The sequence below is a fragment of the Mesorhizobium sp. GbtcB19 genome, assembly GCF_019091085.1.
In the GTDB taxonomy this organism is placed as follows: domain Bacteria; phylum Pseudomonadota; class Alphaproteobacteria; order Rhizobiales; family Rhizobiaceae; genus Mesorhizobium.
This window is the reverse complement of sequence record NZ_JAGXJY010000008.1, coordinates 1-226,041: the sequence shown is the minus strand read 5'-3', so window position 1 is coordinate 226,041 and position 226,041 is coordinate 1. Positions and strand designations below refer to the sequence as shown.

Genomic DNA, 226,041 nt, shown 5'->3' with positions numbered 1-226,041 from the left:
GACGTCCTTGGCGTTGTAGACATCGCCCTTGTGGGTCTCGACCACGGAATCCAGCGACTTCGAGTCGACCTCGGGGATGGTGCTTTCCACGCTGACGTCGCCGAACGTGTAGCGGTCGCCTTCCTGCACGGTGATGGTGACCGTGTATTTGTTGGTGGTGTCGTCAAGCTCGCCGACGGCCGAGACGACCTGGAAGTCGGCATAGCCGTGATTGTAGTAGAAGCGGCGAAGCAGCTCCTGGTCGGCGCGCAGCTTGTCTTCATCATAGACGTCGTCGCGCAGCACGAAGGACAGCCACGTCGAGCGCTTGGTGTTGATGACATCCGACAGGCGGCGGCTGGAATAGGCGTGGTTGCCGACGAAGTTGATCGCCGCGATCTGGGTGCGGCCGCCTTCGTTGATGTTGAAGACCACGTTCACGCGGTTGTCGCCGAGGTCCATGATCTGCGTGGTCACGGCGGCGTCGTCGCGGCCGATACGCTTGTAGGCCGTCTTGATCGCCTCGACGTCGGCGTCCAGCGCCTGCTGCGAGAAGGTCGCGCGCGGCTTCAGCTGGATACCCATCTGAAGCGCGTTGTCCTTGATCTTCTTGTTGCCCTGGAACAGGACCTGGTTGACGACCTTGTACTCGGAAACCTTGACCACCAGGTTCGAACCGACCTGGTTGATCTGAACATCCGAGAACAGGCCGGTGCCGAACAGCGCCTTGACGGCATCGTCGATATCGGCGCTGGAGAAAGGCTTGCCCGGCTTGATCGCAATATAATTGCGGATGGTCTCGGCATCGACGCGCTGGTTGCCGCTGACCTCGACACGCGAAATCACCGCGGCCTCGGCCACCGAAATTGCAGCGAACTGCACTGCGAGCGCGCCTGGCATGACCAGAGCGGCGGACAAAGCCGCCGCGGACGCGGCGCTCAGAAACTTGGATGCTGCCTTCATCGGGCTTTTGTACCTTTTTCTCGTAGTCCCCACGGCGAGAAAACCGGACGTGCGGTATTTTCCCTTACCGTATTAACCGGATTTTCCCTACACGCAAGGCTCCCGGTTAATTTGTATTTACTTAACCGTACCGCGTGGCTTTCGCGTCACGCATATCCCCACGCATGGTAAACGGCATCTCAATGCGCCCGGGGCTGAAGCCAAATTTCTTCATGATTTCAGCACCCAAACAGATCATTCCAGAAAACGAAGCCCATGAAACCGAGCACCAGGAACAGCCCGGTCCGATAGGCCATCTCCATCATTCGCTCCGAAACGGGCCGCCTTATGACGGCCTCCACGCCGTAGAACAAGAGGTGGCCGCCGTCGAGAGGGGGAATCGGCAGGAGATTGAGAAATCCTATTCCGACTGACAGAAATGCAACAAGCTGCACCAACCACTCGAAGCCGAGCTTTGCCGCCTGACCCGACATCTTGGCGATTTTGATCGGGCCGCCCAGCTGGCATTTGTCCTCGCGCCCAAGCGCAAAGCGCTGCAGAAACTGGCCGGTGCGCTCGATCACGTGTCCGGTTTCCTCGACTGCCGCCACCACGGCGCCGGCGGGCGTATAGGAAACCAGGCGTGGCTGCCCGAGTTCGGCATTGTTGACGACGCCGATAACCGCGACCTTGATCTTGTTGCCCAGCGCATCCTGCTGCTCCATGGGCTGCGGCGTCGCCGTCACGTCGATTTCCTTGCCGTCGCGCAACATGGTGAAGGTGATGGCGTCGCCTGCCCGGCCCGAAACCAGCCGCTGCACGTCGGCGAAAGTCTCCACCTTGCTGCCGTCGACTTTGACGAATCGGTCGCCCGGCTGAATTCCGGCCTTCTCCGCCGGGCTGCCGGCGGTGACCTGGGCCACGGTCGGCTCCAGGACCGGACGGCCATAGATGGAAAACAGCACCGCGAACACGGCAATCGTCAGCAGGAAATTGAACAGCGGCCCCGCAACGACGGTGGCGGCGCGCTTCCAGATCGGCTGCGTGTGGAACGCGACCTGGCGCTCGGCCTCGGTCAGTGATTCGATCTCTTCGGTGCTCGGCTGGGTCGACGTCGCATTCATGTCGCCGACGAATTTGACGTAGCCGCCAAGCGGAATGGCGCAAAGCTTCCAGCGTGTGCCGTGGCGGTCGTTGAATCCGAACAGTTCGGGGCCGAAGCCGATGGAGAAAGCCTTCACGCCGATGCCACACCAGCGGCCGATCAGATAGTGGCCCATCTCGTGTACGAATACGACCACGGTCAGCACGAACAGAAACGGCACGAGCGTGCCAAGGACGAAGCCCTGTGTGCTGAAAACCGCGTGAAAGATGTCGTTCAAGTCATGCCCTCAAATTCGCCCGCAGCGACACTCCGCCGCGACTGTGGCATCAATCCGGGCGAATCCGCGGCGCGTGCCGTTTTTCGCCTTGCCGCAACGTTGTTCAGTTCGGAAACAGCCCCAATGCCGGATGCTCGGCGCCCGCCGCGACCCAGCCTATCACGTACAGGGCGAATGCCGCCGCGACAAGCCCGTCCACCCTGTCCATGACGCCGCCATGGCCGGGAATGAGGTTGCTCGAATCCTTGGCACCGTGCCGGCGCTTGACCCATGATTCGAACAGGTCGCCGATCTGCGAAACGATCGAGAGCGCCAGCGCGACGAAACCGAGCTGGACGAGATTGCCGGCGCCGGCCGCGATTGCCAGCAAAACCCCGGCGACAACGCCGCCGGCCGCGCCACCCAGCGCGCCGCTCTGCGTCTTGCCAGGCGAGATCGACGGCGCCAGTTTCGGGCCGCCGACCGCGCGGCCAACGAAATAGGCGGCTATGTCGGTCGCCCACACCACCGCGAACAGGAAGAGAATCGCAATCAGGCCGGAATGGCTGCCATCGCGCAGATAGGCGAGCGAAAAGCCTGCAAGAGCCGCATAGGCTAGTCCGGAGGCTTCCCAAGGCGCAGCCCCCCGGATGCGAGTGGCGATGGCCGCGACTGCCACAAGGATCGCGACAAGCAGCAGCAGCCACAAGGCCGGCAGGCCTGCGATCAGCGCGCCGATGAAGACCAGAATCAGCGCTTCCGGCAGAAAGCCGAGCGCCGCGCCGTTGCCGGGGCGCGACATGCGTGTCCATTCATAGAAGATCAGCGCTGCGATTCCCGCGCAGAACAACCGGAAAGGCAGCCCGCCGAGCCAGGTGACCACAAGCGTCAGAGCCGCCATCACGATTGCCGAGATGACGCGCTGCTGGAGGTTGCTCATTCGTGGCGGCGCCTAAAGCGCGACATCGCGGGCGGCAAGCCCGCCAAAGCGTCGTTCGCGGCCGGCAAAGTCGCGCAAGGCATCGGCCAGGTGCTCGCGGCTGAAATCCGGCCAGTAGCAAGGCAGGAAGACCAGTTCGCTATAGGCGGCCTGCCACAGAAGGAAGTTCGACAGCCTGAGCTCACCGCTGGTGCGGATCACCAGCTCGGGGTCGGGAATGCCCTGGGTGTCGAGCGAGGCGGCAAAGCTCTCCGCCGTGATCGCCTCGCTTGCCATGTCGCCGCGCGCGACGGCCTCCGCCAGCTTGCGGGCGGTACGTACGATCTCGTCGCGGCCGCCATAGTTGAAGGCGATGATGAGCGTCAGCGACTCATTGCCGGCGGTCAGCGATTCGGCCTCCTGCAGCAGGCCCCTGATGTCGGGCTGCAACCCCTGCCTGTCGCCAATCACCCTCACCCGCACGCCGTTCTGATGCAGTTCGGCAAGATCGCGGCGGATGAACAGCTTCAACAGACCCATGAGGTCGCTGACCTCGGATTTCGGCCGCGACCAGTTCTCCGAGGAAAACGCATAGACGGTCAGGTAGGAGATGCCGAGCCCGGGCGCGGCGCGGACAGTCTTGCGCAAGGCCTCGACGCCGGCGCGGTGGCCGGCAAGGCGCGGCAGGCCGCGCGCCTTGGCCCAGCGTCCATTCCCATCCATGATGATCGCGACATGCGCGGGCGTTGCCATAGTCTCGCTTTCGAGCCGGAAAACCCGACCCTAAACCTGCATGATTTCAGCTTCCTTATCGGAAAGCAGGTGATCGATGCTGCTGATCATCTCGTCGGTCAGCTTCTGAACCTGGTCGGACCGCTTGCGCTGGTCATCCTCGCTGATGGTGCCGTCCTTCTCAGCCTTCTTGAGGAAATCCATCCCGTCGCGGCGGACATGGCGGACCGCGACGCGCGCGTTCTCGGCATAACCGTGCGAGATCTTGACCAGTTCCTTGCGGCGCTGCTCATTGAGCTCCGGCAGCGGAATCCTCAGCGTGGTGCCGTCGACGATCGGGTTGAAGCCCAGATTGGCTTCGCGGATGGCACGATCGACCGCGCTGACCATGGACTTGTCCCAGACCGATACCGAAATCATGCGCGGCTCCGGTACCGACACATTGGCCACCTGGTTGATCGGCATCGCCGTGCCGTAAGCCTGCACCTGCACGGCGTCGAGCAGGTTGCTGGAGGCGCGCCCGGTGCGCAGCGAAGCCAGATCGTGCTTGAAGGCGGCGATCGCCCCATCCATGCGTCGCTTCAGGTCTTCGTACTCGCCACTCATGATCATCTCCTCGACCCGTTCGCCGGGTTCACTGCTTGTCGCCTTTGCCCCGTCCGCGATCCGTAGTCGCTCAACGGATCCAGGCCCCGATTATTTGTCCGCGACGACCGTGCAATGGCCGCCGCCCCTCAAAATGTCGCCGAAACCACCTTTTTCGTGGATCGAATAGACGATTATCGGAATGTTGTTTTCGCGCGCAAGTGCAATCGCGGCCGTATCCATGATCGCAAGCCCGCGTTTGATGACTTCCGCGTGGCTGATGCGGTCGAAGCGGACCGCATTCGGGTCCTTCTTGGGGTCGGCCGAATAGACGCCGTCGACCTGCGTGCCCTTGAACAGCGCGTCGGCGCCGATCTCCGCGGCGCGCAGAGCCGCGGCCGAATCGGTGGTGAAAAACGGATTGCCTGTGCCGCCGGCGAAGATGACCACCTTGCCCTGGTTCATATAGGCGGTCGCCTGGCGCTGGGAAAAACTCTCGCACAGTTCCGGCATGGCGATCGCCGAAAGCACGACCGCGTCGACGCCGATCTTGTTCAGCGAGGTGCGCAGCGCCAGCGAATTGATGACTGTGGCGAGCATACCCATGTGGTCGCCTGTGACGCGGTCGCCGCCCTTCGAGGCCACGGCCACGCCGCGGAAGATGTTGCCGCCGCCGATGACGACGCCCACTTCGACGCCCAGCGCGCGCGCCTCGGCGATGTCGGCGGCAATGCGGTCGACGACCGAGACGTCGATGCCGAAATGCTGCTCGCCCATCAACGCCTCGCCGGAAGCTTTCAGCACGACACGTCGATAGAGGGGCTTATCCGTCATCTTGATCCTCGAAAATCTCGGCGCGGCAATTTTGGAGGCAAAACCCGCCCCCGCTTCACCCGGCGATGCTGTCATGACGGGTTGACCCGATACACGAAGGGCGCGGCGATGTCACGCCGCGCCCTCGTGCAAAATTCCAGGCCTTTTCGGTCAGCTGTCGCCTTTTCTTGATCAGTTGCCCTTTTTCAATCAGGCGCTTGAGATGCTGACCGCCTGGCCTTCGATCACCACCGGAGGCGAATAGCCGGCCGGCTTGTCGCCGGTCACGGCGCCGCCGGTCACCCGAACCTGGATATCGGGCCCGAAATAGGAATGCGGGAACGGCGCCGGCGCGGCGCTGACCTTTTCCAGCCGCCCGCGGAGCTCGGTGGGGATGGAGAAATCGAGCGCGCCGAGATTGTCCTGCAACTGCGTCAGCTTCGTGGCCCCGAGAATGACCGAGGCGATGCCGGGCTGCGTCGCCACCCAGTTAAGCGCGACCTGAGCCATGCTGCGGCCGAGCTCGGCGGCCACCTTCTCGAGCTCCGCCACGATCGCCCAGTTGCGGTCGCTGAATTTCTGGAAGCCGGGATGCGTGGTGTTGCGGAAACCGTCGAGCCGGCCGGCATTGCCGTCCTGCGTCGGTCTGTACTTGCCGCTGAGCAGGCCGCTGGCCAGCGGGCTCCACACCATGATGCCCGCGCCATGCTGCGTGGCGAACGGCACATATTCGTGCTCGATCGTGCGTTCGGCCAGCGAATATTCCAGCTGCAGCGCCGAGACCGGCTCGTAGCCGCGTAGTTCGGCGACCGCCTGGGCGCGGCTGGCATACCAGGCCGGCACGTCGGAGAGGCCGGCATGGCGCACCTTGCCGGCGCGAACCAGGTCATCCAGCGTGCGCAGTACCTCCTCGGCCGGGGTGATCCTGTCCCAGACATGCAGCAGGTAAAGGTCGATATAGTCGGTGCCGAGCCGCTTCAGCGAGGCCTCGACCGCCCGCATGATGTTCTTGCGGCCATTGCCGCCGGCATTGGGGTTACCCGGTTCCGCGTTGAAGGTGAATTTGGTGGCGATCACCGCCTTGTCGCGCAGACCGCGTTCGGCGACGAACTCGCCGAGCCAGGTCTCGCTGGTGCCGCCGGTATAGAGATCGGCCGTATCGAAGAAGTTGCCGCCCGCTTCGACATAGGCGTCGAAGATGGCGCGGGCAGTGTCCCTGTCCGCTCCCCAGCCCCATTCGGTGCCGAAGGTCATGGTGCCGAGCGCCAGCCGGCTGACGCGCAGGCCGCTGTTGCCAAGTGTGTAATAGCTCATCGTCATTGGTGGTCTTCCGATTCTGATCTGGTGATTGCTGCCGGTCATTGGCCGGGGGTCGCCTTGACCCAGGGGTTGCCGCGCTCATGCGTCATGCGGAAAGTGAAGCCGTCGACCTTCCAGCCGTCGACCGAGCGCGTCAGGTGGTGCTCATAGGTGCCCCAGACTTCCCACAGCGGGTCGCCATTGCCTTCCATCTTGTTCCAGGCATAGCCGTTGGAGCGGACCGTGGCGGCATTGGCCTCGAGCGCGACCTGATGATTGGTGCGCAGGTGCAGACTGGTCTTGCTGCCCTTGAGGTTGGCCGCCCAGGCGCCGATCAGATCGTCGGAGGCGATGTTGGCCGCGGGCTGGCCGGACAGGCTGCTGAAATCGGCGGTGACGCGATCGGCGAAATAGCCGCGGGCGAGCTTCCAGTCCTGCGCATCCACCGCCCGGTCGATGGCGTCGGCGATGCGGATCACGGCGCGCTCGTCGGCAAGGGCCAGCCAGCCGGCCGGCTCGGCGCCGCCGGCATCGACCGGCGCCAGCGCCATGCCTGCGGCAAAGGTTACATGTCTCAACGCGTTCATTTCGCTTCTCCTTTGAGTGGATGGACTTGAGTGGGCAGGCCTGCAAACGGGTGATCGGTGGCTACGGAGAGGCTGCCTTCAGCCCTTCACCAGCGCGTCGACCAGAACCTGGAACCGGCGCGGGTCGAAATAGTCGTGATAGGCGCTGATCAGGCCGTTATCGAAACGAAACACCGCAATAACGAAACACCGCAATGTTGCTGTTGGTGTATTCGGTGCCGCCCACAATCACGGCGCGGTTCCGGTATTCGACGACCACCGATTCGGAATCGGCCGCCGGGTAGATGGCCGTCAGCTCCGATTCGAAGGATTCGAAATTGCCGAACAACCCTTTGAAGGCGGCCACGATCGCCGCCTTGCCGTCGATGCTGTCGCCAAACCCCGCTGGCGGATAGAACACGATGATCCGGCCGTTTTCGGCCCAGAGCTCGCCCCAGCTGTCGATGTCCTTGCGATGCATCAGCTCGAAGAAACGGCGAGCCGTCTCGATGTTGCGGGTCTGTTTGGCATGAAGGTCGGTCATCGCGAATCTCCGGGGCTTCGGCTCGTATGCGCCGTTTGATGCCGCCTTAGATGCGCCTCTTTTGCTTGCCCGATAAAGTTGCATGATCCGCATGGACTATGCGATATAGTTCATGAATGGACCGCGATCTGCTCACGCATCTGCCAGTCATCGTCGCCGTGGCGCGTCGCGGCGGCTTTGCGCTTGCCGCGGCTGAGCTCGGCATGAGCCCGTCGGCGGTCAGCCATGCGGTGCGGCTGGTGGAAGAGCGTATCGGCCAGCCGCTCTTCGCCCGCACAACGCGCAGCGTTTCGCTGACGGAAGCCGGCAAGGCGCTGGTGGAGACGGCGGCCCCTGCCCTTCAGGACATTGCCGAGCGGATGGACCGGATCCGCGGCATCAAGGGCAGGCCCTCCGGCCTGCTCAGGATAAATGTCCCCAACATTGCGGTTCCGCTGGCGGTCACTTCCGTGGTCGCGGCGATGGCGGAGCGCTATCCGGATGTGACGATTGAATTGCTCACCGACCAGGGGCTGGTCGACATCGTCGGCGAGGGTTTCGATGCCGGCATCAGGCTGGGCGAGATGATCGCGCAGGACATGGTCACCGTCCGGATGACGCCGCCGTTCAAAGCTGTGATCGTCGCCTCGCCGGCCTATATCGGAAAGCACGGACGCCCGCGCGACGTGGCCGATCTCGCCAACCACAACTGCATCGGCTACCGGCTGGTCCGCTCCGGCGCCTTGTACCGCTGGGACCTGACCGACGACGGCAAGGACATCGTCGTCGAGACGCGTGGCACGGTGGTCGTCACGGATTCGCTCGCCGCCATCGATCTGGCGCTGGCGGGCGTCGGCCTTTGCTATGTGTTCGAACCGCTGGTGCGGGCCGATCTCGCCGCCGGCCGTCTCACCCAGGTCCTGCCGCAGACGGCGATCGAGGAGCCGGGCCTTTTCCTCTACTTCCCGCGCCGCGCCTCGATGGCGCCGAAGCTGAGGGCTTTTATCGATACCGCACAAGAAATCGGCCGGGCATCCATGCGGACACCCGGCCGAGTTGCCTGAGCTCGTAAGCTCTTCACCTCAAGGGAGGACGCTCCCCTTGGATCAGAGCTATTTCTTGACCGCCGCCGCGACTTCCGCCGCGAAATCGGTCGTTTCCTTCTCGATGCCTTCGCCGAGCGCGAAGCGCAGGTAGGCGGTGATCTTGGCCGGGGCGCCGATTTCCTTCTCGGCATCCTTCAGCGCCTTCTCGACTGTGATGTCGGGATTGAGCACGAAGGCCTGCTTCAGAAGGACCACCTCTTCGTAGAACTTGCGCAGACGGCCCTCGACCATCTTCTCGATGATCGCTTCCGGCTTGCCGGTCTGGCGCGCCTGGTCGGCGAAGATCGCCTTCTCGCGCTCGACAGCGGCCGGGTCGACTTCTTCTGCCGTCAACGCCATCGGGCTGGTGGCGGCGACATGCATGGCAACCTGACGCGCGAATGCATTGGCCGCATGCTCGTTGCCCGTGGTCTCGATCGCGACCAGCACGCCGAGCTTGCCGAGGCCGTCGGCAACCGCATTGTGGACATAGGTCGCCACAGCGCCATGCGGCACGGTGAGCTTCGCCGAACGGCGGAAATTGATGTTCTCGCCGATGGTGCCGACCGCATCCTTGACCGTCTCGGTGACCGTCTTGTCGGAGCCCGGATACTTGGCGGCGGCGACAGCCTCGGTCGTGCCATAGGCGAGCGCGACCTTCGCGATATTGCGCACCAACTCCTGGAACTGCTCGTTGCGGGCGACAAAGTCGGTCTCGGAATTGACCTCGACAATGGCGGCTTCACGCACGCCGGCGTCGACGCCGATCAGGCCCTCTGCCGCGGTGCGCCCGGCCTTCTTGTCGGCCTTCGAGATGCCCTTCTTGCGCAGCCAGTCGACGGCCTCTTCCATGTTGCCGTTGGTCTCGTTCAACGCCGCCTTGCAGTCCATCATGCCCGCGCCGGTCAAGTCGCGGAGTTCTTTGACCTGTGCAGCCGAAATCGTCATTGTCGCCTCTTTGGTTCAAAATGCGCCGACGCACCAACCGGGACTCGGGTGATGCGCTCGGCACAAGCGCTTTAGCGCGCCAATTTATTGGAAAGATGAAGGCCGGAACCCGGCCTTCGTTATCAAGCTTCCGGAGCTTCGGCGGCCGGAGCGTCGAGTGCCGGCTCTACCGGAGCCTCGGCCGAAGCGCCGATGTCGACGCCGAGCGCGCCCTGCTGGCGGGCGATGCCGTCGATGGCGGCCTTGGCGATCAGGTCGCAATAGAGCTGGATGGCGCGGGCCGCGTCATCGTTGCCGGGGATCGGGAAGTCGATCTTGTCCGGGTCGCAGTTCGAATCGATGATGGCCACGACCGGAATGCCGAGGCGCTTGGCCTCGAGGATCGCGATCGCTTCCTTGTTGGTGTCAATGACGAACATCAGGTCCGGCGTCGAGCCCATGTCCTTGATGCCGCCAAGCGCCTTGTTGAGCTTCTCGCGCTCGCGGTCGAGGTTCAGGCGCTCCTTCTTGGTGAGGCCCTGGGCCTCGCCGGCCAGCGTCTCGTCGAGCTTGCGCAGGCGCTGGATCGAGTTCGAGATCGTCTTCCAGTTGGTGAGCATGCCGCCCAGCCAACGCGAGTTGACATAGTACTGGGCCGAACGCTGCGCGGCGTCGGCGACGATGTCGGACGCCTGGCGCTTGGTGCCGACGAACAGCACGCGGCCGCCCTTGGCGACGGTGTCGGACACCTGCTTCAGCGCCTGATGCAGCAGCGGAACCGTCTGCGACAGGTCGATGATGTGGATGTTGTTGCGGGCGCCATAGATGTAGGGCGCCATCTTCGGGTTCCAGCGGTGGGTCTGGTGGCCGAAGTGAACGCCAGCTTCCAAAAGCTGACGCATGCTGTAATCTGGCAGAGCCATTCTTTAGTTCCTTTCCGGTTGGCCTCCACGGACACAGGCATTTCGGACGGGATGTCCTGATGCCACCGGAGGTTTCAGCCGGATTTCTCCCGGGCAGACACCAAAGTCCGTGTGTGGAATGAGCGGGCATATAGAGGGGAAGTCCCGCAAACGCAAGCCGGGTGCCGGAAAACGCGCTTGCCTGCGGCGATCCGCGCAAATCTCAGCGTTTTACCTTGCCGTTCGGCACCCTGACGCGGCGAAAGATCGCGACGATCTCCTCGCGGCTGCATTCGACGGCGCCGAGCCGCACCGCGCGGTCGCGCTCGAAGCCGGTGATGTCGTAATGCGGCGCCGACGTCTTGGGCGGCCCTTGATAGGAGGACAGCTTGAGGCCGAGCTCGGTGGCGAAGCGATGCAGCTCATCGACGTCGTCCGCGAGCAGGTGGCACCAGCGGTGGCCGGCCCATTTCCAGATCGCAGCATCGACATAGACCGCCATCAGGCTCGCCACACTTGGTGATCCCGATAGATGGCGGTTAGAAGCCAAGGCTGCAAGCCGATCCTGCTGTCGTCGAAATTGCTATTTCGACGCCGGGCAAGGCTTGGTCTGGTCGAACAGCGACAGGTTCACCAGCTTGCCGGTCATCGAGAAGTCGCCATAGTCCATGACGAGGTCGCGGGTGATGCCGTTCTCGTGCAGCTTGAAGCTGATCCGGTACTCCGGCACCTCCTCGCCGCTTTTGTCGGTATCGTCGAAATAGGCGATGTCGACCGGCCAGTATTTGTCCGACGCGAGCTTGGCCAGCGCCGGTGCTTCCGGGTCCGTCTTGTCGGCATCCGTCTTCTTGCCGACGATGACGGTGGTGGCCATCACCTTGTTGGCGTCCTCGGAGCCGTCGAACAGATTGGTCTGGTAGAAATTCTCACCTTTTTCGGCCTTGCCGATCAGCTCGACCAGGTGCTGGGTCGGAAACTGCGTGGCCGCGAGCTCGAGGCTGTTCTTTTCCGGCTTGTCGATATCGACCTTGAGGCCCTTCGCCTCCCTGGTCGCCGTTCCCTTCACTTCCTTGTCGAGGTTCTGGTCGACGAAGGATTTGGTCACGAAGGAAAAGGTCTTGCCTTCGGCGTCCTCGAACGTCGTCGTCTGCTGGTCGGTCAGCCTGGTGTTGTCGTTGGTGACGATCTGGGTGACGAAGCGGAACTTGACCGTATAGCCTTCGCAGGCCGAGCCGTTGAACTCATAGACCATGCGGCCGGTGATGCCGGTGATGCCTGAACGGTCGGAGGCCTTGTTGAGCGTCAGATCGTAGACGGCGCGATGCGCCTGCAGCACGGGAACCGCAAAGGCCGGCGCCATCGGATACGCCGCCGAGATACAGGCGGCGGCGAGGAAAAGGCGCGTTGCGCGCATACGTTGCTCCGATCGTCGCGGCCGGGGGCAGGCCGCAGGGAAAGATGGTCCAGCTTAAAAAAAGTCGTGGCGGAAGCGAGGCAAAAATAGCAATTTCGGCCCGGCCAACGCGGCGCCTTCCAGCAATAGGGAAAACCAATGAGCGAAACAATCGAAAAGCGGCTAAGCGATCTTGGCGTCACCATTCCGGCCGCCGCCGCGCCCGCCGCCAACTACGTGCCCTATTGCCGCACCGGCAACATGCTGTTCACCGCCGGCCAGTTGCCGCTGAAGGACGGCAAGCTGCAGGCAAGCGGGCTGCTCGGCCGCGACATCGACACGGCCGCCGGCAAGGAAGGCGCGAAATTCTGCGCCATCAACCTTTTGGCGCAGGCCAAGGCCGCGCTCGGCGATCTCGAAAAAATAAGCCGCCTGGTCAAGATCACCGTCTTCGTCGCCTCGGCGCCTGACTTCGTCGAGCAGCATCTGGTCGCCAACGGCGCCTCCGATTTCCTGGTCGCGGTACTTGGCGAGCGCGGCAAGCATGCCCGCTCCGCCGTCGGCACCGCCTCGCTGCCGCTCAACGCCGCGGTTGAGATCGAAGCGATCTTCGAAGTCGAGGCTTGAGATGACCGACCTCTCCTGGCTGATCGCGCGGCCCGTCGCGCATCGCGGCTTTCATGACATGAACAAGACGCGCTGGGAAAACACGCTGTCGGCCTTCGCCGCGGCGGTCGAGCGCGGCTATGCCATCGAATGCGACGTGCATATCTCGTCCGACGGCGTTCCGGTCATCATCCATGACGGCGACCTGAAGCGCCTGACCGGCCATGACGGGTTCGTCTGGCAACGCACCGCGGCCGAGCTGGCGACGCTCAGGATCGGCGGCACCAAGGACCACGTGCCGACGCTGCAGGAAGCGCTCGACCTGATCGACGGCCGGGTACCGCTGGTGGTCGAGCTGAAAGGCATTCCCGGCCATGACGCCGGCCTGGTGGCGAGCGTCGGCCGCCTGCTCAAGCGCTACAAGGGCAAGGTCGCGATCATGTCGTTCGATCACTGGCTGATCCGCGATTTCGCCAAGGACGCACCCGGCATCCCGGGCGGGCTGACCGCGTACGGCAGGGACAACCAGTTGATCGAAGCGCATTTCGCCATGCTAGCGCATGACCTCGCCTTCACCTCCTACGCCGCCGGCGATCTGCCGAACCCCTTCGTCAGCTTCGTCCGCGAGAAGCTCAACATGCCGGTCATCACCTGGACGGTGCATGACCAGCCGGCGGTCGACCTCACCTTCAAATATGCCGACCAGATGACCTTCGAGGGCTTTGAGCCGGATTTGGTGAAAGTCGCGTGAGACAGTGCCCCAAACGTGACTTGTAGCGGCCCGGGCGAAGCTTAAATAAACCCCATGGATCAAGGTGACGACGACGATGGACAGGCAGCGAACGCGGATTATGCGATCCGCGTGGCGGCGGGGGTCGGTGCTTTCACCTGCGAGGAATGGAATGGCTTTGCCGGAACCACGCGTGGCGACAAAGAAAATGGCTACAACCCACTGGTTTCATTTGCCTTTCTAAGCGCCTTAGAGGACTCCGGCTGCTCCGTCCGGCGCACCGGCTGGCAAGGTCATCATCTGAGACTCGAAACCGCGCAAGGCAGGCTGCTTGGCGCCGTTCCTTGTTACCTCAAGTCGCACAGTCAGGGCGAATATGTCTTCGATCACGGCTGGTCGGACGCCTTCGAGCGCGCCGGCGGCCGCTACTATCCCAAGCTGCAATGCTCGGTGCCGTTCACGCCGGTCACCGGCCCTCGCCTGCTGGTCGGCAAAGGCGAGAATGAAGGCGCGGTGCGGGCCGGTCTGGCAGAGGGCCTGAAGCTCGTCACCGACAAGCTCGGCGTCTCGTCCGCGCATGTCACCTTCGCCAACGAGCCCGACGTCGCGACGCTGGAAGCGGCCGGCTTCCTGCATCGCACCGACCAGCAGTTCCATTTCTTCAACGAAGGCTTTTCAACCTATGACGACTTCCTTGCCACGCTTGCCTCGCGCAAGCGCAAGGCGATGAAGAAGGAGCGCCGCGAGGCGCTTGCCGACGGCATCTCGATCGACTGGCTGACCGGCAAGGACATCACCGAACGCGCCTGGGACGATTTCTACGCCTTCTACATGGATACCGGCGGCCGCAAATGGGGCCGGCCCTATCTCAACCGCCAATTCTTCTCGCTGATCGGCGAGCGCATGGCCGACGACATCCTTTTGGTGATGGCAAAGCGCAATGGCCGCTACATTGCCGGCGCCATCAACTTCATCGGTTCGGATGCACTCTACGGCCGCAATTGGGGCTGTATCGAGGACCATCCCTTCCTGCATTTCGAGGTCTGCTACCACCAGGCGATCGACTTCGCCATCGAGCGCAAGCTCAAGGTGGTGGAGGCCGGCGCGCAGGGCGAGCACAAGCTGGCGCGCGGCTACAGGCCGGTGACCATGCACTCGGCGCACTACATTTCGCATCCCGGCCTGCGCAATGCCGTTGCCGACTATCTCAGGCGCGAGCGGCGCGAGGTCGAGCGCATGGGCGAATATCTCGAAGAGCACACGCCGTTCCGCAAGGATCTCAACGAATAATCATTCGGCAGCGGAAGGCGGCCCGCGCCAACGCGCATAGCCCGGCAGATCGCCTAATCGCCTTGCCGCTCAACGGTTGCTTCGCTACACCGGACGGCGAATGCAATTGGGAGCGCCCCGCCATGGCCGAAGCCTATGATCCCGGCAACATCTTCGCAAAGATCCTGCGTGGCGAAATCCCGTCGCACCGCGTCTACGAGGACGACGCGGTCGTCGCCTTCATGGATGTGATGCCGCAAGGCACAGGCCACACGCTGGTGGTGCCGAAGGCGCCGTCGCGCAACATCCTCGACGCCGATCCGACAATTTTCGGTCCGCTGTTCGCGGTCGTCCAGAAGGTGGCCGTGGCGGCGAAAAAGGCCTTCAATGCCGACGGCGTCACCCTGATGCAGTTCAACGAGCCGGCTTCCGGGCAGACCGTCTACCATCTCCATGTGCATGTCGTGCCGCGCTTTGAGGGCGTGCCGCTGAAGCCGCATTCCGGCCAGATGGAAAAGCCCGAAGTGCTGGCCGAGAATGCCGCCAAGATCCGGGCGGCTCTGGCGGGCTGAGGTGGGGCGAAATCAAAAGTTCAGATAAAGTCCCGCCAGCAGCAGAAACTCGGCTGTGGCGATGCCGACGACCATGCGCTTTCCCGACACCAGATAGGCGACGAAACCCAGGGCCGCCGCCGCTATCCTCAAGCCAAACGAAGTGTGCGCAAGCGCGCCGCCTGGAAAGACAATCAGGTTGCCGATGACGGCGGCAACAAGCGCCGTCGCCATGGTGCGAACCAGTATTAACAGATCTGAATCTTCGGAAAGCTTGCCGCCAAGATAGACACCGAGGAAGCGCCAGATATCCGTCGCGGCGAAACCGGCGACGAGAATGAACATGTATGGCCACCACCAGGCGCCGCTAGAAAAGTAACTCACGCCGCGCGCACCTTGCGCCGCCACAAATGCAAGCCGTAGGCGACCGTGCCGCCGATCAGTCCGGCAACCAGCAAATCGATCTGCGGCAACATTATGTGGAAGACCGGTCCGAGGACGAGGCCCAGGACCATTGCCACATGCCCTGCCCGTTCGCGTGCGGACCCCCACAACGAGGTCAGGAAATACATGGGCGTCAACATCAGCAACGCCGCGGAAACGGCGAACGGCAGCGCATCCGCCACTGCATAGACGACGGTCACGACGATGATATTCGTCGTCACCAGCGTGCTGCCCAGGCCAGCATAGTAAGTCGTACGCATGTGAGGCGGGACGCGCTTGAGGCGCTCCATGGCCAGCACCCAGGAGGTCACGGCCACGAAATGCGCCAGGAGATAGAGCACGCCTTGCCGGGTTTTCCCGGCGCGCATCTCGGGCGCTAGCGCCATAACCATCGGCATCAGACGTATGGCGGACAACGTGACGGCGAACATCGCCGCCGGCAGCGCCGCTCCCGATGCAATCGCACCCACCAGCACGACCATGGAAGGCAGCGCCCACACCGTTCCAGTCATGAAAGCGGCCTGTGCCGCCGTGACCCCGGCGTCTTTCGCCAAGGCGGCAAAGCCAATGAACGAGCTGATGAGGATCAGGCCAGGCAGGGAAAAGGCCGCGCGGACACCACGCAGGAACCAGGTGGAACGAGGCGCTGTGGCGTCCGAGGTCCAAGTCGACATGTGCCGGCCATAGCATGCGCGGCCATAGGATGCGACCGCACCGAAAGCGGGGCATCGTCTTTCCATTGATCCAGGAAAATCTGTTGGCGGTGGAGGACGTCGGCCACGAGAGCAGCCGCAATCCCTGCCCGAAAACGCCGGCAATATCCGTGCGGCGCTGGGGAGTTGACCTTTACTTTCAGCCAACCGGTAGTTGCGTTGAGGATGACAATCCGGCCGATTTCCACGTATTTCCTTGCAACAAAAAAGCCCCGTCACCGGGGCTTTTCTGCAATTCGGGATAAGACCGGTCAGCCCTTGCGCGGCAGTTGCGGCACCAGGCTGCGCTTGTTGCCGTCCTTGCCTTTCGGCTCCGGCTTCTGCGCCACCGCCTTCTTGGGCGCAGGCTTCTTGGCCATCGCCTTTTTCGCCTTCGGCGCGTCTTCCGGCTCTTCCTTCTTCGGCTGCACGGGCGACTCGTCGGCGAGCGATTCGAGCTTCAGGCCGGACTCGCCGGTTTCCTTCTTCTCGACGGTGACGCGCACCGTGCCGCCCTTCTTGAGCTTGCCGAACAGCACCTCATCCGCCAGCGGCTTCTTGATGTGCTCCTGGATGACGCGGCCGAGCGGCCGCGCGCCCATGCGCTCGTCATAACCCTTGTCGGCCAGCCAGGCGATCGCGTCCTGCGACAGGTCGAAGGTGACGCCACGCTCGGAGAGCTGGGCCTCGAGCTGCATGACGAACTTCTGCACCACCTGATGGATGACCGGCACCGGCAACGAGCCGAACGGGATGATCGCATCGAGACGGTTGCGGAACTCCGGCGTGAACAGCCGGTTGATCGCCTCGACGTCGTCGCCTTCGCGCTTGGTCGAGCCGAAGCCGATCGCCGCGCGCTGCGCATCCGATGCGCCCGCATTGGTGGTCATGATCAGGATCACGTTGCGGAAGTCGATCTGCTTGCCGTTATGGTCGGTCAGCTTGCCGTGGTCCATCACCTGCAACAGGATGTTGAACAGGTCCGGATGCGCCTTCTCGACTTCGTCCAGCAAAAGCACGCAATGCGGATGCTGGTCGACGCCGTCGGTCAGCAGACCGCCCTGGTCGAAGCCGACATAGCCGGGAGGCGCGCCGATCAGCCGCGAGACGGTGTGGCGTTCCATATATTCCGACATGTCGAAGCGGATCAGCTCGACGCCGAGCGAGGCGGCGAGCTGCTTGGCCACTTCCGTCTTGCCGACGCCGGTCGGACCCGAGAACAGGTAGGAGCCGATCGGCTTTTCCGGTTCGCGCAGGCCGGCGCGCGCCAGCTTGATCGCCGAGGTCAGCGCGGTGATAGCGGTATCCTGGCCGTAGACGACGCGCTTCAGCTCGATATCGAGCCCCTGCAGCACCTTCTCGTCATCAGCCGAGACCGTCTTCGGCGGGATGCGCGCCATAGTGGCGATCGTCGCCTCGATCTCCTTGATGCCGATCGTCTTCTTGCGCTTGGCTTCCGGCACCAGCATCTGCGAGGCGCCGGTCTCGTCGATCACGTCGATCGCCTTGTCCGGCAGCTTGCGGTCGTTGATGTAGCGCGCCGACAGCTCGACCGAGGCCTTGATGGCTTCGCTCGTGTAGCGGACCTTGTGGAACTCCTCGAAATAGGGCTTCAGGCCCTTCATGATCTCGATGGCGTCCTCGATGGTCGGCTCGTTGACGTCGATCTTCTGGAAGCGCCGCACCAAAGCGCGGTCCTTCTCGAAGAACTGGCGGAACTCCTTGTAAGTGGTCGAGCCGATGCAGCGGATGGCGCCGGACGACAGCGCCGGCTTCAACAGGTTCGACGCGTCCATGGCGCCGCCAGAGGTGGCGCCCGCGCCGATCACGGTGTGGATCTCGTCGATGAAGAGCACCGCGCCTGGATAGTCCTCGAGCTCCTTCACCACCTGCTTCAGCCGCTCCTCGAAGTCGCCGCGATAGCGGGTGCCGGCCAAGAGCGTGCCCATGTCGAGCGCGAAGATGGTGGCGTCCTGCAGCACTTCCGGCACATCGCCTTCGACAATGCGCTTGGCAAGGCCTTCGGCGATCGCGGTCTTGCCGACGCCAGGATCGCCGACATAGAGCGGATTGTTCTTGGAGCGGCGGCACAGCACCTGGATGGTGCGGTTGATCTCGCTGTCGCGTCCGATCAGCGGGTCGATCTTTCCGGCCCGTGCCTTGTTGTTGAGGTTGACGCAGTAGGCCGTCAGCGCGTCCTGCTGCTTCTTCTTGCCGTTTTCCTCCTGCGGCTCGGCGCCGTTCTGGCCGCCCTGCTCATCCTCGGCGCCGCGCGGCGTGCGCGATTCCGAAGCGCCCGGGCGCTTGGCGATGCCATGCGAGATGTAGTTGACCGCGTCGTAGCGGGTCATCTGCTGTTCCTGCAGGAAATAGGCGGCGTGGCTCTCGCGCTCGGCAAAGATGGCGACGAGCACGTTGGCGCCGGACACTTCCTCGCGGCCGGACGACTGCACATGGATCACGGCGCGCTGGATGACGCGCTGGAAGCCGGCGGTCGGCTTGGAATCCTCGTCGTAACCGGTGACCAGATTGTCGAGCTCGGTGTCGATATAGGTGAGAACGGTGTGCTTGAGCTCGTCGAGATCGACGTTGCAGGCACGCATGACGGCGGCCGCCTCGGTGTCGTCGATCAACGCAAGCAGCAGGTGTTCGAGCGTCGCATACTCATGATGCCGCTCGTTGGCGAATGTCAGCGCCTGATGTAGCGCCTTTTCCAGGCCTTGGGAGAAAGCCGGCATGTTACCTCACTTCTTCTCCATCACGCATTGCAGCGGATGCTGATTCTGTCGGGCGAAATCCATGACCTGGGACACTTTGGTCTCGGCCACCTCGAATGTGTAGATACCGCACTCGCCCACTCCATGATTGTGAACATGAAGCATGATGCGTGTGGCGGCCTCGCGGTCCTTTTGGAAAAAACGCTCCAGGACGTGAACGACGAACTCCATGGGCGTGTAGTCGTCGTTCAGAATGAGGACCCGGTAGAGACTGGGCTTCTTGGTCTTGGTTTTGGTGCGCGTGATGACAGCCGTGCCGCGACCGGGATCGTTGCGGTCGCCGTCACTTTGCATTCGCACCACGCCTGCCGTGGCAGTCAAACCGATCGTCACGTAGTCCAGCCTTTTCGAATCCTCATGCGAGTTCAACATGTAGGTTCTCGATGAACGATTTTAAGCCCTTCTGTTTAGCTGACAATATGGCTAGGTGGGCAAACCTCAGCGAATTTCTCAATCGTGAATGCGGTAACATGCATAGGGTTGCGATCTTGCATGAAAAAACCCGGCCGCGTTTCCGCGACCGGGTCCTTTCCGCAGGCCGGCTGGCCGTATCGGATGTGATCTGGCGAAATTACTTCGCCTTGGCGACGACCGATTCGAAAGGCTTGTAAGCTTCCTTGGCGAGTTCGGCATAGAGGTTGCCGATCTTGCTGGCCTCGGCGACGAAGCTCTCATAGCTCTGCTTGGCGTAGTCGGTCTGGATCTCGATGGCCTTCTCGATCGACTTGGCCGCGAACAGCTTCTCGACGGCCGCGCTGCCGGCCTCGAAGCTCTTCTTGGTGTATTCGCCGGCCTCGGTGGCGATCGCCTGCGCGCCCTTGGTGAGCGAGGCAAAGCTCTTCAGCCCGGTGTCGGCAAACTCCTTGCCGTATTTCGAGAAGTCCTCATAGGTCTGGGTCATTTCATTCTTCCCTTTGGTTGAAACGCCCTTTTGGCCCCGGGCGCCCTTGTGCAATGCACCTCAATATATTGTGCGATGCACAAAAGTCAAGAATCCCTTGGCCTGCAGGGGCTCCAGCGCCGCCGGCCGGTAAAATTCGATTAAAGAGAAGCTCGATTTGCCGAAAAATGGTGAACGCGGCGGTTACCATAAACGGATTGGTAACGCTGCCCGCGATAGCTTGGCCGGAAGCGAGGCAGGCACTCCCGTAGCCGCCTCCGGGGCAACGAAAATTTCAGGGTAGTAGCGGTGCGTCAGGCGTTGTCGGGGCTGGTCTCCAAATCTTTCTCCCTCAAGACAATCATGATCGCCGCGCTCGCGGTGACGGTTGTGGTTGCCGATGTGGCGTCGGCGATGGCCGCGAGGTCCTCGGCAATCGTCGTCGACGCCAAGACCGGCAAGGTGCTCTATTCGGCCGACGCCAACGGCCGGCGCTATCCCGCCTCGCTTACCAAGATGATGACGCTCTACCTCACCTTCGAAGCGCTGGCGAAGGGCAGGATCAGCAAGAACACGCCGGTTCCGTTCTCCGCGCACGCCTCGTCCGAGGCGCCGACCAAGCTCGGCGTGCGCGCCGGCGGTTCGGTTCCGGTCGAGACGGCGATCCTGTCGATCGTGACGAAATCGGCCAACGACTCGGCGACCGCGCTCGGCGAAATGCTTGGCGGCAGCGAAGACAATTTCGCCCGCATGATGACGGCCAAGGCGCGCCAGCTCGGCATGAACGGCACCGTCTTCCGCAACGCCAACGGCCTGCCCGATCCCGGCCAGTTCACCACGGCTCACGACATGGCGATGCTGGGTATCGCGCTGCGCGAGCACTACCCGCAGTATTACGGCTATTTCTCGCAGCGCTCGTTCCTGTATGGCCGCCAGCGCATCAACGGCCACAACCGTCTGCTTGGCCGCATCAAGGGCGTCGACGGCATCAAGACCGGTTATACCCGCGCCTCGGGCTACAATCTCGTCTCCTCCGTTGCCGACGGCGACCGTCGCCTGGTCGCGGTGGTGATGGGCGGCGCCTCCGGCCGCAGCCGCGACAACCAGATGGCCGCGCTGATCAACACCTACATGCCGCGCACCTCGACGCGCGGCAGCGGCGATCTGATCGCCAAGGGCAACGACAGTCCGATCAAGACGTTGGCCAAGGTCTTCCTGCCCAAGCATGACGCGCCGACGCCGGATGCCAAGCCGGCAACGGATGACGCCGTCGTTGCCTCGGCCGATGACGTTGAGGACGACACCCAAGAGGTCGCCGAAGAGACCAAGCCGGTGATCAAGGCCCGGAAGGTGAAGACGGTTGCCGTGGCCGCCATGGTGCCCGCTCCCAAATCCGAGGAGACCTCGTCCCAGGTCGTCGCAGCCTATGCCGAACCGGCGCCCGCCGCGCCGGCGATCGATCCGGTCAAGACGTCGTCGGTGCCGTCCGGTTGGGTGGTGCAGGTCGCCTCCTCGCCGACGAAATCAGGAGCCCAGAGCCTGCTCGACCAGACTGCCAAGCAGGCGCCGAAGGTTCTGGCGGACGCCTCTGGCTTCACCGTCGCTTTCGACAAGGACGGCACCACCTACTACCGCGCCCGGTTCGGCGGCTTCGACTCGAAGAGTGCCGCCTGGAAGGCCTGCGATGCGCTGAAGCGTAAGAAAATCTCGTGCTACGCCGTCGAACAATAGGCGGCGTCTGAAACTCCCGGAAAGTGCAGCGTCGAAGGAGACTAGTCGTGATTGGAGAGCAGGACGTCCTTGGCTTCATTGATCCGCGCCGCCAGGACAGACGTGCCGCCGACATCGGCGTTCAGGCGCTGCATCAGGCGGCGGTGCGCCTTGCGGATATCCGCCGCGGCAGCCCCCGCTTCAAGACCAAGGACCTTGTAGGCCTCCTCCTTAGTCATGGCGCCCGGACCTGGCGCAATACCCAGCCCTTCGCCACCGTGCGGCTGCGCGTCCTTGCGCCAGACGGGAAAACGGCCGTCAAGATACGTCTCTAGGAGCTGGCGGCTCTCCGGATCCGGATTGAGCTCGCCGTGAAGTTGGCGCAGGTCCGTCAGCCCCATCGCGCTCAGCATCTTGCCTTCATAACGCCCGGCCAGGACAAGACCTTCGAGCTTGCCGCTGTCATGATCGAGGTCCATTTCGAGCGCGGCGGTGCGCACCGTCGAGTGTTTGGACGCGGCCGCGCGTGCCGGAGGCCGCCTGGTGCGTATCCAGCCGACCCAGGCCAGCGCCGCGAGCAAAAGCAGCCCGCCGATGAGGCTGCGGCCGAAGATCAGCATCGGCGCGCCGACCAGGCCCAGCAAGGCCGGCCCGAGCGACCTGAGGCTATCCGCCATCCTTGCCGGATCGGCGCGCACAAAAAGCACCGCGGCGCCGAAAAGCACCACAAGGATTGCCGCCAAAGCCAGGATCACGCTCATCGGTTAGTGCCATACGGATGACTGAGCATATGAAATAGGATGGGACCTAGGTCCGGCGCTTGCAAGCCCCACGCTGGGCGAGCCGAAGGGCCAGCGTCGCGGCTGAGACGCTAAGCCGCGCTATAACAGACCGAGTTCGGCGAGTTCCAGCCTGAGCTTCGGCGGCATTTCGGCGAGCGCCGCCCTGCCCTTGCCGAGGTCGGCGGGCGCATCGGCGGGCTTCAGATAGCGCCAGCCCTGGAACGCGCGGCGCGGCTGCCATTCGGTGCGCACGACCTCGGGGGCAAGCACCAGATGGCAGCGGCCGATGCCTTCATCGTCGGTGAACGGTCTAATCTCGGTGATCAGCTGCCGGCATTGGACGCTGCCCTTGATCACCCAATAGAGCGAGCCGCCATCTGTGATCTCGGCGCCTCGCGTCGGCACCATGCGGGTGGTGTGCCAGTGCTCGGCCGGCTCGCCTGCACGGCGCCGCTCGTCGAGTCGGAAGGCGATCCACTCTTCGAGGTCCTCGACGCTGTCGCAGCCGACGCAGAGTTTTAGGAGATTGAGTGACATGCTCCAAGATTTAGCCGCAAGGGTAGGCGCGTCAACGCCTTGAGCGACTTCTCCACAGGGCCAGTCGGGAGTGTCGCTGATGCCTCAGCACTCGACGACGTTGACCGCGAGCCCGCCGAGGCTGGTTTCCTTGTATTTCTCGTTCATGTCGAGGCCGGTCTGGCGCATGGTCTCGATCGCGGCGTCGAGCGGCACGAAATGCGTGCCATCGCCCTTGATGGCCAAGGAGGCGGCCGTCACCGCCTTCACAGCGCCCAGCGCGTTGCGCTCGATGCAGGGCACCTGCACCAGGCCGCCGACCGGATCGCAGGTCATGCCGAGATGATGCTCGAGCGCGATCTCGGCGGCGTTCTCGACCTGCTCCGGCGTGCCGCCCATGACGGCGCACAGCCCGGCGGCGGCCATGGCCGAAGCCGAACCCACCTCGCCCTGGCAGCCGACTTCGGCTCCCGAGATCGACGCGTTCGACTTGATGATCCCGCCGACGCCGGCGGCGGTGAGCAGGAAGTCGCGGATGCTTGGCTGGTCGGCTTCGGGATGGAAATGCAGCCAGTAGCGCAGCACCGCCGGCAAGGTGCCGGCAGCGCCATTGGTCGGCGCGGTCACGACGCGCCCGCCGGCGGCGTTCTCCTCGTTGACCGCCATGGCGTGGATCGATAGCCAGTCATTGGCGAGCAAGGGATTGGGCCGGTTCTGCTGCCACTGTTCCTGCAGCTTGTCGTGCAGCTGCCGCGCGCGGCGGCGCACCTTCAGCCCGCCCGGCATGATGCCGTCCTGCGACAGGCCGCGGTCGATGCAGCCTTTCATCGCGCCCCAGATCGCGTCCAGGCCAGCGTCGAGCTCCTCGCGCGACATGTGCTTCTCTTCGTTGGCGCGCTTCATCTCGGCGATGGAGAGTCCGCTTTTCGCCGCCATCGCCAGCATCTCGACGGCATTCTTGAACGGGTACGGCACCTTCTTGCCCTCGGTCGTCACCGAGCCCTTGGCCTTCATGCGCTGCAGCTCTTCCTCGGAAACGACGAAACCGCCGCCGATCGAATAATAAATGCGCTTGAGCAGCAGCCGGTCGGAAGCGTCATAGGCATAGAAAGCCATGCCGTTGGCATGGCCGGTCAGCGGCGTCTTTCGGTCGAGCACGAGATCCTTGGCGGGGTCAAACCGATAGGTCGGATGCCCGGGCGGCGAAATGCGCTTCTCCGCCCCGATTCGGGCGACGATGCCGTCGGCCTCGTCCGGATCGACCGTCTGCGGCGTCTGACCGGCCAGGCCGAGGATCACGGCGCGGTCGGAACCATGGCCGATGCCGGTATAGGCGAGCGATCCATGCAGGCTGGCGCCGATACGGTCGACCTTGACGCCGGCGGGCCGCGGCCAGTCGCCGGCCAGGATCTCGTCGAGGAAACGGCGCGCGGCGGTCATCGGCCCCATCGTGTGCGAGCTCGATGGGCCGATGCCGATCTTGAACAGGTCGAAAACCGAAAGGAACACGGGGCCATTGTCTCCTGGGGGCCGGTCGAAACCTACATATAGGAATTCCCGCGATGTTTCCGCTGTTTTGCATGTCGCGGCGCGGCGGCTGCCGACCTTGTTTGCTCCGCCAGCGACATCGCCCTGCCGAGAGCTTTCGCACCTGTCGAAGCGCCGGCTTGGCCTGTGTTACAAAAGCGCATGGGCGACTCACTCCACCTTTCCACAGCGGATCTGGCGGCTTTGACCTTCTTCCTGGTCGTCTGGGTGCTGCATACGCTCGCTTCCGATGGCAAGCTGGTCAGCCGGGTCTCGCTGACGACCGCGATGAACGCCCAGCGCGAGGCCTGGATGCGCAATATGGCCGAGCGCGAAATCCGCATCGTCGACACCGCCATCATGGGCGGCCTGCAGCAAGGCACCGCTTTCTTCGCTTCCTCTTCCCTGATCGCGCTCGGCGGCTGCTTTGCCCTGCTCGGCGCCTCCGACCGCGTGCTTCAAGTGCTCTCCGATCTGCCCTTCGGCGCGGCCTCCTCGCGCGAAGCCTTCCAGACCAAGGTGTTCGGCCTGGTGCTGATTCTCGCCTTCGCCTTCTTCAAATTCGGCTGGGCCTACCGGCTGTTCAACTATTGCTCGATCCTGATCGGCGCGGTGCCGACCCCGCATGGCCCAGCCTCGCGCAATCCGGTCAGCGAAACGGCGGTGTGGCGGGCGACTCGCATGAACGTGCTTGCCGGCAAGCACTTCAACTCCGGCCTGCGCGCCGTCTTCTTCTCGATCGGCTATCTCGGCTGGTTCGTCGATCCGGTGGTCTTCGTGATCTCGACGCTGGTGCTTTTGGCGGTGCTGGTGCGCCGCCAGTTCTTCTCAGCAGCGCGGCAGGCGGTGCTCGGTCAGCCGCCCGGCCCGGGAAAGAGCTGATCGATCTTGCCGGACAGCCTGTAGGCGAAAAGCCCGATCCACTCGCGGACCGCGATTGTGGTCGCCTGCAGCGAGTCGACCGGATTGTCGCGATAGAAGCCGACGCCTTCCTTGCCCGAAGTGCGATAGTCGACCGGCCATGGAACGGTCGGGAAACCCGCCTTGTCGAACAGCGCCTTGGCGCGCGGCATGTGGAAGGCCGAGGTGACCAGCAGCCAGGTCTCCCCCGGTTTCGGCTCGACGAGGTTCCGGGAGAAGACCGCATTTTCGTAGGTGTTGCGCGATTTGTCCTCGAGGATCAGGCGATCCGCGGAGACGCCGAGCGCGCCCAGCAGGCGTGGCGCGGTATCTGCATCGCCCTCGCCGTCGAGGAAAAGCGAACCATTGCCGCCGGACACGACGATCTTCGCCTGCGGGAAGCGGCGAGCGAGAATCGCCGTCTCCACCATGCGGTCGCCGCTGCTGTTCAGCTCATAGCCGCCGCGCGCGAGGTTGATGGTGCCCTCGAAGCCGCCACCGAGGACGACGATGCCGTCGACCTTTTCGGGCAATGCCGGCTTGGGGAAGCGTTCTTCCAGCGGGTTGAGCATCATCGCGCCGGCCGACGTCCAGGCCGAGAGAACCAGGATCGCGATGCCGAGCACGCTGCCCGTCGCCGCCAGCCGGCGGCGCCCGAACAGCGCCGCCAGCAGGCCGGCAAGCAACAGGAAGATCGCCAGGTTGATCGGCTGGCCAAAGAACCAGAAGATTTTGGAAAGATGGTAGAACATCCCTCACCCTCTTGTCAGATGAGGTATGAGCCTACCACCACTTTTCCGGCTGAAATTTGCCCGCCGCCTGCTCGATGACGTTGGCCGTCTGGAACAGCGTCTCCTCATCGAACGGGCGGCCGATGAGCTGCAGGCCGAGCGGCAGGCCCTTGCCGTCGAGGCCGGCCGGCACGGAAATACCGGGAAGGCCCGCCATGTTCACCGTCACGGTGAAGATGTCGTTGAGATACATCTTCACCGGGTCGGAGGCCATGTCCTCATCGGCGATGCCGAAGGCGGCCGACGGGGTTGCGGGCGTCAGGATAACGTCGACGCCGGCGGCAAAGACGTTCTCGAAGTCGCGCTTGATCAGCGTGCGCACCTTCTGCGCCTGCAGATAGTAGGCGTCGTAATAGCCGGCCGACAGCACATAGGTGCCGATCATGATGCGGCGCTTGACCTCGCGGCCGAAACCGGCGGCGCGCGTCTTCTCATACATGTCGATGATGTCCTTGCCAGGGACGCGCAGGCCGTAGCGCACGCCGTCATAGCGGGCGAGGTTCGACGACGCCTCGGCGGGCGCCACGATATAATAAGCCGGCAAGGCGTATTTGGTGTGCGGCAGTGAGATGTCGACGATCTCGGCGCCGGCATCCTTCAGCCAGGCAATGCCTTTCTGCCAGAGCGCCTCGATGTCTTCCGGCATGCCGTCGACGCGGTATTCCTTCGGAATGCCGACCTTCATGCCCTTGATCGGTTTGCCGATCGCCGCCTCATAATCCGGCACCGGGCGGTCGACCGAGGTCGTGTCCTTCGGGTCGACCGAGGCCATGGACTTCAACAGAATCGCGGCGTCGCGCACGTCGCGCGCGATCGGTCCGGCCTGGTCGAGCGAGGAAGCGAAGGCGACGATGCCCCGGCGCGAGCAGCGGCCGTAGGTCGGCTTGATGCCGACCGTGCCGGTGAAGGCGGCGGGCTGGCGGATCGAGCCGCCGGTGTCGGTGGCGGTGGCGCCGGCGCACAGGAAAGCGGCCACGGACGATGCCGAACCGCCGGACGAGCCGCCCGGTACCAGCTGGGCGTTGTCCAGGGTCCGCGCCGTCTTCGTGCCGCCAGCGGAGACGAAGCCGCCATCGCCCTGATGCGTCGTCGGCATGACGACCGTATCGACACGCGAGCGGCGCCACGGATTGATCACCGGACCGTAATAAGAGGTTTCATTGGACGAGCCCATGGCGAACTCGTCCATGTTGAGCTTGCCGAGCATGACGGCGCCGTCGGCCCACAGATTGGAGGTCACGGTGGACTCGTAACGCGGCTCAAAACCGTCCAGCACGTGGCTGCAGGCCTGGGTGTGGATGCCTTCGGTCGCGAACAGGTCCTTGATGCCGAGCGGAATGCCTTCCAGCGCGCCGCCCTCGCCCTTGGCGAGCTTGGCGTCGGAGGCTTTCGCCATGTCGCGCGCCTTGTCGGCGGTGACAGTCACATAGGCATTGAGCACCGGATTGGCGCGCTCGATCGCCGCGAGATAGGCCTCGGTGATTTCGGCCGCGGAGATTTCCTTGCCGCGCAGCTTGGCGCGGGCCTCGGAAATGGTGAGATGTGTGAGATCGCTCATCAGGCAAGGCTCTTTTCGTAAAACACCGACCATTCGGAGTCGGGATAATCCAGCACCGGTCCGCAACGCGTGAATCCGGCGCGCTCATAGACGGTCCAGGCGGCGGGGTGCCGATCGCCGGTTTCGAGCACCAGCCGCGTCAGCCCTTCCTGGCGGGCCAGCGCTTCGACCTGTCCGACGATCTCGGCGCCGATTTTTTTGCCCCGATGCGACGGCCGCGTATACATGCGCTTGACCTCGCCGGTGGCATCGTCATGGCGCTTGAGCGCGCCGCAGCCGACCGCCAGGCCGTTGTCGCGGGCGATGAAGACGGTCGTATCCGAGCCCGCCATCTGCTCGACGGTGAGGTGATAGCAATGCTCGGGCGGCGTCAGTTCGAGCAACGCGGCGTTGAGTTCGGCGACCAGCGCGCGCACGTCGTCCTGCAAAGGCGTCTCGACGGCGATCTCGACAGCCACGGACTACTCCACCACCTTCGGAACGAGGAAGAAGTTCTCGTCCGTCGCCGGCGCGTTGGCGACGATGTCGGCGGCCTTGTTGCCGTCGGTGACGGCATCCTGGCGCTTCTTCATCTCCATCGGCGTGACCGAGGTCATCGGCTCGACGCCCGTGACGTCGACCTCGTTCAGTTGCTCGACGAAGCCGAGAATGGCGTTCAATTCGCCGGTCATGCGCTCGGCATCCTCCTCGCTCACCGCGATACGGGCAAGGTGCGCGACGCGCTTCACGGTCTGAAGATCAACGGACATGTTCTATCGCCTCGGGAAAACCAGTGCGGGCTATAGCGGCGCGGCGCTTGCCGCGCAACATGGATGATGGTCGACGATCGTGTGCGGTGCCCGATCGCCACACGGGCATCGCCACGCCGTCGCAGCGATAACAATTGCCGCTGTAGCCGGATTGCGCGCTCGCCGGCGCGGGCGTTGCCGCGACCAGCACCGAAATGCAAAGGACCCGCCTCAACGTTATGGTTTTGTTCCAGATTCCCGACGCAACAACCTAGATCGTGATCGCCTTGCCGATCTCCGGCAACGCCACCTTGACGCCTGAGCCTTCCATGCCGGCGACGAACTTGTCGGCGGTCTGGTCGATCATCGGGAAGGTGCCGAAATGGCAGGGAACGACGGTATCGAAGCCGAAAAAGCGGCGGCAGGCAAGGGCCGCCACCGCGCCGCCCATGGTGAAGCGGTCACCGATCGGCACGATGCCGATCTTCGGCTCGTGCAGTTCGTTGATCAGCCCCATGTCGGAGAAAATGTCGGTGTCGCCCATGTGGTAGAGCGTCTTGTCTTCGGGAAAATGCAGCACGAGGCCTCCCGGATTGCCGAGATAGGTGTTGGTGCCGCCGTCGCCGCCGAAAGAGGATGAGTGCAGCGCCTGGACGAAGGTCGTGGTGAACGGCCCGCAATCGACAGTGCCGCCGATATTGCCTGGATTGATCTTGTCGCCGCCGACGCCCTGGCCGACGAGGTACATGCAGATCTCGAAATTGGCGACCAGCATGGCGCCGCTTTTCTTCAGCACTTCGACCGCGCCGCTGACATGGTCGTTATGGCCGTGGGTCAAGAGCACATGAGTCACGCCTTCCGCCGGCCCTTCCCAGCCGCCAGTCCAGGACGGATTGCCGACCAGATAGGGGTCGATCAGAATGGTGGCGTCCTTGGTCTCGACGCGAAATGCCGAATGTCCGTACCAGGTCAGTTTCATCAATGCTTTCCTCGATTTTTCCGTCGCCGGAGGATAGAACGCTGGCGACAAATTGAAAGTAGCGCGGCGCTCCCCACCGTCAAAAGGTTGTGTGACGCCCCGATGTCAGAGGAAGCCGGTGGCCGTTATTTCGATCGAGGAGTTGCCGGAACGGCTTGCCGGCGGCCGCGCGCTCGCCGGGCTCGATCTCGGCGACAAGACGATCGGCGTGGCGGTTTCCGATCGCGGGCTGTCTTTCGCTCATCCGCGTCCGGTCATCCTGCGCAAAAAGTTTTCGCTCGATGCCGCCCAGTTGCTCGCCCAACTCGAGAAGGACAATGTCGGCGCCATCGTGCTCGGCCTTCCGGTCAACATGGATGGCTCTGAAGGACCGCGGGCCCAGAAATCGCGCGCCTTCGCCCGCAATATGGCGACGCTTTCCGACCTGCCCTTTGTGCTGTGGGACGAGCGGCTGTCGACGGTGGCGGCGGAACGCACGCTGATCGAGATGGATTTCTCGCGCAAGAAGCGTGCAGGCAAGATCGATTCGGCGGCGGCCGCCTTTATTCTGCAGGGAGCCCTGGACCGGCTTCAGTCGCTCGGCTGAGGCGATCTTCGCTGATCGCGCCTTGCCGACGCTGCCTGACCCATTCGGCGATTTCGCGCCGCCGGCGGAACGCCCATAGGCCCATGAGCAGGAAAAAGTCGAAAACGCAGGTCCGCGCCACCATGCCCGGGATGATAGCCGGATCAACGCCGAGCATGTGGCCGTAAAGCTGGAAAGCGAAATCGTGCACCTGTCGGCTCAGCATCGCGTAGCCGAAATTCATGTCGTTGGCCGACAGGAAGAACCATCCCCAGAAGATGGCCATCGGAGCAGCCCAGAGTGTGAATATCGTGCGCATCAGCGCCTGCCTCCAGGCTTGTTTTCCGGGCGGCCGGATATGCGGGAAAGAAGCGAACTGTGCGCGGCGCCCATCGCCATGCGCGAGGCAGTGCGAACATCGCCCTCGGGCAAAGCCGTTGCGGCAAAGGTGGAGCGGCGTTCGGCCATCACCGCGACATAGGAGGCAAGCAGCGCCGTCATCTGGACGGCGACGATCATGAACAGGCCGTCGATGCCTTGCGTCACGCCGCCGACGAGAATCAGCGAAAGCAGGAAAGAGGCGCAGATGAAGGCAATCCGCGCCACGCCCTCGCCCGCGTCCGGTCTTGCCGCCGCGTTGAGCAGCGTTTCGACGAAGGCCCAGCAGAACAACACCGCGACGGTCAGCAGCGCGATCGCAAGCGGCGCGACCACTGCGGCATTGTCAAGTCCAGAAAACCGGTTGCCCTGGATCGAGAGACCAAGCACGCCAAGCGCCGCCGCTATGCCGCGGCTGCCATCCATGCAGATAAAGGCAAGCAGGGCGAAAACCGCCGCCCAATGCAAGGCCAGAACTGAGCTCAACACGTGCCGCATGCGCTTCCCGTTTGGCGGAGCCGGGAGATCATGGTTAACCTTTCCCTACTCCAGCAGGCGGAGATTGGGCTTTGCGAAGGTCCGCTGCAACGGAAACCATTTGTTAAGGTTAACGGCCATCCACAGGCCGTCAGTCCGGCCTTTCGAGCATGATGCCGAAAAGTGTGAAGCGGTTTTCGGACGACATCATGCTCTATCTCTCTGATCTAGCCCCGGGATCAGGTCACCGGCGGATAGAGCGTATCGATGATCATGCGCGCATCGTGGCGAGAATCGAGCATGCCGTAGGTGGTGCGCCACTGGCCGCCGAGCCGTGTCTCGACGAAGGCGTCGGCGATCCGCCCTGCCCCCAGCCTGCGAAGCTCCGCCGCGGCGGCCGACAGCGCGAGCTGTTCGGTGAGCAGGCGCGCCGAACCCTGGTCGGTCGCCGCCACCTGCATGGCCGCCTTCAGCACGCCGATGGTGCCGCGGCCGCCGGTTCCGAGATCGCGGTCGATGCCGGCCAGCACCTCCTCGAACAGGCCGGGCGCGCGGCCGAGCACCCGCAGCACATCGAGCGCCATCACATTGCCGGAACCTTCCCAGATCGCGTTGACCGGCGCCTCGCGATAGTAGCGCGCAAGCGGCGCTTCCTCGACATAACCGTTGCCGCCGAGGCATTCCATCGCCTCGTAAAGCAGCGCCGGCGCAATCTTGCAGACCCAGTATTTGACGACGGGCGTCATGGCGCGGGCAAAGGCCGCCTCGCCGCGATCGCTCGCCGCCTCGTCGAAAGAGCGCGCCAGCCGGAACGACAGCGCCGTGGCCGCGGCGACGTCAAGCGCCATGTCGGCCAGGACCCGCTGCATCAACGGCTGGTCGATCAGGTTTGAACCGAACACCTGGCGATGGCGCGTGTGATGGACGGCCTCGGCCAGCCCCGCCCGCATCAGCGCCGACGAAGCGACCGCGCAATCGAGCCGGGTCAGCGTCACCATGTCCATGATCGTCTTGACGCCGGCGCCCGGGTCGCCGACCATCTCGCCGATCGCGTTGACGAACTCCACCTCCGACGATGCGTTCGAGCGGTTGCCGAGCTTGTCCTTCAGCCGCTGGAAGCGGAAGCCGTTGCCGGAACCGTCGCCCAGGATGCGCGGAACGAGGAAGCAGGACAGTCCCTCCGGCGCCTGTCCAAGGATCAGGAAGGCATCCGACATCGGCGCCGACATGAACCATTTATGCCCGGTCAACCGGTAAAAGCCGCTTCCCGTGCGCTCAGCCCTTGTCGTGTTGGCGCGCACATCGGTGCCGCCCTGCTTCTCGGTCATGCCCATGCCGAGCGTCAGCCCGGTCTTCTGCACCGGCGGCTTCTGCGTCTGGTCGTATTTGCGCGTCGTCACGCGCGGCGCCCATTCGCGGAAAAGCTTCGGGCTCGCCATCAGCGCCGCCAGCGAGGCATTGGTCATGGTGATGGGGCACAAATGCCCGGTCTCGAGCTCGGCGGTCAGATAGAAACGCGCCGCCCGCACCTGATGGCGGCGGCCGATCTCGGCATCGCCGTTTTCCCAGACGGAAGAATGCAGGCCGCCGGCAACCGAGCGGCGCATCAACGCGTGATAGGCCGGATGATATTCAACCAGGTCGAGCCGCCGGCCCTGGCGGTCATGCGTGCGCAATTTCGGCGTATCGGTGTTGGCGAGGCGGGCAAGCTCCTGCGCCTCCTGCGTCATGACGAACTTGCCGAGCCCGTCGAGGTCCTTGCGCACGGGATCCGAAAAACGCTCGGCGAGCTGGATGAGCAACGGATCGCCCCGCCAGGCATTGCCGCCAGTCAACGGCGGCGGCTGGTTGATCACCTCGTCGGTCACGCCCAATCCTTCAGTTGCCCAATCCTTAGTTGGCCGACAGGTTCTTACCATTCCCAAGGCCGCGGTCGCGAATCCGAAGCCATTGGGCCTTATAGCCCAAGCCTGACAAGGCGCGCGACGAAAATACCGGGGAGAACGCCCGCAATCCAAAGCTGGCGCTTGCGGCTGGCCGGACCGCACCCTATAGCAGCGCCTTGAGATGACCGACGCTTCGTCCCTGCCGCTCTTTCCCCACCGCCATCTTCTGGGCATCCGCGATCTTTCCCCCGCCGATATCGAGCTGTTGCTCGATCGCGCCGACCGGGCCGTGGCGATCTCGCGCCAGCCGGAAAAGAAGACCTCGACGCTGCGCGGCCGCACCCAGATCAACCTGTTTTACGAGGCCTCGACCCGCACGCAGTCCTCCTTCGAGCTGGCCGGAAAAAGGCTTGGCGCCGACGTCATGAACATGTCGGTGGCAAGCTCCTCGGTGAAGAAGGGCGAGACGCTGATCGACACGGCGATGACCCTCAACGCCATGCGCCCGGACATCCTCATCATCCGTCACCAGTCGGCGGGCGCTGCGGCTCTTCTGGCCCAGAAGGTCGGCTGCTCGGTGGTCAATGCCGGCGACGGCGCGCATGAACATCCAACCCAGGCCCTGCTCGACGCGTTGACCATCCGCCGTGCCAAGGGGCCGCTGTCCAAGCTGATCGTGGCGATCTGCGGCGACATCCTGCATTCGCGCGTCGCCCGCTCCAACATCATGCTCTTGAACGCGCTTGGCGCGCAGGTGCGCGTCGTGGCGCCCTCGACGCTTCTGCCGTCCGGCATCGACAGGATGGGCGTGATCGTCGCGCGCTCGATGGCCGAGGGCCTGAAGGATGCCGACGTGGTGATGATGCTGCGCCTGCAGCGCGAGCGCATGGAAGGCGCCTTCGTGCCGTCGATCCGCGAGTATTTCCGCTATTTCGGCCTCGATGCCGATAAGCTGAAGGCCGCCAAGGACGATGCCCTGGTTATGCACCCCGGCCCGATGAACCGCGGCGTCGAGATCGCCTCCGAGATCGCCGACGGACCGCAAAGCGTCATCCAGGAACAGGTGGAGATGGGGGTGGCCGTGCGCATGGCGGTCATGGAAGCGCTGCTCGACCCGCGCCGCAACCATGAGGGACGCGGCGCATGAGCGTGACCGTCTTCAGCAAGGCGCACATTGTCGACCCGTCGCGCGGCGTCGACGAGATCGGCAGCGTCATCGTCGAGGGCCGCAAGATCGCCGCGGCTGGAAAAGCTGCGCTGAACCAGGGCGTGCCGGAAGGCGCCACCATCGTCGACTGTGCCGGCAAGACGATTGTTCCGGGCCTTGTCGACGCGCGTGTCTTCATCGGCGAACCCGGCGGTGAGCATCGCGAGACCATCGCCTCGGCAAGTGTCGCGGCGGCGGCAGGCGGCGTCACGTCCATCGTCATGATGCCGGACACCGATCCGGTGATCGACAATGTGGCATTGGTCGAATTCGTGCTGCGCACGGCAAAAGACACGGCAAGCGTCAACATCTTTCCGGCAGCCGCCATCACCAAGGGCCTCGAAGGCCGCGAGATGACCGAATTCGGCCTGCTGCGCGAAGCCGGCGCCGTCGCCTATACTGATGGCCGGCACACCATCGCCAATGCGCTTGTGATGCGCCGCGCGCTGACCTACGCCCGCGATTTCGGCGGTGTCATCGCGCACGAAACGCAGGATGCGAACCTCGCCTCGTCCGGCGTGATGAACGAAGGCCTCTATGCAAGCTGGCTCGGCCTGTCGGGCATTCCGCGCGAGGCGGAGCTCATCCCGCTCGAGCGCGACCTGGCGTTGGCCCGGCTGACCGGCGGCGCCTATCACGCGGCAAAAATCTCGTCGGCGATGGCGGCCGGCGCGGTGAACCGGGCAAAGACGGACGGCGCCAACGTCACGGCGGGTGTAGCCATCCACAATCTGTCGCTCAACGAGAACGATGTCGGCGAATACCGCACCTTCTTCCGGCTGACCCCACCCTTGCGCGCCGAGGACGACCGGCTGGCGATGATCGAAGCGATCAAGGACGGCACGATCGACATTATCGTCTCCTCGCACGATCCGCAGGACGTCGATACCAAGCGCCTTCCCTTCGCCGATGCCGCCGCCGGCGCGATCGGGCTGGAGACGCTGCTCGGTGCCGCGCTCCGGCTCTACCACAATGGCGATGTGCCGCTGCTCAGGCTGATCGAGACGCTGTCCACCGCGCCGGCAAGGCTGTTCGGCCTGCCGGGCGGCACGCTGAAGCCGGGCGCGCCGGCCGACCTCGCCGTCGTCGATCTCGACGAGCCATGGATCGTCAGCGAAAGCGGCCTGCGCTCGCGCTCGAAGAACACCTGTTTCGAAGGCGCGCGCCTGCAGGGCAAGGTCTTGCAAACGATGGTGGCGGGCCGGACAGTGTTTTCGGCCTGAGCATAGGCCGGCCAATGAGCCCTCGCGCCACTCGAGTTCGCAACGGTTCAGGCCGCGCGACCGGGTCCCCGGAGTTCTCGCCATGAACCCGCATCGTCCTTCCTGGCTGTGGACGATGTGGTACCGCCTGCGTCCCTCGCCGGACTTCATCGTCCCGCCGAAATTCAACCGCAACTCCCACAAGATCAGCTCGCTGATGCCGGCGGAGGACAGCGGCGCCTGGCTGCTGGAGAGGATGCGGCGACAGGTCGGCCTGAGGACGCTCGCATCGAGCCGCCTGCTGGACTTCGGCTGCGGCGTCCGGTTTACGCAAGCCATCCTTAACCGCAAGATCCCGATCGGCTCCTACACTGGCGTCGACTGCTTCCCGCCGATGATCGACTTCCTGCGCTCCGGCGTGCGGGATCGCCGGTTCTCTTTCGTCTTTCTGGACGCCCGTCACGCGCTCTACAACCCGAACGGGCGCCCTCTCACCCGCGAGACGCAACTTCCGTTGCCCTTGCATGCCTTCGACATCGTGTCGCTGTTTTCCGTGATCACACACCAATATCCGGATGACGCCGCGTCGATCTTCACCATGCTGCGCCGTCATACGGCGGCCAATGGCCGCCTCCTCTTCACCTGCTTCCTGGATGACGGCATCGCCGAATTCGAGGACAGGAGTCCGGAACGCAACGGCGGCATGTGCTTCTACAATCCCGACTTTCTTGCCCGGCTGGTTGAAGGCTGCGGCTGGCGGATCGTCGACAGGCCGCCCGCGGACCCGCCCCTGATCGCGCATTCGTTCATCTGCGCTCCGGCCTGACCGGGGGCGAGATCGAAGCTCCGCAAGCACGGTTCCCGCACCGGGGATCCGGTTGCTTGGCGAAGCGCCGCGACTCTACCAATATGATGTCGACGCTCCGAAAGTCGATTGGCGATTTTGCCGGCACCGAGCCGGGGCAAGGTCTTGCAAACGATTATTGCAGACCACACAGTATTTTGGGCCGGGCAATTCTGGACATCTGCGGTCGCGCTGGCGTCCAGCAAACAAGAAACGGGGGAAGACAATGGGTTACGGGCTGGCACTGATCTTCGGCTATCTGCTCGGCTCCATTCCGTTTGGACTCCTGATCACTCGCGCCGCCGGCCTCGGCGACGTCCGCAAGATCGGCTCCGGCAATATAGGCGCGACCAATGTGCTGCGGACGGGCAACAAGGGCCTCGCCGCCGCGACGCTGCTGCTCGATGCGCTGAAAGGCACCGCTGCCGCGCTGATCGCCGGGCATTTTTCGCCGGACTTCGGACTCCTGGCCGGCTTCGCCGCTTTCCTCGGCCATCTCTTCCCGGTCTGGCTCGGCTTCAAGGGCGGCAAGGGCGTCGCAACCTATCTCGGCGTGCTGCTCGGGCTTGCCTGGCAAGGCGCGCTGGTCTTTGCCGTCGTCTGGCTCGCGATGGCCTTCCTGTTCCGCTACTCCTCGCTGGCCGCGCTGACGGCAGCGGTGGTCGTGCCGATCGCGCTTTATGTCATCGCCACGCCTGAGATCGCCGGACTGTTCGCGGTGATGAGCCTGATCGTCATCGCCAAGCACCGTGCCAACATCTCGCGGCTGCTCGCCGGCAGCGAAGGCAAGATCGGAGCGAAGGGATGAGCGCTCCGGCCGCCGGCCCGCGGCTCAGCGACCGGCAGCGGCTTGCCTGGCTTCGCCTGATCCGCACGCCGAATGTCGGCCCGGCCTCCTTTCGCGAGCTGATCAACCGCTTCGGCTCGGCCGAAGCCGCGCTCGAAATGCTGCCCGAGCTGATGATTTCCGGCGGCGCCAATCGCATCGTCCGCATCCCCTCGATAGCCGAAGCCGAAGCCGAGCTGGACGCGGCCCGGCGTGCTGGCGCCCGCTTCGTCGGCATCGGCGAAGCCGATTATCCGCCTTTGCTGAAGACGCTGGACAACCCGCCGCCGCTGCTTGGCGTGAAGGGCGAAGGCGCGGTGTTCCGCTTGCCTGCGGTGGCGATCGTCGGCGCCCGCAACGCTTCGCTTGCCGGCATCAAGATGGCGCGCATGCTGGCGGCCGATCTCGGCCGTGAGGGCTACGCCATAGTCTCCGGCCTGGCGCGCGGCATCGACACATCCGCGCACAAGGGCAGCGTGTCGACAGGCACGGTCGGCGTGCTCGCCGGCGGGCTCGACGTCCCTTACCCGCCTGAAAATGCCGGCCTGTGCGACGAGATCGCCGACCGTGGCGGCGCCATCGTTTCGGAGATGCCGTTCGGCTGGCAGCCGCGCGCCCAGGATTTCCCGCGCCGCAACCGGCTTGTCGCCGGCATGGCGCTCGGCCTGGTGGTGGTCGAGGCCGCGCAGCGCTCCGGCTCGCTGATCAGCGCGCGCCTCGCCAACGAGATGGGTCGGCTGGTCTTCGCCGTGCCCGGCTCGCCGCTCGATCCGCGCGCCGCCGGCTGCAACGCGTTGCTCAAGGACGGCGTAACGCTCGTCACCGAAGCAGCCGATATCCTCAGCGCGCTGGCACCGCTTGCCGGCACCCGTCGCCCAAGAACCGCGCCGCTTGCCGAAGCGCCCGACATGTCGGCCATGCTGCCGCCCGGCGAAAACGAGCGCGCCGATGTGTTGGAAGCGCTTGGGCCAACGCCGGTCGCCGTGGACGACATCATCCGCCACACAGGCTTAAGCGCAGCGCAGATCGCGATGGTGCTTCTGGAGCTCGACCTTGCCGGACGGCTCGAGCGTCACGCCGGCGGGAATGTGTCGCTGATCGCGTGATTTACGGCGTCCGCTCGGAGCACAGATTTCCCTACCGGAACAGATATTTAGACACTTCCGGATTGCCGCGGCGCCACATCACATTGTCGAGGAAATAGTGGTGCACGTTGATGAAGATCAGCACGATGAAGAAGAACAGCGACGAGCCGAGGACCTGTTTGTCATACGGGATCAGGGCGGTCAGCACGAATGGGATCAGCGAGAAACCTAGATAGCCGAGCGCGCCACCGCCGATGATGAATCCGAAAACCCGCACCCGATAGCGAGGCCCCAGCACCGAAAGTACTTTCGGTTCCGGATCGCTCGCGGCATCCGAAACGTCGCGCTCGACATTGGTCTGGTAGCGCCAGACCACGGCGAGATATTGCAGCGAATGCAGCGCCGGCACCACCAGCAGCCAGAGCGGGTTTATCTTGGCAATCAGGATCCAGAGATAGAGCGAGGCGACATAGGCCATGATGCCATTGTAAGGCAGGCCGCCGCCGTTTTTTCGCCAGCGGTTGACCAGCACCAAAAGCGTCGCCGCGGTCGAGCCGACGGCCGCCAGAGCGGCAATCTCGGCAATCCAGGATGGCGCCGCGAAGCTGTAATATTGAAGCCCGAAAAATTGCCCCCGAGTCACCGCCGTATTCGTCTGCAGCCAGGCCAGGATCCACACCGCGTAGCTGTTGACCAAAAGCACCTTCTTGTCGCGGTTGTCGAAGAATTTGCGCTTCAGCACGGCATCGACCATCAGCATGCCGTAGCCCTGCTTGACGTAGTGCCAGCCGACGAAGAAGAACATCGCATTGGCCGCCAATCCGAGCAGCCGCGTGTTCGACGTCGCCGCGCCATAGGCGAAGAACAGCGCCATGATCAGCGGAACGATGACGCCGGCGAAAATGTAGCGAAGCTGCAGGCTCCTGTCATAACCGTCACCACGCGCCTTGCGGCTGAAATTGCGGTAGAAGATCTGGTAGGAATGGGCGAAGTGCGGGTAGTTCACCAGAAAGGCCACGGCGACCATCGTCGCGGCTAAAGCCCTTTCATAGTCGCGCGGCACGAAGAACAGCACCGGCAGGATCAGAAACGCGTTGCCGCCGAGCATCAGGAAATCGGCGATCGGGCCGAAGAGATATTTGCCGGGCGGCGTCGCCGCCTTGCGGACCTGAGTGTCTGGCGAAAGGTCAAGTGCCATTCTGGAGCCTCCCTCGGAGGCCCGAGTTTAACCATGACCCTATCGGGGGACAAGTTTGCCGGTGACCCAAATGCGCCATTCCCAGGCGACCGGGGAAAGCCCCTAGCTGTTGTCATGACCAGCATAGGCGAATATAGCTACTCACGGCATAGAATACCGGGAGGCTTACTTGTTAGAAGCAATTGCTAATAAATTACGCGCAAATATTCCCCCACCTTTCCCAGTACATACACGGACAATCGACTACAAAGGCCGCTCAATATCGATCTGCGGCCGTGAGAGCGATCCCCACTTCCAAGGCGTCGGGCTCGACACCAACGATCCGCTTGCGTTTGTCCTGGCGAGGGCGCTTCCCGAAACGGCGACAGTCCTCGATGTCGGCGCCAACATAGGGTTCACCGCAAGCCTGGCGGCGGCGCACGGCGCGAAGGTCTACGCGTTGGAGCCAAGCCCGAGCGCTCATCCATGCCTGCTGGAAACGATCCGCGCCAACGGCTTCCAGAAAGCCATCACGCCGGTCCAGAAAGCGTTTGGAGCGCAAGTCGGCACCATTTCCTTTCTCGACCACCCTGGCTCTCCATCGGTCAGTCACATCGCGGCGGATGCCACCCTTGACGGTCATGGCGCCATCCAGGTGCCGGTCACGACGCTCGATCAATTCGTCAAGGAGAACCGCCTCAAAGTCGATCTGGTGAAAGTCGATGTCGAGGGTTTTGAAATCGACGTGCTTGCCGGCGCGGTCAAGACGATAGCGGACCAAAAGCCGTCGATGTTGCTGGAGTTCAATTCATTCACGATGATCGCCTTTCGAGACTTGAATCCCAGGACATTGCTGGACCGCTTGCTGGAGATCTTCCCTTTCGTCTACCGCTTCGCCGACGGGAAACCGACGCTGGTCCGGAACAAGGAGGAGCAAAAGGCCTTCCTTCACCAGAACCTGGTTCTGCATGGCTGCGTGGACGATCTATATTGCCGCTTCTCAGCCATCGATATCTAGGACGTCAGGCGGCTTGCCTGGGTCTAGAGACCGTCAGCGCTCGGAGCCGGCTATCTCCGTAGCAGCGGCCGAATCGACTCCTTTACCTGCTCGGTGAGTTGATCCTCCAGCCGCCATCGCCTGCGAACGCGCGCCCTCTTGTTGGGTTTGTACTCGGCAATCTCACGCCGCACCTTGGCCATCGGCATCGCGAACATCAACGGTCCTTCGCGAAGTCCTCCAGACTCCGTCCAGAAACCATCGTAGTCGGCCAGGATGCGGCGACGCAAACTGTAGTCGGTCGCAAAGACGTGCCCCGCATTCGACACGGCGAGGAGATCGTAAAGGTTCAAAGACCGCCCAAGTGCCTGAGCCACGAGAAGGAGCACGGTTTTCGGTCGCAACCCCTCCATGACGTTGGTCAGGATGCGAGCGTCTTCGAGGCTTTGCGCTCCGGCCGAGCCCTTGAGGACGCCAATCCAAAGGACCTCGCCCGCTCCCTCGATGCAGAGCAGCGACCTGTCCACGATGGCCAATCCCATTTCAGCTATCGGCCGCCGGTCCAGGCAAAGCACCAGGCGCCATTCCGCCTCCCTGTGGAGGCCGTTCTGGCCGCCCAGTTCCACGGTGACTTGCCCTGCCTGGGTCGCCAGGGCGAACAATTCCAGGCCGCCGGTGTGGCTCACAATCAATGCGGCGTCGGTCAGCAGACGGGCCGCCGCCTCGTAGTGGCCGATCACAGCCGCGGCGCGACCGCCGCGCTTCAACCCGACCGTCAGATAGGGACGGACGACCTTGAGCGGGATCTCCGGATAGCGATCGAGGATCGGGGTGAAAGGATGGGCGCAAAGCCTCAGCCCGACCTCGGCGATATCGCGACGATACAGCCACCGCAGGGCGGCCCATTTGACGGCGTGAACCCCCTGGTTCAGCCTGCGGCGCAGAGCGGAAGGCGTGCGCGTGCCTCGAGGTGATGACACCGCGCCCTCGTGCTTTACCGGCGAGTAAGGATAGGCCCGGTCCATTCACCCGAACCATTTCAGTTGCCCAGCGCTCGAACCGAGCCATGAGCCCGCCCTATCGCGAAGCGAATGCCCGGGCAATTTACAAAAATGTAAAGTAACCGGCGGGACGCTCAGGCGTCGCAGGCTCGTCGTCACCGTTCCCGACTGGCATGGCCGGCTGCCTCAGCCCGACGCAGTGGCGCGCCATTGGGCGATGAGGCTTCTTGAGCTTGCCGGCGTTCACCAACGTTTTCGGCCCGGAGAGTTGTGCTCCGGGCCGATTTCTTCATTCAGTGATTGTGAGATTGCTGGAAGCCGGCCACGTCGTACTGAGACACGCTCTTCGGATTGTTTGAGTTCTGCGGCTGTGTGCCCGCATATTTTCCGTCAGCAACTCCACCTGGATTGAAGGCTGAGCCCGGGGCAGTGCTCGCGTTGCCCGGCGTCGCGCTCCCTGTCTGATCAGTGCCGATCGTTTGACTTGGCTGTCCCGGCGAACCTGTGACGGTGTGGACATTGCCGGCCAAGGCCACGGCAGTGGAGGCTACGAATAACCCGGCCATCATAGGTGCGAGGAGATGTTTCATGATGTTCTCCTAAACCATGCGTTTCAGGAGGGCGCTCAGGTTGCGAGCACCCGGCATTAACCACAAACGCTTTTGGGACGACCTTTATTCCTGCTGCCTCTGGTGCCTTCATTTTTCGGACATAGTGCGGATATGAATAGAGCGGATACGGAAACCGCCCTCACCTCTCGCAAAGCCTTGATTTTCTCGAGTTTTTGGTGAGCGCGATGGGATTCGAACCCATGACCTACTGATTAAAAGTCTGTTTCAGACTCATCGATATCGATCGATATAGATGCCAATTCTTGAGCACAAGCCACTGACTTCAAACAAAGCGGCGTCTCGTTTCGAAAGGAATCGATCCACATACTTGCGCATATCTGCGTCGTTGTTACCTATTGTTACCTGACCAAGGATTGGCGACGAGAGGCCGAAATCCTTGACGACATTATCTTCCGAGACGACTGGGGAGCGATGCGAAGCATTGTGTTTGAGCTGACCGAATTCGCCAGCCGAAAAACCGCCCTGATTAAAAGCTGCCTCGGGTGGTTATTCCACAACGGGGTCAACGTCCAGACAGCCGCCGCAGCACGGAAACCCACAGTATCGCGAGCACGACAGCCACAAGCCAGATTGGCGCCAAGTAGTCGATCCAGTCATAAGCCGCAAAGCGCCAAATCAGGGCGCCGGCCAACCCAACGAGTACGAGGGCGATCCAGCCAAGGAAACGCGTCATCATGGCTTCTAAAGGTCTGTCGTCATTTCCGGGTAGACCGTTCGCGTTCTATCGCAGCCATTACAGGGCGTCCGGGCAGCCGCAGACTTCCCGCTGATTGCGCTGCTCGCAATGGTAGGAACCGCCATGCGGGCAACCGAAGATCAGCGAATAGGCAGCTACCGCAACAGCGATCAGGAACATCAACACTACAAGGCCAACGATCACCTTTCCCACCGGTAAACCTCCGCTGCTCATCAGCGGGCAGTCTAGCACACCGACGCAGTCCCGATAGCGGCCGGATCATGGCGGCTGCAGCTGGCACGGACTCGCCGACGATCGCCAAGTTCGTTCGGCTCTGTCATCGCTGGCCGGCACGGGCGCTATCGAGAAAGTTTCAGTCAGCAATCTTTCAGAGGAAAGCAAAGGCAAGCTCAACATCAAGCGCATGGGCAGGGGAAAGGCGTATCGTCTGAAGCTGTTCTGGGCCTACGAGATACTTGAGCTCGGCCGCAGTCAGTTGGCCAAGATTCCCGAGCCGGAAAGACCGCAAAAGGCAAGGCAAACCGGACTACCGCCGTCCGCCAAAACCGACTACGGCAGACGGGTACAAACCGGACTACGGCGGACCGGCTAATACTTCAGAGGACACTGAGGAAACTAACTCCAGCAGTGAGGGAACAGGACAGAGCTTCTATACGCGCGAGAGCTACGCGTCAGCATCAAGGGGCTGATGACCTCGACCCTTTAGACGGCTTTAAATGCACGGATTTGCATTTCCTCCCAACGCGTCATCACCTTTTCGTTGAAACGGTCCGTTTTGTAAGTCACGCGAGAAAATGCATCGACTTCAAAAATATCGTCCTTGGCAGCGACTGCATCCAAAAACTGAGGAGATCCAAAGCTGGGATGATCGCCATCCACATGCTGATCGAGAGTGAACATCGCGTAGCAGTAGTTATCGAAGGTCTCAAAGGCCGAAAAATCGGTCGCCTGACACACCCTTAACGTCATGACCGGCGTGTAGAATGGGGTTACAATCCGGCGCCGTGCATCATCCTGATTTGCTGCCAAGTGAGGTGGCTTTACGGGGACTATCGCTCCGACTTCCTCGAGGATGTTGGTGCTCCATTCCCACTTACTCGTGAATCCGTGATCAAAAACCCCGAGTGGTGTCGTCTTCTCGTCCTCAAGCCAGTTTAGATATGACCGATCCACCTCTATCATTTCGTAGACGTCGTAGAGAAATTCGTAGATCAAGGCAGCGACCGGAGCGTTTCTGAAATTGGCCATGAGTTGAATATACTGGCTACGCCGTCCAGCGCAATTAAGCCGGAGCCACCCCACACCCCCGCCCCTAATCAAGGTCGATTGTGAGCATGACACTTCGCTTGGCCACCGCACTGATAATTGGATTAACCGGCCTGCTCGTCGGTTTTATGTTAGCAGCCGGTGGCGATGGTTGGGTTAGTCCGTTTTGGGTCTCATTACTTCTGCCGATCGCCTACCCTGTGGCAGTGTGGCGCTGGCAGACGCCACTTGTTGCTGTTTGGGTCGATGCGATACTTGGCCTTACCCTAGTGGCCGCCGACATCTGGCTCGTCCATGCGAGTTTTAACGAGCTTAGCTATTTCCTGCGTATCTGGCACAATGCGTCAATTATCGCGGCGCCGTGGACGGCCATTTGGATTGGCTGGCAGATCATAGTGGTGGCGGCGCTACTGCGTCGGCTCAACTTGTTCGCGGGCTGAGTTCGGCACGAGGTTGTCACCCATGTCTTAGGGACAAGCTGTTACCTATGTCTCCGGGTCGGACAATTGGCAATTTGGTGAGCGCGATGGGATTCGAACCCATGACCTACTGATTAAAAGTCAGCAAAGTCAGAGCTTAACATACTGATATCACACAATTTATAGGATCACATATTTAGGTGTGCGTACAACTGTGTGTGTGAGACGGCTGGAAATTGCGGCTCTTTAGGTACCATTCAGGAGTTGATGCGGCCCGGTTCGCTCTGGGTTAGGATCGCACAATTCCACTCGCGGACGCGCCAGCGATCTGTGTCACAAAGCCGCGACGACCTGCGACAAACAATTAGAAGAACCCATACGCACATGAATTTTCGAGACGCTAAAACCGAACTCGCCTCGCGGCTTCGCGGCCTAGACGCCACTGGCTCATCCGGCTTCGAAGGATTGATGAAAGACATCCTATCTGAAATCACCGGGCAGCTCTTCAGACTCGCAAAATCCGGTCCTCAAGGGGGCTCCGACGTCAGAGCAGTCGGAAGCAATACGATCAAAATCGGCCTGGAAGGGAAGCGCTACGGACAACGCACGCGCCTTGGTTTGGATGAACTCAAAGCCAAGGTATTCGATGCAGCGATGCAGGAAGACCCGGTGGACCTATGGGTGTTGGCGGCCACAAGAGAGATTCCGGTTTCCGACCATGAGCAGCTATCCAAAGCCGGAGTATCTCAAGGGATTTCGATCCTTATCCTAGATTGGCCGACGGGAGCAGGCGTTCTCCCAGACCTTGCCGTTCTGTGCACGGAAGCTCAGCATGCAATTGAAGCGCACATCGGAACCGATCCTGTTATCGCAGCCTCGATCGCAGCAATCCGAGCTCACGCCAACTATGACAAATTCCGTGAGCGCTTACTGAAGCGACTGGCGGCGGCCGATATCGGCTACGCCGCGGCGACGGAGGCAATGGGTGAATGGATGCGGGCCGGACTTCAAAACCAACCAAACGCTGGAGCGCGATTGGGCGGCCGGGGCCACGACCTACTCGCCTCGCCGCAAACGCGGATTGCTCGCAAAACGCTTAGCGACCAGCTCGATCAATGGTTGGCAAATCGGCGGCCCGCCGTTCTAATCGGTAACGAGGGCGTCGGCAAATCATGGTCATTCTTATCCTGGTGGATTGATCGTTCGCAACAGCCAGATTCCTTGCCACTCACAGTCTTCGTGTCGGCCAAAGAAGTCCGGGACGAAAACGTGGAGGAGCTAATCAGCCGACTGTTGGCCGCCCGCCTCCAACACGGTGATCGCGACTTTTGGCAGCATCGGCTTGACCAGTGGCGCCGTGCCGAAGTGGCCGGACCGCAGCTCATTCTTGTAGTCGATGGTCTCAACCAAAATTGGACCAAGCGCGATTGGGCGGATTTTGTTCAACCTTTGTATGACGAGCGATGGCGCGGCCGTATTGCTCTCCTCATGACGTGCTGGCCCGATCATTGGGCAGAACTTCATAAGCTTGCTCCGCTAACCCCCGAACCCCTCGAGATTCCTGTCACCGTTTTCAGCGATGAGGAACTTGACCTGTTACTCGCGAGGCACGGCCTCCGCCGAGAGAGCTACGCGGAACCAATGCTAGCCCTGATGAAAGTTCCGCGTCTTTCGTTGTTGGTAATCACCAGGCAAAAGGAGCTCGCTGAAAGCGGCGACATTACCCCAGAACGCCTGGCTTACGAGGATTGGAAAAACCGGATCGTCCGCCGCGGTTCGGCGCTCGCCATAGGCGATGGCGAGTTTCAGGATTTTGTCCGTGACCTCGGCACAACCCTTAGAAACTCGGTTGAAAATTCTGCCTTCACGCGAAGCGAGTTGCTTGACCGCTTGGGGAAAGACAGCGGCAAAGAGCGGAAGGATCTGCTCGAAACGCTTGGCGAGATAATTGCAGGACGTTGGCTGGAGCCGGGCAAGCGTGCGCATGAGTTCCGCGTCAATCCCGAACTTACGCCGTTTGTGCTCGGCCTGACGCTGGCGCACGAACTGCAACAGGCTCCTGATGATGGTTCGGCCGCCAACGTTATCGCCGGTTTTGTCGACCCGTTCAAAGGTCAGACATTGGGTGTTTCAATCCTACGTGCCGCGACAACCGTCGCGTTGCTTGACCCCGAAGTCGAACGTGGTGCCCGGCGCGCCATTTTGAAACGCTGGCTTTCAGAACAGAACTTTATGCAAGCCGACTTTGACGCGTACTGGCGCCTGATCGGACTCGACGTTGATCTCGTGTGCCAGAATGTTGAAGACACGTGGCTTTCAAAGGAGGGAAGCGGAGGCTTCTCCGATGAAATCCTTATCAAAGGAATGGTGCAGGCCTATCGGTTTCCGCAAGTCGCCTCCCACCTTGTCCACCGGGCAGAACAATGGCTCGGGTGGCTATGGGAAGACCCCGACGAGGGTCGATTCCTAGGTCGGATTGATCCCACCTCGGCACGGTCACTTGAGAACCGGGCTCAAACCAGAGCATCACTCGTAGAGTGGCAGAAAATCGAGCGTTCGGAATGGCCGAAGATCGAGCTCCGCACATCCGGCGACGTCAGTTGGTTTAGCCATAGGGTATTCGGCATTCTCTCGTTCCTGCCGCGGGCACCCTTTATTCGTGCCTATTCGGCATGGGGGCTTAGCCGAGCGGTGATGGGCGTGCCACGCCATATCGACGAACTTGCCTGGGTCTTGCGACTTAACAACGAGGATCCAGCGCCGTTCGAGCTAGTCTTTTATGAATGGATCGAACGGCTGCGTGCCATCGGAGGCGGGATTGCCAACGAAGCGGCGAACTACCTTCTCGAAGCCATCGCTGATCCGCGCGCCCAAGAGTTGCTTGTTAGAAGTGGAACCCCGGCAACGGAAGGAGACTGGAAAGCGGCGGAATCCGCTTGGGTAGATCCTCGAAACCCATTGCTGCAGCCAGATCGCGATAGTCACAAAGAGCGCGTGCCCGGTCGCTTATTGTGGCTTCATCACCGCCAAAACGGTGACGAAGATATTCGTTTCGAACGCGCCAAAACGAGCTTGGCACGGCGTGATCCGACAATTTTGGAGGAGATCGCAATTGAGGCGGCCAGAAGCGCCTCGGTTCGCACCCCTGCACAACTATGGGGGCTGGTGCACCGAGCACACAGCATCCTTATGCTCTTGCCCGACGAGGAACGAAGCGTCCTTGTCAAGGCGATAGACAGCGTCCTCGATGGCGGCAAAGTCGCCGATGAGAAGGAAGTGGTCTGGTGGCGTGCGCGCCGGCTGGAAATACGGCTTTGGGGTGCGGCTTCGAGCGAGCAATTTACAATTATCAGGCAGGAATGCCGAGACGCGAACGAACTCGCCCTGCTCAACGGTGCGTTACCCGAACCGGATCAGACGCTTCTTCGCAATGAATTAGCGAGGTTTCCTCTGCCGGGGACAAAGGCTGAAAAGCTTGTTTGGTTGTATTATCTGGGCCAAAGGGCGACCGAAGAGACACGACGTGGATGGAGCGGTTTAGCTGCCCTCGTATCTGACGAGGACGAGGATGTTAGGCGTCTCGCTATTGAGTTGGCGGGGGCAACCCGCGAAGCTCCCGTCATGGAGGCTGTCGCGGCAAGCGGCAGGGACGCAAAATCGGCAGGAAATCGACTTGATCGGGCCCATATTTCTCGTGCGCTGCTAGCTGCAAGTGAAGTTCTGGGCCGACCGGACCTACTCAAGAGGGCGGACCCTGAGGTCGTCGCGCTACAGGCAATTTGGCATCCTACCGATACCTCCATCTTGCACTCTTACGACGTGTTTTTGCGCGCTGCCTTACAAGACTCGCTTGTGTTGCGATCGGGGCCGGTAGGCGATCACTGGGTTCGGCATGAAGCGGCCATGCGCGCCTTGATTGCACAGAATCCGAACGAGTTTCTGCCTTGGCTAACTAACTGGCTCGGTGAGATCGGCGATATTTCCAATTTTGTGCTCATGGATGAATTCCCGCTCATCTCGCTTTGCCGAGTCCTTTTCGAAACGGGGGCACCGCAAGCGGAAGTCTTTTGGAATAAGCTCACTGACGCGATGGCAAGCGGGATCATGAAAAACCAAAGCCTGCCGCTGCTACCGATGGAATCCCCCGTGGGTGAAAATGGTGACCGGATGCGCACCCTGGTACTGTCGGCGGCAACGACGGATCAGGATTTGGCAACCCTGGTTCAAGCCGCGCTTAAACACGATCATACCGGCTGGCTTGAGCACGTCATCCGTGACGGTGAGGCAAGTGGTCGAGCCGGCGACATTGCCAAGGCCTACACTTTGCTTGGATATTCCGATGCCGTTAGCCCGTTCATCGGCCTTTGGGAAGAATTCTCGGGTCGGAAGCCCAATCGTGGATGGCTGGCATCGGTCTATCAAGCCAGCCATACAACCTTTGAGCTGAACCGATGGGCGCGCCACTGGTACTGCGAATATCTCAACGCTCCGGACCCGGCAGCGGCCTTCGCAGCCTTTGGGCTGCTACTGTCTTGCCTCGATGGTAGGGCATCCCTTTGGATCAAAATAAAATCTGAATTGGCGCCCGCTGAAGGATATTTAAAGGCTCACTGGAACTCCAACGTGAATGAGCTGAACGACGCCATAAAAAACTCGCGAGACAAACTGAAGAAGACTCTATTTCACACCGCCATCATGGAGCAAACTCAGCATCCGTGGCTGTAGCCATACACCTGCTCGGTCAGACCAGGCTCAGGCAATTCCGGTAAGATAGAAGTTGTTTTCCCATCCAGCAGCTCGCAGGCAGGCGCCCTATCGATAACCCAGGACTACCCGACTCATTGTGGAGCTCCCTAGACGGAGGCCTTTGGCATGCGACGGACCGGGCGGGACTGGAGGGGATCGCTCGCTCCGGTGAGATTCGCGTCAGTACTTCATCGCGGTACCAGAACTCATTCTGCAGGCTTTCGGGCGGTGTGAGCCTATTCGATTTTGGTCCATCTGCGTCTGATCAATGGAACCAATTCCCCAATTGGTTCGGTTGGTTCGGCCGCCAACAAAATGCGAGGGTTCCCATATGGCTCGGCATTGATCGGGCCGCCATAAATGGCTCATTGACCGATGCCGCAACCACCCACAAAGATTGGAAAGTGGAAGGAACCAAGAGGCTTATCGCCGGCGTTGAAGCCTGCCACCGAGGCCCGATAGGCGCCAATGCAATTTGCTCGGCCGTTCTTGTCGATCGCCACAACCTCGCGGACTGCGCGAGGCGGCCGGTGGTTCCCGGTCAACTCGCAAATCTCGTAAATGTCGTTGATCGCTTCGAACGCGGGTTGCCCCCACCCCCACCCCCCGGCCTCGCGGAAATGCTTGAGGAGGCGCGGAGAAAACATCAAAACAAGTAGCCGCGCAGGTATTCAGCCTCGTGTCGTGTGGCACGCCAACATTGATTTATATGATGAGTCTTCCGCACTTGCAGAGCCAATACACGAGCTCTTGAGTGTTCTCAGAATTTCACGATTTTTCTGGCAAAATCTGCGGCAGGACGAATGCAGAAAGCCTCGAAATTGGTTAGACTTTACCAACGAACGAGGGGCACGTCCATGACACCGATCGACCTGAAGGCAGCCAATACGCTTCCTCCCCGCGGGGACGAACTGCTACATGTGTTCACCAGATTCGAATACGCCCTGAAGGATGCCGGTTTCGGCAGAGCTGGAAGTAAGAATGCTGTCGAGGCCGACTGGGATCGGTTTGCGTCTAAGGAACTGAAAAAGCCGTTCTTTGCTGCAGTGGCGGCGAAAGGCTTAGCGCCGACTCTGATGGCAAATCCCCCAAGCCGCCAAATCCTCCAAGGCAGTACACTAGCCTGGGAAACAGTGACGCCTCCGGCAAATGTGACTGATCTCTTGGTGGCCGTCCGGCGCGTTCGCAACAATCTTGTGCACGGCGGTAAGTCTGGAGATCCGGACTCCGATCGAAATGAGAAGTTGGTTGCGGAGGCAATCGAGGTTCTCCTTGAAGCGCTCCGGAGTCACGCAGACCTCAGGGCCATATTCGAGAGGCGCTGGTAGGCTCAAACCAACGTTGAGGGGACGCCATGCTCATTGACTTGCCCAAGGCCGAGAAGGGACTGTTCGATAAACTCACAGTGTCCTGCATGGACATCGGCTTTGCGAAACAGTGCGCTGAACACCTGCTAAAAAAAGGCTGGCATAGCCATCAATGGCAACGACGCGGTTCCGTCTACTTCCAGCAATCGGTTTACACGACGTCCCTCATCGTGTCGTACACCAGACCGTTCACCAAAACCCGTGGACTGCCAGACATTCCGGCAGACTGGCTCGATTTCTCGCCTGACGAGGAGCGCTTGCATACTGCGCTCAGGAACCGCCGTAACACGGTATATGCCCACTCGGACGGCAGCTCCTATTCGTTTCGACCCTGGAAAACCGAGGATTTTGCAACCATCATCGAGCAGGTGCCATCGCATCTCATCACGAAGGCTGAGGCCGAATTGTTTGTGTCGATGTCCGCTAGGCTATTGAAGTCCTTGATCGCCCAACGCGAGGCGATCTTGAGCATCTGGCCGTGAGCAGCATATTGCAGGAACGCATCAAAGCCATTCTGGCGGCTGTAAAGCCTCTGGCTGCCGACTACTATCAGTTGACCGGGAAACCGCTTGGTGTGACCGGCGAAGTAGCCGAGTACGTTGCCGCAGAAGTTCTAGGGCTCGAGCTGGCTCCTCCCCGCACCACCGGTTATGACGCCATTCGGCAAACGCCAACGGGACCTGAGAGGGTTCAGATCAAAGCCCGTGCATACGACCCTGCCCGGAAACGCAGCCAGCGGATCGGCAAGATCAAATCAGCCGGTCCCTGTGACACGGTACTGTTAGTGTTACTGCACAACGCAACGCTTGATCCTGTTGAAACCTGGGAAGCCTCATTCCCGCTTGTGGTGGGGCGCCTCATGGAGCCTGGTTCTAAATCGCGCAACGAGCGCGGAGCACTGGCTGTCTCCGACTTCAAGCGGCTTGGCCGCCGAGTATGGCTCGCAGGCGAGGCTCAAGAATGAACAACTATGTGTACTTCCAAATGTGGTCGTTCCATAGGCAGTCCCTGATAAGGGGCCATCAGTTCTACGTCGAACAGGCCCGCAAACGTGTGCTGTCACAGTTCGACAACATAGAAGCAGAAGCCGAAAAGGCGGCTGACGACTGGCTTGAGCAGAACAGCAACCGCTTCGATCCTGATCGCCATGACCCTTCGGATTTTTACGAGGCTGCCCAAGATGCCAGCATCGAGTTCTACGAGTTGCTCAGTGACATGTGGGATCAAACCTGGCTTAGCGTGGTCGCGGGGATGTTCCACCAATGGGACAAGCAGCTACGGGAGTGGCTGATCGCAGAAATTCGGCATTGGCATCGCGGGGATGCGGTCATTGCCAAGGTATGGTCCGTGGACTTCGGCAAGATTGCAGACTTACTAGAGAGTTTCGGCTGGAAGGTTCGGGATGCCGATTACTTCAAGGCCTTGGACGCTTGCCGGTTGGTGGTCAACGTCTACAAACACGGCGACGGCAATTCTCTGAAGGACCTAAAGGCCGCTTATCCTGAATATCTGGAGGATCCACTTTTGGAAGCGGACTTACCAGGATCACGGGAGCTGCTGGATCACTCTAATCTCAGGGTCAGTGATGAGCAGTTTCAGGCGTTCTCGAATGCTATTGTCGCGTTTTGGCGGGGCGTTCCGGAAAATGTCGCTGGGAGCCAGATAGCGCAGGTACCAGACTGGTTTGAGAAAGCCATTGTGAGCGACCGCGCAGGCAAACGTTAATGTATCCTGTGTCGCGCGCCGCGCGGATATGAATAAGTGGGATTACCCACTGAAAGGGATTATTAATAAGACCGATGGCTCCGACACTAGACGACCTACTTAATGACAAACGACTAACGCGCCTATTTTCAGTGGACGCTGGTAGCTGTGCGCTACAGTTGTGGATATTGCAGATCAAGTTCGAGAAATCGGTTGAAAATCGTATTGTCTACGGCCGTCTCCTTCCCTATAGCTATTCTAGCGATAACTGGTCCGCTAGCGATGACGATGCTTTTCGTGCCTTTGGGCAAGTGGAAGCTCAGGTTGTTCAGTTAAACTTGTACGCTACAAGCGTCCGCTGCGCGGAGGTTCTTCGGCAATTAAGCGCCGGCCGAACCATTTCGGCAATCAGCGAAGATCTGAAGCTCGGACTTTCGGAAAAGCTGAAAACGCGGTTCGGTGCGATCGCACTGGCTGCTGATAAGCTGGTCTATCGCCCCGTCGCCTACCTGCTCAACCGCGACGCGCATGAGCGAGGGGCGCCCTCCAGCCCACATGGCGGAGCTGGGGCCCTCAGCGCTTCAATCTCTCAAACCGACAAGGCAGCGCTATTCCGCTTAGGTCAGGACTACGACGTCGCTCTCACCGAATGGGTCGTCAAGCACCTCAACGCACATACAGGTCTAGAGTTTGGCGGGGCTGACATCTCCCGGTTTGGCGACCTGGAGTTGATGGTTTTTCCTGCGTTGGACGACCTGGAACGACCCTTGATGAAAGTCACGTGGACGGATGCCCCGCTCGCTTTGATCGTCCGATTTAACCCAATACAGATAGTACACTTTAGCGGCTTCCAATTTCGCCTCAGCGTCGAGAACGGCGACCAAATCACCTACTCAGCCATCGCCCCCGCAGAACGCGACGCAGAAGGGCTTCTCCTGTGCAAATTCGAGCTGAACGAGCAGTTACGCACGAAAATCGACAGCACTGAACTTGAGATATTCGGGCTTGATGGCGACCATTCCGGCCATAGCACGCTGTGTTGCCGGTGGCGGATCGGATATATTCGGGAAATTCATTTTCGGGGTCATCCCGTGGGCGACAGGACCAGCCCAGTCAAGTTTGACTGGCTGGAAAAGGCCACCCGTCCGTCCGATTCAGCGCGAGTTAAGGCTGCACTGACGATCACCCACGGCGATCTCGGTTTCGCCAGTCGCATCGGCGGGCGTGATGCGGATCTTTGGGTCCCGGCCAACCGCGAACTAGTAGCTCTTTTCGCGCGCCTCCATCCGGCGAGGTCGGAGGGGAGATTCTTTCTGCGCTGGAGCCAGGGCGACGGCGATGGCAGGCTGCAATTTGTAGAATGGTTTAAGACACTGCTAGCCAAGTACAGACAGCACCAGATTGTTATTTTCGATCCCTATTTTGAGGATGTCGGCTTAGGTTTGTTATTGCTCTGTGCGGCACCAAAAGCCGACGTCATAGTCTTCACGTCTCTACCCAAGCCACCATCCAAGCAAGGCGAACCCGCGCCGAGCGAATCCGATAAGCCCCTGCCAAGCCGGATTAACAACTTGATGGCGAGCTGCGAGCACAACCGCAATTTAATCAAACGCATTAAGTTGCGCATCTATGGCTTGAAGGACGGCCGCCTGCATGATCGCTATATCCTGATCATGGCGCCGGACGGGCTACCCGAAGCTGGTTTTAACCTCTCCAACTCATTTCAGAAAGCCGCCGAAAACTATCCTTTGCTTATCACTCCGATTCCTTCAGATACGCTGCTTAAAATTGAGGATTACACATCGGGTCTTGTGCGGGAGGCGGAGGCTGCGCAATCCGGAAGCGAGGACGAGAACACATCCATGCGGCTTCTTTTCGACGCTACGGCGTTGCCCAGAGAGACCCGACGATATGAGCCGCTGCGTATCCTCGAGAAGGCCCAAGCTGGCGACGTGCTGAGCATGTGGACCGGAGAACTGTCGCTACGAGGGTTGAGCGGAAGTCCGCTGAGGAAGCGGATGTCGGAGTTGGGCCTGCTTAGAGATGACAGGCTCGCCTTGGCTGAGGCGGGGAGCTTGCGCAACTGCCTCGACCAGCAGTCAGGCGAATTCATGAACTTTGAGACAACTTGGGAGGTGCTTGGCGATGTGCTTGCGCATTCACACTCCGAGGATCGAGACCTCCACCAGGCCAGATACGACGGTGGTTTTCTCGAATTCCTCGCACGCTTCCTCAAGGCGTCATTTGACCGTAAACATGACGGGGCGGACAGCGAATTGGCTGTGATGGACGCCCGCCTCTTCCGGGATTCGATCGAGACGCTATTACACAGCCCCTATCGTCCCGATCATCTATTTCATCCTACAAAATACGCCGGGCTAAGCTGGGCAGAGTTCTTCGCCATCAGATTTCTGTGGTGGTTTTCCCCGGATTCTCTGCTGGCTACCGCGGAAGGCGAGATGGCCAATGTGCCAGTGCAGCCTCAAAGTCTAGACGCCGTGCGGCTGTCGCTCTTGAGCCAAATTGTCAGCGAGATTTCGCAGTCGATAGAGTTCGACATCAACGAAGAGCAAAGGGATTGCCTCATTCGCAGCAAAAATGGCCTTCTGCGCTGGATGGGGCTGAACGTGATCGAGCGAGCGCTGGAAAAGCCGGGGGAACGTGCCGCCGCGCTGGAGTTGATCGCCACGTTTCCCTACCCAGACCAAGTGCAGACCTTGGGCTGGATGGTTGCTCGCGCTGCAACGAAGCAAGAGAAGATCGGGGTCTATAATGACTTGTTGGCTGCCCTAAATGGGGCGTTGCCGACGCCGATCCCGGCGGACGACCTGAGGAGCCTCATCGACTCGATGCGCGGGCATATGCGGCAACTCGGCTGGGCCGAGCCGTGGCTCTTTCAGGATGTGATCCTCCCCTTGTTGCAGAGTGAACGTGCGAGCACCGATGATGCCTGCGCGATTTGGGCTCAGGAACTGGCTGGGTTGCTCGGGCCGAAACAGGAACACGAATCGCGGCTGTTTGAACGAGCGCGTGAGGGGCAGACGACTAACATCGCCGCGCTCCTCTTTGCCCACAGCAGCCCGGAGCGACAACAGGCCAGCTTGAAACCATTAAAGGCGATCCTGAAGCGGCACCAGCGGACCGTACGACAGCCGCTCGCCAGCACCTCCGACTGGGCACGGTGGGATGATGCCTTGGTGGTTTCTATGTGGACCCTGATTTTTACTCGCTGGGGCCAATACTATTTGCGCGGTCGCGGCATGACAAACCGCGAGCTGGAACAATTGTCGCAGGACGCCCGCGAGCTCGCAATGGTCAGGCCGATTTACGAATGGCAGTCGAAGGGCACCGGCAAGCCTGGCGAACTAGCTGCGTTCCTCGACCAAGTCGAGGAGCTCTTAGGCTCGAGCAACTAGTCGAGAAGCGAGTGTCGCTTAGCTATGGCCGCCTCGCAGGCAAGCCCGCGCCGAGGTACGACACCTCGACTGCTGCGTCGTCCCCGGTTACATGAAAGTTACATGGCAACAATCGCATTGGATTGAATTCCTATAACTTGCTGAAAAACCTGGTGCCGGCAGAGAGGATTGAACTCCCGACCTTCGGTTTACAAACGGCTCCAGGCTAATATTACCGGAATATCGAAACACATAATCATTTGTTATTTCGTCATTTTATGACAATCTATCAACATCATTACTTCACTTCCCATGTAACATTTGCTATAAGTCGGTTACATGGAAGTTACATGAAATGCCCAAGATATTTTTAACTGAAGACGTTGTTTTTGATGCAATTTGCCCACCTGACAAAGACCAGGAACTTTTTTGGGATTATGCGGTTGGCGCCAACGGCCAAATCCGTAGCGGCTCCGTCGCCGGGCTCGGGCTTCGTGTCACGGCGCTTGGCCACAAATCCTTCGTTCATGCTTACCAGTTGAACGGCAAACGCTGCCGCAAGGTTCTCGGTTCAACGGTTGTTTTCAGTGTAGCCTCGGCACGCTTGGCGGTGATCCAGCGCGAGCAGGAGATAATCGCCGGCAATGACCCCGACCTTGACCGCATCGATCCGCGCCGGAAGCATTTCGACACGATTGCCGAAGTCATCGACCGCTATTGGGACAGCCATGTCTCTGGCCTGTCAAAGGCCACCAGATACTCCTTTGCTTCCTTCATGGGAAAATGGCTAAGACAGGCGAACACAATCAACAAGCGCGGCCACAACAAACCAAAGGGATACACAGCTTTCGGAACCATGTTTGCCGAGAGATCACTGATATCAATCAGGCCGTCGGATGTGGAGCGGTTCCAAACGCAGTTCGCCTCGCCGCATGTGTACAACACGGCGCTCGGCCACGTTACAGCACTGTTCAATTGGGCAATCCGCATGCAACTGGTGGATATGCGGAATCCGTGCCATCCGCTCAGGAAAAAGAAAATCTTCCGTCGCCGGCGCGACTACTCGACCGAGCAAATCCGGCAGATAGCGGCCCATGTCTTCTACCCGGCAGTCGAGGTGCTACCGGAAGTAGACCACCTCGAAGGCCATGCCAAGCGTGACATGGCGCTCCGCAAGGCTTGGCTGGTAACCGCCAACGATCAGATGCAGGAGCTCTGCAACTACATGGGCATCCTCTTCCTGACCATGGCGCGCCCCAGCGACCTCAACAAGGCCGAGTTCGCCCATTTCGACCTGGAGAAGCTGGTCTGGCACAAGCACAACACCAAGGGCATTCAGTTATCGCGCTCTATCTACGAGTATGCCTATCGTTCGGTGCCGATCCATTCCCGGGTCGCCGACATGGTGCAGGCCCAGCGCCTCCGTTGGTCCGAAAGTAAGCTGCTGTTCCCGTCCCATACCGACCAGACCAAGCCCCGCGACAATTTCCGTAAGGGGCTGGAGCGGTTTAAGGCCCTCCCCGGTGTGCCGGAGTATTTCCAGCTCTACGATCTTAAGCGGATTGCGATCTCGCTCATGCTGACCGGCCAGGGCGTGTCGCACGAAGCCATATCCCACTACGTCGACCACAAGGGAAATCTGGAAACGACCATGATCTACGACCTTGGTCTCGTTGATCCCTTGCGCCCCGTCACCGAAAGGCTCGGCGCCCTGCTCGGCATATAGGCTCCGACGACGAATACTTAACCCTTTAGCCGATGAAATAAGATACAAATCTCCATCAATATCAGGCTAGATTATACCATGTCATCTTCTGAAAGTTACTCGGTACGAGGCGACCGCGCCTTAGGCGCGGGCGATCAAGATAAACTTGGCTTCCGCGAGGTGGCCAAGCGTATTGCTACGTCATTGGTCGACCGGGCATCTGAGGACGGCCTAGTCGTCGGACTTGAGGGGGCTTGGGGTTCTGGAAAATCGAGCCTGCTATTTTTGGTCGGCGATGAGCTCGGCAAACTACCTCCCGAGGGAAGGCCGACAGTCATTCATTTTCGGCCTTGGCTGATCGGCAATCGGGACGCCCTGATCGTTAGCCTGTTCCGCGAGTTTTCCAATCAGTTGGATCGACTGGCTCTTGCATCTGGGGACGCTACGCCAATCTCAATCACAAAGGCTAAAAACGCCGGCAAGGCCCTGCGCAGCTTCATGGGCGGATTAAGCAAGGCTGGGGGACTCATTGAAGTTGCAGGGGATTTTACAGGGATTGGCGCGATCAAGCTCGCGGGCAAAGGCCTGAAAGCCGCAGGCGACATGGCCGGAAAACAAGCCGATCCTCAGTTGGCCACTCTCAAGGACCAACTTGTCGCGTCGTTGCGCGATCTTGGTCACCGTTTTGTCGTCACCATTGATGACGTGGATCGGTTGGAACCAACTGAAATTTTGGAAATTCTGCGCCTGGTAAGGTCTGTTGTCGATCTGCCGAACGTAATCTATCTGCTCTGCTACGATAGCGAAGTGCTGGCACATAGCATTCAGGAAGCCGCCAGTGTCCAGAACGGCGGGGCTTTTCTCGAGAAGATCGTCCAACTGACCGTGATGGTGCCCAAGCCGGAAGCTTTCCAATTACGCCAGTGGTTTGCTGAGGCACTACAGCAAATTGGAACAGCTAAGGATGAGGACGAGCGTGAGCGGCTACGCCAGGTCATCGATCACGAGGGCGGCCGGCAATTGCGGACTCCCAGATCGGTGGTTCGGGCATTAGATTCGGTTCGTTTCTTTTGGCCCCCTCTCCGGGAAATCGGCGCCGATCTGGCGGATCTGGTCTGGCTGCAGCTGATTAAAGACGGCAATCCGGCGTTGTATCGATGGATCGAAGAATACTGCGGGACGGCGGCGGCCCTGTCCTTGGGAACGGCCCGGGTGGATGAAGCGGAGAAAAGCCAGCAAGTGGATTCACTTGAGGCCGCAGCCGGTAAAAACGTCTTTGACGACCATCTCTATCGGCATGCTTTCTCAGAACAGCTTGCTGGCGTTACCCCGAACTTCTCAAAAGCCGGACCTGCATTCCAGCTTTTCGAAAGAGTTGACGACCGAACGAGAGATGAGGCGATTCAAGGTCGGCGTCTGGCCAGCCCCGACCACTACAGGTTCTACTTCGCGATGGCCACACCATCCCACGCTCTGACGCAAAGCGATTTCGATGCCTTGCGGGACGCACTGACAGCTGGTCCCGATAAAACGACAGCGGTGCTGTTGACGTTGCAAAGCCAAAATGCGGCCGGAACTCTCACCAAGGCCGACTTGATGATCGAGCGGATGAAAGGTGGTGCCTCCGAACTGTTAGACGGGAAGCAATGTCGAAACCTTCTTATGGCCTTGGCGAACAGCATGGACGAGGCATACCGTCTTCGTCCGTTCGACGGATTTGCTTTCAGTTCGTTGTGGGACAGGACGCTTCCGCTCGTCGCCTTGCTTTTGGCGCGGTTGAAACCGGCTCAACGCAGTACCTCAACCCGTGATATGTTCGCAGAGGGCGCTGCAATCGGATGGCTTACGTTTGTGTTTCGGCATGAGATTTTTGCTCATGGCCGGTTCGGAGATCGAAGCCGTAACAAGAGCGACTGGGTATTGGCAACGGAGCAGCAGGTGGACGATGCTATCCGCATCATGCTCTCGCGGTACAAAGCAATGACCCTCAAAGACATTTTGCAGTCCCCTCGCCCGCTGAGCCTTCTCTTCGCATGGCAACAGGGCGGCGATGAGCAAGGTCCGCGCCGACTGCTAGGCACTCACAGCAAAACGGATGCGGGGCTTTTACAAACCCTTGAGGGTCTCACCTCTCAGATCAACAGCAGTGACAGGGGAATCGTCACGGTGCTGTCTAGACAAAATATCGAGCCATTTCTTGACTACGAGCAGGCAACAGGGCGGATAAAGGCACTAGCGTCGAAACCGAGATTCAAAGAGGCTGCTACTAAGATCATGAAGCTTATCGACGAAGGGAAGCAATTCTGAAACGCCTTTTTACCGGGGATCTTTCTCAAATCAGCGCTTGACGTCATTTTTTGGCTGTGACGCAATGAACCAGCGCCGATTTCGGCCGCAAATCCCATCAAAGAAAGTACGGTTTATGGAAGCCCTGCAAGCGCTGGTGCTGACCAGCACGCAATTGCGCGACATGCTGACGGAAGCTGCGAGACAAGGGGCCGCGCTCGCCGTGGCAGAACTCCGCGCCGATCTTCGCCAGTCGCCCGAAGATGTTACGTTACAGAAGCTCCGAAGCTACCTGGCCGACCCGGCTTCCCTTTCCAATCCCCATGACCATTGGGCAGACAGCGGGCTGATCCGCCGGATTCAGGTTACCTCACGCGGAAAGCCAAGATCCACGGCGTGGTTCATGAAGTTCCAGAGGCAAACCGGCCTGCACGAGTGTTTTACTCGTCAAAGCCCCGCCTACGGCCGGCGACGGGAATGGACATTTGCCGATATCGGGTTGGCGTGGGATGCTTACTACCGCAAACGGTAACATTCCATATTGCGTTGGGCGCGATGACAGAGGGCAAATATCCGGGGGAGCTCGCCTCCCCGGAGCAGATTCATGAACTGGCTGAAGAGTACCGCAAGGCGGCAACCGAGCTCCTTAAACTCGGCCGATCCGGCAAGCCGCTTACTCGAGCGCCGTTCAGATTGTGTGCCATACACGCGATCGAACTCTACCTGACGGCGCTTTTGCTCCACCGCGGGCACAACCCCAATCAGCTCCGCAAAATGCAGCACGACCTGTCGGCGCGGACTGAACATACCTTGGCAGCGGGGCTGCTACTTCGCGCGAAGACCGCCAAGCATCTTCAGTCCCTCAGTCAGAACCGTGAATACCTCGTAACTCGCTACGGGCCAGAAATGGCCGCAACCACCTCACATATAACCCGCCTTACCGCCACCCTTGAAGAGGTGGCGGTAAAGGTCACGGTATTGATCGGCCTGCCGCCAAAAGCGCCGGCAGGCCCAGTTGCAGGCGGCGAGGCTCAAGGCCGAGATTCGGCGGCCTCGTTGTCGGCGGCGACTGCCAATTGAACAACATGCTGCAACAGGAATGCATCGACGAGATACGCTGCATAGTCTCGTGAAAGCGGCAACATGTCTGAGGTGATTTCGTTGTCGATATAACCCTCGGCGTCCCAATAACTCCGAGTCAGTTCCTCGTTAGCCGGCTCCATCCGCTCGATAATCCTTTCGAAAGCGGCATTGGCGGCATCGATAAGCATGGTACGGTCGGTCCCGGTGACAGGCAGGGACGCAATGACGGCATGGGTCTCCATGACGAAGTTTCCTTATGGGAATGGCGGTCTCTTGCCTCAGCATTTTCGGTCGCCACGCCGACGCTGGTTCTTGAAGGGGTGGCTCGTCAATGCGCCAGGCGCCACCTTATGCTCACATGCGCACAAGCAAGATACGCGGGAATTTTGCAAATGCAATCCGGCTTTCAGTGGATTGCGCCGTTCTCCACGAAGCGACCGAGGGAGCGGAGATGTAAGACAATTTCTCGGCGAAGATGGTCGCGCTCGCCATACCCGCGGGAAATCCTCCTGAGAATAGGTTGCACCTCGTTCCTCTTGGCCGAGGGCAGATCAGCATCGCCAATCACATACCCGTCGTAACCCACAGCACAGATATCGCAGCCCGTCTCGATGACGGCTTGGACGAAGGCTGGGATGTCCTCTTTGCTCATCAGCTTCATCGGCACCTCTCTGATCCACCAACATCAGTCCGTAACACCGCCACAGCTTCAATATTGCGAATTAGGATGTAGTCGTCGAGTTCGCCGTCCGTCGCACCCGCGCGAGGGTACTTTTGCTCACCTCATAATCGGCGATCATCTGACGGATGTTTTCGCCTGCGGCGAACCGTGCAGCGATGTCCTGGCGTTGCTGCGCTGTGAGCTTGGGCTTGCGGCCAAACTTGACACCCTTGGCCATCGCCCGGGCTCGGCCGGTTGCTGTATTCTCCAGGATCCGGCGCCGTTGCCACTTGGCCGCCCACCCCACCAGAAAGACGATGAGGTCGGACATTTCCGACGTGGTGTCGATGAAGGGCTCGTCCAGCAAGCGAAGCGACGCGCCTGCGGATGAGACAGTCTTGACGATTTGTAGCATGTCCAACGGATCTCGTGCCATTCGGTCACTGACTACCGCATGGACGACGTCACCAGGCGCCAACACTTTCAGGAGCCGTTGCAATTGGCGACGGTCGGCGTTCTTGCCGCTCAGCTTTTCAAAGAAGATCTTCTGACAGCCTGCCGCCTCCAGGCGTTCAAGCTGGGAGGTTAGATCCTGTGACTCTGTCGAGACCCGCGCATATCCGTACTTCATTCACATGCGCCTCCTGCTGTTTCAAAACTCACGAGATTTGCAACATCCCGGCTCAGATATTTTTGTCGATATTCCAAGTGTTCGTCACGACCATTTGCCTAAATCTTGCGCGAAAAAGCGAACGCCGCGTTAGTTAGCAACCCCTAATACTCAAGCTCAAATCTCGTGAGTTTCGATAACCTCTCTGATCAGCGCAGCCGCCATGGCTGCGTTTTTTGATTCAGGGGGAAAGTATGCGCGTGCGCCTTTTCGTTGCCGCTACGCTACTCGTCGGCTTGGCGGGCTGCGGCCAGCCGACTCTGATCGGTCGCTGGCAGGGTATAATGGGCTTCGGCTTCGAGTTTCATGAGGGTGGCAGCGCGACGCTGCTGGATGTCAGCGGTCCCTTTCCGGGCACCTGGAACGAAGTGAGCAAAGGTCACGTGGACCTGTCGTTTCCAAGCCTTCGCATGAAAGGTAGCTGCACGTATTCGTTCTCAACCAGCGGCAACACCACCGACCTAATCCTCGCCGACTGCGGCACCGGATCCAATCTGGACGGCCGCTACGCCAGCGTCCCCAAGAAATAGCCGCACCTTCTCAACCTATTTAGATCAATCGCGCGACTGAGGGAGTTTCCATGCGCCGATACCTTGCACTTGCGATGCTGGTTGCCGTGACCAGTTGTTCCGGCTCTGGTTCTGCCAATTCAGGAGGGGAAGAGGTTCGCGCGGCCGAGCTCTTGCACGGCCTAGTCGACAAGTTGGCCACCAAAGATACGGTGGTAACGATGGCAGGCACGACCCCGGGGACCTTCGAGGCGAAGAGCGCTGCTGTCTACACTTACAAGATTTCCAAAACGGGCAAATGCACCTATCAATCGGATGTGTCCTGGACGACGTCAGAGGGCAAAGACATTGAAGTCATTTTCGACACGGACCTGAATTCGCTCAACCCAGACGTCTATTTGAGTGACAACAACCTATCGCCCGAGCGTAAACAGGTCAGGCTGCTATCCGGGGCTAAAATTGCCTGCAAGGAGCCAAAATCTAATTACATGTGCCGTAGCTTTCAGGGCGTCGCCGTTATGGCCGTGCAGGACATCAAGGCCGCTCAATTCAAAGACCTGGCGACCAAGTTCAAGCAGGACTTCTGCCAGTAGGGGTGCGTGGGCATACGCAGGACTCCGAGCCGCGGCCGGTCTGGGCGTCATAGGCTGGGCTGGCTTGGGGTAGCCCAGCAAGGCAATGCTGGCCCCCGCACGGCCATGCCTTCCAGAAACGGTTGAAGTCGCGCCGGCCGCAGCCCTTACGACAGCCTTGGCTGTATAATGCCGATTCGCGAGGATGGCTGTGGGGGATCGGTCATGACGAACAAAGGCATCTGTGCCCGAACAACGCCGATGAAGTGGGATCAGTGGCGTCGCCGCGCCATCTTCTCGTTCATCGCAACCCTCCTTGCGGCTATGGCCGAGCCCGCCCTGGCCGCGAGTGCCACCGGCACCTACGTAGGATCCTCTCCCGACGGGGCGTACCTAATGGAGCTCGTTGAGATAGATGGCCGTCTGACCGGCCATTACGAGCGGGTGATATTGTCGCGCTCTGGAAAGCTGGAGGACACCAACACCGCTCTCAGCGGCGCCGTTAACAACGGGACGGTGGTGATCACCATCCAGCCGACCGAGTTGCTGTCGGGAGCAATCACGGCTTCAGGAACTTTCGATGGACAGGCACTCCACCTCACAGGTGGCGGCGATGGCGGGACCCTTGCCCTGAACCTCGTCCAGGCCGACAAGAATGCATTCCAGACCCAGGTGTCCGATCTCACCAACCGGGCCAATCAGCTGCGCCTGGCGCGTGCCGAGGCCGACGCCCTGGCGCACGCCCAGGATTTCGTGAGGCTTTTGGACGCCTTCAGCGCCCATGCCGATACGCAGTTGAAGCTATTCGCCCCCACCGAACAAAACCTGAGAACACTGACCGGCCAGATGCGTGCGGCGTTAGCAAAGCAACAAGCTATTAGGGGAGATGGCCAGGCAAGCGTTGCCCGAGGCCAGATATCGGTTTGGATCAATCAGGCTGATGTCAGTGCCTCGCAGATCCACCAACGCATTGAGGCTGCGTATCGCGATTTCGACAGCAAATCGGCGCCCATCCTTGCGAAATTGGCGGTAGCCGTGCCGGCCTGCAATGAGGTGGTTTCAGGCACAGCGAAGGGTGACGATCCCGCGAACCTAAACACTATGAAACCCGTTTGCTCCAAACTCCTCGAAAGCGCGAAGACCTTTCAGGCACGTGTTTCGTCCGTGCGCGGGTCGTTTTCCCATATCGCCGCAGTATGGAACGAAGAGCATCAAAAGCAGGCGGCGATCGTCCAGGCTTCGGAAGCTCGCTAGACCTTTTGGATCAGCAAAGAGATAGCGAAATTGGGTAGCTGGTTTACCTCCGCAGCCAGCGACTTTACGCTAATGCCCTGGCCCTGTTGGGGCTCATCATACGGCCTTGCGGTAACTGTTTTCAGTACGAATGGCTGGCCTTGAAGCCAATCACCGTAGATTCGCCCCATCTCAGATTGCGCCATTCCGGCATCCTGAAAGCCGGCGCGAATAACCAGTTGCAGCCAACCTCCCGAGCGCAGCCGCTCATGTCCAATCTGAAGAGTAAAATCCTCGACCAGTTCACGATGGTCTGCATCTCCTTCAACTTCGAAGTGCTTCGCAAGCTCGGTTGCGCTTCGTGCCTTGTGCACCCCCGCAAACCAAAGCGTGATCGCGTCCAATTGCCCGACCGAATCCAGCAGCGTTTGGAGTGGCTGGTCTTTCACCAAAAGATCCGAGTGGATCAGGGTAACCCCATCCTGCAACTCCAATTCACCCGGCCGATAAGTCGACCGATAGAGGCCATTCTTGAGCAGCTCGTCCTTCATCCGATCGCGGTTGTGGGGTGGCGAAGCGGCATCCAGTAGGGTCAACGCTGCCGAAATGCAGTCAGAATTCTCATCGATTCCGATTAGCAGCGCTCCATGGGGCAAAGCCATTCGCAGAGCTTCAAGACCATGGCCGCGACCACAGCCGATATCGAGCACACGGCCGATACCTCCTTTGGTGGCAAGTTCCTGGGCTTGTGCGGCGTAGAGACCTTGGGCTTTGTAGCGGTCGGCGTTTGTCGCCCACATCGCTGCATATTGCCGATGCGCAACCGCCAGCATTTGCCCGTCTGGGGCGTCGAAGATAGGCTTGTGACACTCGCCATAGCGTAGGCCACTTGTGCAGCCACACAGGTCATCCGGTTGAAGGTCAATTGAAAGGCCCATCCCTTTACATTTGCTCATCAAACGACCCGTGACAACACAAAATGACGACGCCCAAGGATAGGCGGAGGCTCCGGTCGCCCCTCTATGTTAGCCCTGGGGCGGGTGGGAGCGCGAGGGGCGGGCTTTGGGGGCTCCTCGCATGCCCCCTGGCCGGCTCGATGCCGCCAGGGGCATACCAGCGCCAGCACAGCAAAAGGCCCGGAGCGTCGCAGCTCCGGGCCTTGCCCGCATTTATCGCTCGTTATTCGGCTGCAATCGCTATCACAGTATGGTCGTCAGCCTCTCTCGTAGGGGAGCGCAGCGGTGCCGGAAGCCAGCCTCGACCATCAAGCTCCTTCTCGGCTTGCAGGACGCCTTCATCCTTAGGGGCACGTTCCACGGCGCGTGCTGCCACTTCGCTGCATCCGGCTTCGCGCATCCCGTCCGCGATAGCGGCCTTGGAAAGACGTCCGAGGAACGCGGCATCCGGCGTCCACCACCGCTGCATGTCGAGACCGACGGCGGCGGCGACCTGCTCGGCCTGTGCCAACCTACCCTTGCTGCCGTCATAGCGACCGCTGACGGCATTAAGATTGGCGGCAGAGGCCACCGCCAGCAGGTCCAACAGCCTCCCGGTGTCCTGCTCTAGCAACCAAGCCCAAAGGTCGGCGGCATTCCCGGGAATGTGATTGCCCCATCCCTCCAACATCTCGTTCCAGCCCGTCAGGGCGCGACAGGTGTCCGGCCCCTTTACCGATACGGCAAGGCTGCGGCGTTCGCCCCGGACTTCAACAGCGGACTCCACCCGCCCACGGAAGTCATGGAACATCGCGATCACCAACGGATGCAGCAGCGCGGCCAACGCCACGTGCGGGCGACCGGCCAGTTCAACCCGCATCGCAGCGGTACGGATAGCAGTCAGTTCCTCTACCAGCGCCGCCGACAAGCCAGAGGGCGGGGCCGATTGGATGTTGTCGGTATCCGGCTCTCCGTCCTCGCCTTCCCCGCCCTCTCCAGCATTGAGCTGTTGCATTGCCTTACGGTCATCTGGCTTCACCAGCCCGCTCACCACCTGCAAGTCCCCAGCATGCGCAATCGTGATAATGCAGCCCGCCAGCATCTTTTCCTTGGGGTCGAGGCTTTCCAACCCAGCCTCCAAGGCACCTATTTGGCTCTCAAGTTCCCGCAGGCGCGCTTCGTCCGCCTCAACCTGCGGGTCACCCTCGGCATAGACCTCGATGACCGCATTCAGTTCGTCGCGTTGTTGGTCGAGCGTCGAGAGTTCGGCCTGCTCGGCCTCGGTCGGTTCCCGGCGCGTTGCATGGATGCGACCAAAGCCCCCGTTATGGATGAGACCGCTTTCGAGGCTGATTTCCACCCATTTCCAGCCCTGCGGACGCAGTTGGTCAGCCACGGCCTCCAACTGCTCACTTGCCAGCTTCACCAGCAAGGGCCGGTCGGTCAGGAACGTCATGCCGTCCTCGGCGAACAGGTCACGCAACACCGCTCCGCCAGCCTGCTCGTAGGCTTCAAGGCCCACGAACCGCGCCAGCCGGTCCGTGGCGCGCACATGCGCGCTGGTGAGGTAAGAGCGAAGATTGGCGGGGTTACGGCTCCAGCCGTCCTGCTCGAACCATGCGGCTTCCTGCGCGGCATGGTCGTCACTGATGGCGAGTGCCTTCGCCTGCTCGAGGCTCATGCCACCCTCCCGCAGCACGTCGAGGATGCACGGCGACAGGCTTGCCAGCTTGAGACGCTGGCGAACCGTGACCACCGACTGTCCGAAACGCGCGGCGATATCCTCAGCCGCCATGCCTTCCTCGACAAGATCCCGGTACGCAATCACCTCGTCGACCGGGTGCATGGGCTCCCGCTGGTCGTTCTCGGCAAGCGAGAGTTCCGTGGCGCTGCCATCTTCGCGCAGAATGGCCCTCACCGGGTATTCCTTGGTCACAGCCACACCCTGCACGCTGCGCCCTTCGGCCAACAGCAGACGCAACGCCCCCAGTCGCCGCCCTCCGGCGACCACCTCGAACTTGCCGCCCTTGGGAGCCTTGCGGGTCACAAGGTTATGAAGGAGGCCGTGGGACTCGATGCTGGCCGCGAGTTCCGCCCTCCCCGCCTCGGCATTGACCCGGCGGACATTGGCCTTGCTCGGCACCAGCTTACCGAGAGGGATGGTGATTTCATTAGTGTTCATGGTCTTGCTCCTTGTTGGGTTTCAGGGAATGACCTGAAGGGTTCAGGCCTCCCTGAACCCCTGCCTCGCGGCGAGCAGCGGGGAGCGAGGGGGCAAGCCTCGACGGCGGAGGGGTATCCCCGGTCTGCACGGAGCGAAGCGCAGGAAGGTGGGGGAAGCCGCTGGCGAGGCTTGCGGGGAGAGAGGGTCGCGCGCCTCTCTTCCCATCTGCCTAAACAAGCCGTACCCTTCTTCAGGGGGTACCGTGTCTTCAATTTTGCAAATGACGTTTCCGAAGGATTGGCCACAGATCGCGACCATCTTACAGGCCAGCCCGACGACGGCAGACTGGCACGCTGCTTTCGGCGTGTGCCTGTCCGATCGCATTGAGAAACGTTACCTTGTTCCGATCAGAGCTCTGCAGAATGGCCCTTTTCAGGGTGAGGGTTTTACGATCCTCACCATCCAATGTGCGCTGATAGAATTCCTTGCTGCCTTAAAAAAGGGCTGGAACTTTCGCCAGGGCGCCCATTGGGGCGTCAACAACGAATACGGATCCAGCCGGCAGCTTTATAAGGGCTTTTTGACGAGTGAGGCGCCGTTCAGCTCTATCGTGACGTCTGATGCTGAAGCAGAGGTTTTCTACACCGACATACGGTGCGCGCTTGTGCATGAAGCGCAGACCAAAAACGGTTGGAAAGTTCGGGTAACGGGTGCCAGGGCCATCGATTTCGGCCAGACCTATGTGAACAGAGATCTGTTGCTGAAGCTGGTCGAGCAGTGGGTGCAATCCTATCGCAGTGCGTTGCCGAACGACCCTCAGTTGCAAGCGGCTTTTCTTAGGAAATTTGCATATATCCATTCCCATTCGTGAGCCGCGCATCCCGACCGCGTAAGCGGGCCGCAAAGGAAAAGGGCGTACAAGGCGGAAGCACCGAAATGCCCGCCAGCGGGACCAAGTCAGTTCGGTGCTGGAGAAAGTTCGTGGCCCTGAGACCGGTTCAACAGGGCGGCCGTAGGAGCATCAGCATAGCGCCGCCGTCAGGCGGGATGCAGGACCGACAGGCCCCGGCGAAGGGCGCTACTTGGCCATTTTGGCAGTCACACTTCCAATATTGTTGCACCGTTTCCGAACAGCAACCCTCTTATGTCTCCAATGCATTCGCCGTTTCATCGCGAATGACTTTTCCGTGGTGGATCTCCAGATAGGTGACCAACGCATCAATGATCCGGGAAGCGTCTGCCATAGTGTTTTGTAGGTCAGACCGCCGAAGATCTAGATCCAGCTCGAGATTGTGTATCACGCGATGGCGGAAAGCGATCATAGCGGCGAAAGTCTCGTCCAGATTTTTCGCCTTGCCTTTCCTGTTCTTAACTTCCCGCAATATTTTACGAAAATCGATGCCTAGCCACTCGGAAAAAGCCTTCTGGATGCTGGAGACATTTTGGAAGCTGTACCAGCCCGTCACAACATCCTCCAACGTCTTCCGCCCTTCCGCGATGGCAAGCCCGTCTTGAAAGTCGATCTTCTTCTCCTGCGTGCGCAAAAGGGCTTGAGCACGATCAGAATAGCGGATCAGGATAAAAAAGACTCTGCTCAAAAAGCCTTCCAATGACGCGATCGCGAAAGGAACCAGCGCATTATAAAGCACTCTTGCCGGATCAGCCCGAGCGAGAGTAGCCAGCGATGCATCTTCGCTGAGCTTGGCCATGGTTTGATTTTCTTCGGGCAGTGCGAACATCGTCGCCTTAAGATGCTGCGTCACGACCTCATAGGCCTGAAACAGCCCCCGCGAGGCCGCGTCGCGCGGCTCAGACCGTTCATGCGAGTAACGATTCCTTCCACCCCAATCGTTGTAGAAGTTACCTCCGAACAGAGCCCGCGCTCTTCGAATTGTTTCATTTTGAAAAACCTTGTCGGCGCGGCTGCCCGACGCGCGGGTGCGCGTATGCAGTGCCCAGTCGCACGGTCCAAGGTCCAGCGGATCTTCGCTACAGGGGTATACGGTCGCCTCCACACCATCATAGGACAGGTAATCCGTAGAGTTGAACCAATGGAAATGAACTGTACCCTTAGGCCAGTCCCAAAGATGCTTGGTAGGGAGATACCCCAATGATTTCAGGAAACTGGTAAGTTCCTTTTTAGTGGCTTGACGGGGATGCAAGGTAGCTTCGACACTCATCGATAGAGCCTGCCACCGCTGCTACCGATTTTCCAGCCCAAGTTGCGCGCGTGCCTCTCCCCTGACCAAGGGCGTACAAAGCGGAAGCACCGAAATGCCTGCCAGCGGGATCAAGTCAGTTCGGTGCTGGAGAAAGTTCGTGGCCCTGAGACCGGTTCAACAGGGCGGCCGTAGGAGCATCAGCATAGCGCCGCCACAGGCGGGACGCGGGACTGACCGCCCCCGGCGAAGAGCGCCGTTTGATGTGGAGCCTGGATTCGGGCCATTACGCTAAATCTGACCGGCGGGAAGAGCGTAGCTCAGCGGCCCTGTCTTGACGCGATTGAGGGCACTATGCACTTGTCCAATAATGCCCATCCCCCGACTTTTGGCAGCAGACCTATGAAGCTTGATCAGCCGCATTTCGAAAAAACCGCAGTCGAGTACGTTCGCCAAGCCGTACTTCGTACGCTGCAAATCGGAGATAGCTTTGGAACCAAAATGGAAGCTGGCGGCAGTAGCCATGTGGGAACAGCTGACATCGCGAACACCGATCTCGCTGAGGCGGCGTTTTCACAATTTCCGATCAAGATGATAATCGAGGAGTCGCTTCCACCATTTTCATATTGGTCGTCCGATGAACCAATCCTGTTTGTAGATCCCGTAGATGGGTCTTCCGAAGTCGGGTGCGGCGGCGCGCAGTTTTCTGCGGCTGTCTCACTCTATGGCCCTGACGGAATTCCTATCTTCTCGGCTGCAGCAACCCCAGGACTTCGACCAATTTTCCGCACTTCTAACGGAAGATTCGATGGTTTTGCTGGACAGATGGGAGCAGTGATATTCGGTGGGCCTTCCGGCACTTGGCTAAGCCCTCTTTGGCCCTCGCAAACCGACAGCGCGATTAGAGTTGCTCTGTCGACGCCGCGATTGCCCTCTAGCGGGCCATATACAAACGTTGCGCTGGACCCGAATGCCGCGTCAATCTGTGGGTTGCGAAAGGGCAGCAAGCTGATCAAGGCCGGCCTCTCGCGAATGCCCTTCTCCAATATTTTTTCGCAAATGCAAGTTGTCCTCGGACAGGCAGATGCCGCCACCCTCGGACCGGCCCAGCGCCTACAAAACACGCCTTCTAGCGGACAGGGAGTATCGGGGCCAAAGGCATGGGATCTTCTTATTCCCGCCGCTCTAGGAGTCGGCCTTTCATATAGCAATCGCGTAGCTTCTGTGGCCTCTTTGAATAAGGCGCATTGCTACGATTCATTCGTCCTTCGAGAACGCTGGTACCTCTCCCATCCAGACGTACTCTCGAATTACGTCGACGGCATTAACGAGCTAATTTCCCAAGACAATCAATGATGTAGCTGCTACGTGCGCGAGCAATCGCGGTTAAGCAATGGCCATGGCATTATTCTCTCGCTACACGGCGCTTTTCGTCAATTTCAAATAAATATTTTCGGTTCCAACAATTTTTAGCCTTGAAACCCTCGACCATTTCAACCATCTCTTGGGCGGACTTTCGACCCTGGGGAGCGATCGATGGTTTCTTTTCCTGTAGTGTCCGATATCACTTCAGCACTCGCAGTAGAGAGTGCGTTCCAAGATGAAAACGCGCCGGATCCGTTTGCATTTCCGTTGGCGGGGATTTTGGCTGACAGCTTCATTTTTGGAGAAAAAATTAGCTACATCATGCCGGTAGGCAACAGCAACCCGACAGTCCCTCCTCTTCTATCGGCACTCAAGGGACGGGACCCAGACGCGATACAAATCGACCAGGTTCCGCTCGGAAGCGTACCAATTCCCACGAAAGGATTTGACTTTAAGACTAATGCCAGGCTTGCGTTTAAGTGGATGGCGAGAGTTCCGGCCGACGGTCAGGTCCAGAACATTGTTTTGGTCAACGACTGGCTTCGTTTCCAGCGGGCAGAAGCCTCGAAGCGTTCCCACAACGGACGGCTCAACACCTCTGAGGCTCTTCTCTACGACATGATCAAAGATGCGGCCGCGGACGAAGTTAAACGGTATGCGGCACGCGTCGGGCTTTCAGAAGACGATTTTATATATTTCCTGGATAACGTTATTCGCGGTCTCGGCTATTTCGAGAGTAACACGGAAGAGGCCGATACCATCTTCTATCCACTGCGTGTCTCCGCATCACAGGAATACGTTACCCATGCACCTGTTTCCAAGCAGGATGCGCCTTTGCGCGTGTTCGGCGCGGGCATCCAGATCAAATGCCGGGAGTCCCGGCTGAGCCTTGACGATTACACATACCTGCTTCACGAGTTGCGCGGCCTAGCGATCGCCAACAACTGGCGCGGTCTCTCGGACAAGGAACGGTCAGCTTCTATCGATGAAGCCATGCATCGGCATAAATTTCCGATGCAACTCAATCCGATTCTGAAGCAGAAGATTGGCGGGTCCTCCACTAGGGGAATACAGCTAACCGCCACAGGGGTAGCGGGCTATGCGCTAGGAACTATGATTGACCCGACCTCACTCATGCTAAAATTAACATCTCCGTTAGCTGGCATGGGAGCCGGCGAACTCGCCGTTCTCGCAGCTTCCCAAATTAGTGTCGATCTAGCGAATTTTTCAGCTAGGGCGCTGAATCCTGCCATTCAAAAGTTACCGGATGCGATCAAATCCCCGGTAAAAAACACGCTGAGAAAAGCGCGGATTCTGACGTTCAAAAAATAATACCGTCGAGCATTTCGCTCGACGGTATTGAATATGCTGCGATCGGAGGTCGTTTAGCGCGGCCTCCAGAGTTTTCGCTTAAGCAGAACGAGTGACGGAGACGCGAAACCCAGGATGGCCGCGAGCGTGGGACTCGGCAACAATTGCAAGACCGTTATTGATCCCGCGACGAAAGCCATCGTCATAACGGTCTCGATCGGTCGGTTCGGCGCCAGAAAGCGCGGGTTATTCACCGACACAAACAGACTTACGGCCGCAATTAGGGCAAATGCAAGATAAACGGAAACAACCATCTGGAACTCCATAGTCGAGGTTTGTAGTCGAATTATGGAGTAATGTTATAACATTTTCAATAGATTTTTCCCTATCTTTTCGACTTCGCAGTGCAGCAAGGCATCACCTAATTTACTCTTGAGCGGCAAAACTGCCATAACTTTATGACATCGCTACGTCATAGGCCTTGGGACTAAGTTCAAGGTAAGGGCGTGCCCGACCCAAGGCCGGACACGTCAATCGCCTTCAGGTGCGAATGGCACCGTGTCGCTGTGCGACAGAGGCATACTCCGAAAGCGTCATATCCGCCCGGAAATGCGGGTCGCGCTCGACTGGCAAACCGAGCTTTCCACGAACCGAGGACAGCTCCAAGAGGCTGACATCGCCGAGTTCAGGGCAACCAAGTCCGAGGTCGCAAAGACCGAAGGCGATATCCTGATCCTCAGGATCGATCTCGGTGAGCAGCCAGGTGGCGCCAGCGTCTGGGGTGAACAGTTTCACAACGGGAACAAAGTCGATTTCATGCCGGGTGCCGCGGAGGGGCTGCTGCTGGCGACCATTCGCCAGCAGCAGGTCTCGCAGGTCTTTGGTCAAGAGCTGCATGTCCGCCTCCTACTCGTCGCTCTTCGGGGCGCGAAGGACGATGCGTCCGTCGAGCGGCAGGGCTTCGAGAACGAGGGTGCCGCCTTCGCCGTCATCATGGGCGAAGTAAGCCCCAATTCGCGTCCAGAAGGCTTTCTGGCCCTCAGTCTTGGCGTCCTTCACCGTGTAGGCGAGGAAGGTCGGAGATTTCGCCTCGGACTTGTTCGCCTTGGTGTTTTGAGTGTCTTTCATGGTCTTTTCCTTTGGTTGATTGATCTGTCCCGAAGGACGGTTCCCCTCTTGACCGGCGGCCACAGCTGGCTTGTCCCCAACACGGGAGCGCAGCGAATGGAGCGGGCAGGAACGGGACAAGCCGGCTGCGCCGGTCACACCGAACCGGACATGCTTTCGGGGCAGACCAATCAGCGGAAAAGCTGAAAGACCAACACCTGGCGATGAGCGGGGCGAATGGACGACCGTCGACGACGGCGAAGGTCACAAGGCAGGCCGCGACCTCACTGGACTGCGGGTCGGCAGTCCAAGCAGGCGGATCGCGACCGAGGTCCGATCCGGCCCGCGACGGAAGCGTAACCCCGCCGCGGCCCCATAGCGAGAGTTCGGAGCCGCCAGGCAGCGGCGCCGACCGCACTTTCGGCCGAGCTAGGGCTTGGCCGGTCGGACATGCAATGTCCGACACAACCGCCGCCAGGCGGTCTGTCACTCGACAATGTATTGGGGAGTGACAGACCGCCATCAAACCCACGGTGGATGCCGGGTTCGCGCAAACGCCGCCGCATGACCTGCAAATGCCGCTGCGCACCGCTTGGGCACACGGCAATCATTTCGAGCGCGATGTGCTGGCCATCAGCAGGCGACGCCGGGCAGTATCCCGGCAGGCAAACAAGAAGCCTGACCCATCTCACCCGACCTTTTCCCCAAACCAAAGGAGAGCTCAATGCATGCTCATCTCATCCGTGCGCCGCCATGGCGGCCACACCTCCGGTCTCGACCTCTCGGCGACCGGATGCCCAACAGGGCAAACCACATCGGCCAGCCACCAGGCTGGCTCGGGAGGCTAATACCGTAAGGAAGACTACGCATTCCGGCCATGCTGCGAATGACCTTCGCGGGGTGCCACGCTCTACGGACGTGCATCGGCCATCAACACTCACCTCAAGAAGAAGCGAGCAAGATGGACGATCTGACCATGAGTCTTGTGCAACTGTGCCAAAGGAACCGCGATGGCTCCTACGGCACTCAGAACAATCGCCGACGCGGCCTGGCCGCAATGGCAAACGATCTCGCGGATCTCGGCTATAAATTGCCGACCGCCGGATCTCTTAAACCCAAACATGTCGAGGCGCTGGTCGAACGCTGGCTGGATGGCGATACCACCGACGCCAGTGTCCGCAACCGCCTCACCTGGCTGCGCTGGTGGGCGGAGAAGGTCAACAAGCCCAACGTCGTCAACCGCGACAACGCCGCGTACAGCGTTGCCGAGCGCGGCGAGGTTACACGTAATCGCGCGCAGGTCCTTGATCCCGCCAAGCATGGCGACATCGAATGCCCGTATATCCAGACCTCGCTGCTGTTGCAGTCCGCGTTCGGCCTGCGGCGCGAGGAGGCGATGAAGTTCCAGCCGGAGCAAGCCATCCACGGCGACCATATCGCCTTGAAGGCCAGTTGGACGAAAGGCGGCCGCGCGCGAACCATTCCGATCACCACGTTGGAGCAGCAACAGGTTCTTCAGGAAGCCAAGCGGCTTGTCCCTGGCCGGGGATCGCTGATCCCGGCACAAATGACCTATGTCGAGCATCTCAAGCGGTACGAGTACCAGACCTTGAAGGCCGGGCTGCGCAACACCCACGGACTCCGGCACGCCTATGCCCAGCAGCGCTACCGCGCGCTCACTGGGCAGGTCTGCCCGCTGGCGGGCGGCAAGCTGTGGGCGGACATGACCGCTAGCGAACGCGCTGCCGACCGTGCGGCGCGCCTCAAGATTTCCGCTGAGCTTGGCCATGGTCGCCTGAAAATCACCGATACCTATTTGGGGAGTGCTTTCTGATGAAGCGCGCAGAAGGCAATTTCCTCATGGCCGCCACAACGAGGACGCTGTACGCCGACAGGCTGTTCAAGCCCGACACCATTGCCGCTGCAATCGATGAGCTGGCGAAGAACGGGCACCGTCACTATCGGGTCGTGCAGGAGTTTCCGTTCGATCTGTCGGAGACGCTTGCAGCCCAAACCCTCGAAGAATGGCTCGATCGCGAACAGTTCCACTATGTCTGGCGCGATACGTTCCTCGAACAAGATCAGCTTCGCCCGATCATTGGCTTCAAATACCCGGAGCTTGAGATCACCTGGTGACGCGCCGAGACTGTGAACGAAAAAGGGGGCGTACGCCCCTGACTTGGAAGGGGGATGTTCATCCCCTTTTTTTGTTTCCCCTCCGCTTCCGGAGTGAAGGGGGACAGCAGTTCTGCTGATCCTGTTCAAGCAGCGCGTTAGCAAACGCTAATAATCGGAGTGGTGATGCTTGTTGGATGAAGTTCACTCAGCGAAATTTGAACAGGCCCATTGTATTCGGCTCGCTCGTTGCTACTCTCAAAAAGTCGGGCTGGGGCGGGAAATGGTCGACAGATTTGATCCGTTTGGCGACATAGGTCGCCATCTCGCGTTCGCGCTGAGATGGGGCAAGTTGGGATTCCGTGGCGGCAAACACCTGGCAGCCCGCTCGGCCAGGCGGCAGGTCGAGGAGCTCTATGGGCCCGAGGTTGCGGACGCCGTGGAAGCAGCCATCCGCTCGGGTCGGAATCCCGGCCCGATCATCGAGCGAGCCCAACGCGATCTTGAAGCGCGTCAGGAACGCGAACGGCAACTGGAGAATCCGCCACCGCTGTACGGATCAGGCCGCTGGGCCACGCCGCAGGAACTGCGAACGATCCCCAACGGCAAACTCTACCTTGCCGACCGGTCCGGGTTCGACAACCCCTCCTCAATCCTGCTGGGCGGCTATTCGGACGACGAAGACAATCCGGAGCCGCAGTTCGTTCATTGGGACGACGACGGCCACCTGTTGACCATCGCGCCTACGCGCTCTGGCAAGGCGGTCACGTCGATCGTGCCGAACCTGCTCCGTTATCGCGGCAGTTGCGTCGTGCTCGACCCCAAGGGCGAGCATTTCGAAAAGACCTCGCACTGGCGCAAGTCGATCGGCCACGAGGTTTACCGCATTGCGCCCTTCGACCACGGCTCGGGATGGGCAAGGCACCGCTATAATCCCCTCGCCCTGGTGCGCGCAGAATCGGATGCCCGTTCGCTTGCGGAACAGATGTTTCCCCGCGACCCTCAAGCCTCGGCCTTCTTTAACGACGATGCGGCGGCGTTTCTCACGGCGGCCATCCTGTATGTCAAACACAACGCCCCGCCTCACAGGCGGACGTTGGCAACAGTCTGCCAGCTGGCCTCCCAAAAGGGCCAGGATCTGCTCAATGTCGCGAAGAAGTTCACTGAGTTCGCGCTGACCGCTGATACCGGCAAAGCGGTCCTGCAGAAGACCCGTGATCGCGGTCTTCAAACCCTGGAGGCGACGCTGGAAAGCAAGCTGGCGCTCTGGCGCGACAGCGATATCCAAAACAGCCTGAGCGGAACCGACTTTTCCTTTGAGGATCTGAAGGATCGGCCAATCACGGTCTACATCGACATCCCGTTTGGGAAGATGGAGCCCTATTCACCCTGGCTGCGGATTCTCCTAAAGGGCGCGCTGGACGCCATGGAGAGCAACCGGCGGCAACCGGATATTCCGGTCCTCTTCATCCTGGATGAGTTTCTCAACCTCGGCCCTTTCCCCGAATTCCGTGCTGCAATCCGTACGCATGCAAGCGCTGGCGTGCGGCTGTGGTTCTTCCTCCAGGATGTGATGTCACTGCAGGAGCAGTATCCCGGCAACAGCTGGCAACCGTTCCTGACGTGCTCGGTCAAGCAGTTCTTTGGCATCGACGACCCGATAACCGGTGAGCTCATCGGCAAGTACCTGGGGCACGAGACGCAGGCCTATTTGAGCCGCTCCAGCAGCCACAACGGCTCCTCCCATCTGGGCCGCTGGTACGGCGATGCTTCGGTCAACACAGGGACGTCCGGTAGCGAAACTGTCCAGTTCCTCGGCCGGCCGCTGATGACGCCCGACGAAATCATGGCGCTGCTTTCGGGCTGGCAGCACAAGGGCTGGCGCTGGGGCATCAATTATGCGCGCGGCGCCAGGCCGTTCAAAACACGTCTCGTCGCCTACACCGAGAGCGCGACCTGCAAGCAACGCATCGGCACCATGGCCAAGGAATAGCCCTATGACGCTGGCGACATCGATTGTTGGTACCGAGACCCGGCTGCGTCCGCTGATCAAGGCCCTGGCCGTCGTAACCGCCGTCCGTGCGGTGTGGATCGCCATAAACGCCTATCAGCCCCCGGCATTTTATCTGGCCTGGGCCTTGCTCCCATGGCCGCGACATTGGTTCACATTGACGGTATGGGCTATCGACCTGGCGTTGGTTTTCTTCCAGCTGCGTGGCGTCGTTCGGATCGTCCGGTTGCTGTTGCTTCGCTATACGCCAGCCTCTGCCGCCCTGCTGGGGCTTTCAAACCGTCCCGTGGCTGAGGAGCAAAGCCTCACACCCCGCCACCGTTCCTGGTGGCCAACCGCGCTGCTGCTTTGCGCGATCGTGATCCTTAGCTGCTGCGGGTTTCCATGGCTTGTCCTGACGCTGGCCTCCAAGCACCCGATGCCCTTCGATCAGTATCTGGCGAGCCGGCTGGCGAACATACCGTGGCTTATCGGTCTAATCTTATCGATATTGGGATTGACGTTCGGCCGTCGCTACATCGCGCGAGCCGCCGGCGATGTCACCACACGGTTCGGGGTCACGCCCGTTGACGACAGCCACTGGCTGGCGCAGCGCGTGCACGCGCTGGCCGAAAGGCTCAACCTGCCCAAACCGGCGGTGGGCGTCACCAATGTCACCAACGCCTTCGCGATGGGTGCCAAACAGAAATCGTCCATGGTGGTGATCGGCAAACCCTTGTTCGCGTTCGAGCAGGACGAACTTGATGCCATCATCGGCCACGAACTCGGCCACGTCCTCCACAATGATGTTGCACGGATGCAGTTCGCCGAAGCATTCCAGCGGGTGCTGGTCGCTGTAATCAACGTGGTGAGCGTCGTGGGCGCCATCGTGGCTGCCGCCGCATCGCAGAAGCGAAGCGATGCCAACCGCAATTATAATATGGCGCTTGGCAGCGGAACAATTGCTCGAAAAACGATCTTCGTCGCCTCTGAGCTGGTCGCCAAAGGGATTTCGCGTAACCGCGAGTTTCATGCGGATGCGATTGGCGCGCACGTGACATCTGCGGATGCCATGGCCCGTGCCCTGAAGCGTGCGCACGGCGTAGCCGCCAAACCCACACCTGAGGAACGAAACTACGGGTATCTGATGTTCCGGGGCGCCGCCTTCGGGCGGTTCTTCGCAACGCACCCGACGTTGAAAGCCCGTTTGACGGCCCTGGATGCCCATGCGGCCGCGCTGGCCGCAGCGCGCCCGGAGACCGCGGCCGCGCAGGGCTCGCAAGGCCTTGGCCTTGTCGGCGCCCAAGCCAGCGAACCCGGGTCGTCGCCGGCGTGGGCAGGGCTGGATTCGATCGCGGCAGGGGCGATTGGTAAGGTCCGGCAAAACGTCGAGGCGTTGGCCGGAAAGGCCAATGCGAAGGACAAGACCTAGCCCCGGCGACCCGGAAGCCAATCCAGGTGGTCCTCAGGCGTCGGCTCGCGCTCCATCTCGTGCAGCATCTGCTGCTCGGCTCGGTCGAGCTCATCCAACGCTGGCGGGTTTTCTGTAAGGGACTGTTTGAACCAGTCTAGGTGGTCCTCACTCGCAAGAGGCTGGTTTTCCTGCCACTGATCGGCAGCGAGTCGCTCCTGGTGCTGCTCTCCTGCCTCGCGCAACCGTTCCTCCAGAGGTTCGATCCGCGCTTCGATCTTACCAAGGTCGTACATGAGCCCCATCTGGGCGTTATGTCGATCCCGCAGGTAAGCGACCATCTGCCCGGAGCCGGTGTGCGCCTGGATTGCGCTGTCAATCTCTTGGTCGATGTCATCGATCGACTTTTCCAGCGCAAGCGCATGCTGGCGCAGCTGTTCCAGATCGTCCTTCGAGGTCATCGCACGCTCCGAGAGGCTAGTGCTCGTAGTGGTAGGCGGGCAGGTGTTCGGGCTGGTCCTGTAGGTCTGCAATCAGGTAGGCCCGCAGCTTTTCGCTGGACGTCACGAGCTTCAGGGCTCGTTCATGGAAGTAAAATGCGCTCTGCCGAAGCTCCTCGGGAATCCCGGGAATGGTTTCGGCCTGCGTCTTGCGCAGGGTCCAGTATGCGAGGCGCTTGCGGCAGCGGATGAGGTCATTCTCCAGCCATTCCAGTTCCTTGCGGGTCTGCTCACGCTGCTCTGCAGTGAGCTCCCGGATTCCAAAAACTGAGCCTGAATGGACCTTCATCATGAAAACATGATGGGGCGGCTTCCTCGAACCTGCAAGTGTTACCTCTGGTCCCGGTCGGGCACGTTCCTGGATCGGTCATCGATCTCGGAAACTGGCTCGATGCGGCCGCTTTCGAGCCAGTCCAGATGGTTCTCCCAGTGCTCCAGGGTTTCGACGTCCTGCGGCCGGGTTTTGTCCTCCAGCCAGTCCAGCATGTTTTCGGGGGCGAGACGGTAGCCCGCCGCCGCGTCCTCGCTGACCTCCAGGGCATTCTGCTGGTCCACCACGGCCCGGGCGGCCTCAAGGTCGCCCTGGCTGGGTCCGGTGTCGGGCAAGGCGCGACGATGCATATCGTCAAGCATGCGCTCCTCGGCAGCGGCCAGCTCTCGCGGATGGATCGCCGTGCCGTCCGGGTCCGGCACAGGCAGGTCGTCGTCAGGAATACGGGGGGCCATCTGTTCCTTCTCACGTTGGGCGAGCGCCCTGTTGGCGCGCCTTTCCTCAGGATTCGGGCCACGGTGCTGGCCGGGCAGGTGTTCCAGCCTGCGCTTCGCATAACTGCGGCTGTCGATTGACACGGCAAGCCCGGCGTTGCCCAGCGCTGCGTTGGCAATCCGCTCCCATAGCGCGCGGGCCTCGGTCACGAACTGCCTGCCATCCGCACTGCGGATTTTCAGGCCAAAGCCGTCCCTGTCCACCCTGCGGGTTGTCATCAACATGTGAACGTGGGGATTGCGGCGCGCGCCATCGTCATGAATGGCCAGGTCCACTACGAAGCCCTGCGCCGTGTAGGCGTCGGCCATCGTCCTCGCCACCACAAGCCACGCGGTGCGTGGCAATTCGAGCGGCAGCGCGAACTCCACCTCTTTAGCCAGCCGGGCGTCCTTGCGCTTCTCTGAGGCTTCCACGGCATTCCACAGGCTCGACCTGTTGGCCATCCACTCGGGCGCGCCGGCAGGCAGGCGGATTTCGTTTGCCACAACATCGCGACGTCCGCCGAAATCGGACAGGCGTTCCTCCGCCTCGTTGGGAAGAACTTCCCCCGCCCGGTACGCAGCGGCAGCCACGATCGAGCGTCCCTCGCCGCGGCTGATGTTCTTGACGTTCAGGTGAAAGATGGCCACGGGCCTCTCCACGGCACGGACGGGGGTACGGGGGTTTCCCCCGGCGCACCTGCCGGTTTTCTCCGGTTTGCGTTCCGCAACCGGTCAGAAAACCGAGCATGCATCGCCCTCACTGTGTCAATGCGTACACATTGGGCGATGCGTAGGTGCGCTGTACGCATCGAGGCAAAATCCGAAGAGTTTCCAGCTTGGACTATCAGGAGATGGCAAGCGCCTAGTTGTCAACCAACTCAGTTGCGGCTCGACTGGCAGGCTTGGGTTTCCGCACGTTGATGGCCTTGGCATCCAGCGTGTTCTTGAGGTGCACGGCATAGTGCTTCTCGATCATCTCGACGCTGGTCCGGCAGTTCTTGGCGATCTGATAGATGTCGGCGCCTTCCAACAGGCGCAGGCAGATGTAGGTATGCCGCAGGCTGTAAGCCGACCGGCGGTTGCCCTCGCGATCAAGTTTCAGGTCGCAATCCGCCAGCGCCCGATTGAACTGTCTCTTATGGTCATGTGGAAAAATGAGATCGGTCGGGTTCGGCTTATTGCGCGCCACAAGCCGCTCGAACGGGAAAACCGCGCCCGGCGTGCTTTTGCAATACCCAACCCCACGCTTGCCGCGCACCTCAATCAGCAGGATCCGCTCGTCGCCATCCTCTTCCTCCACGATCGTCACGTCGCGATATTCGAGGCGGTTGGCTTCATCGGGCCGCAGGCCTGTGTTGGCCATGAACAGTATGTAGTCGTGCAACTGCTCGGCCGGATACTGCCAATTCAGGCCTTTGGCCGATTTGGCCCGCTCGCGGGTGTACGTGTAGAGCCGCTTGTATTCCTCCGGAGAAAACCACCCGCGATGACTGACCTTACTAGAGGCGCGATACGGCGCCGAGAAATCAGGAAGATGGCTCAACCAGCCGTGCCTGAGTGCGGTCTTCATGACCTGGCGCAGTGTTACCGTTTCGTGGTGTAGGGTACTCCGGGTCGGCACCTTGCCGGTTTCCGGATTGGGCCGCAGCCGGGCAACCCGGAATTCCTGCACCATGCCGGCCGTGATCGCCTTCAGCGCGGTATTGCCGAAGTAGGGGAGAAGATGATTGGTCAGCCGCGCTTCATGATCCTTGACGTAGCGCGGGTTGCGCTCGCCGTTGGTCAGCGCGACGTATTCCAGTGTGAACTGTTTGGCCGCATCGGCGAAGGTCCGATCCTTCACCAACTGCCCTGCCCGGCTTTTGCCCCGCAGCTCGAAATACCAATCCTCGGCGAACTCCTTCGCCTGTGAAAGGCTGTCGGTTTTGCTGCTCACCCGCCATTCTCGACCCTCTAGGTAGGTCGAGCATTGCCACAGCGAGCTGTTCGCCCGGCGGTAGATGCGAACCTTGTTACCCAGAATCGTGTGGGACGTCATTTTGCCCCCCCAAACTGTGCGAGACGTGTGCGAGAGCGATTCTAGCCTATTTCAGGCCGACTGCAATCCGTAAGTAATTGAATTTGTTGGTGAGCGCGATGGGATTCGAACCCATGACCTACTGATTAAAAGTCAGTTGCTCTACCGGCTGAGCTACGCGCTCCCGCGGGCTCGAAAACGCCGCCCTCGAAATTGCGCGGAACATAGGGAGAGTGCTGCTGCCGGTCAACCGGAAAAAGACGGCTTTCCCGCCGCAGGTTTTCAGGGTTTTTGAGAGGCGCGTCGAAGCCCAGCGGCAGCGAACCGGGCAAGAGTATCAGCGGCCTTCGTCGCCCGCTCCTGATCGCTCGAATATTTCAGATATCCCTTAAATAACAATGGTTTGAGATTCAAACGGGAACCAGCGCCGTCGTTTTCCGTTTCTCCGGCACAGGGACGTCAACCACCCTTTCAAGGAGAAGACCAATGAAAAACATCGTCTCGGGCTTGCTTGCCGCCACCTTGTCGGTTTCGTTCGCCGCCGCCGCGGCGGTGCCCGCCAACGCCGCTCAAATGTTCGTCCCGCAGGCTTCGCCGGCCTCGTCCAACATCCAGACGGTCGCGGAGCGCGATTTCCGCTGGCGGCATAACCAGTGGCGCGGCGGCCAGCGTTTCTCGCGCAATGACGGCATGTATTGGAACGGCCACCGCGGCTACCGTGAATATCGTCACGGCTATCGCCGCCACGGCGACTATTGGTTCCCGCTGGCAGCCTTCGCCACCGGTGCGCTGATCACCGGCGCCATCGTCAACAGCGAGAACAACCGCGTCTACCGCGGCGATTCGCATGTGCAGTGGTGCTACGACCGCTACCGCTCGTACCGCGCCTCGGACAACACCTTCCAGCCCAACTACGGCCCGCGTCAGCAGTGCAGATCGCCCTACTGACGGCCTCCAGTCAGTACCAAGCAATTCCAGGAAAACTGCGCAGCGGTTTTCCATCCGGAATTGCGGAAAACACATATTTTGGTCGTTGACGGAGCCCGTGCCTCGAGAGGCACGGGCTCTCTCTTTTCGAGCTCAGTTCGTGCTCAGTGTCCTGCGCACCGCATCGCGCCATCCCGCCAGCTTCGTCGAGCGCGTCTTTGCATCCATTTCCGGCTTGAAGCGCCGCTCGAGCGCCCAGCTCCTGGCGAAGTCCTTTGCCTTCGGCCACACGCCAGCCTTCGATCCGGCGAGCCAGGCCGCGCCCAGTGCCGTCGTCTCCAGGATCGTCGGGCGATCGACCGGCGCATCGAGAATGTCGGCCAGCCGCTGCATGGTCCAGTCGGAAGCCACCATGCCGCCGTCGACGCGAAGCACCGTCTTGGCCGAGGCGCCTTTCCAGTCCTTACGCATGGCGTCCAGCAGATCGCGCGTCTGGAAGGCAACGGATTCGAGCGCTGCGCGTGCGAACTCGGCCGGGCCTGAGTTACGCGTCAGGCCGAAGATCGCGCCGCGGGCCTCCGCGTCCCAGTGCGGCGCGCCAAGCCCAACAAAGGCCGGCACCAGATAGATAGCTTGAGCCGGATCGGCGGTCGCCGCCAACGCGCCGCTCTGCTCGGCCTTGCCGATCACCTTGATGCCGTCGCGCAGCCACTGCACGGCGGCGCCCGCGATGAAGATCGAGCCTTCCAGCGCGTAGGTGGTCTTGCCGTTCAGCCTGTAGGCGATGGTGGTGAGCAGCCGGTTCTTGGAGCGCACCAGGTCGGCGCCGGTGTTGAGCAGCGCGAAGCAGCCTGTGCCATATGTCGATTTCATCATGCCCGGTTCGAAACAGGCCTGGCCGATGGTCGCCGCATGCTGGTCGCCGGCGACGCCGAGGATGCGCATCTCGGCCCCGAACAGGCTCTTTTCGGTGACGCCGAAATCGTCGGCGCAGTCCTTCACCTGCGGCAGGATCGCCGCCGGTATGTTCAGGATCGAGAGCAGCTCGTCGTCCCAGACATTCTTTTCGATGTTGTAGAGCAGTGTGCGCGAGGCGTTGGTGGCGTCGGTCGCGTGCACCTGGCCGCCGGTCAGCCGCCAGATCAGGAAACTGTCGATGGTGCCGGCGAGCAATTCGCCCTTTTCGGCGCGCTTCCTTGCGCCCTTCACCTTGTCCAACATCCAGGCGATCTTGGTGCCGGAGAAATAGGGATCGAGCAGCAGGCCGGTCTTCCTTGTGAATGTCTTCTCCAACCCCTGCTTCTTCAGCTTCTGGCAGAGCGGCGCGGTGCGCCTGTCCTGCCAGACGATCGCGTTGTGGATCGGCTTGCCGGTCGCCTTGTCCCAGATGACGACGGTCTCGCGCTGATTGGTGATGCCGATCGCAGCCACGTCGGATGCCGTGCGGCCGGCGGCCTTCAGCGCCGCCTTCACCGTTGCGACGACGCTCGCCCAGATGTCTTCCGGGTCATGCTCGACCCAGCCGGAAGCCGGATAATGTTGCGCGAATTCCTGCTGGCCGCTGCCGGCGAGTTTCATCTTGTCGTCGAACAGGATCGCCCGCGTCGATGTCGTTCCCTGGTCGATCGCCAGCACAAAACCGCTCATTCCGCATCCCTCCACTTCTCATGCAACAGGGGAGACGGCAAAGCCGCCTCCCCTGCATTTCCTAGCATGGGCAGGAACGCCCACGTCATGCAGTTACTTCTGCCAGCTCTTCACCAGCTCGTCGTAGTTGATGGTGATCGGCTTGTCCTTCTCGTTCTCGACCTTGAGCTGCGGCGCAAGGTTGCCCTTCGAGACGGCATCCTTGTTCCAGTATGCGAGATCGTGCTCTTCGGCCATCTTCGGTCCGATGTCGCCCTGGACGCCCGACTTCTCGAGGCGAGAGAGCACCTTCTCCTGGTCGGCGCAGAGCGAGTCCATCGCTTCCTGCGGGCTCTTGGCGCCCGAGGAGGCATCGCCGATGTTCTGCCACCAGAGCTGCGCCAGCTTCGGATAGTCCGGAACGTTGGTGCCGGTCGGGGTCCACTGCACGCGCGCCGGCGAACGGTAGAACTCGATCAGGCCGCCGAGCTTCGGCGCCCGTTCGGTGAAGCTCTTGTCGTGGATGGTGGAGTCGCGGATGAAGGTGAGACCGACCTGGCTCTTCTTCACGTCGACCGTCTTCGACACCACGAACTGCGCGTAGAGCCAGGCGGCCTTGGCGCGGTCGGTCGGGGTCGACTTCAGCAGCGTCCAGGAACCGGCATCCTGATAGCCGAGCTTCATGCCATCCTTCCAGTAGACGCCATGCGGCGACGGCGCGACGCGCCATTTCGGCGTGCCGTCATCGTTCACGACCGGCAGGCCGGGCTTGGCCATGTCGGCGGTGAAGGCCGTGTACCAGAAGATCTGCTGGGCGATGTTGCCCTGCGAGGGAACCGGACCCGATTCGGAGAAGGTCATGCCCTGCGCTTCCGGCGGCGCATAGGCCTTCAGCCAGTCGAGGTATTTCTGGATGGCGTAGACCGAGGCCGGAGCATTGGTGTCGCCGCCGCGCGCGGAGCACGAACCGACGGGACGCGAATTCTCGTCGACCTTGATGCCCCACTCGTCGACCGGCTTGCCGTTCGGAATGCCCTTGTCGCCATTGCCGGCCATGGAAAGCCATGCATCGGTGAAGCGCCAGCCGAGCGACGGGTCCTTCTTGCCGTAGTCCATATGGCCGTAGACCTTCTTGCCATCGATCTCACGGCCGGTGAAGAACTGGGCGATGTCCTCATAGGCCGACCAGTTGACGGGAACACCGAGATCGTAGCCGTACTTGGCCTTGAAGTCGGCCTTGTTCTTCTCGTCGTTGAACCAGTCGTAGCGGAACCAGTAGAGGTTGGCGAACTGCTGGTCGGGAAGCTGGTAGAGCTTGCCGTCCGGCGCGGTGGTGAACGACTTGCCGATGAAATCGTCGACGTCGAGCATCGGATCGGTGACGTCCTTGCCCTCGCCGGCCATCCAGTCGGTCAGGTTGCGTGCCTGCTGATAGCGCCAGTGCGTGCCGATCAGGTCGGAGTCGTTGACCCAGCCGTCATAGAGGTTCTGCCCGGTCTGCATCTGGGTCTGGATCTTCTCGACGACGTCGCCTTCCTGGATGACGTCATGCGTGACCTTGATGCCGGTGATGGCGGTGAAGGCCGGCGCCAGCGTCTGCGACTCGTACTGGTGCGTCGTCAGGGTTTCCGACACGACCTTGATCTCCATGCCGGCGAACGGCTTGGCGGCGTCGATGAACCACTGCATTTCCTTTTCCTGATCGGCGCGCGAAAGCGTCGACAGGGGTCCTATCTCCTTGTCGAGAAAGGCTTTTGCCTCATCCATTCCGGCATAGGCGTGGCCGGCTCCGAGCAATAGGACAAGGGCGGTCGTCGATGTTAAAAATTGCCGTCGCATGTGTCTCCTCCAGTCTTAGGTTGCAAGTGCGATCCGGAGCAGCCGCCAGCACGCGGCCGCTCCGGCTTTTCCCCCTCTATACGTATCGGAACACGCCAATGGCGTAGATCACGGAGAGAGCGAGAGCCCACCACAGGTTGGGTCCAACCAGACCCAGCCAAGCGAGATGGATGAAGGCGCTGCCGAGCAGCGAAACGAAGAGGCGGTCGCCGCGCGTCGTCTCGAAGCGCAGCACGCCGACGCGCGGATTGCCGCCGGGCGAGACATATTCCCAAAAACCCATGCCGCAGAGCATCAGCACAATGACGATGAAGAAGGCAGCCGTCGGCCACGTCCACGCCATCCAGGAGAAGTCGAGGTTCATGGCTTAGACCCTCCCCAGTGCGAAGCCCTTGGCGATAGTGGTGAGGATGAACTCACATGTTCGTTTCATCACACCCTCCCCAGGGCGAAGCCCTTGGCGATATAGTTGCGGACGAACCAGATCACGAGCGCGCCGGGGATCAGCGTCAGCACGCCGGCGGCGGCGAGCAGTCCCCAGTCCATGCCGGCGGCCGAGACGGTGCGGGTCATGGTGGCGGCGATCGGCTTGGCGTCGGTCGTGGTCAGCGTGCGCGCGATCAGCAGCTCAACCCATGAGAACATGAAGCAGAAGAAGCAGGCGACGCCGATGCCGCTCGCGATCAGCGGCATGAAGATCTTCACAAAGAAGCGCGGGAAGGAATAGCCGTCGATATAGGCGGTCTCGTCGATCTCCTTCGGCACGCCGGACATGAAGCCTTCCAGGATCCACACCGCCAGCGGCACGTTGAAGAGGCAGTGCGCCAGCGCCACCGCGATATGGGTGTCGATGAGACCGAAGGCCGAATAGAGCTGGAAGAACGGCAGCGCGAACACCGCCGGCGGCGCCATGCGGTTGGTGAGCAGCCAGAAGAACAGATGCTTGTCACCGAGGAAGCGGTAGCGCGAGAACGCGTAGGCCGCGGGCAGCGCCACCGCCACCGAGATCACCATGTTCATCACCACATAGGTGATCGAATTGATGTAGCCGGAATACCAGGACGCGTCGGTGAAGATGATCCTGTAATTGCGCAGCGTCGGCTGGTGCGGAAAGAGCGTCAGCGAGGACACGATCTCCTGGTTGGTCTTGAAGCTCATGTTGATGAGCCAGTAGATCGGCAGGAGAAGCACGATGATGTAGATCGTCGGCACGATCCACCACCAGCGCGATTCCTCGCCGCGGCGGCGCATCAGCTTCGCCACTTCGTCTTGCGATAGCGTGCTGCCGATCTCGGTGACCGCCGCTTCGCTCACGCGTGTCGTCTCGTTGACGCCAGCCATCTCAGCGCTCCGCGTCGTAGTTGGTCATCACGGTGTAGAACACCCACGACAACAACAGGATGATCAGGAAGTAGACCAGCGACATCGCCGCCGCCGGTCCGAGGTCGAACTGGCCGAGCGCCGTCTTGACGAGATCGATCGACAGGAAGGTCGTCGAATTGCCGGGGCCGCCGCCGGTGACGACGAAGGGCTCGGTGTAGATCATGAAGCTATCCATGAAGCGCAACAGCACGGCGATCAAAAGCACGCGCTGCATCTTCGGCAGCTGGATATAGCGGAACACCGCCCAGCGCGAGGCGCCGTCGATCTTGGCCGCCTGGTAGAAGGCGTCGGGAATGGAGACCAGGCCGGCATAGCAAAGCAGCACGACCAGGCTGGTCCAGTGCCAGACATCCATGATGATGACGGTGACCCAGGCGTCGAACGGGTCCTGGACGTAATTGTAGTCGATGCCAAGCGCGTTGACGTAATAGCCGAGCAGGCCGATGTCGTTGCGGCCGAAGACCTGCCAGATGGTGCCGACGACATTCCACGGAACCAGCAGCGGCAGCGCCATCAGCACCAGGCAGACCGGCACGCCCCAGCCTTTTTTCGGCATGTTGAGCGCGATGAAGATGCCGAGCGGCACCTCGATCGCCAGGATGATGAAGGAAAAGATCAGGTTGCGCACCATCGCTTCCCAGAAGCGGTTGGAGGCGAGCAGTTCCTCGAACCATTCGGTGCCGGCCCAGAAGAAGACGTTGTTGCCGAACGTGTCCTGCACCGAATAGTTGACGACGGTCATCAGCGGGATGACGGCGGAGAACGCCACCAGCACCAGCACCGGCAGGACAAGGAACCAGGCCTTGTTGTTCCAGGTCTTGTCCATCTACGCCCCCATCTCGACGCGCCAGGAATCGGCATAGATGTTGATGCCCGCGGGATCGAAGCGGACCTTCGGGTCGGCCGGGACTTCGTCGTCCTCGCCGATCACGGCCGCGATCTCCTTGCCCTCGAGATTGGCGCGCACGACCTTGTGGCGGCCGACGTCCTCGACCTTGCTGACCTGCACCGCCATGCCTTCGCGGCCAAGCCGCACATATTCGGGGCGGATACCGAGTTCGACGGCGCCTTTATCCGCCTTGGGCAAGCCGGGCAGTTCAATGCGCTGCGCGCCGAGCTTCGCGGTCTTGCCTTCCAGCGCAACAGGCAGCACGTTCATGCCCGGCGAGCCGATGAAATAGCCGACGAAGGTGTGGCGGGGCCGCTCGAAGAGCTCCGCCGGCGTGCCGATCTGCACGATGCCGCCGTCGTACATTACCACGACCTGGTCGGCGAAAGTCAGCGCCTCGGTCTGGTCATGCGTGACATAGACCATGGTGTAGCCGAAACGGCGATGCAGCTGCTTCAACTGCGAGCGCAGCACCCACTTCATATGCGGATCGATGACGGTGAGCGGTTCATCGAACAGGATGGCGTTGACGTCGGAGCGCACCAGGCCGCGCCCAAGCGATATCTTCTGCTTCTGGTCGGCGGTGAGACCGCGCGCCTTCTTCTTCGCCAGCCCGGCGAGATCGATCATGTCGAGCGTCTCGCGCACCTTGCGGTCGACATCCGTTTCCGGGACGCGGCGGTTGCGGAGCGGGAAGGCCAGATTGTCGTACACGGTCATGGTGTCGTAGATGACCGGGAACTGGAACACCTGCGCGATGTTGCGCTCCTGCGTCGACAGCTTGGTCACGTCCCGGCCGTTGAACAGCAACTGGCCATGCGAGGGATGCAGCAATCCCGAAATGATGTTGAGCAAGGTTGTCTTGCCGCAGCCCGACGGCCCGAGCAGCGCATAGGCGCCGCCATCCTCGAAGATGTGATGCACTTCCTTCAGCGCGAAATCGGAATCCTTCTGCGGGTTCGGCAGGTAGGAGTGGCGGATGTGGTTGACGTCGATGCGCGCCATCTGATGCTCCTCAGGCCGCCAGCTTGGACGCCGTAACGGCGCGGCCGTTCTGGTCGAAAACCATGATGTGGCGCGGGTCGATGAACACCTCGACCTCGTCATCCGTCTCGAAGTCGAGAATGCCATGCGCCAGCATCACCCAGCGCGCATCGGCGAAGTCGAGATGGACGAAACTCTCCGAGCCGGTGATCTCGGTGATGGTGACCTTCACCCGCACCGGCACGGCGCCGGCATTCGGCCGCTCCAACGACAGATGATGCGGCTGGAAGCCAATCGTGTAGCTCGCGTCCGGAACGCCGTTGAGCTCCGGCGGCACCGGCAGCTTGACGCCACCTTCGAGCAGGAAGTCCGAACCCTTCTTGAACAGCACGATGGTGTTGAGCGGCGGGTCGGCAAAGGTCCTTGCCGTCACCAGGTCGACCGGCTTGCGGAACACCTCGACGGTTGGGCCGAACTGGGTGACGCGACCTTCCGAGAGCGTTGCCGTGTTGCCGCCAAGAAGCAGCGCCTCGTGCGGTTCGGTGGTGGCATAGACGAAGATGGTGCCGGCGGCGGCGAATATCTTCGGCAGCTCGGCGCGCAATTCCTCTCGCAGCTTGTAGTCGAGATTGGCCAAGGGCTCGTCAAGCAGCACCAGGCTGGCATTCTTGACGATGGCGCGGGCAAGCGCCGTGCGCTGCTGCTGGCCGCCGGACAAATTGAGCGGCGTGCGGTCGAGATAGGGCGTGAGCTTCAAAAGCGCCGCCGCGTTGCGCACTTCCTTGTCGATCCTGGCCTGCTCGACGCCGGCCACGCGAAGCGGCGAGGCGATGTTCTCGTAGACCGTCATCGCCGGGTAATTGATGAACTGCTGGTAGACCATGGCGACGTTGCGCTTCTGCACCGGCTGTCCGGTGACGTCCTTGCCGTCGAACCAGACCGAGCCGGACGTCGGCGCATCGAGGCCAGCCATCAGCCGCATCAGGCTGGTCTTGCCGGAGAGCGTGGGTCCCAGCAGAACGTTCAGCGAGCCGTGCTGAAGCGTCAGCGACACGTCGCGGATATGCTCCTGCGCGCCGACCGTCTTCGTCACGTTCCTCAGTTCCAGCATCACGCCTCCTCCCAGGCCTTGCGCATCAGCGGTCGATCCTCATTCCGCCGCCGCGACGTGGCGGCTGCTCAGTCCGCGCATGAATTCTTCCAACGCCGCCGCCTGCTCGCGGCTGAAATGCAGGCCGCGCTTGGTGCGGCGCCACAACACGTCCTCGGCGGTGACCGCCCATTCGTTCTCGACCAGATAGCGGACTTCCGCCTCGAAAAGGTCGGCGCCGAAATTGCGGCCCAGATCGGCATTCGACTTGGCGAGCCCGAGCAGCTTTTGCGAGCGCGTGCCGTAAAGCCGGGTGAGCCGGCGCGCCAGCCGCTGGTCGAGGAACGGATAGGTGTTCTTCAGCCTGGCCACCTGGGCATCGAAACCGGTCGCCGGAAAATCGCCGCCAGGCAGGGGCGCGTCATGTGTCCACGGCTTGCCGCGCTTGCCGAGAAATCCTTCGATCTTCTCCAGCATCGATTCCGCCAGCCGTCGGAAGGTCGTGATCTTGCCGCCGAAGGCGTTGACCAGGGGCGCGGCGCCCTCCCCGCCCTCGGCCTTCAGCACATAGTCGCGCGTCGCCTCCTGCGCCTTCGAGGCGCCGTCGTCATAGAGCGGGCGCACCGCCGAATAGGTCCAGACGATGTCGGAGCGCTTCACGGGTTGCGCGAAATATTCGCTTGCCGCGGCGCACAAATAATCGATCTCGGTGTCGGAGATCCTCACCTCATGCGGATCGCCGGGATAATCGCGGTCGGTGGTGCCGATCAGCGTGAACTCTTCCTCGTAGGGAATGGCAAAGATGATGCGGCCATCCTTGTTCTGGAAGAAATAGGCGCGCGGATCGTCGAACTTCTTGGCGATGACGATGTGGCTGCCCTGCACGAGGCGGACATTGTGGACTTCGTTCTGGCCGACGGCGGTCGAGAGCACGTGGTCGACCCATGGCCCGGCTGCGTTGACCAGAAGCCGCGCGCGCACCTCTTCGGTTTCACCGGTGAGCACATTCTGCACCTTGACGGTCCAGGTCGAACCGTCGCGCCGCGCGCTGACGACCTTGGTGCGGGTGCGGATAATGGCGCCGCGGTCGGCCGCGTCGCGGGCGTTCAGCGCCACCAGGCGCGCGTCGTTGACCCAACCATCGGAATATTCGAAAGCTTTCTGAAACAATGGCTTCAGCGGCTTGCCGGCCGGGTCGTTGGCCATGTCCAGCGTCTTCGTCGCCGGCAGCAGCTTGCGCCCGCCGATATGGTCGTAGAGGAACAGGCCGAGGCGGATCAGCCAAGCAGGCCTGAGACCCTTGGCGTAGGGCAGCACGAAGCGCATCGGCCAGATGATGTGCGGCGCGTTCTTCCACAGAACCTCGCGCTCCATCAGCGCTTCGCGCACCAACCGGAACTCGTAGAATTCGAGATAGCGCAGGCCGCCATGGATGAGCTTGGTCGAGCCAGACGAGGTTCCGCTGGCGAGATCGTTCATCTCGGCGAGGTATACCGAAAATCCGCGGCCAACGGCATCGCGAGCTATGCCGCAGCCATTGATGCCGCCGCCGATGACGAAAATGTCATGGATCGGAGATGCGTCCAAAGTTTCCTCCAACGATTTCGCATTGCACCATTTTTGTGTTTTACGAAACCGTGGCGGAATTATTTCGAACTCAAAGCGAATGTCAAACGAAATATCACAGCTGAGTGAAACAGCCGTGACACGCGCCTATTCGAGGTCCGTCTCGATCAGCCGGACCTCCGTCTCCTCGCAAATCCGGCGGATCGACGGGATTTCGCAACGATCGGTGATGAAGGTATTCACCTGCGAAAGATGCCCGATCCGAACCGGCGCCGTGCGCTCGAACTTGGTCCGATCGGAGACCAGAATGACATGGCGCGCATTGGCGATGATGGCCTGGGCGACCTTCACCTCGCGAAAATCGAAATCGAGCAGCGCGCCGTCATGGTCGATCGCCGAGGCGCCGATGACGGCGTAATCGACTTTGAACTGGCGGATGAAATCGACCGCCGCCTCACCGACGATGCCGCCGTCGGAGCCGCGCACGACGCCGCCGGCGATCACCACCTCTATCGAAGGATAGATGCGCATCCTATTGGCAACATTGATATTATTGGTAATGACCATAAGTCCGTTGTGGTCGAGCAGCGACTTGCTGACCGCCTCGGTGGTGGTGCCGATATTGATGAACAGCGAGGCGTTGTCCGGGATCAGCCGCGCCGCCGCGCTGCCGATCGCCTCCTTCTCGTCGGCGGCAATCTTGCGCCGCGCCTCGTACTCCATGTTCTCGATGCCGGACGGAAACAGCGCGCCGCCGTGGATGCGGGTGAGCAGACGCTGATCGCACAGATCGTTGAGATCCTTGCGGATGGTCTGCGGCGTTACATTGAAATGCGTAGCCAGGTCATCGACCAGAACTCGGCCGTGGTCTTTCGCCATCTGGATGATTTCTGCATGGCGCGGCGAAAGAAACATCGCGCGTTCTCCCGTTTTCGTTTTTCCCCTCTATATGGGAAAACGAAAGCGGAGAAAAGGCAAGCGGCCGGCTAATGAATTTCAGCGCGGCCGCGAGCAACACCGCCGCTATCGGGCGTCACACGCGCTCCGCCGCCTTGCGTTCGACGGAAACGGCCTTGGCCGGTGCGCGGACCATCAGGAACTTGCCCGACCAGTTCCCGCGAATGCGCCAGATGCCTTCGATTTCAGTGGCATCGCCGTTCAGTCGTCCGCTGTAGTCGATCGGCTGCGCGTTCGGTCCGCCATTGGTGTAGGTCTTGACGAAAACAACTGCCCTGCCGTCGCGCCGCCCTTCCAAGGTCGCATAGCGCAACGCGCTGGTGGCTGGACTGGCCGGTTCGTGCGTCGTCCCCGTCAAAGCGGATGCCGTCTCGAACAACGTCGCGACAAAGGAGACCGGCGCCAGCTCGCGCGGATAGAAATAGCGGCCGTTCCAGACACCGGTCAGGTTTTGCGCTGTCTCTTCGCGGGCGGTCACGATCTTCTCCCCGGCCGCGTTTTCGGCAACTATCTCAGGAGCGATCTTGCACATTCGCGGATGACATTGAAGGCCGCGTCGACATCCTCCGCCGTCGATTCGAACTGGCCGGCCTGGAAACGGATGGCGACCCGACCGTCGACCCGCGTCTGGGTCAGATAGATCCGGCCGTCGGTGTTGATGGCATCGACCAGGCGCAGATTGTGCTCATCCGGATCGGTGCCCGACGGCGCCCGGTGCCGGAACGAAAACAGCGACAGCATCGGTTCGCTGACGAGCTCGAAATCCGCTTCCCTGGCCAACTGCACGGCCAGTCCTTCGCTCCAGGCGACGTGGTTGCGGATCATGTTGCGCAGTCCTTCGAGGCCATGGGCCCGCAAAAGGAACCAGAGTTTCAGCGCGCGGAAACGGCGCCCGAGCGGCACCGACCATTCCGAATAGTTGATGATGCCGTCATGGCCGCGCGTCTTCAGATAGTCCGGCTTGATCGCCAGCGTGCGTACCAGGTCTTCCGGCTGACGCACGAACTGGATCGAGCAGTCGAACTGCGCGCCCAGCCACTTATGCGGATTGAAGACGATGGAATCGGCGCCTTCGACACCGGCCCAGAAATGCCGGTATTCCGGGCAGATCATCGCCGATCCGGCCCAGGCGGCGTCGACATGCAGGTAAAGCCCATGCCGCTTCGCGACCGCGGCCACCGCCGCGATGTCGTCCGTGCCGCCGGTGCTGGTGCCGCCGACGCAGGCGATGATGCCGGCCGGCAGTAGGCCGGCTTCGCGATCGGCAACGATCGCGGCCTCCAGCGCGGCCGTGTCCATGGCGCGAAAACGGCCTGAGACCGGGATGCGGACGAGGTTTTCCTCGCCGATGCCCGAAACCCAGATGGCGCGGTCGATCGAGGTATGGACCTGGTCTGAGGAATAGACCCGCAGCTTGCCCTGCCCGGCCAGTCCCTTTTTGTTGCCCTGCCAGTCGAGCGCGCGCTCGCGCATCGTCAGCACCGCGGCAAGCGTCGCCGACGAGGCAGAATCCTGGATGACGCCGGAAAAGCCTTCCGGCAGGCCGAGCGCCTGGCGCATCCAGTCGACGATGCGCATCTCGAGCTCGGTCGCCGCCGGCGAGGTCTGCCACAGCATGCATTGCGCGGCCATCGCCGAGACCAGATATTCCGCCACGACCGAGACCGGTGCCGCATTAGCGGGGAAATAGGCGAAGAAGCGCGGATGTTGCCAATGCGTCATCCCCGGCACGATCTTGGTTTCGAAATCGGCGAAGATCTTTTCCATTGGCTCGGGCAATTCGGGCGGCGAAGTCTCGATGCTCCTGAATATCTCACCCGGCGCAATGGCCGGCCGCACCGGACGGTCACGCAGGCCGGCCCGATAATCGGCGCCCCAATCGGCGGCCCGCCTCGACCAGTCGCGGAATGTTTCGTTGTCCATCTATCCTCCCGAGCCCAGCCGCAAAGCGGCAGGCAAGCTAGCCTTGGATATTGATTAACATGTTAAATATAGGCGCGCAACCGGCCGCGAAATGCGAACGCTATCCCGGAAAATCCGGCAGGCTGGCAAAGGCCGTCTTCAAGGCGTTCGACCAGCCATCGGAAATGGTGCGGTAATACGGATCGTCCTGGCCGATGCGCCTGTTGAGCCCGACTTTGAAGCTGTCTAGTTCAAGGAACAGCAAGTCGAGCGGCAGCCCGACCGAGAGGTTGGATTTCAGCGTCGAATCGAACGACACCAGAAGCAGCTTCACCGTCTCGGCCAGGCTCATCGCCCGGTCATAGGCGCGGATGATGATCGGCTTGCCGTATTTCGTCTCGCCGATCTGGAAGAACGGCGTGTCGTCGGTCGACTCGATGAAATTGCCTTCCGGATAGATCATGAACAGCCTTGGCGGGCTGCCCTTGATCTGGCCGCCGAGAATGAAGGAGGCGTTGAAATAGGAATCCGCCTTCTCGCCGTCCGGCGAGGCATGCGCGATCACTTCCTTGACCGTGTCGCCGATCAGCCGCACCGTCTGATACATGGACGGCGTCTCGAGCAGCTTCTCGTGGCGGTCGCTGACTGCCTTGTTACGCTCGTCGAGCAGGCTGACCACGGCTTGCGTCGTGGCAAGGTTGCCCGCCGACATCAGCACGATGACGCGTTCGCCCGGCTGTTCCCAGACATGCATCTTCTTGAAGGTCGAGATCGAATCCATGCCGGCATTGGTGCGCGTGTCCGACATGAACACGAGCCCACGATCGATCTTGAGGCCGACGCAATAGGTCATGAGTCTTCTTAGCAGCGAATCTCGGCAGAAATTACTGCTCGACAGTGACGGTCACGGCAAGCTTCTCCTGCGCCTGTCCCAGCAGTATCCCCGACACTGGCGAGGCGTCGCGATAGTCGCGCCCCATCGCCACCCGCACATAGCGTTCGTCGGGAGAGATACCGTTCGCCGGATCGAAGGCAACCCAGCCGAGCCCGACGACATAGGCCTCGGCCCAGGCGTGGCTCGCCGCCTGCTCGACGGCCGCATCCATCATCAGATAGCCGCTGATATAGCGGGCGGGAAAGCCAAGCGCCCCGGCTGCGGCAATGAAGATGTGGCTATGATCCTGGCAGACGCCGGATTTCAGCGCCAGCGCTTCTTCCGCCGGCGTCACTACGCTGGTCGTGCCCGGCTTGTAGGCGACGCGTTCGCGGATCGCGCCCATCAGTGCGTGCAGCCGCTCGATCTCGGTGCCCTGCCCGATCGTGCCGGCCAATTCACGAATGCCCTCGCCGGCCGCTGTGAGGGGCGTCTGCTGTGCGAACAGCCAGAGCGGCGCGTAGCCCTGATGCGGGCCCGTTATGCCAGCCGTGTCATGCGTCGTCACCTCGCCCGCCGCCTCGACGACGATCGCGCTGTGGCCGCTCTCGGCGCTCAACAGCCGCGTCTCGTTGCCGAAATGGTCGGTGAAGCGAACCTCCTCGCGCGCGCCTTCCACCTTGATCGCCCATGAACCGACGGTCTGCGTGCGCCCGTTGGAAGGCAGCAAGCGCAGCCTTTGCAGCAGATACTGCACCGGCGCATCGTAATGATATTCGGTGCGATGGGAGATCTTGAGCCGCATAACGCCCGCCCTCAGCTTTACTCAGTAGAACCGATAATCCTGGGCGATCTCGTCGCCCAGCCTGGTGTTGTCGCGAATGAACTCGGCCAGGAACTCATGCAGACCGTGATCGAATATGTCCTTGATCGAGCCCCGCTTGAGCATCGCCTGGATCTTCTCGGCGGTGCCGTGGCAGGCGTGGCGCGCGCCATAGTCGTCGGCGAGGAATTTCAGATGCTCGCCAAGGAAGCGGTAGCAGAAGGTCAGCGAGCGCGGCATGCGCACATTGAGGATCAGATAGTCGGCAATGTTCGTCGGCTTATAGTCGGCTTCATAAACCCAGCGATAGGAGCGGTGCGCCGACACCGAGCGCAGGATCGACTCCCACTGGTAGTTGTCCAGCGTCGATCCGACCCAGGACAGCGATGGCAGCAGCACATAATATTTCACGTCGAGGATGCGCGCCGTGTTGTCGGCGCGCTCGACATAAGTTCCAAGCTGCGAGAAATCGAAAATCTCGTTGCGCAGCATCGTGCCGTAGAACGAGCCGCGGATCAGCGCCGTCTCGCGCTTGATGGCGTCGAGCACCGTCGGCAGGTCGCGTTCGTCAATCGGCCTCGCCAGCATGCGCTTCAGCGACATCCAGGCTTCGTTGATGCTTTCCCAGGTCTCGCGCGTCAGTGCCGTGCGAACCATGCGGGCATTGTTGCGCGCCGTCTCGATCGACGACATCGTGCTCGACGGGTTCGAGGTGTCGCGCAAAAGAAAGTCGGACACGTTGGCTGCGGTGTAGTCCTGGTATTTCTGGCTGAAGGCGATGTCCGAGCCGGCGCTGAGCAGCACCGAATTCCATTCCTCCGAAGCGCTCTGCGTGCGCGTCAGCGCCATGCGCAATCCGGCATCGACCAGGCGCGCCATGTTTTCGGCCCGCTCGATATAGCGGTTCATCCAGTAAAGACCGTTGGCGGTGCGGCCCAAAAGCATATCAATCTGCCTCGGTGTCGAGCGGGTAGCGAATAGCGAGTAGCGAATAGGGAAGAATGCGTCTCATGATTGCTGCGTCCCCCTTCTCAGCTCAATCATCCAACACCCAGGTGTCCTTGGTGCCGCCTCCCTGCGAGGAATTCACCACCAGCGAGCCTTGCTTCAGCGCGACACGAGTCAATCCACCCGGCACGATCTGGATGCGGTCTGAAACCAGCACATAGGGCCGAAGATCGACATGGCGTGGCGACAGGCCCTTTTCCGTGAGAATCGGGCAGGTCGACAGCGCCAGCGTCGGCTGGGCGATGTAATTCGAAGGTTTCGCCTGCAGCTTCTTGGCGAACTCCTGGCATTCCTTCTTGGTCGCCGCCGGGCCGACCAGCATGCCGTAGCCGCCGGAGCCGTGCACTTCCTTGATGACCAGCTCGTGGATGTGCTCGAGCACATATTTGAGGCTGTCCGGCTCCGAGCAGCGCCAGGTCGGGATGTTGCCGAGGATCGCTTTGCGGCCGGTGTAGAATTCGACGATCTCCGGCATGTAGGAATAGATCGCCTTGTCGTCGGCGATGCCGGTGCCCGGCGCATTGGCGATGGTGATGTTGCCGGCGCGGTAGACATCCATGATGCCCGGCACGCCGAGCGCGGAATCAGGGCGGAACGTCAGCGGATCGAGGAAGTTGTCGTCGACGCGCCGGTAGAGCACGTCGATCTGCTTGTAGCCTTCGGTGGTGCGCATCGCGACATGGCCGTCGACGACACGCAGATCCTGTCCTTCGACGAGCTGCACGCCCATCTGGTCGGCGAGGAAGGCGTGTTCGAAATAGGCCGAATTGTACGAACCGGGCGTCAGCACCGCGATGGTCGGCGTGCCCTTGGTGCTTTGCGGCCGCACCGCCGCGAGCGACTGGCGCAAAAGCTGCGGATAATTCTCGACCGGCCGCACCTTGATCTTCTGGAACAGCTCCGGAAAGAGCTGCATCATCGTCTCGCGGTTCTCCAGCATGTAGGAGACGCCCGACGGCGTGCGGGCATTGTCCTCCAGCACGTAGAACTCGTTCTCCGAGATGCGCACGATGTCGACGCCGATGATGTGGGTGTAGACGCCGGCCGGCGGCCGCACCCCGATCATCTCGGGCAGGAAGGCCTCGTTCTTCGCCACCAGATCCTTGGGCACGCGCCCGGCGCGCAGGATCTCCTGCCGGTGGTAGATGTCGTCGAGAAAGGCGTTCAGCGCTTGCACGCGCTGCTCGATGCCTTGCGTCAGCCGGCGCCATTCCTGGCCGGAGAGGATGCGCGGCACGATGTCGAAAGGGATCAGCCGCTCGGAAGCTTCCTGCTCGCCATAGACGGCAAAGGTGATGCCGGTCTTGCGGAAGACGCGCTCGGCATCCTGCATTTTTTCGGTAAGCCTGGCCGGATCCTGCTCCTTCAGCCAGCGATCGTAAGCCTCATAAGGTCTTCTCAATCCGGAAACTTCCGGAAGCATTTCGTCGAAAGCTGCCAATCGCTTACTCCCCTCTGCGACCATTTCACTGGCCTCGCCGAAGAAAATCAAGCGCAATCGGTGATTTAGGGCGCGATGGACGCCACTCTATGCAAATTGCCTGAAATTAGGGCATGAGCGGCAAGGTCGGGTCAGCTCCTGCTTCCCGGCCGGGCACCGCCGGGGCCGGTCAGAACGCCCGGAAGGTCACGATGGTGAACGTGTCCTTGATTCCCGGCAGAATCTGCACCCGCTCGTTGACGAAGTGGCCGACGTCTTCCTCGTCGTCGATATAAAATTTGGCGAGCAGGTCGAAATTGCCGGCGGTCGAGTAGATCTCGGAGGCGATCTCGGCATCGGCGAGCGCGCTGGCGACCTCATAGGATTTGCCCAGATCGCACTTAATCTGCACGAAAAATGCCTTCATTGCCCGGTCCTGCCAGCCTTCGACGCAAGTAAGCGGCCCTTGTGGCAGACTGCCGCCCGGCTTTCAAGCATTACGCGGCGCGCACCTCAAAGAGTGCCTGATCCCGCCTCCTGACGCCGAAATGGCGAAATCTTCGCAGGCTGGTGAAACCACGCCGTGCCGCGATGCGTATGTTAGAGTGCGTCCACCACGCGAATTCCGGGGAGGCATGCCATGCGCCGCGCATTGTTCGCATTAGCTCTTGTTCCGATGTTGATCGCCTCGCTTGCCTTCGCCGGCGACGCCGAGGTCAAGGCCGCGCAGACGGTCATCGACAGCCAGCTGAGGGCTTTCATCGCCAATGACGGCGCCACCGCTTACAGTTTCGCCGCGCCGAATGTGAAGCAGATCTTTCCAACCGTCGACACCTTCATGAACATGGTGACGAATGGCTACGCACCGGTGCGCAAGCCACAATCCTATTCCTTCGGCAAGGTCGAGGAGACCGGACCGGGTTCGATCATCCAGCAGGTGCTGATCGTCGGCCCCGACGGCAAGGACTATGAGGCGGTCTATACGTTGCAGCAGCAGGCGGATGGCAGTTTCAAGATTACCGGCTGCAGCCTGCGCGCCTCGACCTCGGTCAGTACGTAAGTCCGGCCAACGTGACCCAGGTGGCTGCTAATCTCGGCGGCTATACAGTGTCCAGCCCAAACCGGAGAGACCCCAGAAGACAGACGTGCCGGCTCGTTCGTAGGCAAGCGCGCAGTCGAAGGCCACGCGCTCCGGCTGTTTCTGGAGATCCCCTTCCAAAATAAGCCAGTCGGCGCGTTCGGCACAAATCTTGTCCTGGGTGACGAGCGACGCTTTGCGATTAGTGCGCGCCGCGAAATAGTCGACCACCATGCCGGTGCGGAATTCGGCGTTGGTGGCATAGGTGGCGGCGGCGCCGCTCCGTGTCATCTCGTCCACGATGTCGGAATAGGAACCGCGCCCATGCTCGTAGAACCGGGCGAGCAGCGTCATGCTGCTGCCCGCGACGAGCACGAGCGCCCCGGCGGCGCAAAGCCTTCTCGTGCCGCCCGCCTCGAAGCCGCGCCCGATCATGTCCCCGGCCCAAAGCAGCAGCAAGGCGCCGCTGACGAGGAAATAGCGCGGGAATTCGAGATTCGGCAGATGCGCCACCGCCATCAGGGCGGGCAGCCCGACGATGCCGATGGCATAGAGACTGGCACGGCGATCGCGAGAAACGCCGGCATAGGCCAGAACCAGGACGCCGACGGCCGCGATGCAAATCCAGCCGCTGATCCAATCCGGCAGGCCGAAAAAATAGCGGATCATTCCGCCGTAACCGACGGCGAATGTTTCAAGCGAGAAGGGCGAAAACCCGCCGACGTTGAAGCCGAACAGTCGAGCGCCTGCGACAATTGCCACGGCAAGCGGAAGCACGGCAAGGAACGCAGGCAGGAAGACCTGGACAAGCTCGCCGTTGACGGCAGCCAGACTGCGGCTGCGTTGCCAGCTTAGCCACGCCGTCCAGGCCGTCAGCACCACCACCGTTTCGACCATCGTCAGATGGGAGAGGAAGCCAAGCAGAATTGCCGCGGCAAGGGCGATGCCATATGAACCCTGCTTGTCGAGCCGGCGCTCCAGAAGAGCCACGGCAACGAGTGTGAACAGCACCAGGCCAGCATAGCCACGCGCCTCCGAGCCGTAGTGAACCATCGGATAGCTCACTGCGAACAGCAGCCCCGACGCAACCATTGCCCAGCGTCCGCGCGATATCACCGCGGCTGCAATGACGGTGCAGGTACCGAGCGTTATCGACAGGCCGCGCTGGATCAGCGGCGCGGCGGCGGGGCCGACGACATACTGGTAGATCGAGTTGAGGAAGTGATTGTTGTCGTGGTTAATACGCCAGAATATCTGGTCGATCGACGTCAGGGGACCCAGCAGCGAGATGCTCCAGATCTCGTCCTGCCAGAGATTCCCGCGCGCGCCGAGCACACGCAAGGTCAGCCCGACAAGCGCGATCGCCGAGATTGCAAGCACCAGACCGACGCTGCGTTGGCGAAACGCCGCCGGTTCTGGCCGGTCAACTGATAAATCAGCAAGTGCGGTTGACGTATCTAATCTCACCAAAGCCGCGCCGCCCTTCGACAAGATGTGGCAAAGGAAACTTACGCTTCCTTTGATTTATGAAAGGTTTTCTGACGGCTTCGCCATCAAAGAGCCAGGATGTCGCCCCTCGCCCAGCCTTCGGTGATCTCGGCGGCGCGCGCTTCAAAACCGTGCCTCTCGATAGCTGCCCGGATGTCCTGCATCAGCTTCTGATAGTAGGACAGGTTGTTCCAGGTCAGCAGCATGGCGCCGAGCGACTCCTGCGAACGGACAAGGTGGTGCAGGTAGGCGCGTGAATAGTCGCGCGCCGCCGGGCAGTCGCTTTCCTCGTCGAGCGGACGCGGATCGTCGGCGTGGCGGGCATTCCTCAGATTGACTTTGCCGCGCCGCGTGTAGGCGAGGCCATGGCGGCCGGCGCGGGTCGGCATGACGCAGTCGAACATATCGATGCCGCGCGCCACCGATTTCAGGATATCGTCCGGCGTGCCGACGCCCATCAGATAGCGCGGCTTGTCGGCCGGCAGTTCCGGACAGGTGATGTCGAGCATCTCCAGCATCACCGATTGCGGCTCGCCGACCGCCAGCCCGCCGACGGCATAGCCTTTCAGGTCCATCGCCTTGAGCGCCTGCGCCGAACGCACGCGCATCGGCGCGCTGTCGCCGCCCTGGACGATGCCGAACATCGCCTTGCCCGGCTGGTCGCCGAAGGCCGTCTTGCAGCGCTCGGCCCAGCGCAGCGACAATTCCATGGCGCGCTCAATCTCTTTCGGCCTGGCCGGCAGCGCCACGCATTCGTCGAGCTGCATCTGGATGTCGGAATCGAGCAGCCCCTGGATTTCGATCGAACGCTCCGGCGACATTTCGTAGGGCGCGCCGTCGATATGCGAACGGAAGGTGACGCCCTGTTCGGTCAGTTTCCTGAGCTTCGACAGCGACATCACCTGGAAGCCGCCGCTGTCGGTCAGGATCGGATGCGGCCAGCGGGCGAACTCATGCAGGCCGCCGAGCCTGGCCACACGCTCCGCACCCGGCCGCAGCATCAGGTGGTAGGTGTTGCCGAGGATGATGTCGGCGCCGACGTCGCGCACCTGGTCCATATACATGGCCTTGACGGTGCCGCCAGTGCCGACCGGCATGAAGGCCGGCGTGCGGATTTCGCCGCGCGGCATCGAGACAAGGCCGCGCCTGGCCTTGCCGTCGCTGGCAAGCACCTTGAAGGAAAAAGTCTCAGCCATTGAATTCCTTGTCGTGCACCGGCGCGCCTGGCGCCTGCTCGTCGAGCGACTGCCGGTAGCGGATGCAGCCGCGCATGAATTTAGGCCATGGCGGCACGGCGATGGAAGGCTCGGTCTTTTCCGGCAAAAGGTCCCAGAGATCGGGATGATGCCAGCACAGATCATGCCCGCTGGTGTCGCGATGCGCGCGGATACCGGCGCGAAGCTTCTTCACTTCCGCGATCAGGAAATCGCGGTTCATGCCGTCGAGGTCATCGTCCATCGCTCGTCTCCGCTCGGCAAAGCAGGCTGGCGTCGCCATAGGAGTAGAACCTGTAGCGGTTGTCGATGGCATGCGCATAGGCCGAGCGCATCGTCTCCAGCCCGCTGAAGGCGGAGACCAGCATGAACAGCGTCGAGCGCGGCAGATGGAAATTGGTCATCAGCATGTCGGCGGTACGGAAGCGGTAGCCGGGCGTGATGAAGATGTCGGTCGGTCCGGACCAGGGCTCGATCTGGCCTTCTGCGCGGGCAGCGCTTTCAAGCAAGCGCAGCGACGTCGTGCCGACGCAGATGATCCGCCCTCCCCGCGCCTTTGCCACGTTGAGCGCCGCCGCCGTCTCGGCACTTACCGAGCCGGTCTCGGCATGCATCTTGTGATCGGCCGTGTCGTCGGCTTTTACAGGAAGGAAAGTGCCGGCGCCGACATGCAGCGTGACGAAACGGCGCTCGACACCTTTGGCGTCGAGCGCGGCAAACAGCGCCGGCGTGAAATGCAGGCCGGCGGTCGGGGCCGCGACGGCACCCTCTTCCCTGGCATAGATGGTCTGGTAATCGGCGCGGTCGCGCTCGTCGTCATCGCGCTTCGAGGCGATATAGGGCGGCAGCGGAATGTGGCCGACGGCGTGCAGCGCCTCGTCGAGGAACGGCCCGGAGAGGTCGAAGCCGAGCAGCGCCTCGCCCGCCTCGCCCTTCTCGAGCACCGTCGCGTCGAGCTGGCCGAGGAAGCAGGAATTGCCGTCATGGCCGAAATGGATGCGGTCGCCGGCGGCGATGCGCTTGCCCGGCCGCATGAAGGCCTGCCAGCGGTCCGGCGCCACGCGCATATGCAGCGTCGCCTCGACCTGCGCCACCGCCTCGCCGCGCTTGCGCATGCCTTTCAGCTGCGCCGGAATGACCTTGGTGTCGTTGAACACCAGCACGTCGCCTTCGCACAGCAGCGACGGCAAATCGCTCACAGTCCGGTCCTGAAGCGTTTCGCCGGGCCTGACAATCAGCAGCCTGGCGCTGTCGCGCGGCTCCGCCGGACGAAGCGCGATGCGCTCTTCCGGCAGGTCGAAGTCGAACAGGTCGACGCGCATCAGTAGAGCCGGATGAGCAGCGCCCCGGCAAGCAGCAGCATGGCGCCGGCGACGCGGCCAAGCGAGATTTCGCGCACCGCCACGCCAAGGAAGCCGGCGCGGTCGATCAGCATGCCGGCGAGCAGCTGCCCGGCGACCAGGAACGCCATCAGCGCGGCGGCGCCGATGCGCGGGGTGAGAATGGTCGAGAGCGTGACGTAGAAGCCGCCGAGCATGCCGCCGGCGATGAACAGCCATGGCGCCGGCGCCTTCCAGTCGAGCGAAATGCCCTGCAGCCTCACCACCGCGAAGGCAATGATGCCAAGGACGATGGCGCCGGACAGGAACGAGAATGCGGCGGCGGCCACGGGAAGGCCGAGGCCGCGCGCCAGTTGCGAATTGATCGGCGCCTGGATGGCGATGAAGGCACCCGACAGGATGCCAAGCAGGGACCAGACTGCGCCCATCATCGTTTGCCTTTACTTGACGTCGGCCGCGACCTTCAGCGACACGATCTTGTCGGGATCCTGAACCGGCTCGCCGCGCTTGATCTCGTCGACATTCTCCATGCCTTCGATGACCTGGCCCCAGACCGTGTACTGGCGGTTGAGGAAGGCAGCGTCGTCGAAGCAGATGAAGAACTGCGAGTTCGCCGAATTCGGGTTCTGGGCGCGCGCCATCGAGCAGGCGCCGCGGCCGTGATTGGCGTTGGAGAACTCGGCCTTCAGGTCCGGCTTGTCGGAGCCGCCCATGCCGGCCCTTGAAGGAGCATAGGTGGGCTTCGACGAATTGCCGAACTTGACGTCGCCGGTCTGCGCCATGAAGCCGTCGATGACGCGGTGGAACACCACGCCGTCATAGGCGCCTTCCCGCGCCAGCTCCTTGATGCGGGCGACGTGGCCCGGCGCCAGCTCGGGATACATTTCGATGACGACCTGGCCCTTGGTCGTTTCCATGATGAGCGCGTTGTCGCGGTCCTTGATCTCAGCCATGTCAGAAATCCTTTTTGAAAATTGCGGGGGGTTACTTGCCGTCGGCGGCGATGCGAACCTTGATCATGCTGTCGGGGTCGGTGACGGTGCCGTTGTCGGCCTCGTCGCCCTTCTTGATCTTGTCGACGAGGTCCATGCCGCCGACCACCTTGCCGACGATGGTGTACTGCCCGTCGAGGTTCGGCGCCGGCGCGAACATGATGAAGAACTGCGAGTTGGCTGAGTTCGGATCCTGCGAACGGGCCATGCCGACCACGCCGCGGGTGAACTGCTCGCTCTGCGAGAATTCGGCCGGCAGGTTGGGCAGGTCGGAACCGCCGGTGCCGACAGCCTCGGGGTTGAAACCCTTCTTCACGTTGCCGAACTTGACGTCGCCGGTCTGCGCCATGAAGCCGTCGATGACGCGGTGGAAGGCGACATTGTCATAGGCGCCGTCACGCACCAGCTTCTTGATCTGCGCGACATGCTTGGGCGCCAGGTCAGGACGCAACGCGATGGTCACGTCGCCACCCTTCAGCGTGATGACCATGGTGTTTTCCTTGTCGGCGGCGACAGCCGGCAGGGATGCGGCGAAAAGGCCGGCGAGCACGACAAGGAACGAAGCGAGCTTCTTCAGCTGCATGGATATCTCCGGGAAAGCCTATTTGGTGAACTTGGCGGTGAGCGCGCCGGCAACGGCCGCCGGCACGAATGGGCGGATGTCGCCGCCCATCGACGCAATCTGGCGCACGAGTGTGGCGGTAATGGTGCGCACCGAAGGACTGGCGGGCAGAAAAACGGTCTGCAATTCCGGCGCCATCGTCTCGTTCATACCGGCCATCTGCATCTCGTAATCGAGGTCGGTGCCGTCACGCAGGCCCCGGATCATGATCGAGGCGCCGTTCTTCCTTGCGGCGTCGATGACCAGCCCGTCGAAGGAAACGACCTTGATGCGGCCGCTGTCCTTGCCGAATTCGGCCTTGGTCGCGGCCTCGATCAGCGCCACGCGTTCTTCGAACGAAAACAATGGCTTCTTGCCCGGATGGATGCCGATTGCCGCATAGACGGTGTCGGCCACGGCCAGCGAGGCTTTCAGCACATCGAGATGGCCATTGGTCAGCGGGTCAAAGGAGCCGGCATAAAGGGCGGTGCGTTCGGTCATGGCAGGCTTCTAGCGGGCGGGCGTACGGAAGGCAAATCCGATTAATTGCGGGCATCCGTGAACCATTTCGCGGACATGAACGACACATGAATGCGACGATCACGAACGTTTCACGCAGCGTTCACTAGGTTGCCGCTTCAAGAGGTGAAACCAAATCACCATTTCTTTCGTTGTAAGCGCAGGAGAACACGCAAATGCTGATCTACATGCTTGCCACTGCAATGACCATCGTGATGCTGATCGCGACTGCTTTCGGATTGCATCAGGAAGCAGCGCGGGTACGCGTCAAGGCCAACACCAGGCGGCTCGATGGTTTCGCTCGTCGCAACGTTTACCGTCGCCACTGATCCCCACCATGACCGCACCGGCCCAGAGGGCCGGTGAAGCCTGAGCCGAGCTTATTCGCTATCGCCCGTGTCGTCGGCGCCAGCCTCGTTCGAAGGCACATCTTCGGCCTCTTCGTCCGACTGCGGCTCCGAAATCCGCTCGACCGAGACAACCTTCTCGCCTTCGGCCGTGTTGAAGATCGTCACGCCCTTGGTGGCGCGGCTGGCGAAACGTATGCCGTTGACCGGCACACGGATGACCGTGCCGCCGTCCGAAACCAGCATGATCTGATCGTCATTGTCGACCGGGAACGTCGCGACCAGACGGCCGATCTCAGCTGTCTTCGACACGTCGGTGGCGCGGATACCCTTGCCGCCGCGCCCCGTCAGGCGGAAATCGTAGGACGACGAGCGCTTGCCGTAACCATATTCGGTCACCGTCAGCACAAGCCTTTCATGCGCCTTGAGGAATTCGTAGCGCTCCTCGGAAAGTTCGGCTTCCTCGCCGACCTCCTCATTGGTGAGCGCGATCTCCTCCTCGTCGCCGCTGGCGCCGGCGGCAAGGCGGCGCTCGGCTGCGGCGCGCTTCAGATAGGCGGCGCGCTCGGCGGGTGAGGCATCGACATTCTCGATGATGGACATCGAGATGATACGGTCCGTCTCGGCCATGCTTATGCCGCGCACGCCGACGGAATTGCGGCTCTGGAAGACGCGCACGTCGGAGACCCTGAAACGGATGCACTGGCCGGAATTTGCCGTCAAAAGCACATCGTCATCGTCGGTGCAGGTCTCGACGCCGAGGATTTCGTCGCCCTCTTCCTCCAGCTTCATGGCGATCTTGCCGTTGCGGTTGACCTGGACGAAGTCGGAGAGCTTGTTGCGGCGCACCGTGCCGCGCGTGGTGGCGAACATGACGTCGAGCTCGCCCCAACTGCTCTCGTCCTCGGGCAGCGGCATGATCGTGGTGATGCGCTCGCCCTGCTCCAGCGGCAGCATGTTGATCAGCGCCTTGCCGCGCGATTGCGGGTTGCCGATCGGCAGCCGCCAGACCTTTTCCTTGTAGACGATGCCGCGCGAGGAGAAGAACAGCACCGGCGTGTGCGTGTTGGCCACGAACAGCCGGGTGACGAAATCCTCTTCCTTGGTCGACATGCCGGAGCGGCCCTTGCCGCCGCGACGCTGCGCCCGGTAGAGCGACAGCGGCACGCGCTTGATGTAGCCGGAATGGCTGACGGTGACGACCATATCCTCGCGCTGGATCAGGTCCTCGTCTTCCATATCCGAACCGCCATCAGTCAGTTCGGTGCGGCGCGGTGTGCCGAACTCGTCACGGACCGCGATCAGTTCGTCCTTGACGATCTGCTGGATGCGTGCGCGGGACGACAAAATATCAAGGAAATCAACGATTTCGGCGCCGATCTGATTCAGCTCGTCGGCGATCTCGTCGCGGCCGAGCGCGGTCAGGCGCTGCAGGCGCAGTTCGAGGATGGCGCGAGCCTGCTCCTCGGAGAGATTGTAGGTGCCGTCCTCGTTGATGCGATGGCGCGGATCGTCGATCAGCTTGATCAGCGGCGCGACGTCGTGCGAAGGCCAGCGCCGCTCCATCAACTGCTCGCGCGCCGTCTGCGGATCGGGCGCGGTGCGGATGAGCTTGATCACCTCGTCTATGTTGGCGACGGCAATCGCCAGACCGACCAGCACATGTGCCCGCTCACGAGCCTTGCGCAGCAGATATTTCGTGCGGCGGCTGACGACCTCCTCACGAAAGCCGACAAAGGCCTTCAGCATGTCGATCAGCGTCAGCACTTCCGGCTTGCCGCCATTGAGCGCCACCATATTGGCGCCGAACGAGGTCTGCAGCGGCGTGAAGCGGTAGAGCTGGTTGAGGACGACCTCGGCCACGGCGTCACGCTTCAATTCGACGACGACGCGGTAGCCCTGGCGGTCGCTCTCGTCGCGAATGTCGGAAATGCCCTCGATGCGCTTGTCGCGCACCAGTTCGGCCATCTTCTCGATCATCGAGGCCTTGTTCACCTGATACGGAATCTCGGTGACGACGATCGATTCACGGTCATTGCCGCGTTGTTCGATTTCGACGCGGCCGCGCATGACGATCGAACCGCGGCCGGTCGAATAGGCGTTGTAGATGCCGGAACGGCCAAGCACGATGCCGCCGGTCGGGAAATCCGGGCCGGGCACGATCTCCATCAGCGCCGTCAAATCGATCGCCGGGTTGTCGATAAGGGCGATGGCGCCGTTGCAGACTTCGCTGAGATTGTGCGGCGGGATGTTGGTGGCCATGCCGACCGCGATGCCGCCCGAACCGTTGACCAGAAGGTTCGGGAAACGCGCCGGCAAGACCTTGGGCTCGCTGCCCGAAGCGTCGTAAGTATCCTGGAAGTCGACGGTTTCCTTGTCGATGTCCTCCAGGAGTTCATGCGCGACCTTGGTGAGCCTGGACTCGGTGTAGCGCATCGCCGCCGGCGGATCGCCGTCGATCGAGCCGAAATTGCCCTGACCGTCGATCAGCGGCACGCGCAGCGACCAGTCCTGCGCCATGCGCACCAAAGCGTCGTAGATCGAAGCGTCGCCATGCGGATGGTATTTACCCATCACGTCGGCGACGGGGCGGGCCGACTTCACATATTTGCGGTTCCAATGGTAGCCGCTTTCATGCGAGGCGTAGAGGATGCGGCGGTGCACCGGCTTCAGGCCGTCGCGCACGTCGGGCAGTGCACGGCTGACGATCACGCTCATGGCGTAATCGAGATAGGAGCGCTGCATCTCCTCGATGATCGAAATCGGCTCGATGCCGGTGGGGCCGCCATCCGGCCCGCGCGGTGTCTTCTGGTCGGTCAAATCAGGTCACAATCCAGTCGGGAATCACTGCATGCTTATATAGGAAGCTTCGCCGAAACTCCAACCTTGGCCGGACTTTTCCAGAGACAATTTTCGTGGTAATTTCAAAAGGATACCGCAGATTGCGACGATATGGCCACAGCGCTTTTCGCCCCGAAGTCGCGGTTGAAGGGGCATAGGCCGGCAATGGATCGTCACCCTGAGGCGGGCACGGCAGTCGCGGCGAACCGAAACTCCTGGTTGCCCCTGCGCGCCTTGAGCGGCTGGACGACGAAAGACCTCAACGGCGATCTGGCGGCCGGCATCACGCTCGCCGCGATCGCCATTCCCGAGCAGATGGCGACGGCGCGGCTCGGCGGCTTCGCGCCGGAGATCGGCTTCTTCGCCTTCGTCGCCGGATCGGTTGCCTTCGCGCTGTTCGGCGCCAATCGCCATTTGTCGGCCGGCGCGGATTCAACCATCACGCCACTGTTCGCCGGCGGCCTGGCGCTGATCGCCACCTCCGGCTCGCCGCACTATCTGGCGCTCGCGGCCATGCTGGCGCTGATGGTGGGGCTGCTGGTGGCGCTCAGCGGTATTTTGCGTCTCGGCTGGATTGCCGATCTCCTGTCGGTGCCGGTCACCACCGGCTTCCTCGCCGGCATTTCCGTCCACATCATCGTCTCGCAATTGCCTTCCTTGCTCGGCCTGCCGCCGGACAGCGGCGAGACCGTGCGGCGCGTCGGCGAGATCGCCGCCAACCTTCACCTCACCAATCCGTGGAGCCTGGCGCTCGGGCTCGGCGTGTTCGCGATCGTCTTCGTCTCGGAGCATATCAGCGCCCGGATCCCGGCAGCCTTGATCGGCATGGTTCTGGCGACGCTTGCGGTTACCGCCTTCGACTTGAAGAGCCGGGGCGTCGAAGTGCTCGGCGCCCTGCCCGACGGCTTGCCGGCTCCCGGCATGCCGACCGCCGACTTCCAGGACGCTCAGGCGCTTGTCCCGCTCGCGCTGCTGATCGCCATCGTCGTCATGGTGCAGACGGCGGCCACCAGCCGCTCTTTTGCATCGCAGGCCGGCGAAGCACCCGACGTCAACCGCGATTTCGTCGGCGTCGGCGCGGGCAGCATCGTGGCCGGCCTGTTCGGCGCCTTTGCGGTCAACGCCAGCCCGCCGCGCACGGCCATCGTCGCGCAGACAGGCGGCCGCTCGCAGCTGTCAGGCCTGATCGCGGCGGCCATCGTGTTGGTGCTCAGCGTTTTCGGGGGAAGCCTGCTTGCCAACGTGCCGCAGGCCGCGCTTGCCGGCGTGCTGATGTTCGTGGCCCAGCATATCCTGCGCTGGCAAGTCTTCGCCAAGGTCTGGCGCCAGGCACCGGTCGAGTTTGCGCTGATCCTGATCACCATGATCGCAATCGTCGTGCTGCCGATCGAAACCGGCGTCGCGATCGGCATCGGCTTGTCGCTGCTCTATGGCATCTGGGGCTCGACGCGCACGGAGCCGATCGAACTGGCGCAGGTGCCGGGCACCTCGGTATGGTGGCCGCCGAGCAATTCGAGCGCGGGCGCGCCGCATCCCGGCGTGCTGGTGGCGGCGTTCCAGGCGCCGCTTTCCTTCGTCAACGCCGACCGTTTCAAACGTGGCCTCACCGACTTGATCGACGCCAGGAGCGAGGACGTGAAGCTGGTGGTGCTGGAGGCCAGCAACATCGTCGAGATCGACTATACCGCCGCCCAGGCGCTGATCGACACTATCCGCCATTGTCGCGACAAAGGCGCGGTCTTTGCTATCGCCCGCATGGAATCGCTGCGCGCCCAGGCGGCGCTGAAGCGGTTCGGCATCGCTGACATCGTCGGCACGCAGCGGATATTCCACAGCGTCGACGCGGCGATCAAATCACTTGGTCCGGGGAAACCGCAGCAAAAAGAACAGGATGGAGTGCCATGATCGATCCCCGAGAACCCATTGTAACCCCGATCCCCGTCGAGGAACTGAGACCGACCCAGATCACGGTCGGCATGCGGGAAGTGGAGTTGAAGCGCCAGATGATCCGGGCGCAAGACGCCAAGAGGAAGACCGGCGCCTTTCTCGGCAAGCACATGGTGCCGGTGGTATTGGGTCCGAAGAATCGCAACTACGTCACCGATCACCATCATCTCGCTCGCGCCCTGCTCGAGGAGGGCGTCAAGGACGTGCTGGTGACGGTGATCGCAGACCTGTCCGCGCTCGACAAGGACGCGTTTTTCTTCGTGCTCGACAATCGCGGCTGGATGCACCCGTTCGACGAGAACGGCCGGCGCCGCGATTACTCGGCCATTCCAAAGACCATCGGCGAGCTGGTCGATGATCCGTACCGCAGCGTGGCGGGCGAGCTGCGCCGGTTGGGCGGCTACGCCAAGGACACGACGCCGTTCAGCGAATTCATCTGGGCGGATTTTTTGCGCCGGCGCATCGATCGGAGCGCGGTTGCGAAGAACTTCGACAAGGCGATGAAGGATGCCCTGACGCTCGCCAGGAGCAAGGACGCGGACTATCTGCCTGGATGGTGCGGGCCGACAGACGATTGACGACGCATCCGACAGGCAGCGGCGATTTCTATCAGCGAGCGCGATAGGCGCCCGGCGCCTCGCCCATCTCGCGCCGGAACCGGCGGTTGAAGGTCGACAGGTCGTTGAAGCCGGCATCGAAGGCGATCGTCGAGATCGCCGAGTCCGAGCTGCGCAGCCGCACCGCGGCTCGGTGCAGCCTTGTCCTTAGCAGGAACTGGTAGGGCGTCATGCCGGCAACCTGCCGGAATGTACGCAGGAAATGAAACGGGCTGGTCGCCGTGCCGTCGGCAAGCTCGGTCAGCGATAGCGGCCGCTCGCCGTTGAGCTCGATCAGGCGCACCGCCTCGGCAACGCGTTTCTGGTCGCGGCGGCTGGGCGCCCCCGCAACTCCGGAAGACCCGGCCGCAGCCGTTACCACCGCGCCGGCAAGGCGCAGGCCGAGTTCCTCGAACGCTCCGCCGTCGCCCGTTTCTCGCGCCGCCTCCGCCTCGGCCAGCAACGGCGCCAGAGCCGGCAAGGGCGGCAAACGCGGATCGGCGAAGCCGAGCCGCTTCGCGCCCGGCAGTTCCGCCATCACACGTTCCAGATAGGCCGGTGAAAAATGGAAGGAGAGGCAGCGGTCGCCGGCACCGTGCTCGTGCCCGCATTCGTAGCAGGCGCCCGGATTGCCGAGCAGCATGGCGCCGGGCGTCAGCATCGCCGTGCCCTGTCGGGTGCGATAGCGGAACGTGCCTCTGGTCACGGCGGCAACGCAGAAGCCGCGATGCTCTTCCTCGAACGGCTTGTCGCCGGCTGCGGCTGTGCAGATCACGTCCGACACATGCCATCCATGTCCGGAAGCCAGGGTTTTCTGTGCGGTCGTCATGGCGAAAAGATAGCAATTTTTCCCAAGCCAAGAACCCTGCCATGCCCCTATTCCTCGCCCTCTCCTGACAAAAGAGGCAGCAGCAATGACCGATGCTTTCATCGAGGCCCTGCACAGCGAAGGCCCCAATCCGGATCTCGCCGAAAAACTGGAGCTCTATGGCCGCTTCATCGGCGCCTGGACATTCGACGCCACGCGCATTCTGGAAGATGGCACCAGGCTCACGGGGCGCGGCGAGGTGCATTTCGGCTGGGTTCTGGAAGGCAGGGCCGTGCAGGACGTCTGGATCCTGCCCGCGCGCGACGCCGGTCCATCTCCGGCGCTCGGGCCATGGACCTTCTACGGCACGACATTGCGCGTCTACGATCCTCGTGAAGACGCCTGGCACATCTTCTGGAGCGATCCGCGCAACCAGTATTACAGCCGGCAACTCGGCCGCGCCGAGGACGACACGATCGTCCAGGTCGGCGCCGACGGCACCGGCGCGTCGGTACGCTGGAGCTTTTCACGCATCACCGAGAATTCGTTCCGCTGGCTCGGCGAGCGGTCGCATGACGGCGGCGCGACCTGGCGCATGGAGGTCGAGTTCCTGGCCCGGCGCGCGACTCCAGCCTGATCGACCAACCAATTGCAATCATGGAGAAAACAATGCTCGACCATGTCTCGATCGGCGTTCGTGACGCCGGCGCTTCGAAACGCTTCTACGACGCGGCGCTGAAGCCGCTCGGCTATTCCTGCCTCAGCCAGTCGCCCGGCTCCCTCGGTTACGGCGCTCAAGCCGTCCAGCTTTGGGTGAACGACGCTGGCCGGCCGGTGCCGGCCGACGCGGACTCCGGCTTGCACTTCTGTTTCTCGGCACCGACGCGCGCCAGTGTCGACGCCTTCCATGCCGCCGCATTGCGTGAGGGCGGCAAGGACAACGGCCGGCCCGGACTGCGCGCGGCCTATGGCGACAGCTACTACGCCGCGTTCGTCATCGACCCGGATGGCTATCGGTTGGAAGCCTATTGCGGCAAGGCCGAATAGCCGGCTGATTTCCCTTCCCGCCTGTTCCCACCGCCCGGGCTTTGCTCTACCAATTGCGGAGCCTGGGCTTGGCCCGGCGGGAGGGGACCAGCGATGCCGAGTTTCGACAGCCTGTTCAACGCCTTCGTCACCATACTGGTGACCATCGACCCGCCGGGACTGGCGCCGCTTTTCCTCGCCGTCACGCGCGGCATGAACCGCGAGGAACGCCAGCAGGTCTCGGTCCGCGCCTCGGTGATCGGCTTCCTGGTGATGGCGCTGTTCGCGATTGCCGGCGCCTCGATCCTGTCGGTGTTCGGCATCACGCTGCCGGCCTTCCGTGTCGCCGGCGGTTTCCTGTTGTTCTTCATCGCCTTCGAAATGGTGTTCGAGCGCCGCCAGGACCGCAAGGAGAAGATCGGCGACGTCGCCATCACCAAGGACATGATCCACAACATCGCCGCCTTCCCGCTGGCGATCCCGCTGATCGCCGGCCCGGGCGCGATCTCGGCGACGGTGCTGCTGTCGGGACATTTCGAAGGCTTTGCCGCTCAGGCAGCCCTGGTCGGCATCATCTTCCTCTGCCTCGTCATCACCTATCTGGTGTTCGTGCTGTCGGAACGCATCGACCGCATCCTCGGCCAGACGGGACGCTCGATCCTGACGCGATTGCTCGGCGTGATCCTCGCGGCGCTCGCCGTACAGTTCGTGGCCGACGGCGTCCGGGCGCTGACGGCCGCTTGACCAGTACCCTACTGCCTACTGCCTACTGCCTACTGCCTACTGCCTACTTCGCCGCCGTTTCGACCACCTCGAAATCATGCGTGAGCGTGGCTGTCTTCGCCATCATGGCGCTGGCCGAGCAGTATTTTTCGATCGACAGATCGATCGCCCGTTTGACCTTGTCGTGCGACAGCGCGCGGCCCTTGACGATGAAATGCATGTGGATGCGCGTGAACACTTTTGGGTCGGTCTCGGCCCGGTCGGCGTCGAGCTCGACCACGCAGTCCTCGATCGCCTCGCGGCCCTTCTCGAGGATGTGCACGACGTCATAGGCCGAGCAGCCACCGGTGCCGATCAGCACCAGCTCCATCGGGCTCGGTCCAGGCGTCTTGCCGTCCGGCCCATGCGCCGTGCCCAGCACCACCTTGTGGCCGCTGCCGGACTCGCCGACGAACGTGCGCTCCTCGACCCATTTGACGCGTGCTTTCACGTTTGACTTTCCTTACGAGGTTTCGCCGCCCTACTGGCCGAACACGACGGCATGCATGATCCGGCCGGGCAGCAGGGTAAAAATGCCGGCGCCGATCAGCGCGAACAGATAGAGTTTTATCATGGCGCCGCGATGCGCCGCCACCTTATGCGTGTGCGCATACCATGCCGCCAAAGGCACGGTGACCAGCACCAGGATCGACAGGAGATGGATCGGGCTGAACGGACCGACGAGCCGGATCTGCTGGATCCAGAAGCTCGATATGGCGATGACCAGCATCAGCGCCACCCAGGCATAGCCCAGCGCGCGGTGACGCATCGTGCCTTTCGGCAGCGCCAGCTGGGCGCCGCCGACGGCTAAAGCGGCTAAGGCCGCGAAGGCATGCCATGGAATGGGGGGAGGCGCCGACAAAAGCGGTCCGAGCGACATCGCGCCTTGCCCTTAAACGATCAACTCAGAACGGGATCTCGTCGTCCAGTTCGCGCGACGAGCCGCCGCCGCCGCCCCTGGAACCACCGCCGCCGCCACGGCTGAAACCTTCATTCGGGCCGGACTGGCCGAAATCCGAGCCACGGCTGCTGCCGCCGCCGGAATAATTGCCGACCTGGCCGCCGCCGCCCTCGCCGCGCGCGTCGAGCATCTGCAATTCGCCGCGGAATTTCTGCAGCACGACTTCCGTCGTGTATCTGTCGGCACCGGTCTGGTCCTGCCATTTGCGGGTCTGCAGCTGGCCCTCGACATAGACCTTCATGCCTTTCTTCAGATATTGCTCCGCCACCTTGGCGAGCTGGTCATTGAAGATGACGACATTGTGCCACTCGGTCTTTTCCTTGCGCTCGCCCGAGTTCTTGTCGCGCCAGCTTTCCGACGTGGCGATGCGGATGTTGACGACCGGATCACCGGAATTCAGGCGGCGGATTTCAGGGTCCGCCCCGAGATTGCCGACCAGAATGACCTTGTTGACGCTACCCGCCATCGTACTTCTCCGCGCTCATCCGAAACAAATTTTAAGTCGCTCACCTTACAGCCTCAGGGCCGCCCATGCCTGCAAAGGCTGGCTTTTCCCACAAGGTTTTTGTTCTCTTTTCGTTCTAGTCACAACCGCCCTTTCTGTCAAGGAATGTCAGCAAAGGCCGCGCCTGAACGTGCGTTTGGATATGGCGATCAAATAGAAGCTTGCCAAATCAATAAGTATCGACTTATGCTTTGATCGTGATCGAAGCTGAGATTTTCCGCGCCCTGGCCGACCCGACGCGACGCGCCGTTTACGAGCGCCTGACCGCCAGCGAGATGACCGTGACCGAATTGCGCGCCGGCATGAGCGTGTCGCAGCCTGCGGTCTCGCAGCACCTCGCCGTGCTGCGCGGCGCCGGTCTGGTGGTCGAGCGGCGCTCGGGGCGCAACGCCTATTACCGCGCCGACCCGCAAGGGCTCGATCCGCTGCTCGGCTGGGTCGAACGTTACCGCGCCTTCTGGCCGGAACGCATCGAGAAGTTGAAGACGGTTCTGAAGGGAATGGACCAATGACAGCAACCGGAAAACCGACGGCCAACGAAGCGCCGCTCAGCTTCGAATGCGACCTTCCCGATCCGCCGGAAAAGGTCTGGCGGGCGCTGACCGAGCCGGAGCTGCTCGCCGCCTGGCTGATGCCGAACGACATGAAGGCGGAAGCCGGCAGGCATTTCAACTTTGCCGGACCGGATGCGCCGATCGAATGCGAGGTGATCGAGGCCGAGCCCGGCAAGCTGCTGCGCTATTCCTGGCGCGAGCGGCCCGGCGCAAGCGATGCGGACGAGTTTCCCGCCTTCAACAGCATCGTCACCTTCACGCTCGCCCGCACCGCCTCCGGCGGCACGCATTTGCGCATTGTCCATGACGGCTTCGTGCCGGTGGCCGCGCCTGTTCTTGCCGTTGCGGGCGCCGGTTGCGGGCTCTCGTTTTATGTCCGCAAAAATCCAGTCGCGGCCAATGCGCCCTGCATGATGCTGCGCGCCGCCTGATCGAAAGAGAAACGAGGAATCCGTCATGAGCATTGCCAATCTGGTGCCGATGGTGATCGAGCAATCGAGCCGCGGCGAACGTTCCTTCGACATCTTTTCGCGGCTGCTGCGCGAGCGCATCGTCTTCATCAACGGCGAGATCAACGACACCGTGTCGGCGCTGGTTTGCGCGCAATTGCTGTCGCTGGAGTCCGATCATCCCGACAAGGAGATCTCGCTCTACATCAATTCGCCGGGCGGCATGGTGACCAGCGGCTTCGCCATCTATGACACGATGCAATACATCTCCTGCCCGGTCTCGACGGTCTGCATGGGTTTTGCGGCGTCGATGGGTTCCTTCCTGCTGATGGCCGGCACGCCGGGACGCCGCATCGCGCTGCCCAACACCAGGATCGTGCTGCACCAGCCGCTCGGCGGTTTCCAGGGGCAGGCTTCCGATATCCAGCGCCATGCCGAGGACATCGTGCGCACCAAGCAGCATATGACCGAGCTCTATGCCAGGCATTGCGGGCGCACTTACGAAGAGGTCGAACGCACGCTCGACCGCGACTATTTCATGAGCGCCGCGGAAGCGAAGGAATGGGGCTTGGTCGACCACGTCTACGACACGCGCAAGAAGGCGGCCTGACGTCTGGCCGGACGCGCGGCAAATTGATTGGCTCGCGTCTGGCATCGCCGCGCTCGCGCCCCTATAGTTCGCGCATGATCAAGCCGCTGCAAACCAGGTATGTGTGCATTGCCCTCGCCGCCCTTGCCGGCGCGCTGACGGCCGGTACCGCATTTGCGGACGACAGCTCGTCGCAAAACCTGCCCGGCGTCAGCGGCGACTATCGCATCGCCAAGCCGGCGCCGCAGCCCGAGCCGGATGACGCGCTGCCAGCCGGCAGCGACGGCTCCTTCAAGATCGGCAACACCGATGTCAGGATCGGCGGCAGCATCACCGTCGACATGGCGACCGGCGGCACCAGGATTCCGAACCACTGACTTCTGACCAAGGCCGGCGCCACCCCTCATCTGGCTGCCGCCATCTTCTCCCCGTAAACGGGGCGAAGGACGCTGTCGTCTCCGATTTCGCCAATCACAAGCGTTGCAGGAAAAGCGCCGGCGTCGCGGCCAGCCTCTTTCTCCCCGTTTCGGGAAGAAATGCCCGGCAGGGCAATGAGGGGCGACGTCGACGCCTGGAGTGATTGGCGCCAGAAGGTTTGTCCTTGGTCGGCGGGCATGCACAAAAGTTAAGCCCCATCCCTGCTGTGCAGACGGATGGGGCTTCATGGATCTGAAATCCAACTTTAGCCGGGAGTGGACTGCCGGCGTTCTGTTTCGGATGCAACGCGGCTTTCAGCCGACGATCCGACTACGGTCTCTGATTGTTGGGATTCGGCAAGTCACGGTTTGTCGGGCTGGCGTTTCAAGTCTGCCCTGGCACTTATGCCCGCCGCGGCTCCATCTCGGTGTGGAGCCTCAAGGGACTGTCCGGTGGCGTCATGCTCCGCTCCTGGGTCCGTTGCGACATGTCGTTCGAAGCGCAAATCGCTATCACCTGCGGCGTCTCGCAGGCCGCCTGTTGGGCGGCGAGGCCATCGAAAGACGGCCGGCTCCGTTGACGCGTTTGAGACTGCTCCCGTGAGTCGCTGGCGTCAACCGTTGAATAGCCGGTTACGGAAAAATGTGATCTCTTGGAGGTTACGTCCAGGTAAGTCCAGCGTCTCTGTGGATCCAAAGCGGCGGGCGCTTGTGGCATCTCTTTCCACAGCGCTTTGTCAGGAGCGTGTTCGGCCTTTGTTCTTTCCGCTTGCCCGCTCGCGCGAAAGACGGTTAAACCCGTAATTGGCTTCCTCCGTCGAGATTGTGGCGTCTCTCGACGTGGCGGCGAAAATACCTACATAGGGGATGGCCGGGACAAACCCGCCCAATCCAGCACATTCCAGATCTGAGGCGGCGACCGGCAATGGCCGACCATAAATACCTTTCCATTCGCGGGGCGCGCGAACACAATCTGAAAAATGTCGATCTCGACCTGCCGCGCGACAGCCTGATCGTCATGACTGGCCTGTCGGGCTCCGGCAAGTCGTCGCTCGCTTTCGACACCATCTATGCCGAGGGTCAGCGTCGCTATGTCGAAAGCCTCTCGGCCTATGCCCGCCAGTTCCTGGAGATGATGCAGAAGCCGGACGTCGACCAGATCGACGGGCTGTCGCCCGCCATCTCGATCGAGCAGAAGACCACGTCGCGCAATCCGCGCTCGACAGTCGGCACGGTCACCGAAATCTACGACTATATGCGCCTGCTGTTCGCGCGCGTCGGCATCCCCTATTCGCCCGCCACCGGCCTGCCGATCGAGAGCCAGACGGTCAGCCAGATGGTCGACCGCGTGCTGGCGCTGGACGAAGGCACCCGCCTGTTCCTGCTGGCGCCGATCGTGCGCGGCCGCAAGGGCGAGTACCGCAAGGAACTCCTGGAACTGCAGAAGAAAGGCTTCCAGCGGGTCAAGGTCGACGGCATCTTCTACGAGATCGCCGACGTGCCGGCGCTGGACAAGAAGTACAAGCACGACATCGACGTCGTCGTCGACCGCATCGTCGTGCGCGGCGACCTGGCGACCCGGCTCGCGGACTCGATGGAGACAGCGCTGAAACTCGCCGACGGCCTCGCCGTGGCCGAGTTCGCCGACCGGCCGCTCGACGCCAGCCTGACCGGCGAGGACTCGGTCAACAAGTCGAAGAACGAGACGCATGAGCGCATCCTGTTCTCGGAAAAGTTTGCCTGCCCGGTCTCCGGCTTCACGATCCCGGAGATCGAGCCCAGACTGTTCTCCTTCAACAACCCGTTCGGTGCCTGCCCGACCTGCGATGGCCTCGGCAGCCAGCGCGCCATCGACCCCAACCTGGTGGTCCCTGACGAGAACGTCTCGCTGCGCGACGGCGCCATCAGCCCGTGGGCGAAGTCGACCTCGCCCTATTACGCGCAGACGCTGGAAGCGCTCGGCAAGACCTATGGCTTCAAGCTCGGCGACAAGTTCAAGGATCTGAGCGCGGAGGCGAAAGAAGCCGTGCTGCATGGCACCGGCGAGCGCGAGATCACCTTCCAGTATGACGACGGCCTGCGCTCCTACAAGACCACCAAGACCTTCGAGGGCGTGATCCCCAATCTCGACCGGCGCTGGAAGGAAACGGAATCGGCCTGGATGCGCGAGGAGATCGAGCGCTTCATGTCGGCCACCCCCTGCCCCGCCTGCAACGGCTACCGGCTGAAGCCGGAAGCGCTGGCGGTGAAGATCGGCGGCAAGCATATTGGCGAGGTCACCGAACAGTCGATCCGCAAGGCCGACCAGTGGTTCACCGACCTGCCGGCGCAGTTGAACGACAAGCAGAACGAGATCGCAGTGCGCGTGCTCAAGGAGATCCGAGAGCGGCTGCGCTTCCTCAACGATGTCGGCCTCGACTATCTGACCTTGTCGCGCAATTCCGGCACGCTGTCGGGCGGCGAGAGCCAGCGCATCCGCCTCGCCTCGCAGATCGGCTCCGGCCTAACCGGCGTGCTCTATGTGCTGGACGAGCCGTCGATAGGCCTGCACCAGCGCGACAATGCGCGCCTGCTCGACACGCTGAAGCATCTGCGCGACATCGGCAACACGGTGATCGTCGTCGAGCATGACGAGGACGCCATCCTGCATGCCGACTATGTCGTCGACATCGGCCCGGCTGCCGGCATCCATGGCGGCCGCATCATCGCGCAGGGCACGCCGCAGCAGATCATGGCGACGCCTGCCTCGATCACCGGCAAATATCTTTCCGGCGAGCTCGAAGTGGCGACGCCGTCCGTGCGCCGCGAGGCCAAGAAGAACCGGCGGATAAAAGTCGTCGGCGCGCGCGGCAACAATCTGAAGAACGTCACGGCGGAGATCCCGCTCGGCACCTTCACCGCTGTCACCGGCGTGTCCGGCGGCGGCAAGTCGACCTTCCTGATCGAGACCTTGTTCAAGGCGGCCTCGCGCCGCATCATGGGCTCGCGCGAGCATCCGGCCGAGCATGACCGCATCGAGGGGCTGGAGTTCCTCGACAAGGTCATCGACATCGACCAGTCGCCCATTGGGCGCACGCCGCGCTCCAACCCGGCGACCTATACCGGCGCCTTCACGCCGATCCGCGACTGGTTCGCCGGGCTCCCCGAAGCGAAGGCGCGCGGCTATCAGCCGGGCCGCTTCTCCTTCAACGTCAAGGGCGGCCGCTGCGAGGCCTGCCAGGGCGACGGCGTGATCAAGATCGAGATGCACTTCCTGCCGGACGTCTACGTCACCTGCGACGTCTGCCACGGCAAGCGCTACAACCGCGAGACGCTCGATGTCCTGTTCAAGGGCAAGTCGATCGCCGATGTGCTCGACATGACGGTCGAGGAAGGTGTCGACTTCTTCTCGGCGGTGCCCGGCGTGCGCGACAAGCTGGAGACGCTGAAGCAGGTCGGGCTGGGCTATATCCATATCGGCCAGCAGGCGACGACTTTGTCCGGCGGCGAGGCCCAGCGCATCAAGCTCGCCAAGGAATTGTCGCGCAAGGCGACCGGCAAGACGCTTTACATCCTCGACGAGCCGACCACCGGCCTGCATTTCCACGACGTCGCCAAGCTGTTGGAAGTGCTGCATGAACTGGTCGACCAGGGCAACACCGTGGTGGTCATCGAGCACAATCTCGAAGTGATCAAAACCGCCGACTGGGTGCTCGATCTCGGCCCCGAGGGCGGCGATGGCGGCGGTGAGTTGGTCGCGTCAGGCACCCCGGAAGCGATCGTCCGCGAGAAGCGCAGCTACACCGGCCAGTTCCTGAAGGAGCTTCTGGAGCGCCGCCCCGGAGGCAAGCGCGAAGCGGCCGAGTGATGGCGAACAACGGCCTCGTCTCCGTCGAAAGCCGGTTCGGCGTGGCCGAAACCATCGACCGATTGGTCGCGACCGTCACCGGCGCCGGAATGCGCGTCTTCGCCCGCATCGACCATGCCGCCGGCGCGCATGAAGTCGGCACTTCGCTGCGCCCGACCGAGCTTTTGATCTTCGGCCATCCGAAAGGCGGGACGCCGTTGATGCAGGACCCGCAACTGTCTGGCATCGACCTGCCGATCAAGGCGCTGGCCTGGGAGGATGAGCAGGGCAAGGTCTGGCTGTCCTACAACGATGCGCAATGGCTCGCCGAACGGCATGGCCTGGGCGGTGCCAGCCGTAGTGTCGTTGCAGCGATTGCCGTGGGCCAGGAAAAGGTTGCCGAGAACGCAGCTGGTGCAAATCCCGAAGTGAGCTAAACGTGACTGACGTTATTAACCGCCTGCGAGACCTTGAGGCGAGAGCCATTCGGATGGCCGAAACTGACATTGCGCCGGACTTGAAACCGGCGAGAAAACTCTACCAGGAGCGCATCAGCCAACTGGAGAACTGCCATTCCAAATCATGGTTCGGCGATCACTCTTCTACCTACTACCAAGGATTTCGTTCCCCACCGTCGGGGCGGAGTTTTGATGTGGAATGGGGGTTTGTGCCTGGGTTCAATGGGTCGCACAATCCGGGTTGGCGCATCTTTACGAGGGAGGAAATCCGGGAATTTGTGTTCGCTGGGGTCGGGGAAGAAGTCTTCCATGCTTTTTACGCGCTATCTGACAGGCTTCATACCGACTTTGCCAATCTACACGATCAAGTGCTTGATGCGTTAGAAGCTGCGGAGAGGCAGTTCAAAGACGCCTCACTATCTCGCTATTTGACTCGTGTTCGGGAGAAAATCACCCCTTACGGCTTTGGGGATTTTGTCAACGCGCGCCTCCGTAGCGTACCAAGGATGACACGTGATTCCGAAGAGATTTCGAAGGGACAGACTGTTCCTGCGCACGTTCAATATCAGGCTGCGATAACCTCTGTAGAAATAAACAAAAGACGACTTAGCGACCTAACAACATGCATAAGAAATGCGATTGAGGTACTTGTGCTCATGGAGCCAAAACAGCAATCAACGTCGAACTCAAATAGAATTTTCATAGGGCACGGCAGGTCAGCCCAATGGCGAATCCTAAAGGACTTCGTGCGGGATCGCCTAGGCTTGCCGTATGATGAGTTTAATCGAATACCAACGGCTGGAGTGGGGACACAGGAGCGATTGTCCGAAATGCTTCAGGAGTGTGGATTTGCGTTTTTGCTTCTAACAGGTGAGGACCTACACGACGACAAGTCGCTTCATGCCCGTGAAAATGTTGTCCACGAGGCTGGGCTGTTTCAAGGGAAGCTGGGCTGGCGGAAGGCAATCATCCTCTTGGAGGAAGGGTGCGAAGAATTCTCAAACATCATTGGTCTTGGGCAGATTAGATTCCCCACAGGGAACATCGGCGCGATTTTCGAAGATGTTCGGGCTGTCCTGGAGCGCGAAGGCCTGATTACCGAACAGGTGACAGGACGTAAGGTGTACAGTGACGATTAGGATCGCCCGCCCCGGCGATCTCAGCGCGATCGTCGCGCTGACCACGCAGGCCTATGCCCCGTACACCGCCCTGTTCGGCGCGCCGCCGATCCCGGTGACCGAGGATTATGCGCCGCGCATCGAGCGCGGCGAGGTCTGGCTGCTTGAAGATGGCTCCGATCTTGCCGGGCTGCTCGTCCTCGAGCGGCATGAGGACCACGCCATGATCTTCAGCGTTGCGGTTTCACCGGCCTTCCAGGGCAAAAAGCTCGGCATCGCGCTGCTCAACTTCGCCGACGAGCAGACGCGTTCATGGGGCTTGCCGGAGGTGCGGCTCTACACCAATTCGCGCATGGAGCGGAACATCGCGCTTTATTCGGCCTATGGCTATCGGGAAACGGGTCGTCGCGCCAATCCATACCGACCAGGATGGACGGTGGTCGACATGGCCAAGCCGGTCGGCAAGGCCGCCTGATCGCATTTTGAAAACGGGAGGAAGACGATGAGCCAAGGAACGATCCGCTCCGGCATGGGCGGCTGGACTTTCGAGCCCTGGGACACCTCCTTCTATCCGGAGAAGCTCGCCAAGGCCAAGCAGCTGCATTACGCCAGCCGCCAGGTGCCGAGCATCGAGGTCAATGGCACCTATTATTCCAGCTTCAAGGAACCGACCTTCCTGAAATGGGCCGCCGACGCGCCGGACGGTTTCGTCTTCTCGCTCAAGGGCAACCGCTTCGTCACCAACCGCCGCGTGCTCGGTGAAGCCGGTGAATCGATGATGCGCTTCCTCGGCTCGGGCGTCGCCGCGCTCGGCGAGAAGCTCGGGCCGATCCTCTGGCAGTTCGCGCCCACCAAGAAATTCGATGCCGACGATTTCGAAGCTTTCCTCAAGCTTCTGCCCGAAAAGCAGGACGGCGTGGCCTTGCGCCACGCGCTGGAGGTGCGCCACGACAGCTTCGTCGTGCCGGAATTCCCGGCGCTGGCGCGCAAATACAACGCCGCGATCGTCTATGCCGACCACGCAAAGTATCCAGCGATCGCCGACGTCACCGGCGACTTCGTCTATGCGCGATTGCAGACCGGCAACGACGACAATCCCGACTGCTACACGCCGAAAGGCCTGGATGAATGGGCGGTACGCGTGAAGACCTGGGCGGACGGCAAGCAGCCCGCCGACCTGCCGCGCGCCGACCCCAAGACCGACGCGCCGGTCAAGCCGCGCGACGTGTTCGCCTACTTCATCACCGAGGGCAAGGTGCGCGCGCCGTTCGGCGCCATGGCGCTGATGAAGCGGGTTTCGGCATAGCGATTCTGGAAAGTTCGCGCGTCGGCGACTGGAGCAGCTCAGCTACTGAGCTGCTCCAGTCAAGCCGACCGCCCCGCGCGTGCGTTAAAGCTTCAGGTCGAGACCGACGCTGATCGTGTGCTGGTTGCGGCCGTTGCCGAACTGCCCGCCATAGGTGGAGGTCACGGCAAAGTCGGGCGTGATATTCGCCGAAATCCCGGCCTCCACACGGCCGAACGCGCCCTTTTGCGTTTCGATGTCGCTCACGAAGGCTGTCGACGAGGTGGTGTAGGTCGTCGACACGCTGTCGTTGCCGAGGAAGCTGTCGCCGATGCCGGCGCTGACGAAACCGCGCAGCCTGCCGCCATTGGCCATGGCCCAGTCCCGCGCCGCCGAAACGCCGACGAAGCCATCGAGGTGGTCGACGGAATAAGACGGGACATCGAGGTTACCGGTGCCGGCGTCGGTTTCCGTATAGCCGTCGACATGCGTGCGCAGATAGGAGAGGTTCGCGAACGGCGTGATGGTGGCCACCGGCATGTCGAAAGGCTGCGCCGCGCCGATGCGCGCGCCGAAACTGCTGCCGTCGATATCGGCATTCGCCGTGCCCGCGCCCGCGGTACGCGAATAGGTCCAGGATTCGCTCGAGAGCGAGATCCGCGCATCCAGGATGGTGCCGGTAGGCGCCTGCCACCGGGCATAGGGCGACACGGTATACTGCTTGTTGGTGATGTCGGAATAGACATCGCCGATGTCGCCGCTGCCGCGCGCATAGCCGCCGGCGATGCCGACCAACAGTCCCGACGCGAAATTATGCTCGATGCCGATGCCGGCCAGGTAGCCGTCGAAATCGAGATCGCCCGCGGCGTAGTCGCGCGAGCCGGTCGTGTAGCCGCCGAAGAGATAGCTGCGCGTGCCGTCGACATTGGTGATGGCGACCTTGCCGCCCTTCTCGCCGATCTCGTTGGCGAGAGCCGCCGCGCCGTCCTGCTTTGCGCCGGGAGCGGTCTCGGCTGCATATTGCAGCGCGCCGGTCGCCAATGCCGGGGCGTAGTAACCGTTCGTCCAGATCACCGCATCGCGGTTGAGTATCCCATCGAAGGCGTCATGCATGCTCTGCGACAGGCCGGTCACCGCGCCGGCGGCAGGCAGGCTGCCGTCAACCAGCACATTCCAGTTCACCAATGTCTGGAGCTGCTCTACCGTCAGGCCGTCGAACACTGGGCTGTTGACGAAGAGCTGCGCTTGCTGGATCGCCAGCGCGACGTCCTGCGCGTAGACGGATCCGCCGCCGTCCGGCTGGCGCGCATTGTCGCCAAACAGGATATCGACATTCATGATCGACACTGTTTGGCCTGGAGCAACCGTCAACGGATAGACGATATACGGATTGTCGTCACCATTGACGAAATGGGTCGTGGTCTGGCTGAACGCATAATCATTGTTGCCATAGAGATGGGCAATGACCGGATCCGTCGATTCGGCTCCGGGAGCACCTTGGCCGGTTACCACATAGCCTGGCCCTGAGGCGTGCACGTACGTGTTGCTATCGGAGCCAAGGTTGCCTCCGAACGCGACATTGGCGGTAATGGCGCTGCCCGTATTGTTCGTGAAGCTGTCAAACCAGCGAATGGAATTGGCCGGCAATCCCGGTACCGCGACGTAGGACTCGGTCTGGCGTGCAGCGGTCAGACCGTTGAATGGCGTTGCATAGGGGCTCTGATAGACGTTGCCGCTGGTGGTGGTACCGTAGATAGCTCCCCAACCGTCATATGCATCGGTCACGACGTGGTCGGTTGCACTTGCTTCCCTCACGCCGCCAGCGATGGAAGACGTATTGGCAATGGCAGAGTCTATTCCGGGGCCGATATAGGATGCGTTGTTGCGGGTGCTGCAATAGTCAGTCGGGTTGGAACTGGAGCAGATTTGAAACTGGATGACACTCTGGCCCGCATATGCTCCGCCCGCCGGCAGCGCAAGCGCGAGCACGGAAACCGAGGCAAACAAGCCCGCTGTCAGAAATTTCATGCTATTCCCCACCACCCGTAGACTCCGCCCTCGGCGAATGTCGTAACCCTACGTAACCGTCTTTATATGCCTCAACAATTAGTGTTTTCTGACAGGATTAGGGATTGGTAATTAAGTTGCAGAATAGCAACAGTTTCTCACTGGAACGCCTCATTGCCGAAGCTCGCAGGCTGCACCTTGCCGGCGATTTCAGGCGCGCCCGTGCCACCGCCGAAGCGGTTCTGCGCAATGCACCGAAAAACCTGCAGGCGCTCGAAGTCGTTGCGCTGGTGGAGATGGAGCATGGCGATCTTGCCGAGGCGATCCGCCTCGTCAAACGCATCGCCAAGGAACTGCCGGGCAGCGCCGAAGCGCAATACAACCTGGCCCTGGCCTATCGCTATTCCGGACGCCTGCAACTGGCGGCTTCGGGTTTCAGCCTGGCGCTCAAGCTCAATCCTGGATTGGGCCGCGCCCGGGCCGAACTGGCCAACACCTACGCAAATCTCGGACAGTTCGACAGCCTGGCCCGGGTCTGCCGGACGATGATCGAAATAAATCCCAACGACCCACGCCCGTACAGCCATCTCGCTTTCAATCTGCCCGAAGCCTTGTCCGATCAGGATTTCGCGCTGATGCGCAAGGCCGGCAGCGATCCGAAGGTCCCACACGGTACGAGGACCAGCTTTCTCTTTTCGGTGGCCGAAATCCTTCGGCGCCGGGGCATGCATGACGAGTCATTCGCGGCGCTGAAAGAGGCCAACGATCTGACCGTGTCGACGCTCCGTGACGCGACCGTGCCGACCAGCGCCATCGCCCCCGCCGGGGAGAAGCCCCGGCTGACCACGCCGGAAGCGGCGGCAACGGCTCACGCGCTCGTCTGCAACTATGTCACGGACCTGTTCACGCCGGATTTCATGGCGCGGTTTGGTGGCCATGGCGAGCGCAGCCGCGTTCCGGTTTTCATCCAAGCTCGGTCGCGTTCGGGCTCGACGCTGGTCGAGCAGATACTGGCCAGCCACCCAGGCGTCTTCGGCGCCGGCGAAATCCCCGATCTGTCCATCTTGACCAACATGCGCTGGCCCTATGGCGGCCCGAGCAGCGACGGTGGCAAGCGCCCGGAAGAACCGCCTGCTCCCGTCGCCAGTTATTTCCGCGATATCGGCCGCGAATACATCGCCAGGCTTCGCAAGATCGACGCGCAGGCCTCGATGATCGTCAACAAGATGCTCGGCAACTACGTTCATATCGGCATGATCGACCTTTGCCTTCCCGATGCCGTCATCATCGACATCCGGCGTGAAGCCGTCGACAACTGCCTCGCGTGTTACCAACGCCAGTTCCGCACCGGACATGAGTTCACTTACGACCTTGACGCGTTGGGCGCGCAGTATCGCCGCTACGTGGCCGTCATGGAGCATTGGGACCGCGTCCTGCCCGGAAGGGTATTGCGGGTCGGTTACGAGGAATTGGTCGGCGATCCGGAACCGCAAGTCCGTCGGCTTCTCGATCATTGCGGCCTGCCTTGGAACGACGAGGTGATGCGCTTCCACGAAAACGCCCGCCCCGTCCGCACCGCCAGCCTCTCGCAGGTCAGGCGCCCGATCAGCACGGCATCGGTCGCCAAGTGGAAGCCCTATGCGCGACACCTCGGTCCCCTCTTCGAGAGCCTGGGAGAGCTCGCGCCTGTGCTGCCAGCCCATCCGACACCGCCGCTGCCTGTCAGCCGCCCCCAATCGGACGAAACCCTCGCATCTTCTCGCCTATCGTAACGTAATCGATACTTCCTTGCTGCACTAATGGACCTACGCCAGGTTGTAAAACCCGGCACCGGCTAGGACGCGTGCATGCTGCTCGACTACAACTCCCTGCTTCTGGCCGTCGGCTTCTCGGCCGCTTGCCTCAGCCTCACGCTGTTCGGAACCTGGCTGGCCGCCCGTTCCGACAGGTTCCTGCTGACCTGGGCGATCAGCGTGCTGGTCGTGGTGATGGAAGTCTTTGCCTATGACGCCTATATCAAGGCGCCCGGAAACGCGCTTGGCGTGCTGACGCTGGCGCTGCTTCTGTTCGGCTTCTCGGTCATGCTGGGCGCCGCCCATCAATACAGGACAAGACGCTCGCCCGTGCCGCTGATCGCGCTTGGCGCCGGCTGCTCCTTTGCGCTCGCGCTGCCGCCGATGGCGCTCGGCTATGACGGACTGGGCTTCATGCTGGAAAACGCGCTGGCCGCGCTGCTGCTGTTCGGCACCGCGTATCAATATTGGCGTGGCCGCGCGGAGGCGCCCGTCCATCTCATCGGCGTGGCGCTGCTTTATTCGCTGACCGCCATATCCTTCGTGCTGTGCGCGGCGGTGCTCGCATGGGACGGCAAAATGGTCCTCGGCCACGCGCCGAGCAACTGGGCCGAGGACCTGAGCCTCGTCATCGTCATCGCCTCGATGACCGGTATCGGCGCCTTGTCGCTGGCGCTCAACCAGGGGCGGCTCGCCCGCCATCATCAGCGCGAAGCGCAGACCGATGCACTCACCGGACTGCTCAACCGCCGCGCGCTGTTCGACCTGCACGGCAGGACGCCCGTCAGCGCCTTCACGGCGGTGGTGGTTTTCGACCTCGACGGCTTCAAGGCGATCAACGACCAGTTCGGCCATGCCGCCGGTGACGAAGTGCTGAGGGTCTTTGCCGAAGTGCTGTCCGCCAATCTGCGTCCCAACGACATTGCCGCCCGCATGGGCGGCGAGGAGTTCGCGCTGGTCTTGAAACGCGCTTTGCCCGAGATGGTCGAGGCTACGGCCGAACGCATCCGGCTGGCCTTCGCGGCGCGCGCGGTCGAGACCGAGAGCGGTGAGTTGAGATGCACGGTCAGCGCCGGCTTCGCCTTCGGCAGCAACGAAGGCTCAAGCTTCGATAAGGTGCTCAGCGCCGCCGACAAGGCGCTCTATGCCGCAAAACGCGGCGGCCGCAACCGCGTGCTGGATTTCCGCCGCGCCGGCTAGGCCGTATACTCGCAGGCCCGCAGCCATACCGAGGCGAGTTAGGGTCGCTAGCGCTGGAGCGCGGGACCGGCTCGCCCCCAGGGTTACCCACGCCTTACCGAGCCTTCGTCCAGCCGTCCAATCATAGCAGGGACCCATCGCACCGCAAATTGCGGTGGCCCGTTTATGAGTGCACGGCCTAGTTCAGAATGAACGCAAGCCTTCAATGGTGTGAGATCACATCGTAGAAAGCGTCGAGATCGACGTAGAAAACCTTGGTGATCTCATCAAGGAGATGATCCTCGTCATAGCCTTGCGACATCAGGATGTTGATCGCGGTCATGATATCGACGCGCTCGGTCAGGCGCCGCTTCTGGTAGTCCTCGACAAAACGTTCCATCGCCGTCCCCTGGCAAGCTTGTTTGGACGCATTGACCGACAATCACTGCGGGGAAAGCTAGCCAGGCTTGCTTGCGTGGAACTTGCGGGCGGTGTCCGCGCCTTCCCCCTCATTCGCGACTGGTACGGAAAGCGGCCGACTCACCAAGGCCAAGAAAAAGACTAGCACGCGGCCCATGGTCCGCTAGGGTTAGACAGGGTTGCATGGAAGAAATATTGGACCTGCTGTCGTTTCGCGACCCGGACGAAGTCGAGCAACCGCTCTAGACTGTCAGGAACTTCCTCACGTCCGCCCGATCGAGATCCTCGGCCGGACCGGTATGCACGATCTGGCCGCGATCCATGATGTTGACCTCGTCGGCAAGCTCGCGGCAGAAGTCGAGATATTGCTCGACCAGAAGCACGGCGATCCCAGCCTGGTCGCGCAGGTAGCGGATGGCGCGGCCGATATCCTTGATGATCGACGGCTGGATGCCTTCGGTCGGCTCGTCGAGCACCAGGAGCTTCGGCCGCATCACCAGCGCGCGGCCGATGGCGAGTTGCTGCTGCTGTCCGCCGGACAGGTCGCCGCCGCGACGGCCGAGCATCTGCTTCAAGACCGGGAACAGTTCGAAGACATGCGCCGGAACATTGCGGTCGGCGCGCCTGAGTGGCGCGAAGCCGGATTCCAGGTTCTCGCGCACCGTCAGCAGCGGGAACACCTCCCTGCCCTGCGGCACGAATGCGATGCCCGACCGGGCGCGATCATACGCCGCGCTCCGGTCGAGCGCCTTCCCCTCGAAGGCAACGCTTCCGCTCGTCAGCCGGTGATGGCCGACGATGGATCTCATCAAACTGGTCTTGCCGACGCCGTTGCGGCCGAGCACGCAGGTGATTTTGCCTGCGCCTGCCTTCAGCGACACGCCGCGCAGCGCCTGGGCGGCGCCATAGTGAAGCGTGGCATTGGAGACTTCGAGCATGGTCAGCTCCTTCTCCAGCGCTTCAGGAACGCAAAATCGAAACGGTAGAACGGAACCCGCCAGACCATGCTTCAGCGCCCCAGATAAACTTCGACGACGCGCTCATCCGCCGAAACGAAATCGAGCGTGCCTTCCGACAGCACCGAGCCCTCGTGCAGGCAGGTGACCTTGACGCCGAGCTCGCGCACGAAATGCATGTCGTGCTCGACGACGACCACCGAGTGGTCGCGGGCGATGTCCTTGAGCAGGCGCGCCGTCTCCTCGGTTTCTGCGTCGGTCATGCCGGCGACCGGCTCGTCGACGAGCAAAAGCTTCGGGTCTTGCGCGAGCAGCATGCCGATCTCCAGCCATTGCTTCTGGCCGTGGCTGAGATTGGCGGCGAGCTCGTCGCGCTTGTCGCCCAGACGGATGATGCCGAGGATCTCGTCGATGCGCCGCGTCTCGGCGCTTGCCCGACGATGGAACAGCGCCGGGAAGATCGAGCGCGGGCCTTTCAGCGCCAGCATCAGATTGTCCTCGACGCTGTGGCTTTCGAAGACGGTCGGCTTCTGGAATTTTCTGCCGATGCCCATCATGGCGATCTCGGCCTCGTCGTGGCGGGTGAGATCGATCTGGCCGTCGAAGAACACCTCGCCCTCGTCGGGCCGCGTCTTGCCGGTGACGATGTCCATCATCGTCGTCTTGCCGGCGCCGTTGGGTCCGATGATGGCGCGCATCTCGCCCTTGTCGAGCACCAGCGACAGATTGTTGATGGCGCGAAAGCCGTCGAAGGAGACCGAGACGCCGTCGAGATAGAGGATGGTGTTCGACTTGCTCATGCTCGTTCACTCCGCCGGCTGCGGTTCGGGGCCGGCGGCCGACCAGGCGCCCGGCGTCCTTGCCGCCGAGCGAACGATCTTCGGCTGCGGCTCGTCTGGATCGGCGCCGGCCTCGGCGGCAAGCGAGGCCACGCGCAGCGCCTTTGCCTGGCCGCGCCAGCTGTCCCACATGCCGACGATGCCCTTGGGCAGCAGAAGCGTGACGGCGACGAACAGGCCGCCCAGCGCGAACAGCCAGAATTCCGGTAGCACACCGGTGAACCAGGATTTGCCGGCGTTGACCAGCAACGCGCCGAGGATCGGGCCGACGATGGTGCCGCGCCCGCCGACGGCGGTCCAGATCACCACCTCGATCGAATTGGCCGGCTCGAATTCGCCTGGATTGATGATGCCGACCTGCGGCACGTAGAGCGCGCCGGCAATGCCGGCCATGATCGCCGAGACGGTGAAGGCGAACAGCTTGACGTTCTCGGCCCGCCAGCCAAGGAAGCGGGTGCGGCTCTCGGCGTCGCGCACCGCCATCAGCAGCTTGCCGTATTTGGAGCGCACGATCGCCGCGGTGACGAAGACGGCGAGCGCAAGCGTCACGGCGCTCGCCGCAAACAGCGCCGAACGCGTCGCGTCGGCCTGTACGTTGAAGCCCAGAATATCCTTGAAATCGGTCAGGCCGTTATTGCCGCCGAAACCCATGTCGTTGCGGAAGAAGGCGAGCAGCAGCGCATAGGTCATCGCCTGGGTGATGATCGACAGATAGACCCCGGTGACGCGGCTGCGGAAGGCGAACCAACCGAAGACGAAGGCGAGCAGGCCGGGCACGGCAAGCACCATCGTTGCTGCGAACCAGAAATGGTCGAAGCCGTACCAGAACCAGGGCAGTTCCTTGTAGTTCAGGAACACCATGAAGTCGGGCAGGATCGGGTTGCCGTAGACGCCGCGCGAACCGATCTGGCGCATCAGATACATGCCCATCGCATAGCCGCCGAGCGCGAAGAAGGCCCCGTGGCCGAGCGAGAGGATGCCGCAATAGCCCCAGACCAGATCGAGCGCCAGCGCCAGCAGCGCATAGCAGAGATATTTGCCCACCAGCGCCACGATATAAGGCGGGATGTAGAAGGCGCTTTGCGGCGAGACCGCGAGGTTGAGCAGCGGCACGATGATGGCAGCCGCGAGCAGGGCGACGATCGTGACGGCGATGCGCCGGTCGGCGCCGAACAGGCGCTGCGTGATCATGCTTCCACCGCCCTGCCCCTGAGCGCGAACAGGCCGCGCGGGCGTTTCTGGATGAACAGGATGATCAGCACGAGCACGACGATCTTACCGAGCACGGCGCCGGCATAGGGCTCGAGGAACTTGTTGACGATGCCGAGCGAGAAGGCGCCGACCAGCGTGCCCCAGAGATTGCCGACGCCGCCGAAGACGACGACCATGAAGCTGTCGATGATGTAGCCGCGCCCGAGATTGGGCGAGACATTGTCGATCTGGCTGAGCGCCACGCCGGCGATCCCGGCAATGCCCGATCCCAGCGCGAAGGTCAGCGCGTCGACCCATGGCGTCTTGATGCCCATCGAGGCCGCCATGCGGCGGTTGGCGGTGACGGCGCGCATCTGCAGCCCCCAGGGCGTGCGCTTCATGACGTAGAGCAGCACGCCGAACACCAGGAGCGCGAACACCAGGATCCACAGCCGGTTCCAGGTGATGGCCAGTTGGCCGATAGCGAACGAACCCGACATCCAGGACGGATTGCCCACCTCCTGGTTGGTCGGCCCGAAGATGGTGCGCACCGCCTGCTGCAGGATCAACGAGACGCCCCAGGTGGCCAGAAGCGTCTCCAGCGGCCGGCCATAGAGGAAGCGGATGATGCCGCGTTCGATGGCGAGGCCGACGAGTGCTGCGACCAGGAAGGCGAGCGGCAGCGCGATGACCAGCGACCAGTCGAACAGGCCGGGGAACGAGGCGCGGATCACCTGCTGGACGACGAAGGTGGTGTAGGCGCCGAGCATCACCATCTCGCCATGCGCCATGTTGATGACGCCCATCACGCCGAAGGTGATGGCAAGCCCGATCGCCGCGAGCAACAGTACCGAGCCGAGCGAAATGCCGTACCAGATGTTCTGGCCGGCATCCCAAAATGCCAGCGTCGAATTGATACTCGCGATTGCGGCCGTCGCCGCTTCCTTGACCGCTCCGGACGCGTTGGCCTCGACGGAGGTGAGGAGCGACACCGCGTTGCGGTCGCCACGCGCACCGATCAAGGCAATTGCGGCGAGCTTGTCCGCATCGGGCTTGTCCGAAACCAGTATGGAAGCAGCACGCGCCTGCTCCAGCAAAGCCTTGACGCTCGCCACGGTTTCACTGGCGATCGCTGCGTCGAGCGGCTCGATGTTGGCGGCATCAGGTGTCTTGAACATAGTGTCGGCGGCGGCGATGCGGACAGTCGGATCCTTGGAACCAAGCGTCAGCGTGCCCAATGCATCGCGGATGGTGCGGCGCAAGGTGTTGTTGACGCCGATCTGGGTTAAGTCATCTGCGGAAGCCTCGCCCGCTGCCTCGCCGCTCAGCGGGTCGAAAAGCTGGATGCTGTCGCTCCCTTCCTTGCCGACAAACACCATCGAGTCGGCGGCGCGAATGTAAAGATTGCCTTCCGCCAACGCAGCAAGCGGCCGTTCGACAGCCGGATCGCCTGTGGCTGTCAACTCGCGAACGATAACTCCAGTCTCGGAAAAGTCCGCAGCTGTCGCGAATTTGGCGATGATGGCACGCAGATCGGCTTCCGCAGCGCCCGAGGACGACAGCGTCGTCAGCAGGAACAAAAGCGTGAGGCCAATCGCACGGAAGGTCTTCATCGGTACTTGGTGACCCTTTGAGGGTTTAATTGGCGTCCGGACGGTGGAGGAAACCGTCCGGACGCGCGCAGTCTTGGGCATGGACCTGATGGTCCAGCCCGGGAGGATCAGTTGGTGCCCTTGCCGCCGCACTTGCCGGTTTTGACATTGAAGTTGCCGCAGCTGAGCGGCGCGCGCCAATCGGAAATCAGGTCCTTGGAATCGGGCAGGTAGTCGGACCATTCGTCGCCCATCACCAGGCCCGGCGTCTTCGAGACCGTCTGGAATTGGCCATTGGCCTGGATTTCACCGATCAGCACCGGCTTCGTGATGTGGTGGTTCGGCATCATCGTCGAATAGCCGCCGGTCAGGTTCGGCACCGAAACGCCGACCATCGCGTCGATGACCTTGTCCGGATCGGTGGTGCCGGCCTTCTCGACCGCCTTCACCCACATGTTGAAGCCGATATAGTGAGCTTCCATCGGGTCGTTGGTGGTGCGCTTGTTGTTCTTGATGAACTTGTGCCAGTCGGCGATGAACTTCTTGTTCTCGGGCGTGTTGACGCTCTCGAAATAGTTCCAGGCGGCGAGATGGCCGACCAGCGGCTTTGTGTCGAGACCGGCAAGCTCTTCCTCGCCAACCGAGAAGGCCATGACCGGGATGTCCTCGGCCTTGATGCCCTGGTTGCCGAGCTCCTTGTAGAACGGCACATTGGCGTCACCGTTGACGGTCGAGACGACAGCGGTCTTCTTGCCGGCAGAGCCGAACTTCTTGATCGCCGAGACCTCGGTCTGCCAGTCGGAGAAGCCGAACGGCGTGTAGTTGACCATGATGTCCTCGGCCGGCACGCCCTTCGCCTTGAGGTAGGCTTCGAGGATCTTGTTGGTGGTGCGCGGATAGACATAGTCGGTGCCTTCGAGCACCCAGCGCTTCACCGAGCCGCCATCGGCGCTCATCAGATAGTCGACGGCCGGGATGGCCTGCTGGTTCGGAGCCGCACCGGTGTAGAACACGTTGCGCTCGCTTTCCTCGCCCTCATACTGGACCGGATAGAACAGGATGTTGTCGAGTTCCGAGAACACTGGCAGCACCGACTTGCGCGACACCGAAGTCCAGCAGCCGAACACAGCCGCGACCTTGTCCTTCGAGATCAGCTCACGCGCCTTTTCGGCGAAGAGCGGCCAGTTGGACGCAGGATCGACGACCACGGCTTCCAGTTTCTTGCCGAGCAGGCCGCCCTTGGCGTTCTGCTCGTCGATCAGCATCAGCATGGCGTCTTTCAGCGTGGTCTCCGAAATCGCCATGGTTCCCGACAGCGAATGGAGGATGCCGACCTTGATCGTGTCTTCAGCCGCCCTGGCGGAAGCCGATGCCAGCAGGCCGGCCGCGAGGACGCCCGCCGACAGGATTTTTGTTATTTTCGCGAAGTTACCCCTCATATGACACACTCCCAAGCGTGGTTGTTTGCATCGCAACATAGGCTGTGCAAGCGACGTGCCAGACGAGAATGCGCCCGCCGGAATTTCCGGATAACGAAGAGATTACAGCCGGTTATCCAGTAACCGGAAAACTTTCGGATCCGCTGCAATGCAGCAGGATTGAGAAAAGTTTACGCAGCGCTGCCTAGATTTTGCCCAAATGATAAAAATGCCTAAACTTTCAGCTGGATTGAACGCGACCCGCATTGGCCCTGTTGCGGCCCGCGGGCGAAATGGGGCAAGGTCGCCGCGCAAACGAGAGACACCATGGCCTCACGCTTCATCCTGAGTTTCCTGCTTCTGCTTTCCGCCGCAGGCGGCGCGCGCGCCGATTTCGCCGACGGCAAGCTGCCCGACGGCGCCTATCACTGCGAGGTCTATCTGCTCGGCCTGTTCCTCGATCTCGGCGTAATCACCATCAAGGGCAGCCTCTATAGCGGCCCGGTGACCTTCGGCGCCACCCCGCAAGCCTACGACTATCAGATGAACCCGAATGGCGAGATCACCTGGCTTGGCCCGCTCGGCGGCTACACCAGCGGCGGCAATTCGATCTCGATGACCCAGGCGACGCTGGATGACCCGAGCGGCCCCTCCTTCGACATCATCATGAAGCAGCAGGACGGCGCCTTCACCGCCTCGACCTGCACCAGGAAATAGCCGTGTCGACAGACAGCGACCGCGCTGCCCCGGGTCGTCACCCGAAATAGCGCTCGCCATGTCATCGGAATGTTGCCGAAGCGCCTTAGGCAGCGCGTGTCGTCAACATCCACCGAGAGGCAGACACGATGGCCAATTCTCCGTCTTCACCCTCCCCTGTTATCCGCGACGTCATTGCCGCGCGCGTCTCGCGCCGCGAACTCCTCAAGAGCGGCCTTGCATCCGGCGCGTTGATTGCCGGCGGCAGCTTTGTCGGCTCCTTGTTTGCCGGCGAAACACATGCCGCGACAGCCCAATCCACCCTCGGTTTTCCCGAGCTGAAGCGGGTCTACGACAAGACTCACGCCGCCGCCGACGGCTATGAAACCACCATCGTCGCCCGCTGGGGCGATCCGCTCGCGGCCGGCCTGGCCGAGTTCGACGGCAACAGGGTCGCCGCGGACGAACAGGAAAAGCGCTTCGGCTATAATTGCGACTACATCGCCTTCATGCCGCTGCCCAAGGGTTCGGTGAACTCCGACCATGGCTTGCTCTGCGTCAACAACGAGTACATCTCGCCGAACGTGATGTTCCCCGGCATGACCGAGGACGGCGCCAGCAAGACGATGACCAAGGAACAGGTCGATCTCGGCCTCGCCGCCATGGGCCATTCGATCGTCGAGGTGATGCTGAAGGACGGCAAGTGGCAGACCGTCGAGGACAGCCCGCTCAACCGCCGCATCACCGCCAACACCGAAATGACCGTTTCCGGGCCGGCCGCCGGCCATGTCCTGCTGCAGACCTCGGCCGACGCGAGCGGCAAGAAGGTGCTCGGCACCAGCTACAATTGCAGCGGCGGCGTCACGCCCTGGGGCACGGTGCTGACCTGCGAGGAAGGCGTCTCCGACCTGTTCGGCGGCGACCCGAAGAAAGCGCCGACCGCCGACATCCTCGACCGCTACGGCTTCGACGGTTCCGACATTTACGGCCGCGGCCGCTTCCATGATCGCTTCAACATCGACAAGGAGCCGAACGAGCCGAACCGCTTCGACTGGGTGGTCGAAATCGATCCCTACGATCCGCGGTCGAAGCCGGTGAAGCGCACCGCGCTCGGCCGCATGTCGCACGAAGCCTCGACCGTCATGCGCAACAAGGATGGCCGCATCGTCGTCTACATGGGCGACGACGACTATTTCGAATACATGTACCGCTTCGTCTCGGCCAAGGCCTACGATCCGGCGAACCCGGCTTCGGCCAAGGATCTGCTGGATGACGGCGTGCTCTCGGTGGCGCGTTTCGATGCCGACGGCACAATGAGCTGGCTGCAGCTGGTCCACGGCCAGGGCAAGCTCACCGCCGAGAACGGTTTTGCCGACCAGGCCGAGGTGCTGCTGAAGACCCGCCTTGCCGCGGACGCGCTCGGCGCCACACCGATGGACCGGCCGGAAGACATCGAGACCAACCCGGTCACCGGCCGCGTCTATGCCGTCATGACCAAGAACAAGAAACGCGACGAATCCAAAGTCAACCCGGCCAACACGCGGCCGGAAAATCTCTGGGGCCACATCGTCGAGCTGATCCCGCCGGGCGGCCACGGCGCTGAGGCCGACCATACCGCCGACAAATATGCCTGGGACCTGTTCGTGCTTTGCGGCAATCCCAGGGATGCCAAGGTCGGCGCCACCTTCCATCCCGAGACATCGGACAATGGCTGGTTCGTCTGCCCCGACAACATCACCTTCGATCCTGCCGGCCGGCTGTGGGTGGCGACCGACGGCGCCAACGACTTCGACCTGCCGGACGGCGTCTATGGCGTCGATACCGAAGGCGCCGCGCGCGGCCTGCCAAAACTGCTCTTCACCTGCCCGCACGGCGCCGAGGCGACCGGGCCCTGTTTTACCCCTGATGGCACGACGCTGTTCCTCTCTGTCCAGCATCCGTCCGAGGATGCCGAAACGCTCGACAAGGCGCAGTCGCTGTGGCCCGACTTCAAGGACGGCCAGCCGCCGCGCCCCTCGGTCGTCGCCATCCGCCGCAAGGACGGCCAGCCGGTCGGCGCCTGAGGCGAGCGCGCGGCCGCATAAAAAAGGCGCGGAACCCTCGCGGGTCCCGCGCCAGCAGGCAGTCGGGAGGTCAAATAGTTTTCGCCGACATCTGCGCGGCGATGTAGTCGGCCTGGCGGATCGCCAGGGTCACGATGGTCAGCGTCGGGTTCTCCGCCGCGCCGCTGGTGAACTGGCTGCCGTCGGAGACGAACAGGTTCTTGATGTCGTGCGACTGGCCGTGCTTGTTGACGACGCCATCCTCCGCTTTCTCGCTCATCCGGTTGGTGCCGAGATTGTGGGTGGAGGGATAAGGCGGCGTCGGGAAGGTCCTGGTCGCGCCGACCGCGGCATAGAGCGCCTGGCCTTGGCTGTAGGCATGGTTGCGCATTGCCTCGTCGTTCGGGTGGTCGTCGAAATGGACGTCGGCGATCGGCATGCCGTGCTCGTCCTTTTCGTCCTTGTGCAGCGTGATGCGGTTCTCCTCGCGCGGCATGTCCTCGCCGACGATCCATAGGCCCGCCATATGGTCATAATGGTCGAGCGCCGTGGTGAAGGAACGGCCCCAGCCGCCCGGGTTGAGAAAAGCTGCCATGAAGGGCAGTCCGAGTGACAGCGTCTCCATCTCGTAGCCGCCGACGAAGCCGCGTGACGGATCGTGGCGCGCCTCGTCACGGATGATGCCGGCCATGGTGGTGCCGCGATACATGTGCACCGGCTTGTCGAAGATGGCGTAGACCGAACCGGTGGTGTGGCGCATGTAGTTCTTGCCCACCTGTCCGGACGAATTGGCGAGCCCATGCGGGAACTTGCTCGATTCCGAATTGAGCAGCAGCCGCGGACTCTCGATCGAATTGCCGGCAACCGCGACGATGCGGGCCTTCTGTTCCTGCAGCTTGCCGTCCTTGTCGGCATAGACGACGCCGGTCACCTTGCCTGACGCATCATGGTTGATCTTGATCACCATGGAGTTCGGCCGCACCTCGAGATGCCCCGTCGCCTCGCCCTTGGGGATTTCGGTGTAGAGCGTCGACCATTTGGCGCCCCATTTGCAGCCCTGGAAGCAGAAGCCGGTCTGCTGGCAGGAATTGCGGTCGTCGCGCTCCACCGAATTGATGGCCATGTTGCCGGTGTGGCATTCCTTGTAGCCGAGCTTGTCGGCGCCGGCCTTGAGCACCTTGAAATTGTTGTTGCCCGGCAGGCGCGGCCAGTTGTTGGTGCCGGTGACGCCCATCTTGGCTTCCGCCTTGGCGTAATAGGGCTCCATCTCGGCCAGCGTCACCGGCCAGTCGACAAGGTTCGCGCCCTTGACCTTGCCGTAGGTCGTGGCCGCCTTGAACTCATGCTCCTGGAAGCGCAGCGAGGCCCCCGCCCAGTGCGTGGTCGAGCCGCCGACCGATTTGACGATCCAGGCCGGCAGGTTCGGGAAATCCTTGGCGACGCGCCAGTCGCCCGAAGTGGTGCGCTTGTCCTTCCAGGCGAGCTGGGCAAAGGAATCCCACTCGTCGTTGACGAAGTCCTCGAGTTCGTGGCGGGCGCCCGCCTCGAGGATGACGACGTCGATGCCTTTCTGCGCCAATTCGTTGCCAAGCGTGCCGCCGCCGGCGCCCGAGCCGATGATGACGACCACGCCGTCGTTCTTGAGATCAAATGATGCTGCCATGGTTTCCTCCCATGAAATCTATCGAAAAGCGGTTCAGGGCAGAGCGGCTCAGAGCCACTCGATGTCGTTGAAGCCGCGCGCGATGTAGCCGCCCTTGGAATAGGACTCGCCCTCATAGCCGAAGATCGGCCACACCTCCTTCTGGTTGTAGAGGCTGACGACGAGGCCGCCGCGAACCGCCTGGAAGAAGGGCGTCTTCTCGATATCGGTGAGCAGCGCCACCCGCTGCTCTTCCCAACCAAGCCCGCGATAGCCGCCCTTGCCGGCCTTCTTGTCGAGCTCGGCGATGCCCTTCTCGATCAGCTCCTTGTGGGCCGGATCCTTGGCGGCCGTCTCGTCATGGCCCTTGACGGCGATGGCGTAGTACTTGTCCGGTACCTGGTCGTGCGGGTAGATGTCGCGCGCCACCTGGATCAGCGTTGCCATCGTCTCGGGCTTCAGCGCCGCGGTTTCGAGACCCCAGGCATGCTCGGGGCTGATGACGGCGCTGCCCGAGATGATGAGCAGCGCGCCCGCGCCGCCGCGCTTGAGAAGCTCGCGCCGCGAAAGCCCGATCTTCTTCTCGTGGACGGGCCTCTGTTCGTAGACTGTAACCATGATTTCCTCCCTGCTTGCTGTTCGCACCCCTTGAAGAGTGCCGTTGCTGGCGCCGCGCTCCTCCGCGCGGCAATATCCCCTATTGGAAGCGCCCCCCTCTCTGCAGGACCTCGATCTTGTAGCCGTCGGGATCCTCGATGAAGAAGAAGCGGGCGATCGGCGCCCCGTCATGGTTGAACTCGACGATCTTCTTCGGATTGAAGCCGAGCGCGCCGATCCGGTCGTGCTCGCTGTCGAGATCGGTAACCGAAACGGCGAGATGGCCGTAGCCGTCGCCGAGCGCATAAGGCTCCGTGCGCCCCTTGTTCACCGTCAGCTCTACCTCGAACGGCGAGTCGGCGTTGCTGAGATAGACGAGCGTGAAGGTCTCGAAATCGAGCCGTTGCGCGACCTTGAGGCCGAAGGCCTTATTGTAGAAATCGACGGAACGCTCCTCGTCGAGTACCCTGATCATGGAATGGATGGTCTTCGCCAAATCGGACTCCGCGGCTTTTGGTGCTCACGGAAACGATTATGCGCGCCGGCGAAAAAAGGTGGTGGCAGCCGATTACCACGCATAGGACTGGAAAACGGCTAGTCTCGCGCCAGTTTGATTGCGTGTCGCCCAAAAGTGTGACGCGGTTTTGGGAGAACGACACGCATCGAAGCAAGACCTTAAAGCGCACCGCTGCTTCGGCGCGGCGCGCTTTAAGGACGAAAGTCCGATTGCCGTAGCCGGCCATCGGATCGAAGATGACAAACGCAGGCAGTGTTCAAAAAGGCGCCAGCCGGCCAATCGGCGCCCAAGATAACAAGAATGGGAGGTAGCGATGTGCAGAGTCTTTGCCGGGCAGGACCCGGAGGGCTATCGGCAGATCAATCGGTCGATCCGCATCGACGGTCACTCGACCAGCATCCAGCTCGAAGCGACATTCTGGGATCTTCTTGACGAGATCGCCGACAGCCAGGGACTGACGACGCCGAAATTCATCTCGAAACTCTATGACGAGGCGATCGAGATCAACGGCCAGATCCCGAACTTCGCTTCCATGCTGCGCACGACCTGCGCGCTCTATCTGCGCGGCCACAGGCCAAGCGCCGAGGAGCAGAGCGCATTGAAGCGGGAAGCCGCCTAACTGGCCGTCGCGACTTCGAGCGCCAGCCGGGTCATATCGGTGAAGAGCGCCTGGCGTTCCGAATAGTCGGTCAGCTCGCCGGTGGCGATATGATCGACGACGGTCAGCAGCGACAAGGCGCGCGCGCCGAACTGCGCCGCAATCCGATAAAGCGCGCTGGTCTCCATATCGACCGCCAGCGCTCCGAGCGCCCTCGGCTCGTCGAAGCGAGCGCGGCCATCGGGATGGTGGAACACGTCGCTGCAGATCGTCAGTCCCGCGCTACAGGCGATGCCTAGATCGGCCGCGCATTGCAGGGCCAGCCTATGCAGCGCCTGGTCGGGCCCCGCCGGCTCGTAAAGTCCGAACACCTGCCCGCTGATCGGCCCTTCGGCCCGCACCGCGCTGGAGATCACGACACCGCGCAGCGCCACATCTTCCGACAAGCCGCCGCAAGTGCCGGTCCGGATCAGCGTCTTCACGCCATGATAGTCGAGCAATTCATGGGCGTAGATCAGGAACGACGAAACGCCGATGCCGGTTGCCTGGATGCTGACCGGCTTGCCGCGGAACCGGCCGGTGAAGCCCAGCGCGCCCCTTCGGCGGTTGACGCAGCGCGGTGCCTCAATAAAGGTCTCCGCCATCCATTGGGCGCGCTCGGGGTCGCCGGGCAACAGCACAGTTTCGGCATAATCGCCCCTGCCCGCCTCGATATGCGGCGTCACGCGCTACCACCCCCATGATAGACCCATCCGACCGCCATCATGGCAGGGCTGCCGCAATGCGCAAGCGATAGCTGATTTAGAAGCAATTCCAGCGACGTGTAAGACGTTCAAGCCTGGCGACTTCGCGGTGGTCTCCCGTCCAGAGCGGCGTCATACCGCTCAGGATTCCAGCACGTCCTTGACGATCGTCGCCAGCTGCTTGAGCGAGAACGGTTTCGGCAGGAAGCCGAAATGCGCCTCGGCCGGCAGGTTCTTGGCAAAGGCGTCCTCGGCATAGCCTGAAACGAACACGAATTTGATGTCCGGCTGGCGCTTGCGCAGCTCGCCCAGCAATGTCGGCCCATCCATCTCCGGCATCACCACGTCGGACACCACGATGTCGACCTTGCCGCCAAGCGCCTCGAACACTTCCAGCGCCTCGACGCCGGACGACGCCTCGTGGACGGTGTAGCCACGCGAGGTCAGCGCCCTGACACCGCCCATGCGCACGGCGTCTTCATCTTCGACCAGAAGCACGGTGGCCGAGCCGGAAAGATCCTTCGCCGTGTCGGCCGACTTGGCCGAAACCGCCGCGGTCGCCGGCGCCTCGCCAGGCTCGGCCGGTTTCTTCGCCTCGGCGATGTGGCGCGGCAGGAAAATTCGGAACACCGTGCCCTTGCCCACTTCGGAATCGCAGAAGATGAAGCCACCGGTCTGCTTGATGATGCCGTAGACCATCGACAGGCCGAGACCGGTCCCCTTGCCCACTTCCTTGGTCGTGAAGAACGGCTCGAAGATCTTCTTCAGCACGTCGGGCGCGATGCCGCTGCCGGTGTCCTCGACGTCGACGAGCACGTAGTCGGCCGGCGTCAGCTCGCGATAGGCGAAGGATTTGCATTCGTCGGCGGTGACGTTGCGGGTGCGCACGGTGAGATCGCCGCCGCTCGGCATGGCGTCGCGCGCATTGACGGCGAGGTTGACCACCACCTGCTCGAACTGGCCGATATCGACCTTGACCGGCCAGAGATCCCGGCCATGGTCGATCTTCAGCTTGATGTCGTTGCCGACCAGGCGGGCGAGCAGCATCCTGAGATCGGCCAGGACATCGGTCAGGTTGAGCACTTCCGGCCGCAGCGTCTGCTTGCGCGAGAAGGCCAGCAACTGCCGCACCAGCGAGGCGGCCCGATTGGCGTTCTGCTTGATGTTCATGATGTCGGGGAAGGACGGATCCGACGGCCGGTGGTTGGTCAAGAGGAGATCGGACGCCATGATGATGGCGGTGAGCACGTTGTTGAAGTCATGCGCGATGCCGCCGGCGAGCTGGCCGACCGCCTGCATCTTCTGGCTCTGCGCCATCTGGCCCTCGAGCGCCTTCTGCTCGGTGGTCTCGACCGCGTAGACGATCGCCGATTCCTCCGCGCCCTCGCTCCCCGCGCTGTCGGCGACGGCGTTGACGTAGAAGCGGATGTGGCGCTCCTCGTTGCCGGGCAGCACGGAATCGATCGGTTCGATATTGGCCTGCCGCTGCCGCGCCTTCTCGAAGGCCGCGGCGAAACCCGGCCGGTCGCGCTCGTGGACGATGGTCTCGAAGCGCACCCGCCGGTCGACGGCGTCGCGGTCGACCACCGACGAAAACAGCTGCAGGAACGGCGCATTGGTGCGCAGGATGCGCCCGCTGGCATCGACGCCGGCAATCGCCATCGGCGTCGAATTGAAGAAGCGCGTGAAGCGGACCTCGGAAGCCCTGAGTTCGGCGGAAGCGTCCTCGCCCTGGGTGCGGTTGAGCACGATCGTGCGGGTCGGGCCGTTGACGCCTTCGCGGCTTGCCGAGACCCGATGCATGAAACGCACCGGCAGCGCCTGGCCGCTCATGGTGGTGAGGTCGAGGTCGATGACGGCGTTGCGCGTGGTGCCAGGATCGGCCTTGACCGAGCGGACCAGCGCCATGCCGTCGCCGGCGATGATTTCCGGCAGCGTGATGGCGCCCGGCGTGAAGCTGGCAAGGTCGATGCCCAGCCACTCGGCAAGCGTGGCGTTGATATAGGTGACGCGGCCTTCCTGGTCGGCCGAAAAGAAGCCGGCCGGCGCATGGTCGAGATGGTCGATGGCCTTCTGCAGATCGAGGAAGAAGCGCTCCTGCTCAGCACGCTCCTGCGAAATGTCGGCGAGCTGCCAGGCCAGCATCGGCAGCCTTTGCCCGGGCATGCTGAAGGCGCGGGCACGCGCCCGATACCAGCGCGCGCCGGGCTCGGCGCCGGGCTTGATCGACTGCGCCAGCCGGAACTCGCCGTCGCCCGACTGGCCGTCGCGCAGGCCGGACGCCAGCCGGTAGATCGTCATCGAGGCTTCGGGAACGTCCGACAGCAGCCCTTCGACGGTTTTGAGATCTTCCGCCGAGGCGGCACCAGTCATGTCGGCATAGGCGCGGTTGGCATAGACGACGCGGCCCTTGGTGTCGGTGACCAGGAGACCCTGCGACATCGAGTCGACGAAGGCTTTCGACAATTCATCGCCGGTTGAACGCGGCGCGATCTGCACGAAGCCGATCGCGGTCGCGAACAGGAAACCGACACCGATCATGGCGAGCACACCGAGCATGCCGAGCAAGAAAGGATCGCCGAGGCGCTCGCGAAACAGTCCGAAGACGATCGCGGCGCCGGTCAGCACGACGATGAAGACGATCAGCCTGGTGACGGCGCCCGGACGCGTGTTCTGGTCGACGATCGGTACCGGATAGAAATCGCCGCGCGCTTCCTTGGCCATGTTCCCCCTGCTCGTGATTCCGGTGTCCCGATGGGCGCGGACGGCCGGTTGAATCACATTCTCCTGTAGCGGAAAAGGCCCCGGCGGCAAATGTCCGATAAAATCAAATGATTCATGTTTCAAACTGTTCACGATGGGTGATGTGAACTTGCGGCGGGCCGCCACCACGGTCTAGTGTCGCCTCACCTTGAGAGGCGATTGGGTGCACCGATGCTGCAGTGGCTGGATAGCGTGGCGGGTCCGGGTTATGTCGCTGCAATCCTGTGGACGTTTGCAGCCCTCATTTTGCTTGTCGTCGTCCTGCTCGTCATCAAGGTTGTGCGCAACCTGACCTTCGGCACGTTCGTGGCTGGCGGCAGGAACCGCAAGACGCGCCTCGCGGTCATGGACGCCACCGCCGTCGACAGCCATCGCAGGCTGGTTCTGGTACGCCGCGACGACATTGAGCACCTGATCCTGATCGGCGGACCGACCGATGTCGTGGTCGAGCGCGATATCAGGCTGGCCGCGCCGCGCCGGCCGGCGCTGACCGGCGACAGCGGCCAGCAGCAGGCAGGCGCCGCGCAACGCCCGCGCGCGCCGCAACCGGCGCCGGCTCCCGCACCTGCGCCCGTCAGGCAGGCGCCGCCGCCCGCCACGCAGCCAGCGGCCGCCACACGGCCACGCCCGCCGACGCCCGCTCCCGCGCCGAAGCCGGTGGCGCCGAGCCAACCAACAGCAAAGGTCATGCCGTTGCCGAGCTATGGGACGACGAACGGCAGCGCCAGATACACGCCGCCCTCAAACGATTCCATCGACGATACGCTGATGCACGAGCTGGAGACCTCTCTCGACGACCAGCACTCGCAACAGGCGGTCAGCAAACCGGCGCCCAAGCCCTCGCTCGACGACGAGATGACCAAGCTTCTTGGCGAACTGGGCAGCCACAAGCGCTGACCTTACGGCAGCTTGCCGGCACAAGTGAACTTGTCCGGGCCTTGAGCACCGGAAACAAAAATGGCCGGAAACCCGGCCATTTGCTATTTTGTTGGCTATCCAGCCCACGTCAGTCGTCGCGGTAGACCTTCTCGCGGCGCTCGTGGCGCTCCTGCGCCTCGATCGACAGCGTTGCGATCGGGCGGGCGTCGAGCCGCTTCAGCGCGATCGGTTCGCCGGTTTCCTCGCAGTAGCCGTAGGTGCCTTCGTCGATGCGCTGGAGCGCGGAGTCGATTTTCGAGATGAGCTTGCGCTGGCGGTCGCGGGCGCGCAATTCGATGGCGCGGTCGGTTTCGGAGGATGCGCGATCGGCGAGGTCGGGGTGGTTGGCGTTTTCCTGCTGCAGGATTTCTAGGGTTTCGCGTGCTTCGCGGAGAATGTCGTTCTTCCAAGTGATTAGCTTCTGGCGGAAGTACGATTTTTGCCGTTCATTCATGAACGGCTCGTCTTCGGAGGGTACGTAATCGGCGGTAACGATGTCGTTCATTCGACTCACCCAACAACCCCAAATTTGGCGCCTATATATTCGGGGACAAGAGCCTGCACAAGCGCTATCGGCGAGAGTTTCACGCAATTGTTAGTCTCGCATCGGCAGCCTCAGCGACAACGTTGTTTCAACGCGAGAAAACGAATTCGCACGTGATTCGTTGCAGTCGCCGGTGTCGACCATTGTGCATGGCGCGGTTCTGGTGACTAATCGCGCTTTGCCAGGAAGGCAGCGCCATGGGGGTCCGGTTGAGCAGACTTTATCTGTTGCGGCACGCCAAAGCCGGCTGGGCAATGCCCGGCGTGCGCGATTTCGACCGCCCGCTCGACGAATCGGGCATGGCCGACGCCGAAGCGATCGGCGAAGCCATGCGTGCCCGCAATTACGTGCCGGACGTCACCCTTTGCTCCAACGCCAAGCGGGCCAGGCAGACGCTGGAAGGCCTGGCGGGGCGCACCGACACCGGCCGTGTCCTGTTCTTCGACACGCTCTACAGCGAGGATGCGGCCGGCTATCTCGACATCATCCGAAAAAATGGCGGCGCCGACTCGCTGCTGGTGATCGGCCACAACCCCATGACCGAAGACCTGGCCATGGCGGTGTCGGGCGATGGCGAGGAGGCGGCGCGCGGCATGATGAACCACGGTTTTCCGACCTCCGGCCTCGCCGTGGTGCGCTTTCCCGGCAATCTTGCCGAAGCAGCGCAAGGCAACGGCTATCTCGAAGCCTTTCTCACACCCGCCGACCTCTGAGGCCATTTCAAACGCACAGCCCAGCGCCTATATCGGGCGCTGACGCGCAACCAGAGGCCCGATTTGGCATCATCGCTGACCAGTTTCACCGACGAGGCAAGGATTGCGCTCGACACATTGTCGGGCCGCGCCGCCGGGCTCTTCTCACCGTCCTTGCGCCTTGGCGTCACCGGCCTGTCCCGCGCCGGCAAGACGGTGTTCATCTCCGCTCTCGTCCACAACCTCATCCATGGCGGGCGCCTGCCGCTGTTCGAGGCGCAGAAATCCGGCCGCATCGCCCGCGCCTTCCTCGAGGAGCAGCCGGACGATGCCGTTCCGCGCTTTCAGTATGAGGACCATGTCGCGGCCCTGGTGAACGACCGCGTCTGGCCAGACTCCACGCGCGCCATCTCCGAACTGCGGCTCACCATCGAATATGAGTCGGCTTCCGGCTGGAACCGGCTGTTCTCAGCCGGAAAACTATCCGTCGACATCGTCGACTACCCCGGCGAATGGCTGCTCGACCTGCCGCTGCTCGGCAAATCCTTCGCCGATTTTTCGCGCGAGGCGGTCGAGCTGGCCGCCCTGCCCGTTCGCTCCGACCTGTCGCAGGCCTGGCGCGAACTGGCCTCCACCGTCAATCCCGACGCCGACGCCGACGAGATGACGGCGCGGCGTCTGGCCGAAAGCTTCGCCGCCTATCTCAAGGCCTGCAAGCTCGACGAGCGGGCGCTGTCGACGCTGCCGCCCGGCCGTTTCCTGATGCCGGGCGATCTCGAAGGCTCGCCGGCCCTGACCTTCGCGCCACTGATGACGCTGGCGCAAGGCCGGCCGCGCCCCGGATCGCTGCAGGCGATGATGGAGCGCCGCTACGAGGCCTATAAGACGCATGTCGTCAAACCGTTCTTTCGCGAGCACATCACGCGCCTCGACCGGCAGATCGTGCTGATCGACGCCATGCAGGCGCTCAATGCTGGCCCGGCCGCCATGGCCGATCTGGAGCGCGCCGTCACCGAGATCCTGTCCTGCTTCCGGCCCGGGCGCGGCAATTTCCTCACCGACTTCTTCTCGCGCCGCATCGGCCGCATTCTGGTGGCCGCGACCAAGGCGGATCATTTGCACCATGAAAGCCATGACCGGCTGCAGGCGATCGTGCGCCGGCTGACCGACCGTGCCGTTGCCCGGGCGAATTTCAGCGGCGCCGCCGTCGATGTCGTTGCCATGGCCGCGGTTCGCTCGACCCGCGAGGGCACCGTGAAACAGGGTCGCGAGACGCTGCCGGTGATCATCGGCACGCCGCTGAAGGGCGAGAAGATCAACGGCGAGACATTCGACGGAAAGACCGAAACCGCCATTTTTCCAGGCGATTTGCCGGAAAAGGTGGATGCGGTGTTCGATGTTTGCGGATCGCAACCCGACAACGCCGAACCGGCGATCCGCTTCGTGCGCTTCCGCCCGCCGAAGCTCGAACGCACCGCCGAAGGCGTAACGCTGTCCTTGCCGCATATCCGGCTCGACCGCGCGCTGCAGTTCCTGATCGGAGATCATCTGGCATGACCGCGCCCCGCAAACCGGCGGCCTTCCGCATCGAGCCCGAAATGGAATCGAGGCCGCAAACGCCACAACACCGCGTCGCCGAGGATCAGCCCGCGCGCAAGCCGCGCGCCTCGCGAGCCGATGTGGCGGTCGTCATTCCCTCGGAAGTCGACGTGTTCGATGAGCCGGACATCGAGGCGGCGGCTCCTCCGCCGGCAACGGCGCCAAGAAAGCGCTCGTTGCTGGTCCGGCTGTTTTTCGGCGCCCTCAGCGTGCTTGTCTCACTCGCCTTCGGCCTGTGGGCGGATCAGCTGATCCGCGACCTCTTCGCGCGCGCCGAGTGGCTCGGTTGGCTGGCGGCCGGCATGGCGGCGATCGCGCTGCTTTCATTGTTCGTCATCCTCATCCGCGAATTCCTCGCCATCGCTCGCCTTGCCGAAGTCGAAAAGATGCAGAGGCGCGCGCTGGATGCGGTGGCGCGCGACGATCCCAAGGCGGCGCGCGCCCTGGTCGATGAGCTCTCGGCCTTCGTCGCGGCAAAACCGGAGACCGCCGCCGGCCGGCGTTCGCTTGCCGAACTGCGCGGCGAGATCATCGACGGCGCCAATCTGGTGCGGCTTGCCGAGACCGAGATCCTGTCGCCTCTCGATGCCCGCGCCAAGGTCATGATTCTCGAAGCCGCGAAGCGCGTCTCCCTCATCACGGCCGTCAGCCCGCGCGCGCTGGTCGACATCGCTTATGTCGTGTTCGAGGCCGGCCGCCTGATCCGGCGCCTTTCCGAACTCTATGGCGGCCGCCCGGGCACGCTCGGCTTCTTCCGGCTGGCGCGCGGCGTGCTCGCGCATCTGGCGGTCACCGGCTCGATCGCGGTCGGCGACAGTTTCGTGCAGCAGATCGTCGGCCATGGCCTCGCCGCGAAACTCTCGGCCAAGCTCGGCGAAGGCGTGGTCAACGGCATGATGACGGCGCGCATCGGCATCGCCGCGATGGAAACCGCACGTCCCTTGCCGTTCATCGCCGTCAAACGCCCGGGCCTCGGCGATTTCCTCTCGGCGCTGACTTCATTCGCGGCAAAAAAGGACGGCCAGGCGGACCAGTAGGGTAAACGCGAAAACCGCCACCAGTGACGAAGCATTAACCAATCTTCGCCATGGTCACCCAGGTCCCAAGTAAAGACTCTGTCGTGCCGGGTGTCGTCCATGAGAAGCGTAATCCTGTCCTGCGTGCTGCCCATGGCGGTTGCGATTGCCGCGCCGCTCGGCCTCGTTGAAAAGGCCTTTGGGGCGGAGCCGGACAAGCAGTTCTTCCACTCGATCGAAGGCAGATGGGTCGGCCCCGGCGAAATCATCGCCGGCAAGTACAAGGGCACCAAATTCACCTGCGATTTCAATGGCTCGACACCCGCCAGCAAGCTCGGCATGACGCTTGACGGCGGCTGCCGGGTCGGCGTGTTCACGCAAAAGATGTCGGCCAGCGTCGAACGCAAGGGCCGCGACGGTTACCGGGGCACCTTCATGGGCGGCTCCACCGAAAGCGGGATGGACATCGTCGGCGGCAATGTCGTCGACGCACAGAAGGTCGTTTTCACCATCAACCGCAAACAGTTGAACGGCGTCATGCAGGCGCGCGTGCCTGACGGGAATTCGATGACCGTGACGGTGGCCGTGCGCGTCAACGATCAGCTGGTGCCGGTCATCGGCATGAGCCTGAAGCGGATCGACTCGGTCGAAGTCGGCGCCATCGCCAAGAACTGATCTCCCTCCGGCGACCGCACGCCGCCCGCAAGGAAGACGGTTCAGGTCAAAGTCGGAAAGTGGCAGGCCACCTTGCGGCCGCTTCGATGTTCCTTCAGCTCCGGCCGTTCCGAACGGCAGCGATCCGCCGCGATCGGGCAGCGCGGGTGGAAACGGCATCCGGACGGAGGTTTTAGCGGGCTCGGCACATCGCCGGTGAGGATGATGCGCTTGCGCGTTCCGCTGGGCGTCGTTTCCACGACCGGCACCGCCGAGATCAGCGCCTGGCTGTAGGGATGAGCCGGCGTCGCGAACACCTCTTCCGCCGGCCCTTCCTCGACGATCGAGCCGAGATACATGACCGCGATGCGGGTCGAGACCTGGCGCACCACGGACAAGTCGTGGGCGATGAAGATATAGGTCAGCCTCAGCTTCTCCTGCAGGTCGGCGAGCAGATTGACGATCTGGGCCTGCACCGACACGTCGAGCGCCGAGACGGGTTCGTCCAGCACGACGAGGTCGGGATTCAACGCAATCGCCCGCGCGATCCCGACGCGCTGGCGCTGGCCGCCGGAGAATTCGTGCGGATAGCGCATCACATGGTCCGGCAACAAGCCGACCAGTTCGAACAGCTCCGCTACACGCACGGCGATCTCCCTGGACGAAAGCTTGCCGTGGATGCGCAGCGGCTCGGCAACGAGATCACCCACGCGTCGCCGCGGATTGAGCGAGGCCGACGGATCCTGGAAGACCATCTGCAGGCGCCGCCGCAGCGGCCTGAGCTCGGACAGCGACTTCGAGGTGATGTCGTCGCCTTCGAACAGAAGCTTGCCGTCGGTGATGTCGTAGAGCCGCACCAGGCAGCGCGCCAGCGTGGACTTGCCGCATCCGGATTCGCCGACCAGCCCGACCGTCTCGCCGCGCCGCACGGCCAGCGAGACATTGTCGACGGCATGGACGGTTCGCCTGCCTTCGGCGGAAAACCGGGTGCCGATCGAAAAGCGTTTCGCCAGCGAACGCGTCTCGAGGATCGGTCGATCTTTGTCTGTCATCGGCTCGCTCATGCCTGTGCCACCCGAAAGCATGCGGCGGCATGCGCGCTGTTGCCGAGGCCCGGCTTGTCGGCCTCGCAGGGCTCGTAGCGGACGGGACAGCGCGGACCGAAGGCGCAGCCCTGCGGCAGCAGCAGCAGCGACGGCGGCGAGCCGGGGATGGCCGGCAGACGCCGCGGTTTCTGGCCGGTCAGCGGCGGGATCGAGCCAAGCAGCGCGCGCGTATAGGGATGTCGCGGATCGGAAAACAGTTCCGTGCGCGTGCCGCGTTCCACCACGCGGCCGGCATACATGACCATGACGCGGTCGGCGAGTTCGGAGACCACGCCCATGTCATGCGTGATGAAGACCACGGCCGATTTATGCTTGGCGCGCAATTTGCGCACGAGGTCGAGAATGCCGGCCTGCACGGTGACGTCGAGCGCGGTGGTCGGCTCGTCCGCCACCAGCAGCGTTGGATCGCAGGACAAGGCCATTGCGATCACCGCACGCTGCCGCATGCCGCCGGAAAGCTGATGCGGATAGCGCGACATCGCCTCGTGCGGGTTGGGGAAATTCACCTCCGCCAGCAGCTCTTCGACGCGCGCCATCGCCTTGGCTTTGCTCAACCCCCGATGCGCCCTGATCTGTTCGGCGATCTGCCAGCCGATGGTGTAGACCGGCGTCAATGCCGTCATCGGGTCCTGGAAAATCATCGCGATCTCGTTGCCGCGCAGGCGACGAAGCTCGCGCGCGGGCAATCCGACGAGCTCGCGGCCCTTGTAGCGGATCGATCCTTCGATGCTGGCGTTCGGATCGGTGATGAGCCCCATCACGGCCAGCAGCGACACCGTCTTGCCCGAGCCGGATTCGCCGACGACACCAAGGATCTCGCTTTCCCCGAGGTCGAAGGAAACGCCGTCGATGGCGCGCACCGGCCCGTCATGGGTGCGGAAGGAAACTCTGAGATCGCGCACCGACAGGATCATGATGCCCTCAGGCGCGGATCGAGAAGGATATAGACGAAATCGACCACGGCATTGGCGATCACCACAAACATCGAGGCGTACATGACCGTCGCCATGATCATCGGCAGGTCGAGGTTCTGCAGCGCGTCATAGGTGAGCTTGCCGATGCCGTGCAGGCCGAACACGACCTCGGTCAGCAGCGCCGAACCGCCCACCAGCGCGCCGAAGTCGAGGCCGAACAGGGTGACGAAGGCGATCAAAGAGGTGCGCAGCGCATGGCGAAGCAGGATGCGGGTCTCCGACAGGCCCTTGGCGCGGGCGGTGCGGATATAATCCTCCTGCATGGATTCGATGATGGCCGCGCGCAGCACGCGCCCGTAGATGCCGATATAGAGGATGGCCAGCGTGATCCATGGGATGACCAGCGTCAGGAACCAGCCTTTGGGATCGTCGGAAAAGTTCTTGTAGCCGAGCGGCGGCACCCAGGAGAACGCCCAGCTGTCGTGGTAGCGGCTCTGGGTGATCAGGTTCATCACCTCGCCCAGCCAGTAGACCGGCATGGAAATGCCGAGCAGGCCCAGCGCCATCAGCAACTTGTCCAGCCAGCTGTCGCGCGTGGCCGCGGCGACGATGCCGATGATGATGGAGACGACCACCCAAAGGATCGCCGCGCCGAAGACCAGCGAGAGCGTCACGGGGATCGAATCCATGACGGCGGGCACGACCTTCCAGCCCCGGTTGACGAAGGAGGTGAGATCGCCGGTGACGAAGATCTTCTCCATCATGCGGGTATATTGCACGTAGAGCGGCTGGTCGAAGCCGAAGCTGTGGCGCACCGCCGCCAGCACCTCCGGCGAGGCGTTGCGGCCGGCGATGCGCGCGGCGGGATCGGCGCCGGGCGTGGCGAAGAAGATCAGGAAGACGATGACCGAGATGCCGAACATCACGAACAGCATCTGACCGAAGCGGCGCAGGATGGCGTAGATCATCAGTCGCGCCCCAGCCGGACCTTGGAGCGCGGGTCGAGCGCGTCGCGCAGACCGTCGCCGAAGACATTGAGCGCCATCACCGAGACGGCGATCGCCAGCCCAGGCACCAGCGCCACCAGCGGCCGGGTGTAGAGCAGCGCCTGCCCGTCCTGGATGATGGTACCCCAGCTCGCGGCCGGCGGCTGCACGCCGATCGACAGGAAGGAAAGCGCCGATTCCGTCAGCATGTTCAGCGCCATCATCAGCGGCACGAAGACGATGAGCGTCGTGGTGATGTTGGGCAGGATGTCGCGCCACAGGATGCGCCAGCCCGGCACGCCCAGATTGATCGCGGCAAGCACGAACTCGCTGTGGCGCAGCGCCAGGACCTGCCCGCGGATCGGGCGCGCGACATAGGGAATATAGACGATGCCTATGATGATGATCGGCAGCCACAGGCTGCCCGATTGGATCTCGATCGGCCCGATCGCGATGCCTTGCGCGATGGTGACGATGGAAAGCGAGATCGCCAGCAAATAGATCGGGAATGCCCAGAGCACGTCGAGGAAGCGCGACAGCACCGTGTCGGTGATGCCGCCGAAATAGCCGGCGATCAGCCCCGCCAGCGTGCCGAAGATCAGCGTGAAGATGGTGGCGGCACCCGCGATCAAAAGCGAGTTGAGCCCGCCATAGAGCAACCTTGCCATGACGTCGCGGCCCTGGCTGTCGGCGCCGAGGAAATAGTTGCCGAGCCGCCAGGTCGGACCGATCGGCGTGTAGCCAAGCCCCAGCCCCTCGGTCGACTGTTCCATCACCGGAACGTCGGCGCCGTCGATCTGGATGACGGCGTCGAGCGTCGATGCGAACGGGTCCGTGCCGGCCCATTTCGCGTAGAGCGGCGCGCTGAAACAGGCAAGCACGATGATGAGGAACACGGCCAGGGACGCCATGGCGGCCCTGTCCGTTGCCAGCTTCGCAAACGCGACGGCCCAGGGCCCTCGCGTCTTGCGCGGCATGGCGGCGACTTGGCTGGACACGATGTGCCTTCCGCGGTTCGTTACTGCACCCAGGCCCTTTACTGCACCCAGGCCCTACTGCACCCAGGACTGGGTGACAATCCAGTTGAACTGCGGGTTGAACTTGAAATTGCCGATGCGCTTGCTGACGAAATCGAGCCGCTTCGGCGTGAAGAGACCGACCGCCGGCGCCTTGTCGGTGACCTGCTTGTCGATCGCGGCCCACAGCTTGTCTGCCGCCTTCTGGTCGGTCACGCCGAGGTCCAGCGCCTTCTGCATCTCAGCGTCGATATCCTTGTCGCAGAAGCCGGAGATGTTGATCGAGGCGTCCGAGCCTTCGCGATAGGAGGCGCAGCTGAACAGGATGTTCAGGAAGTCCGAAGCCGCCGGATAGTCCTTGTACCACTGGGTGACGGACATCTGCACTTTGTTGTTGGTGTTCTGGATGTAGGTGAACTGCAGGTTGGACGAGATCGGCTTGACGTCGGCGACATAGCCGATGTTGGTCAGCACGCTCTGCAGATAGACGCCGATCGACCGCGAGATCGCGGTATCCTCGACGATGATGGTCACCTTCTGGCCCTTGGTGCCCGATTCCTCGACGAGCTGCTTGGCCTTGTCGACATCCGGAGCCGACCATTTGGCGCCAGGGTTCTTGGTGAAGGGACAATAGTCCTCATGTCCGGGGAAGTCCGGCGGCAGGACCTGGCAGACCGGGGAAGCCAGCACCTTGCCGCCGAACAGCTTGACCAGCGTGTTGCGGTCGACCGCATAGGCGACGGCCTGGCGGGCCTTTTCGTTGTCGAACGGAGCCATACGGGTGTTGAGCGGCGCGTACCACCAGGCCGAAAGCGGCGAGATGTGCAGCTGGTCCATCGACTTGCTGCCGAGTTCGCCGAGACGGTCGCTGGGCAGGGCGTCGAACATCCAGTCCGCCTCACCGTTCTGGATGGCGGTAACGGCGGCCTCTTCCGACAGGCCGAAATCATATTGTACGACATCCGGGTAACCGTCCGGCTGGGCTTCCTCGCTCCACTGCTTGAAATTGGGGTTGCGGGAAACCGTCATGCCCTTGTTGGGATCGAAGGCCGAGATCATGTAGGGGCCGGTGCTGGGGATCGGCTTGGAGCCCATGTCCTCGGCCGGTGTATCCGCCGGCAGGATCACGGCATGCGGCAAGGCCAGCTTGTAGAGGATCTCGGCGTCCGGCTTGGTGAGATTGAGGGTGATCGTGCCGGCCGCCTCGTCGGCGACGACGCCGCCTTCCAGCGTGCAGCTCTTGGTGTCGGCCAGGCATTTGTCGGCGCCGACGATGCCGGCATAGAAGGTGCCCGACGTCGGCCCGGAGATCTTGAAAATGCGCTGGAAGGAAGCGACGACGTCCTTCACGCCGAGATCCTGGCCGTTGGAGAACTTGATGCCCTTGCGCAGCTTGAAGGTGAAGGTCTTGCCGTCATTGCTGACCGTGGGCAGCGCCTCGGCCAGATCGGCAACGACCTTGAAGCCGTCGACGCCCTCGGCCTTGCGGAAGGTGACCAGGCCGTCATAGATCGGCTGGTACATCTGCCAGCCCTGGTCGGTGTAGTTGATGTGCGGATCGAGCGTTCCGGCAGCCGATCGGGCGAGCAGGCGGATGGTGCCGCCTCGGTGCTCCTTGAGATATTCGGCTTGCGCCGGAGCCAGCCACGAGCCGGCCAGCAATGCCGCGACTGATGCCGCCAAAAGCAGTTTCTTCATGTCGTCATTCCCCTTTTCTCAGTTGTCGTTGTCGTCCAGGAAGTCTCCCACCACCCGCATGCACGCCTCTTGCTCCTCGACATGCGGCATGTGGCTGGAATGCTCGAAGATCCGCCAGCGCGATCCCTGGATGCCGTCCTTGAAGGGCTGCACGGTCGCGGGCGTGGCTTCGTCGTAGCGGCCGGAAATGAGCAGTGTGGGAACCTCGATGGCCGGCAGGCGATCGATGACGCTCCAGCTCTTCAGCGTGCCGATGACGTGGAACTCGTTCGGGCCGTTCATCACATTGTAGACGGTCGGGTTGCGAACGATCTGGGCGAAGGTCTCCGTCACCTCGGGCGGGAACGGCACGACCCGGCAGACATGCCGTTCGTAGAACCGCATCGTCGCTTCCTGGTAGGCCGGATCATCCGTCGTGCCGGCCTGCTCGTGGCGGGTCAGCGTTTCCTGCACGTCCTTGGGCAGGTCGGCGCGCAGCCGGTTGGCCTCCTCGACCCATAGCTTCATCGAAGCCGGCGAGTTGGCGATGGTAAGCGACTTCAGGCCTTGCGGCCGGGTGACGCCATATTCGGCGCCCAGCATGCCGCCCCAGCTCTGCCCGAGCACGTGGAAGCCGCCACGGATGCCGAGATGGTCGACCAGGTTTTCCAATTCGTCGATGAAGAGCCCGGGCGTCCAGAAATCGGCCCCCTTTTGCGGCAGCAAGGTGGAGTTGCCGCAGCCCAGTTGGTCGTAATGGATGACGGCGCGGCCGCCTCGGGCGAGAAGCTTGTAGGCGTCGACGTAATTATGGGCAGCACCTGGCCCGCCATGCAGGATCACCACCGGGGCCTTGCCGGCATCGAGCTCGCCGCTGATCCGATACCAGGTTTCGTAGGCGCCGAAACCGGCCCGGCCTTCCTTGCTGACGATCTCAAACGACATCCCGGCTCCTTGCGTGGTTGAAGACATGCTGTCGCCGCCTAGCTCGCCGCCCGGCCGGACTGAACCCACTCTTCCAGCATCTGCACGCCGAATGCCGTGGCGCCCTCCCGGCCCAGAGGCCGATCCTTGTCGGCCAGTTCCTTGCCGGCAATGTCGAGATGCACCCAGGGACGATCCTCGGTGAAATTGCGCAGGAAGGCAGCCGCATAGGGCGCGTCGCCGTCTTCCATGTCCTTGGCGTGGTGACGGATATCGGCGAAGGGCGATTGGAGTCCCTCGTCATAGGCGCGGTCGAGCGGCAGCTGCCAGAACCGCTCGCCGACCTTTTCTCCCGCCGCGATCATGCGCGCGGCGATGGTGTCGTCGGTGCTGAAAAGACCGGCGAACACCGAGCCGAGGCCGCGCATCACCGAATAGGTCAGCGTCGCCAGGTCGACGATCACCGAGGGATTGAAGCGCGAGGCGGCGTAATAGAGGCAGTCGGCCAGGATCAGCCGGCCTTCCGCATCCGTGTCGAACACCTCGACCGTCTGTCCCGACGCCGTCGTGATGATGTCGCGCGGCTTGAGCGCGGTGCCGGACGGCATGTTCTCGGCAATGCCGAGCACGCCGACGGCATGCACCTGGCTGCCTTGCCGGGCGAGCGCGATCAACAGGCCGACCACTGCGGCGGCGCCACCCATGTCGGCCTTCATGTCGAACATCTGCTCGCCGCGCTTGATGCACAGGCCGCCAGAATCGAAGCAGACGCCCTTGCCGACGAAAGCGAGCGGCTGCGCCGGAGCGCCCTTGCCGCGATAGCGCAGGACCGCGACGCGCGGCGGCCGCGCCGAACCCGACCCGACGGCCAGGATCGCATTCATGCCGAGCTCTTTCAGCCGTGCCGGGTCGAGGATCTCGACGTCGATGCCGGCCTCGCGCAACGGCTCCAGATGGGCATGGAAATTGTCGGGGTGGAGATGGTTTGGCGGCAGGTTGACCAGCGTACGCGCATATTCGACACCGTCGGCAATGGCATTGATCCGCGCCAGCGCCGCGTTCAGTTCCGGACCGGCAGCGCCGATCAACTGCACCCGCAAGGTTCGGTCGGCGCCTGCCCCTTGCCGGCGGTTGCGCATGTCGAAGCGATAGCGCCGCAGCCGCATGCCGAGCGCGACCCGCGCCAGGATTTCCGCTGCCGGCAGGTCGACACCGGCGAGCGGGTCCAAAACAAGAGTGGCCGAGCATTCGCCCTTGCCTTCCAGATGCGCAGCAAGCGAACCGCCGGCCCGCGCCAGCGAGAGCGGGGTTACGGCTTCGGCATCGCCCAAGGCCAGAACCACCACGCGCCGGGCCGATACGGCCTTGGGGGCGATGACATCGACGCAAGCGCCGGATTGCGAAAGCGCGGCCGGATCGGAACAGGCGCGGGACAAAATCCCGTTCAGTTCGGCATCGAGCGCCGCCGCCCGGAGGCCAAAGCCGCTCCGAGCGGTCTGCAGGATCACGACGACGGAGGTTTCCTGGGAAATCTCGTCCGCCGCTTCAAAGACCGGCACCGGCGACTGAGGCATAGACGCTCGTTCTCCCATTTTACAGGCGCTCGCGAGGCCAGCCTGCGTCATGCGCAAAGCTTCGCCGGCCAACAGTGGAAACCGGTCGTGCCGGTCTCCGCCGCTGGTGCAACGGCATCGGAGTGCCCAAATAATCGTTTTCGGATGGCGACTTAGTCGCTCTTGCCATTTGGGTATCCCCGAACCGGCCAGGCGATCAAACGCCAATTTTGCCCAAGTCGATTGACAAAAACTCAACTGACAATTCATGATCGGCCAATGGCCCTGCCCTCACTCAATGGCATGCGCGCTTTCGAGGCCGCCGCGCGCCTCGGCAGCATCAAGGATGCCGCCGAAGAACTGCATCTGACGCCCTCGGCCGTCAGCCGCCACATCCGCGCGCTTGAGAGGAACCTTGGCCAGGACCTGTTCGAGCGTGGCTTTCGCCAGATAACCCCGACCATCAGGGGCTCATATTATGCGCGCAGCCTCTCCGAGGCATTCGAGGCCATCTGGCGCGCTACCGGCGATGTCAGTTTCGTCGATAGCCCGGGCCACGGCAGGACGCAGCGCGTCAGGGTGCTCTGCGTGCCGGCGGTTCTAAATCTTTGGCTGGCGGACCGGCTGCCGAACTTCCGCAAGCTGCATCCGGCCGTGGATCTGGAGATCTCGACCTCGGGCAAGCGCGCCAACTTCGATTTGGCCATTGTCGATGAGTTCGTCTACAAGGCCGGCCCGGCCTTGACGCTGCTGATCCCGCTGGTTCTGACCCCGGTCTGCGCGCCCTCGCTGCTGGAAGGACCGGTGCCGCTCAAAACGCCTGCCGATCTGGTCAATCACCACCTGATCCACGAATGCGAGAGCATGCGCTGGCGGCGATGGCTGGAACAGGAAGGCGTCCTGGACACCACGCCGAAATCCAGCACGACGCTCGACGACTGCACCTTGATCATGCGCGAGGTGATAAACGGCGCCGGGATCGCCTTGGCCGACACCATGATGGCGCAGGACCTTCTGCAGCAAGGCAGGCTCGTCGCCCCGTTCAGCGCCCGCCACACCTATCCGGCCGGCATCTACCTGCATCAGCGCCGCAGCATCGGAAACAAGCCGGGCACCGGCCTGTTCCAGGACTGGCTGCTCTCGGAAGTCGCCGACCACAAACGGGTAATGGCGATAGCCTGAAACATCTCAAGAAGCTCAAGCGGAGCGCAAACAAAAAAGGCGGCGGCCGCGTGGCCACCGCCTTCTCGTTTCTCGACGGTTGGGCTCAACCCTTGATGGTGGCGGTCAGCTCGTCATAGGCCTTGCAGGCTTCGTCGAGCGTCGTCGCGCCCTGATACTTCGTCGTCACGGCCTGCACCTTGGCGGTCAGGTCGGCGGCCTTGCTCGGATCCTTGGTGATCGCCGCCTGGAGAGCGGCAGCCATGTCCTGCGCCTTCTTGGTGGCCATCTCCTGCGTGCATTGCGGCGCCTTGGAGCAAGCCGAGCCGGCCAGCGCCGCAACACCGACGGCAACGAGCAAAAACTTCTTCATGTCAGTCATCTCCTCAAAAAGGCAGCGGCCCATCGCCGCTGCCTCCAATGGCCGAAGCCGAACGTGCCATAACCGCTGATTGTGGCGGCACGCAACAACCGGGCCGCGTAAACTTGTGTAACCAGGCTGCAATATCACGTCCGTCGGAGAAGAGTTCACCCTCGAGGCTGCAGCAGCGCCAGCATGACTGTCGATGCGGCAAGGACGGCGGTAAGGGTCAAGGGCCCCGTGGGGCCATAGGTGTCCACCACATAACCGCCGACAACCGCGCCGGTGGTGATGGCAACCTGGAAAGAGACCACCATCAGGCTGCCCGCCGCTTCCAGCGCATCAGGCGCCGCACGCGACAGATTGGTCGGCAGCACCACCGGCCCCATGCCGAAGGCCAGGCCCCAAAGCGTGACGAAGCCGAAGGCAATGCCGATGTGCACGCCCCAAAGCACCAGTGCCAGCGCCGCAAGCGCCATCAACACGGCGGTAACCACGAGAGCCACGCGGATATTGGCGTCCGCCAGGCGGCCGCCGGCAACGTTGCCGATCACGGCGGCGATGCCAAATCCGAGCAGGGCGAGCGCAATTGGCCCTGTTGCAAGCTGCGTCACCTGTTCGAGGAAGGGGCGCACATAGACGGAACCGGCGAAATGGCCTGTCATCAGCAAAAGAATGGCCAGCATGCCGAGTTGAATGCCGCGCCGCCGTGTCAGTCGGAACACATCCGCAAGACTATTGCTGGCTGTCGCAGGCAAGGCCGGCAGGCTCAGCAACTGCAGCAGCATGGCAACCACAGCCAGTCCCGCCGTCATGGCCATGGCGCTGCGCCACCCCAGCCAGTCGCTGATCAACGCCCCCATCGAGGGTGCTGCGATGGTTGCGAGCGACACGCCGAGGGTGACGATACCCATGCCTCGACCTGTCGCATTGGCGCCGACCAGCCTGGCCACGACGGCAACCGATAGCGCCCAGAAGGCGCTGATGGCGATTCCAAGCCCCGCCCGGCCCAGCAGCAGCAGCCAGAAATTGGGCGCCAGCGCGGCAAGGATGTTGGAAGCGATCGCCAGGACCATGAGGCCAACCAGCACCGTCTTACGGTTCAATCGGCCGATGAGAACGTTGCTCAACATGGCCGTCACGGCGCCGACCGAAGCGGTAGCGGTGACGACCTGTCCGGCCGTTCCCTCGCTGATGCCGAGATCGCGCGCCATCGGTGTCAACAGACCGGCCGGCAGGAATTCGGCCGACACCAGCGCAAAGCTGGTGGCCGCCAGTGAAATAACCGCGAACCAGGTGGCCGCGCTCCACGCGGCCGGTGCATCGGCATCAAGGCCGATCGCCGCGTCTTCAAGCTGTAATGTTGTGTCAGTCACGGAAGGATCTCCAAAGTTTGGAGATCTTAGATAGGCGAGTCTGATCGGATGATATGTATCTTAAAATCCGAAATTCATGTCCATTCGTCCGGGAATTGTGCGACGCACAACGCCTGGCGAAACATTGGTGATGCGTTTGAACGCGCGCGCGAAGGAGGCTTCGCTATCATAGCCCAGACGGGTAGCGACCTCGGCGACCGACAGGCCGTTTTGCCCGAGCAGCTCGCGGGCAAGCTGCATGCGCAGGCGGGCGAGATAGCGCGCGGCGCCCTCACCCAAGACAGCGCTGAAGCGCTCGGCGAAAATCGAGCGCGATTGGCCTGCGAGGGCGGCGAGGCTTTCGAGCGTCCAGTTGTGGCCGGGGTCCCGGTGCATGGCCGCCAAGGCGCGGCCGATATGCGGGTCGCGGATAGCGGCAAGCCAACCGGTGGTCGAGGCTCCCGTGCAATTGACCCAGCAGCGGATAAGCCTGGCCGTCAGCAAGTCCGCCATCCGCGACAGAATCGTGGCGCTGCCCATCTGCGGTTGCGCGGCCTCCGCCGTCATAGCCGCCAGCAAAGGACCGACGACCGGATCATTGCCGGCCACGTCGCAGCCTTTGATGATCGGCGGCATCAACGTGATCAATGGATTGAGCGCACAGGCGCCCAAGGCCATGGAGCCGCAGAAAAGGGTGCTTGTCGCGCCCGTCCCTTGCCGTACCACCTCGCAGACATTGCTCCCCAACTTGGTCACCTGGCAGCCCTCGAGCGAGTCGCCGACAACGTCCGGCGCACTGGCCAGCCGATGGGCAATGCCTTGCGGCAGCAGCACCAGATCGCCGTCGCGCAACTCCTGCCAGCCTTCCGCTTCGGTATAGATCCAGCACGGACCCTGGCCGACAAAGTGAAAGCGAAGCAGCTTCTGCTGCGGAAAGGCGATGCTCCATGGATGTCGGAGTTCGCAGCGGCCATAGTTGACCCCGCTCAAGCGAAAGTCCTGCAGGACTTCGCTGAGCGCATCCATCGGGATAGGGGACGCCGAAGACGATCGGGACGAATAGTCAGGCATTTGGCCATTATAGATGCCGAACGTCCGGCAGGCAAGCGGAGGCCGCTTCAAAGGCCCCTACCCTTCCAGTCAGTCCTCCCGCCCTTGCCTCTCCCTCCCGGTGCATGCAAGGAGTGCTTCCAATGCATGTCGCCCGAAAGTGTGCAGCGGTTCTGGGACAACGACATGCATCAAGCAAAGACCTGAAGCGCGTCACCTGAATCTTTTTCAGGCGACGCGCTTTAGAGCAACAGGATGACAGGCATGGCAGCTGAAGCGTCGAGCAGCGATCTGGTGCAGGTGGTGGCGTTGCTCGCCGCCGGCGTCGTCGCCGTGCCGATCTTCAAGCGCATGGGGCTGGGCTCGATCCTCGGCTACCTCGCCGCCGGTGTGGTCATCGGCCCGTTCGGCCTGCGCGTCTTTTCCGAATCGGAATCGATCCTCCACGTCGCCGAGCTCGGCGTCGTCATGTTCCTTTTCATCATCGGCCTCGAAATGCAGCCGTCGCGACTCTGGAGCCTGCGGCGCGAGATCTTCGGCCTGGGCGCCCTCCAGGTCGGCGTTTGCGCGATCCTGCTCACGCTCGTCGGACTGGCCGGGGGCTTTCCCATCGCGCAGTCGTTCGTTGCCGGCGCCGGCTTCGTGCTGACCTCGACCGCGATCGTCATGCAATTGCTGGAAGAACGCGGCGAGATCGCCACGCCGAAGGGCCAGCGCATCGTTTCCATCCTGCTGCTCGAGGACCTGATGATCGTACCGCTGCTGGCGCTGGTCGCGTTCCTCGCGCCTGGCGGCGCCGAGACCAGCCTGTCGCAGCGCCTGACCGAAGTCGGCATCGGCATTGCCGCAATCGTCGGGCTGGTCGTGGCCGGCCGTTACCTGCTCAATCCGCTCTTCCGCATCCTGGCCGACGCCCGCGCCCGCGAAGTCATGACCGCCGCGGCCTTGCTGGTGGTGCTGGGATCGGCGCTCGCCATGCAGCTTTCCGGCCTGTCGATGGCGATGGGCGCCTTCCTCGCCGGCGTGCTCCTGTCGGAATCGACCTTCCGCCATCAGCTCGAAGCAGACATCGAGCCGTTCCGCGGCATCCTGCTCGGCCTGTTCTTCCTTGCCGTCGGCATGTCGCTCGACCTTGGCGTCGTCGCCCAGAACTGGCGGCTCGTCGCCATCTACGTCGTCGCCTACATGGTCATGAAGGCGCTCGGCATCTACCTCGTCGCGCGCATCCTGAAGAGCGGCCATCGCGAGGCGCTGGAGCGCGCCGTCTTCATGGCGCAGGGCGGCGAGTTCGCCTTCGTGCTCTATTCGTCCGCCGCCGCGGTCGGCATCATCGACGGCCAGGCCAACGCGACGCTCACCGCCATCGTAATTATCTCGATGGTGCTGACGCCCTTGGCGATCATAGCGCTGCGCTACCTGACCCCGCGCGACGAGCAGTCGCTCGACGGCGTCGACATCGCCGAAGGCCTCACCGGCAGCGTGCTGATCATCGGCTTCGGCCGCTTCGGCCAGATCGCCAGCCAGCCGCTTTTGCTGCGCGGGATGGACGTCTCGATCATCGACAACGAGGTCGAGATGATCCAGGCCGCGGCCGATTTCGGCTTCAAGGTCTATTACGGCGACGGCACCAGGCTGGACATCCTGCATGCGGCCGGCGCCGGCCGCGCCCGCGCCGTGCTGATCTGCGTCGACAAACCGGACGCCGCAGTGCGCATCGCGCAGCTGATCAAGGCCGAATTCCCGCTGGTCACCATCCTGGCGCGCGCCTTCGACCGCGGCACGGCGCTGCAACTGGTGCGCGCCGGCGCCGACTATCAGTTGCGCGAGACCTTCGAATCGGCGCTGGTCTTCGGCGGCTCCGCGCTGGAATCGCTCGGCGTCGATCCGGAAGAGGTCGCAGAGGTCATCGAGGATGTCCGGCGCCGAGACGAAGCGCGCTTCGAGACGCAACTGGCCGAGGGCGTGCGCGCTGGCCAGCGTTTCCTCAAGGGCAATATCGGCACGCCGATCCCGACGCCGCTGACCCAGCCGCGCCGCGCCGGCCGGGCGCTGAACCAGGAAACCGCTGTCGTGCTGAACAAGGCAGAGACCAACAACTGAGGGGCAACGCATGGCAGAGCTCGATCCGCGGGCGCTTTCCGTCACCAAATTCTGGCGCGATGCCGGCGAGGATGCCTGGTTCGAGAAGAACGACACCTTCGACGCGGATTTCCGCAACCGCTTCCTGGAACTGCACTACGCCGCCGCGCGGCGCGAATGCGACGACTGGAACGCGCATGCCGAAGGATCGCTGGCGCTGATGATCCTGCTCGACCAGTTCCCGCGCAATTGCTTCCGCGGCACCGGCCACATGTACGCGACCGACCCGCTGGCGCGGCATTTCGCCGACAAGGCGATCACCGCCGCTCAGGATCTGGAACTCGAAGAGGCTCTGCGCGTCTTCCTCTACCTTCCTTTCGAGCATTCGGAACTTCTTGCCGATCAGGAACGGGCAGTGCAGCTCATCGCCGCCAGAGCTGCGGGCGATCTCAAATATGCGGAAGAGCACCGCGACATCATCCGGCGCTTCGGACGCTTTCCGCATCGCAACCGGATGCTCGGCCGCGCGACGACGGACGATGAACAAACCTTCCTCGACGGCGGCGGTTTCTCCGGCTAACCAGTAGGTTTAGCCGAGCCACCATTCCCGGCCCGACGGCAACCGCTCGATACCGGACGTATCGACGGCGCCGAGCCGTTCCGAGACGCTCCGGCCGCCGACCGATAGGCCGGGCGCGATCTCAGCCAATGGCGCCAGCACGAAAGCGCGCTCCAGCATGCGCGGATGCGGCACTTCGAGCCCGGTCTCGTGGATTACCCGGTCGCCGAACACCAGTATGTCGATGTCGATCAGGCGCGGCCCCCAGCGCTCCTCGCGCACGCGCTTCAACCGCCGCTCGACATCGAGGCAAAGGTCGAGCAGCGCGCGCGGCGCGAGCGCCGTCTCGATCGCGGCGGCGGCGTTGAGGAAATCGGGCTGGTCAAGCTTGCCCCAGGGCGGCGTGCGGTAGAGCGAGGAGACGGCGGTGACGCGCGTCGCGTCGTCGCCATCCAATATGCGCAATGCCGCGCCCATGGACTTCGCCGGGTCGCCGAGATTGCCGCCGAGGCTGAGGTAGACGGCGCTATTCTGGCCAGACAACGCTCACCTCGACATAGTCGAGCACGCCCGGCACCGGGGCGTTCGGTTTGCGCACGGTGATCTCTGCCTTCCTGATCTGTGAGAACCGTGCCGTCAGCGCCTTCGCGACTTCGAGCGCCAGCGCCTCGATCAGGAAGCGGCGATGTCCGGTCACGATCTTCTCGATGACCGCGAAGGCGACGCCGTAGTTGACCGTGTCCTCGATGGAATCCTCCGTCAGCGGGCGGCTGGGTTCGACGGTCAGCTCGGCATCGACATAGAAACGCTGGCCAAGCGTCTCCTCCTCGTCCAGCACGCCGTGGCGGGCGAAGAAGGCGCAGTTCTTCATGCGTATGACGTACATCATCAGTGTCCGCGAGGAAGCTCGGTTTCGCGTTGAAGCATAGCATCGGTCAGCGCCAGCGCGTCCACGTTGATTGCGACATCGTGGACGCGAAACAGGTCGGCGCCTTTCAAGCGCAGGATGACGCTGGTGGCCGCCGTGCCGGCCGCCCGCTCGCCGGGCTCGCGCCCGGTGGCGTTGCCGATGAAGCGCTTGCGCGAGGTCCCCGCCATCAGCGGATAGCCGAGCGCCTGCAGTTCGGAGAACCGCGCCATGAGGTCGAGATTCTCCTCCGCCGTCTCCTTGGCGAAGCCGAAGCCGGCATCGAGCACGATCTGGCCGTCGGCGACATTGCCGGCGCGCGCGATCTCGAGCGATTTGCGCAGGAACAGCAACTGGTCCTCGATCACATCGGGCAGCTTCTGCCGTTCGCGCCCGGTATGCATGATGACGAGCCCGGCGCCGGTCTCGGCCGCGACGCGCGCGATGCCCGGCTCGCGCTGCAGCCCCCACACGTCGTTGACGATATGGGCGCCAGCGGCGACCGCGCGCCGCGCCGTATCCTCGCGATAGGTGTCGACAGAGATCAGCGCCGCGCCGGAAGCGGCGAGCGCGGCGATGACCGGCAGCACGCGGCCCTGCTCTTCTTCAGCGGTGATCGGCGCGAAGCCCGGCCGCGTCGATTCCCCGCCGACATCGATGATCGCGGCGCCCTCTTCCACCATGCGGCGCGCCTGCTCCAGGGCCTTTTCAGGCGCGATGAAGAGGCCGCCGTCCGAAAAACTATCGGGCGTCACATTGAGGATGCCGACGACGACCGCCTTCGGACCCAGGTCGAGATAGCGCCCATGCGCCAGCTGCCATCGCCTTGTCGTCATTGCCCATCAACCATGCGTGATCCGCGCGAAATCAATTCCGTTGCGCTGGCGACGGCCCTAAAGCAAGGTGCGTTAAGAGGCAATATGATGAACCGATCCCTGCTCTGCGCCCTGATGCTCGCGCTGACCGCCATGCCGGCGGGAGCGGCGAATCTGGTGAAGACCTACAGCTATTTCAGCGTCGGCGGCCGCACGCTAGACGATATTCAAAACCAGCTGTCGAAAAACGGCCCGGAAGTGAAGAGCACCGGTTCGCGGCATCCCGGCGCCACGCAGATGGCGTTTACGACCCGGATCAGCTACGCCCAGAGCGCGCAGTCCTGCCGCGTCGCCGATGCGGCCGTCACCGTGAAGGTCAAGGTGATCCTCCCGGAATGGCGGCGCCCGCGCAAATCCGATCCGGACGTCAGGCTGTTCTGGGACACGCTCTCGGCCGACATCAAGCGGCATGAGGAGCGCCATGTCGAGATCGCCAAGAACCATGCGCGCCTGCTCGAGGATGCGCTGAAGGCGCTTCCTCCGCAAAAGACCTGCGAGCAGGCGAAGGTCAAGGCCGCCGCGATCCAGGCCGCCGAGCTCGCCAGGCACGATCAGGACCAGGTCCGCTTCGACCGCGTCGAGGGCGCCAATTTCGAAAGCCGTATCCTGCGGCTGATGCGCTATCGGATGGAGCGCGTCGAAGCCGGCCAGTTGCCGCCACCTTGACCTCGAGCAAGCCGGATCGGGGCCAATTCCGCCCAAACATGGTGCCAGATTGCAAAAACTTTCGAGCGGCGGTCGAAATCGGCCTACATCGAACGACATATAGCGGGTTCGAAACGCCACCCTATCCACGATGGGAAATGACAGGCGCGACCAGCTGAAGCCGTCCTGGCGCACCGATGATCAGCCTTTGAAAGAACGACGCATGGACCAGACCGTCGAGAACAAGGCGATGGCGCCGAAAGCCGCGCCGATGAGCGAGAGCGAGAAAAGCGCCATCATCGGCGGCGTGCTGTTGTCGATGCTGCTGGCGGCCCTTGACCAGACCATCGTCGCGCCGGCCCTGCCGACGATCGCGCGCGCGCTCGGCCATGCCGAATACCTGCCCTGGATCGTCACCGGCTATCTCCTGACCGCGACCGCCATGGCGCCGCTCTACGGCAAGATTTCCGATGTCTATGGACGCCGTCCCGTCATCTATGCCGCGATCCTCATCTTCCTGTTCGGGTCGCTGGTCAGCGCGCTGGCGCCCAACATGCTGGTGCTGGTCATCGGACGCGCCATCCAGGGCGCCGGCGGCGGCGGTCTCTTCGCGCTGGCCCAGACGGTGATCGGCGATCTCGTGCCGCCACGCGAGCGCGCCCGCTACGCGGCCTGGATCTCCGGCACATGGGCGGTCGCCAGCGTCGCCGGCCCGCTGCTCGGCGGCGTGTTCGCCGAGCATCTGCACTGGTCATTGATCTTCTGGATCAACCTGCCGATCGGCTTCCTGGCCATGGCCATCATCAACAACCCGCTGAGGAAGCTGCCGATCGCAGCCAAGAACCACCGCATCGACGGGCTGGGCGCCGTGCTGCTGGTTGTCGCCACGTCGCTGCTGCTCCTGGCACTCAACTGGGGCGGCAGCGCCTATCCCTGGTTTTCCCGCGAAATCCTTGGGCTGGTGGCCTGTTCGGCCGTGTTCTGGGCCTTCTTCGCGCTGAGGCTGCTCAAAGCGGCCGAGCCCTTGATCTCGCTCGACGTGCTGGGCAACCCGATCGTGCTCGCCGGCACGCTATCGATGTTCCTGCTGCAGGCGGCAAACATCGGCGCCTCGGTTTACCTGCCGGTCTATCTGCAGTCGATCGTCGGGCTTTCGGTCAGCGAATCCGGCATGGCCATGCTCGGCCTCCTGCTCGGTACCGTCGCCGGCGCCACCTTCGCCGGCCGCATGATCCCGCGTTTCGTCCACTACAAGCGCATCGCCATGATCGGCGTCAGCATGGCCATCGTCTGCATTGGCGTGCTCAGTGCCATTGCGGAACACGCCTCGCTGCTCGAAGTCCTGATCCTGACCACTCTGACTGGCCTGGGCAGCGGAACCACCTTCCCGGTCGCCACGGTGTCGGTCCAGAACGCCGTCGACCGCGCGCACCTGGGCGTGGCGACCGGCGTGCTGACCTTCCTGCGCACGCTGGGCGGCGCGCTCGGCGTGGCGATCCTTGGCGCCGTGGCGCTTGGCTATGGCTTGCCGCTATCGTCGGAAGGGTCCGCGACGCATATCAAACTGTCATCGGCACTGCCGTTCGTGATGATTTTCCTCACCACCGGGATCACGCTTGTGCTTGCACTGATCGTGCTGGCGCTCATGCCGGAAAAGGAACTGCGCGGCCGCGACGAGCACGCCGCGCCGGTACTTGCGGAGTAATCTCTCCGAGGTGTGTTGAGATTCAGGCCAGGCCGCCCGAGTATCAACATAGCTTAATCATGGACGCCGAGCTTCTTCTGCAGGCTGGTCGACGAGGTCGTGTACTGGAAGACGATGCGCTCGCCGGGACTGACGATGCGCTTGGCGGCCTGCGACATCAGCGCCACCTCGTGGAAGCCCGACAGGATCAGCTTGAGCTTGCCCGGATACCAGTTGATGTCGCCGACGGCAAAGATGCCCGGGATCGAGGTCTGGAACTTCTCGGTGTCCACCGGGATCAGGTTTTCGTGGAGGTTCAGGCCCCATTCGGCGATCGGCCCGAGCTTCATGGTCAGGCCGAAGAACGGCAGCATGCGGGTGCACGGCACCTCGACGTCGCCGTCCGGGCCGCCCTTGATGGTCGCCGATGACAGCTGGCCATCGGCGCCGGCAAGCCCGCTGACCTGACCGACCAGGAATTCGAGCTGCTTCATCTCCTGCATGGCGTACATCTTGTTGACGCTGTCGGGCGCGGCCCGGAATTCCGGGCGGCGATGCACCAGCGTCACGCTTTTTGCGATCGGCTGCAGGTTGAGCGTCCAGTCGAGCGCGGAGTCGCCGCCGCCGACGATGACCAGGTCATGGCCGCGGAATTCCTCCATGCGCCTCACGGAATAAAAGACGCTCTTGCCTTCATAGGCCTCGATGCCCGGAATGGGTGGGCGCTTGGGCTGGAACGAGCCGCCGCCGGCGGCAACCACCACCACCTTGGCCTCGACTATCTCACCCTCGTCGGTGGCGACGCGGAAACTGCCGTCCTCCAGCTTTTCGAGGCTGGAGACCATGCGGTTGAAGGTGAACTCCGGCTTGAACGGATGGATCTGCTCCATCAGCTTGTCGACCAGGCCTTGCGCGGAGATCATCGGCCAGCCGGGAATGTCGTAGATCGGCTTTTCCGGATAGAGCTCGGCGCATTGGCCGCCGGGACGGTCGAGAATGTCGATCAGATGGCATTTCATGTCGAGCAGGCCGAGCTCGAACACGGCAAACAGGCCGACCGGCCCTGCCCCGACAATGAGAACGTCCGTCTTGATTGTATCGCTCATGCGCTGCGCCCCATTGGGAAATGGTGCGAGACTGCATGAGCGCCGGCCTGCTGCCAAGCAGCCAGCATGAAAGAAATTGGGAAGTCGGCCTTAGCCCTGGCGTTCGGGGACCCTGACGACCAAGCCGTCCAGCGCGTCGCGCACCTTGATCTGGCAGGAGAGGCGCGAGTTTGGTTGGACGTCATAGGCGAAGTCCAGCATGTCCTCCTCCATCGCCTCCGGCTCGCCGACCTCGGCCGTCCATGCCTCGTCGACATAGACGTGGCAGGTCGCACAGGCGCAGGCGCCGCCGCATTCGGCTTCGATGCCGGGCACCGCGTTGCGGATCGCGTTTTCCATGACCGTCGAACCGTTTTCGGCATCCACGTCAAATCGGGTCCCGTCATGGGCGATGTAAGTCAGCTTGGTCATTAAAGTCACCTGAGGAGTCGCAGCCGAGATAATCACTCCACCGGACAAGTCAACTGCGGCGCGAAAGCGCCACGAAATGACGTTTTTCAAAAAGGTGGCACTAGCGGCTGATGCCGGCGATGAAGTCGCGCACTTCCTCGATCAGCGTGCCGAGCCGCTTGAGCGCCCGGACGTCCTCCGGCTGCTTTTCGATGACCGCCGCGCAATCGGCGACCGCGAAGGCGCCGATGCCGCGCGCCGAGCCCTTCAGGCCATGTGCCAGAAGCACCCTCTGCCTTGCGTCGGCGTCCGCGATCTGGTCACGAACCGACAGCGACTGGTGCACGAACAGCGCCAGAACTTCCCGTTCGAGGTCGCGGTCACCCATTGTCTGACGCGCCAGATGGCCGAGATCCACAGGTCGGGCTCCAGCCGTTCCGGAGGCATCGCCCCCCGGCATCGAAAACGCAATACCAGTTTCGCCACGCATACGCACTGCAACTCCATAAAGCGGGCAGACGGGCCCAAGAAAATAGGCGACTCCGGTCGCCAACGGGTTAACGGTTGCAGGGGAAAAATGTTGTCACAGAGGCATCCGGATCACGCTTGCGTTAACCTTATATTTAAAGTTTTACGTATCGCCCGGATTGCATGTTTTCTTTACCCCCGTGTGTCATTACGATACGGACGTCCATTTTTCAGCCTCCTGCTCGGGGTATACAAGCCAGAATCGGGCCAGAATCAGGCCACAATCATAAGTCCCGCGGCAGCTAGTACAGGGTAGCGAAGGCATGGCTAAGAAACCAACGACGACGAAGTCTCTCGACAGCGACGTGGCCGCGGAACTGGAAAAGGCGCTCGACCTTGACCTGAACGGCGACGACGGCGGCCTCGACATGGCGGCGTCGATGGAGGACCTCGAAGCGCAGATCTCGGCGGCAGCCGACGAACTGGCGCGCGAAGGTCGCAGCCAGAGGACGGAGCCGGCAAACACCCCTCAGCCTGCCGCCCCTCAGCTCGCCAAGGCGCCCGCGGCCAAGCCGGCTGAATTGCGCCCTGTCGAGCCGCGTAGCACCCAGCCGGCAGGTTTCACGCCACCCGCCGGATTCACGCCCGCCAATGACGACCGTCAGAAGGATTACAAGACGCTGCTGCACAGCCTCAACCGCCGTGCGTCGAGCACCGTTTACTGGGTGATCGCCTTCATCTCGCTGGCCTGGATCGCCGGCGCCGGCGGCCTGGCCAATCTCCTGTTCGGTTCGGGCATCTGGAAGATCCGGACCTTCGACCAATTCTTCGCCCGCCCCGAGCTGATCGGCCTGGCGGTTGCCGCAATCGTCCCGGTCATCCTGTTCTGGGCGTTCGCCGCCATGATCCGGCGCGCGCAGGAAATGCGCATCGCCGCGCAATCTATGACCGAGGTCGCCTTCCGCCTGGCGGAGCCCGAAAACCTCGCCCAGGACCGCGTCATGATGATCGGCCAGGCCGTTCGCCGCGAAGTGGCGGCGATGGGCGAAGGCATCGAACGGACACTCGCCCGCGCGGTCGAGCTCGAAACGCTCGTGCATGGCGAGGTCAGCCAGATCGAACGTTCCTATTCCGAAAACGAGGCCCGCATCCGCTCGCTGGTCGACGGTCTCGGCAGCGAGCGCGAGGCGGTCGTCACCCATGCCGAGCGCGTTCGCGCCTCCATTGCCAGCGCGCACGAGACGCTGCGCGACGAGATCGGCGCGGCCAGCGACATCATCCGCGACTCCATTCTCAACGCGTCGACCAAGCTGTCGATGACGATCAACAATTCCGGCGACACGCTGATCGATCGCATCAATGAAAGCTCGACGTCGATTTTCGATTCCGTCGAATCGCGCCTGGACAACATCACCGACCGGCTTTCGACCTCCGGCGAAGCCTTCGCCAGCCTGCTCGACACCCGCATCGCCAAGCTGACCGACACCACGGACGGCCTCACCCGCTCGCTGACCGACCTGCTCGACGACCGCACGAACGGCATGGTCTCGCTGCTCGGCGGCGCTGCCCGCACGCTGAACTCCGAATTCGAGGCGAGCCTCACTGGCATCGAACGCACGCTTGCCGAACGCGGCCAGGCGCTGATCAGCGAATTCCAGACCCGCGCCGAGGCGCTCGACACCGGCACGCAGAAGCTCAACGCCGCCCTCGAAGCCCGCGCGCGTCAGATCAACGAGACGATGGTGGAGCGCGCGAAGGAAATCGCGCACGCCTTCGCGGAGAGCAAGGACACGCTGTCGGCGATGATTGATCAAGGCAAGACCCAGATCGGCGCCGACATGGCCGACATCATCTCGTCGACCTCCTCGATGCTCGAAGCCCGCGCCACCGACTTCGCCGGGCGCATGGAAGCGGCCCGGCACGTGGTGTCGCGCTCCTTCGATTCCGACATCCAGCGGCTTGCCAATGCCCGTGTCGGCATCGAGGAAGCCGTCGAGAACCACAGCCGCGCGCTTTCCGAGAGCCGCGAGCGCATGGCCACCGCCATGCAGGCGGACCTGGCGAAATTCGCCGAAGGCCGCGTGGCGATCGATGCCGCCGTCACCAACCAGGTGCAGAAGCTGGCGGAGGGCCGCGGCCTGATCTCGCGCGCGCTGGAAGAAGACCTGCGCAAGGTGAACGAGTCGCGCGCCGCCATCGATGCGTCGATGGGCAGCCATCTGGAGCAGCTCGAGGAAGGCCGCAATCGCCTGTCTCAGGCCTTGAACGAAGACTCCGGCCGACTCGTCCAAGCCCGCACGATGATTGATGAAATGGTCGCCGGCCACGTGGGCAAGCTGGCCGAGGGCCGCAACATTCTGGCGCGCGCCCTGGAAGCCGATCTCGGCAAGCTCGCCGACAGCCGCACAGCGGTCGATGGCCTCGTCGCCGGTCAGGTGGAGAAGATCGCCGAAGGCCGCGCCGTGCTCGCCAAGGCGCTCGAAACCGACATCATCGGCATCAGGAACCTGATCGAGACCCACTCGACCAAGCTCGCCGAGGACCGCGGCGAACTCAGCCGCGCGCTTGAAAGCGATCTGAGCGGCATCCGCGGCCTGATCGACAGCCATGCCGGCAAGCTCGCCGACGACCGCAGCCTGCTGTCGCAGACGCTGGAGGCCGATCTTAACAAGCTGGCCGAAAGCCGCGCCTCGATCGACGGCCTTGTGGCCGGCCAGGTCGAGAAGCTCGCTGAAGGCCGCGATATTCTCAGGCGCGCCCTGGAAGCCGATCTCAACACCGTCAAGGGTGCCATTGCGGGACATTCGGACAAGGTGCTGGAGGATCGCGCCCAGTTGTCGAAAGCGCTCGACGCAGATCTGCAGGCTGTCAGCGGCGCCATCGCCGATCATCAGAACAAGCTGGCGCAGGACCGCTCGGCTCTGTCGAGAGCCCTTGAGGATGACCTTCAAAATGTCAGCGGCGCCATCGCCGATCATCAGAACCGGCTCGTTCAGGACCGCTCGGTGCTGTCGAGGTCGCTCGAAGACGACCTCGCAAAGCTCGCCGAGAGCCGTTCCAGCATCGACGGGCTGGTCGCCGGCCAGGTCGAAAAGCTGGCCGAGGGCCGCGACATCCTCAAGCGCGCGCTGGAAGCCGATTTGAACACCATCCAGGGCGCGATCGTCGATCATTCGCAGAAGATCACCGGCCACCGCGCCGACCTTTCGCGTGCGCTCGATGCCGATATGGCCAATGCCAGCGGCCTCATGCAGACCCATGCCGACCAGCTGTCGCAGAACCGCGCGACGCTGTCCAAGGCGCTCGAAGACGACCTCGCCAAGCTCGCCGAAAGCCGTTCCAGCATCGACGGGCTGGTCGCCGGCCAGGTCGAGAAGCTCGCCGAGGGCCGCGACATCCTCAAGCGCGCGCTGGAAGCCGACCTTGCCAAGCTGGCCGAAAGCCGCGCCTCGATCGACGGGCTTGTTGCCGGCCAGGTCGAAAAGCTTTCGGAAGGCCGTGACATCCTCACGCGTGCTCTTGAAGCGGACCTCGCCAAGCTGGCCGACAGCCGCGCCGGCATCGACGGCCTTGTCGCCGGCCAGGTCGAGAAGCTCGCCGAAGGCCGCGACGTGCTGACGCGCGCCCTTGAGGCCGACCTTGCCAAGCTCGCCGAAAGCCGTTCCGGCATCGACGGCCTGGTCGCCGGCCAGGTCGAAAAGCTCGCCGAGGGCCGCGATATCCTCAGGCGCGCCCTCGAAGCGGACCTGCAGAAGCTGACGGAAAGCCGCTCCGAGATCGACGACGTCGTCGCCGGCCATGTCGGCAAGCTGTCCGAGGGCCGCAACATGCTGGCCCGCGCCCTGGAGGACGATCTCGTCAAGCTCGCCGATGCGCGAAAGGACGTCGATCGCTCGGTTTCCGGGCATATCGACCAGATCGCAGCGCGAAGCAGCGACATTTCGGCGGCGATCGCCGCCGACGTCGAGAAGATCGAGCAGGCGTTCAGCCGGCAGACCGGCGTCATCGAGGAGCGCGCCGGCACTATGGAACGCGCGCTGTCGAGCGGTGTCGACAATGTCCGCGGCGTGCTGGAAAAGACCGCTGTCTTCGTGGCGGGCGCGCTGCGCGACAAGGTTATGGAGGTCACCAGCACCCTGCACGAGCAGGCAGGCGCTGCCTTCAGCGACGCCGATCGCAAGATCGCCGAACGCGCCGAGCAGACATCCGCGGCGCTGCTTGCCAGGGCCGAGGACATCGCCCAGGCCTTCGAGGCGGCGGACCGCCGGCTGCACGAGCGTGCCCAGGACACGTCCAACATGCTGATGGCGCGCGCCGACGATGCGTCGAACTCGCTGATGGCCCGCGCCGAGGAAACCGCCGACAAGCTGGCCACGCGAGCCGGCGAGATCGCCAGCACCTTCGACGCGGCCGACCAGAAGCTGGTCGCCCGCGCCGTCGAGACCGCCCAGTCGCTTGCCTCGCGTGCCGGTGACATCCTGCGCAACTTCGAGGGCGCGGACGAGCGGCTCTCGATGCGCATCGGCGAGTCGGCCGAAGCGCTGGCCGCCCGCGCCTCCGATCTCGGCCGCATCTTCGACGGCGCAGACCAGAAGCTCATGGCGCGCATTGCCGAGGGCTCGGAAGCGCTTTCGGCTCGCGCAGGCGAAATCGGCCGCATCTTCGACGACGCCGACAACCGCCTGGTGTCGCGCATCGCTTCGACCAGCTCGACCATCGGCGAGCATGCCGACACGATCGTCGGCGCCTTCGCCGCAACCGAGCAGCGCGTCGCCGACCGCGCCCGCCAGACCGGCCAGGAGCTCGCCGTGCATGCTCGCGAGATCGAGCAGGCGCTGTCCGGCGCCGACGAGCGGCTCGCCGCGAGTGCCGCCGCCGCCGCCGCCCGCGTCGAGGACCAGGTCGCGAGCGTGGAAAACCGCCTCGCCTACACGGCCGAGACGATGGGCCAAAAGCTCAACGAGCAGGTCTCCAGCGCCGAGGCCCAGCTCATCTCGCGTGCCAATGTCATCGCCGAGACCTTCACGGCGGTCGGCCAGCATATCGGCCAGAGCACCAACGAGGCGGCCAAGACCATCGGCGCGAACACGCGCGAGCTCAACACCATGCTGGCCTCGCGTTCGGCCGAAATGGCGAAGATCCTCGACGAGACGGCGAGGCCCTTGGTCGAGCGCTTCGCCCAGGGCGGTTCGGAGCTGCAGCGCAGCATGGAAGAGGTCACCGAGCGGGCGACCGAGAAGCTGCGCAGCGAAAATGCGGCCCTCGTCAACGCGCTGGCCGGCCGCACCGCCGAGACGCTATCGGCCGTCGAAGGCGCGCGCTCCTCGCTTGCCGACAGCGTGGCCGATCTCATCGGCCGCATGACGACTTCGAGCGCGCAGCTCGGCCAGCTCATCGAGCAGGCCGCCGTCAACCTCGGCCAGGTCGAAGAGCGGTTATCCGGCAGCACGCAGAGCTTCGCCTCGACCACGGAGAAGGCTGCCCAGACCTTCGCCAGCTCGGCGCGCCTCGTCGATTCCAACACGACGCGGCTCACCGACCTGTCCTCGGCGACGCTGCGCGAGGTGGCCTCGATCGCGACCAAGTTCGACGAGCACAGCCGGCTGCTCTCCAGCGCCTCGAATTTGCTCAGCTCCGCGCAGAGCAATCTCGAGCACACGCTGGAGCGCCAGTCCTCGCTGGAAGACCTCGCCGTCGGCCTGGTCAAGAAGTCGGAAGACCTCGAAAAGGTGATGCGTTCCTTCGAGAACCTCGTCGGCCAGACGATGCAGACCGCGGAAGGCCGCACGATGGAATCGGCGGAAAAGATCCGCACGGCAATCGCCGAGGTCGTCGATTCGGCGACGCGTCGCTTTGCCGACGCGACCGAGGAAATGCGCCGCACCGCGGGCTCGATCAAGAGCGAGCTCGACCTGACCCGCGCCGAACTCAAGAAGGGCGTCATCGAGATGCCGGAAGAGGCCAAGGAATCGACCTCGGCCATCCGCCGCGCCGTCTCCGAGCAGATCAATGCGCTCAAGGAACTGTCGGATATCGTTGCGAAATCTGGCCGCAGCGGCTCGAGCGAGCAGGGCGAGCCGCGCGGTCTGCGCCCGGCTCCGCAGGCGCCGGCCCGCGCCGCCGAACCGCCGCTGCGCCGGCCGCCGGCCCAGCAGCCTCAACCGCAGCCGCAGCCGCAACCGGTGCCTCGCGCTCCGCAAGCGCCGCTCGCCGAGACCACGCTGCGCGGCACGCTCGATCTCGAACGTCCAGCCGAGGCGCCGCGCCGCGACCCGAACGGCAAGCCCGCGCAGGGCGGCTGGGTGCGCGACCTGCTGACCAACGCCTCGCGTGAGGAAGAGCTGAGGCCGGCGGCGCCGGTGGAAGCGCCGCGCGCGGCGCCTGCCCAGCGCTCGCCGCTGCATGTCATGGAGTCGCTCAATTCGCTCTCCGTCGACATCGCGCGGGCCATCGACCATGACGCCTCGATCGAGCTGTGGAACCGCTATCGCCGTGGCGAGCGCGACGTCTTCACGCGCCGCCTCTACACGCTGAAGGGCCAGCAGACCTTCGACGAGATCCGCCGCAAGTACCAGGCCGAAGCGGAATTCCGCGCCGCGGTCGACCGTTACTGCGAGGATTTCGAAAAGCTGCTCAAGGATGTCTCGCGCAACGACCGCGACAACATCATGGCGCAGACCTATCTGACGTCAGACACCGGCAAGGTCTACACCATGCTGGCCCATGCCAGCGGCCGCCTGCACTGAGGCGCCAAGCACGTCGGAAAAAGGCGGGCCGAGGCCCGCCTTTTTTCATGTCCATGAATTGATTTGTCGGCTTGGCCTTTGTCGGTCTGGCCGGGTCGCTCAGATCGTTGAATCCGTCCAGCGCACGATGTCCTTGGCCGCCTGGCCGAAGGCGCTGTCCAGCGCGCCGACATAGGCGGCGTTGCCGCTTCCGGAAACTGGAGCGCTCGCCGTGAAGCTCTTCGAGGCGCGCACCTCGCCGTTGCGGTCGTTCAGGATGCGCACGAACAGATCGACCTCGGCATGCTCGCCGCCATTGACGCGCACCTCGAAGGAGCGCACCTCGACTATGATCTGGTAGTCGATCGCCAGACCCTCGCCCGGCTTGCCGACGCCGGCGAAGCTGCCCGAGCGCTGGAAGGTCTCGGCCAGTCTCGCCTGCACGATGAGAGGCAGCCGGTCCGCCCATTGCGCGCCCTTCAGGAACTGGATCGACTGGTCCGAGGGCCTGATGACGATGTTCTGGCTGTCCAGCGCCTTGAGCGCCGACGGCTGGGCGATCAGGATCTGGCGGCGGCTGTGAGCATGCGCTTCGACCGACGGCGCGGACAATTCAAACGTGTCGAGCGGCGCCGGCTTGCCGCCCAGGACCGCGCAGCCGGCAACCGCAAGCACCAGCAGCACCGCCGCGGATGATCTCAAACTACCCGCTACCACCCTGACCGACTTCACACGTGATCCCCGTTGTCCCCGATCAACCCGCATTCGCGGTTCATTTTCTTGACGGTCGCGGCGGCCGAAGTCAACGCCGCGCCCTTCCGTCGAACTGCCGGACCTCGCCATCGCCGCCAGACAGGATGCGCTGCGGATTGCGGCTGAGATCGGTCACCGCTTCCTCGATGCGGTTGATCGAGCGCCGGCTGTCCTGCACCAGCGCCTCGACGTTGTTGAGGCCCTGGCCGGAGAAGCGCGCCAGATTGTCGGTGATGGTGCCGAGCCGCGCATTGAGCGTATCGGCCACCTGCTTGAAGGATTTCAGCGTCGCCCTGGCATCGGCCATCACGCCGTCGGCTTCGCCGGAGCCGAGGATCTTATCGACCTTGGCCAGGATGCCGTCGACGCGCACCGAGGCGTCGTTGAGCCGCTGCGCCAGCTGGCGGGCGTCCTTGATCGTCTGGTCGATGTCGTCCGAGCGGTTGGCGATCTTGTCGGTGACCTTGGCGATGTCGGAGGCCGCCTTGTCCGCGTTGGCGCTGGCCTTCTGGATGTTGGCCAAGGCGGCTTTGACATCGGCCGGGTCGATGCCGTCGAGCACGCCGTTGACCTTGGCTAGCGTGCCTTGCGTCTGCTTGGCGAAATCGTTGATCGAGCCGACCGCCGCGTTGACGTTGTCGATGACGGTATCGAACTGCTTCGAGGTCTCTTTCAGGTTCGCCGTCACCGTGTCGACATTGGCCACGATGCTCTTGATCTGGTCCTTGTCGACGGAATTGAGCAGGCCTTCGGCGGCCTTCAGCGTGCTATCGAGCCGGCCCGAGACATTCTTCAGCTGATCCGAAAGCGAGCTCACCGCCGACAGGAACTTGTCGATGCCGTCGGAATTCTTGGCGAGCGCGTCGGAGAAGGTCTCGACGTTCTTGACCGTCTGCGTCAGCGGGCCGCGAACATCCTTGGTGAAGCCTTCGAGCTCGCTGAGCACTTTGTCGGCGCGGGTAAAGATGTTCTGCGCGGTCTGCAGAAGATTGGTCACCGCGGACGGATTGGCGACGATCTCGGCGACCTTGCCTTCCTTCTCCGCCTCGTCGAGCAACCTGGTTTCCTTCGGATCCGCGCCCTTGAGCTCGATATTGGCCTGGCCGCTGAGGCCGGTAAGTCCGATGTCGGCCTGCGTCGACTTGGTAATCGGTGTCCAGCGCGCCACTTCGGTATCGGCAATAGCCACCGTCGGGTCGTCGCCGTCGATATAGACGTTCTTCACGTCACCCACCCGGACGCCGTTGAACAGCACCAGGCTGCCACGGCTGAGGCCGGACGCCGAGCCCGGAATGCGCACGCGCAGCATCGCCGTCTCGCCCCTGTCGCCGATCGCTGCCGTCCAATAGACGAAAGCAAAGGCGGCCAGGATCGCACCCAGCGTGAAGATGCCGACAATTACGTAGTTGGCTCTTGTTTCCATCGCCCCACTTATGGCTATGCGCGCGCCGCAAGATCAAGTTGCCGGGCGCGTTTTCCGCGGAAATAGGATTTCACCCACGGCTCGTCGCTCTTCAGCATGTCGTCGATCGTGCCTTCGACCAGCACACGCTTCTTGCCGAGCACCGCCACGTGGTCGCAGGCGGTGAACAGCGTGTCGAGATCGTGCGTGACCATGTAGACGGTGAGATCCATCGTGTCGCGCAGCTTGACGACCAACTCGTCGAATTCGGCCGCGCTGATCGGATCGAGCCCGGAGGTCGGCTCGTCGAGGAAGACGATGTCGGGATCGAGCGCCAGCGCACGGGCCAGCGCCGCGCGCTTGATCATGCCGCCGGAAAGCTCGGAGGGAAATTTCTGCGCGGCATCGGGCGGCAACCCGACCAGCTCGATCTTGAGCATGGCGAGCTCATCCATCAGCGCCTTGGGCAGGTCGAGATATTCGCGCATCGGCACCTGGACGTTCTCCAGCACCGTCAGCGCCGAAAACAGCGCGCCATGCTGGAACAGCACGCCGAGCCGCATATCGATGCGCAGGCGATCGGCGTCGCTCGCCTTGTCGACATCGACGCCAAACAGGCTGATCGTCCCCGACTGCTTCGGCATCAGCCCCAGTATGGTGCGCAGCAGCACCGACTTGCCGGCGCCCGAAGCGCCGACGAAGCCGAGGATTTCTCCACGCTTGATGTCCAGCGAAAGCTTGTCGAGGATCAGCTTGTCGTCGATGGCGACGGTGACGTCGCGCACCGAAAGCACGATTTCGTCGTTTGTGGCTTCCTCGGTTGCCGCGCCGCCGTTCGCCATCTCAGAACCCGATCGCTGCGTAGAACATGGCGAAAAGCCCGTCGAGGATAATGACGACGAAGATCGATTTCACCACCGAGGCGGTGACGTGCAGGCCGAGCGATTCGGCGCTGCCCCCGACCTTCATGCCCTCGACCGACGCGATAATGCCGATGATCAGGGCCATGAACGGCGCCTTGATCAGGCCGGCGAAGATGGTGCTGAGATCGATGGCGACGCGCAGCCTGTCGATGAACGCGGCCGGCGGGATGTCGGAATAGAGCCAGGCGGCGACGATGCCGCCGCCAAGTGCTGCAAAATTGGCGATGATGGTGAGGCATGGCAGCCCGATCACCAGGGCGACGAGCCTCGGAAAGACCAACACGCCGATCGGATTGAGGCCGATCACCTTCAGCGCGTCGACCTCCTCGCGCATTTTCATCGAGCCGATCTCGGCGGTGATGGCGCTCCCCGAACGTCCGGCAAGCATGATCGCCGTCATCAGCACGCCGAGCTCGCGCAGGATCAGCACGCCGACGAGGTCGACGACGAAGATGTTGGCGCCGAAATAGCTGAGCTGGTAGGCGCCCTGCTGGGCGACGATGGCGCCGACAATGGCTGACATCAGCACCACCACCGGGATCGCGCCGACGCCCATGCGATCGATCTGGTTGAAGATCGCGGCCGGGTTGACCGCGTGACCGCGGCCGAGCTTCATCTGCGCGCCGCGGATCGTGGCGCCGAGGATGTTCATCGAGGCGAAGAAATCGTCGCGCATCTCATAGACCCGCCGGCCAACCAGCTCCAGCGCGCGCAGGATGATGTTGGGTGGCCCGGACGGGCCCGATTCGGGCTCGCGGCGGACCGCGTCGCCGACCGCGCCGAGCAGGATCGAGGCGATCTCGCTCTGCCCCTGCAGATGAACCTTGACGCCTTTCTTCTCGAAGGCGCTGGCCAGCCTGTCGATCAGCCAGGCGCCGGCCGTGTCCATCTTTTCGATGTGGGAAAGGTCGAGCATCAGCTGTTTTGCGCCGCTTCTGCGCTCGATCTTGCGCATGTCGGCGTCGACCAGCGCGACGGTGCGCGTCGTCCACACGCCGGAGAAGGCGCAGCCCAGCACGCCGCCTTCCTCGCCCACGGCAACGCGCGGCCGGTGCTCGCCGTTCTCGGCGGCCTCGCCGCTTGCGTCGCGTTTGCGGATGGTCAACATGGCGTCCTGTTTAGCGTGACGGGGCTGGCGTGTCGATTTGCCGGCAGACTGGTGTCGCACAGCCGGAGAAGAAAATTATGGCGCGTGTCATTTCGGTCGAAATGGAGCGATTCCCGATCGCCGGCACCTTCACCATCTCACGCGGCTCGAAGACAGAGGCCGAAGTCATCACCGTAACGATCGCTGAAGACGGACGTTCCGGGCGTGGCGAATGCGTGCCCTACAAGCGCTACGGCGAGACCATGGAGGGGGTGCGCGCCGCCATCGAGGTCATGCGCGGCCCGATCGCGGCTGGCATCGACCGCGCCGCTTTGCTTGCCGCGATGCCCGCTGGCGCCGCGCGCAACGCCGTCGACTGCGCGCTTTGGGACCTGGAAGCCAAGCTGACCGGCACGCCTGTTGCGGCGACGATCGGCGCCGTTGCGGCCAAACCGCTGGAAACCGCCTACACGCTGTCGCTCGCCGAACCGGAGGCCATGGCGGCGCAGGCGCGCGCCAACGCCACGCGGCCTTTGCTCAAGGTCAAGATCGGCGGCGACAACGACATGGCGAGAATCCGCGCGGTAAGAGAAGCCGCTCCAAACAGCCGCCTCATCCTCGATGCCAATGAGGGCTGGTCCGATGACAACATCGAAGCCAATCTCGCCTTTGCCGCCGAGCACGGCATCGCGTTGATCGAGCAACCGCTGCCGGCCGGCAAGGACGCCATCCTAGGGCAGATCCCTCATCCGGTGCCGATCTGCGCCGACGAAAGCGTGCATGAAACGAGCGGCCTCGATTCGCTGGTCGGCCTCTACGACGCCGTCAACATCAAGCTCGATAAGACGGGCGGCCTGACCGAAGCGTTGAAATTGCGCGACCGCGCCCGCGAGCTGGGCTTCGGCATCATGGTGGGCTGCATGGTCGGCACCTCGCTCGCCATGGCGCCGGCCGTGCTGCTGGCCCAGGATGCCGACTTCGTCGACCTCGACGGCCCGCTGCTGCTGGCGCGCGATCGCGAGCCCGGCCTCGTCTACCGGGGATCGCTCGTTTCACCCCCGGACGGGGTGCTGTGGGGCTGAACGTGCGGCCAGCCCGATCAGCGCCATGCCGATGACCGCGATCGGGATCATCGCCCAGAAACCGTCTACGCCAAGACGGTCATAGAGCGGACCGGAAGCAAGCGTCACCGCCGCCATGAAGAAGCCGTTGAAGAAATAGGCAATGCCTTGCGCGGCACCTGTGCGCTCTTCGGAAACCGTCTCGCCGATCATCTTCTGCAGGCCGATCAGCACCATGGCGACGGAGACCGAATGCAGCGACTGCACGAGGAAGAAGCCGGCGACACCTAGGCCGAGCGGCCAGACCAGCGGAAAGGCGATCCAGCGCACGACCGAGCCGATGCCGGCGATCACCATCACCCGGACGACCGGGACGGACGCGAAAATACGGTTGAAAAACAGGAACATGCAGACTTCGGATACCACGCCCCAGGCCCATAGCAGGCCGACGACGGAATCGCCGATGCCGATCGACTTCCAATAGATCGAGACGAACCCGTAGAGGAAGGCGTGGCTGGCGGTGATGATGCCGACGCCGAGGGTAAAGTACAGGAAATAGGCGTTGAAGAGGCTTGGCGCCGACTGCTGGATGTCGGTAGCCGACAGTGGCGAAGCCTTGCGCGGCCGCCCCATGCGCGGCGCCCACAGCCCCGCGGCAAGAGCCGCGCCAAGCGCCACGAAGATGATCACCGGAACGGCCTGCGGGCCGGTAACCGCCAAAATGAAGCCGCCCACGACATTGGCGCAGAGATAGGAGATCGAGCCCCATTTGCGCATCGCCGTGTAGTTCGAGCCAAAGCGGCGCACGCCTGATAAAGCCAGCGAATCGGCCATCGGCGAATGCGGCGTCCAGACGATGGTGAGCAGCAGCGAAACGGCGAGCACGATCGCGTAGGTGGCCGGCAGGAAATAGCCGGCCGAGATGACCATCGAGGCGGCGACCAGCACGATATACACGTTGGCGCGGTCTTTTGCCCGGTCGGCAAACGCCGTCAGCATCGGCGTCGTCACCACGCGCAGGAACATCGGCGCCGCCAGGATGACGGCGATCTGCTCGGCGTGAAAGCCTTTCGCCTGCAGCCAGAGCGGAAAGTAAGGCAGATGCGTGCCCTGCGACACGAACAAGGTCGCGAAGATCAGGCTCAGGCGCAGTTCGAAATGTCTGGGCTTGACGAGCTGTTCGGGAGAGAGCGGCGGCAGCGACATGAATCGATCCAATTTCGCTGCATTCGACGGCCTGCAACGCGTCTCGATCCCTAACATGCGGCAAAGCGCGGCGGAACTGTCTGGACCAATCGATCAGCGGCAAAGCTGTTGAAGACGGCTCGGAACGCTTCGTCTTTCCCGAACGGTCCCGGTGCAACGCCGGCTCGATAACCCTGGGGGCGGTCCGCCAGCCTTGCCGAGCGCTGGCGCCGTTCAGGCCGCCTGCGCTGCCCTGCCCTTGAGGTCGATGATGTCGACCGGCACCAGCACGTCAGCGTCGGCCGAAGATTCGGGCAGCACATGCGCCCAGGTCAGGATTTCCATGCGGCCGTCGAAATGCTCGACCACCGCCGTGCAGCTTTCTACCCAGTCGCCGGTGTTGATGTACTGCACCTCGCCATAATTCTCGATGGCGGCATGGTGGATGTGACCGCAGATCACGCCGTCGACATGCGAGCGCCTGGCTTCCTCCGACAGCACGGTCTGGAACGAGCCGATGAAGTTCACCGCCTTCTTCACCTTGACCTTGGCCCAGGACGAGAACGACCAGTAAGGCAGGCCGAGCAAATGGCGCAGTTTGGTCACCACCCGGTTGATCAGCATCGCGGTGTCATAGGCATAGTCGCCGAGATAGGCGAGCCAGCGCTGGTTGTGCACCACCGTGTCGAACTGGTCGCCATGGATGACCAGCAAGCGCCGGCCGTCGGCGGTTTCGTGGATGGCGCGGTCGGCAACGACGATGCCGCCGAAATGCACGCCCTGGAACTGGCGGGCGAACTCGTCGTGATTGCCGGCGATATAGGTGATGGAGGCGCCCTTGCGGGCCTTGCGCAGCAGTTTCTGCACCACGTCATTGTGGCTTTGCGGCCAGTGCCAGCTGCGCCGCAGCCGCCAGCCATCGACGATATCGCCGACGAGATAGATGATTTCGGCGTCGTGATAGCGCAGGAAGTCGATCAGGAAATCGGCCTTGGCCGCCTTGGACCCGAGATGCACGTCGGAAATGAACAGCGCGCGGAAAGTGCGGGGCTCTGGGTCTGACATCACGATTTTACCCTTTGCTTTCGCGTGCCTATGCCCCGATTCATGCAACAACCGTATGACGGTTGCGGTTGGTCCAGCCCAGGCGCTAGCTTGCACGCAACGCATTCAGGAGAAAATCACCATGGATCTGGGCATTCGCGGCAAGAAGGCCATCGTCTGCGCTTCGAGCAAAGGGCTTGGAAAAGGATGCGCGATGGCGCTGGCGGAAGCCGGCGTCGATCTCGTCGTCAACGGCCGCAACGCCGAGCTCGTGGCGAGGACCGCCAAGGAGATCCGCGACCGGTTCGGGGTCGAGGTGACCGAAGTCGCCGGCGATGTGTCGAAGCCCGACGTGCAGAAGGCGATCCTTGCCGCCTGCCCGGACCCGGACATCCTGGTCAACAACAATGGCGGCCCGCCGTTGCGCGATTTCCGCGAGCTCGACCGCACGAAAATCCTCGAAGGCGTGACGCAGAACATGGTGACGCCGATCGAGCTCATCCAGGCGGTGATCGACGGCATGGCCAAGCGCGGGTTCGGCCGCATCGTCAACATCACCTCGCTGTCGGTCTATGTGCCGATCCCCGGCCTCGATTTGTCGTCCGGCGCGCGCGCCGGCCTGACCTCGTTCCTGGCCGGCGTGGCGCGTACGGTGATCGACCGCAACGTCACCATCAACAGCCTGTTGCCCGGCAAGCTCGACACCGACCGCCTGCGCGGCCCGCATGAGGCAGGTACCGTTGAAGACCCGGCCGCGGCCGCCGCGCGCAAAACCCGGATCAGCGCCGACGTGCCGGCAAAACGCCTCGGCACGCCGGAGGAGTTCGGCCAGATCTGCGCCTTCCTCTGCTCGGTTCATGCCGGCTACCTGACCGGCCAGAATATCCCGGTCGATGGCGGCCTCTACGTCAGCGCGTTCTGACGAGCCGCTATTCATCCGCCCGAAACTCTCGCGCCAACCGGCTGGAATTGATTGACTATTTCTGCTCCGGCATTGTGAAGGCCGGAGCCCGAGATTTTGGCGTCGCGAAATTATTGGCTCATGCTAAAAGGCTCCAAACCAGTATCGCAGGGAGGGGCCGCAATGGACGGCGAGAACAAGAAAACGGCCCGGTCGGACCTCGACGAGGCCGCCCTCTTCTTCCACAAGCACCCGACGCCGGGAAAGCTCGAGATCCAGGCCACAAAACCGCTCGGCAACCAGCGCGACTTGGCGCTTGCCTATTCGCCCGGCGTGGCGGCGCCCTGCCTGGAGATCCGCGACGATCCGGCCACCGCCGCCGATTACACCGCGCGCGCCAATCTGGTCGGCGTCGTCTCCAACGGCTCGGCCGTGCTCGGGCTCGGCAATATCGGCCCACTCGCCTCCAAGCCGGTGATGGAAGGCAAGGCGGTGCTGTTCAAGAAATTCGCCGGCATCGACGTCTTCGACATCGAGATCGACGCGCCGGAGATCGAGCGCATGGTCGAGACGGTCGCAGCACTGGAGCCGACCTTCGGCGGCATCAATCTCGAGGACATCAAGGCGCCGGAATGCTTCGAGGTCGAGGAGCGGCTGAAGGCCCGCATGGGCATTCCGGTCTTCCACGACGACCAGCACGGCACGGCGATCATCGTCGCCGCCGCGGTGCTCAACGGACTGGAACTGGCCGGCAAAAAGATTTCCGACGTCAAGATCGTCACCTCCGGCGCGGGCGCCGCCGCACTTGCCTGCCTCAACCTTCTGGTCTCGCTCGGCGCCAGGGTCGAAAACATCTGGGTCACCGACCGCTTCGGCGTCGCCCATAAGGGCCGCGTAGAGGAGATGGATCGCTGGAAAGACCCCTATGTGAAGGACACCGCGGCGCGCACGCTGGCCGACGTCATCCCCGGCGCCGATGTCTTCCTCGGCCTTTCCGCTGCCGGCGTTCTGAAGCCGGACCTGCTCCAGCACATGGCGCCGAAGCCGCTGATCCTGGCTTTGGCCAACCCCAATCCCGAGATCATGCCGGAAGTGGCGCGGGCCGCCCGACCGGACGCCATGATCTGCACCGGGCGTTCCGATTTTCCCAATCAAGTCAACAACGTGCTTTGCTTTCCTTACATCTTCCGCGGCGCGCTCGACTGCGGCGCAAGCGCCATCAACGAGGAGATGAAGATGGCGGCGGTCAGGGCGATCGCCGCCCTTGCCCGCGAAGAACCTTCGGATGTCGCGGCGCGCGCCTATTCCGGCGAGACGCCGATGTTCGGCCCCGATTTCCTGATTCCTTCGCCCTTCGATCCGCGCCTCATCCTGCGCATTGCGCCGGCGGTCGCCAAGGCTGCCTGCGATACCGGCGTCGCGACGCGGCCGATCGCCGACTTCGCCGCCTATATCGACAAGCTCAACCGCTTCGTCTTCCGCTCCGGCCTGGTGATGAAGCCGGTTTTCTCCTCCGCCAAGGCTTCCAGCGCCAAGCGGGTGATCTATGCCGACGGCGAGGACGAGCGCGTGCTGCGCGCCGCGCAGGTCGTGCTCGAGGAAGGGATCGCCGAGCCGACCCTGATCGGCCGACCGCATGTCGTCGAAGTGCGCTTGAAGCGCTACGGGCTGCGCATCAAGCCAGGCGTCGACTTTGCCCTGATCAACCCCGAGGACGATCCGCGCTACCGCCACTATGTCGATCTCCTGATCGAACTGGCCGGCCGGCGCGGCGTCACGACGGAAGCCGCCCGCACCATGGTGCGCACCGACAACACGGTGATCGCGGCCCTGGCGCTGAAGCGCGGCGATGCGGACGCCATGATATGCGGCCTCGAGGGCCGCTTCGAGCGGCATCTGCGCAACGTGACGCTGATCATCGGTCCCCGCGCCGGCATCCAGGACCGGGACCTCTCGACGCTGTCGATGCTGATTTCGCAGCGCGGCATCATCTTCCTCACCGACACCCATGTCTCGGTCGACCCGACGGCGGAGGAGATCGCCGAGATGACGGTGCTGGCGGCGGAGGAAATCCAACGCTTCGGCATCGAGCCGAAGGCGGCGCTGCTGTCGCATTCGGATTTCGGCTCGCGCGATTCTCCGAGCGCGCTGAAGATGCGCCGGGCAGCGGAAATCCTCGGCCGCATCGCGCCCGATTTGCAGTGCGACGGCGAAATGCATGCCGATACCGCGTTGTCGGAGCATCTGCGCCAGCGCGTCTACCCGCATTCCAGGCTGAAGGGCGAGGCCAATCTGCTGGTCTTCCCGAACCTCGATTCGGCCAACATCACGCTGACGGCTTTGCGTGCCATGATGGACGCGCTGCATGTCGGGCCGATCCTGCTCGGCACCGACAAGCCGGCGCACATACTGACGCCGTCGGTGACCTCGCGCGGCGTCGTCAACATGACCGCGCTTGCCGTCGTCGAGGCGGCGCACAAGGCGCAGGCGCTCGTCGATCTGGGCTAGGCTCTAAGAAAGCTAAGCCTCTCAGGTGGGCGCGAAACGGAAATGCCCCGTCCGCCTGAAGACATAGAGCGTGTCCTCCTCGCGGGCGCCCTGGCCGATATTGTGGATGACCAGCGGCCGCTCCGGCGCCTCGTCCGAGCGGTTGGTCGAGACGATGGCGATATGCGTCAGATTGCCGGGCAGCATCTGTGTGACGAGATCGCCCGGCTGGTAGTCGGCGGGACCCTCGCTGACGGCAAAGGATGCGCCTCGCCGTGCGAAGAACACTGCGAGATTGGGCACGCGGCGGTGATCGATGTTGGTGTCCGTCGATTTCAGGCCCCAGGCCTTCGGATAGGCGGCGAAATTGGCGGCCATGTCCTCATGCACCAGCCTTTGCAGGTCGAGCTTGAAGGCGCGGCGATAGGCGCGGATCACAACATCCGTGCACACGCCCCGGTCCTCAGCGACATCGCCGCCGGGATAAGGGATGCGAGTGTAAGTCGGGTCGTAGATGGTGGTGACACCGATCTGCTCACGCGCGGCATCGACCAGCTTGCCAGGCCAGTTTGGCACCGCCCGCGGTTTGGCGGCCATGGCAGCGGGCATTGCCGCGGGTATCGCCGCGCACAGGAGGCCGAGCTGTAGTGCGGTTCGACGGGTGATCGCGGTCAACTCTGGCCTCGGCATCGCTGGAGCCAGGGGATTTTCCAAGCCGAATACGTCTTTTTTGCTCCTTTCGCGTGCAACTTTCATGCACAGGAAGGTCCCGCGTGTTTCGAGCAGTGGTGCCACACCGGTCCGCCCATCCTGTTCAGGTCGTCCCCGGCTGTGATTAAGGTCGCCTTTGGCTGTAAATTGAGGAAACGGTTAACCGCGAATCCGGTAGCATCCCGGCAGACGTGCGAGCGGGGTTTGGCAAAATGGCAGGAGGGCTTAGGCTGACCCACCTGGTAGCGCTGCTGTCAGCGCTTGCCGGTTCAACCGTCGCCGTATCCGAACCGCAGGCTGCCTCGCGCACATGCCGGCAACTCGAAGCCGAACTCGCCGCCACGCGCGGCGGTGGTGGAGGCCCCGGCCTCGTCCGCAAATATGACGACGCGATCGCGCGCCAGCGCGAGCAGCTTGCCAAGGCCCGCGGCCGGGCAAGCGATGCCGGTTGCGGCTTCACGCTGTTTTCGCGCAATGTCAGCCAGTGCGCGGCGATCAATGCCTCTGTCCAGCGCATGAATGCCAATCTCGATACGCTTCAGGCCAAGCGCGACCGGCTCTCCGCCGGCGGCGGCACGCGGCGCGACCGCAGCCGCATCCTGGCCGCCCTCGATGCCAATGGCTGCCGCGGCGACGAGATCGCGCCGCGCCGCGCCCCGCTTCAGGAGGCCGCCCGCGACAATGGCGGCGGCAATCTCTTCGAGCAGCTTTTCGGCCGGCAGGACCAGCAGTTGGAAACGCCGGAAGCTCCCGACGGCCCGGACCTGGCGGAGGTGCCGCTCGACGATCCGAGCGAACGCAACATCCGCCGCGTCATCAACCAGCCGGACGGCATGGACCTGCCGCGCCCTGGCGGCGAATTCCACACGATGTGCGTGCGCACCTGCGACGGGTATTTCTTTCCGATGTCCAACGCCGCCTCAATCGGCGATTTCGAGCGCGACCAGAAGAATTGCGAATCGAGCTGCCCCGGCACCGAGATGCAGGTCTTCTATTCGCGTGGAATAGACGACGATTCGGGGTCGATGACGTCCTCCGCCGACGGCCGCCCCTACAGCGAGCTGCCGACCGCTTATCTCTACAAGCAGGCCAATTATTCGCGGTCGCCAAGTTGCGGCTGCAACGCGCAGGCCGGCAACGGCAATTTCACGATCATCGGCGGCAACCCGCCCAATCCCGAACAGTCGCAGCCGGAGGGCGGAGTGACGCCCTTCATCCCGGTGCCCGCGAACAAGCCCGATCCGGGCGCCGATCCCGAAACGCTCGCCAATGCCGAAGGCGGGCTCGACCAGGATGCGATCAAGCGGCTGACCACCAAGGCGCCGGTCTCGCCGGTCTCGATGCTGCCGCCGGATCAGCGCAAGGTCAGGGTCGTCGGGCCAGCGTTCCTTCCCGACCCATCAGCGGCAATAGATCTGAAAGCTCCGGCCCCGAAGTCCGCCCCGTGAGCGCCAGCCGCAGCGGCATGAACAAGGGCTTGCCCTTGCGTCCCGTCGTTTCCTTGATCTTGCCGGTCCAGTCCTTCCAGACCGTGCCGTTCCACGGCTCCTCCGGCAGCACGTCGAACGCCTGATTGAGGAAATCGCGATCCTCGCCGGAAAATTCCGCCGGCTCCTGCGGACCGTCGCTCAGGATTCGCCACCAGGCGAGCGCGTCCGACAGGCGGTCGAGATTGCCGCGCACGGCCATCCAGAACGGCTCGGCCTTGTCGCTGGAGATGCCCAGCACCATCAGCCTGTCGCGCGCTTCCTCGAACGGCATGTGATGCATCAGCGTGCGGTTGAGCACGAAGAGCTCGTCCGGATCGAACTTGGAGGCGGACTTGGAGGTCGCCGCCGGGTCGAAATGACTGGCAAGCGCATTAAGGTCGTGCGCTGCGGTGACATTCTCGGACGTGCCGACGAGCACGGCTAGCGAAGCCACCGCCATCGGCTCGATGCCGTCCTCGCGCAGGCTTTCGATCGACAGCGCGCCGGTGCGCTTCGACAGCCCCTCGCCCGTGGTCGTGGTGAGCAGATTGTGGTGGCCGAAGACCGGCGGCTCGGCGCCGAGCGCCTTGAAGATCGCAATCTGCACGCCGGTGTTGGTGACATGGTCGTCGCCGCGGATGACATGGCTGACGCCCATCTCGATATCGTCGACCACCGAAGGCAGCGTATACAGATAGGTGCCGTCCTCGCGCACCAGCACGGGATCCGACAGCGAGGCCAGATCGACGGTCTCCTCGCCGCGCACCAGGTCGTTCCAATGCACGTCCGTGCGCTCAGGCTGCAGCGGATCGCTGGTGAAATTGGGCAAAAGGAAGCGCCAGTGCGGCTTGCGCCCGTCCGACTGGTATTCGGCCACCTGCTCCGGCGTCAGCGTCAGCGCCTCGCGGCCGTAGACCGGCGGCAGGCCGCGCGTGCGGCGCACCTTGCGGCGCAGATCGAGCTCTTCCGGCGTCTCGTAGCAGGCATAGAGCACCCGCGCCGCCTTCAGCCGTTCGACCGCCGCGTCGTAAATCTCGAAGCGGCGCGACTGGTATTCGGTGACATCCGGGAAGATGCCCAGCCAATGCAGGTCGTAAAGGATGGAATCGGCATATTCCTGCTTCGAGCGGGCAATGTCGGTGTCGTCGAAGCGCTGGATGAAGCGGCCCTTGTTGTTCATGGCGAAAAGCCAGTTGAACAGCGCGGTGCGCGCATTGCCGATATGGATGCGGCCGGTCGGCGATGGGGCAAAACGTACGGTGACTGTCATGAGCGGGGCGTAACGGATGCTTTTGGTGTTGACAAGCGCGCCCCCCGCGCAACCGCAACAGATAGTGCAAGCCAGCTAAAATGAAAAGCCGCCGGCCCAGCACGCTTCGCGGCAGACTGATAAACCGCGTCAAGTGCCTGCGAAGCCGGGCTTCTCATGTCCCCGTTATCCACATGTGTGACACACAAGATGTTGGGGTCATAAAAGCTACGCAAACGAATCCTTGACGGGTCGGAACGAGTCGCCTTTTATAGGTCATGCGCTCCTGTTGCGGGCGCGACCGGAGAGTTCTGAGGCCGGTCTTTTTTCCCGGATTTTGTGCGTTTTGCCCGAATTTCCGCCTGTTCACGAGGCCGGCGGAAGCGTTGGGATCGTAGGGGCTTGGGTGGGCGAAAGGGAGAATTGTCGGCCTGGAAAAAATGATCTGTTAACACTATATTTAGTGTTTGCAGGCAGGCTCGACGCTAGATAGTGTGAACCTCCCTCTACGGAGGGAATCGACAAAAGTTTCAGTTTCGAGGGACCCGCGGGTCGGCCGGCAACCTGGGTAAGCGCCTGGAAAGGCGTTTTCTTGTCTGCATGGCTGCGCCCGCGACCAGGAGAGTGTCGGCGTCGCCTGCGATGCCGGCAAACGGCGGATTGCGCTTTTCGCTCAGCGGGGGAGAAAACCCCAGGCAAAAGCGCTATATATAGATAAAAGGGATCGGACCAATGCGCATCGAGCGTCGCTTCACCAAGCCAGACCAGTCTGCCTATGCGGAGATCGAATTCCGCAAGGCTCTGTCGGAGATCAAGAATCCCGATGGCTCGGTGGTGTTCCGTCTGGATAACATCGATGTGCCGGCGCAGTTCAGCCAGGTCGCGGCCGACATCCTGGCCCAAAAATATTTCCGCAAGGCCGGCGTGCCGGCGCGGCTGAAGAAGGTCGAGGAGAATGACGTCCCCTCCTTCCTGTGGCGGTCCGTCGCCGACGAGGCCGAGCTCGCCAAATTGCCCGAGGCCGAGCGCTACGGTTCGGAAACCGACGCCCGCCAGGTCTTTGACCGTCTTGCCGGCACCTGGACCTATTGGGGTTACAAGGGCGGCTATTTCAAGTCCGAGGACGACGCGCGCGCCTTCCGCGACGAGCTCGCCTATATGCTCGCGACCCAGCGCGTCGCGCCGAACTCGCCGCAATGGTTCAACACCGGCCTGCACTGGGCCTATGGCATCGACGGTCCGAGCCAGGGCCATTTCTATGTCGACCCCTTCACCGGCAAGCTGACCAAGTCGAAGTCCTCCTACGAGCACCCGCAGCCGCATGCCTGCTTCATCCAGGGCGTGCAGGACGACCTCGTCAACGAGGGCGGCATCATGGATTTGTGGGTGCGTGAGGCGCGCCTGTTCAAATACGGCTCCGGCACCGGCTCGAACTTCTCCATGCTGCGTGGTGAAGGCGAGAAGCTTTCCGGCGGCGGCCGCTCGTCCGGCCTGATGAGCTTCCTCAAGATCGGCGACCGCGCTGCCGGCGCCATCAAGTCGGGCGGCACGACGCGCCGCGCCGCGAAAATGGTCATCGTCGACGCCGACCACCCTGATATTGAGGACTTCATCGATTGGAAGGTCAATGAAGAGCAGAAGGTCGCCTCGCTGGTGACCGGCTCGAAGATCGTCAAGAAGCACCTCGAAGCCATCATGAAGGCCTGCGTCAATTGCGAAGGCCATGACGACGACTGCTTCGACCCGGCGCTGAACACCGCGCTGAAGCGCGAGATCAAGGCGGCCAAGAAGGATGCCGTGCCGGAGAACTACATCTACCGGGTCATCCAGTTCGCCCGCCAGGGCTACACCTCGATGTCGTTCAAGACCTACGACACCGACTGGGATTCGGACGCCTATCTCACCGTCTCCGGCCAGAACTCCAACAACTCGGTGTCGCTGAAGGACAATTTCCTGCGTGCCGTGGAAGCCGATGGCGACTGGCAGCTCACCGCCCGCAAGGACGGCAAGGTGCTGAAGACGCTGAAGGCGCGCGATCTGTGGGAAAAGATCGGCTACGCCGCCTGGGCTTCCGCCGATCCGGGCCTGCACTTCAACACGACGATGAACGACTGGCACACCTGCGCCTCCGCCGGTGCGATCCGGGCCTCCAACCCGTGCTCGGAATACATGTTCCTCGACGACACGGCCTGCAACCTCGCCTCGATCAATCTGCTGCCCTACCGCAATGCCGACGGCACGATCGACATCGCCGCTTACGAGCACACCGTTCGGCTGTGGACCGTCGTGCTCGAAATCTCGGTGATGATGGCACAGTTCCCGTCCAAGGAGATCGCCAAGCTCTCCTACGACTACCGCACGCTCGGCCTCGGCTACGCCAATATCGGCGGCCTGCTGATGACGTCTGGCATTCCTTACGACTCCGACGAGGGCCGCGCCATCTGCGCCGCGCTCACCGCGATCATGACCGGTATGGCCTATGCCACATCGGCCGAGATGGCGTCCGAGCTCGGCGCCTTCCCGGACTATGACCGCAACGCCCAGAACATGCTGCGCGTCATGCGCAACCACCGCCGCGCTGCATACGGAGACAAGGACGGCTACGAGAAACTCGCCGTCAATCCGGTGCCGCTCGTCGCCGCCGACCTGAAGCAGCAGGCGCTGGCCGAGCATGCCCGCGCCGCCTGGGACCGCGCCATCGAGCTCGGCGAGGAGCACGGCTACCGCAACGCGCAGGCGACCGTGATCGCGCCGACCGGCACGATCGGCCTCGTGATGGATTGCGACACCACCGGCATCGAGCCCGACTTCGCTTTGGTGAAGTTCAAGAAGCTCGCCGGCGGCGGCTACTTCAAGATCATCAACCGCGCGGTGCCGGAAGCGCTGCGCACGCTTGGCTACTCCGAAAGCCAGATCGCCGAGATCGAGGCTTACGCGGTCGGCCACGGCAACCTCAACCAGGCGCCCGGCATCAACCCCGGCTCGCTGAAGGCCAAGGGTTTTACCGATGAGAAGATCGCGGCGCTCAACGCGGCGCTGAAGTCGGCCTTCGACATCAAGTTCGTGTTCAACCAGTGGACGCTGGGCGCCGACTGGGTGAAGGACACGTTCGGCTTCACCGACGAGCAGCTCGGCGACGTCTCCTTCGAGATGCTGCCGGCGCTGGGCTTCTCCAAGAAGGACATCGACGCCGCCAACATCCATGTCTGCGGTGCCATGACGCTGGAAGGCGCGCCCTTCCTCAAGGCCGAGCACTTGGCCGTTTTCGACTGCGCCAGCCCGTGCGGCAAGATCGGCAAGCGCTCGCTCTCGATCAACAGCCACATCCTGATGATGGCGGCGGCGCAGCCCTTCATCTCGGGCGCCATCTCCAAGACCATCAACATGCCGAACGAGGCGACGGTCGAGGACGCCAAGAACGCCTACATGCTGTCCTGGAAGCTGGCGCTGAAGGCCAACGCGCTCTATCGCGACGGCTCGAAGCTCTCGCAGCCGCTCAATGCCTCGCTGCTCGCCGATGGCGAGGAGGATGAGGACGAGGCGGTCGAGCAGCTGATCGCCGCACCGGCCGCGCAGCGCGCCGTGCAGGTGACAGAAAAGATCGTCGAGCGCGTGGTGGAACGTCTCTACCGCGACCGCGAGAAGCTGCCGAACCGCCGCAAGGGCTACACCCAGAAGGCCGTCGTCGGCGGCCACAAGGTCTATCTCAGAACCGGCGAGTTCGACGACGGGCGTTTGGGTGAGATCTTCATCGACATGCACAAGGAAGGCGCCGCCTTCCGCGCGATGATGAACAACTTCGCCATCGCCATCTCGCTCGGCCTGCAATATGGCGTGCCGCTGGACGAGTATGTCGAGGCCTTCACCTTCACCAAGTTCGAGCCGGCCGGCATGGTGCAGGGCAACGACGCCATCAAGAACGCGACGTCGATCCTCGACTACGTGTTCCGCGAGCTCGCGGTGTCGTACCTCGCCCGTCACGACCTCGCCCATGTCGACCAGTCGGACTTCGACAAGACGGCACTCGGCCGCGGCATCACCGAAGGCAAGGCGACGCCCTTCTCCAAGGGCCTCTATCGCGGCGCCTCGCCGGTGAAGCTGGTGTCGGCTGCCGGTTCAGACCCGAAGGGTTTTGGCGGCTCGGCCCCGACCACGTCCCCTGCCCGCGCCGCACCGACCGCCTTTGCCGGCTCCAACGTGCTGGCGCTGAAACCGGCCAGCGACGAGGCGCTCGCCTACAAGCGCGACTATGAGGAGCGCGCCCGGGAACTGGCCGAGGACATGATCGAGGAGGAAGCCGAAGCCGCCGGCGGCGCCGAGGCACTGTTCACCGACGCCGCGGCCAACGAAGCCGCGGAGGCGAAAAAACTCGCCGCGACCCGCCGCCAGCAGTCGCTGCTGCAAGGCTACACCGGCAACGAATGCTCCGAGTGCCACAACTTCACCATGGTGCGGAACGGCACCTGTGAGAAGTGCGACACGTGTGGCAGCACGAGCGGGTGTAGCTGAGTAGCTGAAATTCTAGACGTAACAGTATCGGCCCGGTCGCAAGATCGGGCCGATTTGCGTAGACGATCAGCGAGCACAAATGATCGACCACATCACCATCGAAGTGAGCGACCTCGCCAAGAGCAAGCTCTTCTACGAAAAGGCCTTTTCGCCGCTGCGCTACAGCCTGTCCTTCGGCAAGGAAGGCATCTTCTGGGCCTTCGATGTCGGCAATGCCTGCCTGTTCGAGATCCAGAGCACGGGCGAGACGCCGCCGCTCACCCATCTGCATGTCGCTTTCCGGGTGAAGAGCAAAGCCGAGGTCGATGCGTTCTACCGGGCGGCGCTTGAGGCTGGCGCCGCCGACAACGGCGCGCCGGGGCCGCGTCCGGATTATGGCCCGAATTACTACGCCTGCTTCGTGCTCGATCCCGACGGCTACAACATCGAGGCGATGATCAACGAGGCGTAGTGTGGCGGCGCCCTCTCCGCTTCGTCATTCCAGGGCGGAGCAAGGAGCGAAGCGACGCGCGCAGACCCTGGAATCCATTCCGTGACTTCGAAGCGTTGCCACGATGCAGAATTCTGCTCGGTTTGCACTCTGCGCCCAGGTCACGGAATGGATCCTCGGGTCAAGCCCGAGGATGACGAAAGCGCGGGGCGAGGCGTGACGCGCGCCCTCTTCTTCTCCCCTTGTGGGAGAAGGTGGATCGGTGCGACAGCGCCGAGACGGATGAGGGGTGTTCCAGCGGAGTGAGACGCTGGCGTTCCCTGGAGCACCCCTCATCCGTCGCCTTCGGCGACACCTTCTCCCACAAGGGGAGAAGGAAAAAAGCGCCTCAGTCCGCGTCGGCCATCATTTGCCCGCCACCCAGCCACGCACGCCATTGGCGCTCGTCGCCATGGAAGACGTTGAGGTCGATGCGGCCGCTGACGCCATGCGACAGACCCGAGCCGGAATACTGCCAGAACAGCCATTTGCGGCCCGGATAGACTTTTGACGGATGCGCCGCCACCGCGCGCAGCCAGAACGGATAGTCCGGGAAGGCGCCGCGCAGATTGTCGCGATAGAAATCGGGGCTGGTGTAGATGATCGGACGCTGGCCGTAATGACGCTCCAGCTTGTCCATGAACACCTGCATCTTCTCCAGCACTTTTTCACGCGAGGGGCGCCGCTGGCAGGAGGAATCGCCGTTCCACTCGACGTCGATGACCGGCGGCAGCGCGCCGTCGACCTTCGGCACGTTGCGGATGAACCAGTCGGCCTGCTCGCCGGCGGTGCGGCACCAGTAGAAGAAATGATAGGCACCGCGCTTCAGTCCGGCGGCGTCGGCATTGCGCCAGTTCTTCATGAACATCGGGTCGAGATGGTCGCCGCCGTCGGTCGCCTTGATATAGGCGAAGTTGGCGCCTTGGGCACGCAGCTTGCTCCAGTTGATGTCGCCCTGCCAGCGCGAGACGTCGACGCCGTGAACGGCCAGATGGCGCGGCGAAGCACGACCGAAATTGATCGGCTTGGCGTCGCGGAACGCGTAACGGGTGACCGGGCCGGCAAGCATGGCGGGCGCCGCGCGCGACAACCGCTTCGGCGGCGAGACGAGCGCGGCCTCCTGCACCGGCGGCTCGACGCTGTCCGGAAGGCCCTGCGGCGGGAAGTTCACCGTCTCCTCCTCGGCAAGGCCGAAGGGGCGCGAGTTCTCATCGTCCGAACTGGCATTGTCCTCATCGAGCAGCGGCGCCGGCGGGGTGAAACGCGTCTCGCCCGACATCGAGGCCGTCTCGACGGTTTTCTCCGTGACCGCGGTCCTCACGCCCTTCGAGACAGGCGCGCTCGGCCGCACGACGGAACTCGTCGTCTCGCTGGACGGCATCTGCAAGGCATCGACGCCCGACGTGGACGAGCAGCCGGCAAGGCAAAGCGATGCAAATAGGAAACTGACGACCCCTGAAATCCGCATCTTGACCTGTACGCGATACAAAACAGACCGAAGGCAGTGAGGGCGCCGCCGGACAATCAGGCCATTCCTAACGAGAAATTACCAACAAAGTTTGAATCAAAATTTACCTTTGACCGGACCGGGCGATTCGCGACGGTTGCCGAAGAGGTTCTGGTCAGCGCCTGAACACGCCGATCATCGGTCCGAGATTCCAGAAATCGTCATTGCGGCCGATGCCGGGCGCATAGAGGCTCGAAATGGAGCCGTCGAGGAACAGCGCGTTGGGGCAGCCGAGCTGGTCGCGGAACAGCCGCGCGAATTCGTGAAACGTCACGACCTCGTTGGAGATCGCGAAGATTGCGACGCCATCGGCGCGCACGCCCACCCCATCGCGGATTTTGCGCGAGGTGCCGTCGGCCTGAAATTTTGGATGCAGCTTGCCGTCGATGACCAGCATCGGCCCGGACTGGGTGGCGTAGTCCACGCGCGGCGGACGCTTCAGGTAATCCCTGGTCGCGCGAACCCCTGCCTTGCCGGCGCTGAGGTAGAAGATGCCGTTGGGCTGCATGGAAAAATTGCCGCTTCCCGAACCGGTCTTGGCCGGCCTGACCTGCTCGCCGCGCTCGACATAGAGCCCGACCGGGGCGAGATCGGGATGATACATGCCGGCGTTGATGCCGAAGAGCATGGTGCGCCCAGACGCTTGCTCGGCCATGCGCAGATTGTGCAGCGACCGGTAGAGCTCGCCATTCTTGTTCTTCCAGAACAGCTCGATGGAAAAATGCTTCGGATCGGTTTCGCAGACCAGGTACGTTGCGTTCTCGAAGGCCTGGTTGCGGCAGGGCGGCAGCGCGGCCAGCCATTGGCCAAGGCCCATGCCGGCGCCAACGGCGGCAGGCACCGCCGACTTCACCAGCGTGGCCAGCAAGGGCACCGCGTTCAGCACTGTTGAAAGATCCATGAGCGTACCAATGACTGAACGGAGCTGAGTACGAACCGTCGACTCAATCTCTTGCAGCGATTTCTGCCCACCCTGGCAAAATCGTCAGGAGGCCGGAATACCCGGGTCCTGCAGCAGATAGAAGACGCTTTTGGGATTGAAGTCGGTCACGAGGAAATCGAAGCTTGTCTGATGAGATGTGTCCACGTGGCCATCGAGAAACCGCAGGCGATCGAACGGCTCCAGCTTGCGGTCGTAGCGTGCGAAACTGTCGGACGAGATGAAGTCGGACGTCGTATGCGTCTGGTCGAACGAAAGGCCGTCGCCGAAAGTGCTCGGCTGGTCCAATACCGATTGAAGCTCGAATAGGAAATCCACCCAGGGGTGCCCGCTGTTGTTGAGCGCCACGACGCGCAGATAGAGGATTCCCTCAATGAAATTGGCCGTCGGTTGCCGCGCGCGGATCGTCAGAGTGACGGGGTCGGCCGACTCCAATTCCTCGCCTAGAACAACCGGATCGGATCTTGTGCCCGTTCCCGAGACGGATCGGATCAGAAAACCGCCAAGTTCGTCCGAGAAAGAATACTGGCCAGCCTGCCATTGGTGGCCCAGCCCATTGGCGTTGGCCACCGGCATTGCGAGCAGCAGACAGGAGAGAGCTCCCGCCAAGCGGCGCACGCCCCGTGCGCGAGCCGCCGAAAATGCCGGATTGGCTAGGATAGCCATCCCAGTGCCAGGCCCAACAGCAGCACCACGCCGAGAAGGCCGCGATAGATGACGAACGGCCAGGCGGAGAAGCGTTCCAGCACCCGCATCAATCCCCAGATGGCAACGAAAGCCGAGATCGATGCGACGATGAGGCCGACGGCCAGGATCGACCAGCCGTGCGCGTCGAGATGCACCTTGTGCAGTTCCCAGAGCTCTTTCAGGCCGGCCAGCGCGATGGCCGGCAGGCCGAGCAGGAATGACAGGCGCGCCGCTTCGGGCCGGGCGAAGCCCAGCCCCATCGCCGCCGTCAGCGTCGAGCCCGAGCGCGATACCCCCGGAATGAGCGCGCCGACCTGGGCGACGCCCACCAGGATGGCATCGAGGATCGATGCCTGGCGCAGCATCAGCTTGTGACTGGCGAAAATCTCGGCGAGCGCCAAAAGGATCGCCATGACGATACAGGCCCAGCCGATGACGGCAAGCCCGCGCAATGGCGAATTGCAGGCGTTGAGCACGCCGGAAAGCGCGAGGCCGGCAATAACGATCGGCACGGTGGCAAGCACGATGCTGATCGCCAGCCGGAAATGGCGGTCGGAGAAATCGCGGCGGGAGATCGCGGAGAGCGATCCAAAGACCACGTCCCTGACATCGCTCCAGAAATAGCTGACCACCGCCGCCAGCGCCGCCAGTTGCATGGCGGCGGAGAAGGCCGATCCGGGGTCCTGCCAGCCGAGCACGGCCGGCACGATGCGCATATGCGCGGTGGACGAGATCGGCAGCAATTCGGTGATGCCTTGCACGATGCCCAGAAACGCCACCTTGGCATAACCCAGGCCGACAAAGCCGGTATCCAACCCTTGAGTGCAGACGTCGGTCATCTCAATCCTTTTCCCAGCGCCCCGGCCCTTGTCCGCGGCAAAAGTGAATCGTCATTCGAAAGCCCTAGGACAGGCTTAGCCTCACGATAGCGTGATTCCAACTCACGGATTTGTAAGGTCCCGCTAATCCTGCTTGACAACCGGCAATGTCATATTATTCTCTGCTAATCTTACGCTGTAAGGCAAAACAGGGGAGCATCATCATGTCGACCGCCGCCCTTTCGGAACTCGAGCCCGTCTTGCCGCCGCAAACGCATGTTGCGGAGATCGCGATCGAGCAGGTATCGCGCGAAATGAGCCGCGCCATCGAGCGCGCCGAAGTCGCTGCCTGGCTCGACCTTTACGAGGCAGCGCCCAAGGATTTCGCGGCCCGGCACGGGTTGTCGATCGCCAGGGACGGCGACCTCGTCTGGACGACCTGCACGACGATCCCGTTCATCCATTTCAACTGCGTGAAGAATATCGGTGTCGACAGCCCGGTGTCGGAAGCTCAGCTCGACGCGCTGCTCGCGCATTACCGCGATGCCGGCATCAGCCGGCCGTGGTTTTATACCAATCCCCACACCGAGCCGTCGCGGCTGAGATGCTGGCTGGAAGCCCGTGGCCTGCAGCACCAGGGCGGCTGGGAGCGGATCTATCGCGACGCCACGCCGCTGGCGGCCGAACCGCTCTTCCCGGGCGACCCGCTTATCCCGGTCGACGATCCGGTAGTCGAGGAGGTCACGCCCGAGACAGCTTCGCAATGGGCTTCTTTCATCGACGGCAAATACAGGCTGCCCACCTCGCCCTGGCTCACGGCGCTCGTCGGCCGCAAGGGCTGGCATCATTACATGCTGAAACGTGGCGGCGCGGTCGTCGCGGTGCGCTCGCTCTTCATCGGCTCTGACGGCGCCGCCTGGAGCGGCATCGACGCACCGGTGCCGGGCATCATGGCGCCGAGCTTCGATCTTGATGCCATGCTTGGGGAACGGCTGGTTCGCGACGGCATCGCCGCCGGCGCGAAACTGTTTGTCGCCGACATCGAGGCGCCGCTCCCCGACCGCGACGGACCGGCCTATCGCAACTATGACAGGCTCGGCTTCAAGCTCGCTTATTTACGCAATCACTACGCTTACCTGCCGGCGTGTTCGAGCTGACCATATTCCCTGGAGCTGCCTCAGCGGTACAGCCACTGCTTCAGACAGCTTCTTGCCACGACATGCGCGGGTGGCACCGAAGCCTGATCGATGCGGGAATCGTCGCCGGCCCTGTTGCGAGCCTTTTCCAGGAGCAGGCGAAGCTCGGCCGGGCGCACGCGGTCGCGCGCCATCACGAGCTGGATCATCGGGTCGTTCAAAAGCTCATCCAGGGTGTTGATGCTCTCGCTCATCCGTCGCCTCCTCGTTGCCGCCCGCATGGCGCTTAGATAAGCAGCCAATGATGGCCCGCCAATGACGCTTTGCCGGCTATCTCGTGAATCGAAGATGAAATTTTTGTGCAGCGGCTGCGTCGAAATGAGTCAGGCCAAGGCAAGCCAAGGTATGTTGAGATTCAGGTCAGGCCGAGCCGAAAATGGTGGGTTCCGAGAACCGGAGCGGAGCGTACTTAAGTACGTGAGCACCGGAAGCGCAGGAAGCCGCCATTTGCAGGCCGGCATCACCTGAATATCGACATGCCTTAAGCCGGAGGCGCGCCCTCATACTGCGGCAGGCCGTCGTCAAGCATCAGCCAGGGCTGCTTCGAGGCGGTCCAGAAATGCATGTCGGGCTTGAACAGCGACGGGTCGTCGAGCGAGCCGGACGTGACGCCGAGAATGCCCCTGGAGTCGCGCCGGGAGAACATCGTCGTGCCGCAAACCGGGCAAAAGCCACGCTGGAGGTCCGGCGTGGAATTGATCGTCGCCACCGGCCCCTCGATGGTCACATCGTCGATGCGGAAGAGCAGGCGGGCGTTAAAGGCCGCGCCGATTGCCCTTTGGCAGATCCGGCAATGGCAGACGCGCTCATTGATCGGCGCTGCCTGGGCCTTGTAACGCACCGCGCCGCACAGGCACCCGCCCTCATATTTCGTCATGGTAAGCATCCTGTTCGTGGAACGTCGGAACGCTCTAGCCACAGCCATGGCAACGTCAATCAAAAAGCTTTGATGGGACGCGATCGCCAACGGTGATAGGCGCGACCGTAACGAGGGATCAGTGGCGCTTGGCCTGGACGAGATAGGCGTCGATTTCGGTCTCGCCCAGCCATTTGGCGGCTTCGAGCCGATGCAGTCCCTCGACCAGGATGTGGCGCTTGCCGTCATGGCGCACCTGGATAGGCGTCTTCATGCCGTTCTCCAGGATGTCCTCTGCGAGATGGCGCACGGTTTCGGGGTGCAGCGTCTTGCGCCGCGCCGTCGGCACGTAGATGTCGTCGACCTTGACCTTTTGTATCCGCAGCATGTCGGCTCCCGGCGCTGAAGCGTCGCCCGAAACTGAAATAATCCGTTTGCCGGATATCGCAAGCGCAAGCGCCTGCTGGCCCGATGCTTTCCATTTGACGCTTGGCCGGCCGATGGTCTCAATGACGGCTTCGTGATCTCAGGTGTTCCTTGACGCAACTGCCCACTGAATTCCCCGATTTCGGGCTGACGCCCGAGCAGCGCCGCGAGGCCGTGCGCGGCCATTATTACGAGTATCCAGGCATGGACGGTGAGCGCGGTGAGATCTGGGGCTATAGCGATCGCTTTTCCTACCGTCCGGGCGAGACGGTGACGCTGCATGTGAGCGCGACGGCGCCGCGATTCAGCATCGCCGTCGTCCGCGACGGAGCCACCGAGACCAAGGTCTTCGAGAAGACCGGCCTGTCGGCGCGCTGGCAGGACACGCCCGACCAATGTTCGGTCGAAGGCTGCGGCTGGGAGGCGTCGTTCGCGTTTCGCATTGGCGACGACTGGCCATCCGGCGCCTATCGCATCGCGCTCTCGGCCGATGGCCGCGACGGCGGGCCGATCCGCAGCCACCACCTCTTCATCGTCGCGCCCCTGCCCGGCAAGAAACCCGGCCGCCTGCTGCAGGTCGCCGCGACCGGCACCTGGCTCGCCTACAACACCTGGGGCGGCTCCAACCACTATCAGGGCATCACCGGCCCGAACCGCGACCAGTACGCCACCATGGTGTCGACACAGCGCCCCTGGTGCCGCGGCTTCGTCGTCCTGCCAAAGGAAGCGCCGCGCGTGCCGCTGGAAGTCGCCGTGCCGCCGAAGACCGTGCCGCGTTATCCGCATATGGAATGGGCCTTCGCCACCGGGCATTCAAAGAAATACGCCTCGTCCGGCTGGGCGAGCTACGACAGCCATTTCTTCCGCTTCGCCGAACGCGCCGGCTATCAGATCGACCTCGTCAGCCAGCACGAGCTGCATTTCTCAGCCGAAATCCTCGATGGCTATGACTGCGTCGTCTTCGTCGGCCATGACGAATACTGGACCTGGGAGATGCGCGACGCGGTCGACAATTATGTCGAGCGCGGCGGACGTGCGGCGCGCTTCGCCGGCAATTTCATGTGGCAGACGAGACTGGAGGATCAAGGCTGCCGTCAGGTCTGCTACAAATACAAGGCGCACGCCGAGGACCCTGCCTATCGCGGCGGCGACGTCACCCGCGCCACCAATTCCTGGGAGGCGCCCGAGATCGGCAGACCGGGCAGCGCCACTTTCGGCCTGAACGCGACCAGGGGCGTCTATGCCGGCTGGGGCGGCTGCGCGCCGCGCGGCGTGCGCGGCTTTCCTGTCTACCGGCCCGAGCATTGGGCTTTCGCCGGCACCGGCATCTATTATGGCGACCTGCTCGGCGCCGACAGCCATGTCTATGGCTACGAGGTCGACGGGTTGGATTTCGAAATTCGGGGCGGCCTGCCCTATCCGACTGCGGACAGCGGCGCGCCGGACGGCTTGCAGGTGCTGGCCGTCGGCATGGCGAGCCAGGTCGAGGAAAGCGCCGACATCCCGATCGAGGACCAGTTCCTCACCGACGAGGACGGCCGCTTCACCGCCGAGACTCTGTTCGGCGAGGCGAGCGACGCCAATCTCGACAAGGTCAAGCGCGGCAACGGCATGATCGTGAATTTCCCGCGCGGCAAGGGCGAAGTCTTCCATGCCGGAAGCTGCGAATGGGTCGCCGGCCTGCTAAGGCAGGACGCGATGGTCGAACGCGTGACCAAAAATGTACTCGACCGCTATCTCGGAAAGTCCTGACATGCCGAAACTGGAAGCTCAGCCCTCGTCCCCGGCCGAAGCGCGGCCGCCGTCGCATCTGTTCTATCTCTCAAGCCTGCGCCGGCCGCTCGTCGACCGCGCCGAGGGCATCTATTTCTGGACCAAGGACGGCCGCCGCTTCATCGACGGCTCGAGCGGGCCGATGGTCGCAAATATCGGCCATTCCAACCGCAACGTGCTCGACGCCATGAAGCGGCAGATGGACAAGACCACCTTCGCCTACCGGCTGCATTTCGAGAACGAGCCCGCCGAAGAGCTGGCGCGCGCGCTGGCCGGAAAGCTTCCCGAGGGCATGGACCGCATCTTCTTCGTTTCCGGCGGCTCGGAAGCGACCGAATCCTGCATCAAGCTTGCCCGGCAATGGGCGGTCGCCACCGGCCAGCCCAAGCGCTGGAAGGTGATCACCCGCTTTCCCTCCTATCATGGCGGCACGCTTGGTTCGCTTTCCGTCACCGGCGACGACGCGCTGGCCGAAACCTTCACGCCGATGATGAAGGTGATGCCGACGGTGCCGGCGCCGACCGCCTGGCGCGACCGCGACAATCTTTCGATGGAGCAGCGCGGCATCCGCTACGCCGACATGCTGGAGGAGAAAATCCAGGCTGAAGGTCCCGAAAGTGTTTTGGCCTTCATCATGGAGCCGATCGGGGGTGCGGCGACCGCAGCCCTTGTCGCGCCGGACAGCTACTATCCGCGCATCCGCGAGATCTGCGACCGCTACGGCATCCTGCTGATCCACGATGAGGTGATGAGCGGCGCCGGCAGGACGGGCAAGTTTCTCGGCGGCGACCACTGGAACTGCACGCCCGATATCGTCGCACTCTCGAAGGGGCTGGGCTCCGGCTATGCGCCGCTCGGCGCGCTTGCCGCGCCGATGCGCCTGGTCGAGCCGCTGCTGGCCTCGGGTGGCTTCCAGCATGGCCACACCTATGCCGGAAACCCGCTGGCCTGCGCCGCCGGCCTCGCCGTCCTCGGTGAAATGGACAGGCTTGATCTGATCGCCAACGCCGCCGCGATGGGCGACGTGCTGATCGTGGAGTTGAAGGCTCTGCAGAAACGCTTCCCCTTTATCGCCGACGTCCGCGGCAAGGGCCTGCTCACCGGCGCCGAAATGCTCGCCGATCCGGAGACGCTGAAGCCGATCGACCCGGCCCGCAAGGCGACGCAGCGCCTGCTCGATCACGCCTATGCGCGCGGCCTGATCATCTATGGCCGCAAGGTCAAGGGCGGCGTCGACGGCGACAATTTCATGGTGGCGCCGCCGATGATCGTCACCCGCGAACAGATCGGCGAGATCATCGCCATCATTGGCGACTCGCTGGAAGCGCTGGCGCGGGAACTCGATTTGCCGGTGGAAGGTTGAGGGTTGGTAGTGTTTGAGACATCCTGAGATGCTTGCGATCCTTCGCACCCCCCTCTGGCCTGCCGGCCATCTCCCCCGCAAGGGGGGAGATCAGATGTCGCGCACGCCTTCGCCAATCGCCAACGGTGCAAGATGGGCGGCAAGGCCCAAGCTGCCAATCTCCCCCCTTGCGGGGGAGATGTCCGGCAGGACAGAGGGGGGTGCCTGGGCGCCGTACCTGTCGTGAGTACAATCATCCTCCGCCCCGGCACAATCGACGACGTCGAAGTGATCTACGCCGCCCTGCTCCGTCTCAGCAGCCATATAGGCGCCCACCAGGAGATCAAATCCACCGCCGACGATCTCCGCCGCTACGGTTTCGGCGAAAAGCCCGCCTTCTCGACGCTCATCGCCGAGGTCGGTGGAGAATTCGCCGGCCTTTGCCTGCATTTCCCGATCTTCTCGACGTGGATGGGCCGTCCCGGCGTCTATGTGCAGGATCTTTATGTCGAGGATCGCTTCCGCGGCCGCCGCATCGGCGAAAAACTGCTGCGGCGCGTCGCCAAAGACTGCCTCGCGGCGGGCGGCGTCTATCTGAGGCTGTCCGTCGACACCGACAATGAAGCGGCCAAGGCCTTCTATGAGAGACTGGGCATCGGCTGGGCGAATTACGAACAGGTGCGGAAGATCGTCGGCGACGCCTTCTTCGCCTTTGCCGACGGGGAGGAATGATGATGAAAGCTTTCTACGCCGAAGAGCAGAAACGCCATGATCCGAAAGCCTTCTTGTCCAGCGGCGCATCGCAGCCGAACCCGGAAAAGCCGGAGCGGATCGAAAGATTGTTAGCCGGCGCAAGATCGACCGGCTTGACGGTCGAACGTCCAAGGAATCATGGGCTTGGCCCGATCGCGGCGGTGCATACGCCTGAATATCTGGACTTCCTCGAGCACATTTTCGAACGCTGGCAGCGCATCGAAGGGGCTTCAGCGGAAGTCATCCCGAACATCCATCCCATCGCCCGCAACGGCTCCTATCCGGCCTCGGCGGTCGGCCAGGCCGGCTACCATATGGCCGACACCGCCTGTCCGATCTCGGCCGAGACCTGGAACAGCGCGCTGTGGAGCGCCTGGAGCGCGGTGGAAGCCGCTGAAGCGGTGATGGCTGGCGCGCCGTCGGCCTATGCGCTCTGCCGCCCGCCGGGCCACCATGCTTTCGTCGACGTGGCCGGCGGCTTCTGCTTCATCAACAATTCGGCGGTCGCGGCGCAGGTGCTGCGTAGACAAGCCGCGCGCGTCGCCATTCTCGATGTCGACCTGCACCATGGCAACGGCACGCAAGGCATCTTCTACGCCCGTCCCGACGTGCTCACCGTCTCGCTGCACGCCGATCCGGTGCGCTTCTATCCGTTCTTCTGGGGCCATGCCGACGAGCGCGGCGAAGGCCCGGGCCTCGGCTACAATCTCAACCTGCCGCTGCCGCGTAAATCCGGCGACGCGGCGTTCCTCGAAGCGCTGGCGGCGGCCTTCCAGCGCATCCGTGCCTTCGCGCCGGAAGCGCTGGTCGTGGCGCTTGGCCTCGACGCCTTCGAGGGTGATCCGTTCGGCGGCCTGTCGGTGACGACACCCGGCTTTTCGCGCATCGGCGAGGCGATTGCCGGTCTCGGCCTGCCGACGATCATCGTCCAGGAAGGCGGCTATCTTTGCGATGCCCTCGGCGACAACCTCACCGCTTTCCTGACCGGTTTCGGCAGCAAGCAGCGGTAAGCAATTCAGGAAAAGTGTTCGGCGGTTTTCCGCCCGGAACTGCGCAAAACAAACAATTCAAGACCGCTGCTGCCTGAGCATCGCGGTCACACGGTGCACGCTTTCCAGCGTCTCGTCGATCTCTTTCGCCGTGTTGTAATGCGCAATGCCGATCCGCACGACGCCCTGTTCGGCCGGTATGCCGAGCTGATGGACGATCTCCCACGCGTAATTGTGGCCCGACCACAGAAAAATGTTTTCGGCGTTCATCTGCCGCACGATCGTTTCCGGCGCGATGCCTTCGACGGTGAAGGAAACGGTCGGCACCCGCTCGGCGAGGCGCTCCGGATCGGTGATGCCGCGGATGACAAGGCCTTCGATGTCGGACAGGCCTTCGATCAGTTGCCAGGCCAATGCGTTCTCGTAGGCGATCGACACCTCGAATGCCTTGGCGATCCGCTGCCGGCGCGACCCGCCCTCGCCGGCGGCAGTGCCGAGATCGGCGAAATAGTCGATTGCCGCCGTCAGCCCGGCCATCAGCTCGATCTGCGGCGTGCCGAGTTCGAACCGCTCCGGCAATCCATTCGACGAGCAACGGCATTTGTAGGGCTTGAGCCTGTCGATGACGTCGCGGCGCCCCCACAATATTCCCATATGCGGCCCGAAGAATTTATAGGCCGAGCAGATCAGGAAATCGCAGCCGAGCGCCTGCACGTCGATCAGCCCGTGCGGCGCGAATTGCACCGCGTCGACATAAACCAGCGCCCCGGCCTGCCTGGCGATCGCCGTCAGCGCCTGCACACGGTTGATCGAGCCGGTGAGGTTCGAGGCATAGTTCAGCGCGACGAGCCGCGTCTTTTCCGAAAGCAGCGCCTTGAGGGCCGCCTCCTCCACCTGCCAGCTCTGCTCGTCGAACGGCAGGAAGCGCACGATAAGGCCGAGATCTTCGGCAAGCTGCAGCCAGGGGGAGACATTGCCTTCATGGTCCATGCGCGTGACGATGATCTCGTCGCCCGGCTTCATCGTGCGGCCAAGCGTGCGCGACATGTGGTAGGTGAGCGTCGTCATGTTGGCGCCAATGACGATCTCCTCGGGGCTGGCGGCGTTGACGAAATCGGCCATCGCGGCATGAGCCGCGTCGACCACTTGCTGCGCCGCGACCGCGGTCTCAAAGAAGCCGCCGAGATTGGCGTTCGTGCTGAGCAGGCAGTGCGACACCGCGTCCGCCACCGCCCGCGGCACCTGCGTGCCGGCCGGGTTGTCGAGGTAGATGCGGCGGCGGCCCTTGTCGGTCAGCGAAAGCGCTGGAAATTTGCCGCGCACGGCCTCGATCGGAAAATCTGCCATCGTCTCCATCCCCTGGTGTTTTCTCAACGATCCTTGATCAAGGACACGGATTGCCGACGCGTTGGTGGACGGCGTCGACCGCTTTCTGCATCTCTTCCGTCCAGGTGATGTCGGCCGAGGACAACGCCATGTCGAGCTGCGCGACGCTGGTGGCGCCGACGATGTTTGCGGTCACGAAGGGCCGGCTCGTCACATAGGCATTGGCGAAGAGCGCCGGCTCCATGCCGAAGGAGCGCGCCAACTCAGTGTATTCCAGCAGCACTTCCGCCGCATTCGGCGTCTCGTAGCGCTGGCCGCGGTTGAAGAGCTGCGAGCGCGAACCCTGCGGCCGCGCGCCATGATTGTATTTGCCCGTGAGATAGCCCTGGGCCAGCGGCGAATAAGGAAGAAAACCGACCTCCTCGCGCTCGCAAACCTCGGCAAGGTTCACCTCGAAGGTGCGGTTTACGAGGTTGTAGGCGTTCTGCAGCGAGGCGACGCGCGGGCCGGTCCCCTTCTCGGCTTCGAAGACGAAGCGCATGACGCCCCAGGAGCTTTCGTTCGAGAGGCCCAGATGGCGGATCTTTCCGACCTTCACCAGTTCCTCAAAGACGGCGAGCGTCTCGGCAACCGGCGTCTCGCCCTCGGGCGCGCCCGCGGCGTCGGCCCGGCGCGCCACCGCCCCGACGCGTGTCGGGTTGGAGCCCCACGGAATGTCCCGGTCCGGCCAGTGGATCTGATAGAGGTCGATATAGTCGGTGCCGAGCTTCGCCAGCGATTTCTCGACCGCGTCGAAAATGTCGGCGCGCACCAGCTTCGACGGACGATCGCCGCGGAACCATGTGTTGGCGGTGCGGCCGACCACTTTCGACGCGAGAATGACCTTGTCGCGGTTGCGATTGGCCTTCATCCAGCTGCCGATGATCTTTTCGGTTCGCCCTTGCGTCTCCGCCTTGGGCGGGATCGAGTAAAGCTCGGCCGTATCGATGAAATTGACCCCGCGCGAAAACGCCAGATCCATCTGTGCATGGCCTTCGGCTTCGGTGTTCTGCTGACCCCAGGTCATCGACCCCAGGCAGATTTGTGAAACAAGGAGATCGGTCCGACCGAGGCGGCGTTTTTGCATGAAATGTCTCCGGCGGAAGGTTTTGCGCGGGCTGCGCGGGGAGGAAAGTCAAGCATAAAGCAAAGGCCGGAGTTTCTCCAAGCCCCGCTGCGACCGACTTTTGCGTGAATATCAAACCCCTAAGATCTGTTGAGATTCAGGTCAGGCCGAGTCGAAAATGGTGGGTTCCGAGAACCGGAGCGGAGCGTACTTAAAGTACGTGAGCACCGGAAGCGCAGGAACCCGCCATTTGCAGGCCGGTCTCACCTGAATATCGACGGATCTTAGCGCCTGGCTCCGGCCAAGGCCCGCCGCTTGGCCTCGTCGATCAGCATGTTGGCCACCTGCATGCGGATCATGGCGCGCTGGCGCAGATGCGGCGCGACCCGGTCCGGGTGGTTGGCGAAGGCGAAGTTACGGCGGATGCGGCCGAAATCAGCATTCTTGGCCGGACGGTCGAGACCGAGCTCGCCGGCGATCGCTTCGGGATCGATCGGCGGCAGCTTTTCCTCCGGCCTATGCTCTTCGCCGGCAAGCGCCAGTTTCGCCTGGTCGAGAAGCGCTGCGAACTCGGCCGCAAGGTCGGCGCCCGACTCGCGGTATTCGGCGGCGACGCTCTCGCCGGCGACCTTGATGCGGCCCGAATGCAGTTCGTCGGCCACCGACAGATAGTCGAACGGGATCGACGGCCGGGCGGCCTCTTCCTCGCCTTTCTCCGAGGCGACGATCAGGTCGTCGAGCAACGAAGCGAAATCGAGCTTGTTCCCGGTGCCGATCTCAGCCTCCCCTGTGGTGACGGCATGCATTGACGCCGCTGAACATAGGGCGCTCTCGTTAAAAATGAATTCTGGCGACGTTAACAATTGCTGGTTTTAACGCTCGCAAGCATGGCCGCAAACCATCGAATAAAAAGCCGGACTGCATTTTTGTGCAGTCCGGCAAGGTCGCCAGGAGTGGCGAGGAAAAAGCCAGCCATGAGCCGGCATCGGTGCCTACGGTTGAGCCTGCCGAAAAGTTTCATGAAAAATCGATAATGGCGGAAAAAACTTCGTTCCGCATGGCAGCCATGCAATTGCTGCACTGCACAATTTTAACAAATCGCCTATATTCTGACGTCGGGAGGACCAACAGGGGCAATTGGGTCATGGGGTTCTTCACTGAAATGTTTGCTCGGCCGCGGCCACAGGAACATCAGCGTTACCGCGCGGCGCTCGCGCTTCTGAACGCGATGAGCAATACCGACCGCGCCGATATCGGCATCAAGCCGGCGGATTTTCCGCGCATCGCGCGCGAGATGTCGATCCGCTAAGCTGCGCTGAACCACGAGGTTTCCCGGGATGCCGGGAAACCTCCAAACCATTCAAAAGTCAGCGATTTCCAAGAAATGTCTGCTTGCCGAGCGGCACGCCGTTATGGCGCAGGATGTCGTAGGCCGTGGTGACGTGGAAATAGAAATTCGGCATCGCCACATGCAGCAGGTACTGCAGGCCGGGCAGCGTGACTTCGCGCCCGCCGAGCCTCAGTTCGACGGTCCGGCTCTCCGAACCTTCCAGATCGGCCACCGAGAACGACGCCAGCAGGTCCAGCGTCTTGGCGATTCGAGCCTGCAGCTCGGCAAAGCTCGCTTCATTGTCCTCATATTTCGGCACCTCACGGCCGGCGAGCCGCGACGGCGCGCCCTTGGCGTGGTCGGTGGCGATCTGGACTTGCCGCGTCAAAGCGAACATGTCGGGCGCCAACCGTGCGGTCAGGAACACCTGCGGATCGATCTTGCGCTCGCCGGCATTCTGCTCCGCCGCGGTCAGGACGCTGGCCAGCGCCTTCAGGCGGGCGGAAAAGACGCCCACCGAAATCTCGTACATGGAAATGGTCACGGGTAATCTCCCAAGGCGGCCCCAGCGCCGCGGGCCGTGACCTAGCGCCTCCGGCCACGATTCTTCAAGCGGTCATGCCCCGCGTCACCGCGCCGCCGCAATCGCGATGGTAGTATTTTCGTTATCGAGCGGAGGATTCGATGAAAAGCGCCACTTTCGCAGCGACCGTTTTCTTTTCCCTGACCGGCCTGGCACAGTCTGCCTTGGCTGCCGACGCGCCTTACATTGACGACAGGTCCAGTGCCGAGGCGGTCATTCGCTCGCTCTACAGCGCCATCAATCGCCACGAATTCGCCCGCGCCTGGGGTTATTACGGTGATACAAAGCCGGCAAAAGATTTTGCCGCCTTCGTCAAGGGTTACGACGGCACCGACGCCGTCGACGTCAAGACAGGCGCCGTGTCTGACGAAGGTGCCGCCGGCAGCATCTATTACAGCGTTCCGGTCGCCATCCAGGCCACCGACAAGAAGGGCGAGGCCAAGGTTTTCGCCGGTTGCTATACGGTCCGCCAGGTCAATGCGCAGATCCAGGAGCCGCCCTTCCAGCCGATCTTCATCGACAAGGGCGCGCTGAAACCGTCGACCGAGGACTTCGACAGCGCCGTGCCGGCAAGCTGCGGCGACGGTCCGCCGCCGCCGAAGAAGGACGAAGCGCTGGAGCAGGCCAAGAAGGCGTTTCTCGCCACCTATGGCGGCCAATGCGACAACGAGGATCCGGACGGCAAGCCGATCGGCGAGCCCGAGGCTCATTCCATCCATTACAAGGACAAGGACGCTCAGCCGAGCGACCCGGAACGCGAGACGCGGCTGTTCCGCTTCTTCTGCTCGATGGCCGCCTATAACGAGACCGCGGTCTACTACATCGCCGATGACGTCAACGGCGTCACCCAGTTGCAGTTCACCGAGCCCGATCTCGACATCCGCTACGAGAACAACAACAGCGAAGGCAAGGTCGAGTCGATCCACATCATCGGTTTCAAGACCAGCGGCTGGGCGACCAACTCGGACTATGACGAGAACACCAAAACCATCACCACATCCGACAAATGGCGCGGTGTCGGCGATGCCTCGTCATCGGGAACCTATCTGTTCCGCAACGGCGACTTCTCGCTCGTCCAGTATGATGTCGACGCGTCTTATGACGGCGAGATCAATCCGCAGACGATCATCGACTACAACACCGCCCCTTGAACACGGCGGCGCTGATCATGGCGCTTTCGTCAGCATCCAGTTCAGCGTCCCGCGCCAGTCGACCATCCGGATCGGCGTGCCGTGCGTACCGGTCTCGAAGCGCACGAAGCGGGTCGGATACGGATAGGCTTTCGATTTGGCGATGATGGAGCGGAAGAAGGCTTCCTGCTTTTCCACCGGAAAAACCACGTCATGGCTGCCTTGTCCGAAGAAAACCGGCACATGGCGCCTGAAAGCGGGACTCGAGAAAAAACTCTCGTCCCACAGCGAGCCGAGCAGCAGCAACCCGTTTATGCGCCGTCCGGTATCGTTGCGCGCGGCGAGCTTCCAGCAGACCATGCCGCCCATCGAGCCGCAGGCGACGAAGATCTTCGCGCCCGGCGATGTCTCGGCATAGTGATCGATCAACGCCGCCACCTGCGCCGCGCCCTTGTCGCCGAAATCGGGGAAATCCGGCGAAAGATAGAGGCCGTTATTTGCGGCCATCAGATTCTTGATGCGGTTGAAGTTGCCGCCGAAGGTGAAGTCGTCGACGCCCTGCTTGCGGCTGCCGCCCTGCCCGTGCAGGTAGAGCACGATAATGGAGGCGCCTTCCGTCTTGCCGACTGCGACATGCCTTATGTCGCCGGCATCGGTCTTCAGCATCAGGTCCTGCTGCACCTTGCGCACGCCAGGATCGGTGTATTGGGCGCGAACGCGCTTTTCCGGCACCTCGTCGCGCTGGTTGATGTCACGCATCTCATGATAGTCGAGCACCGTGTAGGCGCCGTTATCGCCGGTCGACAGCGCCGCCGGATAGGCGAACAGGTCGTCCTTGAACGGTTTTAGCGAAAGCGCCTGGCTATAGGCAGCTTGGACGGCAAAACCGGTTGCGGTGAGCAGGACAAGGAGAAAGCGGAAAGCCATGCCGAGAGCCATGCGGAATTCGGCTCTGCTTTGTCAATCCTGCAGGACGCCGCCCGCCCCTTCCAGCGCCTCGCGCGTGTCGACATCGATCGATGCGCCCTGCCCGATCTCGACATCGATGACATCGAGACCCTCGGCTTCGACCAGATGGCGCGCGCCGGTATCGCCCTCGAGCTGCGCGACCGCCGCGAAAAGCGACCGCGGCAAGAGCACCGGATTGCCGCGCTTGCCCTGATGCGAGGCACGCACCACGGCGTGACCACCGGATCTGCGGAAGGCATCGATCAGGCTGTCGAGGTCCCTCGACGAAACGCCGGGCATGTCGCCGAGCACGATCATCGCGCCGGCCGCATCCGGCGCGACCTTTGCAATGCCCGCCTTCAACGACGATGCGAGACCATCGGCGAAATCCGGATTGTCGGCGAGTTTCACCTCGAGGCCGCCAAGCGCGGAACGCACGCGCTCGCGCTGATGCCCGGTGACGACGATGGTGCCGGCGGCCTGAGAGCCCAGCGCGCGCCCGGCGGTGCGGCGCACCAGCGGTTCGCCGTCGAACAGCGCCAGAAGCTTGTTAGGCCCGCCCATGCGGCTCGAACGGCCGGCGGCCAGAAGCACGATATCGACTTTCAGCGCCGACCTTGCCGGCTGCGGCGACGGTTCGCGCGGCTGCGGCCTGGTCGGGATTTCCATCAGAAGCCCGCCGACGCCCATGCCGGCGATATCGCCCGCCGTCACATCGAGCCCGGCGATCAGGCGATCGAGCACCCAGTCGAAGCCGTTCTCCTTCGGGCTGCGCGCGCATCCGGGCGCGCCGACGACGCGTTTGCCGTCGAGCGTTCCGAGCACCAGCAGATTGCCGGGATCGACCGGCATGCCCGCGCGGATGACGGTACCCCCAGCGCGTTCGATCGCGGCCGGCACGACATCAGCGAAATCGCTCATCGCCGAGGCGCCGAAGATCACCACCATGTCGTTGTCGCGCGCCAGCGCGGCCGCGGCCGCCGCGACCGGAGCCACCTCATGCGGCGTGCGCCGTTCGGCCGTCAGCCGGCCGCCGGAGCGCGCCAGCCGCGCCTCGGTGACACGCAGCGTCTTGTCGAGCACGCTTGGCTTGGTGCCCGGAAGCACCGTCTGGATGACGCCGACATTGATCGGGCGATAGGCGTTGACGGCAAAAATCTCGCGGCCGGCGCAGATCTTCACCGCCGCATCGACCAGACTGGAGGCAACCGCAAAAGGAATGATCTTCACCGTCGCCACCATCTGGCCCTGCTCGACCGGCGCATGTTGCGCCAGTGTTGCGATGGTGATGGCCGGATCGACGGCGTTGATGGCGTCGATCATCCCGACATCGACAGTAAAGACGCCCGAAGCGCTTGCATGCAGGTTCACCCGCCCGGTCGCCGCCGACTTTACCTCGATGTTGCGGTGGCTCATGCCGTCCGCGATCTTCGCGGCGGCCGCGTCCTCGCCGAGATCGCCCTCTTCGAGAACCGCCGCGACGACTTCACTGATACCCGCCGCCTTGAGCGCCGCGACATCCTCGCCGCTCAAGCGGTGCGCCTTGCGGAACCGCTTTTCACCGGCGGTGGTCGCATGCGCCAGCACCGCGCCTTCCGCCTCGTCGATCGCAACCGGCCCGAATTTCACGCCACGGCGCCTTTGGCTTCGAGGCCGCGCGAGCGGAAAGCATGGATGGTCTGCGCAAGGACGGCGACGGCGATCTCGGCCGGGCTGGCGGCACCGATATCGAGCCCGATCGGCGCGTGAATGCGGGCGATCTGCTCGGCGCCGGCGCCGAGCGCCAGCAGGCGTTCGACACGTTTGGCGTGCGTCTTGCGGCTGCCGAGCGCCCCGACATAGAAGCACCGGGCATCGAGCGCCGCCTTCAGCGCGAAATCGTCGATCTTGGGATCATGGGTGACGGCGGCAAGCGCGGTGTAGCTGTCGAGCGGCGCGCGCTTCAGCACATCTTCCGGCCATTCGGCATGCAGCGCGACATCGGGAAAGCGTTCCGGCGTGGCGAAGGCGGTGCGCGGATCGATGATCTCGACCGGATAGCCGGCGATCCGTGCCATCGGCGCCAGCGCCTGGCTGATATGCACCGCGCCGATCACCACAAGGCGCGGGCGCGGCAGATGCGCGTTGAGGAAGAAGGTCCGCCCTTCCGCCTCCACCGACCTCGAATTGCCGGTGCGGAACGCGCTGGCGATCGCTGTTCCGAGATCGCCGGCGACAGGGTCGCCCTCGCGCACGATGCGGTCGCGGCCGTCGCCGAGGTCGGTGACCAGCACCGCGGCGCGGCGGGCGCGGCGCTCCTCGTTCAGTGTCTTGAGGACGTATGGATCCATGAATGATCAGCCCAGGCGTTCGACATAGACCTTGATGCGGCCGCCGCAGGACAGCCCCACCTGCCAGGCGGTTTCGTCGGCGACGCCGAACTCCAGCATCCTGGCCTTTCCTGAGCCGATGACGTCGATCGCCTCGGTCACCACGGCGCCCTCGACGCAGCCGCCGGAGACCGAGCCGTGGAAGTTTCCCTCGGCGTCGATGACCAGGTGGCTGCCGACCGGACGCGGCGCCGAACCCCAAGTCTCGACCACGGTCGCGATGGCGACATCCTTGCCGTCCTTCATCCAGCCCTCCGCGATGATCAGCGGATCGCGGGCCTCGTCGAGATAAATGCTCTCATCCATCGTCGCTTCTCACAAAGTCTGTTTTTCAGGGGAAACGTTAGTCCCCGCAATGGAAACATATGGCTACGCCGCCCGCCTGTCGCCAGTTCGCAGCCAGCGGCGCGGATCGACCGAAGCCTCCGGCCGCTGGTCGAGCGAGGCGCAAAGATCGGCCAGCGCGTCGAGATTGTGCACCGCCCGGAACTCGTCGACATGCGGCAGCATCGCCTTGACGCCGCGGGCTCGCGCCTCGAAGCCGTCGAAGCGCAAGAGCGGGTTGAGCCAGATCAGCCGCCGGCAGGATTTGTGCAGCCGCTCCATCTCCTCCGATAGGCTGGTGACGTCGTCGCGCTCCAGCCCGTCGGTGATGAGCAGCACCACCGCGCCCTGCCCCAGCACGCGCCGCGACCACAGCCGGTTGAACTCGGCGAGCGTGTCGCCGATGCGGGTGCCGCCCGACCAGTCCTTCACTGTCGCCGAGCATTCGGCCAGCGCCGCGTCGGGATCGCGATGGCGCATCTGGCGGGTCAGATTGGTCAGCCTCGTGCCGAAGACGAAGGCTTGCACGCGGCGCCGCTTCTCCGTCAGCGCGTGCAGAAAATGCAGGAAAATCCGGGTATATTGGCTCATCGAGCCCGAAATGTCGGCCAGTACGACCAGCGGCGGATGCACTTCACGCTGCGAGCGGAATTTCGGCAGGATAAGCTCGCCGCCGGTGCGCGCGGCCGAGCGCATCATGGCGCGCGGATCGATGCGGCGCCCCTGCGCGTCGGGCTTGAAGCGCCGCGTGCGGACCAGGTCGAACGGCAGCCGCAAAGCCGCGATCGCCTTTTTGGCCTCGGCTATCTCGCCGGCATCCATCTGGGCAAAATCCTTGGCCCGCAACACCTCGTTGCCGGAAAAGGTGAGGCGCGCATCGACCTCGATCTCCGGCACTTCGCGCACCGGCTGGTTCTTCTGATGGCCTTCGAACATCGCCTGGCTGACGCGGTTCTCGGCCGTCCGGGGCTTCTGCTTTTCGCTTGTGTCCGGCGCGACCGGCGAAAACATCGCAAGCAGCTTCTCGATCAGCTCGCGCGATTTCCAGAACAGCCGGAAGGCCTCGTCGAAGACAGGATGATCCTCATGCCGCGAGACCAGCACCGCATGCAGCGTCCAGTAGAAATCGTCGCGCGAGCCGATGCCGGCGGCAAGTACCGCCTCGATGGCGTCCTTGACCGAGGCCGGGCCGACGCGCATGCCGGCCTTGCGCAAGGCGCGGGCGAAATAGACGATGTTGTCGGCGATGCGCCCATCGGCGGTCGCCTCTCTGGGTTCGGGGCTCGGCACGGGCATCGCGCCTACTCCGCCGCCGAAAGCTCGGCCTTCACCTCATCGAGGATGCGCCGGCCCTCGCCCTCGCCGATCCGGGCAATGTCGTCCTGGTATTTCAAGAGTACGCCGATCGTGTCGGACACGGTCTCCGGATCGAGCGCCACCTTGTCGAGCTCGGTCAGCGCGCCGGCCCAGTCGATGGTTTCGGCGACGCCAGGCGCCTTGAACAGCTCGACCTGGCGCAGCTTCTGGATGAAGGACACGACCTCCGCCGACAGCCGGCGGTTCGCCTGCGGCACCTTGCGCCGTACGATCTCCAGCTCGCGCTCGGCATTCGGATAGTCGACCCAGTGATAGAGGCAGCGCCGCTTCAGCGCGTCATGGATCTCGCGCGTGCGGTTGGTGGTGATGATGACGATCGGCGGCTCCTCCGCCTTGATCGTGCCGAGCTCGGGAACCGTCACCTGGAAGTCAGACAGGATCTCCAGCAGAAACGCCTCGAAGGCCTCGTCGGTGCGGTCGAGCTCGTCGATCAGGAACACCGGCGCGGCGCCCGCCTTGCCGGTCAGCGCATCGAGCACCGGGCGGCGGATCAGGTATTTTTCGGAAAAGACGTTGCGCTCCATGTCGGAGCGCACGACCTTGCCCGCCGCCTCCTCCATGCGGATCTCGATCATCTGGGCGGCGTAATTCCACTCATAGACGGCAGAGGAGACGTCGAGCCCTTCGTAACATTGCAGGCGGATCAGCCGGCGGCCGAGCGCGTCGGCCAGCACCTTGGCGATCTCGGTCTTGCCGACGCCCGCCTCGCCTTCGAGGAACAAGGGCCGTTTCATGCGCAATGAAAGGAACAGCACCGTCGCCAGCGAACGGTCCGCGACATAGTCCGCGCCGGTCAAAAGTTCGAGCGTCTCGTCGATCGATTTCGGCGCGGGGCGCGGCGCGGTCATCTTGTCTCCGTCGATCCCGCCCGCCCGTTTCAAAGAAAATGATAGCCGCGGTTGTGGTAGATCAGCGGTCGCAAATTATCGCCGATGCGCAGGCCTGTCACCTTGCCAAAAAGCACACGGTGGGTGGCGAGGTCCTTGGTATCGATGATCTCGCAATCGAATACGGCAAGCGCGCCCTTCAGCGTCGGCGCGCCGGTCGAGATCACATCCCACTCGGCGAGCGCAAAGCGCTCGTCGGCCGGCAGGCCGGTGACGCCGGAAAAGCCGACCGAGACGGCTTCCTGGTCCGAGGCGAGCGTGTTCAGCGCGAACTTGCCGTTTTTGACGAAAGCCTCGTTCTTGGCGTTTTCGCGGTTGAGGCAGACCAGCACCGTCGGCGGCGTGTCCGAGACCGAACAGGCAGCGATCACCGTCGCGCCGCGTTTGCCGCCCGGCCCGTCCGTCGTCACCACATGCACATGGCCGGCAAAATGCGCCATCGCATCGCGATAGTGCTGCGGCCCGATGTCGTTGATCTTCAGCACCCGATAAATCCACCTGTCAGGACAAGCCCGTTATATATGGCGGCATATTGCACGCCACAAGTTGCGTGGCATAGGCGAAGTGCTTGACCGCAATCCGCAAATTCGCGTGTTGCGCGGCGCTTAGCCAGCCTTTAGGCATTTCTTGCAATAGTGTCGGGACTGTAATCCCGGCATGGAGGATCTCTTAGCCCGAATGCGTCTTCTCACGACGACATCAGCCGTGCTGCTCTGGCTGTCGCTGGCCGCGAGCGCCGATGCCGAGACGCTGGTCGGCGTTGCGGCGCCACTTTCCGGCCCGTCGGCGATCCTGGGCAAGCAGATTGAGAATGGCGCAGGTTTGGCGGCGGAGGCCAACGGCACCGCGATCAAGGCTGTCGATGACGCATGCACCGCCGATGGCGGCGCCGCGGCGGCAAAGGAATTCGTCGGCGCCAAGGTCAATGTCGTCGTCGGCTTTCTCTGCACCGAGGCGATCGAGGCCGCGATGCCGATCCTGAAGGACGCCAACATCCCGGTGATCACGGTTGGCGTGCGCACCGAAAGCCTGACCGACCGGCGCGCCAAGACCGGCTGGCCGGTCTACCGGCTCGGCCCGCGCGGCGACGATGAGCGCAATGCTGCTGCAGCCAGACTCACGCAACTCTGGCGCAACGACCTGTTCGCCATCGTCGATGACGGCACCATCTACGGCCGCGAGATGGCCGAGACGTTTCGCGCCGCCGCCGAGCAGGCGGCGTTGAAGCCGGTCTTCGTCGACACGTTCCGGCCGCAGCTCGACAACCAGATCGGTCTGGTCGGCCGTTTGAAGAAAGCCGGCGCGACAAAAGTGTTTGCCGGCGGCGACGGTGACGACATCGCGATCATGGGTCGCGATGCCGCCCAGCTCGATGCCGGCATCACCTTTGCCGGCGGCGAAAACCTGCGCACGCCGCCGGGCGATGTGCCTTATGCCGTCGGCACGCTGATGATCGCGCCGCCGGAATGGTCGGAGATCGCCGACCCCAAGGTCCTGCAGGCTTTTGGCGCGAAGAACATCGCGCCGGACGGCTACACGCTGCCCGCCTATGCCGCGGTCGAGATCGCCAAGGCTGCGACCGCTGATGCGGAAAGCGCCGGCAAGTCACTCGGCGAGACGCTGACCGGCCATGATTTCGCGACCGCGATCGGCACCGTCCGCTTCGACGACAAGGGCGATCTCAGCCAGAACCCGTTCCGCGTCTTCCGCTTCGACGGCACGCATTTCGTGCCGCTGGAGGACAAGTGATGTTCCGCACCGGCCCGCGCAACCTGATCACCGACGTCGCCGGCTTGCGCGTCGGCAACGCCGCCGACGCCAGGCTGAAATCCGGCGTCACGGTGGTGCTGTGCGATGAGCCTGCCGTGGCCGGCGTCCAGGTGCTGGGCGGCGCGCCGGGAACGCGCGAGACCGATCTGCTCGAGCCGCAGAATTCGATCGCGACGATCCATGCCGTCGTTCTGTCCGGCGGCTCCGCCTTCGGCCTCGACGCCGCCTCCGGCGTCCAGGCCGCGCTGCGCGAGAAGAACATCGGCGTCGAGGTAGGCGGCTTCCGCGTGCCGATCGTGCCGGCCGCGATCCTGTTCGACCTGCGCAATGGCGGCGACAAGGATTGGGGCCGCTATCCCCCCTATCGCGAACTCGGCTATCAGGCCGTGCAGGCGGCAACAGCGGATTTCGCCATCGGCACGGCGGGCGCCGGCACCGGCGCGCTGACATCGGGACTGAAAGGCGGCCTGGGCTCCGCCTCGACCGTGCTCGACAGCGGCGTCACCGTTGGCGCGCTCGCCGCCGTCAACCCGACCGGCTCGGTGACGGTCGGCCGCAGCCGCCATTTCTGGGCGGCGCCCTTCGAGATCGGCGACGAGTTCGGCGGTCTGGGCTATCCCGAGCCTGTGCCGCAAGACGCCAGAAGAATACTGTTGAAATACCGCGACAGGCACCTAGGGGAACCCCCAGAGGGCGTCAGCACGACGATTGCCGTCATCGCAACCGATGCCGTGCTGACCAAGGCCGCGGCCAAGCGGCTGGCGATCGCCGCGCATGACGGCTTCGCCCGCGCCATCTGGCCGACGCATACGCCGGCCGACGGCGATCTGGTGTTTGCGCTGGCGACCGGCAGCAGCGCCATAGAACTCAGCGCCGACGCCGCGATCGACCTGTTCGCGGCGGCCGGCGCGACCATGGCGCGCGCCATCAGCCGAGGCGTCCATGCCGCGACGCCCGCCGACGGCGATTTGTTCCCCGTCTGGTCGTCGCGCTGACTGGAGCAATTCCAGGAAAAGTGTACGGCGGTTAGGCTCGGCACCTTCGCCGTAGCCTTCCGTCCGGAATTGCTTAAAAACAAAGATCAGGTCGGATCGGATTTTTCTTCCTCGAAGGTGACGGCGACATCCGAATTCGCCGACAGCCATACCTTCTGCCCGTCAATCTCCGCGACCAGGGCGAGCGAAATGTAATGGTGATGTCCCTTATGCGAGCCCATGCCGCTGTCGGCCTTGGTCAGCTTGATCCGGTCACCTTCGACCTTGTCGACGGTGCCGATATGGACGCCGTCGGCGCCGATCACTTCCATATGTCCGCGTATCTTGCTGATGTCGGTGCTCATGCTGGTTCTCCGCTGGATTTGCCCTTTCGGATGCGAGACGGCCGACAATAACAAACGAACACCGGATTGGATGCATCGCACGGCACGTCTCGTTCACCATGGCGTGATAGGCATGACGTCCATGAGACAGTTGACGCACCGCCGGCCCGACTATCCGGGGCGCAATAAGGCTTGCCGTCCATGACGGCGCCGCAGCAAGTTGCCTTGCGTCGCGGCATCATGGACCGGTTGCGCGCCGCTCTTCCCTCGGCGAGCGAGGCCGCTGCCGGAACCTTGCTCTGGGGCGCGGCCATGGGCGGCAGCGCGCTGACAAATCTTCTGCTGGCCGCCTGGGAAACGCCGGACAGAATCCGTTTCGTCAGTCTGCTCTACGGTCTTGGCGGCATGCTCGCCTTCCCGGTCGGGTTGACGCTGGCCAGGCTGATCTCTCGCGGCCGCAACTGGGAAACGGCCTTCGCAGCGGCGTTCGTGTCGCTGCTGGCGGCAACGCTCGCCTTCACCGCCGGCCTGTTCGCGCTGCAATACCGCTCCTATTACGCCGAATGGCATGCGCCGGCATTCACGCTGACCTGGGCATTCGAATTCGCCTTCACCATGCTGACCGCGCTCTACCAGTTCGCCCTGCTTGGCGTGCGGCTCTATTTTCCGCTGGGTTTTGCAGCGCTTATCGCCGCAAGCATCTGGTTTGCGCGCCGGCGGCGTTGAGCATCGGGCCTGCCTCTGTTAGGACGCGGCCAACGCTTATCCAGGCAGGACAAGAAAAACGGATGATCCCTCGCTATTCCCGGCCGGAAATGGTCGCCATCTGGTCGCCCGAAACCCGCTTCCGCATCTGGTTCGAGATCGAGGCGCATGCCTGCGATGCGCTGGCCGAATTGGGTGTCATCCCGAAGGAAGCGGCAAGGATCATCTGGGAAAAAGGCGGCGCCGCCAAATTCGACGTCGCCAAGATCGACGAGATCGAGCGTGTCACCAAGCATGACGTCATCGCCTTCCTCACCCACTTGGCGGAATTCGTCGGCCCGGACGCCCGCTTCATCCACCAGGGCATGACATCGTCGGACGTGCTGGACACCTGCCTTGCCGTGCAGCTGACGCGCGCCAGCGACATCCTGCTTGCCGACATCGACGCGCTGCTTGGCGCCCTGAAGCGTCGCGCCTTCGAGCACAAGGACACGGTCACCATCGGCCGCAGCCACGGCATCCACGCCGAGCCGACCACGTTCGGCGTCAAGCTGGCGCAGGCCTATGCCGAGTTCTCGCGCTGCCGCGACCGGCTGCTGCACGCGCGGGAGGATATCGCGACATGTGCGATCTCCGGCGCGGTCGGCACCTTCGCCAACATCGAACCCTATGTCGAAGAGCATGTGGCGGCAAAGCTCGGCCTGAAGCCGGAGCCGGTGTCCACCCAGGTCATTCCGCGCGACCGGCACGCCATGTTCTTTGCCACGCTGGGCGTGATCGCCTCGTCGGTCGAACGCCTCGCCGTCGAGATCCGCCATCTGCAGCGCACCGAAGTGCTTGAAGCGGAAGAGTATTTCTCGCCCGGACAGAAGGGCTCGTCGGCGATGCCGCACAAGCGCAACCCTGTGCTGACCGAGAACCTCACCGGCCTTGCCCGGATGGTGCGGTCGATGGCGCTGCCCGCCATGGAGGACGTGGCGCTCTGGCATGAGCGCGACATTTCGCATTCCTCGGTCGAGCGTATGATCGGGCCGGACGCGACGGTGACGCTGGATTTCGCGCTGGCGCGGCTCACCGGCGTCGTCGACAAGCTGCTCGTCTATCCCGAGAATATGGAGAAGAACCTCAACAAGTTCCGCGGTTTGGTGCATTCGCAGCGCGTGCTTCTGGCGCTGACGCAGGCCGGCCTGTCACGCGAGGATTCCTATCGGCTGGTGCAGCGCAACGCCATGAAAGTCTGGGAGCACGGCGCCGATTTCCTCGAGGAACTGCTGGCCGACAAAGACGTGACGGCGGCCCTCTCCAAAGCCGAGATCCGCGAAAAATTCGACCTCGGCTACCACACCAAGCATGTCGACACGATCTTCAAGCGCGTGTTCGGGGAAGCTTGACCTTTCCTTCTCCCCGTTTACGGCAGGGGAATCGCATATGGGTTTTTTGGGACTTGAAGTTGGCCTGAGAAGGGATTCTTTGGGCAGGCAGTCGAACTG

Annotated in this window: 216 protein-coding genes and 1 tRNA gene (1 of these 217 only partly in view); 85 read left to right on the top strand and 132 right to left on the bottom strand. The window is 62.8% G+C overall.

Features of this window, described 5'->3' with window-relative positions; all coding sequences use genetic code 11:
• The 9 genes from bamA to KVT37_RS16535 form a co-directional block, all read right to left on the bottom strand.
• On the bottom strand, positions 1-942 hold the 5' portion of the coding sequence (gene bamA, locus KVT37_RS16575; protein WP_217574893.1) for an outer membrane protein assembly factor BamA. It extends 1,425 nt beyond the left edge of the window; only the first 942 of its 2,367 coding nucleotides appear in the window; it begins with the start codon at positions 940-942; its stop codon lies beyond the left edge, outside the window.
• Positions 943-1,160: 218 nt separating this feature from the next.
• Complete coding sequence (gene rseP / locus KVT37_RS16570) at positions 1,161-2,303, bottom strand: RIP metalloprotease RseP (protein ID WP_217574891.1); 1,143 nt, start codon at positions 2,301-2,303, stop codon at positions 1,161-1,163.
• 103 nt (positions 2,304-2,406) lie between these two features.
• On the bottom strand, positions 2,407-3,222 hold the full coding sequence (locus KVT37_RS16565) for a phosphatidate cytidylyltransferase (protein WP_217574889.1): 816 nt from the start codon (positions 3,220-3,222) through the stop codon (positions 2,407-2,409).
• Positions 3,223-3,234: 12 nt separating this feature from the next.
• Positions 3,235-3,954 (bottom strand): isoprenyl transferase, encoded by a 720-nt coding sequence (locus KVT37_RS16560; protein WP_217574887.1) that lies wholly within the window; start codon positions 3,952-3,954, stop codon positions 3,235-3,237.
• A gap of 30 nt (positions 3,955-3,984) precedes the next feature.
• Positions 3,985-4,539: a ribosome recycling factor gene (gene frr, locus KVT37_RS16555; protein ID WP_112102119.1), complete on the bottom strand. Its 555-nt coding sequence runs from the start codon at positions 4,537-4,539 to the stop codon at positions 3,985-3,987.
• A 90-nt stretch (positions 4,540-4,629) separates the two neighbouring features.
• The gene (gene pyrH, locus KVT37_RS16550) at positions 4,630-5,352 is read right to left on the bottom strand and encodes a UMP kinase (RefSeq protein WP_217574885.1); all 723 of its coding nucleotides are present in this window, start codon (positions 5,350-5,352) and stop codon (positions 4,630-4,632) included.
• Between the two features lie 189 nt (positions 5,353-5,541).
• A complete protein-coding gene (locus KVT37_RS16545; RefSeq protein ID WP_217574883.1) occupies positions 5,542-6,651 on the bottom strand; it encodes an aldo/keto reductase in 1,110 nt (369 codons plus the stop codon).
• A gap of 38 nt (positions 6,652-6,689) precedes the next feature.
• Positions 6,690-7,217 (bottom strand): nuclear transport factor 2 family protein, encoded by a 528-nt coding sequence (locus KVT37_RS16540; protein WP_217574881.1) that lies wholly within the window; start codon positions 7,215-7,217, stop codon positions 6,690-6,692.
• 157 nt (positions 7,218-7,374) lie between these two features.
• On the bottom strand, positions 7,375-7,833 hold the full coding sequence (locus KVT37_RS16535; protein WP_217574879.1) for a nuclear transport factor 2 family protein: 459 nt from the start codon (positions 7,831-7,833) through the stop codon (positions 7,375-7,377).
• A gap of 23 nt (positions 7,834-7,856) precedes the next feature.
• Here KVT37_RS16535 and KVT37_RS16530 point away from each other — a divergent pair, with 23 nt between their 5' ends.
• Positions 7,857-8,783 (top strand): LysR family transcriptional regulator, encoded by a 927-nt coding sequence (locus tag KVT37_RS16530; RefSeq protein ID WP_217574877.1) that lies wholly within the window; start codon positions 7,857-7,859, stop codon positions 8,781-8,783.
• Between the two features lie 48 nt (positions 8,784-8,831).
• Here the strand turns inward: KVT37_RS16530 and tsf are convergent, their stop codons facing one another.
• The 4 genes from tsf to KVT37_RS16510 all read right to left on the bottom strand — a co-directional run bounded on the left by tsf (position 8,832) and on the right by KVT37_RS16510 (position 12,047).
• Complete coding sequence (tsf, locus tag KVT37_RS16525) at positions 8,832-9,752, bottom strand: translation elongation factor Ts (RefSeq protein ID WP_217574875.1); 921 nt, start codon at positions 9,750-9,752, stop codon at positions 8,832-8,834.
• A 122-nt stretch (positions 9,753-9,874) separates the two neighbouring features.
• A complete protein-coding gene (gene rpsB, locus KVT37_RS16520; protein WP_217574873.1) occupies positions 9,875-10,654 on the bottom strand; it encodes a 30S ribosomal protein S2 in 780 nt (259 codons plus the stop codon).
• A 202-nt stretch (positions 10,655-10,856) separates the two neighbouring features.
• Positions 10,857-11,135: a DUF4031 domain-containing protein gene (locus tag KVT37_RS16515; RefSeq protein WP_217574871.1), complete on the bottom strand. Its 279-nt coding sequence runs from the start codon at positions 11,133-11,135 to the stop codon at positions 10,857-10,859.
• 81 nt (positions 11,136-11,216) lie between these two features.
• On the bottom strand, positions 11,217-12,047 hold the full coding sequence (locus tag KVT37_RS16510) for a cell envelope integrity EipB family protein (protein ID WP_217574869.1): 831 nt from the start codon (positions 12,045-12,047) through the stop codon (positions 11,217-11,219).
• Positions 12,048-12,185: 138 nt separating this feature from the next.
• On the opposite strand from KVT37_RS16510, the gene KVT37_RS16505 reads away from it, so the two are divergent.
• From KVT37_RS16505 to KVT37_RS16490, 4 genes are all read left to right on the top strand, one after another.
• Entirely contained in the window at positions 12,186-12,653 is a 468-nt protein-coding gene (locus tag KVT37_RS16505) for a RidA family protein (RefSeq protein WP_217574862.1), read from the top strand.
• Position 12,654: 1 nt separating this feature from the next.
• Entirely contained in the window at positions 12,655-13,383 is a 729-nt protein-coding gene (locus KVT37_RS16500) for a glycerophosphodiester phosphodiesterase (protein WP_217574861.1), read from the top strand.
• 54 nt (positions 13,384-13,437) lie between these two features.
• Entirely contained in the window at positions 13,438-14,652 is a 1,215-nt protein-coding gene (locus tag KVT37_RS16495) for a GNAT family N-acetyltransferase (RefSeq protein ID WP_217574859.1), read from the top strand.
• A gap of 122 nt (positions 14,653-14,774) precedes the next feature.
• Positions 14,775-15,203, top strand: coding sequence for an HIT family protein (locus KVT37_RS16490; RefSeq protein ID WP_217574857.1), 429 nt, complete (start codon positions 14,775-14,777; stop codon positions 15,201-15,203).
• Between the two features lie 12 nt (positions 15,204-15,215).
• Here KVT37_RS16490 and KVT37_RS16485 read toward each other — a convergent pair whose 3' ends face one another.
• From KVT37_RS16485 to KVT37_RS16465, 5 genes are all read right to left on the bottom strand, one after another.
• Positions 15,216-15,566, bottom strand: coding sequence for an AzlD domain-containing protein (locus KVT37_RS16485; RefSeq protein ID WP_217574965.1), 351 nt, complete (start codon positions 15,564-15,566; stop codon positions 15,216-15,218).
• The gene (locus tag KVT37_RS16480; RefSeq protein ID WP_217574855.1) at positions 15,563-16,300 is read right to left on the bottom strand and encodes an AzlC family ABC transporter permease; all 738 of its coding nucleotides are present in this window, start codon (positions 16,298-16,300) and stop codon (positions 15,563-15,565) included. The genes KVT37_RS16485 and KVT37_RS16480 overlap by 4 nt, the downstream gene beginning before the upstream one ends.
• Before the next feature lie 290 nt (positions 16,301-16,590).
• Positions 16,591-19,056, bottom strand: coding sequence for an ATP-dependent Clp protease ATP-binding subunit ClpA (gene clpA / locus KVT37_RS16475; protein ID WP_217574853.1), 2,466 nt, complete (start codon positions 19,054-19,056; stop codon positions 16,591-16,593).
• Between the two features lie 6 nt (positions 19,057-19,062).
• On the bottom strand, positions 19,063-19,389 hold the full coding sequence (gene clpS / locus KVT37_RS16470; RefSeq protein WP_036258315.1) for an ATP-dependent Clp protease adapter ClpS: 327 nt from the start codon (positions 19,387-19,389) through the stop codon (positions 19,063-19,065).
• Between the two features lie 277 nt (positions 19,390-19,666).
• A complete protein-coding gene (locus KVT37_RS16465) occupies positions 19,667-19,996 on the bottom strand; it encodes a phasin family protein (protein WP_095818678.1) in 330 nt (109 codons plus the stop codon).
• 288 nt (positions 19,997-20,284) lie between these two features.
• On the opposite strand from KVT37_RS16465, the gene KVT37_RS16460 reads away from it, so the two are divergent.
• Positions 20,285-21,706: a D-alanyl-D-alanine carboxypeptidase gene (locus KVT37_RS16460; RefSeq protein WP_217574851.1), complete on the top strand. Its 1,422-nt coding sequence runs from the start codon at positions 20,285-20,287 to the stop codon at positions 21,704-21,706.
• A 41-nt stretch (positions 21,707-21,747) separates the two neighbouring features.
• Here KVT37_RS16460 and KVT37_RS16455 read toward each other — a convergent pair whose 3' ends face one another.
• From KVT37_RS16455 to KVT37_RS16445, 3 genes are all read right to left on the bottom strand, one after another.
• Positions 21,748-22,446 (bottom strand): molecular chaperone DnaJ, encoded by a 699-nt coding sequence (locus tag KVT37_RS16455; RefSeq protein WP_217574849.1) that lies wholly within the window; start codon positions 22,444-22,446, stop codon positions 21,748-21,750.
• A gap of 120 nt (positions 22,447-22,566) precedes the next feature.
• On the bottom strand, positions 22,567-23,004 hold the full coding sequence (locus KVT37_RS16450) for a DUF1489 family protein (protein WP_217574847.1): 438 nt from the start codon (positions 23,002-23,004) through the stop codon (positions 22,567-22,569).
• Positions 23,005-23,088: 84 nt separating this feature from the next.
• Entirely contained in the window at positions 23,089-24,492 is a 1,404-nt protein-coding gene (locus tag KVT37_RS16445; protein ID WP_217574845.1) for an L-serine ammonia-lyase, read from the bottom strand.
• A 180-nt stretch (positions 24,493-24,672) separates the two neighbouring features.
• On the opposite strand from KVT37_RS16445, the gene KVT37_RS16440 reads away from it, so the two are divergent.
• Positions 24,673-25,392: a DUF599 domain-containing protein gene (locus KVT37_RS16440; RefSeq protein WP_217574843.1), complete on the top strand. Its 720-nt coding sequence runs from the start codon at positions 24,673-24,675 to the stop codon at positions 25,390-25,392.
• On the opposite strand, the gene KVT37_RS16435 is transcribed toward KVT37_RS16440, so the two are convergent.
• The 5 genes from KVT37_RS16435 to KVT37_RS16415 form a co-directional block, all read right to left on the bottom strand.
• Complete coding sequence (locus tag KVT37_RS16435; protein ID WP_217574841.1) at positions 25,365-26,162, bottom strand: YdcF family protein; 798 nt, start codon at positions 26,160-26,162, stop codon at positions 25,365-25,367. The genes KVT37_RS16440 and KVT37_RS16435 overlap by 28 nt on opposite strands.
• A 31-nt stretch (positions 26,163-26,193) precedes the next feature.
• Positions 26,194-27,759, bottom strand: coding sequence for an amidase (locus KVT37_RS16430; protein ID WP_217574839.1), 1,566 nt, complete (start codon positions 27,757-27,759; stop codon positions 26,194-26,196).
• Positions 27,759-28,217 carry a GNAT family N-acetyltransferase gene (locus tag KVT37_RS16425; protein ID WP_217574837.1) on the bottom strand — a complete coding sequence of 153 codons (459 nt, stop codon included), beginning with the start codon at positions 28,215-28,217 and terminating at the stop codon, positions 27,759-27,761. Before KVT37_RS16425 ends, KVT37_RS16430 begins: the two co-directional genes overlap by 1 nt.
• Before the next feature lie 3 nt (positions 28,218-28,220).
• Positions 28,221-28,508, bottom strand: a complete 288-nt coding sequence (gene gatC, locus KVT37_RS16420) for an Asp-tRNA(Asn)/Glu-tRNA(Gln) amidotransferase subunit GatC (RefSeq protein ID WP_217574835.1) — start codon at positions 28,506-28,508, stop codon at positions 28,221-28,223.
• A gap of 250 nt (positions 28,509-28,758) precedes the next feature.
• Positions 28,759-29,466: a metal-dependent hydrolase gene (locus KVT37_RS16415; protein ID WP_217574833.1), complete on the bottom strand. Its 708-nt coding sequence runs from the start codon at positions 29,464-29,466 to the stop codon at positions 28,759-28,761.
• A gap of 118 nt (positions 29,467-29,584) precedes the next feature.
• Here KVT37_RS16415 and ruvX point away from each other — a divergent pair, with 118 nt between their 5' ends.
• Positions 29,585-30,052, top strand: a complete 468-nt coding sequence (gene ruvX, locus KVT37_RS16410) for a Holliday junction resolvase RuvX (RefSeq protein WP_217574831.1) — start codon at positions 29,585-29,587, stop codon at positions 30,050-30,052.
• On the opposite strand, the gene KVT37_RS16405 is transcribed toward ruvX, so the two are convergent.
• The 3 genes from KVT37_RS16405 to KVT37_RS16395 all read right to left on the bottom strand — a co-directional run bounded on the left by KVT37_RS16405 (position 30,009) and on the right by KVT37_RS16395 (position 32,754).
• A complete protein-coding gene (locus KVT37_RS16405) occupies positions 30,009-30,350 on the bottom strand; it encodes a DUF6105 family protein (RefSeq protein WP_217574829.1) in 342 nt (113 codons plus the stop codon). The genes ruvX and KVT37_RS16405 overlap by 44 nt on opposite strands.
• Positions 30,350-30,907 (bottom strand): hypothetical protein, encoded by a 558-nt coding sequence (locus KVT37_RS16400; protein WP_217574827.1) that lies wholly within the window; start codon positions 30,905-30,907, stop codon positions 30,350-30,352. Before KVT37_RS16400 ends, KVT37_RS16405 begins: the two co-directional genes overlap by 1 nt.
• Before the next feature lie 218 nt (positions 30,908-31,125).
• Positions 31,126-32,754, bottom strand: a complete 1,629-nt coding sequence (locus KVT37_RS16395) for a DNA alkylation response protein (protein ID WP_217574825.1) — start codon at positions 32,752-32,754, stop codon at positions 31,126-31,128.
• A gap of 199 nt (positions 32,755-32,953) precedes the next feature.
• On the opposite strand from KVT37_RS16395, the gene KVT37_RS16390 reads away from it, so the two are divergent.
• The 5 genes from KVT37_RS16390 to dprA all read left to right on the top strand — a co-directional run bounded on the left by KVT37_RS16390 (position 32,954) and on the right by dprA (position 37,957).
• A complete protein-coding gene (locus tag KVT37_RS16390; protein WP_217574823.1) occupies positions 32,954-33,919 on the top strand; it encodes an aspartate carbamoyltransferase catalytic subunit in 966 nt (321 codons plus the stop codon).
• Entirely contained in the window at positions 33,916-35,202 is a 1,287-nt protein-coding gene (locus KVT37_RS16385; RefSeq protein ID WP_217574821.1) for a dihydroorotase, read from the top strand. The genes KVT37_RS16390 and KVT37_RS16385 overlap by 4 nt, the downstream gene beginning before the upstream one ends.
• Before the next feature lie 82 nt (positions 35,203-35,284).
• Positions 35,285-36,007 (top strand): methyltransferase domain-containing protein, encoded by a 723-nt coding sequence (locus KVT37_RS16380; protein WP_217574819.1) that lies wholly within the window; start codon positions 35,285-35,287, stop codon positions 36,005-36,007.
• 244 nt (positions 36,008-36,251) lie between these two features.
• Positions 36,252-36,833, top strand: coding sequence for a glycerol-3-phosphate 1-O-acyltransferase PlsY (plsY, locus tag KVT37_RS16375; protein WP_217574817.1), 582 nt, complete (start codon positions 36,252-36,254; stop codon positions 36,831-36,833).
• Positions 36,830-37,957 carry a DNA-processing protein DprA gene (dprA, locus tag KVT37_RS16370; protein WP_217574815.1) on the top strand — a complete coding sequence of 376 codons (1,128 nt, stop codon included), beginning with the start codon at positions 36,830-36,832 and terminating at the stop codon, positions 37,955-37,957. The genes plsY and dprA overlap by 4 nt, the downstream gene beginning before the upstream one ends.
• 31 nt (positions 37,958-37,988) lie before the next feature.
• Here the strand turns inward: dprA and KVT37_RS16365 are convergent, their stop codons facing one another.
• Positions 37,989-39,134, bottom strand: a complete 1,146-nt coding sequence (locus tag KVT37_RS16365; protein ID WP_217574813.1) for a hypothetical protein — start codon at positions 39,132-39,134, stop codon at positions 37,989-37,991.
• A gap of 169 nt (positions 39,135-39,303) precedes the next feature.
• Between KVT37_RS16365 and KVT37_RS16360 the strand changes: the two genes are divergently transcribed.
• Positions 39,304-40,131, top strand: coding sequence for an FkbM family methyltransferase (locus KVT37_RS16360; RefSeq protein WP_217574811.1), 828 nt, complete (start codon positions 39,304-39,306; stop codon positions 40,129-40,131).
• Positions 40,132-40,181: 50 nt separating this feature from the next.
• On the opposite strand, the gene KVT37_RS16355 is transcribed toward KVT37_RS16360, so the two are convergent.
• The 4 genes from KVT37_RS16355 to KVT37_RS16340 all read right to left on the bottom strand — a co-directional run bounded on the left by KVT37_RS16355 (position 40,182) and on the right by KVT37_RS16340 (position 43,688).
• Positions 40,182-41,135 carry a DUF535 family protein gene (locus KVT37_RS16355; RefSeq protein ID WP_217574809.1) on the bottom strand — a complete coding sequence of 318 codons (954 nt, stop codon included), beginning with the start codon at positions 41,133-41,135 and terminating at the stop codon, positions 40,182-40,184.
• Positions 41,136-41,404: 269 nt separating this feature from the next.
• Positions 41,405-41,701 (bottom strand): adenylate cyclase, encoded by a 297-nt coding sequence (locus KVT37_RS16350; protein ID WP_217574807.1) that lies wholly within the window; start codon positions 41,699-41,701, stop codon positions 41,405-41,407.
• 775 nt (positions 41,702-42,476) lie between these two features.
• On the bottom strand, positions 42,477-42,632 hold the full coding sequence (locus KVT37_RS16345; RefSeq protein ID WP_217574805.1) for a hypothetical protein: 156 nt from the start codon (positions 42,630-42,632) through the stop codon (positions 42,477-42,479).
• A 510-nt stretch (positions 42,633-43,142) separates the two neighbouring features.
• Positions 43,143-43,688 carry a hypothetical protein gene (locus KVT37_RS16340; RefSeq protein ID WP_217574803.1) on the bottom strand — a complete coding sequence of 182 codons (546 nt, stop codon included), beginning with the start codon at positions 43,686-43,688 and terminating at the stop codon, positions 43,143-43,145.
• A gap of 98 nt (positions 43,689-43,786) precedes the next feature.
• Here KVT37_RS16340 and KVT37_RS16335 point away from each other — a divergent pair, with 98 nt between their 5' ends.
• The 11 genes from KVT37_RS16335 to KVT37_RS16285 all read left to right on the top strand — a co-directional run bounded on the left by KVT37_RS16335 (position 43,787) and on the right by KVT37_RS16285 (position 60,408).
• Positions 43,787-44,146, top strand: coding sequence for a hypothetical protein (locus KVT37_RS16335; protein ID WP_217574801.1), 360 nt, complete (start codon positions 43,787-43,789; stop codon positions 44,144-44,146).
• Positions 44,147-44,593: 447 nt separating this feature from the next.
• The gene (locus KVT37_RS16330) at positions 44,594-48,850 is read left to right on the top strand and encodes a hypothetical protein (protein WP_217574799.1); all 4,257 of its coding nucleotides are present in this window, start codon (positions 44,594-44,596) and stop codon (positions 48,848-48,850) included.
• An 878-nt stretch (positions 48,851-49,728) separates the two neighbouring features.
• Positions 49,729-50,199 carry a hypothetical protein gene (locus tag KVT37_RS16325; protein WP_217574797.1) on the top strand — a complete coding sequence of 157 codons (471 nt, stop codon included), beginning with the start codon at positions 49,729-49,731 and terminating at the stop codon, positions 50,197-50,199.
• Positions 50,200-50,225: 26 nt separating this feature from the next.
• On the top strand, positions 50,226-50,720 hold the full coding sequence (locus KVT37_RS16320; protein WP_217574795.1) for a hypothetical protein: 495 nt from the start codon (positions 50,226-50,228) through the stop codon (positions 50,718-50,720).
• A gap of 8 nt (positions 50,721-50,728) precedes the next feature.
• Entirely contained in the window at positions 50,729-51,202 is a 474-nt protein-coding gene (locus KVT37_RS16315) for a hypothetical protein (protein ID WP_217574793.1), read from the top strand.
• On the top strand, positions 51,199-51,963 hold the full coding sequence (locus KVT37_RS16310) for a hypothetical protein (protein ID WP_217574791.1): 765 nt from the start codon (positions 51,199-51,201) through the stop codon (positions 51,961-51,963). The genes KVT37_RS16315 and KVT37_RS16310 overlap by 4 nt, the downstream gene beginning before the upstream one ends.
• A 74-nt stretch (positions 51,964-52,037) precedes the next feature.
• The gene (locus tag KVT37_RS16305) at positions 52,038-55,358 is read left to right on the top strand and encodes a VPA1262 family protein (protein ID WP_217574789.1); all 3,321 of its coding nucleotides are present in this window, start codon (positions 52,038-52,040) and stop codon (positions 55,356-55,358) included.
• 334 nt (positions 55,359-55,692) lie between these two features.
• The gene (locus tag KVT37_RS33480; protein WP_254634058.1) at positions 55,693-57,063 is read left to right on the top strand and encodes an integrase family protein; all 1,371 of its coding nucleotides are present in this window, start codon (positions 55,693-55,695) and stop codon (positions 57,061-57,063) included.
• A gap of 78 nt (positions 57,064-57,141) precedes the next feature.
• Positions 57,142-59,349 carry a P-loop NTPase fold protein gene (locus KVT37_RS16295; RefSeq protein WP_217574787.1) on the top strand — a complete coding sequence of 736 codons (2,208 nt, stop codon included), beginning with the start codon at positions 57,142-57,144 and terminating at the stop codon, positions 59,347-59,349.
• 64 nt (positions 59,350-59,413) lie between these two features.
• Entirely contained in the window at positions 59,414-59,860 is a 447-nt protein-coding gene (locus KVT37_RS16290) for a hypothetical protein (protein WP_254634057.1), read from the top strand.
• 23 nt (positions 59,861-59,883) lie between these two features.
• Positions 59,884-60,408, top strand: a complete 525-nt coding sequence (locus KVT37_RS16285) for a hypothetical protein (RefSeq protein ID WP_254634056.1) — start codon at positions 59,884-59,886, stop codon at positions 60,406-60,408.
• On the opposite strand, the gene KVT37_RS16280 is transcribed toward KVT37_RS16285, so the two are convergent.
• The 3 genes from KVT37_RS16280 to KVT37_RS16270 all read right to left on the bottom strand — a co-directional run bounded on the left by KVT37_RS16280 (position 60,360) and on the right by KVT37_RS16270 (position 61,703).
• Complete coding sequence (locus KVT37_RS16280; RefSeq protein WP_217574785.1) at positions 60,360-60,653, bottom strand: hypothetical protein; 294 nt, start codon at positions 60,651-60,653, stop codon at positions 60,360-60,362. The two genes, KVT37_RS16285 and KVT37_RS16280, sit on opposite strands and share 49 nt — an antisense overlap.
• A 164-nt stretch (positions 60,654-60,817) precedes the next feature.
• The gene (locus KVT37_RS16275) at positions 60,818-61,063 is read right to left on the bottom strand and encodes a hypothetical protein (protein ID WP_217574959.1); all 246 of its coding nucleotides are present in this window, start codon (positions 61,061-61,063) and stop codon (positions 60,818-60,820) included.
• Positions 61,064-61,133: 70 nt separating this feature from the next.
• Positions 61,134-61,703, bottom strand: a complete 570-nt coding sequence (locus tag KVT37_RS16270; protein WP_217574783.1) for a recombinase family protein — start codon at positions 61,701-61,703, stop codon at positions 61,134-61,136.
• A 233-nt stretch (positions 61,704-61,936) separates the two neighbouring features.
• On the opposite strand from KVT37_RS16270, the gene KVT37_RS16265 reads away from it, so the two are divergent.
• The 3 genes from KVT37_RS16265 (at position 61,937) to KVT37_RS16255 (ending at position 64,077) form a co-directional block, all read left to right on the top strand.
• Positions 61,937-62,272 (top strand): hypothetical protein, encoded by a 336-nt coding sequence (locus KVT37_RS16265; RefSeq protein WP_217574781.1) that lies wholly within the window; start codon positions 61,937-61,939, stop codon positions 62,270-62,272.
• A gap of 50 nt (positions 62,273-62,322) precedes the next feature.
• Entirely contained in the window at positions 62,323-62,844 is a 522-nt protein-coding gene (locus KVT37_RS16260) for a hypothetical protein (protein ID WP_217574778.1), read from the top strand.
• 204 nt (positions 62,845-63,048) lie between these two features.
• Positions 63,049-64,077: a hypothetical protein gene (locus tag KVT37_RS16255; protein ID WP_217574777.1), complete on the top strand. Its 1,029-nt coding sequence runs from the start codon at positions 63,049-63,051 to the stop codon at positions 64,075-64,077.
• Here KVT37_RS16255 and KVT37_RS16250 read toward each other — a convergent pair.
• Both KVT37_RS16250 and KVT37_RS16245 read right to left on the bottom strand, forming a co-directional pair.
• A complete protein-coding gene (locus tag KVT37_RS16250) occupies positions 64,074-64,889 on the bottom strand; it encodes a hypothetical protein (protein WP_217574775.1) in 816 nt (271 codons plus the stop codon). The genes KVT37_RS16255 and KVT37_RS16250 overlap by 4 nt on opposite strands.
• 346 nt (positions 64,890-65,235) lie before the next feature.
• Positions 65,236-67,173: a ParB/RepB/Spo0J family partition protein gene (locus tag KVT37_RS16245; RefSeq protein ID WP_217574774.1), complete on the bottom strand. Its 1,938-nt coding sequence runs from the start codon at positions 67,171-67,173 to the stop codon at positions 65,236-65,238.
• A 244-nt stretch (positions 67,174-67,417) separates the two neighbouring features.
• Between KVT37_RS16245 and KVT37_RS16240 the strand changes: the two genes are divergently transcribed.
• On the top strand, positions 67,418-68,026 hold the full coding sequence (locus KVT37_RS16240) for a hypothetical protein (RefSeq protein ID WP_217574772.1): 609 nt from the start codon (positions 67,418-67,420) through the stop codon (positions 68,024-68,026).
• A 271-nt stretch (positions 68,027-68,297) separates the two neighbouring features.
• Here KVT37_RS16240 and KVT37_RS16235 read toward each other — a convergent pair whose 3' ends face one another.
• Positions 68,298-69,335, bottom strand: coding sequence for a hypothetical protein (locus KVT37_RS16235; protein WP_217574770.1), 1,038 nt, complete (start codon positions 69,333-69,335; stop codon positions 68,298-68,300).
• Positions 69,336-69,716: 381 nt separating this feature from the next.
• On the opposite strand from KVT37_RS16235, the gene KVT37_RS16230 reads away from it, so the two are divergent.
• Together KVT37_RS16230 and KVT37_RS16225 are read left to right on the top strand one after the other, a co-directional pair.
• A complete protein-coding gene (locus tag KVT37_RS16230) occupies positions 69,717-70,670 on the top strand; it encodes a hypothetical protein (RefSeq protein WP_217574768.1) in 954 nt (317 codons plus the stop codon).
• A gap of 180 nt (positions 70,671-70,850) precedes the next feature.
• On the top strand, positions 70,851-72,011 hold the full coding sequence (locus tag KVT37_RS16225) for a hypothetical protein (RefSeq protein ID WP_217574766.1): 1,161 nt from the start codon (positions 70,851-70,853) through the stop codon (positions 72,009-72,011).
• A 519-nt stretch (positions 72,012-72,530) separates the two neighbouring features.
• Here the strand turns inward: KVT37_RS16225 and KVT37_RS16220 are convergent.
• The gene (locus KVT37_RS16220; protein ID WP_217574764.1) at positions 72,531-72,887 is read right to left on the bottom strand and encodes a DUF2958 domain-containing protein; all 357 of its coding nucleotides are present in this window, start codon (positions 72,885-72,887) and stop codon (positions 72,531-72,533) included.
• Positions 72,888-72,896: 9 nt separating this feature from the next.
• Positions 72,897-73,118 (bottom strand): hypothetical protein, encoded by a 222-nt coding sequence (locus KVT37_RS16215; protein WP_217574970.1) that lies wholly within the window; start codon positions 73,116-73,118, stop codon positions 72,897-72,899.
• Between the two features lie 940 nt (positions 73,119-74,058).
• Here KVT37_RS16215 and KVT37_RS16210 point away from each other — a divergent pair.
• The 4 genes from KVT37_RS16210 to KVT37_RS16195 all read left to right on the top strand — a co-directional run bounded on the left by KVT37_RS16210 (position 74,059) and on the right by KVT37_RS16195 (position 78,634).
• Positions 74,059-74,931, top strand: a complete 873-nt coding sequence (locus tag KVT37_RS16210; RefSeq protein ID WP_217574762.1) for a phage integrase N-terminal domain-containing protein — start codon at positions 74,059-74,061, stop codon at positions 74,929-74,931.
• Positions 74,931-75,233 (top strand): hypothetical protein, encoded by a 303-nt coding sequence (locus KVT37_RS16205; RefSeq protein ID WP_217574760.1) that lies wholly within the window; start codon positions 74,931-74,933, stop codon positions 75,231-75,233. The genes KVT37_RS16210 and KVT37_RS16205 overlap by 1 nt, the downstream gene beginning before the upstream one ends.
• Before the next feature lie 262 nt (positions 75,234-75,495).
• Positions 75,496-77,205, top strand: coding sequence for a type IV secretory system conjugative DNA transfer family protein (locus KVT37_RS16200; RefSeq protein WP_217574758.1), 1,710 nt, complete (start codon positions 75,496-75,498; stop codon positions 77,203-77,205).
• Positions 77,206-77,209: 4 nt separating this feature from the next.
• Positions 77,210-78,634 (top strand): M48 family metalloprotease, encoded by a 1,425-nt coding sequence (locus KVT37_RS16195; RefSeq protein ID WP_217574757.1) that lies wholly within the window; start codon positions 77,210-77,212, stop codon positions 78,632-78,634.
• Here the strand turns inward: KVT37_RS16195 and KVT37_RS16190 are convergent.
• From KVT37_RS16190 to KVT37_RS16170, 5 genes are all read right to left on the bottom strand, one after another.
• The gene (locus tag KVT37_RS16190; RefSeq protein WP_217574746.1) at positions 78,631-79,074 is read right to left on the bottom strand and encodes a hypothetical protein; all 444 of its coding nucleotides are present in this window, start codon (positions 79,072-79,074) and stop codon (positions 78,631-78,633) included. The genes KVT37_RS16195 and KVT37_RS16190 overlap by 4 nt on opposite strands.
• Before the next feature lie 16 nt (positions 79,075-79,090).
• On the bottom strand, positions 79,091-79,405 hold the full coding sequence (locus tag KVT37_RS16185) for a hypothetical protein (protein WP_217574743.1): 315 nt from the start codon (positions 79,403-79,405) through the stop codon (positions 79,091-79,093).
• A 38-nt stretch (positions 79,406-79,443) separates the two neighbouring features.
• Positions 79,444-80,508 (bottom strand): MobQ family relaxase, encoded by a 1,065-nt coding sequence (gene mobQ / locus KVT37_RS16180; protein WP_217574741.1) that lies wholly within the window; start codon positions 80,506-80,508, stop codon positions 79,444-79,446.
• A 214-nt stretch (positions 80,509-80,722) separates the two neighbouring features.
• Positions 80,723-81,898 carry a site-specific integrase gene (locus KVT37_RS16175; protein WP_217574739.1) on the bottom strand — a complete coding sequence of 392 codons (1,176 nt, stop codon included), beginning with the start codon at positions 81,896-81,898 and terminating at the stop codon, positions 80,723-80,725.
• An 87-nt stretch (positions 81,899-81,985) separates the two neighbouring features.
• Positions 81,986-82,061: transfer RNA gene (locus KVT37_RS16170), tRNA-Lys, on the bottom strand.
• Between the two features lie 302 nt (positions 82,062-82,363).
• Between KVT37_RS16170 and KVT37_RS16165 the strand changes: the two genes are divergently transcribed.
• A complete protein-coding gene (locus tag KVT37_RS16165; protein ID WP_217574737.1) occupies positions 82,364-82,825 on the top strand; it encodes a BA14K family protein in 462 nt (153 codons plus the stop codon).
• Between the two features lie 132 nt (positions 82,826-82,957).
• On the opposite strand, the gene glpK is transcribed toward KVT37_RS16165, so the two are convergent.
• From glpK to KVT37_RS16085, 16 genes are all read right to left on the bottom strand, one after another.
• Entirely contained in the window at positions 82,958-84,451 is a 1,494-nt protein-coding gene (glpK, locus tag KVT37_RS16160; protein ID WP_217574735.1) for a glycerol kinase GlpK, read from the bottom strand.
• A 93-nt stretch (positions 84,452-84,544) separates the two neighbouring features.
• Positions 84,545-86,269, bottom strand: coding sequence for an ABC transporter substrate-binding protein (locus KVT37_RS16155; RefSeq protein WP_217574726.1), 1,725 nt, complete (start codon positions 86,267-86,269; stop codon positions 84,545-84,547).
• Between the two features lie 76 nt (positions 86,270-86,345).
• Complete coding sequence (locus tag KVT37_RS16150) at positions 86,346-86,633, bottom strand: DUF2160 domain-containing protein (protein ID WP_217574724.1); 288 nt, start codon at positions 86,631-86,633, stop codon at positions 86,346-86,348.
• 68 nt (positions 86,634-86,701) lie between these two features.
• On the bottom strand, positions 86,702-87,610 hold the full coding sequence (locus KVT37_RS16145) for a carbohydrate ABC transporter permease (protein WP_217574722.1): 909 nt from the start codon (positions 87,608-87,610) through the stop codon (positions 86,702-86,704).
• 1 nt (position 87,611) lies between these two features.
• Positions 87,612-88,478: a carbohydrate ABC transporter permease gene (locus tag KVT37_RS16140; RefSeq protein ID WP_217574720.1), complete on the bottom strand. Its 867-nt coding sequence runs from the start codon at positions 88,476-88,478 to the stop codon at positions 87,612-87,614.
• Positions 88,479-89,546, bottom strand: a complete 1,068-nt coding sequence (locus tag KVT37_RS16135) for an ABC transporter ATP-binding protein (RefSeq protein WP_217574711.1) — start codon at positions 89,544-89,546, stop codon at positions 88,479-88,481.
• A gap of 10 nt (positions 89,547-89,556) precedes the next feature.
• Positions 89,557-90,636, bottom strand: a complete 1,080-nt coding sequence (locus KVT37_RS16130) for an ABC transporter ATP-binding protein (protein ID WP_217574709.1) — start codon at positions 90,634-90,636, stop codon at positions 89,557-89,559.
• Between the two features lie 39 nt (positions 90,637-90,675).
• Positions 90,676-92,202: a glycerol-3-phosphate dehydrogenase gene (gene glpD / locus KVT37_RS16125; RefSeq protein ID WP_217574706.1), complete on the bottom strand. Its 1,527-nt coding sequence runs from the start codon at positions 92,200-92,202 to the stop codon at positions 90,676-90,678.
• A gap of 126 nt (positions 92,203-92,328) precedes the next feature.
• A complete protein-coding gene (locus tag KVT37_RS16120; protein ID WP_217574704.1) occupies positions 92,329-93,096 on the bottom strand; it encodes a DeoR/GlpR family DNA-binding transcription regulator in 768 nt (255 codons plus the stop codon).
• Positions 93,097-93,214: 118 nt separating this feature from the next.
• Positions 93,215-93,616: a hypothetical protein gene (locus tag KVT37_RS16115; RefSeq protein WP_217574702.1), complete on the bottom strand. Its 402-nt coding sequence runs from the start codon at positions 93,614-93,616 to the stop codon at positions 93,215-93,217.
• 29 nt (positions 93,617-93,645) lie between these two features.
• Entirely contained in the window at positions 93,646-95,061 is a 1,416-nt protein-coding gene (locus KVT37_RS16110; protein WP_217574700.1) for an aspartate aminotransferase family protein, read from the bottom strand.
• Between the two features lie 100 nt (positions 95,062-95,161).
• Positions 95,162-95,893 (bottom strand): peptidase, encoded by a 732-nt coding sequence (locus KVT37_RS16105; protein ID WP_217574698.1) that lies wholly within the window; start codon positions 95,891-95,893, stop codon positions 95,162-95,164.
• A 31-nt stretch (positions 95,894-95,924) separates the two neighbouring features.
• Positions 95,925-96,719, bottom strand: a complete 795-nt coding sequence (locus KVT37_RS16100) for a transglutaminase family protein (protein ID WP_217574696.1) — start codon at positions 96,717-96,719, stop codon at positions 95,925-95,927.
• Positions 96,720-96,740: 21 nt separating this feature from the next.
• The gene (locus KVT37_RS16095) at positions 96,741-97,682 is read right to left on the bottom strand and encodes an alpha-E domain-containing protein (RefSeq protein WP_217574694.1); all 942 of its coding nucleotides are present in this window, start codon (positions 97,680-97,682) and stop codon (positions 96,741-96,743) included.
• A 91-nt stretch (positions 97,683-97,773) separates the two neighbouring features.
• The gene (locus KVT37_RS16090) at positions 97,774-99,186 is read right to left on the bottom strand and encodes a circularly permuted type 2 ATP-grasp protein (RefSeq protein WP_217574693.1); all 1,413 of its coding nucleotides are present in this window, start codon (positions 99,184-99,186) and stop codon (positions 97,774-97,776) included.
• A gap of 169 nt (positions 99,187-99,355) precedes the next feature.
• Positions 99,356-99,592, bottom strand: coding sequence for an Lrp/AsnC ligand binding domain-containing protein (locus KVT37_RS16085; RefSeq protein WP_112098429.1), 237 nt, complete (start codon positions 99,590-99,592; stop codon positions 99,356-99,358).
• Between the two features lie 213 nt (positions 99,593-99,805).
• On the opposite strand from KVT37_RS16085, the gene KVT37_RS16080 reads away from it, so the two are divergent.
• Positions 99,806-100,225 (top strand): DUF4864 domain-containing protein, encoded by a 420-nt coding sequence (locus KVT37_RS16080; RefSeq protein WP_217574691.1) that lies wholly within the window; start codon positions 99,806-99,808, stop codon positions 100,223-100,225.
• Positions 100,226-100,252: 27 nt separating this feature from the next.
• Here KVT37_RS16080 and KVT37_RS16075 read toward each other — a convergent pair whose 3' ends face one another.
• The 8 genes from KVT37_RS16075 to coaD all read right to left on the bottom strand — a co-directional run bounded on the left by KVT37_RS16075 (position 100,253) and on the right by coaD (position 106,379).
• Positions 100,253-101,734 carry a hypothetical protein gene (locus tag KVT37_RS16075; RefSeq protein ID WP_217574689.1) on the bottom strand — a complete coding sequence of 494 codons (1,482 nt, stop codon included), beginning with the start codon at positions 101,732-101,734 and terminating at the stop codon, positions 100,253-100,255.
• A gap of 62 nt (positions 101,735-101,796) precedes the next feature.
• On the bottom strand, positions 101,797-102,927 hold the full coding sequence (tgt, locus tag KVT37_RS16070; protein ID WP_217574687.1) for a tRNA guanosine(34) transglycosylase Tgt: 1,131 nt from the start codon (positions 102,925-102,927) through the stop codon (positions 101,797-101,799).
• Positions 102,920-103,189: a hypothetical protein gene (locus tag KVT37_RS16065; protein WP_217574685.1), complete on the bottom strand. Its 270-nt coding sequence runs from the start codon at positions 103,187-103,189 to the stop codon at positions 102,920-102,922. The genes tgt and KVT37_RS16065 overlap by 8 nt, the downstream gene beginning before the upstream one ends.
• Positions 103,179-104,267: a tRNA preQ1(34) S-adenosylmethionine ribosyltransferase-isomerase QueA gene (queA, locus tag KVT37_RS16060; RefSeq protein WP_217574683.1), complete on the bottom strand. Its 1,089-nt coding sequence runs from the start codon at positions 104,265-104,267 to the stop codon at positions 103,179-103,181. Before queA ends, KVT37_RS16065 begins: the two co-directional genes overlap by 11 nt.
• The gene (locus KVT37_RS16055) at positions 104,267-104,716 is read right to left on the bottom strand and encodes a DMT family transporter (protein ID WP_217574681.1); all 450 of its coding nucleotides are present in this window, start codon (positions 104,714-104,716) and stop codon (positions 104,267-104,269) included. The genes queA and KVT37_RS16055 overlap by 1 nt, the downstream gene beginning before the upstream one ends.
• 9 nt (positions 104,717-104,725) lie before the next feature.
• A complete protein-coding gene (locus KVT37_RS16050) occupies positions 104,726-105,238 on the bottom strand; it encodes a peptidylprolyl isomerase (RefSeq protein ID WP_217574679.1) in 513 nt (170 codons plus the stop codon).
• A gap of 31 nt (positions 105,239-105,269) precedes the next feature.
• Positions 105,270-105,767: a peptidylprolyl isomerase gene (locus KVT37_RS16045; RefSeq protein WP_254634075.1), complete on the bottom strand. Its 498-nt coding sequence runs from the start codon at positions 105,765-105,767 to the stop codon at positions 105,270-105,272.
• Positions 105,768-105,878: 111 nt separating this feature from the next.
• The gene (coaD, locus tag KVT37_RS16040; protein WP_217574675.1) at positions 105,879-106,379 is read right to left on the bottom strand and encodes a pantetheine-phosphate adenylyltransferase; all 501 of its coding nucleotides are present in this window, start codon (positions 106,377-106,379) and stop codon (positions 105,879-105,881) included.
• A gap of 194 nt (positions 106,380-106,573) precedes the next feature.
• Between coaD and KVT37_RS16035 the strand changes: the two genes are divergently transcribed.
• Positions 106,574-106,726 carry a hypothetical protein gene (locus KVT37_RS16035; RefSeq protein ID WP_217574673.1) on the top strand — a complete coding sequence of 51 codons (153 nt, stop codon included), beginning with the start codon at positions 106,574-106,576 and terminating at the stop codon, positions 106,724-106,726.
• Between the two features lie 51 nt (positions 106,727-106,777).
• Here the strand turns inward: KVT37_RS16035 and gyrA are convergent, their stop codons facing one another.
• Positions 106,778-109,564 carry a DNA gyrase subunit A gene (gene gyrA, locus KVT37_RS16030; RefSeq protein WP_217574670.1) on the bottom strand — a complete coding sequence of 929 codons (2,787 nt, stop codon included), beginning with the start codon at positions 109,562-109,564 and terminating at the stop codon, positions 106,778-106,780.
• Positions 109,565-109,750: 186 nt separating this feature from the next.
• Here gyrA and KVT37_RS16025 point away from each other — a divergent pair, with 186 nt between their 5' ends.
• Complete coding sequence (locus tag KVT37_RS16025; RefSeq protein ID WP_254634055.1) at positions 109,751-111,490, top strand: SulP family inorganic anion transporter; 1,740 nt, start codon at positions 109,751-109,753, stop codon at positions 111,488-111,490.
• Complete coding sequence (locus KVT37_RS16020) at positions 111,487-112,110, top strand: ParB-like protein (RefSeq protein WP_217574667.1); 624 nt, start codon at positions 111,487-111,489, stop codon at positions 112,108-112,110. The genes KVT37_RS16025 and KVT37_RS16020 overlap by 4 nt, the downstream gene beginning before the upstream one ends.
• A 31-nt stretch (positions 112,111-112,141) precedes the next feature.
• Here the strand turns inward: KVT37_RS16020 and KVT37_RS16015 are convergent, their stop codons facing one another.
• Positions 112,142-112,957: an AraC family transcriptional regulator gene (locus tag KVT37_RS16015; protein ID WP_217574665.1), complete on the bottom strand. Its 816-nt coding sequence runs from the start codon at positions 112,955-112,957 to the stop codon at positions 112,142-112,144.
• Positions 112,958-113,042: 85 nt separating this feature from the next.
• On the opposite strand from KVT37_RS16015, the gene KVT37_RS16010 reads away from it, so the two are divergent.
• The 3 genes from KVT37_RS16010 to KVT37_RS16000 all read left to right on the top strand — a co-directional run bounded on the left by KVT37_RS16010 (position 113,043) and on the right by KVT37_RS16000 (position 114,706).
• The gene (locus KVT37_RS16010) at positions 113,043-113,573 is read left to right on the top strand and encodes a hypothetical protein (RefSeq protein ID WP_217574663.1); all 531 of its coding nucleotides are present in this window, start codon (positions 113,043-113,045) and stop codon (positions 113,571-113,573) included.
• Positions 113,574-113,605: 32 nt separating this feature from the next.
• Complete coding sequence (locus KVT37_RS16005) at positions 113,606-113,983, top strand: VOC family protein (RefSeq protein WP_217574661.1); 378 nt, start codon at positions 113,606-113,608, stop codon at positions 113,981-113,983.
• Positions 113,984-114,076: 93 nt separating this feature from the next.
• Positions 114,077-114,706, top strand: coding sequence for a MarC family protein (locus tag KVT37_RS16000; protein ID WP_217574659.1), 630 nt, complete (start codon positions 114,077-114,079; stop codon positions 114,704-114,706).
• 43 nt (positions 114,707-114,749) lie between these two features.
• On the opposite strand, the gene KVT37_RS15995 is transcribed toward KVT37_RS16000, so the two are convergent.
• From KVT37_RS15995 to KVT37_RS15985, 3 genes are read right to left on the bottom strand one after another with little or no spacing between them, the layout of a single operon-like run.
• Positions 114,750-115,175 (bottom strand): OsmC family protein, encoded by a 426-nt coding sequence (locus tag KVT37_RS15995; RefSeq protein WP_217574657.1) that lies wholly within the window; start codon positions 115,173-115,175, stop codon positions 114,750-114,752.
• A gap of 30 nt (positions 115,176-115,205) precedes the next feature.
• Positions 115,206-115,604 carry a DUF2306 domain-containing protein gene (locus tag KVT37_RS15990; protein WP_217574655.1) on the bottom strand — a complete coding sequence of 133 codons (399 nt, stop codon included), beginning with the start codon at positions 115,602-115,604 and terminating at the stop codon, positions 115,206-115,208.
• 25 nt (positions 115,605-115,629) lie between these two features.
• The gene (locus tag KVT37_RS15985) at positions 115,630-116,151 is read right to left on the bottom strand and encodes a single-stranded DNA-binding protein (protein WP_217574653.1); all 522 of its coding nucleotides are present in this window, start codon (positions 116,149-116,151) and stop codon (positions 115,630-115,632) included.
• A 236-nt stretch (positions 116,152-116,387) separates the two neighbouring features.
• On the opposite strand from KVT37_RS15985, the gene KVT37_RS15980 reads away from it, so the two are divergent.
• From KVT37_RS15980 to KVT37_RS15940, 9 genes are all read left to right on the top strand, one after another.
• Positions 116,388-116,702 carry a helix-turn-helix transcriptional regulator gene (locus KVT37_RS15980; protein ID WP_217574651.1) on the top strand — a complete coding sequence of 105 codons (315 nt, stop codon included), beginning with the start codon at positions 116,388-116,390 and terminating at the stop codon, positions 116,700-116,702.
• Positions 116,699-117,175 (top strand): SRPBCC domain-containing protein, encoded by a 477-nt coding sequence (locus KVT37_RS15975; protein ID WP_217574649.1) that lies wholly within the window; start codon positions 116,699-116,701, stop codon positions 117,173-117,175. The genes KVT37_RS15980 and KVT37_RS15975 overlap by 4 nt, the downstream gene beginning before the upstream one ends.
• A gap of 25 nt (positions 117,176-117,200) precedes the next feature.
• On the top strand, positions 117,201-117,803 hold the full coding sequence (locus tag KVT37_RS15970; protein WP_127863845.1) for an ATP-dependent Clp protease proteolytic subunit: 603 nt from the start codon (positions 117,201-117,203) through the stop codon (positions 117,801-117,803).
• A 101-nt stretch (positions 117,804-117,904) separates the two neighbouring features.
• Positions 117,905-118,159, top strand: a complete 255-nt coding sequence (locus KVT37_RS15965; protein WP_308642632.1) for a hypothetical protein — start codon at positions 117,905-117,907, stop codon at positions 118,157-118,159.
• 964 nt (positions 118,160-119,123) lie between these two features.
• A complete protein-coding gene (gene uvrA / locus KVT37_RS15960) occupies positions 119,124-122,045 on the top strand; it encodes an excinuclease ABC subunit UvrA (RefSeq protein WP_217574647.1) in 2,922 nt (973 codons plus the stop codon).
• The gene (locus tag KVT37_RS15955; RefSeq protein ID WP_217574645.1) at positions 122,045-122,461 is read left to right on the top strand and encodes a DUF302 domain-containing protein; all 417 of its coding nucleotides are present in this window, start codon (positions 122,045-122,047) and stop codon (positions 122,459-122,461) included. Before uvrA ends, KVT37_RS15955 begins: the two co-directional genes overlap by 1 nt.
• Before the next feature lie 53 nt (positions 122,462-122,514).
• A complete protein-coding gene (locus tag KVT37_RS15950) occupies positions 122,515-123,621 on the top strand; it encodes a TIR domain-containing protein (RefSeq protein ID WP_217574643.1) in 1,107 nt (368 codons plus the stop codon).
• A complete protein-coding gene (locus tag KVT37_RS15945; protein ID WP_217574641.1) occupies positions 123,611-124,075 on the top strand; it encodes a GNAT family N-acetyltransferase in 465 nt (154 codons plus the stop codon). Before KVT37_RS15950 ends, KVT37_RS15945 begins: the two co-directional genes overlap by 11 nt.
• Positions 124,076-124,102: 27 nt before the next feature.
• Entirely contained in the window at positions 124,103-124,906 is an 804-nt protein-coding gene (locus tag KVT37_RS15940; protein WP_217574639.1) for a DUF72 domain-containing protein, read from the top strand.
• Between the two features lie 84 nt (positions 124,907-124,990).
• On the opposite strand, the gene KVT37_RS33935 is transcribed toward KVT37_RS15940, so the two are convergent.
• Entirely contained in the window at positions 124,991-126,670 is a 1,680-nt protein-coding gene (locus tag KVT37_RS33935) for an autotransporter outer membrane beta-barrel domain-containing protein (protein ID WP_217574637.1), read from the bottom strand.
• Between the two features lie 359 nt (positions 126,671-127,029).
• Between KVT37_RS33935 and KVT37_RS15930 the strand changes: the two genes are divergently transcribed.
• Positions 127,030-128,664 carry a sulfotransferase gene (locus KVT37_RS15930; RefSeq protein ID WP_217574634.1) on the top strand — a complete coding sequence of 545 codons (1,635 nt, stop codon included), beginning with the start codon at positions 127,030-127,032 and terminating at the stop codon, positions 128,662-128,664.
• 75 nt (positions 128,665-128,739) lie between these two features.
• Positions 128,740-129,885 (top strand): GGDEF domain-containing protein, encoded by a 1,146-nt coding sequence (locus KVT37_RS15925; RefSeq protein WP_217574632.1) that lies wholly within the window; start codon positions 128,740-128,742, stop codon positions 129,883-129,885.
• Positions 129,886-130,087: 202 nt separating this feature from the next.
• Here KVT37_RS15925 and KVT37_RS15920 read toward each other — a convergent pair whose 3' ends face one another.
• From KVT37_RS15920 to urtA, 6 genes are all read right to left on the bottom strand, one after another.
• On the bottom strand, positions 130,088-130,264 hold the full coding sequence (locus KVT37_RS15920) for a hypothetical protein (protein ID WP_217574631.1): 177 nt from the start codon (positions 130,262-130,264) through the stop codon (positions 130,088-130,090).
• Between the two features lie 262 nt (positions 130,265-130,526).
• Positions 130,527-131,222: an urea ABC transporter ATP-binding subunit UrtE gene (gene urtE, locus KVT37_RS15915; RefSeq protein WP_127226179.1), complete on the bottom strand. Its 696-nt coding sequence runs from the start codon at positions 131,220-131,222 to the stop codon at positions 130,527-130,529.
• Positions 131,223-131,293: 71 nt separating this feature from the next.
• The gene (gene urtD, locus KVT37_RS15910) at positions 131,294-132,040 is read right to left on the bottom strand and encodes an urea ABC transporter ATP-binding protein UrtD (protein WP_217574629.1); all 747 of its coding nucleotides are present in this window, start codon (positions 132,038-132,040) and stop codon (positions 131,294-131,296) included.
• A gap of 6 nt (positions 132,041-132,046) precedes the next feature.
• A complete protein-coding gene (urtC, locus tag KVT37_RS15905) occupies positions 132,047-133,270 on the bottom strand; it encodes an urea ABC transporter permease subunit UrtC (protein WP_217574627.1) in 1,224 nt (407 codons plus the stop codon).
• Positions 133,267-134,883: an urea ABC transporter permease subunit UrtB gene (gene urtB, locus KVT37_RS15900; RefSeq protein WP_217574625.1), complete on the bottom strand. Its 1,617-nt coding sequence runs from the start codon at positions 134,881-134,883 to the stop codon at positions 133,267-133,269. Before urtB ends, urtC begins: the two co-directional genes overlap by 4 nt.
• Positions 134,884-134,990: 107 nt before the next feature.
• The gene (gene urtA / locus KVT37_RS15895; RefSeq protein WP_217574623.1) at positions 134,991-136,301 is read right to left on the bottom strand and encodes an urea ABC transporter substrate-binding protein; all 1,311 of its coding nucleotides are present in this window, start codon (positions 136,299-136,301) and stop codon (positions 134,991-134,993) included.
• Between the two features lie 306 nt (positions 136,302-136,607).
• Here urtA and KVT37_RS15890 point away from each other — a divergent pair, with 306 nt between their 5' ends.
• Positions 136,608-136,997 carry a hypothetical protein gene (locus tag KVT37_RS15890; RefSeq protein ID WP_217574621.1) on the top strand — a complete coding sequence of 130 codons (390 nt, stop codon included), beginning with the start codon at positions 136,608-136,610 and terminating at the stop codon, positions 136,995-136,997.
• 128 nt (positions 136,998-137,125) lie between these two features.
• Positions 137,126-139,039, top strand: coding sequence for a PhoX family phosphatase (locus tag KVT37_RS15885; protein ID WP_217574618.1), 1,914 nt, complete (start codon positions 137,126-137,128; stop codon positions 139,037-139,039).
• 70 nt (positions 139,040-139,109) lie between these two features.
• Here the strand turns inward: KVT37_RS15885 and KVT37_RS15880 are convergent, their stop codons facing one another.
• From KVT37_RS15880 to KVT37_RS15870, 3 genes are all read right to left on the bottom strand, one after another.
• Positions 139,110-140,681 carry a GMC family oxidoreductase gene (locus KVT37_RS15880; protein WP_217574616.1) on the bottom strand — a complete coding sequence of 524 codons (1,572 nt, stop codon included), beginning with the start codon at positions 140,679-140,681 and terminating at the stop codon, positions 139,110-139,112.
• A 48-nt stretch (positions 140,682-140,729) separates the two neighbouring features.
• On the bottom strand, positions 140,730-141,278 hold the full coding sequence (locus tag KVT37_RS15875; RefSeq protein WP_217574614.1) for a gluconate 2-dehydrogenase subunit 3 family protein: 549 nt from the start codon (positions 141,276-141,278) through the stop codon (positions 140,730-140,732).
• A gap of 79 nt (positions 141,279-141,357) precedes the next feature.
• Positions 141,358-141,753 (bottom strand): VOC family protein, encoded by a 396-nt coding sequence (locus KVT37_RS15870; RefSeq protein ID WP_217574612.1) that lies wholly within the window; start codon positions 141,751-141,753, stop codon positions 141,358-141,360.
• A gap of 334 nt (positions 141,754-142,087) precedes the next feature.
• Here KVT37_RS15870 and KVT37_RS15865 point away from each other — a divergent pair, with 334 nt between their 5' ends.
• Entirely contained in the window at positions 142,088-142,393 is a 306-nt protein-coding gene (locus KVT37_RS15865) for a ribbon-helix-helix domain-containing protein (protein WP_217574610.1), read from the top strand.
• Here KVT37_RS15865 and KVT37_RS15860 read toward each other — a convergent pair.
• Both KVT37_RS15860 and cckA read right to left on the bottom strand, forming a co-directional pair.
• On the bottom strand, positions 142,390-143,097 hold the full coding sequence (locus KVT37_RS15860) for a purine-nucleoside phosphorylase (RefSeq protein ID WP_217574608.1): 708 nt from the start codon (positions 143,095-143,097) through the stop codon (positions 142,390-142,392). The two genes, KVT37_RS15865 and KVT37_RS15860, sit on opposite strands and share 4 nt — an antisense overlap.
• 159 nt (positions 143,098-143,256) lie before the next feature.
• Positions 143,257-145,839 (bottom strand): cell cycle histidine kinase CckA, encoded by a 2,583-nt coding sequence (gene cckA, locus KVT37_RS15855; protein WP_217574606.1) that lies wholly within the window; start codon positions 145,837-145,839, stop codon positions 143,257-143,259.
• Between the two features lie 210 nt (positions 145,840-146,049).
• Here cckA and KVT37_RS15850 point away from each other — a divergent pair, with 210 nt between their 5' ends.
• Positions 146,050-146,775 (top strand): flagellar biosynthetic protein FliO, encoded by a 726-nt coding sequence (locus KVT37_RS15850; protein WP_217574604.1) that lies wholly within the window; start codon positions 146,050-146,052, stop codon positions 146,773-146,775.
• A 109-nt stretch (positions 146,776-146,884) separates the two neighbouring features.
• On the opposite strand, the gene dksA is transcribed toward KVT37_RS15850, so the two are convergent.
• Complete coding sequence (gene dksA / locus KVT37_RS15845; RefSeq protein WP_040972254.1) at positions 146,885-147,301, bottom strand: RNA polymerase-binding protein DksA; 417 nt, start codon at positions 147,299-147,301, stop codon at positions 146,885-146,887.
• Positions 147,302-147,549: 248 nt separating this feature from the next.
• On the opposite strand from dksA, the gene KVT37_RS15840 reads away from it, so the two are divergent.
• From KVT37_RS15840 to KVT37_RS15825, 4 genes are all read left to right on the top strand, one after another.
• Entirely contained in the window at positions 147,550-148,053 is a 504-nt protein-coding gene (locus tag KVT37_RS15840; RefSeq protein WP_217574602.1) for a histidine phosphatase family protein, read from the top strand.
• A 63-nt stretch (positions 148,054-148,116) separates the two neighbouring features.
• Complete coding sequence (locus tag KVT37_RS15835; protein WP_217574600.1) at positions 148,117-149,589, top strand: YcjX family protein; 1,473 nt, start codon at positions 148,117-148,119, stop codon at positions 149,587-149,589.
• A complete protein-coding gene (locus tag KVT37_RS15830) occupies positions 149,586-150,668 on the top strand; it encodes a YcjF family protein (RefSeq protein WP_217574598.1) in 1,083 nt (360 codons plus the stop codon). The genes KVT37_RS15835 and KVT37_RS15830 overlap by 4 nt, the downstream gene beginning before the upstream one ends.
• Positions 150,669-150,767: 99 nt before the next feature.
• The gene (locus KVT37_RS15825; protein ID WP_217574596.1) at positions 150,768-151,322 is read left to right on the top strand and encodes a hypothetical protein; all 555 of its coding nucleotides are present in this window, start codon (positions 150,768-150,770) and stop codon (positions 151,320-151,322) included.
• Positions 151,323-151,363: 41 nt separating this feature from the next.
• Here KVT37_RS15825 and KVT37_RS15820 read toward each other — a convergent pair whose 3' ends face one another.
• From KVT37_RS15820 to KVT37_RS15790, 7 genes are read right to left on the bottom strand one after another with little or no spacing between them, the layout of a single operon-like run.
• On the bottom strand, positions 151,364-152,353 hold the full coding sequence (locus tag KVT37_RS15820) for an ABC transporter ATP-binding protein (RefSeq protein ID WP_217574594.1): 990 nt from the start codon (positions 152,351-152,353) through the stop codon (positions 151,364-151,366).
• Positions 152,354-152,361: 8 nt separating this feature from the next.
• Positions 152,362-153,321: an ABC transporter ATP-binding protein gene (locus KVT37_RS15815; RefSeq protein ID WP_217574592.1), complete on the bottom strand. Its 960-nt coding sequence runs from the start codon at positions 153,319-153,321 to the stop codon at positions 152,362-152,364.
• Positions 153,318-154,289: an ABC transporter permease gene (locus KVT37_RS15810; protein ID WP_217574590.1), complete on the bottom strand. Its 972-nt coding sequence runs from the start codon at positions 154,287-154,289 to the stop codon at positions 153,318-153,320. Before KVT37_RS15810 ends, KVT37_RS15815 begins: the two co-directional genes overlap by 4 nt.
• The gene (locus KVT37_RS15805; RefSeq protein ID WP_217574588.1) at positions 154,289-155,305 is read right to left on the bottom strand and encodes an ABC transporter permease; all 1,017 of its coding nucleotides are present in this window, start codon (positions 155,303-155,305) and stop codon (positions 154,289-154,291) included. Before KVT37_RS15805 ends, KVT37_RS15810 begins: the two co-directional genes overlap by 1 nt.
• A 54-nt stretch (positions 155,306-155,359) precedes the next feature.
• Positions 155,360-157,021, bottom strand: a complete 1,662-nt coding sequence (locus KVT37_RS15800) for an ABC transporter substrate-binding protein (RefSeq protein WP_217574586.1) — start codon at positions 157,019-157,021, stop codon at positions 155,360-155,362.
• Between the two features lie 18 nt (positions 157,022-157,039).
• On the bottom strand, positions 157,040-157,945 hold the full coding sequence (locus tag KVT37_RS15795; protein WP_217574584.1) for a proline iminopeptidase-family hydrolase: 906 nt from the start codon (positions 157,943-157,945) through the stop codon (positions 157,040-157,042).
• 38 nt (positions 157,946-157,983) lie between these two features.
• The gene (locus tag KVT37_RS15790; protein ID WP_217574582.1) at positions 157,984-159,498 is read right to left on the bottom strand and encodes a leucyl aminopeptidase; all 1,515 of its coding nucleotides are present in this window, start codon (positions 159,496-159,498) and stop codon (positions 157,984-157,986) included.
• A 258-nt stretch (positions 159,499-159,756) separates the two neighbouring features.
• On the opposite strand from KVT37_RS15790, the gene KVT37_RS15785 reads away from it, so the two are divergent.
• A complete protein-coding gene (locus KVT37_RS15785; protein ID WP_217574580.1) occupies positions 159,757-160,659 on the top strand; it encodes a LysR substrate-binding domain-containing protein in 903 nt (300 codons plus the stop codon).
• A gap of 85 nt (positions 160,660-160,744) precedes the next feature.
• Here the strand turns inward: KVT37_RS15785 and KVT37_RS15780 are convergent, their stop codons facing one another.
• From KVT37_RS15780 to KVT37_RS15770, 3 genes are all read right to left on the bottom strand, one after another.
• Positions 160,745-161,011: a hypothetical protein gene (locus KVT37_RS15780; RefSeq protein ID WP_217574578.1), complete on the bottom strand. Its 267-nt coding sequence runs from the start codon at positions 161,009-161,011 to the stop codon at positions 160,745-160,747.
• A gap of 155 nt (positions 161,012-161,166) precedes the next feature.
• A complete protein-coding gene (locus tag KVT37_RS15775; RefSeq protein WP_217574575.1) occupies positions 161,167-162,375 on the bottom strand; it encodes an MFS transporter in 1,209 nt (402 codons plus the stop codon).
• A gap of 60 nt (positions 162,376-162,435) precedes the next feature.
• Complete coding sequence (locus KVT37_RS15770) at positions 162,436-163,425, bottom strand: AraC family transcriptional regulator (RefSeq protein ID WP_217574573.1); 990 nt, start codon at positions 163,423-163,425, stop codon at positions 162,436-162,438.
• A 243-nt stretch (positions 163,426-163,668) separates the two neighbouring features.
• Here KVT37_RS15770 and KVT37_RS15765 point away from each other — a divergent pair, with 243 nt between their 5' ends.
• Both KVT37_RS15765 and KVT37_RS15760 read left to right on the top strand, forming a co-directional pair.
• A complete protein-coding gene (locus tag KVT37_RS15765) occupies positions 163,669-165,504 on the top strand; it encodes a monovalent cation:proton antiporter-2 (CPA2) family protein (RefSeq protein ID WP_217574571.1) in 1,836 nt (611 codons plus the stop codon).
• Between the two features lie 10 nt (positions 165,505-165,514).
• A complete protein-coding gene (locus KVT37_RS15760; RefSeq protein ID WP_217574569.1) occupies positions 165,515-166,063 on the top strand; it encodes a DUF924 family protein in 549 nt (182 codons plus the stop codon).
• Positions 166,064-166,072: 9 nt separating this feature from the next.
• On the opposite strand, the gene folK is transcribed toward KVT37_RS15760, so the two are convergent.
• From folK to folP, 3 genes are read right to left on the bottom strand one after another with little or no spacing between them, the layout of a single operon-like run.
• Positions 166,073-166,585 (bottom strand): 2-amino-4-hydroxy-6-hydroxymethyldihydropteridine diphosphokinase, encoded by a 513-nt coding sequence (folK, locus tag KVT37_RS15755; RefSeq protein WP_217574567.1) that lies wholly within the window; start codon positions 166,583-166,585, stop codon positions 166,073-166,075.
• Positions 166,569-166,928 carry a dihydroneopterin aldolase gene (gene folB / locus KVT37_RS15750; protein ID WP_027166337.1) on the bottom strand — a complete coding sequence of 120 codons (360 nt, stop codon included), beginning with the start codon at positions 166,926-166,928 and terminating at the stop codon, positions 166,569-166,571. The genes folK and folB overlap by 17 nt, the downstream gene beginning before the upstream one ends.
• A gap of 2 nt (positions 166,929-166,930) precedes the next feature.
• Positions 166,931-167,785: a dihydropteroate synthase gene (gene folP / locus KVT37_RS15745; RefSeq protein ID WP_217574565.1), complete on the bottom strand. Its 855-nt coding sequence runs from the start codon at positions 167,783-167,785 to the stop codon at positions 166,931-166,933.
• 84 nt (positions 167,786-167,869) lie between these two features.
• Here folP and KVT37_RS15740 point away from each other — a divergent pair, with 84 nt between their 5' ends.
• Together KVT37_RS15740 and KVT37_RS15735 are read left to right on the top strand one after the other, a co-directional pair.
• Positions 167,870-168,490 (top strand): DUF922 domain-containing Zn-dependent protease, encoded by a 621-nt coding sequence (locus KVT37_RS15740; protein WP_217574563.1) that lies wholly within the window; start codon positions 167,870-167,872, stop codon positions 168,488-168,490.
• Positions 168,491-168,692: 202 nt separating this feature from the next.
• Positions 168,693-170,174 carry an MDR family MFS transporter gene (locus KVT37_RS15735; RefSeq protein WP_217574561.1) on the top strand — a complete coding sequence of 494 codons (1,482 nt, stop codon included), beginning with the start codon at positions 168,693-168,695 and terminating at the stop codon, positions 170,172-170,174.
• A 53-nt stretch (positions 170,175-170,227) separates the two neighbouring features.
• Here the strand turns inward: KVT37_RS15735 and KVT37_RS15730 are convergent, their stop codons facing one another.
• The 3 genes from KVT37_RS15730 to KVT37_RS15720 all read right to left on the bottom strand — a co-directional run bounded on the left by KVT37_RS15730 (position 170,228) and on the right by KVT37_RS15720 (position 172,139).
• Entirely contained in the window at positions 170,228-171,259 is a 1,032-nt protein-coding gene (locus tag KVT37_RS15730) for an NAD(P)/FAD-dependent oxidoreductase (RefSeq protein ID WP_217574558.1), read from the bottom strand.
• A gap of 90 nt (positions 171,260-171,349) precedes the next feature.
• Positions 171,350-171,670, bottom strand: a complete 321-nt coding sequence (locus KVT37_RS15725; protein WP_127226159.1) for a 2Fe-2S iron-sulfur cluster-binding protein — start codon at positions 171,668-171,670, stop codon at positions 171,350-171,352.
• Between the two features lie 100 nt (positions 171,671-171,770).
• Positions 171,771-172,139: an Hpt domain-containing protein gene (locus KVT37_RS15720; protein ID WP_217574556.1), complete on the bottom strand. Its 369-nt coding sequence runs from the start codon at positions 172,137-172,139 to the stop codon at positions 171,771-171,773.
• A gap of 301 nt (positions 172,140-172,440) precedes the next feature.
• On the opposite strand from KVT37_RS15720, the gene KVT37_RS15715 reads away from it, so the two are divergent.
• Positions 172,441-178,863 (top strand): kinesin, encoded by a 6,423-nt coding sequence (locus tag KVT37_RS15715; RefSeq protein ID WP_217574554.1) that lies wholly within the window; start codon positions 172,441-172,443, stop codon positions 178,861-178,863.
• 99 nt (positions 178,864-178,962) lie between these two features.
• Here KVT37_RS15715 and KVT37_RS15710 read toward each other — a convergent pair whose 3' ends face one another.
• Genes KVT37_RS15710 through KVT37_RS15695 form a run of 4 tightly spaced genes read right to left on the bottom strand, consistent with a single transcriptional unit; the run spans position 178,963 to position 183,028 of the window.
• Entirely contained in the window at positions 178,963-179,607 is a 645-nt protein-coding gene (locus KVT37_RS15710; protein ID WP_217574552.1) for an ABC-type transport auxiliary lipoprotein family protein, read from the bottom strand.
• Positions 179,608-179,644: 37 nt separating this feature from the next.
• Entirely contained in the window at positions 179,645-181,018 is a 1,374-nt protein-coding gene (locus tag KVT37_RS15705) for an MlaD family protein (RefSeq protein WP_217574550.1), read from the bottom strand.
• Positions 181,019-181,032: 14 nt separating this feature from the next.
• Entirely contained in the window at positions 181,033-181,839 is an 807-nt protein-coding gene (locus KVT37_RS15700; RefSeq protein WP_217574548.1) for an ABC transporter ATP-binding protein, read from the bottom strand.
• A 1-nt stretch (position 181,840) separates the two neighbouring features.
• On the bottom strand, positions 181,841-183,028 hold the full coding sequence (locus tag KVT37_RS15695; RefSeq protein WP_217574547.1) for an ABC transporter permease: 1,188 nt from the start codon (positions 183,026-183,028) through the stop codon (positions 181,841-181,843).
• Positions 183,029-183,105: 77 nt separating this feature from the next.
• On the opposite strand from KVT37_RS15695, the gene dgcA reads away from it, so the two are divergent.
• Complete coding sequence (gene dgcA / locus KVT37_RS15690; RefSeq protein WP_217574545.1) at positions 183,106-184,089, top strand: N-acetyl-D-Glu racemase DgcA; 984 nt, start codon at positions 183,106-183,108, stop codon at positions 184,087-184,089.
• Here dgcA and KVT37_RS15685 read toward each other — a convergent pair.
• Together KVT37_RS15685 and KVT37_RS15680 are read right to left on the bottom strand one after the other, a co-directional pair.
• Positions 184,060-185,274, bottom strand: coding sequence for an MFS transporter (locus KVT37_RS15685; protein ID WP_217574543.1), 1,215 nt, complete (start codon positions 185,272-185,274; stop codon positions 184,060-184,062). The genes dgcA and KVT37_RS15685 overlap by 30 nt on opposite strands.
• Before the next feature lie 213 nt (positions 185,275-185,487).
• Complete coding sequence (locus tag KVT37_RS15680) at positions 185,488-186,318, bottom strand: UDP-2,3-diacylglucosamine diphosphatase (RefSeq protein ID WP_112098494.1); 831 nt, start codon at positions 186,316-186,318, stop codon at positions 185,488-185,490.
• Between the two features lie 121 nt (positions 186,319-186,439).
• Here KVT37_RS15680 and KVT37_RS15675 point away from each other — a divergent pair, with 121 nt between their 5' ends.
• On the top strand, positions 186,440-187,219 hold the full coding sequence (locus KVT37_RS15675; protein WP_217574541.1) for an SDR family oxidoreductase: 780 nt from the start codon (positions 186,440-186,442) through the stop codon (positions 187,217-187,219).
• Between the two features lie 162 nt (positions 187,220-187,381).
• A complete protein-coding gene (locus tag KVT37_RS15670; RefSeq protein ID WP_217574539.1) occupies positions 187,382-189,706 on the top strand; it encodes an NADP-dependent malic enzyme in 2,325 nt (774 codons plus the stop codon).
• Between the two features lie 21 nt (positions 189,707-189,727).
• On the opposite strand, the gene KVT37_RS15665 is transcribed toward KVT37_RS15670, so the two are convergent.
• A complete protein-coding gene (locus KVT37_RS15665; RefSeq protein WP_254634054.1) occupies positions 189,728-190,282 on the bottom strand; it encodes a DUF1287 domain-containing protein in 555 nt (184 codons plus the stop codon).
• 326 nt (positions 190,283-190,608) lie between these two features.
• Here KVT37_RS15665 and KVT37_RS15660 point away from each other — a divergent pair, with 326 nt between their 5' ends.
• A complete protein-coding gene (locus KVT37_RS15660; RefSeq protein WP_217574535.1) occupies positions 190,609-191,844 on the top strand; it encodes a DUF2865 domain-containing protein in 1,236 nt (411 codons plus the stop codon).
• On the opposite strand, the gene gltX is transcribed toward KVT37_RS15660, so the two are convergent.
• On the bottom strand, positions 191,762-193,135 hold the full coding sequence (gene gltX, locus KVT37_RS15655; RefSeq protein WP_217574533.1) for a glutamate--tRNA ligase: 1,374 nt from the start codon (positions 193,133-193,135) through the stop codon (positions 191,762-191,764). The two genes, KVT37_RS15660 and gltX, sit on opposite strands and share 83 nt — an antisense overlap.
• Before the next feature lie 711 nt (positions 193,136-193,846).
• Between gltX and KVT37_RS15650 the strand changes: the two genes are divergently transcribed.
• Entirely contained in the window at positions 193,847-197,623 is a 3,777-nt protein-coding gene (locus tag KVT37_RS15650) for a vitamin B12-dependent ribonucleotide reductase (protein WP_217574531.1), read from the top strand.
• 79 nt (positions 197,624-197,702) lie between these two features.
• Positions 197,703-198,074 (top strand): VOC family protein, encoded by a 372-nt coding sequence (locus KVT37_RS15645; protein WP_217574529.1) that lies wholly within the window; start codon positions 197,703-197,705, stop codon positions 198,072-198,074.
• A 367-nt stretch (positions 198,075-198,441) separates the two neighbouring features.
• Here the strand turns inward: KVT37_RS15645 and KVT37_RS15640 are convergent, their stop codons facing one another.
• The 4 genes from KVT37_RS15640 to KVT37_RS15625 form a co-directional block, all read right to left on the bottom strand.
• Complete coding sequence (locus tag KVT37_RS15640) at positions 198,442-199,560, bottom strand: GH25 family lysozyme (RefSeq protein ID WP_217574527.1); 1,119 nt, start codon at positions 199,558-199,560, stop codon at positions 198,442-198,444.
• Between the two features lie 154 nt (positions 199,561-199,714).
• Complete coding sequence (locus KVT37_RS15635; RefSeq protein WP_217574525.1) at positions 199,715-200,500, bottom strand: phosphodiester glycosidase family protein; 786 nt, start codon at positions 200,498-200,500, stop codon at positions 199,715-199,717.
• 84 nt (positions 200,501-200,584) lie between these two features.
• Positions 200,585-201,205 (bottom strand): hypothetical protein, encoded by a 621-nt coding sequence (locus tag KVT37_RS15630; protein ID WP_254634053.1) that lies wholly within the window; start codon positions 201,203-201,205, stop codon positions 200,585-200,587.
• Positions 201,193-202,065 carry an undecaprenyl-diphosphate phosphatase gene (locus tag KVT37_RS15625; RefSeq protein WP_217574523.1) on the bottom strand — a complete coding sequence of 291 codons (873 nt, stop codon included), beginning with the start codon at positions 202,063-202,065 and terminating at the stop codon, positions 201,193-201,195. Before KVT37_RS15625 ends, KVT37_RS15630 begins: the two co-directional genes overlap by 13 nt.
• Positions 202,066-202,268: 203 nt before the next feature.
• On the opposite strand from KVT37_RS15625, the gene KVT37_RS15620 reads away from it, so the two are divergent.
• Complete coding sequence (locus KVT37_RS15620) at positions 202,269-203,201, top strand: hypothetical protein (RefSeq protein WP_217574521.1); 933 nt, start codon at positions 202,269-202,271, stop codon at positions 203,199-203,201.
• A gap of 20 nt (positions 203,202-203,221) precedes the next feature.
• On the opposite strand, the gene KVT37_RS15615 is transcribed toward KVT37_RS15620, so the two are convergent.
• The 3 genes from KVT37_RS15615 to KVT37_RS15605 form a co-directional block, all read right to left on the bottom strand.
• Positions 203,222-203,434 carry a hypothetical protein gene (locus KVT37_RS15615; RefSeq protein ID WP_217574519.1) on the bottom strand — a complete coding sequence of 71 codons (213 nt, stop codon included), beginning with the start codon at positions 203,432-203,434 and terminating at the stop codon, positions 203,222-203,224.
• Positions 203,435-203,721: 287 nt separating this feature from the next.
• Complete coding sequence (locus tag KVT37_RS15610; protein ID WP_217574516.1) at positions 203,722-204,117, bottom strand: GFA family protein; 396 nt, start codon at positions 204,115-204,117, stop codon at positions 203,722-203,724.
• Positions 204,118-204,235: 118 nt separating this feature from the next.
• Positions 204,236-204,484, bottom strand: coding sequence for a ParB N-terminal domain-containing protein (locus tag KVT37_RS15605; protein ID WP_217574514.1), 249 nt, complete (start codon positions 204,482-204,484; stop codon positions 204,236-204,238).
• A gap of 149 nt (positions 204,485-204,633) precedes the next feature.
• On the opposite strand from KVT37_RS15605, the gene KVT37_RS15600 reads away from it, so the two are divergent.
• From KVT37_RS15600 to KVT37_RS15585, 4 genes are all read left to right on the top strand, one after another.
• A complete protein-coding gene (locus KVT37_RS15600; RefSeq protein WP_217574512.1) occupies positions 204,634-206,274 on the top strand; it encodes a GldG family protein in 1,641 nt (546 codons plus the stop codon).
• A gap of 1 nt (position 206,275) precedes the next feature.
• Entirely contained in the window at positions 206,276-207,658 is a 1,383-nt protein-coding gene (locus KVT37_RS15595; RefSeq protein ID WP_217574510.1) for an aspartate aminotransferase family protein, read from the top strand.
• A gap of 222 nt (positions 207,659-207,880) precedes the next feature.
• A complete protein-coding gene (locus KVT37_RS15590; protein WP_308642631.1) occupies positions 207,881-208,369 on the top strand; it encodes a GNAT family N-acetyltransferase in 489 nt (162 codons plus the stop codon).
• A 2-nt stretch (positions 208,370-208,371) separates the two neighbouring features.
• Positions 208,372-209,400 carry a histone deacetylase family protein gene (locus KVT37_RS15585; RefSeq protein ID WP_217574953.1) on the top strand — a complete coding sequence of 343 codons (1,029 nt, stop codon included), beginning with the start codon at positions 208,372-208,374 and terminating at the stop codon, positions 209,398-209,400.
• A gap of 57 nt (positions 209,401-209,457) precedes the next feature.
• Here KVT37_RS15585 and KVT37_RS15580 read toward each other — a convergent pair whose 3' ends face one another.
• The 3 genes from KVT37_RS15580 to KVT37_RS15570 form a co-directional block, all read right to left on the bottom strand.
• Entirely contained in the window at positions 209,458-210,726 is a 1,269-nt protein-coding gene (locus KVT37_RS15580; protein WP_217574506.1) for a cysteine desulfurase-like protein, read from the bottom strand.
• A gap of 37 nt (positions 210,727-210,763) precedes the next feature.
• Entirely contained in the window at positions 210,764-211,831 is a 1,068-nt protein-coding gene (locus KVT37_RS15575) for an aldo/keto reductase (protein ID WP_217574504.1), read from the bottom strand.
• A gap of 263 nt (positions 211,832-212,094) precedes the next feature.
• Positions 212,095-212,616: a hypothetical protein gene (locus KVT37_RS15570; protein ID WP_254634052.1), complete on the bottom strand. Its 522-nt coding sequence runs from the start codon at positions 212,614-212,616 to the stop codon at positions 212,095-212,097.
• A 338-nt stretch (positions 212,617-212,954) separates the two neighbouring features.
• Here KVT37_RS15570 and KVT37_RS33800 point away from each other — a divergent pair, with 338 nt between their 5' ends.
• Entirely contained in the window at positions 212,955-213,119 is a 165-nt protein-coding gene (locus KVT37_RS33800) for a DUF1127 domain-containing protein (protein ID WP_112098519.1), read from the top strand.
• Between the two features lie 58 nt (positions 213,120-213,177).
• Here the strand turns inward: KVT37_RS33800 and KVT37_RS15560 are convergent, their stop codons facing one another.
• Complete coding sequence (locus KVT37_RS15560) at positions 213,178-213,684, bottom strand: DUF1993 family protein (RefSeq protein WP_217574502.1); 507 nt, start codon at positions 213,682-213,684, stop codon at positions 213,178-213,180.
• A 140-nt stretch (positions 213,685-213,824) separates the two neighbouring features.
• Between KVT37_RS15560 and KVT37_RS15555 the strand changes: the two genes are divergently transcribed.
• A complete protein-coding gene (locus tag KVT37_RS15555) occupies positions 213,825-214,874 on the top strand; it encodes a DUF1176 domain-containing protein (protein WP_217574500.1) in 1,050 nt (349 codons plus the stop codon).
• Between the two features lie 15 nt (positions 214,875-214,889).
• Here the strand turns inward: KVT37_RS15555 and KVT37_RS15550 are convergent, their stop codons facing one another.
• From KVT37_RS15550 to KVT37_RS15520, 7 genes are all read right to left on the bottom strand, one after another.
• Positions 214,890-215,780 (bottom strand): alpha/beta hydrolase, encoded by an 891-nt coding sequence (locus KVT37_RS15550; RefSeq protein ID WP_254634066.1) that lies wholly within the window; start codon positions 215,778-215,780, stop codon positions 214,890-214,892.
• Between the two features lie 33 nt (positions 215,781-215,813).
• Entirely contained in the window at positions 215,814-217,430 is a 1,617-nt protein-coding gene (locus tag KVT37_RS15545; protein ID WP_217574498.1) for an NTP transferase domain-containing protein, read from the bottom strand.
• Positions 217,427-218,131, bottom strand: a complete 705-nt coding sequence (locus tag KVT37_RS15540) for an XdhC family protein (RefSeq protein ID WP_217574496.1) — start codon at positions 218,129-218,131, stop codon at positions 217,427-217,429. Before KVT37_RS15540 ends, KVT37_RS15545 begins: the two co-directional genes overlap by 4 nt.
• 6 nt (positions 218,132-218,137) lie before the next feature.
• Complete coding sequence (locus KVT37_RS15535; protein ID WP_042644561.1) at positions 218,138-218,476, bottom strand: XdhC family protein; 339 nt, start codon at positions 218,474-218,476, stop codon at positions 218,138-218,140.
• 63 nt (positions 218,477-218,539) lie between these two features.
• Positions 218,540-219,790: a VWA domain-containing protein gene (locus tag KVT37_RS15530; protein WP_217574494.1), complete on the bottom strand. Its 1,251-nt coding sequence runs from the start codon at positions 219,788-219,790 to the stop codon at positions 218,540-218,542.
• Positions 219,791-219,795: 5 nt separating this feature from the next.
• Positions 219,796-220,719 carry a MoxR family ATPase gene (locus KVT37_RS15525; RefSeq protein WP_217574492.1) on the bottom strand — a complete coding sequence of 308 codons (924 nt, stop codon included), beginning with the start codon at positions 220,717-220,719 and terminating at the stop codon, positions 219,796-219,798.
• Positions 220,720-220,748: 29 nt separating this feature from the next.
• Positions 220,749-221,243 carry a flavin reductase gene (locus tag KVT37_RS15520; RefSeq protein WP_217574490.1) on the bottom strand — a complete coding sequence of 165 codons (495 nt, stop codon included), beginning with the start codon at positions 221,241-221,243 and terminating at the stop codon, positions 220,749-220,751.
• 193 nt (positions 221,244-221,436) lie between these two features.
• On the opposite strand from KVT37_RS15520, the gene KVT37_RS15515 reads away from it, so the two are divergent.
• Both KVT37_RS15515 and KVT37_RS15510 read left to right on the top strand, forming a co-directional pair.
• On the top strand, positions 221,437-222,507 hold the full coding sequence (locus KVT37_RS15515) for a branched-chain amino acid ABC transporter substrate-binding protein (RefSeq protein WP_217574488.1): 1,071 nt from the start codon (positions 221,437-221,439) through the stop codon (positions 222,505-222,507).
• Entirely contained in the window at positions 222,507-223,523 is a 1,017-nt protein-coding gene (locus tag KVT37_RS15510; RefSeq protein ID WP_217574486.1) for a P1 family peptidase, read from the top strand. Before KVT37_RS15515 ends, KVT37_RS15510 begins: the two co-directional genes overlap by 1 nt.
• 86 nt (positions 223,524-223,609) lie before the next feature.
• Here the strand turns inward: KVT37_RS15510 and KVT37_RS15505 are convergent, their stop codons facing one another.
• On the bottom strand, positions 223,610-223,867 hold the full coding sequence (locus KVT37_RS15505; protein ID WP_040982323.1) for a DUF2171 domain-containing protein: 258 nt from the start codon (positions 223,865-223,867) through the stop codon (positions 223,610-223,612).
• Positions 223,868-224,086: 219 nt separating this feature from the next.
• Here KVT37_RS15505 and KVT37_RS15500 point away from each other — a divergent pair, with 219 nt between their 5' ends.
• Together KVT37_RS15500 and purB are read left to right on the top strand one after the other, a co-directional pair.
• Positions 224,087-224,572: a hypothetical protein gene (locus KVT37_RS15500; protein WP_217574947.1), complete on the top strand. Its 486-nt coding sequence runs from the start codon at positions 224,087-224,089 to the stop codon at positions 224,570-224,572.
• A gap of 62 nt (positions 224,573-224,634) precedes the next feature.
• Positions 224,635-225,942, top strand: coding sequence for an adenylosuccinate lyase (gene purB / locus KVT37_RS15495; protein ID WP_217574484.1), 1,308 nt, complete (start codon positions 224,635-224,637; stop codon positions 225,940-225,942).
• The last annotated feature ends 99 nt before the right edge of the window (positions 225,943-226,041 follow it).

Excerpts from the sequence above, each read along its gene's own strand:
- KVT37_RS16390 (WP_217574823.1), top strand. The coding sequence starts at position 32,954 with ATGACCGACGCTTCGTCCCTGCCGCTCTTTCCCCACCGCCATCTTCTG.
- KVT37_RS16005 (WP_217574661.1), top strand. The coding sequence starts at position 113,606 with ATGCTCGACCATGTCTCGATCGGCGTTCGTGACGCCGGCGCTTCGAAA.
- coaD (WP_217574675.1), bottom strand. The coding sequence starts at position 106,379 with ATGACCGAACGCACCGCCCTTTATGCCGGCTCCTTTGACCCGCTGACC.
- KVT37_RS16325 (WP_217574797.1), top strand. The coding sequence starts at position 49,729 with ATGACACCGATCGACCTGAAGGCAGCCAATACGCTTCCTCCCCGCGGG.
- KVT37_RS16305 (WP_217574789.1), top strand. The coding sequence starts at position 52,038 with ATGGCTCCGACACTAGACGACCTACTTAATGACAAACGACTAACGCGC.
- KVT37_RS15525 (WP_217574492.1), bottom strand. The coding sequence starts at position 220,719 with ATGACCGCGCCGCGCCCCGCGCCGAAATCGATCGACGAGACGCTCGAA.
- frr (WP_112102119.1), bottom strand. The coding sequence starts at position 4,539 with ATGAGTGGCGAGTACGAAGACCTGAAGCGACGCATGGATGGGGCGATC.
- KVT37_RS16190 (WP_217574746.1), bottom strand. The coding sequence starts at position 79,074 with ATGACCTCGAAGGACGATCTGGAACAGCTGCGCCAGCATGCGCTTGCG.
- KVT37_RS15645 (WP_217574529.1), top strand. The coding sequence starts at position 197,703 with ATGATCGACCACATCACCATCGAAGTGAGCGACCTCGCCAAGAGCAAG.
- KVT37_RS16100 (WP_217574696.1), bottom strand. The coding sequence starts at position 96,719 with ATGCGGCTCAAGATCTCCCATCGCACCGAATATCATTACGATGCGCCG.
- KVT37_RS15795 (WP_217574584.1), bottom strand. The coding sequence starts at position 157,945 with ATGTCGTTTGAGATCGTCAGCAAGGAAGGCCGGGCCGGTTTCGGCGCC.
- KVT37_RS15770 (WP_217574573.1), bottom strand. The coding sequence starts at position 163,425 with ATGCCTGACTATTCGTCCCGATCGTCTTCGGCGTCCCCTATCCCGATG.
- KVT37_RS16205 (WP_217574760.1), top strand. The coding sequence starts at position 74,931 with ATGAAGCGCGCAGAAGGCAATTTCCTCATGGCCGCCACAACGAGGACG.
- KVT37_RS16135 (WP_217574711.1), bottom strand. The coding sequence starts at position 89,546 with ATGGCGCGCATCGACGTCAACCACATCCGCCACTCCTACCTGCCGAAC.
- KVT37_RS15715 (WP_217574554.1), top strand. The coding sequence starts at position 172,441 with ATGGCTAAGAAACCAACGACGACGAAGTCTCTCGACAGCGACGTGGCC.
- KVT37_RS15920 (WP_217574631.1), bottom strand. The coding sequence starts at position 130,264 with ATGGAACGTTTTGTCGAGGACTACCAGAAGCGGCGCCTGACCGAGCGC.
- KVT37_RS16515 (WP_217574871.1), bottom strand. The coding sequence starts at position 11,135 with ATGGCGGTCTATGTCGATGCTGCGATCTGGAAATGGGCCGGCCACCGC.
- KVT37_RS15730 (WP_217574558.1), bottom strand. The coding sequence starts at position 171,259 with ATGAGCGATACAATCAAGACGGACGTTCTCATTGTCGGGGCAGGGCCG.
- dgcA (WP_217574545.1), top strand. The coding sequence starts at position 183,106 with ATGGCGCGTGTCATTTCGGTCGAAATGGAGCGATTCCCGATCGCCGGC.
- folB (WP_027166337.1), bottom strand. The coding sequence starts at position 166,928 with ATGTACGTCATACGCATGAAGAACTGCGCCTTCTTCGCCCGCCACGGC.
- KVT37_RS16025 (WP_254634055.1), top strand. The coding sequence starts at position 109,751 with ATGGATCGTCACCCTGAGGCGGGCACGGCAGTCGCGGCGAACCGAAAC.
- KVT37_RS16105 (WP_217574698.1), bottom strand. The coding sequence starts at position 95,893 with ATGACCTATTGCGTCGGCCTCAAGATCGATCGTGGGCTCGTGTTCATG.
- KVT37_RS16355 (WP_217574809.1), bottom strand. The coding sequence starts at position 41,135 with ATGGACCGGGCCTATCCTTACTCGCCGGTAAAGCACGAGGGCGCGGTG.
- KVT37_RS16080 (WP_217574691.1), top strand. The coding sequence starts at position 99,806 with ATGCGCCGCGCATTGTTCGCATTAGCTCTTGTTCCGATGTTGATCGCC.
- KVT37_RS16000 (WP_217574659.1), top strand. The coding sequence starts at position 114,077 with ATGCCGAGTTTCGACAGCCTGTTCAACGCCTTCGTCACCATACTGGTG.
- KVT37_RS15780 (WP_217574578.1), bottom strand. The coding sequence starts at position 161,011 with ATGAAGAAGTTTTTGCTCGTTGCCGTCGGTGTTGCGGCGCTGGCCGGC.
- rpsB (WP_217574873.1), bottom strand. The coding sequence starts at position 10,654 with ATGGCTCTGCCAGATTACAGCATGCGTCAGCTTTTGGAAGCTGGCGTT.
- clpA (WP_217574853.1), bottom strand. The coding sequence starts at position 19,056 with ATGCCGGCTTTCTCCCAAGGCCTGGAAAAGGCGCTACATCAGGCGCTG.
- KVT37_RS15940 (WP_217574639.1), top strand. The coding sequence starts at position 124,103 with ATGAGCCAAGGAACGATCCGCTCCGGCATGGGCGGCTGGACTTTCGAG.
- KVT37_RS15500 (WP_217574947.1), top strand. The coding sequence starts at position 224,087 with ATGGACCGGTTGCGCGCCGCTCTTCCCTCGGCGAGCGAGGCCGCTGCC.
- KVT37_RS16145 (WP_217574722.1), bottom strand. The coding sequence starts at position 87,610 with ATGGCTGGCGTCAACGAGACGACACGCGTGAGCGAAGCGGCGGTCACC.
- folP (WP_217574565.1), bottom strand. The coding sequence starts at position 167,785 with ATGACGACAAGGCGATGGCAGCTGGCGCATGGGCGCTATCTCGACCTG.
- urtE (WP_127226179.1), bottom strand. The coding sequence starts at position 131,222 with ATGCTCGAAGTCTCCAATGCCACGCTTCACTATGGCGCCGCCCAGGCG.
- KVT37_RS16495 (WP_217574859.1), top strand. The coding sequence starts at position 13,438 with ATGGATCAAGGTGACGACGACGATGGACAGGCAGCGAACGCGGATTAT.
- KVT37_RS16510 (WP_217574869.1), bottom strand. The coding sequence starts at position 12,047 with ATGCGCGCAACGCGCCTTTTCCTCGCCGCCGCCTGTATCTCGGCGGCG.
- KVT37_RS15825 (WP_217574596.1), top strand. The coding sequence starts at position 150,768 with ATGAGAAGCGTAATCCTGTCCTGCGTGCTGCCCATGGCGGTTGCGATT.
- KVT37_RS15610 (WP_217574516.1), bottom strand. The coding sequence starts at position 204,117 with ATGACGAAATATGAGGGCGGGTGCCTGTGCGGCGCGGTGCGTTACAAG.
- KVT37_RS15575 (WP_217574504.1), bottom strand. The coding sequence starts at position 211,831 with ATGCAAAAACGCCGCCTCGGTCGGACCGATCTCCTTGTTTCACAAATC.
- KVT37_RS15605 (WP_217574514.1), bottom strand. The coding sequence starts at position 204,484 with ATGCTGCGGATACAAAAGGTCAAGGTCGACGACATCTACGTGCCGACG.
- urtA (WP_217574623.1), bottom strand. The coding sequence starts at position 136,301 with ATGAGGGGTAACTTCGCGAAAATAACAAAAATCCTGTCGGCGGGCGTC.
- KVT37_RS15585 (WP_217574953.1), top strand. The coding sequence starts at position 208,372 with ATGAAAGCTTTCTACGCCGAAGAGCAGAAACGCCATGATCCGAAAGCC.
- KVT37_RS16465 (WP_095818678.1), bottom strand. The coding sequence starts at position 19,996 with ATGACCCAGACCTATGAGGACTTCTCGAAATACGGCAAGGAGTTTGCC.
- KVT37_RS16490 (WP_217574857.1), top strand. The coding sequence starts at position 14,775 with ATGGCCGAAGCCTATGATCCCGGCAACATCTTCGCAAAGATCCTGCGT.
- KVT37_RS15990 (WP_217574655.1), bottom strand. The coding sequence starts at position 115,604 with ATGTCGCTCGGACCGCTTTTGTCGGCGCCTCCCCCCATTCCATGGCAT.
- KVT37_RS16140 (WP_217574720.1), bottom strand. The coding sequence starts at position 88,478 with ATGGACAAGACCTGGAACAACAAGGCCTGGTTCCTTGTCCTGCCGGTG.
- KVT37_RS16330 (WP_217574799.1), top strand. The coding sequence starts at position 44,594 with ATGAAAGACATCCTATCTGAAATCACCGGGCAGCTCTTCAGACTCGCA.
- KVT37_RS15660 (WP_217574535.1), top strand. The coding sequence starts at position 190,609 with ATGGCAGGAGGGCTTAGGCTGACCCACCTGGTAGCGCTGCTGTCAGCG.
- KVT37_RS16220 (WP_217574764.1), bottom strand. The coding sequence starts at position 72,887 with ATGCAGCTCTTGACCAAAGACCTGCGAGACCTGCTGCTGGCGAATGGT.
- KVT37_RS16545 (WP_217574883.1), bottom strand. The coding sequence starts at position 6,651 with ATGACGATGAGCTATTACACACTTGGCAACAGCGGCCTGCGCGTCAGC.
- KVT37_RS15865 (WP_217574610.1), top strand. The coding sequence starts at position 142,088 with ATGTGCAGAGTCTTTGCCGGGCAGGACCCGGAGGGCTATCGGCAGATC.
- KVT37_RS16455 (WP_217574849.1), bottom strand. The coding sequence starts at position 22,446 with ATGAGCGTGATCCTGGCTTTGGCGGCAATCCTTGTGGTGCTTTTCGGC.
- KVT37_RS16120 (WP_217574704.1), bottom strand. The coding sequence starts at position 93,096 with ATGTTTCTTTCGCCGCGCCATGCAGAAATCATCCAGATGGCGAAAGAC.
- KVT37_RS16230 (WP_217574768.1), top strand. The coding sequence starts at position 69,717 with ATGAAGCTTGATCAGCCGCATTTCGAAAAAACCGCAGTCGAGTACGTT.
- KVT37_RS16385 (WP_217574821.1), top strand. The coding sequence starts at position 33,916 with ATGAGCGTGACCGTCTTCAGCAAGGCGCACATTGTCGACCCGTCGCGC.
- urtB (WP_217574625.1), bottom strand. The coding sequence starts at position 134,883 with ATGAAGACCTTCCGTGCGATTGGCCTCACGCTTTTGTTCCTGCTGACG.
- KVT37_RS15735 (WP_217574561.1), top strand. The coding sequence starts at position 168,693 with ATGGACCAGACCGTCGAGAACAAGGCGATGGCGCCGAAAGCCGCGCCG.
- KVT37_RS16350 (WP_217574807.1), bottom strand. The coding sequence starts at position 41,701 with ATGAAACATCTCCTCGCACCTATGATGGCCGGGTTATTCGTAGCCTCC.
- KVT37_RS15740 (WP_217574563.1), top strand. The coding sequence starts at position 167,870 with ATGATGAACCGATCCCTGCTCTGCGCCCTGATGCTCGCGCTGACCGCC.
- KVT37_RS16530 (WP_217574877.1), top strand. The coding sequence starts at position 7,857 with ATGGACCGCGATCTGCTCACGCATCTGCCAGTCATCGTCGCCGTGGCG.
- KVT37_RS16415 (WP_217574833.1), bottom strand. The coding sequence starts at position 29,466 with ATGAAACTGACCTGGTACGGACATTCGGCATTTCGCGTCGAGACCAAG.
- KVT37_RS15970 (WP_127863845.1), top strand. The coding sequence starts at position 117,201 with ATGAGCATTGCCAATCTGGTGCCGATGGTGATCGAGCAATCGAGCCGC.
- KVT37_RS15815 (WP_217574592.1), bottom strand. The coding sequence starts at position 153,321 with ATGATCCTGTCGGTGCGCGATCTCAGAGTTTCCTTCCGCACCCATGAC.
- KVT37_RS16265 (WP_217574781.1), top strand. The coding sequence starts at position 61,937 with ATGCGCGTGCGCCTTTTCGTTGCCGCTACGCTACTCGTCGGCTTGGCG.
- KVT37_RS15800 (WP_217574586.1), bottom strand. The coding sequence starts at position 157,021 with ATGAAGAAACTGCTTTTGGCGGCATCAGTCGCGGCATTGCTGGCCGGC.
- KVT37_RS15650 (WP_217574531.1), top strand. The coding sequence starts at position 193,847 with ATGCGCATCGAGCGTCGCTTCACCAAGCCAGACCAGTCTGCCTATGCG.
- KVT37_RS16095 (WP_217574694.1), bottom strand. The coding sequence starts at position 97,682 with ATGCTTTTGGGCCGCACCGCCAACGGTCTTTACTGGATGAACCGCTAT.
- clpS (WP_036258315.1), bottom strand. The coding sequence starts at position 19,389 with ATGCAAAGTGACGGCGACCGCAACGATCCCGGTCGCGGCACGGCTGTC.
- KVT37_RS16365 (WP_217574813.1), bottom strand. The coding sequence starts at position 39,134 with ATGGCACTTGACCTTTCGCCAGACACTCAGGTCCGCAAGGCGGCGACG.
- KVT37_RS16400 (WP_217574827.1), bottom strand. The coding sequence starts at position 30,907 with ATGCGGCACGTGTTGAGCTCAGTTCTGGCCTTGCATTGGGCGGCGGTT.
- cckA (WP_217574606.1), bottom strand. The coding sequence starts at position 145,839 with ATGGCCAAGGAAGCGCGCGGCGATTTCTATCCGGTACCGATCGTCGAC.
- glpK (WP_217574735.1), bottom strand. The coding sequence starts at position 84,451 with ATGAGCGGTTTTGTGCTGGCGATCGACCAGGGAACGACATCGACGCGG.
- KVT37_RS16280 (WP_217574785.1), bottom strand. The coding sequence starts at position 60,653 with ATGGAGACCCATGCCGTCATTGCGTCCCTGCCTGTCACCGGGACCGAC.
- KVT37_RS16340 (WP_217574803.1), bottom strand. The coding sequence starts at position 43,688 with ATGGCCAATTTCAGAAACGCTCCGGTCGCTGCCTTGATCTACGAATTT.
- KVT37_RS15725 (WP_127226159.1), bottom strand. The coding sequence starts at position 171,670 with ATGACCAAGCTGACTTACATCGCCCATGACGGGACCCGATTTGACGTG.
- dprA (WP_217574815.1), top strand. The coding sequence starts at position 36,830 with ATGAGCGCTCCGGCCGCCGGCCCGCGGCTCAGCGACCGGCAGCGGCTT.
- dksA (WP_040972254.1), bottom strand. The coding sequence starts at position 147,301 with ATGAACGACATCGTTACCGCCGATTACGTACCCTCCGAAGACGAGCCG.
- KVT37_RS15530 (WP_217574494.1), bottom strand. The coding sequence starts at position 219,790 with ATGCCCGTGCCGAGCCCCGAACCCAGAGAGGCGACCGCCGATGGGCGC.
- KVT37_RS16500 (WP_217574861.1), top strand. The coding sequence starts at position 12,655 with ATGACCGACCTCTCCTGGCTGATCGCGCGGCCCGTCGCGCATCGCGGC.
- KVT37_RS15705 (WP_217574550.1), bottom strand. The coding sequence starts at position 181,018 with ATGGAAACAAGAGCCAACTACGTAATTGTCGGCATCTTCACGCTGGGT.
- KVT37_RS15975 (WP_217574649.1), top strand. The coding sequence starts at position 116,699 with ATGACAGCAACCGGAAAACCGACGGCCAACGAAGCGCCGCTCAGCTTC.
- KVT37_RS16440 (WP_217574843.1), top strand. The coding sequence starts at position 24,673 with ATGGGCGACTCACTCCACCTTTCCACAGCGGATCTGGCGGCTTTGACC.
- gatC (WP_217574835.1), bottom strand. The coding sequence starts at position 28,508 with ATGTCCGTTGATCTTCAGACCGTGAAGCGCGTCGCGCACCTTGCCCGT.
- KVT37_RS15630 (WP_254634053.1), bottom strand. The coding sequence starts at position 201,205 with ATGGCTATCCTAGCCAATCCGGCATTTTCGGCGGCTCGCGCACGGGGC.
- KVT37_RS15670 (WP_217574539.1), top strand. The coding sequence starts at position 187,382 with ATGGACGGCGAGAACAAGAAAACGGCCCGGTCGGACCTCGACGAGGCC.
- KVT37_RS16010 (WP_217574663.1), top strand. The coding sequence starts at position 113,043 with ATGACCGATGCTTTCATCGAGGCCCTGCACAGCGAAGGCCCCAATCCG.
- purB (WP_217574484.1), top strand. The coding sequence starts at position 224,635 with ATGATCCCTCGCTATTCCCGGCCGGAAATGGTCGCCATCTGGTCGCCC.
- KVT37_RS16055 (WP_217574681.1), bottom strand. The coding sequence starts at position 104,716 with ATGATGGGCGCAGTCTGGTCCCTGCTTGGCATCCTGTCGGGTGCCTTC.
- KVT37_RS15580 (WP_217574506.1), bottom strand. The coding sequence starts at position 210,726 with ATGGCAGATTTTCCGATCGAGGCCGTGCGCGGCAAATTTCCAGCGCTT.
- KVT37_RS15790 (WP_217574582.1), bottom strand. The coding sequence starts at position 159,498 with ATGCCTCAGTCGCCGGTGCCGGTCTTTGAAGCGGCGGACGAGATTTCC.
- KVT37_RS16260 (WP_217574778.1), top strand. The coding sequence starts at position 62,323 with ATGCGCCGATACCTTGCACTTGCGATGCTGGTTGCCGTGACCAGTTGT.
- KVT37_RS16310 (WP_217574791.1), top strand. The coding sequence starts at position 51,199 with ATGAACAACTATGTGTACTTCCAAATGTGGTCGTTCCATAGGCAGTCC.
- KVT37_RS15675 (WP_217574541.1), top strand. The coding sequence starts at position 186,440 with ATGGATCTGGGCATTCGCGGCAAGAAGGCCATCGTCTGCGCTTCGAGC.
- KVT37_RS16245 (WP_217574774.1), bottom strand. The coding sequence starts at position 67,173 with ATGAACACTAATGAAATCACCATCCCTCTCGGTAAGCTGGTGCCGAGC.
- uvrA (WP_217574647.1), top strand. The coding sequence starts at position 119,124 with ATGGCCGACCATAAATACCTTTCCATTCGCGGGGCGCGCGAACACAAT.
- KVT37_RS16110 (WP_217574700.1), bottom strand. The coding sequence starts at position 95,061 with ATGGACAACGAAACATTCCGCGACTGGTCGAGGCGGGCCGCCGATTGG.
- KVT37_RS16020 (WP_217574667.1), top strand. The coding sequence starts at position 111,487 with ATGATCGATCCCCGAGAACCCATTGTAACCCCGATCCCCGTCGAGGAA.
- KVT37_RS15950 (WP_217574643.1), top strand. The coding sequence starts at position 122,515 with ATGGCCGAAACTGACATTGCGCCGGACTTGAAACCGGCGAGAAAACTC.
- KVT37_RS16535 (WP_217574879.1), bottom strand. The coding sequence starts at position 7,833 with ATGCGGATCATGCAACTTTATCGGGCAAGCAAAAGAGGCGCATCTAAG.
- KVT37_RS15640 (WP_217574527.1), bottom strand. The coding sequence starts at position 199,560 with ATGCGGATTTCAGGGGTCGTCAGTTTCCTATTTGCATCGCTTTGCCTT.
- KVT37_RS16215 (WP_217574970.1), bottom strand. The coding sequence starts at position 73,118 with ATGAAAGACACTCAAAACACCAAGGCGAACAAGTCCGAGGCGAAATCT.
- KVT37_RS16225 (WP_217574766.1), top strand. The coding sequence starts at position 70,851 with ATGGTTTCTTTTCCTGTAGTGTCCGATATCACTTCAGCACTCGCAGTA.
- KVT37_RS16380 (WP_217574819.1), top strand. The coding sequence starts at position 35,285 with ATGAACCCGCATCGTCCTTCCTGGCTGTGGACGATGTGGTACCGCCTG.
- KVT37_RS16285 (WP_254634056.1), top strand. The coding sequence starts at position 59,884 with ATGACAGAGGGCAAATATCCGGGGGAGCTCGCCTCCCCGGAGCAGATT.
- KVT37_RS15680 (WP_112098494.1), bottom strand. The coding sequence starts at position 186,318 with ATGTCAGACCCAGAGCCCCGCACTTTCCGCGCGCTGTTCATTTCCGAC.
- KVT37_RS16015 (WP_217574665.1), bottom strand. The coding sequence starts at position 112,957 with ATGACGACCGCACAGAAAACCCTGGCTTCCGGACATGGATGGCATGTG.
- KVT37_RS16065 (WP_217574685.1), bottom strand. The coding sequence starts at position 103,189 with ATGGACGATGACCTCGACGGCATGAACCGCGATTTCCTGATCGCGGAA.
- KVT37_RS15760 (WP_217574569.1), top strand. The coding sequence starts at position 165,515 with ATGGCAGAGCTCGATCCGCGGGCGCTTTCCGTCACCAAATTCTGGCGC.
- KVT37_RS16200 (WP_217574758.1), top strand. The coding sequence starts at position 75,496 with ATGGTCGACAGATTTGATCCGTTTGGCGACATAGGTCGCCATCTCGCG.
- KVT37_RS16270 (WP_217574783.1), bottom strand. The coding sequence starts at position 61,703 with ATGAAGTACGGATATGCGCGGGTCTCGACAGAGTCACAGGATCTAACC.
- KVT37_RS15540 (WP_217574496.1), bottom strand. The coding sequence starts at position 218,131 with ATGGATCCATACGTCCTCAAGACACTGAACGAGGAGCGCCGCGCCCGC.
- urtD (WP_217574629.1), bottom strand. The coding sequence starts at position 132,040 with ATGAGCAAGTCGAACACCATCCTCTATCTCGACGGCGTCTCGGTCTCC.
- tgt (WP_217574687.1), bottom strand. The coding sequence starts at position 102,927 with ATGGCTGAGACTTTTTCCTTCAAGGTGCTTGCCAGCGACGGCAAGGCC.
- KVT37_RS16480 (WP_217574855.1), bottom strand. The coding sequence starts at position 16,300 with ATGTCGACTTGGACCTCGGACGCCACAGCGCCTCGTTCCACCTGGTTC.
- KVT37_RS16235 (WP_217574770.1), bottom strand. The coding sequence starts at position 69,335 with ATGAGTGTCGAAGCTACCTTGCATCCCCGTCAAGCCACTAAAAAGGAA.
- KVT37_RS15685 (WP_217574543.1), bottom strand. The coding sequence starts at position 185,274 with ATGTCGCTGCCGCCGCTCTCTCCCGAACAGCTCGTCAAGCCCAGACAT.
- KVT37_RS15955 (WP_217574645.1), top strand. The coding sequence starts at position 122,045 with ATGGCGAACAACGGCCTCGTCTCCGTCGAAAGCCGGTTCGGCGTGGCC.
- KVT37_RS15625 (WP_217574523.1), bottom strand. The coding sequence starts at position 202,065 with ATGACCGACGTCTGCACTCAAGGGTTGGATACCGGCTTTGTCGGCCTG.
- KVT37_RS16275 (WP_217574959.1), bottom strand. The coding sequence starts at position 61,063 with ATGAGCAAAGAGGACATCCCAGCCTTCGTCCAAGCCGTCATCGAGACG.
- KVT37_RS16130 (WP_217574709.1), bottom strand. The coding sequence starts at position 90,636 with ATGCTGGAACTGAGGAACGTGACGAAGACGGTCGGCGCGCAGGAGCAT.
- KVT37_RS16320 (WP_217574795.1), top strand. The coding sequence starts at position 50,226 with ATGCTCATTGACTTGCCCAAGGCCGAGAAGGGACTGTTCGATAAACTC.
- KVT37_RS16175 (WP_217574739.1), bottom strand. The coding sequence starts at position 81,898 with ATGACGTCCCACACGATTCTGGGTAACAAGGTTCGCATCTACCGCCGG.
- queA (WP_217574683.1), bottom strand. The coding sequence starts at position 104,267 with ATGCGCGTCGACCTGTTCGACTTCGACCTGCCGGAAGAGCGCATCGCG.
- KVT37_RS16155 (WP_217574726.1), bottom strand. The coding sequence starts at position 86,269 with ATGCGACGGCAATTTTTAACATCGACGACCGCCCTTGTCCTATTGCTC.
- KVT37_RS16505 (WP_217574862.1), top strand. The coding sequence starts at position 12,186 with ATGAGCGAAACAATCGAAAAGCGGCTAAGCGATCTTGGCGTCACCATT.
- KVT37_RS33800 (WP_112098519.1), top strand. The coding sequence starts at position 212,955 with ATGGGGTTCTTCACTGAAATGTTTGCTCGGCCGCGGCCACAGGAACAT.
- tsf (WP_217574875.1), bottom strand. The coding sequence starts at position 9,752 with ATGACGATTTCGGCTGCACAGGTCAAAGAACTCCGCGACTTGACCGGC.
- KVT37_RS16430 (WP_217574839.1), bottom strand. The coding sequence starts at position 27,759 with ATGAGCGATCTCACACATCTCACCATTTCCGAGGCCCGCGCCAAGCTG.
- KVT37_RS15810 (WP_217574590.1), bottom strand. The coding sequence starts at position 154,289 with ATGATCTACGCCATCCTGCGCCGCTTCGGTCAGATGCTGTTCGTGATG.
- KVT37_RS15665 (WP_254634054.1), bottom strand. The coding sequence starts at position 190,282 with ATGGCCGCCAAACCGCGGGCGGTGCCAAACTGGCCTGGCAAGCTGGTC.
- KVT37_RS15510 (WP_217574486.1), top strand. The coding sequence starts at position 222,507 with ATGTTCCGCACCGGCCCGCGCAACCTGATCACCGACGTCGCCGGCTTG.
- plsY (WP_217574817.1), top strand. The coding sequence starts at position 36,252 with ATGGGTTACGGGCTGGCACTGATCTTCGGCTATCTGCTCGGCTCCATT.
- KVT37_RS15820 (WP_217574594.1), bottom strand. The coding sequence starts at position 152,353 with ATGACAGACAAAGATCGACCGATCCTCGAGACGCGTTCGCTGGCGAAA.
- KVT37_RS15985 (WP_217574653.1), bottom strand. The coding sequence starts at position 116,151 with ATGGCGGGTAGCGTCAACAAGGTCATTCTGGTCGGCAATCTCGGGGCG.
- KVT37_RS15505 (WP_040982323.1), bottom strand. The coding sequence starts at position 223,867 with ATGAGCACCGACATCAGCAAGATACGCGGACATATGGAAGTGATCGGC.
- KVT37_RS15710 (WP_217574552.1), bottom strand. The coding sequence starts at position 179,607 with ATGCGGGTTGATCGGGGACAACGGGGATCACGTGTGAAGTCGGTCAGG.
- KVT37_RS16540 (WP_217574881.1), bottom strand. The coding sequence starts at position 7,217 with ATGAACGCGTTGAGACATGTAACCTTTGCCGCAGGCATGGCGCTGGCG.
- KVT37_RS16185 (WP_217574743.1), bottom strand. The coding sequence starts at position 79,405 with ATGATGAAGGTCCATTCAGGCTCAGTTTTTGGAATCCGGGAGCTCACT.
- KVT37_RS16560 (WP_217574887.1), bottom strand. The coding sequence starts at position 3,954 with ATGGCAACGCCCGCGCATGTCGCGATCATCATGGATGGGAATGGACGC.
- KVT37_RS16290 (WP_254634057.1), top strand. The coding sequence starts at position 59,414 with ATGAACCAGCGCCGATTTCGGCCGCAAATCCCATCAAAGAAAGTACGG.
- KVT37_RS16565 (WP_217574889.1), bottom strand. The coding sequence starts at position 3,222 with ATGAGCAACCTCCAGCAGCGCGTCATCTCGGCAATCGTGATGGCGGCT.
- KVT37_RS15635 (WP_217574525.1), bottom strand. The coding sequence starts at position 200,500 with ATGGATCTTTCAACAGTGCTGAACGCGGTGCCCTTGCTGGCCACGCTG.
- KVT37_RS15925 (WP_217574632.1), top strand. The coding sequence starts at position 128,740 with ATGCTGCTCGACTACAACTCCCTGCTTCTGGCCGTCGGCTTCTCGGCC.
- KVT37_RS15875 (WP_217574614.1), bottom strand. The coding sequence starts at position 141,278 with ATGGTTACAGTCTACGAACAGAGGCCCGTCCACGAGAAGAAGATCGGG.
- KVT37_RS16255 (WP_217574777.1), top strand. The coding sequence starts at position 63,049 with ATGACGAACAAAGGCATCTGTGCCCGAACAACGCCGATGAAGTGGGAT.
- KVT37_RS16435 (WP_217574841.1), bottom strand. The coding sequence starts at position 26,162 with ATGTTCTACCATCTTTCCAAAATCTTCTGGTTCTTTGGCCAGCCGATC.
- KVT37_RS15890 (WP_217574621.1), top strand. The coding sequence starts at position 136,608 with ATGGCCTCACGCTTCATCCTGAGTTTCCTGCTTCTGCTTTCCGCCGCA.
- KVT37_RS15785 (WP_217574580.1), top strand. The coding sequence starts at position 159,757 with ATGGCCCTGCCCTCACTCAATGGCATGCGCGCTTTCGAGGCCGCCGCG.
- KVT37_RS15700 (WP_217574548.1), bottom strand. The coding sequence starts at position 181,839 with ATGGCGAACGGCGGCGCGGCAACCGAGGAAGCCACAAACGACGAAATC.
- KVT37_RS15515 (WP_217574488.1), top strand. The coding sequence starts at position 221,437 with ATGCGTCTTCTCACGACGACATCAGCCGTGCTGCTCTGGCTGTCGCTG.
- KVT37_RS15570 (WP_254634052.1), bottom strand. The coding sequence starts at position 212,616 with ATGCATGCCGTCACCACAGGGGAGGCTGAGATCGGCACCGGGAACAAG.
- KVT37_RS33480 (WP_254634058.1), top strand. The coding sequence starts at position 55,693 with ATGCCCAAGATATTTTTAACTGAAGACGTTGTTTTTGATGCAATTTGC.
- KVT37_RS16150 (WP_217574724.1), bottom strand. The coding sequence starts at position 86,633 with ATGAACCTCGACTTCTCCTGGATGGCGTGGACGTGGCCGACGGCTGCC.
- KVT37_RS16035 (WP_217574673.1), top strand. The coding sequence starts at position 106,574 with ATGCTGATCTACATGCTTGCCACTGCAATGACCATCGTGATGCTGATC.
- KVT37_RS16165 (WP_217574737.1), top strand. The coding sequence starts at position 82,364 with ATGAAAAACATCGTCTCGGGCTTGCTTGCCGCCACCTTGTCGGTTTCG.
- pyrH (WP_217574885.1), bottom strand. The coding sequence starts at position 5,352 with ATGACGGATAAGCCCCTCTATCGACGTGTCGTGCTGAAAGCTTCCGGC.
- KVT37_RS16045 (WP_254634075.1), bottom strand. The coding sequence starts at position 105,767 with ATGGTCATCACGCTGAAGGGTGGCGACGTGACCATCGCGTTGCGTCCT.
- KVT37_RS15885 (WP_217574618.1), top strand. The coding sequence starts at position 137,126 with ATGGCCAATTCTCCGTCTTCACCCTCCCCTGTTATCCGCGACGTCATT.
- KVT37_RS15720 (WP_217574556.1), bottom strand. The coding sequence starts at position 172,139 with ATGCGTGGCGAAACTGGTATTGCGTTTTCGATGCCGGGGGGCGATGCC.
- KVT37_RS15850 (WP_217574604.1), top strand. The coding sequence starts at position 146,050 with ATGCTGCAGTGGCTGGATAGCGTGGCGGGTCCGGGTTATGTCGCTGCA.
- KVT37_RS16250 (WP_217574775.1), bottom strand. The coding sequence starts at position 64,889 with ATGCTGGCGGTTGCGCATCGGCAATATGCAGCGATGTGGGCGACAAAC.
- KVT37_RS15620 (WP_217574521.1), top strand. The coding sequence starts at position 202,269 with ATGTCGACCGCCGCCCTTTCGGAACTCGAGCCCGTCTTGCCGCCGCAA.
- KVT37_RS15695 (WP_217574547.1), bottom strand. The coding sequence starts at position 183,028 with ATGTTGACCATCCGCAAACGCGACGCAAGCGGCGAGGCCGCCGAGAAC.
- KVT37_RS16405 (WP_217574829.1), bottom strand. The coding sequence starts at position 30,350 with ATGCGCACGATATTCACACTCTGGGCTGCTCCGATGGCCATCTTCTGG.
- KVT37_RS16195 (WP_217574757.1), top strand. The coding sequence starts at position 77,210 with ATGACGCTGGCGACATCGATTGTTGGTACCGAGACCCGGCTGCGTCCG.
- urtC (WP_217574627.1), bottom strand. The coding sequence starts at position 133,270 with ATGATCACGCAGCGCCTGTTCGGCGCCGACCGGCGCATCGCCGTCACG.
- KVT37_RS16295 (WP_217574787.1), top strand. The coding sequence starts at position 57,142 with ATGTCATCTTCTGAAAGTTACTCGGTACGAGGCGACCGCGCCTTAGGC.
- KVT37_RS15550 (WP_254634066.1), bottom strand. The coding sequence starts at position 215,780 with ATGGCTTTCCGCTTTCTCCTTGTCCTGCTCACCGCAACCGGTTTTGCC.
- KVT37_RS16085 (WP_112098429.1), bottom strand. The coding sequence starts at position 99,592 with ATGAAGGCATTTTTCGTGCAGATTAAGTGCGATCTGGGCAAATCCTAT.
- KVT37_RS15595 (WP_217574510.1), top strand. The coding sequence starts at position 206,276 with ATGCCGAAACTGGAAGCTCAGCCCTCGTCCCCGGCCGAAGCGCGGCCG.
- KVT37_RS15615 (WP_217574519.1), bottom strand. The coding sequence starts at position 203,434 with ATGAGCGAGAGCATCAACACCCTGGATGAGCTTTTGAACGACCCGATG.
- KVT37_RS16050 (WP_217574679.1), bottom strand. The coding sequence starts at position 105,238 with ATGGCTGAGATCAAGGACCGCGACAACGCGCTCATCATGGAAACGACC.
- KVT37_RS15830 (WP_217574598.1), top strand. The coding sequence starts at position 149,586 with ATGACCGCGCCCCGCAAACCGGCGGCCTTCCGCATCGAGCCCGAAATG.
- KVT37_RS15555 (WP_217574500.1), top strand. The coding sequence starts at position 213,825 with ATGAAAAGCGCCACTTTCGCAGCGACCGTTTTCTTTTCCCTGACCGGC.
- KVT37_RS15880 (WP_217574616.1), bottom strand. The coding sequence starts at position 140,681 with ATGGCAGCATCATTTGATCTCAAGAACGACGGCGTGGTCGTCATCATC.
- gltX (WP_217574533.1), bottom strand. The coding sequence starts at position 193,135 with ATGACAGTCACCGTACGTTTTGCCCCATCGCCGACCGGCCGCATCCAT.
- KVT37_RS16210 (WP_217574762.1), top strand. The coding sequence starts at position 74,059 with ATGGACGATCTGACCATGAGTCTTGTGCAACTGTGCCAAAGGAACCGC.
- KVT37_RS15535 (WP_042644561.1), bottom strand. The coding sequence starts at position 218,476 with ATGGATGAGAGCATTTATCTCGACGAGGCCCGCGATCCGCTGATCATC.
- KVT37_RS15765 (WP_217574571.1), top strand. The coding sequence starts at position 163,669 with ATGGCAGCTGAAGCGTCGAGCAGCGATCTGGTGCAGGTGGTGGCGTTG.
- KVT37_RS16450 (WP_217574847.1), bottom strand. The coding sequence starts at position 23,004 with ATGTCACTCAATCTCCTAAAACTCTGCGTCGGCTGCGACAGCGTCGAG.